The 230,686-nt window shown below is 72.7% G+C and carries 211 protein-coding genes, 4 tRNA genes, 1 other RNA gene and 1 pseudogene (2 of these 217 only partly in view); 123 read left to right on the top strand and 94 right to left on the bottom strand.

The genetic code is table 11. The features are described from left to right. On the bottom strand, positions 1-190 hold the beginning of the coding sequence (locus SJY07_RS04655) for a glycosyltransferase family 2 protein (RefSeq protein WP_380157329.1). The gene continues 797 nt to the left of window position 1, outside the view; only the first 190 of its 987 coding nucleotides appear in the window; it begins with the start codon at positions 188-190; the stop codon falls past the left edge of the window. Between the two features lie 127 nt (positions 191-317). Here SJY07_RS04655 and SJY07_RS04650 point away from each other — a divergent pair, with 127 nt between their 5' ends. From SJY07_RS04650 to SJY07_RS04630, 5 genes are all read left to right on the top strand, one after another. After that, positions 318-476 carry a hypothetical protein gene (locus SJY07_RS04650; RefSeq protein WP_328295408.1) on the top strand — a complete coding sequence of 53 codons (159 nt, stop codon included), beginning with the start codon at positions 318-320 and terminating at the stop codon, positions 474-476. Beyond that, the gene (gene nadD, locus SJY07_RS04645) at positions 473-1,138 is read left to right on the top strand and encodes a nicotinate-nucleotide adenylyltransferase (RefSeq protein WP_380162162.1); all 666 of its coding nucleotides are present in this window, start codon (positions 473-475) and stop codon (positions 1,136-1,138) included. The genes SJY07_RS04650 and nadD overlap by 4 nt, the downstream gene beginning before the upstream one ends. Before the next feature lie 55 nt (positions 1,139-1,193). Continuing rightward, the gene (rsfS, locus tag SJY07_RS04640; protein ID WP_328295410.1) at positions 1,194-1,592 is read left to right on the top strand and encodes a ribosome silencing factor; all 399 of its coding nucleotides are present in this window, start codon (positions 1,194-1,196) and stop codon (positions 1,590-1,592) included. Next, positions 1,589-2,221: a histidine phosphatase family protein gene (locus SJY07_RS04635; protein ID WP_380157327.1), complete on the top strand. Its 633-nt coding sequence runs from the start codon at positions 1,589-1,591 to the stop codon at positions 2,219-2,221. The genes rsfS and SJY07_RS04635 overlap by 4 nt, the downstream gene beginning before the upstream one ends. An 86-nt stretch (positions 2,222-2,307) precedes the next feature. Further along, positions 2,308-2,380, top strand: a tRNA-Ala gene (locus SJY07_RS04630). A gap of 53 nt (positions 2,381-2,433) precedes the next feature. On the opposite strand, the gene SJY07_RS04625 is transcribed toward SJY07_RS04630, so the two are convergent. Further along, the gene (locus tag SJY07_RS04625; RefSeq protein ID WP_328295412.1) at positions 2,434-3,225 is read right to left on the bottom strand and encodes a serine hydrolase; all 792 of its coding nucleotides are present in this window, start codon (positions 3,223-3,225) and stop codon (positions 2,434-2,436) included. Between the two features lie 160 nt (positions 3,226-3,385). Further along, entirely contained in the window at positions 3,386-4,423 is a 1,038-nt protein-coding gene (locus SJY07_RS04620; RefSeq protein WP_380157324.1) for an LLM class flavin-dependent oxidoreductase, read from the bottom strand. A 47-nt stretch (positions 4,424-4,470) separates the two neighbouring features. On the opposite strand from SJY07_RS04620, the gene SJY07_RS04615 reads away from it, so the two are divergent. The 4 genes from SJY07_RS04615 to SJY07_RS04600 all read left to right on the top strand — a co-directional run bounded on the left by SJY07_RS04615 (position 4,471) and on the right by SJY07_RS04600 (position 9,482). After that, positions 4,471-5,298, top strand: coding sequence for a shikimate 5-dehydrogenase (locus SJY07_RS04615; protein WP_380157322.1), 828 nt, complete (start codon positions 4,471-4,473; stop codon positions 5,296-5,298). A gap of 100 nt (positions 5,299-5,398) precedes the next feature. Then, positions 5,399-6,277 carry a GGDEF domain-containing protein gene (locus tag SJY07_RS04610; RefSeq protein WP_328295415.1) on the top strand — a complete coding sequence of 293 codons (879 nt, stop codon included), beginning with the start codon at positions 5,399-5,401 and terminating at the stop codon, positions 6,275-6,277. A gap of 167 nt (positions 6,278-6,444) precedes the next feature. Then, on the top strand, positions 6,445-8,964 hold the full coding sequence (gene leuS / locus SJY07_RS04605) for a leucine--tRNA ligase (RefSeq protein ID WP_380157319.1): 2,520 nt from the start codon (positions 6,445-6,447) through the stop codon (positions 8,962-8,964). Positions 8,965-8,975: 11 nt separating this feature from the next. Then, the gene (locus SJY07_RS04600) at positions 8,976-9,482 is read left to right on the top strand and encodes a GNAT family N-acetyltransferase (protein WP_380157317.1); all 507 of its coding nucleotides are present in this window, start codon (positions 8,976-8,978) and stop codon (positions 9,480-9,482) included. Between the two features lie 59 nt (positions 9,483-9,541). Here SJY07_RS04600 and SJY07_RS04595 read toward each other — a convergent pair whose 3' ends face one another. Beyond that, a complete protein-coding gene (locus SJY07_RS04595) occupies positions 9,542-11,800 on the bottom strand; it encodes a glycoside hydrolase family 3 C-terminal domain-containing protein (RefSeq protein WP_380157316.1) in 2,259 nt (752 codons plus the stop codon). Between the two features lie 47 nt (positions 11,801-11,847). Between SJY07_RS04595 and SJY07_RS04590 the strand changes: the two genes are divergently transcribed. The 3 genes from SJY07_RS04590 to SJY07_RS04580 all read left to right on the top strand — a co-directional run bounded on the left by SJY07_RS04590 (position 11,848) and on the right by SJY07_RS04580 (position 15,773). Further along, the gene (locus tag SJY07_RS04590; RefSeq protein WP_328295419.1) at positions 11,848-12,417 is read left to right on the top strand and encodes a TetR/AcrR family transcriptional regulator; all 570 of its coding nucleotides are present in this window, start codon (positions 11,848-11,850) and stop codon (positions 12,415-12,417) included. A gap of 198 nt (positions 12,418-12,615) precedes the next feature. Next, positions 12,616-13,362 (top strand): ComEA family DNA-binding protein, encoded by a 747-nt coding sequence (locus SJY07_RS04585; RefSeq protein WP_328295420.1) that lies wholly within the window; start codon positions 12,616-12,618, stop codon positions 13,360-13,362. Then, positions 13,359-15,773 carry a ComEC/Rec2 family competence protein gene (locus tag SJY07_RS04580; RefSeq protein ID WP_380157313.1) on the top strand — a complete coding sequence of 805 codons (2,415 nt, stop codon included), beginning with the start codon at positions 13,359-13,361 and terminating at the stop codon, positions 15,771-15,773. The genes SJY07_RS04585 and SJY07_RS04580 overlap by 4 nt, the downstream gene beginning before the upstream one ends. A gap of 35 nt (positions 15,774-15,808) precedes the next feature. Here SJY07_RS04580 and SJY07_RS04575 read toward each other — a convergent pair whose 3' ends face one another. Further along, a complete protein-coding gene (locus tag SJY07_RS04575; RefSeq protein WP_380157311.1) occupies positions 15,809-16,567 on the bottom strand; it encodes an SDR family oxidoreductase in 759 nt (252 codons plus the stop codon). A 103-nt stretch (positions 16,568-16,670) separates the two neighbouring features. Here SJY07_RS04575 and SJY07_RS04570 point away from each other — a divergent pair, with 103 nt between their 5' ends. The 3 genes from SJY07_RS04570 (at position 16,671) to holA (ending at position 20,266) form a co-directional block, all read left to right on the top strand. After that, on the top strand, positions 16,671-17,507 hold the full coding sequence (locus tag SJY07_RS04570; protein WP_380157309.1) for a helix-turn-helix domain-containing protein: 837 nt from the start codon (positions 16,671-16,673) through the stop codon (positions 17,505-17,507). Positions 17,508-17,629: 122 nt separating this feature from the next. After that, complete coding sequence (locus SJY07_RS04565) at positions 17,630-19,105, top strand: amidohydrolase (RefSeq protein ID WP_380157307.1); 1,476 nt, start codon at positions 17,630-17,632, stop codon at positions 19,103-19,105. A 135-nt stretch (positions 19,106-19,240) separates the two neighbouring features. Beyond that, positions 19,241-20,266, top strand: coding sequence for a DNA polymerase III subunit delta (holA, locus tag SJY07_RS04560; RefSeq protein ID WP_380157305.1), 1,026 nt, complete (start codon positions 19,241-19,243; stop codon positions 20,264-20,266). Between the two features lie 72 nt (positions 20,267-20,338). Here the strand turns inward: holA and rpsT are convergent, their stop codons facing one another. Continuing rightward, the gene (gene rpsT, locus SJY07_RS04555) at positions 20,339-20,599 is read right to left on the bottom strand and encodes a 30S ribosomal protein S20 (protein WP_328295426.1); all 261 of its coding nucleotides are present in this window, start codon (positions 20,597-20,599) and stop codon (positions 20,339-20,341) included. A gap of 229 nt (positions 20,600-20,828) precedes the next feature. Here rpsT and SJY07_RS04550 point away from each other — a divergent pair, with 229 nt between their 5' ends. The 3 genes from SJY07_RS04550 to SJY07_RS04540 are packed head-to-tail and all read left to right on the top strand — an operon-like array spanning position 20,829 to position 24,237. Beyond that, on the top strand, positions 20,829-22,463 hold the full coding sequence (locus SJY07_RS04550) for a circularly permuted type 2 ATP-grasp protein (protein WP_380157303.1): 1,635 nt from the start codon (positions 20,829-20,831) through the stop codon (positions 22,461-22,463). Further along, entirely contained in the window at positions 22,457-23,395 is a 939-nt protein-coding gene (locus SJY07_RS04545; protein WP_328295428.1) for an alpha-E domain-containing protein, read from the top strand. Before SJY07_RS04550 ends, SJY07_RS04545 begins: the two co-directional genes overlap by 7 nt. Beyond that, complete coding sequence (locus tag SJY07_RS04540; protein ID WP_328295429.1) at positions 23,395-24,237, top strand: transglutaminase family protein; 843 nt, start codon at positions 23,395-23,397, stop codon at positions 24,235-24,237. The genes SJY07_RS04545 and SJY07_RS04540 overlap by 1 nt, the downstream gene beginning before the upstream one ends. Positions 24,238-24,286: 49 nt before the next feature. On the opposite strand, the gene SJY07_RS04535 is transcribed toward SJY07_RS04540, so the two are convergent. The 6 genes from SJY07_RS04535 to SJY07_RS04510 form a co-directional block, all read right to left on the bottom strand. Then, positions 24,287-26,056 (bottom strand): twin-arginine translocation signal domain-containing protein, encoded by a 1,770-nt coding sequence (locus SJY07_RS04535; protein ID WP_380157301.1) that lies wholly within the window; start codon positions 26,054-26,056, stop codon positions 24,287-24,289. After that, the gene (locus SJY07_RS04530) at positions 26,053-26,526 is read right to left on the bottom strand and encodes a hypothetical protein (RefSeq protein ID WP_328295431.1); all 474 of its coding nucleotides are present in this window, start codon (positions 26,524-26,526) and stop codon (positions 26,053-26,055) included. The genes SJY07_RS04535 and SJY07_RS04530 overlap by 4 nt, the downstream gene beginning before the upstream one ends. Then, on the bottom strand, positions 26,523-27,116 hold the full coding sequence (locus SJY07_RS04525) for a hypothetical protein (protein WP_328295432.1): 594 nt from the start codon (positions 27,114-27,116) through the stop codon (positions 26,523-26,525). The genes SJY07_RS04530 and SJY07_RS04525 overlap by 4 nt, the downstream gene beginning before the upstream one ends. A gap of 98 nt (positions 27,117-27,214) precedes the next feature. Then, positions 27,215-28,027, bottom strand: a complete 813-nt coding sequence (locus SJY07_RS04520) for a hypothetical protein (protein ID WP_380157299.1) — start codon at positions 28,025-28,027, stop codon at positions 27,215-27,217. After that, positions 28,024-28,548, bottom strand: coding sequence for a MauE/DoxX family redox-associated membrane protein (locus SJY07_RS04515; RefSeq protein WP_380157297.1), 525 nt, complete (start codon positions 28,546-28,548; stop codon positions 28,024-28,026). The genes SJY07_RS04520 and SJY07_RS04515 overlap by 4 nt, the downstream gene beginning before the upstream one ends. Positions 28,549-28,614: 66 nt before the next feature. Beyond that, entirely contained in the window at positions 28,615-29,544 is a 930-nt protein-coding gene (locus SJY07_RS04510) for a DUF4349 domain-containing protein (protein WP_380157295.1), read from the bottom strand. A gap of 171 nt (positions 29,545-29,715) precedes the next feature. Between SJY07_RS04510 and lepA the strand changes: the two genes are divergently transcribed. Continuing rightward, entirely contained in the window at positions 29,716-31,563 is a 1,848-nt protein-coding gene (gene lepA, locus SJY07_RS04505) for a translation elongation factor 4 (RefSeq protein ID WP_328296280.1), read from the top strand. A gap of 49 nt (positions 31,564-31,612) precedes the next feature. On the opposite strand, the gene SJY07_RS04500 is transcribed toward lepA, so the two are convergent. The 5 genes from SJY07_RS04500 to SJY07_RS04480 form a co-directional block, all read right to left on the bottom strand. Further along, complete coding sequence (locus tag SJY07_RS04500) at positions 31,613-32,626, bottom strand: LLM class flavin-dependent oxidoreductase (RefSeq protein WP_380157293.1); 1,014 nt, start codon at positions 32,624-32,626, stop codon at positions 31,613-31,615. A 1-nt stretch (position 32,627) separates the two neighbouring features. After that, complete coding sequence (locus SJY07_RS04495; RefSeq protein WP_328295437.1) at positions 32,628-33,293, bottom strand: hypothetical protein; 666 nt, start codon at positions 33,291-33,293, stop codon at positions 32,628-32,630. Beyond that, positions 33,290-34,291, bottom strand: a complete 1,002-nt coding sequence (locus SJY07_RS04490) for an acetylxylan esterase (protein ID WP_380157291.1) — start codon at positions 34,289-34,291, stop codon at positions 33,290-33,292. Before SJY07_RS04490 ends, SJY07_RS04495 begins: the two co-directional genes overlap by 4 nt. A gap of 16 nt (positions 34,292-34,307) precedes the next feature. Continuing rightward, a complete protein-coding gene (locus tag SJY07_RS04485; RefSeq protein WP_328295439.1) occupies positions 34,308-35,183 on the bottom strand; it encodes a GTP-binding protein LepA in 876 nt (291 codons plus the stop codon). Positions 35,184-35,355: 172 nt separating this feature from the next. Then, entirely contained in the window at positions 35,356-36,165 is an 810-nt protein-coding gene (locus tag SJY07_RS04480) for a DUF1206 domain-containing protein (protein ID WP_380157288.1), read from the bottom strand. Positions 36,166-36,311: 146 nt separating this feature from the next. On the opposite strand from SJY07_RS04480, the gene SJY07_RS04475 reads away from it, so the two are divergent. The 7 genes from SJY07_RS04475 to SJY07_RS04445 all read left to right on the top strand — a co-directional run bounded on the left by SJY07_RS04475 (position 36,312) and on the right by SJY07_RS04445 (position 45,859). Beyond that, entirely contained in the window at positions 36,312-37,460 is a 1,149-nt protein-coding gene (locus SJY07_RS04475) for a LacI family DNA-binding transcriptional regulator (RefSeq protein ID WP_380157286.1), read from the top strand. 182 nt (positions 37,461-37,642) lie between these two features. Then, positions 37,643-39,220, top strand: coding sequence for an ABC transporter substrate-binding protein (locus tag SJY07_RS04470; protein ID WP_380157284.1), 1,578 nt, complete (start codon positions 37,643-37,645; stop codon positions 39,218-39,220). Continuing rightward, on the top strand, positions 39,217-40,260 hold the full coding sequence (locus SJY07_RS04465) for an ABC transporter permease (RefSeq protein ID WP_328295443.1): 1,044 nt from the start codon (positions 39,217-39,219) through the stop codon (positions 40,258-40,260). Before SJY07_RS04470 ends, SJY07_RS04465 begins: the two co-directional genes overlap by 4 nt. 5 nt (positions 40,261-40,265) lie before the next feature. Then, positions 40,266-41,219: an ABC transporter permease gene (locus SJY07_RS04460; RefSeq protein ID WP_328295444.1), complete on the top strand. Its 954-nt coding sequence runs from the start codon at positions 40,266-40,268 to the stop codon at positions 41,217-41,219. Next, positions 41,219-42,919: an ABC transporter ATP-binding protein gene (locus tag SJY07_RS04455; protein ID WP_328295445.1), complete on the top strand. Its 1,701-nt coding sequence runs from the start codon at positions 41,219-41,221 to the stop codon at positions 42,917-42,919. The genes SJY07_RS04460 and SJY07_RS04455 overlap by 1 nt, the downstream gene beginning before the upstream one ends. Positions 42,920-42,942: 23 nt before the next feature. Then, a complete protein-coding gene (locus tag SJY07_RS04450) occupies positions 42,943-44,115 on the top strand; it encodes a glycoside hydrolase family 1 protein (RefSeq protein ID WP_380157281.1) in 1,173 nt (390 codons plus the stop codon). A 139-nt stretch (positions 44,116-44,254) separates the two neighbouring features. Continuing rightward, positions 44,255-45,859, top strand: a complete 1,605-nt coding sequence (locus tag SJY07_RS04445; protein WP_380157279.1) for a methyl-accepting chemotaxis protein — start codon at positions 44,255-44,257, stop codon at positions 45,857-45,859. Between the two features lie 4 nt (positions 45,860-45,863). On the opposite strand, the gene SJY07_RS04440 is transcribed toward SJY07_RS04445, so the two are convergent. Genes SJY07_RS04440 through SJY07_RS04430 form a run of 3 tightly spaced genes read right to left on the bottom strand, consistent with a single transcriptional unit; the run spans position 45,864 to position 48,587 of the window. Then, positions 45,864-48,026 carry a heavy metal translocating P-type ATPase gene (locus SJY07_RS04440; protein WP_380162160.1) on the bottom strand — a complete coding sequence of 721 codons (2,163 nt, stop codon included), beginning with the start codon at positions 48,024-48,026 and terminating at the stop codon, positions 45,864-45,866. A 37-nt stretch (positions 48,027-48,063) separates the two neighbouring features. Next, positions 48,064-48,300, bottom strand: a complete 237-nt coding sequence (locus tag SJY07_RS04435; RefSeq protein WP_328295448.1) for a heavy metal-associated domain-containing protein — start codon at positions 48,298-48,300, stop codon at positions 48,064-48,066. After that, positions 48,297-48,587: a metal-sensitive transcriptional regulator gene (locus tag SJY07_RS04430; RefSeq protein ID WP_328295449.1), complete on the bottom strand. Its 291-nt coding sequence runs from the start codon at positions 48,585-48,587 to the stop codon at positions 48,297-48,299. Before SJY07_RS04430 ends, SJY07_RS04435 begins: the two co-directional genes overlap by 4 nt. Before the next feature lie 89 nt (positions 48,588-48,676). On the opposite strand from SJY07_RS04430, the gene hemW reads away from it, so the two are divergent. Genes hemW through SJY07_RS04415 form a run of 3 tightly spaced genes read left to right on the top strand, consistent with a single transcriptional unit; the run spans position 48,677 to position 51,462 of the window. Continuing rightward, positions 48,677-49,882, top strand: coding sequence for a radical SAM family heme chaperone HemW (hemW, locus tag SJY07_RS04425; RefSeq protein ID WP_380157277.1), 1,206 nt, complete (start codon positions 48,677-48,679; stop codon positions 49,880-49,882). A gap of 42 nt (positions 49,883-49,924) precedes the next feature. Next, a complete protein-coding gene (locus SJY07_RS04420; protein WP_380157274.1) occupies positions 49,925-50,374 on the top strand; it encodes an EVE domain-containing protein in 450 nt (149 codons plus the stop codon). A 47-nt stretch (positions 50,375-50,421) separates the two neighbouring features. Next, the gene (locus SJY07_RS04415; RefSeq protein WP_380157272.1) at positions 50,422-51,462 is read left to right on the top strand and encodes an LLM class F420-dependent oxidoreductase; all 1,041 of its coding nucleotides are present in this window, start codon (positions 50,422-50,424) and stop codon (positions 51,460-51,462) included. A gap of 25 nt (positions 51,463-51,487) precedes the next feature. Here the strand turns inward: SJY07_RS04415 and SJY07_RS04410 are convergent, their stop codons facing one another. Together SJY07_RS04410 and SJY07_RS04405 are read right to left on the bottom strand one after the other, a co-directional pair. Further along, a complete protein-coding gene (locus SJY07_RS04410; protein WP_328295453.1) occupies positions 51,488-51,910 on the bottom strand; it encodes a DUF4870 domain-containing protein in 423 nt (140 codons plus the stop codon). Positions 51,911-51,931: 21 nt separating this feature from the next. Next, on the bottom strand, positions 51,932-52,798 hold the full coding sequence (locus tag SJY07_RS04405; protein WP_380157270.1) for a DUF3097 domain-containing protein: 867 nt from the start codon (positions 52,796-52,798) through the stop codon (positions 51,932-51,934). Positions 52,799-52,909: 111 nt separating this feature from the next. Here SJY07_RS04405 and hrcA point away from each other — a divergent pair, with 111 nt between their 5' ends. Continuing rightward, positions 52,910-53,962 (top strand): heat-inducible transcriptional repressor HrcA, encoded by a 1,053-nt coding sequence (hrcA, locus tag SJY07_RS04400; RefSeq protein ID WP_328295455.1) that lies wholly within the window; start codon positions 52,910-52,912, stop codon positions 53,960-53,962. A gap of 43 nt (positions 53,963-54,005) precedes the next feature. Then, a complete protein-coding gene (gene dnaJ / locus SJY07_RS04395) occupies positions 54,006-55,127 on the top strand; it encodes a molecular chaperone DnaJ (protein WP_328295456.1) in 1,122 nt (373 codons plus the stop codon). Between the two features lie 54 nt (positions 55,128-55,181). On the opposite strand, the gene SJY07_RS04390 is transcribed toward dnaJ, so the two are convergent. Both SJY07_RS04390 and SJY07_RS04385 read right to left on the bottom strand, forming a co-directional pair. Next, a complete protein-coding gene (locus SJY07_RS04390; protein WP_380157267.1) occupies positions 55,182-56,333 on the bottom strand; it encodes a Gmad2 immunoglobulin-like domain-containing protein in 1,152 nt (383 codons plus the stop codon). Further along, the gene (locus tag SJY07_RS04385) at positions 56,330-56,848 is read right to left on the bottom strand and encodes a SigE family RNA polymerase sigma factor (RefSeq protein WP_328295458.1); all 519 of its coding nucleotides are present in this window, start codon (positions 56,846-56,848) and stop codon (positions 56,330-56,332) included. The genes SJY07_RS04390 and SJY07_RS04385 overlap by 4 nt, the downstream gene beginning before the upstream one ends. A gap of 199 nt (positions 56,849-57,047) precedes the next feature. Here SJY07_RS04385 and SJY07_RS04380 point away from each other — a divergent pair, with 199 nt between their 5' ends. From SJY07_RS04380 to SJY07_RS04365, 4 genes are read left to right on the top strand one after another with little or no spacing between them, the layout of a single operon-like run. Then, positions 57,048-57,413: a histidine triad nucleotide-binding protein gene (locus SJY07_RS04380; protein WP_328295459.1), complete on the top strand. Its 366-nt coding sequence runs from the start codon at positions 57,048-57,050 to the stop codon at positions 57,411-57,413. Positions 57,414-57,435: 22 nt separating this feature from the next. After that, entirely contained in the window at positions 57,436-59,220 is a 1,785-nt protein-coding gene (locus SJY07_RS04375) for an N-acetylglutaminylglutamine amidotransferase (RefSeq protein ID WP_380157264.1), read from the top strand. Between the two features lie 14 nt (positions 59,221-59,234). Next, entirely contained in the window at positions 59,235-61,040 is a 1,806-nt protein-coding gene (gene ngg, locus SJY07_RS04370; RefSeq protein ID WP_380157262.1) for an N-acetylglutaminylglutamine synthetase, read from the top strand. A 12-nt stretch (positions 61,041-61,052) separates the two neighbouring features. Then, positions 61,053-61,208, top strand: a complete 156-nt coding sequence (locus SJY07_RS04365; protein WP_380157260.1) for a zinc finger domain-containing protein — start codon at positions 61,053-61,055, stop codon at positions 61,206-61,208. A 40-nt stretch (positions 61,209-61,248) separates the two neighbouring features. Here the strand turns inward: SJY07_RS04365 and SJY07_RS04360 are convergent, their stop codons facing one another. Next, a complete protein-coding gene (locus tag SJY07_RS04360; protein WP_380157258.1) occupies positions 61,249-62,184 on the bottom strand; it encodes a hypothetical protein in 936 nt (311 codons plus the stop codon). 134 nt (positions 62,185-62,318) lie between these two features. Between SJY07_RS04360 and SJY07_RS04355 the strand changes: the two genes are divergently transcribed. The 4 genes from SJY07_RS04355 (at position 62,319) to SJY07_RS04340 (ending at position 70,714) form a co-directional block, all read left to right on the top strand. After that, the gene (locus SJY07_RS04355; RefSeq protein WP_328295464.1) at positions 62,319-64,898 is read left to right on the top strand and encodes a carboxylate--amine ligase/circularly permuted type 2 ATP-grasp protein; all 2,580 of its coding nucleotides are present in this window, start codon (positions 62,319-62,321) and stop codon (positions 64,896-64,898) included. After that, complete coding sequence (locus SJY07_RS04350; RefSeq protein ID WP_328295465.1) at positions 64,879-66,663, top strand: N-acetylglutaminylglutamine amidotransferase; 1,785 nt, start codon at positions 64,879-64,881, stop codon at positions 66,661-66,663. The genes SJY07_RS04355 and SJY07_RS04350 overlap by 20 nt, the downstream gene beginning before the upstream one ends. A 71-nt stretch (positions 66,664-66,734) precedes the next feature. Continuing rightward, entirely contained in the window at positions 66,735-68,609 is a 1,875-nt protein-coding gene (locus SJY07_RS04345; RefSeq protein WP_380157255.1) for a prolyl oligopeptidase family serine peptidase, read from the top strand. Between the two features lie 197 nt (positions 68,610-68,806). Further along, complete coding sequence (locus SJY07_RS04340) at positions 68,807-70,714, top strand: chorismate-binding protein (protein WP_380157253.1); 1,908 nt, start codon at positions 68,807-68,809, stop codon at positions 70,712-70,714. Between the two features lie 32 nt (positions 70,715-70,746). Here the strand turns inward: SJY07_RS04340 and SJY07_RS04335 are convergent, their stop codons facing one another. Beyond that, positions 70,747-72,318, bottom strand: coding sequence for an alkaline phosphatase D family protein (locus tag SJY07_RS04335; RefSeq protein WP_380157251.1), 1,572 nt, complete (start codon positions 72,316-72,318; stop codon positions 70,747-70,749). Between the two features lie 23 nt (positions 72,319-72,341). After that, on the bottom strand, positions 72,342-73,157 hold the full coding sequence (locus SJY07_RS04330) for an aminotransferase class IV (RefSeq protein ID WP_380157249.1): 816 nt from the start codon (positions 73,155-73,157) through the stop codon (positions 72,342-72,344). A 31-nt stretch (positions 73,158-73,188) separates the two neighbouring features. Here SJY07_RS04330 and SJY07_RS04325 point away from each other — a divergent pair, with 31 nt between their 5' ends. Continuing rightward, positions 73,189-75,204 carry a GMC oxidoreductase gene (locus tag SJY07_RS04325; RefSeq protein WP_380157247.1) on the top strand — a complete coding sequence of 672 codons (2,016 nt, stop codon included), beginning with the start codon at positions 73,189-73,191 and terminating at the stop codon, positions 75,202-75,204. Between the two features lie 13 nt (positions 75,205-75,217). Here SJY07_RS04325 and SJY07_RS04320 read toward each other — a convergent pair whose 3' ends face one another. Continuing rightward, entirely contained in the window at positions 75,218-76,315 is a 1,098-nt protein-coding gene (locus SJY07_RS04320; RefSeq protein ID WP_380157245.1) for a Gfo/Idh/MocA family oxidoreductase, read from the bottom strand. Between the two features lie 148 nt (positions 76,316-76,463). Here SJY07_RS04320 and SJY07_RS04315 point away from each other — a divergent pair, with 148 nt between their 5' ends. Genes SJY07_RS04315 through SJY07_RS04290 form a run of 6 tightly spaced genes read left to right on the top strand, consistent with a single transcriptional unit; the run spans position 76,464 to position 83,119 of the window. Continuing rightward, positions 76,464-77,510, top strand: a complete 1,047-nt coding sequence (locus tag SJY07_RS04315) for a PhoH family protein (protein ID WP_380157244.1) — start codon at positions 76,464-76,466, stop codon at positions 77,508-77,510. After that, complete coding sequence (gene ybeY, locus SJY07_RS04310; protein WP_328295472.1) at positions 77,507-78,028, top strand: rRNA maturation RNase YbeY; 522 nt, start codon at positions 77,507-77,509, stop codon at positions 78,026-78,028. The genes SJY07_RS04315 and ybeY overlap by 4 nt, the downstream gene beginning before the upstream one ends. Before the next feature lie 3 nt (positions 78,029-78,031). After that, positions 78,032-79,360: a hemolysin family protein gene (locus tag SJY07_RS04305; RefSeq protein ID WP_328295473.1), complete on the top strand. Its 1,329-nt coding sequence runs from the start codon at positions 78,032-78,034 to the stop codon at positions 79,358-79,360. Further along, positions 79,353-80,267 (top strand): GTPase Era, encoded by a 915-nt coding sequence (era, locus tag SJY07_RS04300; protein ID WP_328295474.1) that lies wholly within the window; start codon positions 79,353-79,355, stop codon positions 80,265-80,267. Before SJY07_RS04305 ends, era begins: the two co-directional genes overlap by 8 nt. 9 nt (positions 80,268-80,276) lie before the next feature. Then, a complete protein-coding gene (locus SJY07_RS04295) occupies positions 80,277-82,292 on the top strand; it encodes an alkaline phosphatase family protein (RefSeq protein WP_380157241.1) in 2,016 nt (671 codons plus the stop codon). Continuing rightward, positions 82,289-83,119, top strand: a complete 831-nt coding sequence (locus SJY07_RS04290; protein ID WP_380157239.1) for an MBL fold metallo-hydrolase — start codon at positions 82,289-82,291, stop codon at positions 83,117-83,119. Before SJY07_RS04295 ends, SJY07_RS04290 begins: the two co-directional genes overlap by 4 nt. A 181-nt stretch (positions 83,120-83,300) precedes the next feature. Here the strand turns inward: SJY07_RS04290 and SJY07_RS04285 are convergent, their stop codons facing one another. The 3 genes from SJY07_RS04285 to SJY07_RS04275 form a co-directional block, all read right to left on the bottom strand. Continuing rightward, positions 83,301-84,281 carry an aldo/keto reductase gene (locus tag SJY07_RS04285; RefSeq protein ID WP_380157237.1) on the bottom strand — a complete coding sequence of 327 codons (981 nt, stop codon included), beginning with the start codon at positions 84,279-84,281 and terminating at the stop codon, positions 83,301-83,303. Between the two features lie 96 nt (positions 84,282-84,377). After that, positions 84,378-85,310, bottom strand: coding sequence for an aldo/keto reductase (locus tag SJY07_RS04280; protein WP_328295478.1), 933 nt, complete (start codon positions 85,308-85,310; stop codon positions 84,378-84,380). Beyond that, the gene (locus SJY07_RS04275) at positions 85,307-86,194 is read right to left on the bottom strand and encodes an aldo/keto reductase (protein ID WP_380157235.1); all 888 of its coding nucleotides are present in this window, start codon (positions 86,192-86,194) and stop codon (positions 85,307-85,309) included. The genes SJY07_RS04280 and SJY07_RS04275 overlap by 4 nt, the downstream gene beginning before the upstream one ends. A gap of 76 nt (positions 86,195-86,270) precedes the next feature. Here SJY07_RS04275 and SJY07_RS04270 point away from each other — a divergent pair, with 76 nt between their 5' ends. Continuing rightward, complete coding sequence (locus tag SJY07_RS04270; RefSeq protein ID WP_328295480.1) at positions 86,271-87,191, top strand: LysR family transcriptional regulator; 921 nt, start codon at positions 86,271-86,273, stop codon at positions 87,189-87,191. Here SJY07_RS04270 and SJY07_RS04265 read toward each other — a convergent pair. From SJY07_RS04265 to SJY07_RS04250, 4 genes are all read right to left on the bottom strand, one after another. Further along, positions 87,134-87,898: a trans-aconitate 2-methyltransferase gene (locus SJY07_RS04265; protein WP_328295481.1), complete on the bottom strand. Its 765-nt coding sequence runs from the start codon at positions 87,896-87,898 to the stop codon at positions 87,134-87,136. The genes SJY07_RS04270 and SJY07_RS04265 overlap by 58 nt on opposite strands. Positions 87,899-87,931: 33 nt before the next feature. Further along, the gene (locus SJY07_RS04260; protein ID WP_380162158.1) at positions 87,932-89,200 is read right to left on the bottom strand and encodes an enolase C-terminal domain-like protein; all 1,269 of its coding nucleotides are present in this window, start codon (positions 89,198-89,200) and stop codon (positions 87,932-87,934) included. 120 nt (positions 89,201-89,320) lie between these two features. Then, on the bottom strand, positions 89,321-90,244 hold the full coding sequence (gene kdgD / locus SJY07_RS04255; protein ID WP_380157232.1) for a 5-dehydro-4-deoxyglucarate dehydratase: 924 nt from the start codon (positions 90,242-90,244) through the stop codon (positions 89,321-89,323). Between the two features lie 28 nt (positions 90,245-90,272). Beyond that, positions 90,273-91,562: a glucarate dehydratase family protein gene (locus SJY07_RS04250; protein ID WP_380157230.1), complete on the bottom strand. Its 1,290-nt coding sequence runs from the start codon at positions 91,560-91,562 to the stop codon at positions 90,273-90,275. A gap of 156 nt (positions 91,563-91,718) precedes the next feature. On the opposite strand from SJY07_RS04250, the gene SJY07_RS04245 reads away from it, so the two are divergent. The 6 genes from SJY07_RS04245 (at position 91,719) to SJY07_RS04220 (ending at position 98,168) form a co-directional block, all read left to right on the top strand. Then, positions 91,719-92,240, top strand: coding sequence for a Uma2 family endonuclease (locus SJY07_RS04245; RefSeq protein ID WP_380157228.1), 522 nt, complete (start codon positions 91,719-91,721; stop codon positions 92,238-92,240). Between the two features lie 102 nt (positions 92,241-92,342). Next, positions 92,343-92,579: a hypothetical protein gene (locus SJY07_RS04240; RefSeq protein ID WP_380157226.1), complete on the top strand. Its 237-nt coding sequence runs from the start codon at positions 92,343-92,345 to the stop codon at positions 92,577-92,579. A 241-nt stretch (positions 92,580-92,820) separates the two neighbouring features. Continuing rightward, on the top strand, positions 92,821-94,521 hold the full coding sequence (gene leuA, locus SJY07_RS04235; RefSeq protein WP_380162156.1) for a 2-isopropylmalate synthase: 1,701 nt from the start codon (positions 92,821-92,823) through the stop codon (positions 94,519-94,521). 144 nt (positions 94,522-94,665) lie between these two features. Beyond that, a complete protein-coding gene (locus tag SJY07_RS04230; RefSeq protein WP_380157224.1) occupies positions 94,666-96,246 on the top strand; it encodes a GGDEF domain-containing protein in 1,581 nt (526 codons plus the stop codon). A gap of 33 nt (positions 96,247-96,279) precedes the next feature. Beyond that, the gene (gene recO, locus SJY07_RS04225) at positions 96,280-97,059 is read left to right on the top strand and encodes a DNA repair protein RecO (protein ID WP_328295489.1); all 780 of its coding nucleotides are present in this window, start codon (positions 96,280-96,282) and stop codon (positions 97,057-97,059) included. After that, positions 97,056-98,168 (top strand): serine hydrolase domain-containing protein, encoded by a 1,113-nt coding sequence (locus tag SJY07_RS04220; RefSeq protein ID WP_380157222.1) that lies wholly within the window; start codon positions 97,056-97,058, stop codon positions 98,166-98,168. The genes recO and SJY07_RS04220 overlap by 4 nt, the downstream gene beginning before the upstream one ends. On the opposite strand, the gene SJY07_RS04215 is transcribed toward SJY07_RS04220, so the two are convergent. Then, positions 98,156-98,725: a histidine phosphatase family protein gene (locus tag SJY07_RS04215; RefSeq protein WP_328295491.1), complete on the bottom strand. Its 570-nt coding sequence runs from the start codon at positions 98,723-98,725 to the stop codon at positions 98,156-98,158. The two genes, SJY07_RS04220 and SJY07_RS04215, sit on opposite strands and share 13 nt — an antisense overlap. Before the next feature lie 77 nt (positions 98,726-98,802). Between SJY07_RS04215 and SJY07_RS04210 the strand changes: the two genes are divergently transcribed. After that, on the top strand, positions 98,803-99,573 hold the full coding sequence (locus SJY07_RS04210; RefSeq protein ID WP_380162154.1) for an isoprenyl transferase: 771 nt from the start codon (positions 98,803-98,805) through the stop codon (positions 99,571-99,573). A 60-nt stretch (positions 99,574-99,633) separates the two neighbouring features. Here the strand turns inward: SJY07_RS04210 and ppc are convergent. From ppc to SJY07_RS04195, 3 genes and pseudogenes are all read right to left on the bottom strand, one after another. After that, a pseudogene (ppc, locus tag SJY07_RS04205) lies at positions 99,634-102,467 on the bottom strand (phosphoenolpyruvate carboxylase). A gap of 171 nt (positions 102,468-102,638) precedes the next feature. Next, entirely contained in the window at positions 102,639-102,917 is a 279-nt protein-coding gene (locus SJY07_RS04200) for an HU family DNA-binding protein (RefSeq protein WP_328295494.1), read from the bottom strand. A 53-nt stretch (positions 102,918-102,970) separates the two neighbouring features. Further along, complete coding sequence (locus tag SJY07_RS04195) at positions 102,971-103,456, bottom strand: transcriptional repressor (RefSeq protein ID WP_328295495.1); 486 nt, start codon at positions 103,454-103,456, stop codon at positions 102,971-102,973. 203 nt (positions 103,457-103,659) lie between these two features. Between SJY07_RS04195 and SJY07_RS04190 the strand changes: the two genes are divergently transcribed. The 7 genes from SJY07_RS04190 (at position 103,660) to SJY07_RS04160 (ending at position 110,274) form a co-directional block, all read left to right on the top strand. Continuing rightward, the gene (locus tag SJY07_RS04190) at positions 103,660-105,048 is read left to right on the top strand and encodes a glycine--tRNA ligase (protein WP_328295496.1); all 1,389 of its coding nucleotides are present in this window, start codon (positions 103,660-103,662) and stop codon (positions 105,046-105,048) included. A 58-nt stretch (positions 105,049-105,106) separates the two neighbouring features. Further along, positions 105,107-105,556 (top strand): MerR family transcriptional regulator, encoded by a 450-nt coding sequence (locus SJY07_RS04185; protein WP_380157218.1) that lies wholly within the window; start codon positions 105,107-105,109, stop codon positions 105,554-105,556. Then, entirely contained in the window at positions 105,493-106,755 is a 1,263-nt protein-coding gene (locus SJY07_RS04180; protein WP_328295498.1) for a benzoate/H(+) symporter BenE family transporter, read from the top strand. The genes SJY07_RS04185 and SJY07_RS04180 overlap by 64 nt, the downstream gene beginning before the upstream one ends. 69 nt (positions 106,756-106,824) lie before the next feature. Further along, positions 106,825-107,766 carry an ABC transporter ATP-binding protein gene (locus SJY07_RS04175; RefSeq protein WP_380157216.1) on the top strand — a complete coding sequence of 314 codons (942 nt, stop codon included), beginning with the start codon at positions 106,825-106,827 and terminating at the stop codon, positions 107,764-107,766. Continuing rightward, positions 107,763-108,512 (top strand): ABC transporter permease, encoded by a 750-nt coding sequence (locus SJY07_RS04170; RefSeq protein ID WP_328295500.1) that lies wholly within the window; start codon positions 107,763-107,765, stop codon positions 108,510-108,512. The genes SJY07_RS04175 and SJY07_RS04170 overlap by 4 nt, the downstream gene beginning before the upstream one ends. A gap of 38 nt (positions 108,513-108,550) precedes the next feature. After that, positions 108,551-109,669, top strand: coding sequence for a sensor histidine kinase (locus tag SJY07_RS04165; RefSeq protein ID WP_380157213.1), 1,119 nt, complete (start codon positions 108,551-108,553; stop codon positions 109,667-109,669). Next, positions 109,666-110,274, top strand: coding sequence for a response regulator (locus SJY07_RS04160; protein ID WP_380157211.1), 609 nt, complete (start codon positions 109,666-109,668; stop codon positions 110,272-110,274). Before SJY07_RS04165 ends, SJY07_RS04160 begins: the two co-directional genes overlap by 4 nt. 66 nt (positions 110,275-110,340) lie before the next feature. On the opposite strand, the gene SJY07_RS04155 is transcribed toward SJY07_RS04160, so the two are convergent. Both SJY07_RS04155 and SJY07_RS04150 read right to left on the bottom strand, forming a co-directional pair. Beyond that, positions 110,341-111,291: a hypothetical protein gene (locus tag SJY07_RS04155; RefSeq protein WP_380157209.1), complete on the bottom strand. Its 951-nt coding sequence runs from the start codon at positions 111,289-111,291 to the stop codon at positions 110,341-110,343. 175 nt (positions 111,292-111,466) lie between these two features. Continuing rightward, positions 111,467-112,450 (bottom strand): LacI family DNA-binding transcriptional regulator, encoded by a 984-nt coding sequence (locus SJY07_RS04150; RefSeq protein WP_380157207.1) that lies wholly within the window; start codon positions 112,448-112,450, stop codon positions 111,467-111,469. A 154-nt stretch (positions 112,451-112,604) separates the two neighbouring features. Between SJY07_RS04150 and SJY07_RS04145 the strand changes: the two genes are divergently transcribed. From SJY07_RS04145 to SJY07_RS04135, 3 genes are read left to right on the top strand one after another with little or no spacing between them, the layout of a single operon-like run. Continuing rightward, positions 112,605-113,024, top strand: a complete 420-nt coding sequence (locus SJY07_RS04145) for a universal stress protein (protein ID WP_380157205.1) — start codon at positions 112,605-112,607, stop codon at positions 113,022-113,024. Further along, positions 113,021-114,187 (top strand): tRNA dihydrouridine synthase DusB, encoded by a 1,167-nt coding sequence (dusB, locus tag SJY07_RS04140; protein ID WP_328295505.1) that lies wholly within the window; start codon positions 113,021-113,023, stop codon positions 114,185-114,187. The genes SJY07_RS04145 and dusB overlap by 4 nt, the downstream gene beginning before the upstream one ends. After that, positions 114,184-115,443 carry a deoxyguanosinetriphosphate triphosphohydrolase gene (locus SJY07_RS04135; protein ID WP_328295506.1) on the top strand — a complete coding sequence of 420 codons (1,260 nt, stop codon included), beginning with the start codon at positions 114,184-114,186 and terminating at the stop codon, positions 115,441-115,443. The genes dusB and SJY07_RS04135 overlap by 4 nt, the downstream gene beginning before the upstream one ends. Here the strand turns inward: SJY07_RS04135 and SJY07_RS04130 are convergent. The 4 genes from SJY07_RS04130 to SJY07_RS04115 all read right to left on the bottom strand — a co-directional run bounded on the left by SJY07_RS04130 (position 115,433) and on the right by SJY07_RS04115 (position 118,662). Further along, entirely contained in the window at positions 115,433-116,095 is a 663-nt protein-coding gene (locus SJY07_RS04130; protein WP_380157202.1) for a septum formation family protein, read from the bottom strand. The two genes, SJY07_RS04135 and SJY07_RS04130, sit on opposite strands and share 11 nt — an antisense overlap. Before the next feature lie 65 nt (positions 116,096-116,160). Next, positions 116,161-116,670 (bottom strand): hypothetical protein, encoded by a 510-nt coding sequence (locus tag SJY07_RS04125; RefSeq protein WP_328295508.1) that lies wholly within the window; start codon positions 116,668-116,670, stop codon positions 116,161-116,163. Between the two features lie 64 nt (positions 116,671-116,734). Further along, positions 116,735-117,337 carry a CoA-binding protein gene (locus SJY07_RS04120; RefSeq protein ID WP_328295509.1) on the bottom strand — a complete coding sequence of 201 codons (603 nt, stop codon included), beginning with the start codon at positions 117,335-117,337 and terminating at the stop codon, positions 116,735-116,737. After that, the gene (locus SJY07_RS04115; protein WP_380157199.1) at positions 117,334-118,662 is read right to left on the bottom strand and encodes an O-acetylhomoserine aminocarboxypropyltransferase/cysteine synthase family protein; all 1,329 of its coding nucleotides are present in this window, start codon (positions 118,660-118,662) and stop codon (positions 117,334-117,336) included. Before SJY07_RS04115 ends, SJY07_RS04120 begins: the two co-directional genes overlap by 4 nt. Positions 118,663-118,713: 51 nt before the next feature. Here SJY07_RS04115 and dnaG point away from each other — a divergent pair, with 51 nt between their 5' ends. The 4 genes from dnaG to SJY07_RS04095 all read left to right on the top strand — a co-directional run bounded on the left by dnaG (position 118,714) and on the right by SJY07_RS04095 (position 122,224). Then, positions 118,714-120,591, top strand: coding sequence for a DNA primase (gene dnaG / locus SJY07_RS04110; protein ID WP_328295511.1), 1,878 nt, complete (start codon positions 118,714-118,716; stop codon positions 120,589-120,591). Between the two features lie 85 nt (positions 120,592-120,676). After that, positions 120,677-120,749: transfer RNA gene (locus SJY07_RS04105), tRNA-Asn, on the top strand. Positions 120,750-120,919: 170 nt separating this feature from the next. Then, positions 120,920-122,062, top strand: coding sequence for an XdhC family protein (locus SJY07_RS04100; RefSeq protein WP_380157197.1), 1,143 nt, complete (start codon positions 120,920-120,922; stop codon positions 122,060-122,062). Between the two features lie 88 nt (positions 122,063-122,150). Continuing rightward, positions 122,151-122,224: transfer RNA gene (locus SJY07_RS04095), tRNA-Ile, on the top strand. Between the two features lie 510 nt (positions 122,225-122,734). Here the strand turns inward: SJY07_RS04095 and SJY07_RS04090 are convergent. After that, positions 122,735-122,995, bottom strand: a complete 261-nt coding sequence (locus SJY07_RS04090) for a thioredoxin family protein (protein WP_328295513.1) — start codon at positions 122,993-122,995, stop codon at positions 122,735-122,737. Between the two features lie 317 nt (positions 122,996-123,312). Between SJY07_RS04090 and SJY07_RS04085 the strand changes: the two genes are divergently transcribed. The 4 genes from SJY07_RS04085 to SJY07_RS04070 all read left to right on the top strand — a co-directional run bounded on the left by SJY07_RS04085 (position 123,313) and on the right by SJY07_RS04070 (position 129,334). After that, positions 123,313-124,275, top strand: coding sequence for an ABC transporter permease (locus SJY07_RS04085; RefSeq protein ID WP_380162152.1), 963 nt, complete (start codon positions 123,313-123,315; stop codon positions 124,273-124,275). Between the two features lie 101 nt (positions 124,276-124,376). Continuing rightward, positions 124,377-125,228 (top strand): carbohydrate ABC transporter permease, encoded by an 852-nt coding sequence (locus SJY07_RS04080; RefSeq protein WP_380162150.1) that lies wholly within the window; start codon positions 124,377-124,379, stop codon positions 125,226-125,228. A gap of 65 nt (positions 125,229-125,293) precedes the next feature. Beyond that, the gene (locus SJY07_RS04075; protein ID WP_380157194.1) at positions 125,294-126,928 is read left to right on the top strand and encodes an ABC transporter substrate-binding protein; all 1,635 of its coding nucleotides are present in this window, start codon (positions 125,294-125,296) and stop codon (positions 126,926-126,928) included. 75 nt (positions 126,929-127,003) lie between these two features. Continuing rightward, entirely contained in the window at positions 127,004-129,334 is a 2,331-nt protein-coding gene (locus SJY07_RS04070; protein ID WP_380157193.1) for a glycoside hydrolase N-terminal domain-containing protein, read from the top strand. A 52-nt stretch (positions 129,335-129,386) separates the two neighbouring features. On the opposite strand, the gene SJY07_RS04065 is transcribed toward SJY07_RS04070, so the two are convergent. The 3 genes from SJY07_RS04065 to SJY07_RS04055 all read right to left on the bottom strand — a co-directional run bounded on the left by SJY07_RS04065 (position 129,387) and on the right by SJY07_RS04055 (position 132,985). Next, complete coding sequence (locus tag SJY07_RS04065; protein ID WP_328295517.1) at positions 129,387-130,139, bottom strand: SDR family oxidoreductase; 753 nt, start codon at positions 130,137-130,139, stop codon at positions 129,387-129,389. Next, positions 130,136-131,179 (bottom strand): zinc-binding dehydrogenase, encoded by a 1,044-nt coding sequence (locus SJY07_RS04060; protein WP_380157190.1) that lies wholly within the window; start codon positions 131,177-131,179, stop codon positions 130,136-130,138. Before SJY07_RS04060 ends, SJY07_RS04065 begins: the two co-directional genes overlap by 4 nt. 468 nt (positions 131,180-131,647) lie before the next feature. After that, a complete protein-coding gene (locus SJY07_RS04055; RefSeq protein WP_380157188.1) occupies positions 131,648-132,985 on the bottom strand; it encodes an enolase C-terminal domain-like protein in 1,338 nt (445 codons plus the stop codon). Between the two features lie 239 nt (positions 132,986-133,224). Between SJY07_RS04055 and SJY07_RS04050 the strand changes: the two genes are divergently transcribed. After that, a complete protein-coding gene (locus tag SJY07_RS04050; RefSeq protein ID WP_328295520.1) occupies positions 133,225-133,926 on the top strand; it encodes an FCD domain-containing protein in 702 nt (233 codons plus the stop codon). On the opposite strand, the gene ilvA is transcribed toward SJY07_RS04050, so the two are convergent. After that, a complete protein-coding gene (ilvA, locus tag SJY07_RS04045) occupies positions 133,914-135,221 on the bottom strand; it encodes a threonine ammonia-lyase IlvA (protein WP_328295521.1) in 1,308 nt (435 codons plus the stop codon). The two genes, SJY07_RS04050 and ilvA, sit on opposite strands and share 13 nt — an antisense overlap. 215 nt (positions 135,222-135,436) lie before the next feature. Between ilvA and efeU the strand changes: the two genes are divergently transcribed. The 3 genes from efeU to efeB are packed head-to-tail and all read left to right on the top strand — an operon-like array spanning position 135,437 to position 138,742. Next, the gene (gene efeU / locus SJY07_RS04040; RefSeq protein WP_328295522.1) at positions 135,437-136,273 is read left to right on the top strand and encodes an iron uptake transporter permease EfeU; all 837 of its coding nucleotides are present in this window, start codon (positions 135,437-135,439) and stop codon (positions 136,271-136,273) included. Between the two features lie 35 nt (positions 136,274-136,308). Further along, a complete protein-coding gene (gene efeO / locus SJY07_RS04035) occupies positions 136,309-137,460 on the top strand; it encodes an iron uptake system protein EfeO (protein ID WP_328295523.1) in 1,152 nt (383 codons plus the stop codon). Between the two features lie 10 nt (positions 137,461-137,470). Further along, positions 137,471-138,742 carry an iron uptake transporter deferrochelatase/peroxidase subunit gene (efeB, locus tag SJY07_RS04030; RefSeq protein WP_380157185.1) on the top strand — a complete coding sequence of 424 codons (1,272 nt, stop codon included), beginning with the start codon at positions 137,471-137,473 and terminating at the stop codon, positions 138,740-138,742. Positions 138,743-138,896: 154 nt separating this feature from the next. Here the strand turns inward: efeB and SJY07_RS04025 are convergent, their stop codons facing one another. Further along, a complete protein-coding gene (locus SJY07_RS04025; RefSeq protein WP_380157183.1) occupies positions 138,897-139,538 on the bottom strand; it encodes a hypothetical protein in 642 nt (213 codons plus the stop codon). Between the two features lie 106 nt (positions 139,539-139,644). Continuing rightward, complete coding sequence (locus SJY07_RS04020; RefSeq protein WP_328295526.1) at positions 139,645-140,070, bottom strand: hypothetical protein; 426 nt, start codon at positions 140,068-140,070, stop codon at positions 139,645-139,647. Positions 140,071-140,301: 231 nt separating this feature from the next. Between SJY07_RS04020 and SJY07_RS04015 the strand changes: the two genes are divergently transcribed. Continuing rightward, positions 140,302-140,808 (top strand): DUF3145 domain-containing protein, encoded by a 507-nt coding sequence (locus tag SJY07_RS04015; protein ID WP_328295527.1) that lies wholly within the window; start codon positions 140,302-140,304, stop codon positions 140,806-140,808. Between the two features lie 88 nt (positions 140,809-140,896). Here the strand turns inward: SJY07_RS04015 and fabF are convergent, their stop codons facing one another. The 5 genes from fabF to SJY07_RS03990 all read right to left on the bottom strand — a co-directional run bounded on the left by fabF (position 140,897) and on the right by SJY07_RS03990 (position 145,966). After that, positions 140,897-142,168 (bottom strand): beta-ketoacyl-ACP synthase II, encoded by a 1,272-nt coding sequence (gene fabF, locus SJY07_RS04010; RefSeq protein ID WP_328295528.1) that lies wholly within the window; start codon positions 142,166-142,168, stop codon positions 140,897-140,899. Between the two features lie 91 nt (positions 142,169-142,259). Further along, positions 142,260-142,505: an acyl carrier protein gene (locus SJY07_RS04005; protein WP_012086932.1), complete on the bottom strand. Its 246-nt coding sequence runs from the start codon at positions 142,503-142,505 to the stop codon at positions 142,260-142,262. Between the two features lie 85 nt (positions 142,506-142,590). After that, positions 142,591-143,637, bottom strand: coding sequence for a beta-ketoacyl-ACP synthase III (locus tag SJY07_RS04000; protein ID WP_328295529.1), 1,047 nt, complete (start codon positions 143,635-143,637; stop codon positions 142,591-142,593). Further along, a complete protein-coding gene (locus tag SJY07_RS03995) occupies positions 143,634-144,599 on the bottom strand; it encodes an ACP S-malonyltransferase (RefSeq protein ID WP_380157180.1) in 966 nt (321 codons plus the stop codon). The genes SJY07_RS04000 and SJY07_RS03995 overlap by 4 nt, the downstream gene beginning before the upstream one ends. A gap of 155 nt (positions 144,600-144,754) precedes the next feature. Beyond that, positions 144,755-145,966, bottom strand: coding sequence for a helix-turn-helix domain-containing protein (locus tag SJY07_RS03990; RefSeq protein WP_328295531.1), 1,212 nt, complete (start codon positions 145,964-145,966; stop codon positions 144,755-144,757). 160 nt (positions 145,967-146,126) lie between these two features. On the opposite strand from SJY07_RS03990, the gene SJY07_RS03985 reads away from it, so the two are divergent. Next, entirely contained in the window at positions 146,127-146,819 is a 693-nt protein-coding gene (locus SJY07_RS03985) for a hypothetical protein (RefSeq protein ID WP_328295532.1), read from the top strand. Position 146,820: 1 nt separating this feature from the next. Here SJY07_RS03985 and SJY07_RS03980 read toward each other — a convergent pair whose 3' ends face one another. The 3 genes from SJY07_RS03980 to fdhD all read right to left on the bottom strand — a co-directional run bounded on the left by SJY07_RS03980 (position 146,821) and on the right by fdhD (position 150,993). Further along, positions 146,821-147,258, bottom strand: coding sequence for a hypothetical protein (locus SJY07_RS03980; protein ID WP_328295533.1), 438 nt, complete (start codon positions 147,256-147,258; stop codon positions 146,821-146,823). 18 nt (positions 147,259-147,276) lie between these two features. Further along, positions 147,277-149,973, bottom strand: coding sequence for a pyruvate dehydrogenase (acetyl-transferring), homodimeric type (gene aceE, locus SJY07_RS03975; protein WP_328296283.1), 2,697 nt, complete (start codon positions 149,971-149,973; stop codon positions 147,277-147,279). A gap of 135 nt (positions 149,974-150,108) precedes the next feature. Continuing rightward, a complete protein-coding gene (gene fdhD, locus SJY07_RS03970) occupies positions 150,109-150,993 on the bottom strand; it encodes a formate dehydrogenase accessory sulfurtransferase FdhD (protein WP_380157177.1) in 885 nt (294 codons plus the stop codon). Between the two features lie 200 nt (positions 150,994-151,193). On the opposite strand from fdhD, the gene SJY07_RS03965 reads away from it, so the two are divergent. Together SJY07_RS03965 and SJY07_RS03960 are read left to right on the top strand one after the other, a co-directional pair. Beyond that, the gene (locus tag SJY07_RS03965) at positions 151,194-151,622 is read left to right on the top strand and encodes a DUF3052 domain-containing protein (RefSeq protein ID WP_380157175.1); all 429 of its coding nucleotides are present in this window, start codon (positions 151,194-151,196) and stop codon (positions 151,620-151,622) included. Continuing rightward, positions 151,577-152,095: a redoxin domain-containing protein gene (locus tag SJY07_RS03960; RefSeq protein ID WP_380162147.1), complete on the top strand. Its 519-nt coding sequence runs from the start codon at positions 151,577-151,579 to the stop codon at positions 152,093-152,095. Before SJY07_RS03965 ends, SJY07_RS03960 begins: the two co-directional genes overlap by 46 nt. Before the next feature lie 2 nt (positions 152,096-152,097). On the opposite strand, the gene SJY07_RS03955 is transcribed toward SJY07_RS03960, so the two are convergent. After that, positions 152,098-152,170, bottom strand: a tRNA-Val gene (locus SJY07_RS03955). Positions 152,171-152,216: 46 nt separating this feature from the next. Between SJY07_RS03955 and SJY07_RS03950 the strand changes: the two genes are divergently transcribed. Genes SJY07_RS03950 through SJY07_RS03940 form a run of 3 tightly spaced genes read left to right on the top strand, consistent with a single transcriptional unit; the run spans position 152,217 to position 154,926 of the window. Then, complete coding sequence (locus tag SJY07_RS03950; protein ID WP_380157173.1) at positions 152,217-153,080, top strand: Nif3-like dinuclear metal center hexameric protein; 864 nt, start codon at positions 152,217-152,219, stop codon at positions 153,078-153,080. 8 nt (positions 153,081-153,088) lie between these two features. Beyond that, entirely contained in the window at positions 153,089-153,832 is a 744-nt protein-coding gene (locus tag SJY07_RS03945; protein ID WP_328295537.1) for a C4-type zinc ribbon domain-containing protein, read from the top strand. Between the two features lie 2 nt (positions 153,833-153,834). Beyond that, positions 153,835-154,926, top strand: a complete 1,092-nt coding sequence (locus tag SJY07_RS03940; protein ID WP_380157171.1) for a bifunctional RNase H/acid phosphatase — start codon at positions 153,835-153,837, stop codon at positions 154,924-154,926. Here the strand turns inward: SJY07_RS03940 and SJY07_RS03935 are convergent. Beyond that, entirely contained in the window at positions 154,878-156,923 is a 2,046-nt protein-coding gene (locus SJY07_RS03935; protein WP_380157169.1) for an MMPL family transporter, read from the bottom strand. The genes SJY07_RS03940 and SJY07_RS03935 overlap by 49 nt on opposite strands. A 69-nt stretch (positions 156,924-156,992) precedes the next feature. Here SJY07_RS03935 and SJY07_RS03930 point away from each other — a divergent pair, with 69 nt between their 5' ends. Beyond that, on the top strand, positions 156,993-157,475 hold the full coding sequence (locus SJY07_RS03930) for a MarR family winged helix-turn-helix transcriptional regulator (RefSeq protein WP_380157168.1): 483 nt from the start codon (positions 156,993-156,995) through the stop codon (positions 157,473-157,475). On the opposite strand, the gene SJY07_RS03925 is transcribed toward SJY07_RS03930, so the two are convergent. From SJY07_RS03925 to SJY07_RS03895, 7 genes are all read right to left on the bottom strand, one after another. Next, positions 157,476-160,877 (bottom strand): ATP-binding protein, encoded by a 3,402-nt coding sequence (locus SJY07_RS03925; protein ID WP_380157166.1) that lies wholly within the window; start codon positions 160,875-160,877, stop codon positions 157,476-157,478. Beyond that, positions 160,874-161,581: a DUF4194 domain-containing protein gene (locus SJY07_RS03920; protein WP_380157164.1), complete on the bottom strand. Its 708-nt coding sequence runs from the start codon at positions 161,579-161,581 to the stop codon at positions 160,874-160,876. The genes SJY07_RS03925 and SJY07_RS03920 overlap by 4 nt, the downstream gene beginning before the upstream one ends. Further along, complete coding sequence (locus SJY07_RS03915; protein WP_380157162.1) at positions 161,578-163,071, bottom strand: DUF3375 domain-containing protein; 1,494 nt, start codon at positions 163,069-163,071, stop codon at positions 161,578-161,580. Before SJY07_RS03915 ends, SJY07_RS03920 begins: the two co-directional genes overlap by 4 nt. 227 nt (positions 163,072-163,298) lie before the next feature. Continuing rightward, positions 163,299-163,544 (bottom strand): hypothetical protein, encoded by a 246-nt coding sequence (locus SJY07_RS03910; RefSeq protein ID WP_328295544.1) that lies wholly within the window; start codon positions 163,542-163,544, stop codon positions 163,299-163,301. A gap of 28 nt (positions 163,545-163,572) precedes the next feature. Continuing rightward, positions 163,573-164,481, bottom strand: a complete 909-nt coding sequence (locus tag SJY07_RS03905; RefSeq protein ID WP_380157159.1) for a carbohydrate ABC transporter permease — start codon at positions 164,479-164,481, stop codon at positions 163,573-163,575. A gap of 1 nt (position 164,482) precedes the next feature. Next, positions 164,483-165,499, bottom strand: coding sequence for a carbohydrate ABC transporter permease (locus SJY07_RS03900; RefSeq protein WP_380157157.1), 1,017 nt, complete (start codon positions 165,497-165,499; stop codon positions 164,483-164,485). A gap of 69 nt (positions 165,500-165,568) precedes the next feature. Beyond that, entirely contained in the window at positions 165,569-166,873 is a 1,305-nt protein-coding gene (locus SJY07_RS03895) for an ABC transporter substrate-binding protein (protein ID WP_380157155.1), read from the bottom strand. A 360-nt stretch (positions 166,874-167,233) separates the two neighbouring features. Here SJY07_RS03895 and SJY07_RS03890 point away from each other — a divergent pair, with 360 nt between their 5' ends. Further along, entirely contained in the window at positions 167,234-168,244 is a 1,011-nt protein-coding gene (locus tag SJY07_RS03890) for a LacI family DNA-binding transcriptional regulator (RefSeq protein ID WP_380157153.1), read from the top strand. On the opposite strand, the gene SJY07_RS03885 is transcribed toward SJY07_RS03890, so the two are convergent. Together SJY07_RS03885 and SJY07_RS03880 are read right to left on the bottom strand one after the other, a co-directional pair. After that, positions 168,234-169,382 (bottom strand): SLC13 family permease, encoded by a 1,149-nt coding sequence (locus tag SJY07_RS03885; protein ID WP_328295549.1) that lies wholly within the window; start codon positions 169,380-169,382, stop codon positions 168,234-168,236. The genes SJY07_RS03890 and SJY07_RS03885 overlap by 11 nt on opposite strands. 1 nt (position 169,383) lies before the next feature. Beyond that, the gene (locus SJY07_RS03880; RefSeq protein WP_380157150.1) at positions 169,384-170,127 is read right to left on the bottom strand and encodes a YaaA family protein; all 744 of its coding nucleotides are present in this window, start codon (positions 170,125-170,127) and stop codon (positions 169,384-169,386) included. A gap of 43 nt (positions 170,128-170,170) precedes the next feature. Between SJY07_RS03880 and rnpB the strand changes: the two genes are divergently transcribed. Beyond that, positions 170,171-170,545: RNase P RNA component class A (gene rnpB, locus SJY07_RS03875), an RNA gene on the top strand. Between the two features lies 1 nt (position 170,546). Here the strand turns inward: rnpB and SJY07_RS03870 are convergent. Next, positions 170,547-170,810, bottom strand: a complete 264-nt coding sequence (locus tag SJY07_RS03870) for a hypothetical protein (RefSeq protein ID WP_328295551.1) — start codon at positions 170,808-170,810, stop codon at positions 170,547-170,549. An 83-nt stretch (positions 170,811-170,893) separates the two neighbouring features. Beyond that, a complete protein-coding gene (locus tag SJY07_RS03865; protein WP_328295552.1) occupies positions 170,894-171,499 on the bottom strand; it encodes a TetR/AcrR family transcriptional regulator in 606 nt (201 codons plus the stop codon). Between the two features lie 54 nt (positions 171,500-171,553). Between SJY07_RS03865 and SJY07_RS03860 the strand changes: the two genes are divergently transcribed. Then, on the top strand, positions 171,554-171,982 hold the full coding sequence (locus SJY07_RS03860; protein ID WP_328295553.1) for an organic hydroperoxide resistance protein: 429 nt from the start codon (positions 171,554-171,556) through the stop codon (positions 171,980-171,982). Positions 171,983-172,032: 50 nt separating this feature from the next. Here the strand turns inward: SJY07_RS03860 and SJY07_RS03855 are convergent, their stop codons facing one another. After that, positions 172,033-172,641 carry a DUF6083 domain-containing protein gene (locus SJY07_RS03855; protein ID WP_380157147.1) on the bottom strand — a complete coding sequence of 203 codons (609 nt, stop codon included), beginning with the start codon at positions 172,639-172,641 and terminating at the stop codon, positions 172,033-172,035. Between the two features lie 163 nt (positions 172,642-172,804). Between SJY07_RS03855 and SJY07_RS03850 the strand changes: the two genes are divergently transcribed. After that, positions 172,805-173,260, top strand: coding sequence for a DUF4328 domain-containing protein (locus SJY07_RS03850; protein WP_380157145.1), 456 nt, complete (start codon positions 172,805-172,807; stop codon positions 173,258-173,260). Positions 173,261-173,330: 70 nt separating this feature from the next. On the opposite strand, the gene SJY07_RS03845 is transcribed toward SJY07_RS03850, so the two are convergent. From SJY07_RS03845 to map, 4 genes are all read right to left on the bottom strand, one after another. Next, complete coding sequence (locus SJY07_RS03845; protein ID WP_380162145.1) at positions 173,331-174,326, bottom strand: LLM class F420-dependent oxidoreductase; 996 nt, start codon at positions 174,324-174,326, stop codon at positions 173,331-173,333. A 59-nt stretch (positions 174,327-174,385) separates the two neighbouring features. Beyond that, positions 174,386-175,186, bottom strand: coding sequence for a polyphosphate--glucose phosphotransferase (gene ppgK / locus SJY07_RS03840; protein ID WP_328295557.1), 801 nt, complete (start codon positions 175,184-175,186; stop codon positions 174,386-174,388). 19 nt (positions 175,187-175,205) lie between these two features. Beyond that, the gene (locus SJY07_RS03835; protein WP_328295558.1) at positions 175,206-175,400 is read right to left on the bottom strand and encodes a PspC domain-containing protein; all 195 of its coding nucleotides are present in this window, start codon (positions 175,398-175,400) and stop codon (positions 175,206-175,208) included. A gap of 133 nt (positions 175,401-175,533) precedes the next feature. Further along, positions 175,534-176,415: a type I methionyl aminopeptidase gene (gene map / locus SJY07_RS03830; protein WP_328295559.1), complete on the bottom strand. Its 882-nt coding sequence runs from the start codon at positions 176,413-176,415 to the stop codon at positions 175,534-175,536. Positions 176,416-176,469: 54 nt separating this feature from the next. Here map and SJY07_RS03825 point away from each other — a divergent pair, with 54 nt between their 5' ends. The 15 genes from SJY07_RS03825 to SJY07_RS03755 all read left to right on the top strand — a co-directional run bounded on the left by SJY07_RS03825 (position 176,470) and on the right by SJY07_RS03755 (position 190,538). Beyond that, the gene (locus SJY07_RS03825) at positions 176,470-176,652 is read left to right on the top strand and encodes a hypothetical protein (RefSeq protein ID WP_380157142.1); all 183 of its coding nucleotides are present in this window, start codon (positions 176,470-176,472) and stop codon (positions 176,650-176,652) included. A 246-nt stretch (positions 176,653-176,898) separates the two neighbouring features. Then, positions 176,899-178,161 (top strand): toxic anion resistance protein, encoded by a 1,263-nt coding sequence (locus SJY07_RS03820; protein ID WP_328295561.1) that lies wholly within the window; start codon positions 176,899-176,901, stop codon positions 178,159-178,161. 5 nt (positions 178,162-178,166) lie between these two features. Further along, positions 178,167-179,057, top strand: a complete 891-nt coding sequence (locus tag SJY07_RS03815) for a hypothetical protein (RefSeq protein WP_380157140.1) — start codon at positions 178,167-178,169, stop codon at positions 179,055-179,057. A 10-nt stretch (positions 179,058-179,067) separates the two neighbouring features. Continuing rightward, positions 179,068-179,913, top strand: a complete 846-nt coding sequence (locus SJY07_RS03810; protein WP_380157138.1) for a hypothetical protein — start codon at positions 179,068-179,070, stop codon at positions 179,911-179,913. 92 nt (positions 179,914-180,005) lie between these two features. Next, positions 180,006-180,797 carry a hypothetical protein gene (locus tag SJY07_RS03805; RefSeq protein ID WP_380157136.1) on the top strand — a complete coding sequence of 264 codons (792 nt, stop codon included), beginning with the start codon at positions 180,006-180,008 and terminating at the stop codon, positions 180,795-180,797. A 49-nt stretch (positions 180,798-180,846) separates the two neighbouring features. Next, positions 180,847-181,641, top strand: a complete 795-nt coding sequence (locus tag SJY07_RS03800; RefSeq protein ID WP_328295565.1) for an AIM24 family protein — start codon at positions 180,847-180,849, stop codon at positions 181,639-181,641. Between the two features lie 72 nt (positions 181,642-181,713). Then, positions 181,714-182,289, top strand: a complete 576-nt coding sequence (locus SJY07_RS03795) for a TerD family protein (RefSeq protein WP_380157134.1) — start codon at positions 181,714-181,716, stop codon at positions 182,287-182,289. Between the two features lie 135 nt (positions 182,290-182,424). Beyond that, positions 182,425-183,540 (top strand): DUF475 domain-containing protein, encoded by a 1,116-nt coding sequence (locus SJY07_RS03790; RefSeq protein WP_328295567.1) that lies wholly within the window; start codon positions 182,425-182,427, stop codon positions 183,538-183,540. Between the two features lie 51 nt (positions 183,541-183,591). Then, entirely contained in the window at positions 183,592-184,440 is an 849-nt protein-coding gene (locus SJY07_RS03785; protein ID WP_380157131.1) for a hypothetical protein, read from the top strand. A 35-nt stretch (positions 184,441-184,475) separates the two neighbouring features. Then, positions 184,476-185,054, top strand: coding sequence for a TerD family protein (locus tag SJY07_RS03780; protein ID WP_328295569.1), 579 nt, complete (start codon positions 184,476-184,478; stop codon positions 185,052-185,054). Between the two features lie 14 nt (positions 185,055-185,068). Beyond that, complete coding sequence (locus SJY07_RS03775) at positions 185,069-186,286, top strand: HpcH/HpaI aldolase/citrate lyase family protein (RefSeq protein ID WP_380157129.1); 1,218 nt, start codon at positions 185,069-185,071, stop codon at positions 186,284-186,286. Beyond that, complete coding sequence (locus SJY07_RS03770; RefSeq protein WP_380157127.1) at positions 186,283-187,662, top strand: phosphoribosyltransferase family protein; 1,380 nt, start codon at positions 186,283-186,285, stop codon at positions 187,660-187,662. The genes SJY07_RS03775 and SJY07_RS03770 overlap by 4 nt, the downstream gene beginning before the upstream one ends. Further along, positions 187,659-188,807, top strand: a complete 1,149-nt coding sequence (locus tag SJY07_RS03765; RefSeq protein ID WP_328295572.1) for a cysteine protease StiP family protein — start codon at positions 187,659-187,661, stop codon at positions 188,805-188,807. The genes SJY07_RS03770 and SJY07_RS03765 overlap by 4 nt, the downstream gene beginning before the upstream one ends. Beyond that, positions 188,804-189,622: an HAD family hydrolase gene (locus SJY07_RS03760; protein ID WP_380157124.1), complete on the top strand. Its 819-nt coding sequence runs from the start codon at positions 188,804-188,806 to the stop codon at positions 189,620-189,622. Before SJY07_RS03765 ends, SJY07_RS03760 begins: the two co-directional genes overlap by 4 nt. Positions 189,623-189,692: 70 nt before the next feature. Continuing rightward, the gene (locus tag SJY07_RS03755) at positions 189,693-190,538 is read left to right on the top strand and encodes a PHP domain-containing protein (RefSeq protein WP_328295574.1); all 846 of its coding nucleotides are present in this window, start codon (positions 189,693-189,695) and stop codon (positions 190,536-190,538) included. On the opposite strand, the gene SJY07_RS03750 is transcribed toward SJY07_RS03755, so the two are convergent. Genes SJY07_RS03750 through SJY07_RS03740 form a run of 3 tightly spaced genes read right to left on the bottom strand, consistent with a single transcriptional unit; the run spans position 190,539 to position 193,144 of the window. Beyond that, positions 190,539-191,081, bottom strand: coding sequence for a hypothetical protein (locus SJY07_RS03750; protein WP_328295575.1), 543 nt, complete (start codon positions 191,079-191,081; stop codon positions 190,539-190,541). A gap of 60 nt (positions 191,082-191,141) precedes the next feature. Further along, positions 191,142-191,975, bottom strand: a complete 834-nt coding sequence (locus SJY07_RS03745; protein ID WP_328295576.1) for an alpha/beta hydrolase — start codon at positions 191,973-191,975, stop codon at positions 191,142-191,144. 59 nt (positions 191,976-192,034) lie between these two features. After that, on the bottom strand, positions 192,035-193,144 hold the full coding sequence (locus SJY07_RS03740) for a PLP-dependent cysteine synthase family protein (RefSeq protein ID WP_328295577.1): 1,110 nt from the start codon (positions 193,142-193,144) through the stop codon (positions 192,035-192,037). 46 nt (positions 193,145-193,190) lie between these two features. On the opposite strand from SJY07_RS03740, the gene SJY07_RS03735 reads away from it, so the two are divergent. Further along, complete coding sequence (locus SJY07_RS03735; protein ID WP_380157121.1) at positions 193,191-193,742, top strand: hypothetical protein; 552 nt, start codon at positions 193,191-193,193, stop codon at positions 193,740-193,742. Then, on the top strand, positions 193,739-194,266 hold the full coding sequence (locus SJY07_RS03730) for a hypothetical protein (RefSeq protein WP_380157119.1): 528 nt from the start codon (positions 193,739-193,741) through the stop codon (positions 194,264-194,266). The genes SJY07_RS03735 and SJY07_RS03730 overlap by 4 nt, the downstream gene beginning before the upstream one ends. A gap of 61 nt (positions 194,267-194,327) precedes the next feature. Here the strand turns inward: SJY07_RS03730 and SJY07_RS03725 are convergent, their stop codons facing one another. Next, a complete protein-coding gene (locus SJY07_RS03725; RefSeq protein ID WP_380157117.1) occupies positions 194,328-195,998 on the bottom strand; it encodes a glycoside hydrolase family 13 protein in 1,671 nt (556 codons plus the stop codon). Positions 195,999-196,091: 93 nt separating this feature from the next. Here SJY07_RS03725 and SJY07_RS03720 point away from each other — a divergent pair, with 93 nt between their 5' ends. Beyond that, the gene (locus SJY07_RS03720) at positions 196,092-197,249 is read left to right on the top strand and encodes an ROK family protein (protein ID WP_380162143.1); all 1,158 of its coding nucleotides are present in this window, start codon (positions 196,092-196,094) and stop codon (positions 197,247-197,249) included. A gap of 286 nt (positions 197,250-197,535) precedes the next feature. Beyond that, on the top strand, positions 197,536-198,132 hold the full coding sequence (locus tag SJY07_RS03715) for a DoxX family membrane protein (RefSeq protein WP_380157115.1): 597 nt from the start codon (positions 197,536-197,538) through the stop codon (positions 198,130-198,132). A gap of 102 nt (positions 198,133-198,234) precedes the next feature. Here the strand turns inward: SJY07_RS03715 and panB are convergent, their stop codons facing one another. Both panB and SJY07_RS03705 read right to left on the bottom strand, forming a co-directional pair. Beyond that, positions 198,235-199,074 carry a 3-methyl-2-oxobutanoate hydroxymethyltransferase gene (gene panB, locus SJY07_RS03710; RefSeq protein WP_380157113.1) on the bottom strand — a complete coding sequence of 280 codons (840 nt, stop codon included), beginning with the start codon at positions 199,072-199,074 and terminating at the stop codon, positions 198,235-198,237. A 1-nt stretch (position 199,075) separates the two neighbouring features. Further along, positions 199,076-200,878: an NAD+ synthase gene (locus SJY07_RS03705; RefSeq protein ID WP_380157111.1), complete on the bottom strand. Its 1,803-nt coding sequence runs from the start codon at positions 200,876-200,878 to the stop codon at positions 199,076-199,078. 285 nt (positions 200,879-201,163) lie between these two features. Between SJY07_RS03705 and SJY07_RS03700 the strand changes: the two genes are divergently transcribed. The 3 genes from SJY07_RS03700 (at position 201,164) to SJY07_RS03690 (ending at position 206,876) form a co-directional block, all read left to right on the top strand. Continuing rightward, complete coding sequence (locus SJY07_RS03700) at positions 201,164-202,117, top strand: hypothetical protein (RefSeq protein ID WP_328295585.1); 954 nt, start codon at positions 201,164-201,166, stop codon at positions 202,115-202,117. Between the two features lie 254 nt (positions 202,118-202,371). Beyond that, a complete protein-coding gene (locus SJY07_RS03695; RefSeq protein ID WP_328295586.1) occupies positions 202,372-203,715 on the top strand; it encodes a glutamine synthetase family protein in 1,344 nt (447 codons plus the stop codon). Next, positions 203,712-206,876 carry a bifunctional [glutamine synthetase] adenylyltransferase/[glutamine synthetase]-adenylyl-L-tyrosine phosphorylase gene (locus tag SJY07_RS03690; protein WP_328295587.1) on the top strand — a complete coding sequence of 1,055 codons (3,165 nt, stop codon included), beginning with the start codon at positions 203,712-203,714 and terminating at the stop codon, positions 206,874-206,876. The genes SJY07_RS03695 and SJY07_RS03690 overlap by 4 nt, the downstream gene beginning before the upstream one ends. Before the next feature lies 1 nt (position 206,877). Here SJY07_RS03690 and fgd read toward each other — a convergent pair whose 3' ends face one another. Next, entirely contained in the window at positions 206,878-207,900 is a 1,023-nt protein-coding gene (gene fgd / locus SJY07_RS03685; protein WP_328295588.1) for a glucose-6-phosphate dehydrogenase (coenzyme-F420), read from the bottom strand. Between the two features lie 478 nt (positions 207,901-208,378). Here fgd and SJY07_RS03680 point away from each other — a divergent pair, with 478 nt between their 5' ends. Both SJY07_RS03680 and SJY07_RS03675 read left to right on the top strand, forming a co-directional pair. Next, the gene (locus SJY07_RS03680; RefSeq protein ID WP_328295589.1) at positions 208,379-209,401 is read left to right on the top strand and encodes an acetamidase/formamidase family protein; all 1,023 of its coding nucleotides are present in this window, start codon (positions 208,379-208,381) and stop codon (positions 209,399-209,401) included. An 11-nt stretch (positions 209,402-209,412) separates the two neighbouring features. Next, on the top strand, positions 209,413-210,171 hold the full coding sequence (locus tag SJY07_RS03675; RefSeq protein ID WP_380157107.1) for an SDR family NAD(P)-dependent oxidoreductase: 759 nt from the start codon (positions 209,413-209,415) through the stop codon (positions 210,169-210,171). A 3-nt stretch (positions 210,172-210,174) separates the two neighbouring features. Here the strand turns inward: SJY07_RS03675 and SJY07_RS03670 are convergent, their stop codons facing one another. The 4 genes from SJY07_RS03670 to glnA all read right to left on the bottom strand — a co-directional run bounded on the left by SJY07_RS03670 (position 210,175) and on the right by glnA (position 214,494). Then, positions 210,175-211,029 (bottom strand): hypothetical protein, encoded by an 855-nt coding sequence (locus tag SJY07_RS03670; RefSeq protein ID WP_380157105.1) that lies wholly within the window; start codon positions 211,027-211,029, stop codon positions 210,175-210,177. A gap of 59 nt (positions 211,030-211,088) precedes the next feature. Next, on the bottom strand, positions 211,089-211,895 hold the full coding sequence (locus SJY07_RS03665) for a right-handed parallel beta-helix repeat-containing protein (RefSeq protein WP_380157103.1): 807 nt from the start codon (positions 211,893-211,895) through the stop codon (positions 211,089-211,091). Between the two features lie 78 nt (positions 211,896-211,973). Next, positions 211,974-212,909, bottom strand: coding sequence for a hypothetical protein (locus tag SJY07_RS03660; RefSeq protein WP_380157102.1), 936 nt, complete (start codon positions 212,907-212,909; stop codon positions 211,974-211,976). Between the two features lie 160 nt (positions 212,910-213,069). Beyond that, the gene (gene glnA / locus SJY07_RS03655; protein ID WP_328295594.1) at positions 213,070-214,494 is read right to left on the bottom strand and encodes a type I glutamate--ammonia ligase; all 1,425 of its coding nucleotides are present in this window, start codon (positions 214,492-214,494) and stop codon (positions 213,070-213,072) included. A gap of 162 nt (positions 214,495-214,656) precedes the next feature. Between glnA and SJY07_RS03650 the strand changes: the two genes are divergently transcribed. Further along, positions 214,657-215,073: an RDD family protein gene (locus SJY07_RS03650; protein ID WP_328295595.1), complete on the top strand. Its 417-nt coding sequence runs from the start codon at positions 214,657-214,659 to the stop codon at positions 215,071-215,073. Between the two features lie 89 nt (positions 215,074-215,162). On the opposite strand, the gene SJY07_RS03645 is transcribed toward SJY07_RS03650, so the two are convergent. From SJY07_RS03645 to SJY07_RS03635, 3 genes are read right to left on the bottom strand one after another with little or no spacing between them, the layout of a single operon-like run. Further along, positions 215,163-215,894: a DUF4191 domain-containing protein gene (locus tag SJY07_RS03645; protein WP_328295596.1), complete on the bottom strand. Its 732-nt coding sequence runs from the start codon at positions 215,892-215,894 to the stop codon at positions 215,163-215,165. Between the two features lie 37 nt (positions 215,895-215,931). Continuing rightward, the gene (gene lipA / locus SJY07_RS03640) at positions 215,932-216,933 is read right to left on the bottom strand and encodes a lipoyl synthase (RefSeq protein WP_328295597.1); all 1,002 of its coding nucleotides are present in this window, start codon (positions 216,931-216,933) and stop codon (positions 215,932-215,934) included. A gap of 21 nt (positions 216,934-216,954) precedes the next feature. Next, the gene (locus SJY07_RS03635; protein WP_380157098.1) at positions 216,955-218,331 is read right to left on the bottom strand and encodes a serine hydrolase domain-containing protein; all 1,377 of its coding nucleotides are present in this window, start codon (positions 218,329-218,331) and stop codon (positions 216,955-216,957) included. Positions 218,332-218,381: 50 nt separating this feature from the next. On the opposite strand from SJY07_RS03635, the gene SJY07_RS03630 reads away from it, so the two are divergent. Further along, positions 218,382-219,314 carry an LLM class F420-dependent oxidoreductase gene (locus SJY07_RS03630; protein WP_380157096.1) on the top strand — a complete coding sequence of 311 codons (933 nt, stop codon included), beginning with the start codon at positions 218,382-218,384 and terminating at the stop codon, positions 219,312-219,314. A 163-nt stretch (positions 219,315-219,477) separates the two neighbouring features. Then, complete coding sequence (locus tag SJY07_RS03625; protein ID WP_380157094.1) at positions 219,478-220,368, top strand: glycosyltransferase family 2 protein; 891 nt, start codon at positions 219,478-219,480, stop codon at positions 220,366-220,368. 31 nt (positions 220,369-220,399) lie between these two features. Here the strand turns inward: SJY07_RS03625 and lipB are convergent, their stop codons facing one another. After that, positions 220,400-221,047 (bottom strand): lipoyl(octanoyl) transferase LipB, encoded by a 648-nt coding sequence (lipB, locus tag SJY07_RS03620; protein WP_380162141.1) that lies wholly within the window; start codon positions 221,045-221,047, stop codon positions 220,400-220,402. A gap of 95 nt (positions 221,048-221,142) precedes the next feature. Here lipB and SJY07_RS03615 point away from each other — a divergent pair, with 95 nt between their 5' ends. The 3 genes from SJY07_RS03615 to SJY07_RS03605 are packed head-to-tail and all read left to right on the top strand — an operon-like array spanning position 221,143 to position 224,556. After that, positions 221,143-222,525: an amidohydrolase family protein gene (locus SJY07_RS03615; RefSeq protein ID WP_380157092.1), complete on the top strand. Its 1,383-nt coding sequence runs from the start codon at positions 221,143-221,145 to the stop codon at positions 222,523-222,525. Next, positions 222,522-223,022: a nucleoside deaminase gene (locus tag SJY07_RS03610; RefSeq protein WP_380157090.1), complete on the top strand. Its 501-nt coding sequence runs from the start codon at positions 222,522-222,524 to the stop codon at positions 223,020-223,022. The genes SJY07_RS03615 and SJY07_RS03610 overlap by 4 nt, the downstream gene beginning before the upstream one ends. A gap of 7 nt (positions 223,023-223,029) precedes the next feature. Next, positions 223,030-224,556 (top strand): PucR family transcriptional regulator, encoded by a 1,527-nt coding sequence (locus tag SJY07_RS03605; protein ID WP_380157088.1) that lies wholly within the window; start codon positions 223,030-223,032, stop codon positions 224,554-224,556. Positions 224,557-224,748: 192 nt separating this feature from the next. Here SJY07_RS03605 and SJY07_RS03600 read toward each other — a convergent pair whose 3' ends face one another. Then, positions 224,749-225,300 (bottom strand): hypothetical protein, encoded by a 552-nt coding sequence (locus tag SJY07_RS03600; protein ID WP_380157086.1) that lies wholly within the window; start codon positions 225,298-225,300, stop codon positions 224,749-224,751. Positions 225,301-225,416: 116 nt separating this feature from the next. On the opposite strand from SJY07_RS03600, the gene SJY07_RS03595 reads away from it, so the two are divergent. The 5 genes in view from SJY07_RS03595 to SJY07_RS03575 are tightly spaced (at most 14 nt apart) and all read left to right on the top strand, a layout consistent with a single transcriptional unit that may run on beyond the window. Further along, entirely contained in the window at positions 225,417-226,907 is a 1,491-nt protein-coding gene (locus tag SJY07_RS03595) for an aldehyde dehydrogenase family protein (protein WP_380157084.1), read from the top strand. Continuing rightward, positions 226,904-228,385 carry an NtaA/DmoA family FMN-dependent monooxygenase gene (locus tag SJY07_RS03590; RefSeq protein WP_380157082.1) on the top strand — a complete coding sequence of 494 codons (1,482 nt, stop codon included), beginning with the start codon at positions 226,904-226,906 and terminating at the stop codon, positions 228,383-228,385. The genes SJY07_RS03595 and SJY07_RS03590 overlap by 4 nt, the downstream gene beginning before the upstream one ends. Then, the gene (locus tag SJY07_RS03585; RefSeq protein ID WP_328295608.1) at positions 228,382-228,882 is read left to right on the top strand and encodes a thiamine pyrophosphate-binding protein; all 501 of its coding nucleotides are present in this window, start codon (positions 228,382-228,384) and stop codon (positions 228,880-228,882) included. The genes SJY07_RS03590 and SJY07_RS03585 overlap by 4 nt, the downstream gene beginning before the upstream one ends. Beyond that, positions 228,879-229,511, top strand: coding sequence for a thiamine pyrophosphate-dependent enzyme (locus SJY07_RS03580; protein ID WP_380157079.1), 633 nt, complete (start codon positions 228,879-228,881; stop codon positions 229,509-229,511). The genes SJY07_RS03585 and SJY07_RS03580 overlap by 4 nt, the downstream gene beginning before the upstream one ends. Positions 229,512-229,525: 14 nt before the next feature. Continuing rightward, positions 229,526-230,686, top strand: the 5' portion of a protein-coding gene (locus SJY07_RS03575) for a GMC family oxidoreductase (RefSeq protein WP_380157077.1). The gene runs 381 nt beyond the window's last position; 1,161 of the gene's 1,542 nt are visible here — the first part of the coding sequence; it begins with the start codon at positions 229,526-229,528; its stop codon lies beyond the right edge, outside the window.

Raw genomic sequence — 230,686 nt, 5'->3', positions numbered from 1 at the left:
GGACGACGGGCGTCGGGTCCGAGCTGCCGTCGTCGACGACGAGCACCTCGTAGCCGCCGAGACCCTGTTCGAGCAGGCCGTCGAGCACGGGACGCAGCCGCTGCGCGAACGCGGGCAGCACCTCGGCCTCGTCGAAGGCCGGCACCACCACGGACAGGGCGACGTCGGGGGGGCTCTCGGCGGTCGACACGCGGGGATCCTCCCGCACACCCGCCCCGCGGTGCTCCGCGCGCCGTGACAGACTGACCACCGGCTCCACCGCACGACCCAGCACGCACCGATCAGCACGCACCAGCCCGCAAGCCAGGAGGACGACCATGCTGCACGCGCTCGTCGCGCAGGCCAACCAGGCGACCGAAGAGGTCCACGGGAAGCTGCCCATGCCGCCCATCGCCTTCATGATCGTGGCGCTGTGCCTCCTCGCGATGATGCTCATCGTGACGCTGGCGTTCAAGAGCGTCGGGACCCGCCACTGAGCTCGTCGGCGGGTCGCCGGCCCCGGGTCGGGGTCATGGGTGGCACCTTCGACCCGATCCACCACGGGCACCTGGTGGCCGCCAGCGAGGTGGCCGCCCGCTTCGACCTGGACGAGGTCGTGTTCGTCCCCACGGGCAAGCCCTGGCAGAAGTCGCGCGTCGACATCGCCCCGGCCGAGCACCGCTACCTCATGACGGTGATCGCGACGGCGTCGAACCCGCGATTCACGGTGTCGCGCATCGACATCGACCGCGGCGGGTTCACGTACACGATCGACACGCTGCGTGAGCTGCGCGAGATCCGTCCCGAGGCCGACCTCTTCTTCATCACGGGCGCCGACGCCCTCGCGCAGATCCTGCAGTGGAAGGACGTCGCGGAGCTCTGGTCGCTGGCCCACTTCGTCGGCGTCAGCCGGCCGGGCCACCCCCTCAGCGACGACGGCCTGCCGCTGGACGGGGTCAGCCTGATGGAGGTCCCGGCGCTGTCGATCTCCTCCACGGACTGCCGCGATCGCGTCGCCGGCGGCCTCCCGGTCTGGTACCTCGTGCCCGACGGTGTCGTCCAGCACATCTCCAAGCACGGCCTGTACGCGGCCCCGGCGGAGGGTGCGGCGGTCGGCGCCCGGCAGGAGGCTCTCGCCGTGGGAGAATCAGCGGACTGACCGCTTCCCGGGCCTCGTGCCCGGCCGACACCTGCTCATGCAGGCGAGGAGTTCCGTGCCCGCAACCGATCGAGCCCTCGAGCTGGTGACCAGCGCCGCGGCCGCGGCGACGGACAAGCTCGCGACCGACGTCATCGCGCTCGACGTGTCCGACCAGCTCTTCATCACCGACGCCTTCCTGGTGGCCTCGGCTCCCAACGAACGCCAGGTGCGCGCCATCGCCGAGGCCATCGAGGAGAAGCTCCTCCCGATGGGCTCCAAGCCGGTGCGCCGCGAAGGCGAACGCGAAGGCCGCTGGGTCCTCCTGGACTTCGTCGACCTCGTCGTGCACGTCCAGCACACCGAGGAGCGCGAGTACTACGCGCTCGAGCGGCTGTGGAAGGACTGCCCGGTCATCGAACTGGCGGCCACCGCGTCCACGGCGGCGTCCGCGCCGTCCGACAGTCAGGCGTGACGGCTTCCACCGTCGTCCTCTGGCGTCACGGGCGCACCCCGTTCAACGCCGAGAACCGCTTCCAGGGCCAGCTCGACGTCCCCCTCGACGACGTCGGGCGGGCCCAGGCCGCCGCAGCGGCGGCTCACCTCTGCACCCTGCCGATCGACGTGGTCGTCTCCAGCGACCTCGTCCGCGCGCTCGACACCGCCTCGGCGCTCACGTCCCGCACCGGGCACACCCTCACCCGTGACCCCGCCCTGCGCGAGGTCGACGCGGGGGAGTGGCAGGGCCTGGTCGGCGCCGAGATAGCGCGGAAGTGGCCGCAGGAGCACGCGGCCTGGCGTCGCGGCGACGACGTCGCGATGGGTGGGGGCGAGACCCGCATCCGGCTCGGTGAGCGCATCGCCGCCGCCGTCGAGGCGCACGCCGCCGCGGTCCCCGACGGGGGGACCCTGCTCGTCGCCTCGCACGGCGCGGCGTTGAAGGCGGGTGTGCTGCGCCTCCTCGACCTGCCGGTGACCGCGGGCAGCGCCTTCGCGGGCTTCCGCAACGCCCACTGGGCGGTGCTGCGCCGCCGTTCCCGGGGGTGGGTCCTGGAGGAGTACAACGCCGGCCCGCCCGGCGCTGCGGTGGGCGCCGAGGGCTGACGCCGCGACCCGGGGTGGTTCGGACCACCCCGGCCGGTGCGGTAGTGTTGTCCTCGTTGCCGGGGGAAACCCTGAGTGACGAAAGCGGGGCTGTGGCGCAGCTGGTAGCGCACCTCCATGGCATGGAGGGGGTCAGGGGTTCGAATCCCCTCAGCTCCACCGCAGACGGAAGGCCCGGACGAGAGTCCGGGCCTTCCGTCGTTCCCGGGACTTCACCACCTGCGGTCGAGGCCGGCCAGCACGTCGTCCAGCACCGGGACGAGAGCACGCTCCGAGCCCCACGTCCCCGGTTGCCCGCTGCGCACGGCAGCGGCCAGCACGACGCGACGCCGGTCCCGGCGCGCGGTGCCGACGGCGACGACGGAACCGTAGCGCGCGGTGGCGGTGCTCCCGCTGAACTCCCACCCGCCGGCGAGGCGGGCCGTGGGGAACAGCCCGCTGAGCACGCCCCGGCTGCCGGGCGGGAGGACGCCGCCGAGGAGCAGCACCGCGTGGTCGAGAGCCAGGGCCGTGACCGTGGTCGTGTCGCGCGGGTCCCAGGGGTCACCGCCGCAGGAGGCCGGGGCGACCCGGTCCAGCCTCGTCCACTCGTCGCCGAGCTCCCGGCAGAACCCGGTGAGGGCCGCGGGCCCGCCGACGTGGCGCACGAGCAGGTTCGTGGCCGTCGCGTCGCCGCGACGCAGGGCCGCGTCGCCGAGACGGGCCAGGGACAACCCCTGCTGCAGGTGCCAGGCGCAGACGGGGGAGGAGCGCACGACGTCACCGCGGGTGAAGCGGACGACCCGGGTGAGCTCGTCCACACCGCGCTCGCGCAGGAGGAGGCCGAGGGCGAGACCGGCGGAGAGGGTCAGCACGGGGCAGGGGCGTTCGGCGCGGTGCTCGAGGCGACGCCCGGTCAGCAGGTCGGTGGCGCTGAGGGAGACGTCATCGGGTCGTGGTCCGGCGGGGGCGGCGAGGAGGCCCAGGACGCCGGCCGTGACGGCACCTCGTCGGGACACGTCCACGATGCGCCTCCTCGTCGCCGGGCTCGTCACCAGCGTGCGCCGATCCGCCCGCCCGCGCCAGAGGCCGGACGTGCGGGGCGGTGCGCGGTGGGTCCGAGGACGACGACGGCCCGGGTCCTCGACGAGGTCGAGGCCCGGGCCGCGGTCGTGCGGGAGGAGGTCAGGACGCGCGCGTCCACCCCAGGGCGGGGGCCACGTGCTCGACGATCGAGCTCATGAGGTGGGCGTTGTAGTCGACCCCGAGGGCGTTCGGGATCGTCACCAGCAGGGTGTCGGCCTCCTGGACGGCCACGTCCTTGGCCAGGTCCTCCGCGACCTGGTCCGGGTCCCCGGCGTAGGTCCGCCCGAAGCGGGCGAGGCCGGGTTCGCCGAGCGAACCGACCTGGTCGGTGGAGTGCCGGTCGCGGCCGAAGTAGGCCTCGTCGAGGTCGTTGACGATCGGCATCACGCTGCGCGACACCGAGACCCGCGGCTCGCGCGAGTGACCGGAGTCCTTCCAGACCTGGCGGTACAGGGCGATCTGCTCGGCCTGCAGCTCGTCGAAGGGGATGCCCGTGTCCTCGGTGAGCAGGGTCGAGCTCATGAGGTTCAGGCCCTGCTCGGCCGTCCAGCGCGCGGTCTCGCGCGAGCCGGAGCCCCACCAGATCCGGTCGGAGAGGCCCGGGGCCTGGGGGAGGATCGGCAGCGCTCGCGAACTGCCCGTCATCCGCGGGTTCGCCTCGGCGACCTTGCCGCCGGCGATGGCGTGGCGGAAGACGTCGAGGTGACGCCGGGCCATGTCGCCCTCGGTCTCACCCTCGGCCGGGACGTGGCCGAACGTCGCGGGACCGTGCAGGGCGGGCTCGGGTGAACCACGGCTCACGCCGAGCTGCAGCCGGCCGTCGGAGATGAGGTCGGTCATCGCCGCCTCCTCCGCCATGTAGAGCGGGTTCTCGTAGCGCATGTCGATGACGCCGGTGCCGAGCTCGATGCGGCTCGTGCGCGCGGCCATCGCGGCGAGGACCGGGAAGGGGGCCGCCTGCTGACGCGCGAAGTGGTGGACGCGGACGTAGGCGCCGTCGAAGCCGAGTTCCTCGGCCGCCACCGCCAGTTCCACCGTCTGCACGAGGGCGTCGCGGGCGGTGCGGGCCGCCGACCCGGCGACGGGTTGGTAGTGCCCGAAGGAGAGGAACCCGATGCGTTTCGCGGACCTGTTCACACTGTCATTGAACCATCAACATCCTCGGTGTGTTCCAGGATGGGGTCGTGCTCTCCAAAGACACCCAGGTGTGCCTCTCCCTGTCCGGCCGGCCCAGCAACCTCGGGACCCGGTTCCACAACTTCCTCTACGCCGAGCTCGGGCTCGACTTCGTCTACAAGGCGTTCACGACGACCGACCTGCCCGCCGCGATGGGCGGCCTCCGCGCCCTCGGCATCCGCGGTGCCGGGATCTCGATGCCCTTCAAGGAGGCCGTCATCCCGCTCGTCGACGCCCTCGACCCCTCCGCGGCCGCCATCGACTCGGTCAACACCATCGTCAACACCCCGATCGACGGGGTGGCCCACCTCGTCGCCCACAACACCGACTACCTCGCCGTCGCCGGCCTCCTCGCCACCCACGGCATCGTCCCCAGCGGCCCCGCCGCCGTCCTCGGCAGCGGCGGGATGGCCAAGGCCTCGCTCGCCGCCCTGCGCGACAACGGCTTCGACGACCTCGTCGTCGTCGCCCGCAACCCCCAGGCCGGCCCGGCACTCGCCGCGGCCCACGGCGCCCGCTGGGTGCCCGACCTCGGGGAGCACCGCCCGACCCTGCTGCTGAACGCCACCCCCGTCGGGATGGCCGGTGGCTCCGCCGCCGCGGACCTCCCCGTGCCGCGGGCCGCCGTCGAGGCCGCCGACGCCGTCTTCGAGGTCGTCGCCGTCCCCGAGGACACCCCCTTCGTCCGCCTCGGTCGTGAGCTGGGCAAGCAGGTCGTCACCGGGACCGAGGTGGCCGCCCTGCAGGCCGCGGAGCAGTTCGTCCTCTACACCGGCGTTCGCCCGGACGGGGATCAGGTGCGCCGGGCGGGTGAGTTCTCGCGCGCCACGGCCTGAGACGGGTGGTCCACCCGGATCGCCGCGTCACGATGCACGGATGCGCTCGTCACCCTCTCGCCCCATCCAGCCGACACCTCCGCGTGCCGACGTCACCAGGGTGAACAGCACCCCCGGATCCTCCGAGCCCTCGGTCCGTCCGGCGCGCGCCAGCAGCAGCCCCGCCGGCCGCACGTGGACCACCGCTCTCGTCGCCGTGCCCGTGGCGGGGGTCCTCGCGACCGCCGTCACGGCCACCGTGGCCCCGGTGACCACCACCCTCCTCGTCGCCCTCGGCTGCGCCCTGGCGCTCGCGGGGATCCTCGCCGCGGCTCTCGCGGTCGCGCACCGGGCGCACCGGGAGGCCGAGCGGGCCGCCGACTCGCTGGTGTCCGCCCTCGAGCACGCCCGGGACGAGAACGTCAACGACGTGGTCACGGGACTGCTCAACCGTCGGGGGCTGATGCTCATCGGCAACCAGGTGCTGGAGTCGGCCCGCCGCTCCGGGGGCGCCGTGCACGCCTGCATCATCGAGGTCACCCCCGGTGTGCAGGTCGGTGGCCTCGTGCGCAGCGCCGACGAGCAGCGCCGGCAGCAGGAGGCCGAGTGGGCCGCCGCGGCCGGTTCGCTGCGGGCCGCGACCCGCACCTCCGACGTCGTCGCCCGCGTGGACGAGGGCCGCTTCATCGTCCTGGGACCCGGGGCCGGGCTGCACGCCCAGGAGCTGGAACGGCGGATGCGCGTCGGGTTGGCCCAGGAGCGGTTGCAGGTCGCCGCAGCCCTCGACCCGGCCGCGACCGCCGGCGGGGCGCCCAGTGCGCGGCTGTCCGTCGAGGCCGGCGCGGCCGTGCTGGCGCCCTGGGACGAGGGTGGCGTCACCGACCTGCTGGTGCGCGCCGAGCAGGCCCTGGCCCAGCGTCGCGCGTTGCGTCGCAGCACCCCGCAGCACGGCTGGGGTCGACGTCGCGCCGACCGCTCGGCCCGTCCGGAACGCTCGTGAGCCCGACGGAGTAGGCTGTCGGTCGTGTCTTCCCGCCGACTTGCCAGCCGGCGCTGAGCTGCTGCGACCTCGCAGGTGCCGGCGCCGTGACCCCTCCTGAGTGAGGGGTCTTCCGCTGTCCGCAGGAGGTTCAGGTGCGGGACGCACGGACGCACCGGGAGGACGAGATGACGCAGACCGACACGCAGGCACGGGACGAGGCGGACGAGAACCGCTACGACGCGTTCGCGCTGCAGGAGAAGTGGTTGCCGGTCTGGGACGAGCGCAAGCCGTTCACGAGCGGTGAGGCGGGCGACGAACGCCCGAAGAAGTACGTGCTGGACATGTTCCCGTACCCCTCCGGCGACCTGCACATGGGTCACGCCGAGGCGTACGCGCTCGGGGACGTCATCGCGCGGTACTGGCTGCAGCGCGGTTTCGACGTGATGCACCCGATCGGCTGGGACGCCTTCGGTCTGCCCGCCGAGAACGCCGCCATCAAGCGCGGCCTCGACCCGCGGCAGTGGACGTACGACAACATCGCCCAGCAGCGCGCGTCGATGCGCCGCTACGCGTGCTCCTTCGACTGGGACCGGGTCCTGCACACCTCCGACCCCGAGTACTACAAGTGGAACCAGTGGCTGTTCCTCAAGCTGTACGAGAAGGGACTGGCCTACCGCAAGGACTCCCTGGTCAACTGGGACCCGGTGGACCAGACCGTGCTGGCCAACGAGCAGGTGCTGCCCGACGGCACCTCGGAACGTTCCGGCGCCAAGGTCGTCAAGAAGAAGCTGACCCAGTGGTACTTCCGGATCACTGACTACGCCGACCGGCTGCTGGACGACCTGGACGCCCTGGAGGGCCAGTGGCCCGCCAAGGTCATCTCGATGCAGCGCAACTGGATCGGGCGCTCCACCGGCGCCGAGGTCGAGTTCGTCATCGAGGGCCGCGCGGAGCCGATCAGCGTCTACACGACCCGACCGGACACCCTGCACGGCGCGACCTTCATGGTCGTCGCGGCCGACTCCGACCTGGCCGAGGAACTGGCCGCGGGCGCGTCGCCGGAGGTCCGTGAGCAGTTCGAGGTCTACCGCACCCAGGTGCAGGAGACCTCCGACATGGACCGCCTCGCCTCGGAGCGCGAGAAGACCGGGGTCGACCTGGGCCGTTTCGCCGTGAACCCGGTCAACGGGGAGCGGCTGCCGATCTGGGCCGCCGACTACGTCCTGGCCGACTACGGCACCGGCGCGATCATGGCCGTGCCCGCGCACGACCAGCGTGACCTCGACTTCGCCAAGGCGTTCGGCCTGCCCGTCCGGGTCGTCGTCGACGTCCGCGACGCGGACGGCAACCCCCTGCCCGACCCGGCGGAGTCCGGCGAGGCGACGGCCGGTGACGGCAGGCTGGTGAACTCCGGCGCGCTGGACGGCCTGGACAAGAAGGCCGGCATCGCCCGGGCGGTCGAGGACCTGGTCGCGGCCGGCAAGGGCCGGGCGGCGAAGAACTACCGCCTGCGCGACTGGCTGATCTCGCGTCAGCGCTACTGGGGCACCCCGATCCCCGTCGTGCACACCGAGACCGGTGAGGTCCCGGTCCCCGAGGACCAGCTGCCCGTCGTGCTGCCGCCCTCGGAGGGTTTGAACCTCACCCCCAAGGGCACCTCACCGCTGGGGGCGGCGGAGGACTGGGTGAACGTGCCCAGCCCCGTCGACGGAACCCCGGCGCGCCGGGACCCGGACACGATGGACACCTTCGTCGACTCGTCCTGGTACTACCTGCGCTTCGTGTCCCCGAAGGACGACACCCAGGCGTTCGACCGGGACCTCATCGCGCAGTGGGGCCCCATCGACCAGTACGTCGGCGGCGTCACGCACGCGATCCTGCACCTGCTCTACGCCCGGTTCATCACCAAGGTGCTGCACGACCTGGGCTACCTGCCCTTCGACGAACCCTTCACCCGCCTGCTGAACCAGGGCATGGTGCAGATGGAGGGTTCGGCGATGAGCAAGTCCAAGGGCAACATCGTGCGGCTCTCCGACCAGCTCGAGGAGCACGGCGTCGACGCCATCCGGCTGACGATGGCGTTCGCGGGCCCGCCCGAGGACGACATCGACTGGGCCGACGTGTCCCCGTCGGGTTCCTCGAAGTTCCTGGGCCGGGCGTGGCGCCTGGCGCGCGACGTCACCTCCGCCGCGGGCGTCGACCCCTCCACGGGGGACAGCGCCCTGCGCTCGATCACGCACAAGACCGTGCACGAGGTGTCCCAGCACGTCGAGGCGTTCCGCTTCAACGTCGCCGTGGCCCGCGTCATGGAACTCGTGAACGCGACCCGCAAGGCGATCGACTCCGGCGTCGGTGGCGGGGACCCCGCCGTCCGCGAGGCCACCGAGGCGACGGCGATCATGCTGTCGCTCGTCGCGCCGTACACGGCCGAGGACATGTGGTCGCTGCTGGGCCACGACCCGTGCGTCGCCCGCGCCGGCTGGCCCGTCGTCGACGAGGCGCTGCTCGTCGAGGACACCGTGACGTGCGTGGTCCAGATCCAGGGCAAGGTGCGTGACCGGCTGGAGGTGTCCCCGGACATCACCCAGGAGGCGTTGCAGGAGCTGGCGCTGAGCTCGGAGAAGGTCCAGGCCGCGCTCGAGGGGCGGGGCCTGCGGACGGTCATCGTCCGGGCGCCGAAGCTCGTCAACATCGTCCCGGCCTGAGGAGTCCAGCGGTGAACGAGGGTTTCCGGTTGGTCACACCCCGGTTGCTGCTGCGGCGCTGGACCGCGGCCGACCGGGAACCCTTCGCCGAGCTCAACGCCGATCCCGAGGTGATGCGGCACTTCCCCGCGCCGCTGGACCGCGCGGGTTCCGACGCGCTGGCCGAGCGCTGCGACGGGGTCTTCGAGCAGAACCCGTTCGGGCTGTCCGCGGTGGAACGTCGCGAGGACGGGCGGTTCCTGGGGTTCACCGGTCTGCACCACATGCGCTGGTACCCCGACGACGTCGAGATCGGCTGGCGGCTCTCCCGGTCGGCGTGGGGCCAGGGGTTCGCGACCGAGGCGGCGTCGATGTGGGTGGGCTACGCCCGTGACGTGCTGCGGTTGCGGCGGTTGATCTCGATCATCCACCCCGACAACGCCGCCAGCTTCGCCGTCGCCCGCAAGCTCGGCATGACCGAGGGGTGGCGCGGGGACAGCGAGGAACGGCCCCACGTCGTGATGACCCTCCCGCTCTGAGCACGGCGCGCGAGGAGCCCGCCCGGAATCCGGGCGGGCTCCTCGTGCGCCGCGGGTCCTCAGGAGGCGTTGGCCTTCGCGACCAGTTCCGGCAGGTCGCCCTCGGCGAGGGGGAACCCCGGGAAGCGGGTGAGGCGCTGCAGCGGGATGGCCCGCATCATCTGCCCGTTGTGCTCGTCGAAGAGCATCTCCGACCACATCGTGCCCTCGAGCGCGCTGCGGACGGCGTCCCCGGCGACGGGGTGGGCCAGCCACTCCTCGGCCTCGGCGTCCACGGCCAGTTCGAGCTTCACGTCCTGGCCCTGCAGGGTCAGGGTCCGGGCGAGCCGGATGTCGCGGGAGGACGACCCGACGCGGATCCCGAAGTCGCCCCCTTCGAGGACCCACCGACCGGCGGCGCTGTGCCAGAACGAGAACGCGCGGGCGTCGAGGGAGACGAGCACGCGTTCGCGTGCGCCGGCGGCCAGGGTCACCCGGGCGAAACCCTTCAGCTCCTGCTCGGGCCGGTACACGCTCGCCTCGTGGTCGCTGACGTAGACCTGCACGGTCTCCGTCCCGGCGTGCGCACCGGTGTTCTCCACGGTGAGCGAGACCTCGACGTGCTCGCCCCGGTCGACGACGCTCAGGTCGGAGTACGCGAAGGTCGTGTACGAGAGGCCGTGGCCGAACGGGTGGGCGACGGGCAGCTGGTGCGCTTCGTACCAGCGGTAGCCGATGAGCAGGCCCTCGCCGTAGCGGACGTGGCCGTTCTCGCCGGGGAAGTTCCCGACGGTGGGGTTGTCGAGGTAGTTCAGCGGGACGGTCTCGGCGAGCTTGCCGGACGGGTTCGCGACCCCGGAGAGCAGGTCGGCGACGGCACCGCCACCGGCCTGGCCCCCGAGCCAGCCCTCGAGGACGGCCGGCACGGAACCCTGCCAGGGTGCGAGGTTGACGACGGACCCGTTGGCCAGGACGACGACGACGTTCGCGTTCGCGGCGACGACCTCCTCGAGCAGGTGGAGCTGCGCGGGCGGCAGGTTCGTGTGGTCGCGGTCGTAGCCCTCGGACTCGTAGGAGGCGGGCAGGCCGAGGAACAGCACGACGACCTCGGCGGCGGCCGCGTTCGCGACGGCCTCCGCGACGAGCCCGGGCTGGACCTCCTCGTCCTGGGGGACGAACCCGGCGGCGAAGGTGACCTCACGGTGGCCGGCGAACTGCGCCTGCAGGGCGGTCAGCGCGTCGTCGAGCCGGGTCGGGTTCACCTGGGAACTGCCGGCGCCCTGGTAGCGCGGGGTGCGGGCGAACTCGCCGACGACGGCGATGGTGCCGCCGGTCGCGGCCAGTGGCAGCACGTCGCCGGAGTTCTTCAGCAGCACGGCGCTCTCGGTGGCGGCCTCGCGGGCCAGGGCGTGGTGCTCGGCCACGTCGAACGAACCGGGGTCGGCGAGGGCGGCCTTCGACTTCTCGACGAGTTCCAGGACGCGCAGGGCGGCGCGGTCGACGTCCTCGGTGGAGAGGGTCCCGGCCGCCACGGCGGCGAGGATGCGCTGGGTGCCCGCTCCCGAGGACGAGGGCATCTCCAGGTCGAGACCGGCGGCGACGCCGTCCTCGCGGACGTTGACCGCACCCCAGTCGGAGACGACGAGGCCGGCGAAACCCCACTCCTCGCGCAGGACGGTGGTCAGCAACCAGGGGTCCTCGGAGGCGTAGACGCCGTTGATCCGGTTGTAGGAGCACATGACCGTCCACGGCTGCGCCTGCTTCACGACGCGCTCGAAGGCGGTCAGGTAGACCTCGCGCAGCGTCCGCTCGTCGACGTCGGCGGAGATCGTCATCCGCCGGGTCTCCTGGTTGTTCGCGGCGTAGTGCTTCAGCGACGTCCCGACGCCCTGGCTCTGGACGCCGTCGACCATGGCGGCGGCGAGGTCGCCGGCCAGCACGGGGTCCTCGGAGAAGTACTCAAAGTTGCGCCCGCACAGCGGGGACCGCTTCATGTTCACGCCCGGCCCGAGCAGGACCGACACCTTCTCGGCGCGGGTCTCGCGGCCCAGGGCCGCACCGACGCGGCGCAGCAGGTCGACGTTCCAGGACGACGCGAGCCCGGCGGCGGGCGGGAAGCAGGTCGCGGGGACGCTGCCGCTCAGGCCGAGGTGGTCGCCCCCTTCGGGCTGCTTGCGCAGACCGTGCGGGCCGTCGGTGACCATCAGCGCGGGGACGCCGAGGCGTTCGACGGGTTCGGTGTGCCAGAAGTCGGAACCGTCCAGCAGGGCCGCCTTCTCCTCGAGCGTGAGCTGCGCGAGGACACCCTGCGGGGTGGTGGGGACGTCGGTGTCGGTCATGGCGCAGAGGCTACCCCCGAAAACCATGCAGGTGATAGGTATTGGGGATGGCCATCCGTGGGGAGTACGCGAAGGGGCGAGCGCGCCGGGAGCAGATCCTCGACGAGGCGGTGTCGCTGTTCGCCGAAGCGGGGTACCGGGCGGCGTCGATGCGCGACCTCGCGGCCCGCTGCGGGCTCTCCCCGGCCGGTCTGCAGCACCACGTCGGGAGCAAGGAGTCGTTGCTGCTCGCCGTGCTCGAACGCCGTGACGTGGACGACGCCGCAGCGTCGGGCCTGCAGGTCGGTGCGGGCCGCGAGCGCCTCGCGGCGCTGCTGGAGGTGGTGCGCCGCAACGAGTCCCGTCGCGGAGTCGTGGAGCTGTTCACCGTCCTGGCCGCGGAGTCCGCCTCGCCGGAGCACCCCGCGCACGAGTTCTTCGACCAGCGCTACCGCTCCGTCGTCGCCACCCTCACCGACGCCTTCGCCGACTGCGCCCACCCCGCGCCGGCGTCCGCGGCCCGACGGTTGGTCGCGGTCATGGACGGTCTGCAGGTGCAGTGGTTGCTGCACCCCGACGACGTCGACATGGTCGCCGAGGTCGGGGCCCAGATCGAGCGGGAACTCCCGAGCGGCTGAGCGTCGGGCCGGGTGCGGCGGACCACCCGGACACCGCGGTCTCCACAGGTTCCTGCGGGGCAGTCTCGTCCACAGGCGCGGTGGCGGCGACCCGCCCGGTGCCGGGCGCCCACCTAGCGTGCCGAGGTGTCCTCCTCCTACCGGCCGCGTGAGTCGGCGCACCGAGCGCGTGCGCTGGCGTCCCGACAGTTCCGGCGGGTGGAACCCGTCGTGCCCGACGCGGTGGAGGACGACCTCGAGGAGGACTGGGACGACGAGACCGAGGAGCCGTTCGCTTCCGGTACCGGCGAACTGCGCCGGCGGATCGCCGACCGGACACCGCCCTCCGTCCGGGCGGCGCGGGTGCGGGTGAGTCCGCGCGCTGCGGTCGGGGTGCTGATCGTCGCGTTGCTGGTGGCCGCGGGGCTGGCCGTCGCCGCGTGGCGTTCCTGGCCCGAGGACGCGACGCCCGCGGGGGACGTCCTGCCCGGACGGACGGCGACGGTGGCGGTCTCGAGCTCTCCCGCGCCGGACGTCTCGGGCACCCCGGTCGTCGTGCACGTCGCGGGACGGGTCGCGACCCCGGGGCTGGTGACGTTGCCCGGCGGGAGCCGGGTCGGGGACGCCCTCGCCGCGGTGGGCGGTCCGTTGCCGGACGCCGACCTCGACGCGGTGAACCTCGCGCGTGTCCTGGTCGACGGCGAGCAGGTCCTGGTGCCCGCTCCGGGGCAGGCCGTCGCGGGGCCGGTGGTGGCGAGTGGCTCCGGCGGCAGTGGACCGCTGAACCTGAACGCGGCCACGGCCGAGCAGCTCGACGCCCTGCCGGGGGTGGGGGAGGTGCTCGCCGGCCGGATCGTCGCCTGGCGGGAGGAGAACGGCCGGTTCACCTCCGTCGACGACCTCGGTGAGGTGACCGGCATCGGGCCGAAACTGCTGGACGGGGTCCGGGACCTGGTGACGGTGTGACCGTCGGACTCGACCTGCGGCTCGTGGCGGCCGCCGTCCTGGCCTGGCTGTCGGCGTTCGTCCTGATCGCCCACCCGCTCGCCGCCAGGACGTCCCTCGGCGGTCTGCTCGTCGGGGTGGCGCTGACCGGCGGCGCGCTCGTAGTGCTCCGCCGGGGAGCCCGGCTCCTCCTGGTGCTCGTCGCGACCGCACTCGTCCTGACCTCGGTCGTGCTGCACCAGGCCCGGTCCACCCACGGGGGCATCGCCGATCTCGCGGAACGGCAGGTGAGCGTCACCGCGACCGGCGTCGTGAGCAGCGATCCCCGGGCCATCACGGCGCTGCGGCCCGGCGGACCGCCGCGGGTCGTCGTCGAGGTGACGGTGTCGCGACTGCAGGCTCGCGGTCGTGACATCCCGGTCGCGGCGCGCGTGACGGTGTTCGCCGACGTCGAGGGGTGGGCTCGGGTGCACCTCGGGGAGCGCGTGGAGTTCGGCGGTCGGCTGGGACCCGCGGACCCCGGTGAACGGTCCGTCGCCGTGGTCTCCTCGAGCGGGCGACCCGAGGTGGTGGGATCGGCCGGCCGCGTGTTCCGGGGCGCGGAGCGGCTGCGCGGGGGTCTGAGGGAGGCGGTGGAACCGCAACCCGCGGACGCCCGCGGGCTGCTGCCCGGCCTCGTCGTCGGCGACACGTCCCGCCTCCCGAGCGACCTCGAGGACGACATGAAGGCCGTCGGGCTGACCCACCTGACCGCGGTGAGCGGGTCGAACACGACCCTCGTCGTGGGGTTCCTCGTGCTGGTCGCGTCGTGGCTGGGGTTCGGCCGGCGGGCCCGCCTCGTCGTCGCGGCGACCGGTCTGGTGGGTTTCGTCGTGCTCGCCCGGCCGGATCCGAGCGTGCTGCGCGCCGCGGTGATGGGGGGTGTCGGGCTGGTCGGGTTGGCGGTGGGCCGACCCGTGCGGGGAGTCCCCGTGCTGGCCGCGGCGGTGCTGGTGCTGCTGGTCGCGGATCCGTGGCTCGCGCGCGAGTTCGGGTTCGTGCTCTCGGTGCTGGCGACGGGGGCGTTGGTGCTGCTGGGGCGCCCCTTCGCGGAACGGTTGCTGGAGTTGGGGTTCCCGCGCCCGGTGGCCTTCGCGGTGGCGGTCCCGGTGTCGGCGCAGGTGGTCTGCGGCCCGGTGCTGGTGCTGCTGCAGCCGGCGGTGAACCCGCTGTCGATCCCGGCGAACGTCCTCGTCGCCCCCGCGGTGGCGCCGGCGACGGTGCTGGGGTTGGCGGCGACGCTCGTCTCGCCGGTGTGGTCGACCGGGGCGACGTGGCTGGCCTGGCCGGCGGGGTTGTGCGCGTGGTGGATCGCCGGTCTCGCCCGCGTCGCCGCGAGGCTGCCGGTGGCGGTGACCGTTCCCGGCGGGGTGACCGGGGTGCTGGTCGTGGTCGTCCTGACGGTGCTGCTGCTCGGGGCGGTGGCGGCCGTGGTGCGTTTCCGGCGCAGTGGTTCCCGGGGTAGTGGTTCCCGGCCGCGGAGGTGGTTGGGGCTGGCCCTCGTGCTGGTGGTGGGCGGTGCGGCACTGGTGCGGTGCGCGCCGCGCTGGGGTGCGCCGTCGGGGCCGTGGCCGCCGCCGGACTGGCTGGTCGTCGGGTGCGACGTGGGGCAGGGCGACTCGGTCGTCCTGCGGTCGGGGCCGTCGTCGGCGGTGCTGGTCGACGCGGGTCCGGACGACGTGCTGGTCGACGGGTGCCTGGACCGGTTGGGGGTGCAGCGGCTGGACGCGGTGGTGCTGACCCACTTCCACGCCGACCACGTCGGGGGTTTCGCCGGTGCGGTGGACGGGCGGGAGGTGGGGGAGGTGTTCGTCTCGCCGTTGGCCGTCGAACCCGCCGCGCGCAGGGTGGCGGAGATCGCGGCAGGTGCCGGGGCGGACGTCACGGTGCTGAGTTCCGGCCTGACCGGTTCGGCGGGTTCGGTGTCGTGGACGGTGCTGGCGCCGCTGCCCGCCGTGTCGGAGGAGTCCGCGCCGGACTCCTCCGACGTGAACGACGCGAGCATCGCGTTGCTGGCGGACGTGGCCGGGGTGTCGGTGCTGCTGACCGGCGACCTGGAACGCGACGGTCAGCGGCGGGCGTTGTCGGAGGTTCCCGAGGGGACGGTGGTGGACGTCGTGAAGGTCGCCCACCACGGATCGGCGAACCAGTTCCCCGAGCTCTACACGGAACTCAGGCCGCGGGTGGCGATCGTGGAGGTGGGGGAGGTCAACGACTACGGCCACCCGGCCGCGCCGACGCTGGACCTGCTGGCGCGGACGGGCGCGCGGGTGCTGCGGACGGACACCGACGGAGACGTGGCGGTGGCGGGGTCCGCGGGGGCGTTGCGGACGGTGGTGCGGGGTTCGGACCCGACGCAGGCGGAGCGGCGGGCGAAGTACTCCAACGGCTGAGGGGTGGACCCCGAACCGCCGGCGTCCACCCGCGGTCAACGGCCCGGCAACGTCACCAACGCCTGCGAACGCCGCGCGACGAGTTCGTCGTAGGTCCCGTCGCGTTCCGCCCAGCGGTGCATGCGGACCCCTTCGACGAGGATCTCGTGGGGGGTCGGGTCCGCACCGAGGAGGCCCATCACCTCGGTGACGAACTCCTCGAGGTCGAGGGCGGCGGGGTTGCTCCGCCTCACCTCGGGGCTGGTCGCCACCGCGGGCGGGACGAGTTCGGTGACCTCGACCCCGGTGCCGGCCAGCTGGGCGCGCAGCGCCTCGGAGTAGGCGTGGACGCCGGCCTTCGTGGCGGCGTAGGTCGGCATCAGCGGGAAGGGCAGGAAACCGATGCCGGAGGTGACGGTGACGATCGTCCCCGACCCGCGGGCCAGCAGGTGCGGGATGAACGCGTCGATGAGTCGGATCGTGCCGAGCAGGTTCGTCTCGACGCTCAGCTGCGCGGCGGCGAAGTGCGCGGGGTCGCGGAGGTCCTCGACGAGCATCACTCCCGACATGGTGACGACGGTGTCGAGGTCGGGGTGCTCGCGGAGCACGGTGTCGCGGGCGTTCTCGACGCTCGCCGGGTCGGTCACGTCGATCGCGACGGTGGCGAAGCCCTCCGCGGCGAGCGTCTCGAGCAGGTCGGCGCGGCGGCCGCCCACCACGACGGTGCTGCCCGCGGCGCGGAGGTGCCGGGCCAGGGCGAGGCCGATGCCCGAGGTGGCGCCGGGGAGGAAGACGGTGCGGTTGCTGGTGTCCATGCCTCCACGGTGCGCCGGGGCGCGAGACCCGGCCAGGACCCCGCTCGTCCGGGGTCCTGGCAGGACCCCCTCTGCGGCAGCGCGTCGGACCTACGATCGGAGGGTGAGCGAGGAGCGGGCGAACCGGCTGGGGGAGTACCTCCGGGCGCGGCGGGGTCTGGTCACCCCGGAACAGGCGGGACTGCCGGGCGGCGGGAACCGCCGGGTTCCCGGGCTGCGGCGCGAGGAGGTCGCCCTCCTCGCGGGGATCAGCGGCGACTACTACCTGCGTCTCGAACGCGGTCGGGACAAGAACCCCTCCGCCCAGGTCCTCGGCGCGATCGCCCGGGTCCTGCAGCTCGGCGAGCTCGACCACGAGTACCTCCTCGGTCTCGCCACCACCCGGGCGCGACCCCGCCGACGACCCCGACCGGAACGCGTTCCCGCGCGGCTGCACCAGTTGCTGGCGAGCGTCGGGGTGCCGGCGTTCGTGGAGGGACGGGCCTTCGACGTCCTCGCCGCCAACGACCTCGCGGTCGCGTTCTCCCCGCGGTTGCGCTCTGGGAACAACCGCCTCCGCTCGCTGATGCTGGACCCGGAGGAGCGGGAGTTCCACCAGAACTGGGAAGCTGCCACCGAGGGGCTCGTCGCGGCGTTGCGCGGGTCCGTCGGGAACGAGGTCGAGGACCCCCGGATCGTCGAACTCGTCGGGGAACTCGCCCTGACCAGCGACCGGTTCCGGGACCTCTGGGGACGCCACGACGTCCGCGTCCTGGAGGGTGGGTCGGCGATCGTGAACCACCCCGTCGTCGGCGAACTGCAGCTGCACCGCGACAAGCTGCCCGTCGACGGGGTGCTCCTGGTCCTCTACTACGCGGACCGGGGCAGCCCCAGCGACGAGAAGCTCCGGATGCTCGCCTCGCTCACCGGCCCGGTCGCAGCAGCGCCCACACCGCGCTGAGTGCTGTGGCGGGTCCGCCCCGCTGTGCGAGACGATCGCCGTGCACGGCTGCCGGCGGCGGCGCCGGTGCCCGACCCGGCCGAACAGGCCCGCCGCCGGGCCGCCCGTCTCGAGGTCAGTCGATGAGTGCGTCGCCCGCCCCGCTGCTGCTGCACGAGGTCCGGCGGGACGGCCGGATCTGCGACGTCCTGCTCGCCGGCGGCCGCGTCGTCGCGATCGGCGACGACCTCCGCGCGGCGGGCACGGGCCTCGACCCGCGGGACGGCGTGCAGGTCGTCGAGGCCGGCGGGGCCGTCCTGCTGCCGGGTCTGGTCGACTCCCACGTCCACCTCACCCAGTGGGCCGCCGCCCGCCGGCGCATCGACGTGGCGGCGGCGACCTCGCCCGCGGAGGTCGCCGACGTCCTCCTCGCCCGGGCGGTGCCGGGTTCCGACCTCGTGCTGGGTCACGGCTACCGGGACGGGCTGTGGAGCGAACCCGCCCACCGGGACGCGCTGGACGCCCGGTTCCCCGACCGCCCGGTGGTCGTCGTGAGCGGGGACCTGCACGCGGCCTGGCTGAACTCCGCGGCGGCCACCCGCTTCGGCGTCGGGGAACCCAGCGGGGTGCTGCGGGAGGCGCCCGCGATGGAACTCTTCGCCGCCGTGGACGCCGCCGAGGCGAGCGGGCTGGACCGCTGGGTGGCGGAGGCGACGAGCGTCGCCGCCGCCCGCGGGGTGACGGGGATCGTCGACCTCGAGTACGCCCCGATCGACGTCTGGACCCGCCGGGAGAACCCCGCGGTCCGGGTCGCGGCGGGGATCTGGCCGGACTGGCTGGACGCGGCCGTCGCCGCCGGCCTGCGCACCGGGGACCGCGTTCCCGGCGCTCCCGAGCGGGTCCGCGTGGGACCGGTGAAGCACGTGGTCGACGGGTCGCTGGGAACCCGCACGGCGTTCTGCCACGAGGAGTACCCCTCCGGGGGCCACGGGATGCTGCGGATCCCGCTCGCCGAACTGGAACCCGCACTGCGCCGGGCCACGTCGCACGGTCTCGCCGTGGCCGTGCACGCCATCGGTGACGACGCGGTCCGCGTCGCCCTCGACGGCTTCGAGGCCGCCGCGTGCGTCGGAACCCTGGAACACGCCCAGCAGGTCCACCCGGACGACGTGCCCAGGTTCGCCCGTCTCGGGGTCACCGCGAGCATCCAGCCGCGCCACGTCGTCGACGACCGCGACACCGTGGAACGGCACTGGCCCACCGGGGCCGAGCGCGCCTACCCCTACGCGTCGTTGCACGCCGCCGGGGCGCGGCTGCTGCTCGGCTCCGACGCGCCCGTGGCGCCGCTGGACCCGTGGGACGCCCTGGCCAGCGCCGTCCACCGCAGCGTCGACGACCGGGCGCCGTGGCACCCCGAGCAGCACCTGCCGTTCGAGGTCGCGCTGGTGGCGAGCAGTGGTGGCCGCGACGGCGTCCACGTCGGCGACGTCGCCGACCTGGTCCTCGTCGCGGTCGACCCCGCCGAGGCGTTCGCCACCGGGGGAGCCGCCGCGCTGCGCGCCACCGAGGTTCTCGCCACGGTGCTGGGGGGCGAGTTCACCCACCGGGCCGGGATCTGAGCGGCCGCACCGCTGAGGACCTTCGAACGCACCCTCACGGGAATTCCCTCGTCTCAGGAGCCGCACGAGCAACAGCGGAGCGTGCCCGTTCGCAGGCGGGGAGTCACTGTCGGGGTCGCGTGCGACAGTGGGCCCGTGCCCGCCAAGACCGTCAGCAAGAGCCCCGCGAAGAAGGCGTCCGCGGCGGCCACGACCGCCCCGCAGGACCTCGGCCCGGCTCCCGTCGTCCTGCTCGTCGGGTCCGAGGAGCACCTCGCCGACCGGGCGTTCAGCACCCTGAACGCGCGGATGCGCGAGCTCGACCCGACCTTCGAGCGCACCGACGTCTCCGCGGCGGGCTACCAGAAGGGGCAGCTCTCGACCTGGACGTCACCGTCCCTCTTCGACGAGCGCTCCCTCGTCCTCGTCGACGGGGTCGACGCGGCCAGCGAGGCGTTCGTCGAGGACGTCCTGGAGTACCTGACCGCCCCGGTCGAGACGGTCGTCCTCGTGCTGCGCCACCGCGGGGGCAACCGGGCGAAGAAGGTCCTGGACGCCGCCCGGGCCGTCGCCGGCGTCGTCGAGGTCTCCTGCCAGCCGCTGAAGCGCGACCAGGAGAAGGTCGACTTCGTCCTCGCCGACGTCCGACGCGCCCGGCGGCGCATCGACGTCGAGGCCGCCCGCGCCCTCGTCGCGGCCCTCGGCAGCGACCTGGGCGAGCTCGCCGCGGCCGTCGACCAGCTCCTGACCGACACCGACGGGACGGTCACCGAGGGCGCCGTGCACCGCTACCACGGGGGTCGACGCGAGGCGAGCGGCTTCGAGGTCGCCGACGCGGCCATCGAGGGCCGCACGGGACAGGCGCTGGTGCTGGTCCGCCACGCCGCCGCCACCGGCGTCCCCGGGGTCGTGGTGGTCGCCGCGCTGGCCGCGCGGCTGCGCCAGCTCGCCAAGGTCGCGGCGGCCGGGCGCGGCCGGTCGGCCGACGTCGCCCACGACCTCGGGATGGCGCCGTGGCTCATCGACCGCGCCCGTCGAGACCTCCAGCACCTCTCACCCGAGGGCCTCTCCGACGCGATCCTCGCCGTCGCCGCCGCGGACCACGCGGTCAAGGGCGGGGGAGGCGACGCCCAGCACGCGCTGGAGAAGGCCGTCCGCACCGTCGGTGAGGCGCGCACCTGAGCCCCCGGACGGCCCGGACGCACGAAGGGCCGGCTCCCCGTGGGGAGCCGGCCCTTCGCAGGGATCCGGAGATCAGACCTTGGCCGCAGCCTTGGCGATGGCCGACTTGCGGTTGGCGGCCTGGTTCTTGTGGATGACGCCCTTGCTCACGGCCTTGTCGAGCTTCTTGCTCGCCAGGGCCAGAGCGGCCTGAGCCTTCTCGGCGTCACCGGAGGCGAGCGCCTCCTTGAAGCCACGCACGACGGTGCGCAGCTCGGACTTGACGGCCTTGTTGCGCAGGCGCGCCTTCTCGTTGGTGAGGATGCGCTTCTTCTGCGACTTGATGTTCGCCACGTGTTCCGTCTTCCTGTCGATCGCTGATCGTGTCAGAGGGCGGTCGCTCCACCGGGGACTTCCGGCGTGGGGACACCGGGAGGGACGGCGGGAGACCGTGACCTCCGCACTCAGGCGAAGGCGCCTTCAAGACTAGCAGCGGACGGAACGGGTCGGCGACACGTCCACGACACGCGCCGCAACGTCCGCGTAACGCGCCGGAAACGTCATCTTCCCTAGGGTGCGCCCCATGGGTGACGTGTTCGAGGGCTACCGCGATGCACCGGCGGGAGCGGCGGCCGGTCGAGCCGTCGACGAGATGCTCGACGTCGACGGGAGACCACGACCGGAGTGGGCGGCGCTGTACGACACGCTGCAGGAGCTCCCGGTCACCGAGCTGCGGGCCCGGGCCGACCAGCTCGCCAGCACCTTCCTCGACCGGGGGGTGACGTTCGACTACGCGGGCGAGGAACGACCCTTCCCCCTCGACGTCGTCCCGCGCATCATCGAGGCCCGCCAGTGGGCCCGGGTCGAGCGCGGCGTGGCGCAGCGCGTACGGGTCCTGGAGGCCTTCCTGGCCGACGTCTACGGCCCCCTGCGGGCCGTCAAGGACGGGGTCATCCCGCGGAAGGTGATCACCTCCTCCAGCCACTTCCACCGCGCCGCGGTCGGGATCGAGCCGCCGGGCGGCGTCCGCATCCACGTGGCCGGCATCGACCTGGTCCGCGACGAGGCCGGCGACTTCCGCGTCCTGGAGGACAACGTCCGCGTCCCCTCCGGCGTCAGCTACGTGCTGGAGAACCGGCAGGCCATCACCCAGGTCCTGCCCGAAGCGCTGCAGGCCCACCGCGTGCAGCCCGTCGCGGACTACCCGCAGCACCTGCTCGCCGCGCTGCGCGCCTCGGCACCGGCCGGGGTGGACGACCCGACCGTCGTCGTGCTGACCCCCGGGGTCTACAACTCCGCCTACTTCGAGCACTCGCTGCTGGCCCGGGCGATGGGCGTCGAGCTCGTCGAGGGCCGCGACCTCGTCTGCCGCGGGAACCGGCTCTTCATGCGGACCACCGCCGGCGACCGCCGCGTCGACGTCGTCTACCGCCGCGTCGACGACGAGTACCTCGACCCGTTGCACTTCCGCCGCAGCTCCGTGCTCGGCGCCGCCGGCATCCTCAACGCGGCCCGCGCCGGCGGGGTGAGCATCGCCAACGCCGTCGGCAACGGGGTGGCCGACGACAAGCTCGTCTACACCTACGTCCCCGAGCTGACCCGGTACTACCTGGGCGAGGAGCTCGTCCTCGGCAACGTCCCGACCTACCGCCTCGAGATCCCCGCCGAGCGGGAGGAGGCGCTGGACCGCCTCGAGGAGCTCGTGGTGAAACCGGTCGACGGGTCCGGCGGCAAGGGCCTCGTGGTCTGCCCCGACGCCAGCCCGCAGGAGATCGAGGACCTGCGCGCCCGGGTGCTGGCCGACCCGCGGGGCTGGATCGCGCAGCCCGTCATCGCGCTCTCGACGGTCCCCACCCTCGCCCAGGCGCACCTGCGTCCCCGCCACGTCGACCTGCGCCCCTTCGCCGTCAACGACGGCCGGCAGGTGCGGGTCCTCAAGGGCGGCCTGACCCGCGTCGCCCTGCGCGAGGGGTCCCTCGTCGTGAACTCCAGCCAGGGCGGGGGGTCCAAGGACACCTGGGTCCTGGCCGGGGACGACGAGGCCGTCGAGGAGCTCCTCCCGCCGGTCGCGGTCGAGGTCGCGGCCCCCGTCGAGGAACCCGCGCCGCCGACCGGGCAGCACCACCTGGCCGACCCGGGGCCCGGGTCGGGCAGCGACCAGGCCCAGCAGCAGCAACAGCAACAGCAGAAACTCGGGGAAGAGGGTCGATCGTGCTGAGCCGCATCGCGGAGTCGTTGTTCTGGATCGGCCGCTACGTCGAACGCGCCGACTCCACCGCCCGCATCCTCGACGTCCACGTCGAACGCACCCTGGCCGACCCGTGGATCGACGAGGCCGCGGTCTCGCGCTCGCTGCTGAGCGTCATGGGTGCGCCCGTCGACCACGACGTCCGCACCGGTCGCCGGGAACTGCTGGAGACCCTGGCCTACGACACCGTCAGCCCCAGCTCGATCACGGGGGCGCTCGGGGCCGCGCGGGAGAACGCCCGGCGCGCGCGGGAGACGGTGTCCAGCGACATGTGGGAGTCGCTGAACACGACGTGGAACGCGCTCGCGTCCGGACGCTGGCGCGCCGCGAGCCCCCACCGGTTCTTCTCCTGGATCCGGGAACGGACCGCCGTCGTCTCCGGTCTCGTCGACGCGACGATGAGCCGCGACGACTCCTGGCAGTTCTTCGTCCTCGGCCGCTCCCTGGAACGGGCCGACATGACGGCCCGGCTCGTCGCGACGCGGGTCGTGTCCGGGGGGACCCAGTGGCCCCTGCTGCTGCGCTCCACCGGGGCCTACGAGGCGTTCCTGCGCACCTACCACGGCTCCAGCACGGGAGCCGCGGGCGAGGCCGACGCGGCCGAGTTCCTCCTCCTCGACCGGCTGTTCCCGCGCTCGGTCGTCGCGGCGCTCGAGGTCGCCGAGGGGTGCCTGCAGGCCATCGACCCGCAACTGCGCCGGGTCGGCTACGCCCAGGACGCCCGGCGGGTGATCGGCCAGGCCCGCACGCAACTGGAGTTCCAGAGCCCGGAGGAACTCCTGGCCGACCTGCACGACCAGATGCGACAGGTGCAGCAAGCGTGTTCCGCGGCGTCCTCCGCGGTGGCGGAACGGTTCTTCCCGATGGCCGGGGCCGTGTCCTGGACGGCCGGGAGGTCCTGATGAGACTGCGCATCGAGCACACCAGCACCCACACCTACGGCGGCCCGGTCCGGGTCTCCTTCAACGAGGCGCGACTGACCCCGTTGACGCTGCCCGACCAGACCGCCCTGGACACCCGGGTCGAGGTCAGCCCCACGGCGACGCTGACCCGCTACTGGGACTACTGGGGGACCCACGTCACGGCGTTCGACCTGCACACCCGCCACGACGTCCTCGTCACCCGCGGCATCAGCCTCGTCGAGACGGACCGCCGCGCGGAACTCGTCGTCCCCGACCCGCTGACGTGGGAGGAACTCGGCTCCGACGCCCTCCTCGACGACTTCGCGGAGTTCCTCACCCCCACCCCGCGCACCCTGCCGCCGCCCGAGGGCTTCCGCGAGGCGGTGCGGGACCTGGCGGGCGGTTCGGACCCGCGCGAGGCCGCGCACCGCATCTGCGGCTGGATCCACCACGAGGTCTCCTACGTCCCGGGGGCGACCGGCGTCCACGCCACGGCGCAGGAGTCCTGGGACCAGCGCAGCGGGGTCTGCCAGGACCTCGCCCACCTGGCGCTCGCGGGCCTGCGCGAACTCGGCATCCCGGCCCGCTACGTCTCGGGCTACCTGCACCCGCGCCGCGACCCCGAACTCGGGGAGGAGGTCGCGGGCGAGAGCCACGCGTGGATCGAGTTCTTCGACGGCGCCTGGACCGGCTGGGACCCCACGAACGACATCGCCATCGGCGACCGCCACGTCGTCGTCGCCCGGGCCCGCGACTACTCCGACGTCTCACCCCTGCAGGGCGTCTACTCCGGCCCCAAGTCCACGGTCACCGCGCAGGTCCTCGTCGCCCGCGTCGCCTGACCACCCGTGCTCCCGCCGGGGTTCCCCGCGGGACCACGGGTCGGGTGGGTCAGGTGAACGTCACGGCGCCGGTGGCCACGGTGAGGACCGCGGTGGCGTGCTCGAAGCGCTGCCGCACCTGGCCGCCGGAGACCGGGTCCGGTTCGGCCACCGGGAACCCGATCCGGCCGCCGGGGCCGCCGGTGTCCAGCCAGGCCGTGCGGAGGGGACCCGAGACGGTCCGGGCACCGGTCGCGGCCGAGACGTAGACGGAACCGAGTTCGAAGTTCTGCGACGTGCCGCCGGCCACCGGGGTTTCGTCGGTGCTCGGCAGCCCCAGCCGACCCGCCTCCCAACCGGTCCGGCGCCACAGGTCGAGCACCGCGCCGCGCACGGCGTGCGTCCCGCTGTCCGGGGCGGAGTAGATCGACCCGTGCTCGAAGTGGTTGTAGACGGCCCGCCCGTCGGGGGTGGCCGTCTCACCCGTCACGGGGTAGCCCAGGGGACCGGCCTCCCACCCCAGGAAGGCCCAGGCGTCCCGGATCGCGCCGAGGACGGTACGGGCCCCGGTCTGCGGGGTCCAGTAGACCGACGCCCCGGTCGAACCGCGCGACCCGGTGAAGTGGTTGAAGCGGCCCCGGCCGTCGGGGGTACGGAGTTCGTCGGTCGTGGGGTAGCCCAGCGGCCCCGCCTCCCAGCCCCGTCCGGCCCACTCCTCCCGGATCGCGCCGAGGACGGCGCACGCCCCGGTCCGGTCGGTGGCGTAGACCGAGCCCCGCTCGAAGTGGAGGTAGGACCCGCTGCCGTCGGGGGTGGTGGTCTCGCCCGTGACGGGGTACCCGAGCGGGCCGGCCTCCCAGCCCAGCCGCTGCCAGCAGGAACGGATCGGGCCGAGCACGGCGTGCGCCCCGGTCGCCTCGGTCCAGTAGACCGAGGCGTTGCCGGACCCGTCGGCCCCGGCGAAGTGGTTGAACCGGCCCCGGCCGTCGGGCGTCGTGAGTTCGTCCGTGGTCGGGTACCCCAGCGGTCCGGCCTCCCAGCCCAGCGCCGCGAACGTCGCCAGGATCGCGCCGTGCACCGCGTGGGCCCCCGTCGCGGGGGAGTGGTAGATCGAGCCGAAGTCGAACAACTGGTACGTCCCGCCGGGACCGGGGGTGCCCAGTTCGGGGGTCCGCTGTTCGCCCAGAACACCGCCCTGCCCCCCGATCGCCGTGTACTCCCGCCCGATCGGGGTGCAGTCGCGCAGGGCGGGGGCGCTGTGGGAACCGGTCCGCTGGTCGGTGGCCGAGGTCGTGGTGCACTCCCAGTCGGGGATCTTCCAGGGCGGGGTGCAGGTCACGACCCGGCACCACACCGGACCCGTGCAGGCGACGTCCTGGTTGCACTGCCCGTAGCGGAACTCGTTGCAGCACACCTTGCGCTGGTCGCACTGACCGGCCGGACCGCACCCGCAGGAACAGTTGCGGCAGCCCTCGCCGCAGAACTTCCGGCGGCCGTCGCACCCGCAGGAGCAGAAGCTGTGGCAGTCGATGTAGTAGCGGGCGCCTCCGCAGCAGAACCCCGACCCGTCGGACTTCCACCAGCCGCCCACGAGGCTCCCCGGTGGGCAGCGGTTCACGCCGTTGCCGATCGTCGCGCAGAAGACGGTGTACCCCGAGGAGCAGGTCGAGTCGATGCCGCAGACCGCGGCGTAGGCGGAGACCGGGCGGGTGAGGAACCCCCACGGCCCGACGCTCAGCGCCGACCCGACGACGGCGGTCCGGGCCAGGAAACCCCGCCGGCTGGTGCGGGCGGCCAGGGCCGTGCTGACGGCTCCGAGGACCCGTTCGGTGACCTTCACGAGGAGACCCCTTCGACGGTCTGGAGCTGGACGCTGCGCAGCAGCGGGGTGAGCCGGTTGAACAGTTCGGCGCGGCGGGCGAACGAACCGAGGACGACGTAGAGGCAGAACGCCCGGCCGCCGACGTGGAAGAACCACTGGCCGCCGGCCTGACCGGGGATGCTGCGCTGCAGGCGGTTGGGGGCGAAGTCGGCCAGCTCGGGGAGCGGGAACCCGGTGTCGGCGAACAGCGCCGTCGTGGACGCGGCCGGGTCGTGCTCGAAGAGGCTGACGAAGAGGTCCTGCTCGCCGAGGGTTCCGGTGACCCCACCCCCGAAGTCGCCGCGGACCGCCGGCAACGGAACGGTGGCGGCGTGCAGGACGGGTCGCCGGTGCGACTGCGGGTCGTGCCCCTCCGTGCTCCGCCGGGTGATCCGGACCTCCCAACCCTGCGGTGCCTCCACCGAGATGCCGTGCGCGTCGAGCCTCACCAGGAACCTCCCACGAGCAGTCCGATCGAGACGAGAGCCACGACCGCCGACCAGGCTCCGGTCAGCGCCCGGCCCTGCGGTGCGCGCCGTTCCAGCGTGCGGTGCATCCCCGCGAGCCGCTGCGGCGTCGTGACCGAGCGGGTCGCGAGCACCGGCAGCGCCCGGACGACGCCGAACGTGAAACCCGTCAGAGCCCCCGCGAGCGGGTTCCCGGTCCCGAACATGAGGGCCAGGGCGAGGTGGACGACGGGGGAGGTGACGATGGTGACGACCCCCGTCCCGAGCTGCGCGCCGTAGCCGAACCCGTAGACCCAGCCGCGGTAGCGGTGCAGCCAGTCCTCATCGACCTGGCGGTGCCAGCTGGGGAACCTCCGCAGCCGGCCGGTCTCGGCCGCGATCGTCGCGCCGGCGAGGAGGACCGCCAGGACGAAGGCCACCCGGGACGAACCCGGCAGCACCAGCCCCAGGGCACCGAGCAGGGTTCCGAGGACCGTTCCCCCGACGGCGGAACCGACGAGGTGGGCGGTGACCGTGACCGGCCACCGGCTGGCGCGTCCCCGCTCACCGAGGGGGGTGATGCTGGACAGCATCGACTCGCCTCAAGGGGACCAGAGGCTGCGGAGCGCGGCGACGGCGGCCGTCGGCACCCCCACGACCAGCGCGGCGAGGGCCAGGGGTTCCACGGGACTCAGCGTCCGTCGCTCTGGTCGGTGGCGGTCAGCCCCAGGCTCGGGTGGTCGGGGGTGATCCCGGCGGCGAGGAGTTCCCGGTTCGCCCGGGCCTCGCGGTGCGCCCCGTCACCGTGGTCCCGCGAGTGGTCGTGCGGGTGCTCGTGGTCGTGCGGGTGGTCGTGACGGGGCAGCTGGATCACGCTGTCTCCCACCGCTTCTCCCACGAGGCGTTCCACCTGTTCCCAGTCGGTCGCGCTCCCCTCGCCCCGGACCCGGCGGCTGTCCCCGTCGACGTAGGCGAAGTAGGGCGAACCCGGGACCTGGTAGCCCTCCCACGTGGCCGTCGACATCACCACCTCGATCCCGCGCCGCCCTGGGCCGGCGGCCAGCGCCGCGATGGTGCTGGGGGATTCGGCCGAGGCGTCGCGGGTCACCACGACCAGCCGCGTCGCGGGGGGCAGGGACAACGGTGCCGGGTCGGCGAGACGGTCCCAGATGCGTTGGCAGGTCAGGCATCCGCTGGACAGGAACGCCACCAGGGTGTTGGTCCCGGCGGCGCCGACGGCGACCTGCACGGCGTCGCCGGCCGGGGTGGAACCGCTGACGTCGAGGGCCGGTTGGCCGGTCGGGCCGCTGCCCTCGACCACCCCGCGTCCCACCTCGAAGGGGACCCGTCCGGATCCGGGGGCGGTGTCCTCCCGTCCGGCGCCCAGCTCGTGCAGCGAGCGGAGGATCTCGGCGTGCGAGCGCAGCAGGCCGGCGACGAGCACCGAGAGCAGCGCCACGGCCAGCAGCAGACCGACCAGCAGGATCGTCACGACGGTGCTCACGCGGCGGCTCCCCGGATCGTGGTGCGGGCGGCGGTCAGTCTCGGCAGTCCGGTGAGGGTGAGCAGGCACAGCGCGCACAGCAGGGCGGTGACGGCGAACGTGCTGAGCGCTCCTGCGGGCCCGAGGGCCAGCACGGGCGGCACCCCGACGGCACCCGAGGAGGCCGCGGTGCTCGCCGCCACCGCGAGGAGGGCGGTCACCCCGACGTGGGTGCGGGTGGGGGGCAGGTCGGGTTCCCCGAAGCACCCGCAGGAACTCATCGGACGTCCCCGCAGCAGGGCGAGCAGCACGAAACCCGTGAAACCCGTGTAGAACGCGGAAACTCCCCACGCCGCAACGCTCGAACCGGCGACGGCGGCCCCGGCGGTGAGCAGTTCCAGGACGCCGAGGGCCTGCACCAGCCCGCGGTGCGACGGCAGACCCTGGGTCCGCAGGGCCTGCGCCGTACCGTCCGGGTGCCGGAGCTTCCCCGCTCCTGCGACGGCCAGCACCACCGTCCCCACCAGGAAGGGCAATTGCACCGCAATCATCTAGACACACTCAGTGATGATCAGGTCCGGGGTCAAGGGGTTCGGGAGTCCCCCGGTTCACTCCGCCGGTGCGGTGGTGCGCGTCCGGCGCCGGCGCAGCAGCAGGACCGGAACGGCCACGACCGCCACCGGCACCACGAACGGCAGCACCGCCCCGAGCACGAGGGACGCCACCCGCAGGAACTCGCCGAGCGCGTGCCACCCGGCACCCAGCCCGCCTCGGAACCCGGGGTCGCTCGCCGCGACGATCGACGTCGGAGCGCCCTGGGTCAGCGTCACGTCCAGCGTCGCCAGCGACACCTGGTCCGCCAGCACCCGTTGCCGGGCCTGCAGCGCCTCCAGGTCCGCCTGCCGGGTGGCGATCTCGCCCTCGATGGCCAGGACGTCCGGGATCGTCCTCGCCTGCGGCAGCCGGTCGCGGAAGGTCACGAGGACGGCCTGCGCCGACGCGACCCGGCTGTCCACGTCGGCGACCTCCGCCGTCACGTCCGTGGACGTCGTCGAGCGGTCGGTCTGCTGACCGAGCTCCGCGACGCCCGCCTGCACGTCCTCGAAGGACGCCGACGGGACCCGCAGGGTGAGGTGGGCCTGCTGGTCCTCGCCCGCGGCGCCCACCTGGCTGGCCGCGACCGATCCGCCCGCCCCGGTCGTCAACGCCTCGACCGCCGTGGTCGCGCTCGGGAGGTCCTCCACTCGGACCGCGAGCGTCCCGGTCGAGACGACCGCACGCTGGGCGTCCCCGACGGCCGCGACGGCCGCGGGTTCCGCACCCTCCGCCGGGGCGGCGACGCTGCCCCCCTCCGCCGTGCCGGCGCTGCCCCCGCCGCTGTCGGCCATGCCCTGGGAGGAACCGGAGCCGTCCGAGCCGGCGCCGGACCCGCTGCAGGCGGCGGCCCCCAGCACCAGGACCAGGGCTACGGCGGGCGCGGCCAGGAGCCGGCCCCGGGACGGGGTGGGACGGGTGGACGGGGGAGTCGGCTCGGGCATCGGGCACCTCCAGCGGGTTCGGTCGCCGTGACCGTGGAGCTGGGACGCCGCTGTGCACCCGTCGGTTCCCGCGCACGGGGACGTGCAGACGGACGGAAGAGGGGGCGGACGTGCGACCATGGGGGTTCGTCTGCCCGCCCGATCGAGAGGTGCTCCCCGCCCGTGTCCCCGATGGCCGCCGCCTCACCGGCACCCGCCTCGACGCCGCCGGAGCTGCTGCGCAACTTCTGCATCATCGCCCACATCGACCACGGCAAGTCGACGCTGGCGGACCGCATGCTGCAGCTGACCGGCATCGTCGACTCGCGGGCCATGCGCGCGCAGTACCTCGACCGCATGGACATCGAGCGCGAACGCGGCATCACGATCAAGTCGCAGGCGGTGCGCATGCCGTGGGGTCACGAGGGCACCGACTACGCGCTGAACATGATCGACACCCCGGGGCACGTCGACTTCACCTACGAGGTCTCCCGCTCGCTGGCCGCCTGCGAGGGGGCCGTGCTGCTCGTCGACGCGGCGCAGGGGATCGAGGCGCAGACGCTGGCGAACCTCTACCTCGCCATGGAGAACGAGCTCACGATCATCCCGGTGCTCAACAAGATCGACCTCCCGGCCGCGCAGCCGGAGAAGTTCGCCGAGGAACTGGCCAAGCTCATCGGCTGCGAACCCGAGGACTGCCTGCGGGTGTCGGGCAAGACCGGCGTCGGGGTCGAACCGCTGCTGGACCAGATCGTGCAGCAGATCCCGTCCCCGGTCGGCGACCCGGACGGCCCGGCCCGCGCGATGATCTTCGACTCCGTGTACGACACCTACCGCGGGGTCGTCACCTACGTCCGCGTCATCGACGGCAGCCTCTCCCCGCGGGAGAAGATCGTCATGATGTCGACGAGGGCGACGCACGAGCTCCTCGAGATCGGGGTCAGCTCGCCCGAGCCCACGCCGTCGAAGGGCCTCGGGGTCGGTGAGGTCGGCTACCTCATCACCGGGGTGAAGGACGTCCGCCAGTCCAAGGTCGGTGACACCGTCACCAACGCGGCGAAACCCTCGACGAAGGCGCTGGGCGGCTACCGCGACCCCAAGCCGATGGTGTTCTCCGGTCTGTACCCCATCGACGGGTCCGACTACCCGCTGCTGCGCGACGCCCTCGACAAGCTGAAGCTGAACGACGCGGCGCTGAGCTACGAACCGGAGACCTCGGTCGCCCTGGGTTTCGGGTTCCGCATCGGGTTCCTCGGACTGCTGCACCTCGAGATCGTCCGCGAGCGCCTCGAACGCGAGTTCAACCTCGATCTGATTTCCACCGCCCCCAGCGTTCCCTACCAGGTCACGTTGGAGGACAAGGGGGTCGTCGAGGTGACCAACCCCTCGGAGTTCCCGGAGGGCAAGATCGCCGAGGTCCGGGAACCGGTCGTGCGGGCCACCGTCCTGTGTCCCGCCGAGTTCATCGGCGCGGTCATGGAACTGTGCCAGCAGCGACGCGGGGACCTGCAGGGCATGGACTACCTCTCCGAGGACCGCGTCGAGATGCGGTACCGGCTGCCGTTGGCCGAGATCGTCTTCGACTTCTTCGACCAGCTGAAGTCGCGCACCCGCGGGTACGCCTCCCTCGACTACGACGTGGACGGCGAGCAGGCCGCCGACCTGGTGAAGGTCGACGTCCTCCTGCAGGGTGAGACGGTCGACGCGTTCAGCCAGATCGTCCACCGCGACAAGGCCTACGGCTACGGCGTGATGATGGCCGGCAAGCTCAAGGACCTCATCCCCCGCCAGCAGTTCGAGGTGCCGATCCAGGCCGCCATCGGGGCCCGGGTCATCGCCCGGGAGAACGTCCGCGCCATCCGCAAGGACGTCCTCGCGAAGTGCTACGGCGGGGACATCACCCGCAAGCGCAAGCTGCTGGAGAAGCAGAAGGAGGGGAAGAAGCGCATGAAGATGGTCGGGCGGGTCGAGGTGCCCCAGGAGGCCTTCATCGCCGCGCTCTCCTCCGACGCGGCGGACCCCAAGAACGCCAAGAAGTAACCTCCCCGAACCGTGGTCCCGCTGGGTCTCCAGCGGGACCACGGTCGGTTCAGGGGGCGGGTGCCCAGCCGAGGAGGGGGCCCAGCCGGGTCGCCATGTCGGTGAGGATCTGCACGTAGTCCTCGTGCTCGAAACCGAACGGTAGGGCGAAGGCGACCTCCTCGACGAGGCGGAACCCCGCGTGCGCCCACAACTGCGCGGCGATCTCCTCGCTGGACCCGATGACGTCGGGGGCGAACAGCAAGCGGCCGGGGCCCTGCGGTTCCCGGGTACGCGGGGTCCGGGCGTCGACGTAGGCCTGGTACCTGGCGCGCTGTGCGGCGGTGGCGGTGTCGGTGGGGATGACCACCAGTCCCTGCGAGGTGCGCCCCGTGGGGTGCGCCGCGCGGAACGCCTCGAGGTGCCCGGCCTGGATCGCGGCGAAGTCGCTGGACCCGTCCTCGGAGCGGACGACGCTGGAGGCCAGCAGGTTGATCCCCTGCTCACCGCTCCACCGTGCCGACGCCAGGCTCGCGCCGCCGTACCAGAGCCGGTCCGCCAGTCCGGGGGAGTGCGGTTCCACCCGGTCGGAGAACACCTCGATGCCCTCGGTCCCGGCGAAGTCGGTCACGGGGTCGCCGCGCAGGAACCGCTGCAACCGCAGGACGCGTTCGTAGCCGAAGTCCTCGACGTCGGCGGTGTCGGGGTACAGCGCCGCCTTGACGCGTTCGTACTGCATGGGCGTGCTGACGCTCACGCCGGGTTCGAGACGACCGCCGGTGAGGACGTCGACCGTCGCGAGGTCCTCGGCGAGGCGCAGCGGGTTCTCCCAGCCCAGCGGGGTGACCGCGGTCCCCAGGTGGATCCTGCTGGTCCGCTGGGACAGGGCCGCGAGCACCGCGACGGGGGAGGAGATCCCCGGTTGCAGGTGCCGGTGACGTAACCACGCCGAGTCGAAACCCAGCTGCTCACCGAGTTCCACGACCTCCAGCGTCGTCTCGTGGCCGGGTCCGGGATCGGCCGGGTCGAACGACCCGATCGTCAGGAACCCCATGCGCCGCAGCGCCACACCCTGTTCCGGCACGTCAGACCGTCCCTTCGAAACCTGCACTGGCGGTGACCGTTCCCGGCGCGACCTCGGTGAAACCGCCGTCGCGCACGTCGATCCGTCCGGCGGCCCCCAGGACCGGGGCCCCGGTCACGACGCGCACCGGGAAACCCGCCGCCCGCCACGGGTCCACCCGGGCCGCGGGCAGCCGCTCGAACGCGAGTTGGGCGGCGTGCCCGACCTGCGCGGCGGCCTTGCCCGTGGTCATCGTCACCCCGGGGCTGAGCCTGATCGTGAGCAGCCCGTCGGGACCGGGCGCCCGGAGGTCCTCCGGGTCGGTGAGGTCGAGGCCGCCGACCTGCAGGGGTTTCAGCGCAGGCGGAACCTCGTCGCGCGGGTGCGGGGCGAAGACCCGGACCACTGCGTCCCCGTGGGAGGCCTCGACGTGCGCCAGCCCTTCGGTGCGCTCCCACTTCGCGCCGCGGGCACGGCGGCAGATCTTGCGGATCCGCCGGTCGCGCCAGGCCTGGACCGCGTCGTGGAGCTCACCCTCGGGGTCGGTGGCCCGGGGGTCGTCCAGCAGCAGGACGACGGCCCGGGCCGCGGCGACCAGGACGTCGGTGTGGGTGGGGAGCGGTTCACGCTCGACACGGGCCACCAGGGACAGGGCCCACGGGTCGACCTCCGGCTCGAACCCGCTCACCGGAGCCCAAGGCGCTCGAGGAAGCGCAACTGGCGCTGCACCTGGAACCCGAGACCCCCGCCGTGGTCGGCGAACTCCCACACGTCGATGTCCTTGGCCACGTCCCGGCCGCTGCGCTCGCCGTAGCGGTTGTAGGTCGCGAACACCGTCGAGGGCGGGCAGACGGGGTCCATGAGGGCGACGCTGAAGAGGGCGGGGACACCGGCCCGGGCCGCGAAGTTCGCCCCGTCGACGTAGGACAGCGTGGTGAACGTCTGCTCGACGGCCTCGGGGGCGTGCCGCCGGAGGTACTGCACGACCTCGGGGAACGGGCCGTCGGGGGCGGTGTCCACGGCCCGACGGACGTGGCAGAGGAACGGGACGTCGACGAGCGCCGCGGCGACCCGGTCCCCGGACAGGCCCGCCGCGGCGAGCGTGAACGCGCCGCCCTGGCTGCCGCCGCGCACGACCACCCGGCTGGTGTCGACGTCGACCCCGAGCGCGGGCAGGGCGTGCGCGACGTCCACGGCGCGGGCGCAGTCGACGTAGGCCCGGCGGTAGAAGTACGTCGCCGGGTCGGTGATCCCCTTGGTCATGAACCCGCCGAACCACTGTCCCGCGGGGGCGCTCGGGTCCGGGTCGGGGGTGTCCTGCCCCATCCCGCGGGTGTCGACGACGAGGTGGGCGAAGCCCGCTGCGGCCCAGGTCGTCCGGTCCACCGGCAGACCCCGCCCCCCGGAGTAGCCGATGAACTCCACGACGACCGGCAGCGGGCCGGGGAGGTGCGCGGGGCGGATCAGCCACGCCGCGATCGGATCGCCGGCCCAGCCCGCGAAGCGCACGTCGTGGACCTGCAGCGCGGGCAGCGCCGGCCCCTCGTACGGCGACAGCGTCACCGCGAGGTCGTGGGTGCGGGCCAGGGCCAGGCTGTCGGCCCAGAAGGTGTCGAAGTCGGCGGGCTCTGCCACCTCCCCGCGGTAGGTGCGGAGTTCGGCCAGCGGGAGATCGGTCAGCGGCACGGTCGAACGCTACTGCTCACACGACGCGGGGCAGTCCTTGGGTGCGGAACTGCTCGATCGTGTCCTTGAGCGCGGCCATGATGTAGTCGGGCACGCGCATCCCCTGGTCGCGCGCCCACAGCAGCTCACGCTCGACCAGGCCGATCTGGGCGCCGAAGTCCTCGAGCTTCTCGGCCAGACCGAGGGTGCTGAGGATCCCCCCGAGCTGCGCCGAGTACTGCGGGTTGTGCGCGCCGACCAGCCCGAAGGACTTGCGACGCAGAACCTTAGCCAGTCGCAACTGCCAGGGGGCGAGGACGTTCTGCTGGATCATCTCCGTCGCCGAGAGCCGGTAGAAGGCGAAGTGGCCCGGTTCCTGACGGCGGATGGGCTGCACGACCGTCTTCGAGATCGCGTCCTCGCCGATCCCGTCGAGGCCGTCTACGAGCAGGTTGTAGGCCACGACCGCGGACTTCTCCGTCGCCGCGCCGGTCAGGTAGTAGAGCAGCCGCGCGACCTCCTGGATCGGTTTGAAGTGCGCCAGGGACCCCAGCAGCCGGATCTTGGCGCTCACGTCGTCGGTGTTGGGGTCGGCGGGGGCGATGTCGATGTCCTGCTGCAACCGGTCCAGGATCAGCCCGTGCTGGATCTCCTGGGGCTGCCAGACGTCGGCGTAGAAGAGGCGGTCCGTCTCGGAGACGTCCGGCAGCAGCGTGAGCAGCTCGAGGACGTTGCGGTCCACCTCGAGCTCCACGCGCGCCAGGTAGTCGATGACGTGGCCGAAGGTGTCGCGCACCCGGCGGGGGTCGTGCACCGTGCGGTCGACGGAGTCCAGGCTGATCGGCGGGTACTTCTCCCCGAGGCGCAGGACGTGGTCGCGGATGTCCCCCGGGGTGATGATCTTGCGAGACACGTGACTCCTGCTTCCGTGAGATCCCAGTCTGGGGGTGGACTGCCGCGGACCAGTGTGCCGGTTCGGCGCCCGCGTCCATAAGGCCACCCTCAGTTCGCAACCGATCCTCGGCCGGATTGGTTCCCGGGCCGCCGTCCCGGTCGGATCACGTTCTCACGGTGAGCCGAGCGGATCAGGCCCGACTCCGGCGCCGGGCCGTGATCAGCTGGAAGACGGCGTAGGCCGCGAGCCCGAGGGCGACCAGCAGGAGCGCGACGGTGCCGAAGGGCTGGGCGGCGATCTCGTGGAAGGCGGCGTCCAGGCCGCGGGACTTGCCCGTGTCGCCGGTCGCCGAGACGACGACCAGCACGCCCAGGACGGCGAAGGCGACCCCGCGGGCGACCCAGCCGGCGACCCCCAGTCCGGTCAGGGCCGGCGAGAGCGAACCCTCGACCTTGTCCTCGAACTTCTCCTGGAGCCCGCGCACGACCGTCGCGACCCCGATCCCGACGATCACGAGACCCACGACCACGACCACGACGGCCCCGCCGGGGGCCTCGAGGACGCGCTGGGTGACGGTCTGCTGCTGCTGACCGCTGGAGGAGCCGCCCCCGGCGACGAATTTCAGCGACGACACCGCGAGCGCGGCGGCGGCCACGGCCTTGGCCACGGCGCTCACCCGGCGCGAGGTCTTGTCCGCGGTGATCGCCGCGACGACCTGCCAGGCGAGCAGGGCGACGAAGCCGAGGGCCAGGACGACCAGCAGGACCTCCCCGAAGGGCTTCGAGGCGATCTGGCCGAGCGCACCGCTGGAGTCGGCGGAACCGCTGCCGGAACCCAGCGCCACCTGCGCCGCGAGCCAGGCGATGAGCAGGTAGACCACCCCTTCGGCCGCGACGCCCACGCGTCCGACGCGCTTCACCCCGGCCTCGTGGGCCCGGGCGAAGGCCTCACCCCGACGGGCACCGTCTTCGGCCCGGGACTGGACGTTCCTGCTGTTCATCGGAACAGGGTTGGACCCCGGGGCCCGCGCCGCAACCGGTGGTGGGATCCGGGGAGCGCCGTAGCATCGTCCGAGCCCACCGCGCTCTGCGGTGGTGACCGCGCTCGAGCGCGGGACGAGCACGAGCGAGCAGGAGGCGCGCAGCCATGGCGGCCACGTCGTCCCCGGGAACCTCCGGCGGCAAGGCACCCACGGTCTACGACGTCGCCGACCGCGCGAGCGTCTCCATCGCCACCGTCTCCCGCGTCCTGCGCACCCCCGACGCCGTCCGGGAGGCGACGCGCGAACGGGTGATGACGGCCGTGCGCGACCTCGGCTACGTCCCCTCCGGCAACGCCCGTGCGCTCGCCGGACGGCGCACCGGGGTGATCGGGTTGTGCTTCCCCGGTCACGACGGACTGGAGGGCGAGGACCCCCGCGACGAGGCGGTCCGCGACCCGCGACCCGCGATGACGCTGCGGGGCGGGGTCCGCATCGTCGACGACCGCCGACCGGGACCGGCGCCGGCCATGCGCAACCTCTACTTCGACGAGGTGCTGCGCGGGGCCGAGGTGGAGGCCTGGCGGCGCGGGTTCGCCCTGATGGTCGCGGCCGGACGGGGACCGAGCCGGGAGGTCATCGTCAACGACATCGCCGGCCGGGTCGACGGGCTCGCCGTGCTGGCCCGCACGGTCTCCGACGACCTGCTGGCCCACGTGGCGCGGCGCATCCCCGTGGTGGTCCTGGCCGACGCGACCCGCGCCGACGGGTTCGACCACGTGAGCGTCGACAACGCCGCGGGCATGCAGGCCCTCACCACCCACGTCGTCACCACCCTCGGGGTCCGCGACGTCGTCTACGTCGCCGGTCCGCAGGACTCCCCGGACGAGGCCGAGCGACGTCGGGGGTTCCTCGCCGCGCTGACCGCGGCCGGGGTGGCGCCGGAGACCGTCCCGGTGCTGCGCGGGGACTTCCGGGGGGACCGGGCCTTCGAGGCGGTGACCCGGCTGCTGCGGGAGCGGATCCCGCGGGCGCTGGTGTGCGCCAACGACCAGTCCGCGCTGGGGGCGCTCGACGCGGTCCGGGCCGGCGGGCTCTCGGTCCCCGGGGACGTCCTGGTGACCGGGTTCGACGGCATCGACGTCTCCCGGTTCACCGAGCCGCCCCTGACGACCGTCGCCCAGCCCATGGCGGAACTGGGGCGGGCCGCGGTGCGCGCGATCGTCGACCGCCTCGCGCTGCCGCAGGCGCCGCGGCTGGACACCCGGCTGCCCGTCGAGGTGCTGCTGCGGGAGAGCTGCCCGCCCACGCTCTGAGCCGTCCGGGCGGCACGGGCTTGCACCACACGATGTAAGCGCATACGTTGGCCTGGACGACGACGTGGAGGTCGAGAGCGATGACGCTTCGGCAGGGCCCGGCCATGAGGCGCCGGGGAGTGCTCGCAGGGTTCGGTGCAGGTGCCGCGCTCGCGAGTGCCGCAGGACTCAGCGGATGCAGCGTGCAGGTGCGCAGCCAGCCCGATCCGACGATCGGCGCCGACACCATGCTGATCAACGCGGACAAGGGCAACCCGCTCTTCGACAGGAACTTCAACCCGTACCTGACGAACAAGCGGACCGCGTCCACGTGGATCTACGAACCCCTCGTCCTGGTGAACCCCCTCGACGGCGAGCAGATCCCCTGGCTCGCCGAGTCCTGGGAACTCCCCGACGCCCGCACGATCGACATGACGATCCGGCAGGCGCGGTGGAGCGACGGCGAGGAGTTCACCGCCGACGACGTGAAGTTCACCTTCGACCTGTTCCAGGCGAACCCCTCCCTCGACACCAAGGGCGCCTGGCAGCACCTGGACTCCCTCGAGGTGCAGGGCGACCACGTCGTCTTCCACCTGCAGACCGACGACGTCCCGGCGCTCGCGGTCCTCGGCGTCACCTGCATCGTGCCGCGGCACCTGTGGCGCGACGTCGCGGATCCCTCGACGTTCCGCAACGAGAACCCCGTCGGCACCGGACCCTTCGTGCTGGGCAACTACAACCCGCAGCAGTACTCGATGGACCGCAACGAGGACTACTGGCAGGCCGAGAAGATCGAGATCGCCCACCTGATCCTGCCGGGCACCAGCAACCAGCTCGACACCGTCACCCGCGGCTACGACTGGAGCTACTCGTTCATCTCCGACGTCGAGGGGACGTGGGGCGCGGCCAGCGAGCACAACAAGTTCTGGTTCCCGCCCGGCGGCATCATCGCCCTCGTCCCCAACCACACCGTCGCCCCCTTCGACGACGTCAACGTGCGCCGCGGGATGTCGCTCGCCCTGGACCGGGCCCGCATCGCCCAGGTGGCCAGCGAGGGGTACATGCAACCCGCCGGCCAGACCGGGTTGATGCTGCCCAACCAGCAGGAGTGGCTGAACCCCGACATCCCGGACCAGGGGATGGTCGCCCAGGACCGCGACGGGGCGCTCGCCGCCTTCGCGCAGTCCGGCTGGACCCTGCAGGGGGACAAGCTGGTCGACGCGGGCGGGAAGCAGCTGGGTTTCGCCCTCACCTCCGCCAACGGCTACACCGACTGGACCCGCGCGGCCCAGGAGGTCCAGCGCCAGCTCGGCGAGATCGGCCTCGACGTCTCCCTCCAGCTCCCGCAGCCGGCGGGGTACCAGTCCGCGCTGGGCAACGGCGAGTTCGAGGTCGCGATCGGCGGCATGGGCGGCGGCGACGTGTTCCGCGCCTTCAACGACCTGATGTCCAGCGACTTCGTCACCGAGGTGGGGAAGACGACGCAGGCGAACTACGAACGGTTCTCCGACGACGCGGTCGACGACCTGCTGACGGCGTTCAAGTCCTCCACCGACCCCGCCGCCCAGTTGCGTGCCGCGCAGGCGCTGCAGCAGAAGGTCTACGACGAGCTGCCCGTCATCGGGCTCTACTACGGCGGGCTCTGGGGTCTCTACAACGACGCCAAGTTCACCGGCTGGCCCACCGAGGCCGACCCGTACATGGCCCCGCAGAACTACGACTCCGCGCCGCTGGGCATCTTCACCCGCCTCCGGCTCACCGGGAAGGGGGGTGCGGCATGACCGCCCTCGACACCGCTGCGCCACCCCGGGTCTCCCGGGTGCCCGGGGCCGGGTTCCCCGGTCGCTACCTGCTCGGGAAGCTCGGCCTGTTCGTGCTCACCCTCTGGGCCGCCGTCACCGTCAACTTCGCGTTGCCGCGGCTCATGCCGGGCACCCCGGCCGACGCCGCCGTCGCGAAGCTCTCCCAGAACGGACCCGTCAGCCCCGCCACCCGCGCCGCCATCGAGGCCCAGCTCGGGGTTCCGGACGGCAACCTGCTCTCGCAGTACGTCTCCTACCTGCACCAGGTGCTCACCCTGGACTTCGGGGTCTCCTACACGTTCTACCCGCAGACCGTCTCCTCGATGGTGTCCCAGGCCCTGCCCTACACCCTGGTGCTGGTCGGTGCGGTCACGGTGCTGGCGTTCGTCCTCGGGACCCTCATCGGCGTCGCCTCGGCGTGGAAGCGGGGTACCTGGCTGGACGCGCTGCCGACCCTGTCGGGCAGTTTCCTCTCGACGTTCCCGTACTTCTGGACCGCGCTGCTGCTGCTGTTCTTCCTCGGCTACGTCCTGCACTGGTTCCCGACGACGGGGGCCTACTCGGCGACGACGACGCCGGCGTTCGGGCTCGACTTCCTCGGCGACGCCCTGGCCCACGCCGCGCTGCCCGCGATCACGATCCTGCTGACCTCGCTGGGCGGCTGGATCCTCGGGATGCGCAACGCGATGATCAACACCCTCGGCGACGACTACGTCACCTTCGCCGAGGCGAACGGGCTGCGCGGGCGCACCGTCGCGATCCGCTACGCCGCCCGCAACGCGATCCTGCCGAACCTCACCGGTTTCGGGCTGTCGCTGGGCGGGGTCGTCGGCGGGTCGGTGCTGGTCGAGCAGGTCTTCGGGTACCCGGGCATCGGCTACCTCCTCTTCAACGCCGTCATCGGGCAGGACTACCCGCTGATGCAGGCGTTGTTCCTCATGATCACCGTGAGCGTCCTCGTCGCGAACTTCCTCGTCGACGTGCTCTACGGCCTCCTCGACCCCCGCACCCGGAAGTGATCCCCGTGGCCACCTCGACCACCCCGAGCGATCTCAGCGTCGACCGCGGACCGAGCGCCTGGCGCACCGTCGGCCGCTCCGCCGCGACCGTCTGGTCCAACCGCAAGGCCCGGGTCGGCGTCGTCGTCCTGGTGTTCTTCCTCCTGGTCGCGGTGTTCGCGCCGCTGATCGCGCCCTACGACGGCAAGGACAACAGCTTCGAAGGCGGCCAGGACGTCTCCGCGGCGCACTGGCTGGGCACCACGGCCGCCGGTGAGGACGTCCTGAGCCAACTGGTCCACGGGGCCCGGATCAGCGTCCTCGTCGGGTTCACCGCCGGGTTGCTCGCGACGGTCGTCGCCGTGCTCGTCGGTCTGTCCTGGGGTTACACCCGCGGGTGGGTGGCCGAGGTCATCGGGTTCGTGGTGAACCTGTTCCTCGTCATCCCGGGTCTGCCCTTCATGATCGTCATCGCGGCCTACCTGCAGAACGGTGGCATCACCGTCATCATCGCCGTGATCGTCATCACCGGCTGGGCCTGGGGCGCCCGCGTCCTGCGGTCCCAGACGCAGTCCCTGCGCTCCCGCGACTTCGTCGAGGCGGCCCGGTTCTCCGGCGACTCCTCGGCCCGCATCGTCTTCCGCGAGATCCTGCCGAACATGACCTCGCTCATCGTCGGGAGCTTCTTCGGCGCGGCGACCGCGGCGATCCTCGCCGAGGCGGGGCTGGAGTTCCTGGGCCTCGGCGACACCTCCGTGGTCAGCTGGGGCACGATGATCTACTGGGCGCAGAACTCCAGTGCGCTCCTCACGGGGCAGTGGGCCCTGCTGTTCGCCCCCGGTCTCTGCATCGCTCTGCTGGCCATGAGCCTGACCCTCATCAACTTCGGTGTCGACGCCGTCAGCAACCCCAGGTTGCGCGAGGGCTCGACGAAGATCGCCCGGAAGACCGCGCCGAAGACCGCTCGGAAGGGGAAGTGATGACCAGCCCCGACACCCTGGGCACCGGATCGCGTTCCGGGGGCGAGCTCGGCGAGCCGCTGCTGGACGTGCGCGACCTGTCCGTCGTCTACGAGTCGGCCGGCCAGGACCCCGTCCAGGCCGTCGACCACGTCTCGTTCACGTTGCGCCGCGGCGAGTTCGTCGGTCTGGTGGGGGAGTCGGGGTCCGGCAAGTCGACCCTCGGCTACGCCATCACCCGGCTGCAGAAGCCCCCGGCCCGCACCAACGGCGGGCAGATCCTCTTCGGCGGTCACGACGTCCGCGAACTCGACGACGAACAGCTCCGCCGGCAACGGCAGGGCGGGTTCGCGATGGTCCTGCAGTCCGGGATGAACGCACTGAACCCGGTGCGTCGCATCCGCGACCACTTCGTCGACGTCTTCCGGGCCCACGGCCACGTACCGCGGGCGCACTGGCGGGACCGGGCGGCGGAGCTGCTCGGCAAGGTCGAACTGGAGACCAAGGTCCTCGACCGCTTCCCCGGTGAACTCTCCGGGGGCATGCGGCAGCGGGTCTCGATCGCACTGGCGCTGTCGCTGGACCCGCAGCTGGTCGTCTTCGACGAGCCGACGACGGCGCTCGACGTCCTGGTGCAGCACGCGGTGATGGACACCATCACCGCGCTCCAGCGCACCGAGGGTTTCACCGCCGTCCTCATCAGCCACGACCTCGGCATCGTCCTGGAGACGGCCGACCGCGTGCTGGTCATGCACGAGGGACGGATCGTCGAGGACGGGACCTCGCAGCAGGTCCACGAGGACCCCCACGACGACTACACCCGGATGCTGCTGAGCCACTACGCCGACCCGCGCGGCGAGGTCGTCTCGCTGCCCGGGTTCGAGGACCGCAGCCTGCGTCCCCGCCGCGACCACGGTCGCCCCGGCGGTTCCGCGATCGTCGTCGACGGGGTCTCGAAGACCTACCCGGCGCCGCGTCGGGGCGAAGCCCCCGTGCAGGCCGTGCGGGACGTCTCCTTCACCCTGGAACCCGGCGGTGCGCTGGCCCTGGTCGGGGCGAGCGGTTCCGGCAAGTCCACGCTGGCGAAGATGATCACCGGCGTCGAGGCCCCTACCGAGGGTTCCGTCTCCCACGGCGACCTGAACATCGGCAAGCTCAACGGCCGGGGTCTGAAGGCCCTGCACCGCAACGTGCAGATGGTCTTCCAGGACCCCTACGCGGCGCTGAACCCGCTGCACACCGTCGAGTACCAGCTGACCCGTCCGGTGCTGAACCACACCGACCTCAAGGGCGCCGACGCTCGCCGTCGGGTCCACGAGATCCTGGAGACCGTCGGCCTCGCGCCGACCGGCCAGTTCGCGCAGAAGCTCCCGCACCAGCTCTCGGGCGGGCAGCGTCAGCGGGTCGTCATCGCCCGCGCGCTGGCCTGCGAACCGCAGGTGCTCATCGCCGACGAACCGGTGTCGATGCTCGACGTGTCGTTGCGCGCCGGCGTCCTGGCCCTCCTCGAGGAACTGCGTGAACGGCTCGGACTGTCGCTGCTCTACATCACCCACGACCTGCTGAGCGCCCGGCTCATCACCGACGACATCCTCGTCCTGCACGAGGGTCGCGTCGTCGAACGCGGGTCGACGGCGCAGGTCCTGCAGCACCCCACCGACCCCTACACGGTGCAACTGCTGGACGCCGTCCCGAACCCCGCCCGCGCGCACTCGCGCTGATCGACACACCGGAAGGACGACCCATGCTCCGCTTCCCCGACGGCTTCCTCTGGGGTGCCGCCACCGCCGCCCACCAGATCGAGGGCGGCAACGTCGGCAGCAACTGGTGGGTGCACGAGCACGAAACCGGTACCTCGATCGTCGAGCCCTCTGGCGACGCCGCCGACAGCTACCACCGCTACCGCGAGGACATCCGGATCCTCGCCGACCTCGGGATGAACTCCTACCGGTTCAGCATCGAGTGGGCCCGCATCGAACCCGAACGGGGTTTCGTCTCCCGCGCGGCTCTCGACCACTACCGGCGGATGGTCGACACCTGCCGCGAGTTCGGCATCGAGCCGGTCGTGACCCTCATGCACTTCACGGTGCCGCGCTGGTTCGAGCGCGACGGGTTCTGGCGCGCCGACGACGCCGTCGACCTGTTCGGCCGCTACGTGGAGGCGGCCCTGCCCGTCGTCCGCGACGTGGAGTGGGTCTGCACCATCAACGAACCCAACATCGCGGCGATGCTGGCCGGGGGAGAGGATGCCTCGAACCTCGTCGCGCACGGTCTGCCGAACCCGGACCTGCACGTCGCCGACCAGCTGCTGGCGTCGCACGAACGCGCCCGCGACGTGCTCTCGCAGCTGCCGGAGGTGAAGTCCGGCTGGACGATCGCCACCCAGGCGTTCAGGAGCACGGGCGAACCGGGCGCGGAGGAGATGGTCCACACCTACGGCCACCCGCGCGACGACTGGTACCTGGAGAACTCCCAGGGCAACGACTTCGTCGGCGTGCAGGCCTACACCCGCACCTTCGTCGGCCCGGACGGCCCGGTCCCCGTGGCCGACGACGTCGAGACGACGCTCACCGGCTGGGAGTTCTACCCGCAGGCCGCGGCCGACGGGTTGCGCTCGGCCTGGGAACTCACCGGTGGCGTCCCGCTGATGGTCACCGAGAACGGCATCGCGACCGCCGACGACTCCCGTCGGATCGCCTACACCCAGGGTGCGCTCGAGGGGGTCCACGCGTCCCTCGAGGACGGGATCGACGTCCGCGGGTACCTGCACTGGAGCCTGCTCGACAACTACGAGTGGGCCTCGGGGTTCCGTCCCACCTTCGGCCTGGTCGCCTGGGACCGCGAGACCTTCGAACGCCACCCCAAACCCAGCGCCGCCTGGCTCGGTGGGGTGGCCCGGGACAACGGCCTGTCCTGACGCCGATCCCCTTCGGACGCAACGGGACCGAGCCCGGAAACCCTGCGCCGGGGACGTGGGTGGAAACGGAACGGGTACCGAGAAACCCCGGGGCCCGCAACCGCTCAAGGGGCGTCGTCGGCGCGTCGATGAGCCACACATGCCCACCCCCGGCCGCCACCCCCTCGCGCACTCGTGGCGCGACGCGGGTCTGCGCCGCAAGCTCGCAGCCTTCACCGGTGTCGCCCTGCTCGGCAGCGCGGGCTTGGGGGCGGTCACCCTGGTCACGCTGAACCAGACCTCGGCGGCCACGGCCCGCCTGGAGGGCGCCAGCGTGGTCGTCCGGGCCACGCTCGAGGCCGACATGTCCCACGACGCGTTGCGCGGCAACGTGCTCCAGTCGCTGGTCTTCCCCCGCGGTGCGCAGTACACCGAAGCCGTCGCCGGGGCCACCGAGGCCGCCACGGCGATCCTCGACCGCCTGCAGGCCGTGGACGAGGCCGACCTCGGCCCTGACGTCGCCGCTGCCGTCGCCGCGGCGCGGCCCGCCGTCCAGGCCTACGCCGAGGCCGGTCAGGCCCTCGTCACCCAGGCGGGGACGGACCCCGCCGCCGCCCTGGCCGCCTACCCCGCCTTCCTCACCCAGTTCTCGACCGTCGAGGAGCTGCTGCCCGTCGTCGCCGACGCCGCGGCGAAGCACCTGGAACTCGAGAGCCAGGCGGTCCGGGACGCGCGCCGCGACGGGATCACCCTCCTCGCGGTCGTCCTGGTCGCGACCGCTGCCCTCCTGCTGTTCGTCGCCCGACTCGTCTCGGGCAGCGTCGTCCGGCCCCTGGCCGCGGTCTCGGACGTCGTCACCGCACTGCGCTCGGGCGACCTCACCGCACGGTCCGGGCTCGCCGCCCGTGACGAGGTCGGCCGCACGGGCCAGGCCCTCGACGAGGCCCTCGACAGCCTGCGCGACCTCGTCGGGGCGATCTCCGCCACGGCCGGGGACCTCGAGGGTTCCAGCGCCCGGCTGACCTCGTCCTCGGCCCAGATCGCCACGGCGACGGGCAGCTCCGAACGCCTGGCCGCCTCCGCCGCGCGCGAGGCCGGCCAGGTCTCCGAGGCGACCGCCGGGATGGTCGGCGCCGGGGAGCAGATGGTGGCGGCGATCGCGGAGATCGCGCGTAGCGCCGGAGCCTCCCACGAGGTCGCCGCGGAGGCCGTCCGCATCGCCGACGCGACGAACGCGCTGATGTCGAGCCTGGGCGCCTCGAGCGAGGAGATCGGCAAGGTCGTCAACGTCATCGCCGGGATCGCCGCGCAGACCAACCTGCTGGCCCTGAACGCGACCATCGAGGCCGCGCGCGCCGGGGAGGCGGGACGGGGTTTCGCCGTCGTCGCCGGGGAGGTGAAGGCGCTCGCCCAGGAGACGGCCGTCGCCACCGACGAGATCGCGCGCACCGTCGCGGCGCTGCAGGTGGACAGTTCCGGGGCGTTCGCCTCCATCGCGGAGATCTCCGAGGTCATCGGGCGCATGTCGGAGTTGCAGTCCACGATCGCCGCCGCCACCGAGGAGCAGAGCGCCGCGAGCGACGAGAACAACCGCCAGGTCTCGACCGTCGCCCTCTCCGCCCGCAGTTCCGCGGCGGACCTCGCCACGCTGTCCGGCAGCGTCGCCGTCACCGCCGACCGTGGCCGCGACGCCGGCCTGGCCGCCCAGCAGGTCGCCACCCTGACCGCCGACCTGCGTTCCGCCGTGGGGCGCTTCCGGATCTGATCGTCTAGCGGAAACGGCGCAGCCGCAGGGAGTTGGTGACGACGAACACCGACGAGAACGCCATCGCCGCGGACGCGACGACGGGGTTCAGCAGTCCGGCCGCCGCGACCGGCAGGGCCGCGACGTTGTAGGCGAAGGCCCAGAACAGGTTCCCGCGGATCGTGGACAGCGTGCGCCGGGCTAGCCGGACCGCGTCGACGGCGGCCTGCAGGTCGGCCCGCACCAGGGTGAGGTCGCTCGCCTCGATCGCCACGTCCGTGCCGCTGCCCATCGCGATGCCGAGGTCGGCGGTCGCGAGGGCCGCGGCGTCGTTGACGCCGTCCCCGACGACCGCGACGACGTGCCCCGCGGCCTGCAACCTGGCGACGTGGGCGACCTTGTCCTCGGGAGCGACACCGGCGGTGACGTCGTCGATGCCGACGGCCGTGGCGACGGCCCGCGCCGTCCGCTCGTTGTCGCCCGTGAGCAGCACCGGGTGCAGGCCCAGCGACCGCAGACCGGCGACGGCGTCGGCGCTGGTGTCGCGCACGGTGTCCGCGACCGACAGCACGCCGAGGGCCCGGCCGGCGGAGGCGACCAGGACGGCCGTGCGTCCGGCGGACTCGGCCTGCTCCAGGGCGCCGGCGAGTTCCGCGGGCACGGGAACCCCCACCCAGTCGGGACGACCGGCGCGGACGGGCGAACCGTCGACGACGCCGGCGATCCCGGCCCCCGCCGCGGCGACCACGTCCCGCACGGGGGAGAGCGCGACCCGCGCCCGGGCCCCGGCGGCCAGCGCCCGGCCCACGGGGTGCTCCGAGGCGTCCTCGAGCGAACCGGCCGCTCGCAGCAGGTCCTCGGGGGACACCCCGGCCGCGGGCACGACGTCGACGAGGGCCATCCGGCCGCTCGTCACGGTGCCGGTCTTGTCGAGCACGACGGTGTCGATGCGGCGGGTGGACTCCAGGACCTCCGGGCCCTTCACGAGGATCCCCAGCTGGGCGCCGCGCCCGGTGCCGACCAGCAGCGCGGTCGGGGTCGCGAGCCCGAGCGCGCACGGACAGGCGATGACGAGGACCGCCACGGCCGTCGTCAGGGCCGCACCGGGGGAGGCCCCGGCCAGCAGCCAGCCGATGAGGGTCGCCACCGCCCCGACGAGGACGACGGGCACGAAGATCCCCGACACCTGGTCCGCGAGTCGTTGCGCCGCAGCCTTTCCCGACTGGGCCGCCTCGACGAGGCGACCGATCCGGGCGAGCTGGGTGTCGGCCCCGACGCGCGTCGCCCGCACGACGAGGCGGCCGCCGGCGTTGACGGTGCCGCCGACGACGGCGTCGCCCGCGCTGACCTCGACGGGGACGGTCTCACCCGTGACGATGCTGAGGTCGATGGCGGAGGATCCCTCGAGTACCGTGCCGTCGGTCGCGACCGTCTCACCCGGGCGGACGACGAACCGGTTCCCGACCCGCAGTTCCGCGATCGGGACGCGACGTTCCCCGGTGTCGTCGAGGAGCCCGACGTCCTTGGCCCCCAACGCCAGCAGGGCCCGCAGTGCGGCGCCGGAACTGCGCCGGGCCCGGGCCTCCAGGTAGCGCCCGACGAGCACGAACACGGTGACGACCGAGGCGACCTCGAGGTAGAGCTCGTCGCCGGTGGAGCCGAAGAGCGAGAACTCCATGTGCATCCCGGGCATCCCCGCGTCACCGAGGAACAGCGACACCAGCGACGTGGCGAACGCGGCGATCACGCCCAGGCTGACGAGGGTGTCCATGGTCGCCGCACCGTGGCGGGCGTTCACGAACGCGGCGCGGTGGAACGGCCACGCACCCCAGACCGCGACCGGGGCGGTCAGGGTGAGGGCCAGCCACTGCCAGTTGGTGAACTGCAGGGCGGGGACCATCGAGAGCAGCAGGACGGGCAGCCCCAGCGCGGCGGAGACCAGGACCCGGCGCCGCAGGACCTCCGTCGCCGGATCCCCTTGGGAGACCATGGGTTCGCGCTCAGGGAGGGGGGTGGGCACGGTGGCGGTGTAACCCGTCGCCTCGACGACCTCGATCGCCGCCTCGACGGCGGTGCCGACGGGCAGCAGGACGTGCGCCTTCTCCGTCGCGTAGTTGACGCTCGCCTCGACGCCCGGCATCCGGTTGAGCTTCTTCTCGACGCGGTTCGCGCAGGACGCGCACGTCATGCCGCCGATGAGCAGTTCGACCCGATCGCTCACCGGGTCACTCCGCCAGCTCGTACCCCGCCTCGTCCACGGCGGCGGTGACCGCGGCCCGGTCGAGGGGGGAGGTGCTCGTCACGTGCACGGTGGAGTTCCCGCCGGGCACGAGGGTGATGCGGACGTCGGTGACACCGGGCAGGGCCGAGACCTCCTCGGTCACCGCCCGCACGCAGTGCTCGCACGTCATGCCGGACACGTCGAACTCGTTCATCGTCGCCTCACTCCCGACGTCACTCATGACTTCACCAACCGCGCGATGGCTGCGCTGGCTTCCTTGATCTTGGCGTCCGCGACCGGACCACCCTCGGCGACCGCCTGCGCGACGCAGTGCCCGAGGTGGTCGTCGAGCAGCGACAGCGCGACGGCCTGCAGGGCCTTCGTCGCCGCCGAGACCTGCGTCAGGACGTCGATGCAGTAGACGTCCTCCTCGACCATGCGTTGCAGGCCACGGACCTGGCCCTCGATCCGGCGCAGGCGCTTCAGGACCTCGTCCTTCTCGCCGGCGTACCCGACTGCGTTCTCCATGACTCCTTGATACCCCCCTGGGGTTCCTCCTGCAACCCCTACCCCCTAGGGGTACGACGAAGCGGCGGCGGCGGGGTGACACTGGGGGCGTGCCGAGCACCCTCCCCGACGGCGAGTCCGTCCCGACCGACGGGTCGCTGCCCCCCGACGCCCTGCGCGGCGCGGCGGACCGCACCTTCGGCGTCTACCTGCACGTCCCGTTCTGCTCGGTGCGCTGCGGCTACTGCGACTTCAACACCTACACCGCCACCGAGCTCGGCGGTGGTGGCTCGCAGGCCGCGTACGCCGCGACCGCCGCGCAGGAGGTCCACCTCGCCGCCCGCGTGCTCGGGGACGCCGTCCGGCCCGCCGAGACCGTCTTCTTCGGCGGCGGGACCCCGACGCTGCTCCCGGCCGCCGACCTCGAACTGATGCTGGGCGCCGTCCGCGACGAACTCGGCATCGCGCCCGGCGCCGAGGTGACCACCGAGGCGAACCCGGACTCCGTCACCCCCGAGGGCCTGCAGCGCCTCGCCGCGGCGGGTTTCACCCGGGTGTCCTTCGGGATGCAGTCCGCCGTCCCGCACGTCCTCGCCGTGCTGGAACGGACCCACGACCCGGCCCGCGTGCCGCTCGCCGTGCGCTGGGCCCGGGAGGCGGGGCTGGAGGTCAGCCTCGACCTCATCTACGGCACGCCGGGGGAGTCGCTGGACGACCTGCGCGTCAGCCTCGACGCGGCGCTGTCCTGCGAACCCGACCACGTCTCGGCCTACGCCCTCATCGTCGAGCAGGGGACGAAGCTCGCCGGGCAGATGCGCCGCGGCGAGGTCCCGGAACCCTCCGACGACGACGAGGCCGACAAGTACGAGATCGTCGACGACACCCTCGCGGCCGCCGGGTTCGCCTGGTACGAGGTGAGCAACTGGGCGCGTGAGCCCCGCTTCGCCTGCCGGCACAACCTCGCCTACTGGCGCGGCGGTGACTGGTGGGGGATCGGCCCCGGGGCGCACAGCCACGTCGGGGGCGTGCGGTGGTGGAACGTCAAGCACCCCACGGCCTACGCCGGCCGCATCGGCGCCGGGGAGTCCCCGGCCCACGCCCGCGAGGTCCTGGCCGCCGAGGACCGCCGCGTCGAGGACGTGCTGCTGCGGTCCCGGCTGTCCGAGGGTTTCGACCCCGTCTGGTGGGGGGTGCGGACGGAGACCGCCCAGCTGCTCCTCGACGGCCTCCTCGAGCCGGCCCCCGGCGGCCGGGTCGCGCTGACCCGCCGCGGCCGGTTGCTGGCCGACGCGGTCGTGCGTCGGCTCCTGGCCTGAACCTGACAGGAGGTGTCACCTTCTCCGGTGAGACTGCCCGGCATGGAGAAGCTCCCAGAACGCGCCTGGCTCGGCGTCGTCAGCGCCGCCCACGTGCGGATCGGTGTCCGCCAGGGTTTCGCGCAGGTCCAGCACGGCAAGCGTTCCGGGCTGGACCGGTTCCGGCGCGGTGACGGTTTCGTCTACTACTCCCCGACCGAGGAGATGGGCGGCACGGTCCCGCTCCGGGCGTTCACCGCGCTCGGTGTCGTCGCCGACGACGAGACCTTCCAGGCGGAGCAGGTCATGGCGCTCGGGAGCTCGTTCCGGCCGTTCCGTCGTCTCGTCGACTACGAACCCGCGCAGCCGGTCGCGCTCGAGGAGGTCCGGGACCGGCTGGCGCTGACCGCGTCCGCGAACTGGGGGTACCGGTTGCGCCGTGGCCTGGTGCCACTGGACCCGCACGACTTCGCCCTGCTCGCCGGACTCGTGCTCGGCGCGGTACCTGCGTGACCTGACCGGGCCCTGCCGGTCCTGCCCCGAGGTCTAGGGTCGGGCGGGTGGACCTCGGACTGAGCCTCGGCTACCTCACCGGTGAGATCGGCCCCGCCGCGGCGCAGGCGCTGTCGCTGGCGCGAGCGGCGGAGGAGGCCGGCTACGCCTCGGCCTGGGTCGCCGAGGCCTACGGCACCGACGCGGTCAGCGTCCTGGGCTGGCTGGCCGCGGGGACGTCGCGGATCGGGCTCGGCTCGGCCGTCCTGCAGATCCCGGCCCGCACCCCCGCGATGACCGCGATGACCGCCTCGACCCTCGACGGGATCTCCGGGGGCCGGTTCCGCCTGGGGCTCGGCGTCTCGGGTCCGCAGGTGGCCGAGGGGTGGTACGGCCAGCCGTTCGCGAAACCCCTGGGGCGCACCCGCGAGTACGTCGACGTCGTGCGGCGGTTGCTCGCGCGTCAGACCTCCGAGTACGCCGGGGAACACCTCACGCTGCCGCTGCCCGGCGGCCCGGGGATCCCGCTGAAGCTCATGCAACCCCCGCCCCGCCCCGACCTCCCGATCCACCTCGCCGCCGTCGGCCCGCGCAACGTCGCCCTCGCCGGCGAGATCGCCGACGGGTGGTTGCCGCTGTTCCTCGTGCCGGAGAGTTCCTCCACCCAGTTCGACCAGTTGCGCTCCGGGTTCGCCCTGCGCCCCCGGCCCGCCGAGGGTTTCGAGGTCACGGCCAGCGTCGCGCTGCTGCTCACCGACGCGACGGGGGAGGAGCGGACCCGGGCCGAACTCCCCGTCCGTCGCTACGTCGCCCTGTACCTGGGGGGCATGGGGTCGCGCGAGAAGAACTTCTACGCCGACCTCGGTCGTCGCCTCGGTTTCTCCGACGCCGTCGACGAGGTCCAGGAGCACTTCCTGGCCGGACGGCACCGGGAGGCCGCCGCCGCCGTCCCCGCGGGGTTCCTGGACGCGACCTGCCTGGTGGGTTCCGCGCAGCACGTGCGGAACCGGCTGGCGGACTACGCCGCCGCCGGGGTGACCACCGTGTCGGTCATCCCCCTCGCCGGCGACCTCGAGGCCCGGACCGCGGACCTGCGCGCCATCGCCTGAACCCCGCCCGGCGCACCGGGAGGGGTCAGCGCACCAGGCGGAAGATCAGCGGGTAGCGGTAGACCCGGCCGCTGTTCGCCGCGACGGCCGCGAGGATCGCGAACACCAGGAACACGATCCCCGGTACCCCGAGCAGGACGAAGATCGGCGAGCCGAACCCCAGGGTCACCGCGGTGATGAGTCCGCAGACGATCGACAGGACGATCTCGTAGACGATCACCGAGATCGTCATGTTCAGCGCCTCGGCGCTGTGCCCGCGCACGAACCCGTTGCGGTCCTTGTAGACCAGGAAGACGATCAGCGGCCCGAGGAAGGGCAGCCCGATCAGGGACGCCGCGATCGCGGAGAGGTGGCCGAACATCCCCCACATCCGTTCGTCCGCGGGCGTCATCGGCGCGGGGGAGTACATCGGCGGCTGCTGGGGCGGCGGGTGCTGGGGGTTGCTCACCCTCCGATCCTGGCGCGTCGTTCAGCGGTCGTCCAGGTCGGCCGTCACGAAGTCCACCAGTTCCTCCACCCGCCCGAGCAGCGCGGGCTCCAGGTCGGCGAAGCTGCGGACGGTGCCGAGGATCCGCTTCCAGCCGTGCGCGACGTCGGCCTGGGTGGCGTGCGGCCAGCCGAGCTCGGCGAGGATCCCGTGCTTCCAGTCCTGCCCGCGCGGGATCGTCGGCCACCGCTGCCACCCCAGGCGTTCCGGACGCACCGACTGCCAGACGTCGATGAAGGGGTGACCCAGCACCAGCACGTGCGGGCCCTTGGACACCTGCGCCACGATCCGGGACTCCTTCGACCCCGGCACCAGGTGGTCGACCAGGACCCCGATCCGTCGACCGCGCTGCGGGGCGAAGGAGCGGATCGCGGCGTCGAGGTCGTCGACCCCGTCGAGCATCTCGACGACGACCCCCTCGATCCGCAGGTCGTCGCCCCACACCTTCTCGACCAGCTCGGCGTCGTGCCGGCCCTCGACGAGGATCCGCGAGGCGCGCGCCGTCCGCGCGCCCACCCCGGCCACGGCCACCGAACCGCTGGCCGTGCGGGTGTCCCGCACGGGGGCCGCGGCCTTCGGGGCGACGAGGCGCACGGGCTGCCCCTCGACCCAGAACCCCGGGCCCAGCGGGAAGGTCCGGGTGCGCCCGCGACCGTCCTCGAGGACGACGACGTGGACACCACCGCTCTTCTCCACCCGGACGACGGCCCCGACCCAGCCGGTCTCCACGTCCTCCACGACCAGGCCGTGCACGGCGGGTTCGTCGCGGTGCGTGGGCTTCGGGTTCGTGCGGGCGTGCGGGTCGGAGGACAGCACGTCGCCGCCGTACCGGTCTTCGTAACGGGTCACGCGCGGAACGCTAACCAGACGCGTGTGGCTGACGGGGGAGGCGCGGCCGTGCGGTGACGGCCTAGACTTGGCACTCGAACGACACGAGTGCCAGTGGGGAGAGGGGACGGGATGAGCGACGACCGCAGGCTCGCGGTGCTCCGCGCCATCGTCGAGGACTACGTGTCCAGCCACGAACCCGTCGGCTCCAAGATGCTCGTCGAGCGTCACCAGCTCGGCGTCTCCCCGGCCACCATCCGCAACGACATGGCCGTGCTGGAGGAGGAGGGGTACATCACCCAGCCCCACACCAGCGCCGGACGCATCCCCACGGACAAGGGCTACCGCCTCTTCGTCGACCGCCTCGCCAACGTGAAACCCATGACGCCGGCCGAGAAGCGGGCGATCCAGACCTTCCTCGAAGGGGCCGACGACGTCGACGACATCGTCGACCGCACCGTCCGGCTGCTGGCGCAGATCACCCGCCAGGCCGCCGTCGTGCAGTACCCCTCGCTCTCGCGCGCCGCCGTCCGCCACGTCGAGCTCGTCCCCGTCGGCGGGCGCAGCGCGCTGCTGGTGCTCATCACCGACTCCGGTCGCGTCGAGCAGCGCGTCCTCGACGTCCGCTCCGCCGCCGACCCGGAGTCCCTCGGCCTCCAGCTCGCCGCCCTGCGCACTCGCGTCAACGCCGGGGTCGTCGGCAAACGGCTGCGCGACGCCCGCGACGACCTCACCGACCTCGTCCAGCAGACCCCGCCCGGCGACCTCGCCGTCGCCGCGGAGGTCGCCGTCGCCCTGGGCGACTGCCTCACCGCGGGGCTGGAGGAACGCGTCGTCATCGCCGGGACCGCGAACCTCGTGAAGTCCGGCGCCGACCTCAGCACCTCCCTCGGCAGCGTCCTGGAGGCCCTCGAGGAGCACGTCGTCCTCCTGCGCCTCGTCCAGGAGCTGACCGAGGACGCCGACCGCGGCGGTCTCACCGTGCGGATCGGCGCCGAGAACCTGCACCTCGGTCTCGACGGCACCTCCGTCGTGACCAGCGGCTACGGCAGTGGTTACGGCACGGGCCCGGACACCGTCGTCGCCCGCCTCGGCGTGCTCGGGCCGACCCGCATGGACTACCCGACGACGATGGCAGCGGTGCGTGCGGTGTCACGCTACGTCTCGCGCATCCTGTCCCAGTGAAGCTCGGCCCCGTGATGAAGACCGACAGGAGAACCACGACCTCGTGAGCGACTACTACGACGTCCTCGGCGTCTCCCGCGACGCCTCGGCGGAGGAGATCAAGCGCGCCTACCGCAAGCTCGCGCGCAAGCTCCACCCGGACGTGAACCCCGACGCGGGGGAGCAGTTCAAGGAGGTCTCGCAGGCCTACGAGACGCTCTCCAACCCCGACAAGCGCGCCTCCTACGACCGCGGCGGGTCCATGCCCGGCGGCGGCGGAGCCGGCTTCGGCCAGGGGTTCGGCTTCTCCGACATCATGGACGCGTTCTTCGGCCAGGGCGGCGGGGGCGGTCGGGCGGGAGCTCCCGCCAGCCGCACCCAACGCGGTCAGGACGCGCTCATCCGCGTCGACGTCGACCTCGCCGAGGCGGCGTTCGGCGGCGAACGCTCCATCCAGGTCGACACCGCCGTGCTGTGCACCACGTGCCAGGGCTCCTGCTGCCAGCCGGGGACCAGCCCCCAGACCTGCGACATCTGCCACGGCCAGGGCTCGGTGCAGCGCGTCGTCCGCTCGCTGCTCGGCCAGGTCATGACCAGCGCGCCCTGCCCCACCTGCCGCGGCTTCGGCACCGTGCTGCCCTCGCCGTGCCTGGAGTGCTCCGGTGAGGGCCGCATCCGCGCCCGCCGCCCGCTGACCATCCGCATCCCCGGTGGCGTCGACACGGGCACCCGCATCCAGCTCGCCTCGCAGGGCGAGGTCGGCACCGCCGGCGGTCCCCCCGGTGACCTCTACGTCGAGATCCACGAACGCCCGCACCCGGTCTTCACCCGCAACGGCGACGACCTCCTCTGCACCCTGCACGTGCCGATGACCGCGGCCGCGCTCGGCGCGAGCATCCCGCTGGAGACCCTCGACGGTGACGAGGAGGTCGAGGTCCGCCCCGGCACCCAGGGCGGCGAGGTCGTCACCCTCAGGCAGAAGGGCGCCGAGCACCTGCGGTCCCAGGGCCGCGGCGACCTGCTCGTCACCCTGGAGGTCACGACGCCCCGCGACCTCGACGACGAGCAGGAGGAGCTGATCCGCCGCCTGGCCGAACTGCGTGGCGAGGTCCGGCCGGCCGGCAAGCTCGGCCCCGCCCACCAGGGCGTCTTCTCCAAGCTGCGCGGCCGCTTCTCCGGTCGCTGACCCGCACCGTGATCTTGCTGGGAGACCCAGCAAGATCACGGAACGGGAGGAGGGTCAGGGGATGGTGACGGTCTTCGTGTCGCCGACGGGGCCCGCACCCTCGCCGTCGGACTCGTCGGGGGCGAACACCGACAGGGTGTAGGTCCCCGCCGGCACCGCCGCCGTGAACGAGAACTCCGCGAAGGTGCCGTTCGCGCCGGCCTGCACGGAGTCCCGAGCGACCTCCGCGCCCGCGGCGTTCGTCAGCGTGTAGAGCAGCGTCCCCTCGAAACCTGTCCCGACCCCCTTCACCGTGACCGAACCGGCGCTCGGGGACACCGAGGTGATCCACGCCGGGGCCTGCACGTCGGCTTGCGGCGCCCGCGACAGCGACGCCGGGACGCTCGTCCCGAACACCGACTGCCCCGCCTTGCCGCCGACCCGCAGCTCGATCGGCTGGTCGTCACCCGCCGCCGCCGTGACCGTGTAGACGAGCTGCTGCAACGCCAGGGTCGCGTCACCGGTGGAGCCCGACGCCGCGGAGGCCGCCACGTCCACCACGAGCTTGCCGCCCGACTCGCTCACCGTCGCGGTCGCGTCCTTCGACCAGGGGCTCGAGTAGTCCGGGTCGGTGGGGGAGCCGGACAGCATGGCGCGCAACGCGTTCGTCGCGTCGTTCGCGCCCGACCCGGCCTTCACGTACTCGCGGTACAGCTTCGCCGGCTGCCCGCCCAGCCAGTACACCGGCACCGACGTCGCACCGGTGGGCAGCGTGCCCCCCGTCCCGCCCGCCGTGGAGGTCGCCGGGGCCGAGGTGAGCGACGTGGCCGCCGAGGTGCCCCCCGAGCCGGTGGGCTGCGAGGACATCGGGGTCGAGTCCGCCGCCGGCGTGCTCGACGAGGTGGAGGGGGTCGACGAGGACGGCGAGGTCGACGAGGACGCCGTGCTGGCCACCGTCGTCACGTTGTCGTCCCCGCGCTGGGTCAGCGCGAAGGCGCCGCCACCGACGACGACGACGGCCGCGACCCCCGCCGCCACCAGCCCGCCACGGGTGCGGGAACGACGACGGTTGGCTCGGCTGGTCATGTGGATCTCCTCGAGACGGTCGGTCGGCTGCACCCCGGCCGCACGTGCGGCGAGGGCGTCCTGCAGCTGCCTGGCGGTGGGGCTGAGTTCGTCGTGGCCGGCGGGATCCGGCAGCGGACCCAGCGGGGTCTCCTCGTTCACTGCTGCTCCTCGCTCGACATGGCCGTGCGCAACGCGGACAACCCGCGGTGCGCGTGGGTCTTGACCGCGCCCCGGCTGATGCCGAGCGCGGCCGCGATGTCCTCCTCGGACATCTCGCCCTGGTACCGCAGCACCAGGACCTCCCGTTGCCGGGTCGGCAACCCGTCCAGCGCGCCGAGCACCATCCGGTGCTCCGCGGCCCGCACGGCCTGCTCCTCCGGACCCGCCGGCTCCGGGTCCGGCAGGGGACGCTTGCGGTCGGTGACGACCCGGTGCCGCACGACGTCACGGGCCCCGTTCACGACGCTCGTGCGCAGGTAGGCGACCGCCGACCCCTTGTCCGCGAGCCGGTTCCAGCGCCCGTGCAACGTCACGAACGCCTCCGCGACGACCTCCTCGGCGCTCGCGGTCTCGCCCATCAGGGACGCCGCGAGCCCGACGAAGCGCCGCCAGTGCGCCGCGTAGAGCGCACTGACCGCCTCGTCGGCCGTCCACGAGCGCGGGTCGTCAACCACGACCACCCGCTCCTTCGTCACCATCACAGTGCACAGACGAGTCACGCAGGGTCACGGTTGACATCCAACCGGAGATCTTTTGCGGACTCGTCGGGGGCACGCCGCGTCCGCCGGGTGGGATCGTTGCCTCCCCGGTGACGTCTGGCGGGACCGGGGAGGCAACGATCCCCCACGGAGACGGCCCGGTAGCGTGCGGGGCATGGCCGAGGTCTCCCGCGTGCAGCGCGCCCCCGACGACCTGTTCCTCAAGATCGTGGCGGGGGAGGTCCCGGCGACGATCGTCCACTCCGACGACCTCGTCGTCGCCTTCGAGGACGTCGCCCCGCAGGCTCCCGTCCACGTCCTGGTGATCCCGCGGGAGCGCTTCGAGAACGTCGCGGAGCTCGCCGCGGCGGCCCCGCAGACCCTCGCCCGCCTCGTGGCGGTGGCCCAGCAGATCGCCGACGAGCGCTGCGGCGGGGAGTACCGGCTGGTCTTCAACACGGGGACGGCGGTGGGGCAGTCGGTCTTCCACGTGCACGGCCACGTCCTCGGCGGCCGCGACTTCACCTGGCCCCCCGGCTGATCCGAGGGTTGGATGGACGGTCATGTGCGGTCTCTGCGGTGAAGTCAGGTTCGACGGGCGGGCGGCGGACGTCGCGGCCGTCCAGCGGATGTCGCAGGCCATGGCGGCCCGTGGCCCGGACGGTGAAGGCGTCTGGGCCCAGGGGCGGGTCGCCTTCGGGCACCGCCGGCTCTCGATCATCGACCTCTCCGCCTGCGGCGCCCAGCCGATGCAGGATCCCGACCTCGGTCTCACCGCCGTCTTCAACGGCTGCATCTACAACTACCCGCAGCTGCGCGAGGAACTCATCGGGTACGGGTACCGCTTCACCTCGACCTCGGACACCGAGGTCATCGTCAAGGGGTACCACCGCTGGGGCGTCGACGTCGTCGACCACCTCGTCGGGATGTTCGCCGTCGTCGTCCACGAACGCGACTCCGGCCGGGTCGTCCTCCTGCGCGACCGGCTCGGCGTCAAACCGCTCTACCTGGCCGAGACCCCGGGGCGGCTGCGGTTCGCCTCCTCGTTGCCGGCGCTGCTCGCGGCCGGTGACGTGGACACCACGATCGACCCCGTCGCCCTGCACCACTACCTCTCCTGGCACGCCGTCGTCCCCGCGCCGCACACCGTCCTGCAGGGTGTGCGGAAGCTCCCGCCGGCCACCGTCCGGGTGATCGAGGCCGACGGTCGGAGTCGGGAGCACCGGTACTGGGCCCCCGACCACGTGCGACGCGAGGAGTACGCCTCCTTCTCCGAGCAGGACTGGGAGGACGCGGTCCTCGCGTCGTTGCGCACCGCGGTGGCGCGGCGGACCGTCGCCGACGTCCCCGTCGGCGTCCTGCTCTCCGGCGGTCTCGACTCCAGCCTCATCACCGCGCTGCTCGCCGAACAGGGCCAGACCGACCTCGCCACCTACTCCATCGGCTTCGAGTCCGTGGGCGGTCGCGACGGGGACGAGTTCGAGTACTCCGACGCGATCGCGCAGCGGTTCGCGACGAACCACCACCGCATCCGGGTGTCCGGCGCCGAACTCGTCGGGGCGCTCGGGCACGCGGTCGACGCCATGAGCGAACCCATGGTGAGCCACGACGTCGTCGCCTTCGACCTGCTCTCGCAGCAGGTCTCGCAGAGCATCAAGGTCGTGCAGTCCGGTCAGGGGGCCGACGAGGTGTTCGGCGGCTACCACTGGTACCCACCGCTGTCCGGACTCACCCCGGCCCAGGGGGTCGACGCCTACGCGACGGCGTTCTTCGACCGCGACCACGCCGGGGTGGCGCGGGTCCTGAACCCGCAGTGGTTCACCTCCACCGACGTGTCACGCGAGTTCCTGGAACAGCACTTCGCCCGGCCCGGGGCGGACACGGCCGTCGACGCCGCGCTGCGCCTGGACACCGAGGTCATGCTGGTCGACGACCCGGTGAAGCGCGTCGACAACACCACGATGGCGTGGGGCCTGGAGGCGCGCGTCCCCTTCCTCGACCACGAACTCGTCGAACTCGCCGCCGCGATCCCGCCGGAACTGCAACTCGCCGGCGGCGGCAAGGGGATCCTCAAGAAGGTCGGGTACCGGGTGATCCCGCGCGAGGTCATCGACCGGCCGAAGGGGTACTTCCCCGTCCCGGCGATCACCCACCTCGAGCGCGAGGTGCTCGGGCTGGTGAAGGACGCGCTCACCAGCCGGGCCGCCCGGGACCGGGCGCTGTTCCGCTCCGGCTACGTCGACGGGCTGCTCGGCGACCCGAACTCCGAACTCACCCCGCTGCGGGGGAACAAGCTCTGGCAGCTCGGTCTGCTCGAGATGTGGTTGCAGCAGCACGGTATCGCCTGATCGGGGGACGAGTGATGACCACGACGAGACGACGTTCCGCGGTGGCCGGGTTGCGGCACCGCTCGCTGGACGTGCCGGCCATCTCCAGCCGGAACTGGCAACGGCCGCCCAGGTGGTTCACCGCCGAGATGGCCGCCGACGTCGTCCTGGACATGGGCTGGGGTCGGTTGGTGTTCGGGCAGACGTTCGTCGACCAGCGCGACGTGGTCGACGCCCTGCGCGCCGAGGAGAACGGTGAACGCGACATCGCGATGTACGTGCGGGACCCCCAGGTGCTGGTCGGTCTCGCGCCCCACGAACTGTTCCTGGACCCCTCGATCACGTTCCGGCTACCGCTGAACCGCTACCGCGCCCCGCGGGACCGGAACCCGGACGTGTTCGTCCGGATGGTCCGCGACCGCGCGGAACTCGAAGAGGTCAACCGGATCTACGCGACCTGCGGGATGGTGACCTCCGACGCGGACGTCATGTGGGCCAATCACCGGACCCGCACGTTCACCTACCTCGTGGCCGAGGACACCCGGACCCACGAGATCGTCGGGACCGTCACCGGGGTCGACCACGTCCTGGCGTTCGGTGATCCCGACGGGGGTACCAGCCTCTGGTGCCTGGCCGCCGATCCGCAGGCCGCGCCGCGCGGGGTGGGGGAGGCGCTGGTCCGGGTGCTGGCCGAGCGTTACGTGGCGCGGGGCCGGGCGGTGCTGGACCTCTCGGTCATCCACGACAACGAGGGGGCCATCGCCCTCTACCGCAGACTGGGTTTCCGGCCCGCCCCGCCGGTGGTGGTGAAGCGCAAGAACCCGATCAACCGGCCGCTGTTCTCGCCGCAGCCCGAGGGATTGTCGGGCCTGAACCCCTACGCGCGGATCATCGCCGACGAGGCGTTGCGTCGCGGGGTGCGGGTCGAGGTGACCGACGGCCCGAGCGGGGAGATGCGGCTGACCTGCGCGGGCCGGTCGCTGCTGACCCGGGAATCCCTCTCCGAACTCACCAGCGCCGTCGCGATGTCGCGCTGCGACGACAAGCGGGTCACCCGTCGACTCCTCGCCGCCCGTGGGGTCCGGGTCCCCCGGGCCGTCGAACTCGGCGCGGACCCGTTGCAGGACGATGAGGGGCTGGCCGCCTGCGAGGAACTCGTCGTCGCCACCGGCCCGGTCGTGGTGAAACCCGCCCGGGGTGAGCAGGGCAAGGGCATCACCGTCGGTGTCGCGGGTGGCGAGGAACTGCGCCGTGCCGTCGCCGAGGCCGCGTCGCACTGCCCGGACGTCCTCGTGGAGGAACTCGTCCGCGGGCAGGACTTGCGCATCGTCGTCATCGACCACGCGGTCGTCGCCGCGGCGATCCGTCGGCCCGCTGCCGTCAGGGGCAACGGGACCGACGACATCCGCACGCTCGTGGCGAGGCAGGGTCGCCGTCGTGAGGCCGCCACCCACGGCGAGTCGAGCATCCCCCTGGACGAGACCACCGAGAACGTCGTGGCCGACGCCGGGTACGCGATGGACGACGTCCTGCCCCGAGGTGAGCGGTTGGAGGTGCGGCGCACCGCGAACCTGCACACCGGGGGGACCATCGACGACGTCACCGACGACCTGCACCCCGACCTGGTCGAGGCCGCGATGTCGGCGAGCCGGGCGATCGGGATCCCGGTGACGGGTATCGACCTCCTCGTTCCCGACGTCTCCGGGCCCGACCACGTCGTCATCGAGGCCAACGAACGTCCGGGGCTCGCCAACCACGCCCCGCGCCCGACGGCGCAGAGGTTCCTGGACCTGCTGTTCCCGGAAACCCGAGGGTTCACCGGATCCGCTCAGCGGTACTAGGGTCCGGCCGCGGTGCGTAGAGCGGTCGGGTCGGCCTCCAGCGCCCGGGCGCTCGACCTGCCCGACCCGACCGGCGAGCGCGAGACCTGTCGCCGGTGCGGGACGCCCGTCCGGAGCTGGACCCTGGCGGGCCGCACCGCCTGGGTCTGTCCCACCGACCAGTCCTGACCCATCCCTACCCGTGATCTGGCCGGGAGTCCCCGCAGGATCAGGGATCGGCGGGGAGGCGGGCCTCGAGGTGGGTGAGTTCGCGCTGGGCGCGGATGACGCGGTCGTCGGCGCCGTGGGCACCGCGTTCGGCCGAGCGCAGGGTGTCGGCGGCGGCGTCGAGCTGCTCGGTGACCGCGGCGAGCTTGGCCTGCAGGTCCTCTTGCCGACGGGCGAGGTCCTCGCTGCGACGCCGGGCCGAGCCGAGTTCGGCAGCGGCCGTGCCGGCGTCGTCGCGGGCCTCTGCCAGCTCCTCGCGGGCCGCGCCGACGGCCTCCTCGAGCTCGCGCCGCTCGCGTTCGCGACGTTCGGCCTCGGCCCGCTCGCGTTCCGCCTCCCGGGCCGCCCTCTCCTCCCGCCGCGCCTTCAGCTCGTCCTTCGGCACCGAGCGGCGGGCGTGGGTCTTCTTCGCCGCGGGGGCCGGGCGGACGGGGGAGTCCGCGGCGCTCGCCCCGTCGAGGTCGACCTCGCCGAAACCCGTCGCCTCCAGCGGGCGGACCAGCGTCCCGGAGCGGACGGCGTCCGCGGCCGCGGGGTCGCTCATGCCGGCGCGGAGGGTGGCGACGACCTTCTCGCCCACGTCGAGGCTGAGACGCACGCCGGCGGCGAGGGTGAGTCGCCCGGCCTGGACGCGCATCGCGTCCAGGACCTGGTGCTGCTGCACCCCGAGCTCACGCAGTTCCGGCCCCGCGAGCGAGGCCGTCGCCTCCCGCATCGCGGCCCCGAGCTCCAGCAGCTGCTCGACCTCGTCGCGGCGTTCGCGGACGAGCAGGTTCACGGCCCACGCGGAGACGGGGGGCTTCTTCAGGCCGGCGATCCGACCGGCCAGTTCGCGGTCCCCGTCGTCGCGGGCCTCACGGGCCCAGCGGTCCCGGGTCGCGGTGAACTCGCCGGGCGGCACCGCGTAGAGCTCGTCGAGCAGGGTGGGGAAGTCCACGGTGACATCGTGGCATGACTGCCCTCAGCGATCGACTGACTACTGAGTGTCACAAATGACGGTCTCCACGTAAAGGTCTTGTTTCGCGGCCCGTCTCCGGCGGCACGAACCGCGATGGGGTCTAGCTTGTGGGAATGGGCGCGGAGATGACTCTCGGGGCGGAAGAGGAACTCCACCTGATCGACCTGGAGAGCTGGCAACTGTCGGCGCGCGCTCCCCAGGTGCTGTCCCGGCTGGACAGCGCCTCCTACTCCGCCGAACTGCAACGCACCACGGTGGAGACCAACACCGACGTGGTGTCGACCCTGACGGAACTGCGCGAGGAACTCCTGCGGTTGCGCAAGGGGCTGGTCGAGGCCGCCAGTCGCGACGGGCTCGGGGTCGCCGCCGTCGGCACGGCACCTCGTTCGACGTTCACCGACTTCGAGCTCACCGCGACCGGACGCTACGGGCGCATGCAGGAGCAGTACCGACTCCTGGTGGACGAGCAGCTCATCTGCGGCACCCAGATCCACGTCGGGATCGCCGACCGGGACCTGGCCGTCGAGATCATGCAGCGGATCGCCCCGACCCTCCCCGTCCTGCTGGCCCTCTCGGCCAGCTCGCCGTTCTGGAACGGCCAGAACACCGGCTACGCGAGCATCCGCACCACGATCTGGCAACGCTGGCCCAGCGCCGGGACCACCGGTGCCCTGGAGTCGGCCGCGGAGTACGACGAACTCCTCGACGACCTCATCGCCTCGGGAGTCATCGCCGACCGCAAGATGGCCTACTTCGACGTCCGGCCCAGCTCGCACGCGCCCACCCTGGAACTCCGCGTCTGCGACGCCTGCCCGCTCGTCGACGACGCCGTGCTCATCGCCGGGTTGTTCCGCGCCAGCGTGCGCGCCGCCGAGTTGGACATCGAGGCCGGGCGCCCGCGGCCGCAGGCCCCGTCGCCGCTCTACCGGGCCGGGATCTGGCAGGCCGCCCGCGGTGGTCTCTCCGGCGACCTCCTCGACGGCAACGACCACCCGCGTCCGCTGCCGGCCCCGGAAGCCGTCCGCACGCTGCTGGGGCGGCTGCGTCCGCAGCTGGAGGAACTGGGCGACTGGGACGAGGTGGCGGAGCTCACCGAGGCGACGCTCGCCCGCGGGAACTCCGCCGACCGCCAGCGCGCGGCGTTCGTCGAACGGGGCGAACTGGACGACGTCGTGCGTCTCGTCGTGGAGGAGACGCACGGATCGGCCGCGGGGGAGGCCCCGGCGACGGCCGCCCTGCGGCGCTACCGCACCCGCGCCGGGGACGAGGCCGTGGGCGTCAGCGCCCAGCCGCGCCCCGCCTACCGCGAGGTCATCGAGCACGTCCGCACCCTGGGCCCGGCCGGTGTCGCCGCGGCCGAGGCCGAACGGGACGCCTGGGCGCGTGAGCGCCACCTCGCCTACGTGGTGAGCGGTCCGGAGGGCCTCGTGGAGAAGCCCTTCCACGTCGACCTCGTGCCGCGCGTGATCCTGCCCCACGAGTGGCAGCAGGTGCGGCGCGGTCTCGTGCAGCGGGCCCGGGCGATCGAGTGCTTCCTGCGCGACGTCTACGGCGCCCAGCGGATCCTGCACGACGGGGTGCTGACCCGCGACGCCGTCGTCGGTGCCCCGGGGTGGGAGTCGCAGGCGACGCGGTTGCCCGACGACGTGGTGCGCGCGCCCGTCATGGGTTTCGACCTCATCCGCAACGAGTACGGCGGCTGGCGGGTCCTGGAGGACAACGTCCGCAACCCCAGCGGCGTCGCCTACGGGATCGCGGCCCGGGCGCTGGTGGACGCGGTCGTGCCCGACATGCCGCGGCCACCGGCGATGCTGGACCCGGCCACCGCCTTCGAACGCCTGCGCTCGACGTTGCTGTCGCGCTCGCGTCCCGGGATGCGCCCGGTGCTGCTCTCGAGCGGCCCGGCCAGCGCCGCCTGGTTCGAGCACCGCAAGCTCGCCGACGGGGCCGGGTTGCTGCTGGTCGGCGCCGACGACCTCGACGTGCAGCGCGGCCGCGTCGTGCACCGGGGGACGGGGGACCTCGTCGGGGCCGTCTACCTCCGCCTCGACGGGGAACTGCTGGACCTCTGCGACCACGCCGGGCGCCGGATCGGCCAGGAGGTCTTCGACGTCGCCGTCGCGGGCGGGGTCGTGCTGGCCAACGCGCCGGGCAACGGCATCGCCGACGACAAGGCGATGTACCGCTCGGTGCCGGAGTTCATCAACTACTACCTCGAGGAACGCCCGCTGCTGGAGTCGGTGCCCACCTACCGCCTCAGCGACGAGGTCGAACGTCGGGCCGTGCTGGAACGCGTGGGGGAACTCGTGACGAAACCCGTCGACGGCTACGGCGGGGAGGGCGTGCTGATCGGGCCCTACGCGAGCGCGGCGGAGGTCGCGGCCCGACGCCAGGAGATCGCTGCGGAACCGCCGAACTGGGTCGCGCAGGAGGTCGTGCAGTTGTCCTCGGTGCCGAGCTGGAACGCGGAGAGCGCGACGCTGCAACCGCGACGCGTGGACCTGCGGGCGTTCGTCTACGTCACGGGGACGGGCGAGGAGGAGTGCCACCTCGCGGACGTGGCGCTCACCCGGGTCGCGCCCGAGGGCAGCCTCGTCGTGAACTCCTCGCGCGGCGGCGGCGCCAAGGACACCTGGATCCTGCGCGGCGACGACGACCAGGAGGGGGAGACCCGTGTGCGGACTCGCCGGTGAGGTCAGGTTCGACGGGGCGAGCGCCGACGTCGCGGCGCTGGCCCGGATGACCGGTTGCCTGGTGCACCGGGGACCGGACGGGGACGGGATCTGGGCCCGCGGTCCCGTCGCGCTGGGCCACCGACGGCTCTCCATCATCGACCTCTCACCCGCGGGTGCGCAGCCGATGGTCGACAACGCCACGGCCATCACCGTGGTCTTCAACGGCTGCATCTACAACTACCGGGAACTGCGGGCCGAGCTGCAGGCCGCCGGGCACCGGTTCTTCTCCACCTCCGACACCGAGGTCGTCGAGAAGGCCTACGCGCAGTGGGGAACCCGTTTCGTCGAGCACCTGCTCGGGATGTTCGCGATCGCCCTGGTGGAACACGAGAGCGGCCGGTTGGTGCTGGCCCGCGACCGGCTCGGGATCAAACCCCTCTACGTCGACACCCGGGCCGACCGGGTCCGGTTCGCCTCCACCGTCCAGGCCCTGCTCGCCGGTGGCGGTGTCGACACCAGCATCGACCGCGAGGCGCTCGCCCAGTACCTGACCTTCCACTCCGTCGTCCCCGCCCCCCGCACGATCCTGGCGGGGGTGCGCAAGCTCCCGCCCGCGACCGTCCGCGTGGTCGAGCGCGACGGCAGGTCCACCGACACGACCTACTGGGAGCCGGAGTTCACCCGCTCGCAGGAGTTCGCCGGCTGGAGCGCACGGGACTGGGAACAGGGCCTGCTGGAGAAGCTGCGCGTCGCGGTGGAACGCCGGATGGTCGCCGACGTCCCCGTCGGGGTACTCCTCTCGGGTGGTCTCGACTCCAGCCTCGTCGTGGCCCTGCTCGACGCGGCGGGTCAGCGCGACCTGGCGACGTTCAGCATCGGGTTCGACTCCGCCGGCGGGGAGTCGGGCGACGAGTACGAGTACTCCTCGCTGGTCGCGAAGGAGTTCGGGACCGACCACCACCGCATCCACGTCGACTCCTCCCGGCTGCTGCCGGGGATCGACGCGGCCGTGGACGCCATGAGCGAACCCATGGTCAGCCACGACTGCGTGGCCTTCCTGCTGCTGTCGCAGGAGGTCTCGAAGTCGGTCAAGGTCGTCCAGTCCGGCCAGGGCGCGGACGAGGTGCTCGGCGGGTACAGCTGGTACCCACCCCTGGCGGGGGTTCCCCGGGCCGACGCCGTCGAGGCCTACGCCCAGGTGTTCTTCGACCGTCGCTACGCCGGCCTCGCCGACGTGCTGGCCCCGGAGTGGCTGCCGGGCTCGGACACCCCGGGGAACTTCATCACCGAGGCGTTCGGCCGTCCGGGCGCGGAGACCTCGCTCGACGCGGCGCTGCGCAACGACACGACCGTCATGCTCGTCGACGACCCGGTGAAGCGCGTCGACAACATGACGATGGCGCACGGCCTCGAGGCGCGCGTCCCGTTCCTGGACCACGAACTCGTCGAGTTCGCCGGCCGGATCCCCCCGGAACTGAAACTCGCCGACGGTGGGAAGGGGGTCCTCAAGCGGGCCGCGCGCGGGTTGGTCCCCGACGCCGTCATCGACCGCACGAAGGGGTACTTCCCGGTCCCGGCGATCCGTCAGCTCGAGGGCCCCTACCTCCAGCGGGTCCGCGACGCCCTCACCGACCCCGCGGCGAAGCGGCGCGGGTTGTTCCGGCCCGAGGTCGTCGACCGGTTGCTCGCCGACCCCAACGTCGACCGCACCCCGCTGGGGTCCAACGTGCTGTGGCAGCTGGCGTTGCTGGAGATGTGGTTGCAGCACCACGACGTGGGGTGAGCGGGTCGGCTCGGGGTCCCGGTGCGCCTCCCGTTCCCCCGCGCCGGGGGCCGTGGGTGCAGCATGGGGGTGTGGAGCACCGAACCCTCGAGCAGGATCCGCCGTCCGCCTCCCCGCTGGAGGACGCCCTCGCGTTGGGCGACGAACTCGTCGCCGCCTGGGGCAGCTGGCGACCCACGATGACCCCCGACGCCCGCCAGGTGGCGTTCGTCTCCGACCGTTCCGGGATCCCGCAGCTGTGGATCCAGGACGTCGTCCTGGACGGGGAGATGCCCGCGGCGCGTCACGTCCGCCTCTCACCCGACCCCGTCGTGTCGGTGTCGTGGGCCGCCGACAGTCGCTGGCTCGCGTGCTCGGTGGCCGTCGGTGGGGGCGTGCGGACCGAGGTGTGGGTGGTGCGCCCCGACGGCAGCGACGCCCGCCGGATCGCGGGGGACGCCCACGAGCACGCCGAGCTCGGCCCCTGGACCCGCAGCGGCCACCGGGTGGTGGTGACGTTCCCGCCCGTCGGGGGCAGACCCTCGCGCTGCTACCTCGGCGACCCGGCGACCGGCCGGCTGGACCCGCTGGCCGAGGGTGACCTCGTCCACGTCCTCGACGTCTCGCAGGAGGAACGCTTCCTCGTCGTCGTCGACGGTGAACGCGGCCAGCAGTTCTGCGTGGTCGTCGACCGGCTCATCGACGATCACCAGCCGTTGCTGCCGCACGGGGCCACCGGCTCCACCGACGTGGCCCTGCTGCGTCCGGCCCCCGCCGGTGACACCGGTCCGGTCTACGTCTACCTCGCCTCCGACGTGGGGTTGCCGCGGCGCCAGCTGATCGGGATGCCCTTCGGGCCCAACGGCTACCGCGGGGAGGCGCAGACGCTCGCCGCCCGCGACGACGCGGAACTCGAGTTCGTCGACGGCGACGACGCGGGGACGCTGCTGCTGCTGGTGTGGAACGTCGCCGGGGCCAGCGAGCTGGAACTCTTCGACACCACGACGCGGGAACGGACCCGGCTGCACGGCCTGCCGGGTCTGGTCGCGACCGACCCGGTCCTCTCCCGGGACGGGCGCAGCGTCGTCCTCGGCGTCGAAGGGCCCTCGCGCCCGCGCGAACTCTGGCACCTGGACACCGCGACGGGGGAGTGGACGAGGATCACGCACTCACCGGAACTCCCCGTCCGCGACCTCGTCGTGCCCACGTTGGAGACCTACACGGCGCACGACGGGCTGACGCTGACCGGCTGGCTGTACGAGGCCCCGAACCCGTCCGGGGCGGCGGCCCTGAGCCTGCACGGTGGTCCGGAGGCGCAGGAACGTCCCACCTTCAACGCGATGGTCCAGACCCTCGTCGCCGCCGGCATCACGGTGTTCGCCCCCAACGTGCGGGGTTCCTCGGGTTTCGGTCGGGAGTTCGTGCACGCCGACGACGTCGAGAAGCGCCACGACGCCTTCGCCGACGTCCTCGCGACGGCCGAGCACCTGGTGGCCAGGGGGTTCGCCGACGCGGACCGGATCGCCGTCACGGGTCGTTCCTACGGCGGGTACCTCACCCTCGCCTCGTTGGCCTTCTCGCCGGGGGTGTTCGCCGCCGGCATCGACATCTGCGGGATGAGCGACCTGACGACGTTCTACCGCGACACCGAACCCTGGATCGGGGCGGCGGCGGTCAGCAAGTACGGCCACCCCGAACACGACCGGGTCCTGCTGGAGGAGCTCTCCCCGCTGCGTCGCGCCGACGCCATCGACGTGCCCCTGCTCGTCGTGCACGGGGAACTGGACACCAACGTCCCGATCGGCGAGGCGCGCCAGATCGTGGCCGCCCTGCGCGGACTGGACCGGCAGGTGGACTACCTCGAGCTCGCCGGCGAGGGGCACGACTACCGCCGCGCGGAGTCGCGGCGGACGCTGACACGCAGTGCGGTCGGCTTCCTCGCCGCGCACCTGCGACCGGTCACCTGAGGGCATCGCCGGGACGAGTGCGCGAGCGGACGAGACGCCCAGCGGCGCGACGGACCTGACCGGCTCCCGCTCGCGGGGACCGCGCAGTTCCTGGTGCGCCGGGGTCGGCCGCACGGTCGCCCCGGACCGGACGACCGGGTTCCCGGGCGCGTCGCCGCGGGTCCCCGCGGGCGGGGGTGGTGTGACACCCTTCGCCGGTGCGCTGGCTCGTCGTGGACAACCACGACTCCTACACCCACAACCTGGTCCAGCTGCTGGCGGTCGCCACCGGGACCGACCCGGTCGTGGTGAGCGACGACGACGTCGCGCCCGGCGAGCTGGACCTCGAGGGGTTCGCGGGGATCGTCGTCTCGCCCGGTCCGGGGCACCCGGGCAACGCGCGGGACTTCGGGCTCGCGGCCGACGTGCTCGCCCGCGCGCAGGTCCCCGTCCTGGGGGTGTGCCTGGGGATGCAGGGGATCGCCCTCGCCGAGGGGGCCGTGGTCGACCTCGCTCCGCAGCCGCGGCACGGTTTCGTCGACCGGGTCCGGCACGACGGGACGGGGGTGCTCGCCGGGCTGCCCGACGGCTTCGCCGCGACCCGGTACCACTCCTTCCGGGTCGCGGAACCGCTGCCGGAGACCCTGGAGGCCCTGGCCTGGGGGTCCGACGGGGTCCTCATGGCGTTGCGGCACCGGACCCGCCCGCTGGTCGGGGTGCAGTTCCACCCCGAGTCGGTCGCGAGCACCACGGGGGCGCGGATCGTCGAGAACTTCGTGCGGTGGTGCGAACGCTGGACGCCGTGTCCGCGCTACCGGCTGCACGCCCGGCGGACCGGGCCCGCCGTCGACGCGGAACGGGCCTTCGCCCACCTCTTCGCCGGGTCCGACGCCGCGTTCTGGCTGGACTCCGCGGCGCGCGGCGCGGGGTCCGGGCGGTTCTCCTTCCTGGGGACCGGGGACGGGACCGTCGTGGACTCCCTCGACGCCCTGGCGGCGACGCTGCGCGAACGCACCGTGGCCGGCGCGGAGGCGGTGCCGTTCGAGTTCGCCGGGGGTTTCGTCGGGTGGGCGGGGTACGAGGCGCGTGACGAGTGCGGGTTCCCGACCGCGCGACGGGACGCGACCCCGGCCTGCTCCTGGACCTTCTGCGACCGCTTCGTCGCCGTCGACCACGACGAGGACGCGACCTGGGTGGTCGCGTTGTCGCTGGACGGTGCGCAACCACGGTGGATCGAGGAGACCGCCGCGACGCTCGCCGACCTCCCACTGCTACCGGAACCGGTTGCGGCGCAGAACCTCCCGGTGACCCTGGACACCGCGCCCGCGGAGTACCGGCAGAACGTGCTCGCCGCTCAGCGGCAGTTGCGGGCGGGGGAGAGCTACGAGATCTGCCTGACCACGCAGGCCCGCGTCCCCGCGCAGGGTCGCCCGTTCGAGGCCTACCGCCGGTTGCGGCGCGCCAACCCGGCGCCCTACGCCGCGTACCTGCGCCGCGGTGACGTCGTGGTGGCGGGGAGTTCGCCGGAACGGTTCCTGCGCATCGGCAGTTCCGGAGCGGTCGAGACCCGGCCCATCAAGGGCACCGCGGCCCTCGACACCGATCCCGCGGCGCTGCAGGCCGACCCGAAGACCCGGGCGGAGAACCTCATGGTCGTCGACCTGCTCCGCAACGACCTCGGCCGGGTCTGCACCCCGGGCAGCGTCACGGTGCCCGACCTCATGAGCGTCGAGACGCTGCCCACCGTGCACCAGCTCGTCACCACCGTGCGGGGGCGGTTGCGCCCGGAGGTGTCGGCGGTGGAGTGCCTGCGCAGCTGCTTCCCGCCCGGCTCGATGACGGGTGCCCCGAAGCTCCGGACGACGGAGATCATCGACGCCCTGGAACAACGGGCCCGCGGGATCTACTCCGGGACGATCGGCTGGTTCTCCACCACCGGGGCGGCCGACCTCGCCGTGGTCATCCGCACCGCCGTCCTCGTCGGCGGGGAGTGGCGGGTCGGGGCGGGTGGCGCGATCGTGCTCGACTCCGACCCGGACGCCGAGGTCGCCGAGGTGCTGCTGAAGCTGCGGGCCCCGCTGAGCGCGCTCACCACCGACACGGACTGGAGCGTTCCGCGGGTCTGAGGCCTGCGCGAGCCGCGGAACGCTCCACTCGCTCAACCCCGGGGCGGCAACGTCCGGCTCCAGAGCGCCGCCCCCGCGATGTCCCGCAGGGTCACCGTGAGCCCCTCGGTGTCCGGGTCGATCTCGACCTCACCGAAGAACTGCGAACCCTCCATCGGTGAGGTGTTCGCGTGCGGCGGCACCGACTGGAACACGACCTCCGGCCCGAACGTCGCGTCCAGCTCGCTGGGGCCGAAGGAACCCGCGTGCAGCGGCCCGGACACGAACTCCCAGAAGTCGTCGAACTCCGTGAACGCCGCGCGCGAGGGGTCGTAGTGGTGGGCGGCGGTGTAGTGCACGTCCGCGGTGAGCCAGACGTGGTTGCGGACCCCGCGGTTCTTCAGCTCGCGCAGGATCCAGGCGATCTGCTGTTCCCGCCCGCGCGGGACCCCCGGGTCGCCCTGCGCAATCGCCTCGATCCCGTTCGACGCGGCGTCGGGGACGACGAGCCCGATCGGCATGTCGGCCTGGACGACCTTCCACCGCGCGGTCGAGGCGGCCATCGCCTCCACCAGCCACTGCGCCTGCTCCGTCCCCAGGATCCCGCCATCGGGACGGACCCCGCCCCCGGCCCAACCCCACGGGTTCGCATCGCGGTAGGTCCGCATGTCGAGGACGAACACGTCCAGCAGCGGGCCGAAGGAGAACTGGGAGTAGACCTTCCCGTCCCGGCGCTGCGAGATCGGGACGTACTCGCGCCAGGCCTGCTCGCCGCGCGCCCACAGCACGTCCACGCGCTTCTCGGTGTATGCGGGGTCGTCGAGGATCTCGTGCGGGAACCAGTTGTTGTGCACCTCGTGGTCGTCCCACTGGTTCACCTGCGGGACCTTGGCGAAGAAGTCCCGGTACGCCTGGTCCTCCAGGTTGTACCGGAACGCCCCGCGGAAGTCGTCGAGGGTCTGCGCCACGTGCGACTTCGCCTCGGTGACGACGTTGCGGTAGACCCGGCCGTCCGGGAGGGTCACGTCGCCGGAGATGACGCCGTCGGCGTAGATGGTGTCCCCGGAGTGCAGGAAGAAGTCGGCGTCGCGTTCGGCCATCGACCGGTAGATGGGGAAACCCCCGAGGTCGGGGTTGCGGCCCCAGCCCTGACCGGCCTGGTCACCGCTCCAGAGGAAGCGGATGCGCCGGTGGTCGCCCGTCGTGGGGGCGGTGCGCAGGAAACCCTCGAGCGAGTCCCCGTCCGGGCGGTGGGCGTCGGGTTCGCCGAGGACCACCCGGTAGGGGACGTCGGCGGCGGACGGCAGCCCGGTGACGTCGAGGCGCCCGGTGAAGTCGCTCGTCGCGGTGAGCAGCGGTCCGCGGTAGGTGCGGCAGTCCGCACCGAAGGAACCCGTGGGGGAGACCTGGACGAACATCCGGGCGGTGCGGTCGGCGCGGGTCCAGATCGTCGCGGTGTTCGAGGTGACGTCACCGGACTGGACGCCGTGGGTGATGCTCGGCATCCCGGAACGCATCAGCCCGGGGACGAGCAGGCCGGTACCACCGGCGGCGAGGAGCGAACGGCGTGAGAAGGGGGAGGAAGGGATCGACACCCGGCGAAGGCTGTCGGGTCCAGGTGACATCGCTGTGCAGGGCGGGAGAACTCTCAGTGAAGGGGTGGGCGTTCCAGCGCGACCTGCTGCAGGCGCCGGGTGAGGTCGGCGTCGCCCGGCAACGGGGTCCCGTCGACGCTGAGGACCGCCGCCGCGCCCCGCAGGCTCGAGAGCAGCCACACCCCGTCGGCGCGGAGGAGTTCCTCCGGGCGGCGCAGCACCTCGCGGGCGGGTCCGACCGCGGCCAGGGTGGTTCCCGGGAGAACCCCGCGCCCGGCCGGCACCGGGGTGTGCCACGCCCCGTCCAGGTGCCAGAGGAGGTTCGCCGTCGGCCCCTCCAGCAGGAATCCCTGCGCGTCCACGAACAGCGCGTCGTCGGCGCCGCGGCGGGCCGCCTCGCGCAGCGCGGCCCCGTTCACCGCGTAGGAGGAGGTCTTCGCCGCGCCGAGCAACCACGGCGCGTCGGCCACCGTCACCGTCGCCCGGGCCAGGGTGACGACGTGCACCCCGTCGCGTCCCGCCAGCACGGACGCGGGCAGGGGCCGGACCGTCGCCAACCCCGACCCGCTGCGGGACAGGGAGAGACGCAGCACCGCCTCGGCGCCGTCCGGTACCTCCTCCACGAGGGTCGCGCTCAGGGCGGCCCACCCGGCCCGGTCGAAGGGGGTGTCGAGGGCGGCGGCCGACCGTTCGAAGCGGTCCAGGTGCTCCTCGAGCCGCACCACGTGCGCGGGCCGGCCACCGTGGACCAGGATCGTCTCGAAGCACCCCTCACCCCGCAGTCCCGCGTCGTCGGCCGGGACGACCGCGGCGTCCCACGCGACCTCCCCGGAGTCCAGGACCGCGGTGCGGGGGCGGACGGGGTTCACCGGGGCATCGTCGCACCCTAGGGTTCCCGGTGTGGTGGGCAGCGACGTGGCCGGACCCGGGTCCCCCGCGGACGGGGCGGTCCTGCGGGCCGTCCTGCGCGACGTCCTCGCGGTCGAGGAGGAGGTGGCGGCGCGGGTCGCCGACGACCTCTCGACCGTCCTGACCGTCGACCGCCCGGACTGGGCGGGCCGGGTCGGGGACGTGCTCGCCCGGGTCGGTGCGGGGTTCCCCGAGGTCGAGGACGCGGAGTTCCGCTGGTTCGTCGACCTCGTCGCCGACGTCCACCTCGCGAACCCCTCGACCTGGCCGGACCTGCGGTGGCACCCCGGCCGGACCACGCCGACCGCCGGGGTCGACGACGTCGCCGCGGGTTTCCGCACCCCGGGCGAGGTCGGGGACCGCTACGACGTGGTGGTCGTCGGTTCGGGCGCCGGCGGTGGGGTCGCGGCGTGGAAGCTCGCGGAGTCTGGGCGTCGGGTGCTGCTCGTCGAACGAGGCGACTGGCCGGGCACCGTGGAACTCTCGCGGGACCACCTGCGCAACCCGCGGGCGGCGACCGGTCTGGACCCGTTGACCGGACCGCGCGGTGCTGAGGACCCGCGCACGCTGGCCGGTCGGGTGCTGCGGCCGGGGGACGGCGGGTGGAACGCCAACGCGATGCTCGTGGGCGGCGGCACCCGGGTCTACGGGGCGCAGGCCTGGCGGTTCGCCCCCGACGACTTCCGGATGGCCACCCGGTACGGGGTTCCCGACGGCAGCGCACTGGCGGACTGGCCCATCGGCTACGCCGACCTCGAGCCCTACTACGACGAGATCGAGTGGACCCTCGGCGTCAGCGGGCGGGCCGAGGGGGACACCGCGGCGGGGCCCCGACGTCGGCCGTACCCCATGCCGCCGCTGCCGGGCGGGGTCCAGGAACGGCTGCTCGCGGCGGGGGCCGCGACCCTCGGCCTGAGCACGACGGCCGTCCCGCTGCTGGTGAACACCCAGGAGTTCGGCGGCCGGGCGGCCTGTGCCCGGTGCGCGCAGTGCGTGGGTTTCGCCTGCCCCGTCGACGCCAAGACGGGGACGCACAACACGGCCGTGCCGTGGGCGGTGGCGAGCGGGAACTGCGACGTCGTGCTCGGCGCGCGGGTGGACCGCGTCCTGCCCGGGACCGCCGGTCGCGTCGCGGGGGTCTCCCTCGTCGGGACCCTCGACGGCGTCGCCTGGCGGCGCACCGTCCTCGCGGAGGAGGTCGTGCTGGCCGCCGGGGCCGTGGAGACGGCGCGGGTGCTGTTGACGAGTGCGCACGACGGCGACCCGGCGGGGATGGGCAACGCCACCGACCAGGTCGGGCGCCACCTGCAGGGCCACGTCTACGGCGGGGCCACCGCGGTGTTCGCCGAGGAGGTCGTGGACCTCCTCGGGCCCGGACCGGCCATCGCGACCGGCGACCTCCGGCACGGCAACCCCGGTCTCGTGGGCGGCGGGATGCTCGCGAACGAGTTCGTCCCCACGCCCGCGGGCACCCGCCGGGCGCTGGTGGCGGCGGGTTTCCTCCCGGCGTGGGGACCGGCCGGTCGTACCGGCCTGCGGGAACTGGCCCGGCACCTGGTGCAGGTCGTGGGACCGGCGCAGGAGGTCACGCTCGCGTCGTCGCGGGTGCGCCTCGACCCTCGCGTGCGGGACGGTTCCGGGGTGGCGGTCGCGCGCTTCTCGGGCGGGATCCACGACGAGGACCGGCGGGCCCAGGAGTTCCTCTCGGCCCGGGCCGCGGACTGGCTGTCGGCCTCCGGCGCGTCGCGGGTGGCGCGCCGCCCGCCGCCGGGTCCCGGGCCGAGCGGCGGTCAGCACCAGGCGGGGACCGCCCGGACGGGAACGGACCCCGCGCGTTCGGTGACCGACCCGTGCGGACGGGTCTGGGGCTACCGGAACCTCCGCGTCGTCGACGCGTCCCTGCACGTCACCAACGGCGGGGTGAACCCGGTCCTGACGGTCCTCGCCGGAGCCGCCCGGATCGCCGACGACATGGTCCGGGGGAGCACCCGCCGCTCGCCCGCCTGATCACCGTCGGGCATCAGCGACCGAGCGCGCCGGCCCACGCCTCGCCCGCCGTCCGCACGGGCCCACCCGTGGCCAGCGCCTCGGCGATGGCCAGCGACAGCAGCTGGTCCTGGGCGGCCTCGGCCAGCGGGTAGGGTCCGGGCCCCTCGCCGCGGGCCCAGGTGCCCGCGCGCTCCAGCAGCGTGGCGACCGCGATCTCCTCGTCGGAGAGGCGCGCCCCGACGTAGGGGTTGCGGAACAGGACCTCTCCGTCCGCGGAGAGGACGTCGAGGTCGAAGCCCTGGACGTCCTGGTGGTGCCCGGTCTGGCGGCGTTCGATCGAGGACGTCAGCACCGTGGTCGCGTCCGCGAGGCGGACGAGGCGGTCGTCGACCAGCTCCCCGAGGCTGCCCCGCACCACGAGCCGCCGGTGGCGCAGCGGGTTGCGGGTCTGGGTCTCGGTGAAGTCGTAGAGCGCGCTGCGGCCGTCGCCGAAGTCGAACGTGGCGATCGTGGTGACCTGGGGGCGCGGTGCGGCGTCCCCGGTCCAGCCGGCGCGGGTGATCGGGTCGGCCAGGGGGGCCGTCGTGGCGCTCGCCACGACCCGGGCGGGCTCCGCGCCGAGACCCAGGAACCCGCGGACCATCGAGGTGGCGTGGTGCAGCTGGGTGGAGGACACCTGGACCGAGGTCGGGATCCCCAGCGAGCCCTGCCGGACCAGCTCGAGGCGGGCCGCGTTGTGCGGGGACAGCAGGTACTGCTCCGCCACCTGCACCCGGGCGTCCGGCCCGGTCGCGTCCCAGAACGACCGCAACCCGCCGAGGTCGGCGGCCGGCGGGGTCTCCATCAGCACCGCGGCGCCCCGCTCCAGCAGCTCCACCACCAGCCCCGGGGCGGCCGCGGCGGCCACCGAGACGACGACGAGGTCCGGGGCGGCGCCCAGCAGCCCGTCGAGGTCGCGGTGGACGGGGAGCCCCCGTGCGGTGGCCCTCGCCGCGGCGGCGTCGCTGCGGGCGAGGACCCCCACCACCTCGAAGTGCTCCGGCAGCCGCGCCACCAGGTCCAGGTGCAGACCGGCGCGGAAACCTCCCCCCGTGAGGGCGATGCGCGCGGGTCGGGTGGGGAGGCTCACCCCGCCGACGGTAGTGGCGACAGGACGCGTGTCCACCCCGCCGGAGGCGGACACGGGGAACGCGGAGGCCCTCCGGGCGAGGGCTCGTTAGGATCGGGGACGACAGCGCACCCCTCAGCACGGAGGCGAACTGCCCCACAGGGCGATCATGGCCAGCACCGACCGCACCCCCGAACCCTCGGCCCAGACCTCGGCCGTGACCCGTCACGTCATCGTCGTGCCGCCCGAGGTCGCGATGGTCTCCCTGCTCGGCGCCCGCGACGAGCTGTTGCGGGTCCTCGAACGGGCCTTCCCGAAGGCCGACGTCCTGGTCCGCGGCAACGAGATCACCGTCTCCGGCGCCGCCGGTGAGGTCGCCCTCGTCGAGCGCCTCGTGGACCAGATGACCGCCGTCCTGCGCGCGGGTCAGCCGTTGTCCCCGGACGCCGTCGAACGCTCCGTCTCCATGCTGCGGGCCCAGGCCAACGGCACCGGCAACGACCGTCCCGCCGACGTCCTGACCCTCAACATCCTCTCCAGCCGGGGCCGCACGATCCGGCCGAAGACGGTCAACCAGAAGCGCTACGTCGACGCCATCGACGAGAACACCATCGTCTTCGGCATCGGCCCGGCCGGTACCGGCAAGACGTACCTCGCGATGGCGAAGGCCGTGCAGGCGCTGCAGGCCAAGCAGGTCAACCGGATCGTGCTGACCCGCCCGGCCGTCGAGGCGGGGGAGCGGCTCGGGTTCCTGCCCGGCACCCTGACCGACAAGATCGACCCCTACCTGCGTCCGCTCTACGACGCGCTGCACGACATGCTCGACCCCGACTCGATCCCGCGGCTGATGGCGGCGGGGACGATCGAGGTCGCGCCGCTGGCGTACATGCGCGGGCGCACCCTCAACGACGCGTTCATCATCCTCGACGAGGCGCAGAACACCTCCGCCGAGCAGATGAAGATGTTCCTGACCCGTCTCGGGTTCGGCTCGAAGATCGTCGTCACCGGCGACGTGACCCAGGTCGACCTGCCCAGCGGGACGGACTCGGGGCTGCGCGTCGTCCAGGACATCCTCGAGGACATCGACGACGTGCACTTCTCGCGGCTGACCTCCACCGACGTCGTCCGCCACCGCCTGGTCTCGGAGATCGTCGACGCCTACGAGCGCTACGACGACACCCGTCCTGCCCGCGGCCACGGGGGCCGCAGCCGATGAGCATCGAGGTCGTCGACGAGAGCTCGTTCGCGGAGGGCCGCGGCGTCGACACCGTCGAGGTCTCCCACCTGGCGCGCTACGTGCTGGAGGAGATGCGGGTCCACCCGCTGGCGGAACTGTCGGTCCTGATGATCGACACCGAGGCCATGTCCCGGCTGCACGTGCAGTGGATGGACGAACCCGGCCCCACCGACGTGATGTCGTTCCCCATGGACCAGCTCCGTCCCGGCCGCGAGGGCCGCACCTCCGAGCCGGGTCTGCTCGGCGACGTCGTCGTGTGCCCGGAAGTGGCTGCCGCGCAGGCGAAGGCCTCCGGTCACGCCACGGCCGACGAGGTCCTGCTGCTCGTGACCCACGGCATCCTGCACCTGCTCGGCTACGACCACGCCGAAGCCGACGAGGAGCGCGAGATGTTCACGCTCCAGCGGCGCCTGGTGCTGGGGTTCCTGGCCCGCATCGGTCGCCCCGGCGACCCGACCCCCACCGTCGGCCACCGCGCGCTGCCGTCGGGGGGCTGAGCGGTGGGTGCGCCGGCCGTCCCGCTCCTGCTCCTGGCGCTCGCGCTCCTCTTCGCCGGCGGACTCGTCGCCGCGGCCGAGTCGGCGATCGCCGGCACGTCGCGACGCCGGGCCCGCGACCTCGAGGCCGACGGGCGCCGGGGCGCCCCGGAACTGGGCCGGGTCCTGGAGTCCGCGGCCTCGGTGCTCACCGTCGCCACGCTGCTGCGCGTCGTCTGCGAGACCCTCGCCGCGGTCTGCGTGACCGTCGCGGTGGCGAGCTGGACCGGTTCCTGGTGGCTCGTCCTGCTGCTGGCCGGTCTCGGGATGTCGGCGCTGGACTTCGTCCTCGTCGGCGTCGGCCCGCGAACCCTCGGGCGGCTCCACTCCGAGTCCGTGGCCCTGCGCGCCGCGCCCGTGCTGGTCCGCCTGAACACCGTCCTGGGGCCGGTGGCCCGGGCGCTGGTCGCCGTCGGCAACGCCGTCACGCCCGGGCGCGGACTGCGGCACGGGCCGTTCGGTTCCGAGGCCGAGCTGCGCGAGATCGTCGAGCTGGCCGGGGAGACCTCGGTCATCGAGGCCGGTGAGCACCGGATGATCCACTCCGTCTTCGAGTTCGGCGACACCCTCGTCCGCGAGGTCATGGTGCCGCGCACCGACATCGTGTCGGCCCGTCGCGGCACCGGGCTCTACGAGGTCGAGGCCCTGTTCCTGCGCTCGGGCTTCTCCCGGATGCCCGTCGTGGGCGACGACTCCGACGACGTCCTGGGCGTCGTCTACCTCAAGGACGTCGCCCGCCGCTTCCACGCCGACCCCGACGCCGCACGCGCCGAGCGGGTCGAGAGCGTCGTCCGCCAGACGGTGTTCGTCCCCGACAGCCTGCCCGTCGACGACCTGCTCAAGCAGATGCAGCGCGACACCACGCACGTCGCGATCGTCGTCGACGAGTACGGCGGGACGGCCGGTCTCGTGACGATCGAGGACGTGATCGAGGAGATCGTCGGCGACATCGCCGACGAGTACGACCGCGAGGCCCCCGAGGTCGAACCGTTGCCCGACGGGGGTTTCCGGGTCTCCAGCCGGTTGCACGTGGAGGAACTGGGCGACCTGTTCGAGAAGGAGATCGAGGACGAGGACGTCGACACCGTCGGCGGGCTCCTCGCCAAGACCCTCGGGGAGGTCCTCGTCCCCGGCGCCGTGGGCGAGGTCCACGGGTTGCGGTTGGAGGCCGACGGGCGCGTCGGCCGCCGCAACCAGGTGCGGACGGTGCTCGTGCACCGCCTGCCCGAACACCCCGAGGACGCAGAGTCCGAACTCGTCGACGACCACGCCGGAGGGCACCAGAATGACTGAAGAGACCACCCCCCACCGGTCCGGGTTCGCCTGCCTCGTCGGGCGACCCAACGCGGGCAAGTCGACCCTGACCAACGCCCTCGTCGGGCAGAAGGTCGCGATCACGTCGTCGCGACCGCAGACGACCCGCCACACCGTGCGGGGCATCGTGCACCGCCCGAACGCCCAGCTCGTCCTCGTCGACACCCCGGGTCTGCACCGGCCCCGCACCCTGCTCGGGCAGCGGCTGAACGACCGGGTCCACGAGACCCTCGCCGAGGTCGACATCGTCGCGATCTGCATCCCCGCCGACGAGAAGATCGGCCCCGGGGACAAGTTCATCGCCGAGGCCCTGGGCAGGATCCCGCGCTCCACGAAGATCGGCCTGGTCACCAAGACGGACAAGGCCTCCAAGCAGCAGGTGGCCGAACAGCTGCTGGCGCTGGTCTCGCTGGGCGAGCAGGTGCTCGGGGGTTTCGCCGACGTCGTTCCCGGGTCGGCCAAGACCGGCGAGCAGGTCGACACCGTCGCCGACGTCCTGCTCGGGCACCTGCCCGTCGGGCCGCGGTTGTACCCGGACGGGGAACTCACCGACGAACCCGAGTCCGTCATGGTCGCCGAACTCGTCCGCGAGGCCGCGCTGGAGGGGGTCCGCGACGAACTCCCGCACTCCCTCGCGGTCGTCGTCGAGGAGATGACCGAGGGCGAGAACGGCGTGCTGCAGATCTTCGTGTGGCTCTACGTCGAACGCGATTCCCAGAAGGGGATCATCATCGGCAAGGGCGGCGCGCGGTTGAAGGACGTCGGGACGAGGGCTCGTCGCTCGATCGAGGCCCTGCTCGGGACCCGCGTCCACCTCGACCTGCGCGTGAAGATCGCGAAGGACTGGCAGCGCGACCCCAAGCAGTTGCAGCGCCTCGGGTTCTGAGCGCCTTCGGTGCGCACCTGGTTCGCCTTCACCGCCCGCGACACCCGGGACCTGCTGCTGTCGTTGCTGCCCACGGCGTTCGCGCTGTGGATCAGCGCGCACCTGGTCGCCGGGGTGGAGGTGTCCTCGCCGTTCTGGCTGCTCGCCTCCGCCGCGGTCCTCGCGGTCGGTGACCTGGTCGTCCGCCCGTTGCTCGGTCCGCTGGTCGCCTTCCTCGGCCCGTTGCCGACGGTCCTCATCGGGGTCTCCGTGCAGCTGCTGCTGCTGCACACGGCGCTGACGGTGGTACCGGGTCTCGACCTGCGTGACCTGAACGCGCTGTGGCTGGTCTACTTCTGGACCGGGCTGGTGGCCGTCGTCGCCCGCTGGGTCATCGGGGCCAACGACAGCCGGTGGGTGGTGCGGGAACTGCTGCGCCACCGGCCGCGTCCGCCGGGGGAGGCGTGCCCGCCGGGGTTGCTCGTCGTGCAGGTCGACGGTCTCTCGATGCCGTTGCTGCAGTTCGGGTTGCACTCGGGAACGCTGACCACGATCGCGCGGTGGCTGCGCGAGGGCAGTCACCTGGCGGAGGGCTGGCGCGCGGCGCTGCCGTCCACGACCCCGGCCAGCCAGGCGGGGTTCCTCCACGGCAGCACCGAGGACGTCCCGGCCTTCCGCTGGTGGGACCCGGAACTGCGCCGGGTGCTGGTCTCGAACCGCCCGGCGGACGCCGCGATCATCGAGGGACGGGTCCGGGCCGCGGCGCACGCCGCCGGGCGCACCGGGCTGCTGGCCCGCGACGGGGCCAGCATCGGCAACGTGTTCTCCGGCGAGGCCGGCCACGCGCACCTCGTCGTCTCCACCTCGCGGGCGGGGGGATCGGGGCGTCCCTACCTGCGCTACGTCGCCCGTCCGTTCGTGGTGCTGCGCAGCCTGCTGCTGACGGTCGGGGAGATCGTCAAGGAGCTCTACCAGGGCTGGCAGCAGCGGGTCCGTCGCGTCGAACCGCGCATCCCGCGGCGCGGCTGGTACGTCCTGCTGCGCGCGGTGACGAACACCCTGCTGCGCGACCTCAACGTCGTCCTGGTGGCGCAGGAACTCTCCGCGGGGCGCTCGGTGGTGTTCGTCGACTTCCTCGACTACGACGAGGTCGCCCACCACGCCGGCGTGGCCCGGGCGGAATCGCTGGACGCCCTCGCCGGGATCGACCGGGTGCTGCAGACGCTGGCGGACGTGGCCGCGGCCGCGCCCCGCGACTACCGCGTCGTCATCGTCTCCGACCACGGTCAGGCGCAGGGGCCGACGTTCGAGCAGGTCTCCGGGCGGCACCTGCGCGACCTCGTCTACGACCTGATGGACCGCGAGGGCCCCACCCACCCCGTCGTCACCACGGCCGCCGGGGAGGAGATGCGGGGCCGCGTCGACGTCCTGGTCCGCGACTTCGCGACGTCGACCCGGGCCGAACTGGTCAGCAACCGGCACGAGGAGGTCGTCGCCTCGGGACGCGACTCCGTCGTCGTCGCGACCGCCGGCTGCACCGCCCTGCTCTCGATGCCCGACGCACCGCAGGGGCGCCTGGACCTGGGCGAGGTGGACCGTCGCTGGCCGGCGCTCGTGCCGGGTCTGGTGGAGACCCGCGGGGTGGGTTTCGTCGTCGGCCGTCGCGACGAGGAGGTCGTCGTCGTCGGGCCCGAGGGTGAGCACCACCTCGGCTCCGGGCGGGTGGAGGGGATCGACCCGCTGCTCCCGTTCGGCCCGCGCGCCGCCGGGGAACTGCTGCGGATGATGCGCTTCGCCACCGCTCCCGCGCTCTTCGTGCACTCCACGGTGGACCCCGTCTCCGGTGAGGTCCACGCCTTCGAGGAACAGGTCGGCTCGCACGGCGGACTCGGTGGGTGGCAGACGGAGGCGGTGCTGGTGCACCCCGCGGAGTGGAAGGTCGCCGAGGACCTGCGCGACCGGTCCGTGCCGGGGGAGGCACCGATCGTCGGGGCGGCGACGATCCACGAACAACTGGTCCGCTGGATGAAGGAGGTCGACCTGTGAGCGCGTCGTTGCGGTGGCTGGGGCACTCGACGGTGACGGTGGACGTCACCCGTTCCGCCGGGAACCTGCGCATCGTCACCGACCCCGTGCTGCGTCCGGGGTTGGGGCACCTGCGGCGGCGTCCCCCGACGCCCGCGCCGTGGGCGTCGGCCGGGTGCGACCTGGCCCTGGTCTCCCACCTCCACCACGACCACCTGGACCTGCCCTCGCTGCGACGGCTGCGGCCGGCGGTGCTCGTGACCCCGCCGGGTTCCTCGGACTGGGTGCGCTGGAAGCTCCGGGTCCCCGCGACCCGGGTGCTCGAGGTCGCCGTCGGGGCCACGGTGGAACTCCCGTTCGCCTCCGGTGCGGTGTCGGTGAGCGCGTTGCCCGCCCACCACACCGGCCACCGGACGGGAGCCCGGTTCAGCCGGGCCCCGGAGGCCGTGGCCGTGGAACACCTCGTGCGGATCCCCGGGACCTTCCCGGAGCGCAACCCGGACGACCTGCTGCTGTGGGCCGTCGGCGACACCGGCGAGTTCGAGGAGTCCGACGCGGTACTCGCCGCGGGAGGACGTTCCCCCGACGTTGCCCTCGTCCCGGTGGGGGGCTGGGGTCACACCCTCGGCCCGCACCACCTCGACCCGCAGCAGGCCGCGGACCTCGTCGCGCGGGTCCGGCCGGGAACCTCGATCCCCGTGCACTGGGGGACGCTGCACCCCGTCGCGCTGGGCGCGACCATGGGCGACCGGTTCGTGGAACCCGGTCGCCGCTTCGTCGCCGAGGCCGCACGCCGGGGCGTCACCGGCGCGGTGCAGTTGCCCGTCGGGGGTTCGCTGACCCTCTGAGCAGCGGGGTTCCGCGACGTGCGGCAGGTGCGGGACGACGTCCGCGACCTCCAGCGTGCGGGTTTCCTGACCGCCTCCGACGCCGAGCGCCTGGTCCGCGAGGCCCGCCAGGTCCAGCGCTGAGACACGAACGGCCCGCCACCCCGAGGGGGTGGCGGGCCGTTCGTCGTCCGGGGACCGCTCAGAAGAACGTGGGCTGGCGCGGGACGTAGTGCTCCTCGAGCGCGGTGACCTCGTCGTCGGTGAGGTCGACGTCGAGGGCGGCGACCGCATCGCGGAGGTGGTGCACCTTGGTCGCCCCGACGATCGGCGCGTCCACGACCGGGTTGCGCAGCACCCAGGCCAGCGCGACCTGCGCCATCGACACGTCCCGCTCGCCGGCGATCCGCTCGATCGCGTCGACGATGCCCTTGTCGGTCTCGAGCCGGACGGGGTTGCCCTTGGGGTCGGTCTGCGGTTCGTCCCCGGCGCGTGCGGTGCTCTGCTCGCTCCACGGCCGGGCCATCTTCCCCGCCTGCAGCGGTCCCCAGGGGATGGAACCGACGCCCTGGTCGGCCAGCAGGGGGAACATCTCCCGCTCCTCCTCGCGCTGGGCGAGGCTGTACTGGTTCTGCATGGAGACGAAGCGCGTCCACCCGCCGAGGTCGGCGGCGCTCTGCAGCTTCGCGAACTGCCAGGCCCACATGCTCGAGGCGCCGAGGTAGCGGACCTTACCGGCCTTCACGACGTCGTGCAGGGCCTCCATCGTCTCCTCCACCGGGGTGGCGGGGTCGAAGCGGTGGATCTGGTAGAGGTCGATCCAGTCGGTCCCGAGGCGCTGCAGGGACGCGTCGACCTGTTCCATGACGGCCCGGCGCGAGAGCCCGGACTGCCCGGGGCCGGGACCCATCTCGCCGAACAACTTGGTCGCCAGGACGACGTCCTCGCGGCGGGTGTACTTCCGGATCGCCTCACCGGTGACGCGTTCGGAACTGCCGCGGCCGTAGACGTTGGCGGTGTCCCAGAACGTGATGCCGAGTTCGACGGCCTCGCGGAAGATCGGCTCGGCGCCCTCGGCGTCCAGGGTCCAGGTCTGCTGCTCGTTGCCGTCGCCGAAGCTCATGCAACCGAGGACGATCCGGCTCACGGTGAGGCCGGTCGGGCCCAGGTGGGTGTGTTCCACGGTGTCTCCTCGGGTCGTTCGCGGGGGCGTGCGACGGCACCGCCGCCCGGGGGGCGGGGACGGCGGTGCCGAGTGGGGGGAGGGTGCTCAGGGACCTCAGGGGACCCGGTAGCCCGCGGCGCGGAACAGTTCGTACCACTCCGCCCGGGTCAGCGCGAGGTCCGAACCCTGGGCCGCGGCCCGCACCCGTTCGGGGTTGGTCGTGCCGAGGACGACCTGCATGTTCGCCGGGTGCCGGGTGATCCAGGCGGTGGCGATCGCGATGGTGGGAACGTCGTACTGCTTGGCCAGGCGGTCCAGGACGGCGTTCAGTTCCGGGTACTTCGGGTTGTCGAGGAAGACCCCGTCGAAGAACCCGGCCTGGAACGGCGACCAGGCCTGCACGGTGATGTCGTGCAGGCGGCAGTAGTCGAGCGTTCCGCTGTCGCGCGAGATCGACTGGTCGAGGCCCTGCATGTTCGAGGCGACGCCCTGGGCGATGAGCGGGGCGTGCGTGATCGAGAGCTGCAACTGGTTCGCGACCAGGGGCTGCGTGACGTGCTTGCGCAGCAGGTCCATCTGGCCGGGGTTCTGGTTGGAGACCCCGAACGCGCGGACCTTGCCTGCGGCGTGCAGTTCGTCGAACGCCTTGGCGACCTGCTCGGGTTCGACGAGGGCGTCGGGCCGGTGCAGCAGCAGGACGTCGATGTAGTCCGTGTTCAGCGCCTTCAGCGAACCCGTCACCGACGCGATGATGTGCTCGTAGGAGAAGTCGAAGTACGGGCCGTCGGGGACGATCCCGGCCTTGGTCTGGATGATGGTGTTCTCGCGCTCGGAGGAGCTGAGGGTCACCGCCTCGGCGAACCGCTCCTCGCACTTGTGCATCGAGCCGCCGTAGACGTCGGCGTGGTCGAGCATCGTGATGCCGACCTCACGACCGGTCGCGATGAGGGTGCGGATCGCCTCGTCGTCCATCTCGGCGATGCGCATCAGGCCGAGGACGACGTTGGGCACCTGCAGGTCGGTTCCACCCAGGGGGAGGGTCTTCACGAACGGGCTCCTTCGGAGAGGCGGGTGATCTCGTCGGCGCTCAGCTCGAGGTCGGCCGCGGCCAGGGAGTCCTGGATGCTGGCCGGGCGGGAGGAGCCCGGGATCGGCAGGACCACGTCGGCCAGCGCCAGTTCCCAGGCCAGCGTGACCTGCTGGGGGCTGACCCCGTGGGCCTGCGCGACCTCGGCGAACACCGCGTGGTTGGACCCGAGGTCGGCGGCGCTGGAGATGCCGCCCAGCGGCGACCACGGCAGGAACGAGACGCCGAGCGAGGCGCAGTGCTCGAGCTCGCCCTGGCTGGAGCGGAACGCGGGGGAGAACTGGTTCTGCACCGAGGTGAGGCGCCCACCGAGGAGTCGGTCGGCCTCGTCGATCTGGGCGACGTCGGCGTTGGAGATGCCCGCGCGGACGATGACGCCCTCGTCGAGGAGTTCCACGAGCGCGCCGATGGAGTCGGCGAAGGGGACGTCGGGGTCGGGACGGTGGAACTGGTAGAGGCCGATGGCCTCCACGCCGAGGCGCTTCGCGGAGGCCTTGGCGGCCTCCTTGAGGTAGGCGGGATCACCGTTCTTGGTCCAGGACCCGTCGCCGGGGCGCAGGTGCCCGCCCTTGGTGGCCACGACGACGTCGTCGGCGGGGGAGCCGTAGGCACGCAGGGCGCGGGCGATGAGCGACTCGTTGTGACCGACCTCGTCGGCGTCGCGGTGGTACGCGTCGGCGGTGTCGATGAGCGTCACGCCCGCCTCGAGGGCGGCGTGGACGGTGGCGATCGCACGGTCTTCGTCGGGACGACCTTCGATGGAGAGGGGCATCCCGCCGAGTCCGATGGCGGAGACGTGACGGGTGGTGGGGGATCCGGGGCGTCCGAGGCTGCGCTGCTTCACGTCTGCGACCCTAGGAACCCATCGGTCAGAAGTCCAACATCTGCTCCTTCTCGTTCGCAGAAGTAGGATTCATGGCATGGACCTCCGGCAGATGCAGTACGTCGTCGCCCTCGCCGACGAGCGGCAGTTCACCCGCGCCGCCGCGCTCAGCGGCGTCTCGCAGTCGGGGCTCTCCGCCGCGATCCGCACGTTGGAGGACGAGCTCGGCACCACGCTGTTCGACCGCACGCCCCGCGTCGTGGAACCCACCGACGCGGGCCTCGCCCTCCTGCCCTTCGCCCGCACGATGCTGGCCCAGGCCGTGGCGGCCCGTGACGCGGTCGTGCAGGCGACCCGGGCGCTGTCGGGCACGCTGCGGGTCGGGGCCGAGCAGTGCCTCGGCGTCGTCGACGTCTCCACCCTGCTCGAGCGCTTCCACCGCCGCTTCCCCCAGGTGGAGATCCACTTCGAGCAGGCCGGGTCCCACGACCTCCTCGCCCGGCTGCGCGAGGGTGAGCTGGACCTGGTCTTCGTCGCGACCACCGAGCACCTCGGTGCCCTGCCGGCCACCGAGCTCGGCCGCGAACCCCTGGTGCTCCTCACCCCGCCGGAGCACCCGCTGGCCGGGAGGACGAGCGTGGACTGGAACGAGCTGGAGGCGTCGCCGTTCATCGACTTCGTCCCCTCCTGGGGGGTGCGGCCGATCACCGACGCCGCCTGCGCCACCCACGGGGTGCACCGGCGGGTGGGGTTCAGCGTCGGCGACGTGCACGCGCTGCTCGACCTCGTGGGCCGGGGCCTCGGCGTCGCGATCGTGCCGCGCCACGTGGCCGCGAAACCCGAGGCGACCCGGCTCTCGGTGGCGGCGATGCCCGCAGACACCCCGGAGTGGATCGTCTCCGTCGTCACGTCCCCGGGGTCGTCGCCGGCCCCGCAACTGCTGGAACTGCTGGAGGTGGATCAGGCCGGGACGGTGGAGACCGCGAACGTGCGCAGGAACGGGAACGGCGTCCCGTAGTCGCGGGCCGGGTACGCCTCGCGCAGCAGCGCCGCGTACTCGCGCTCGAACTCCACGGCGCTCTCGGCGTCGAGGGCCTGCAGGACCGGGCGCAACCCCGTGCCGCGCACCCACTCCAGCACCGGGTCCGGGCCGGGGAGGACGTGCTGGTACTCCGTCTGCCACACCTCGGCGAGGAGCCCGGCCCCCGCGAGCAGGTCGAGGTACTCCTGGGGCGTCGCCACGGACTCGGTGCCGCGCAGCACCCCCGCCAGCCGGTGGCGCCACGGCGGGGACTCGGCGAGTTCACGCATGAGGCGGTGCGAGGGAGCGTCGAAGTTCGACGGGACCTGGAAGGCGAGCCACCCGCCGGGGGCCAGCTGGGACGCCCACGACCGCAGCAGCTCTCGGTGCTCGGGAACCCACTGCAGGACCGCGTTGGAGACCACGACGTCGACGCCGGTGGCGTCGAAGTCCTGGGCGCTCGCGACGCCGAACTCCACGCCCGCGTGGGTCGGGGCCTTCGCGATCATGTCCGGGGAGGAGTCGAAACCCCGCACCCGGGCCCCCGGCCACCGCTTGGCCAGGGTGGCCGTGAGGTTCCCCGCCCCGCAGCCGACGTCGACGACCTCACGCGGCGCCTTCGCCTGGATCTGCGCGACCAGGTCGACGAACGCCCGGGAGCGCGGGGTGGCGAACCGGGCGTACTGACTGGGATCCCACTTCACGGTCCCGACCCTACGCCTGCACCCCTCGGGTGGTCAGCGCTCGAGCGCGGGACGCTTCGGGTCGAACGTCCAGCCGGGGTGCAGGAACTGCATGGCGATCGCGTCGTCGCGGGCTCCGAGACCCTCGCGCTGGTACAGCTCGTGCGCCGCCGCCAGTCGTTCCTCGTCGAGTTCGACTCCGAGCCCGGGGGTGGTGGGGACGTTCAGGAAACCGTCGCGGATCGGGAACGGTTCCTTCGTGAGGCGCTGGCCGTCCTGCCAGATCCAGTGCGTGTCGATGGCCGTGACGTCACCCGGCGCGGCGGCCGCGACGTGGGTGAACATCGCCAGCGAGACGTCGAAGTGGTTGTTGGAGTGCGAACCCCAGGTCAGACCCCAGGCCTCGCACAGCTGGGCGACCCGGACGGAACCCGCCATCGTCCAGAAGTGCGGGTCGGCGAGCGGGATGTCGACGGCGTCGGCGCGGACCGCGTGCCCGAGCTGACGCCAGTCGGTGGCGACCATGTTCGTCGCCGTCCGCATCCCTGTCGCCCGCTTGAACTCGGCCAGCACCTCCCGGCCGGAGTACCCGCCCTCGGCCCCGCACGGGTCCTCGGCGTAGGCGAGGACGTCGCGCAGGTCGCGGCCGTGGCGGATCGCGTCGGCCAGCGACCACCCGCCGTTGGGGTCCAGGGTGATCCGGGCGTCGGGGAAGCGCTGCGCGAGCGCGGTGACGACCTCGACCTCCTGCTCGCCGGGCAGGACGCCGCCCTTGAGCTTGAAGTCCGCGAACCCGTACCTCGCCTGCGCCGCCTCGGCGAGGCGCACGACGGCCGCGGCGTCCAGCGCGGGTTCGTGCCGCAGTCGCGACCAGTCGTCGGGTGCGTCCGGTTCCTCCCGGTAGGCGAGGTCGGTCGTGGTGCGGTCGCCGACGAAGAACAGGTACCCCAGGGCCTGGACCCGGTCGCGCTGGCGACCCTCGCCGAGGAGGTCGGCGACGGGGACCTCCAGGAACCTCCCGAGCAGGTCCAGCAGCGCCGCCTCGAACGCCGTGACGACGTGCACGGTGGTGCGCAGGTCGAACGTCTGCAGGCCGCGTCCGGCGGCGTCGCGGCCGGCGAAGGTGCGCTGCACCTCGGCCAGCGTCTGGCGGTGCCGTGCGATCGGTCGCCCCACGACGAGCCGGCCGGCCTCGACGAGCGTGGTGCGGATCGCCTCCCCGCCGGGAACCTCACCGACGCCGGTCCGGCCGTCGGAGTCGGTGAGGACCACGACGTTGCGGGTGAAGAACGGGGCGTGGGCACCGGAGAGGTTGAGCAGCATGTCGTCGTGGCCGGCGACCGGGACGACCCGGACGTCGACGACGACGGGGACGACGGGGACGTCGCTCACGAGTCCGGTTCCGTCGCCGGCAGGACGAGGTCGCCGGTCAGCTCCACCACGTCAGACCACCCTCTTGACCAGGTCGCTCAGCTCGGCCAGTTCGCCCGCGGTGAGGTCGACCAGCGGCGGGCGCACGGGACCGGCCGGCCGGCCGACGGCGGTCATCCCGGCCTTCACGATCGAGACCGCGTACCCGTTGGTCCGGTTGCGGATGTCGAGGTAGGGGATGACGAACTCCCGCAGGCGGTCGTAGACACCGTCGCGGTCCCGGGCGGTGACCCGACCGTAGAAGTCCAGCGCCCACTGCGGGGCGAAGTTGAAGATGGCCGACGAGTACGTGGTGGCCCCGAGTTCCAGGTAGGGCAGGGCGTAGGTCTCGGCCGTGGGCAGCCCGCCGACGTAGACGAGGCGGTCGCCGTGGGTGGCGTACAACGTCGCCATCAGGTCGATGTCGCAGATGCCGTCCTTGAACCCGATGAAGTTCGGGAACTCCTCGACCAGCCGGTTCACCGTCGCCGCCGTGAACCTCGCGTTGGCCCGGTGGTACACGACGACGCCCAGGGACGTCGCGCGGCAGATCGCGGCGACGTGCTGGTACAGCCCCTGCTGGGTGAGTTCGTTGAGGTAGGGCGGCAGGACGAACACGCCGTCCGCACCGGCCGCCTCGACGGCCCGGGTCATCTCGACCGCGGTGGACGTGCCGTACCCGACCGGGCCGACGACGGGGCTGCGGTGCTCGTTGGCCTCGACCGTGGCGGAGACGACCTGCAGGACCTCGGCGATCGTCAGCGCCGGGAACTCGCCCGTGCCGCCCGCCGCGAACAGCCCGGACGCGCCGAACCCGCTGAGGTGGGCGACGTGGTCGCGGTAGCCGGCCTCGTCGAAGCTGAGGTCGGCGTGGGTGTGGGTGACCGGGAACGAGAGGAGACCGGAGCCGAGGGCGGTGCGGAGGTCGGTGGGGGCGAGGTCGCTGGGCTGGGTCACGGGATCTCCGGTTCGGGGGGTGGGGGGTTCACCAACGGGCGGTGTTCGGGCTGAAACCCGGGTCGACGGTGCGCATGTACGTCGTGTCGTCGCGGTTGCGGATGCCGCACGCCAGGTACTGCTCGTGCAGCCGGGCGAGCGCGTCCCGGTCGAGTTCCACCCCGAGGCCCGGGGTGGTCGGCACCTTCACCGCGCCGCCCGCGAAGGTGAGCACCCCGGGGAGGACGACGTCGTCCTCGGGCCGTTTCCACGGCCAGTGCGTGTCGCACGCGTAGTCGAGGTTCGGGGTCGCGGCGGCGAGGTGGGTCATCGCGGCGAGGCTGATCCCGAGGTGGGAGTTGGAGTGCATCGACAACCCCATCCCGAACACCTCGCAGATCCGGGCCAGGTCCTGCGAGCGGCGCAGTCCGCCCCAGAAGTGGTGGTCGGAGAGGACGACCTGGACGGCGTCCTGCGCGACCGCCGGGGGCAGGTGTCCGAAGGCGACGACGCACATGTTGGTGGCCAACGGCATCCGCCCCTGCAGCTTCGCCGCGACGCTCGCCATGCCCTCGAGTCCGGGGGTCGGATCCTCGAGGTACTCGAGAACCCCGTCGAGCTGCTCGGCGACCCGGACCGAGGTCTCGGGGGTCCAGGCGCCGTTGGGGTCCAGGCGCAGCGGCAGGTCGGGGAACTCCGCGCGCAGCGCCCGGATCGCCTCGACCTCCTCGTCCGGCGGGAAGACCCCGCCCTTCAGCTTGATCGCGGTGAACCCGAACTCGTCGACCATGCGGCGGACCTGGGCGACGACACCGGCGGGGTCCAGCGCCGCGCCCCAGTCGTCGTCCTCCTGGCCGGGGTGGGCGGCCCACTTGTAGAACGCGTAGGCGCTGTAGGCGACCTCGTCGCGGACCCTCCCGCCGAGGAGGTCGCTGACGGGGCGGCCGGTGAGCTTGCCCTGCACGTCGAGGGCGGCGACCTCGAACGCGGCGACGACGCGGTCGGCGGTGTTGGAGGTGGTGATCTGCAGACCCGTGCCGTGCCCACCGGTGGTGGTGTCCCCGCTGAGGGAGTCCACGACCGCGCGTTGCAGCGCGTTCAGGTCGAAGACGTCGAGACCCCGGAGCCGGACCGCGGCCGCGCGGAGGCGGTCGAGGTGGGCCGCGTCGCCGTAGCTCTCGCCGAGACCGTGGAACCCGTCCTCGGTCTCGACCTCGATGACGCTGCGCAGGGCGAAGGGTTCGTGCACGCCGACGTTGTTGAGCAGGGGGAGGTCGCGGAAGGCGACCGGGGTGATCTCGACCCGGGTGATCCGGCTCGTGGTGCTGCGGCTGGGCATGTCCGTCCTTCGTCATCGGCAGGAGGTGACGCCATCGTGCCACACGTCCACATCTGCGGACAATGACCTAGGACGTGTTCGATGCAGGGATCTGTGGTCGTGGCATCCTGTCGAGTACGAGTCAATGGGCAGGGCGAGCACGACCCGGGGGGCGGGATGACCACTGAGACGCGGGTGCGCCACGTCGTGAACGACGGTGGTCTCGACGAGTGGCTGGACGAGCGTCGACGACTCGGCCAGGACGGGCGCGACGAGGTCTGGGACGGGGTCTACCACGTGGTTCCGCACGCACGGAGCAATCACGGCAAGCTCGCGCACAAGCTCAGTGCCGAGCTGCACGAGGTGGCGCGAGCGAGGGGAGTCAACCCGACGGGCGAGTTCAACCTCGGCGACGCCAACGACTACCGCATTCCCGACATGGGCTGGACCGCATCGCCCGTCGACGACGCGGACCTCTACGTGCCCTCCGTGGAGATCGTCGTGGAGTTGGAGTCCCCGGGCGACGAGACGTGGCAGAAGGTGCCGTTCTACTTCGCGCGGGGGGTGCGCGAGGTGTGGGTCATCGCGCCCCACGACCGAGGCGTGCGGGTGCTGACATCAGGGGGCCACGACGTCGGGCTGAGCGACGTCCTGGGTGTCACGCTCGCCCAGATCCGGGCGGCGCTCGGCTGGGACTGAGAGCCCAGCTGTTCGCCACCCGTCGCTGGGGACCCGTCGAGGGCCGAACCACCAGCGGAGGTCGCTCAGGAACAACTCGCAGAGGGAGCGTGAGGACGAGAGGTGGCGCAGGAACCGGCCGCCCACGAGCGGTCGCTGCAGAAGATCTTCTCCAGCGGTTGCGCGTTCAGCGTCCCTGTCCACCGACGTCCCTACCGCTGGGGCCGCGACGAGGCGGTCCGACTCCTCGACGACCTCGAGCAGTCCGCTCCTTCGGAGGTTCGACCGGCTCGGCCGTCTTCGCGCTCACGACGCAGGTCCTGGAACGCGAACTCGATCGACGCGTGGGAGGTGCGCTGAGCCAGCGGGTGGAGCGCGTCCTCACGGACTCCCGTCGTCAGGTGGGTCAGGGCCTTGAGCGCTACGGGGTCCGTGGGGGTACGGTGTCGGTGTGGCTCGTCTGGAGAACCTCCTCCTTCGTCGCCGCGCCGGGGCCAGCTAGGCCGGTCTCCCCGTCGCGGGACCTCGTCGTGCGTGCCGGCCGCCCCACCAGAGCCGCCCATGAGGAGCAGAAGTGCAGAACACCCAGAACCCCAGCCCGATGCCGTTCGGCAAGTACGTTCCCTTCCACGAGCAGATCACCGTGGAACTGCCGGACCGGACCTGGCCGACCAAGCGCATCGAGAAGGCGCCGCGCTGGTGCGCAGTGGACCTGCGCGACGGCAACCAGGCCTTGATCGACCCCATGAACGCCGAGCGCAAGCTGCGGATGTTCACGCTGCTCGTCGAGATGGGCTACAAGGACATCGAGGTGGGCTTCCCGTCGGCGAGCCAGACGGACTTCGACTTCGTCCGCACGCTGATCGAGAACGACCTCATCCCCGACGACGTGCGCATCCAGGTCCTGACCCAGGCCCGCGAGCACCTCATCGAACGCACCTACGAGTCCCTGCGCGGGGCGAAGCAGGCGATCGTCCACCTGTACAACTCCACCTCGGTGCTGCAGCGCCGCGTCGTCTTCGGCAGCGACGAGGACGGCATCGTCGACCTGGCCCTGCAGGGTGCGCGACTGTGCCGGAAGTTCGAGGAGACGATCCCGGACACGACGGTCTACTACGAGTACTCCCCGGAGTCCTACACGGGCACCGAGCTCGAGTTCGCCGCCCGCATCTGCAACGCCGTCATCGAGGTCTTCGAACCGACCCCCGAGCGCCAGGTGATCGTCAACCTGCCCGCCACCGTCGAGATGACGACGCCGAACGTCTACGCCGACTCCATCGAGTGGATGTCGCGCCACCTCGCCCACCGCGAGAACGTCCTGCTCTCGCTGCACCCGCACAACGACCGCGGAACCGGTGTCGCCGCAGCCGAACTGGGCTACCTGGCCGGTGCGGACCGCATCGAGGGCTGCCTGTTCGGCAACGGCGAACGCACCGGCAACGTCGACCTGGTGACCCTGGGCCTGAACCTCTTCAGCCAGGGGATCGACCCGCAGATCGACTTCTCCGACATCGACCACGTCCGCCGCACCGTCGAGCACTGCAACCAGCTCCCCGTCGGCGAGCGCGTGCCCTACGGCGGCGACCTCGTCTTCACGGCCTTCTCCGGCTCCCACCAGGACGCCATCAAGAAGGGGCTGGAGGCGATGGAGCGCGACGCGGCGGCCGTCGGGAAGACCGTCGACGAGATCCCCTGGGCCGTTCCCTACCTGCCGATCGACCCCAAGGACGTCGGGCGTTCCTACGAGGCCGTCATCCGGGTCAACTCCCAGTCGGGCAAGGGGGGCGTGGCCTACCTGCTGAAGGCCGAGCACCAGCTCGACCTGCCGCGCCGGCTGCAGATCGAGTTCAGCCGCGTCATCCAGGAGCACACCGACGCCCAGGGCGGCGAGGTCTCCTCGAAGCAGATCTTCGACGTGTTCTCCGACGAGTACCTGCCCTCGAAGACCGGCACCCCCGACTGGGGTCGGTTCGCGTTGCGCGGCACCCGCTCCGTGAGCGTGGTCGACGGGGCGGACACCCTGGAGGTCGACCTCTACGACGGCGGGGTGGTCACCACCGTCCAGGGCACCGGCAACGGCCCCATCGCGGCGTTCTGCGCGGCGCTGGGGGAGCAGGGCGTCGACGTCCGCGTCCTCGACTACGCGGAGCACGCGCTCTCGGCCGGTGGCGACGCACAGGCCGCGGCCTACGTCGAGTGCGCCGTCGACGGGCGCGTCCTGTGGGGTGTGGGCGTGGACCACAACATCACGACCGCGTCGCTGAAGGCCGTCGTCTCCGCGGTGAACCGCGCTCTGCGCTGACGCCCACCCCTTCTCGCCCCGTGATCTCGTGCGGTGTCCCGCGCAAGATCACGGGGCGAGGTGGTTGAACGTGCATCTAGAAGATTCGGCCACGCTCCGCGATCGCACCCGGTAAGATCTGTCACCACGTGTGATCGTGACGGTGTGATCGAAGGGGGCGCGGTGGGCAACGAGCTCGAGGTCGTCAGTCCGTTCGGACCCTTCGACGCCCTCGCGGAGTCCGCGCACCGCCTCTACCTCGACGGCTACGGCGAAGCCGCCATCGCCGCCAGCCGCGAAGGCCTCCTCTTCACCGAACTCGCCGGCGACGAGCGCACCGCCCGCTACCTGCAGTTCATCTGCGGGGTCGCGCTGCACCAGCTCGGCCGCGCCGCCGAGGCCAGCGAAGAGGCCGGCCACCTGCTGCGCCGCCTCGGCACCGACGCCGAACCCGTCTGGCGCGCCAAGGCCCTCGCCCTGCTCGCCGAGTCCCGCGTCGACCTCGGCATGACCGCCCTCGCGATGGACCACCTCGCCGAGGGCCAGCTGATCGTCTCCGCCCAGCCGATCCGCACCTACGACCACCTCTCGGCCACGATGTCGGTCGCGCTCGCGCTCAACGCCCTCGCGCTCTTCGAACCCGCCGACGAGCTCATGGTCCAGATGCTCGCCCTCACCTTCCCGCCCGCCCGGGTCCGGCTCAACGTCGCCCAGGAAGCCGCCGTCCTGCAGGTCGCGTGGGGCGCCATGCTCGAGGTCGCCGGCCGCGCCCCGGAAGCCTGGCCGCACTACACCGTCGCCCTCGCCCGCGCCGCCCGCATGCGCGCGCTCGCCCACGACGTCGGCTACCCCGAGATGCTCGCCCGCGCCGAGGCCATCGAGGCCTTCGTCCTGCAGCGCACCGGGCAGACCGACCTGGCCCAGGGTCGGCTGCGGCCCGCGATGGCCGCGTTCCGGCTGCGCGAGGAACTCGCCGAGACCCAGATCGCCCGCATCGCCATGGCCCAGGCGCGCGCCGACGCCGGCGACCAGACCGAGGCCGCCGAACTCCTCGCCGCCGTCCAGCGCGTCTCCTCCTCCACCCAGCTCGACGTCTGGGGCCTCACGGCGCTCGCCGTCCGGGCGCGCAACGCCGTCCTGCGCGACGGACGCAGCGAGGCCGCGGACGCCCTCGAGCTCCTCGCGCAGATCTCGCTGTCGCGGTTGTGGGAGGACCGGGAGAGCCGGTTCGAGGCCCTGCAGGACCGCATCCAGCAGCGCGAGATGGCCGAGCAGCACGAGCGCATCGGTCGTGCCGCCCTCGTCGACCCGATGACGGGTCTCGGCAACCGCCGCCGGCTGCAGCAGGTCCTGGAGCGCCCCGACCAGCGCTTCAGTGCCGTCCTCCTCGACGTCGACCGCTTCCGCGCCGTCAACGACGAGCACGGCCACGACGCCGGCGACGCCGTCCTGCAGCGCATCGCCGACCTCCTGCAGCGCAACGTCTCCGACGACGACATCGTCGTCCGGTTCGGGGGTGACGAGTTCGTCGTCCTGGTCCCGGGGAACCGGAACGCCGAACCGACCGCCGAGCGCCTCCTCGAGGTCGTGCGCAAGGAACCGTGGCTGGAGATCTCCCTCGGGCTGCGGGTCACCGCGTCGGTGGGGTTGGCCGGGCCGGCCTCGGCCGCCGAGGCCCTCGCCGGTGCGGACGCCGCCTGCGACGTCGCCAAGCGCGCCGGGCGCGACCGCCTCGTCACCGCCTGACCCCTCCGGGTGGGGGACGCCTAGAGTGGGGGTGTGGCGGGGGCGCGGGGATCGAGCATCGGCGGGGCGAAGACCTACCGCGACGAGGCCGTCGTCCTGCGCGCCACCAAGCTCGGTGAGGCCGACAGGATCCTCTCGCTGCTGACCCGCCACCACGGCCGGGTGCGGGCCGTCGCCAAGGGGGTGCGGCGCACGTCGTCGAAGTTCGGCGCGCGCCTGGAACCCTTCACCTGCATCGACGTCCAGCTCCACCACGGCCGCACCCTCGACACCGTCACCCAGGTCGACGTCCTGGCCCCCTACGGGCAGAACCTCGCCACCGACTACGGCCTCTACACCGTCGGCTCGGCGATGCTGGAGACCGCCGAGCGGTTCACCGAGGTGGAACGGGAGGTCGCGACCCAGCAGTACCTGCTGCTCGTCGGGGCGCTGCGTTCGCTCTCCCGCCGCGAGCACGACTCCTCGCTCGTCCTCGACGCGTTCCTGCTGCGCTCGCTGGCCATCGCCGGCTACGCCGCGAGCTTCACCGACTGCGCGAGGTGCGGAGCACCCGGCCCGCACGCGGCGTTCAACATCTCCGCCGGCGGGGCCGTCTGCTCCTCCTGCCGCCCGCCGGGTTCCGCCGCGCCCGACCCGCGGACCCTCACGCTCCTCGCGGCGCTGCTCAGCGGGGAGTGGGAGATCGCCGACGCCGTGGAGGAGCGCTGCCGCCGCGAGGGCAGCGGTCTCGTCGCGGCCTTCCTGCAGTGGCACCTGGAGCGCGGGATCCGCTCGTTGCGGCACGTGGAACGGGAACCGCTGGTCCCGCGATGAGTTCCGGGCTCGGCGCAGGTCACCCCGTCGTGCTGCAGGAACTGCTGGAGTCCTTCGTCCGCTCGGGAACCATCGCCGGCGCGGTCGCCCTCGTCGAACGTGACGGTCGTCGCGAGGTCGCCGTGGCCGGGGTCGCCGATCTCGCGACCGGGCGCCTCCTCACCCGCGACACCCCGTTCCGCTACGCCTCGATCACCAAACCCCTCGTCGCGGCGGCCACGATGACCTTCGTCGACGACGGCGCCCTGCGCCTCGACGACCCGATCGAGCGGTGGCTACCGGAACTGCGCGGCGTCCGGGTGCTCCGGACCCCTGATGCGGACCTCGACGACACCGTTGCACTGCAACGCCCCCAGAGCGTGGAGGACCTGCTGACGTCGCGCTGCGGTTGGGGTTTTCCCTCCTCGTTCGAGGGGGAGTGGGTGCAGTCGCTGTTCCCGCTGCAGCCGGGGCTGGAGATCTCCCTCCCGCCGGCTCCGCAGGAGTGGCTCACCGCGCTCGCCGCGCTGCCGTTGCGCCACCAACCCGGCGAGGGCTGGCTCTACAACACCAGCTTCGACCTGCTCGGGATCCTGCTCGCGCGGGTCGGGGGAGCCGATCTCGGCGAGGTGCTGCGGACGCGCCTGTTCGGACCCCTGGGGATGCGCGACACCGCGTTCTCGGCCGCACCCGACCGACTTCCCGCGGCCTACCGGCTGGGCGCGGACGGCCTGGACCTCTTCGACGCCTCCGACGGGAGGTGGAGCAGCCCGCCGCGCTTCCTCTCCGGCGCCGGCGGGTTGGTCGGGACGCTGGACGACTGGTCGCGGTTCGCCCACGAACTGCTGGCCCCCCGGCTGCTGTCGCCGGACGCGGTGCGGGCCATGACCACCGACCACCTGATCGACGCCCAACGCCTCGAGGGGGAGGTGTTCCTCGAGGGTGAGGGGTGGGGTTTCGGCGGGTCCGTGCACCCGGTCACCGGCCGCTACGGGTGGGTCGGCGGGTCGGGGACGAGCGCCCACGTCGTCCCCGCTCGCGGGACGACCGGGATCCTGCTGACCCAGACCGCGATGGACTCGCCCGTCCCCCCGACGTTCCTGCGGGAGTTCTGGGACTACGCCTTCTGAGGTTCCCGGGTCAGGCGCCAGTCGTCGTCGAAACCCTCGACGACCACCGACGTCGCGTTGGCCATCCGCGGCAGTGCGAGGCCCATCAGGCCGTTCACGGTGGCGCGCAGGAACGTCCCGTGCGCGACCACGACGAGCGGCGCGTCGCCGTGCTCGGCGCGCAGGCGGCGCAGGGCCGCCGCGCCCCGGGCGCAGACGTCGTCCCAGGTCTCCTGACCGGGGCGCTCACCGTTCGGGAAGCGGGCGGTGAGCTCCTCGAGGTCGCCGCCCTCGGCCTCGCCGAAGTTGCGCTCCACGAGGTCGTCGTGGGCGGGCAGCAGCTCCAGGCCGAGGTGGTCGGCGATGATCTGGGCGGTCTCGCGGGCCCGGGAGAGCGGCGAGGACGTGATGGCCGTCCATCCCTGACCGGCCAGCTGGTCGGCGAGCGCCAGCGCCTGGGCGCGGCCGGTGTCGTTCAGCGGGATGTCGGTGCGTCCCTGCAGCCGGCCGTCCCGGTTCCAGTCGGTCTCCCCGTGCCGGACGAGCGCGGTGCGGGGAGGAACTGTGGGGGAGGGCACGTCCCATGGTCTCACCTGGCACCCTGGGGACCGTGCCAGGACGTCGACGCTCAGCCCCGCCTCCCGTGAACCGCGTGGTGGTCGCGCCCCCGCCCCACCCCTCCGGCGCGCGGCCGCCGACGTTGCCCGCCGACCTCGTCCCGAAGCACGTCGCGATCGTCATGGACGGCAACGGCCGCTGGGCGAACGCCCGGGGTCTGTCCCGCGTCGAGGGCCACAAGATGGGCGAGGCGTCCCTGCTCGACGTCGTCGCCGGGGCCATCGAGGTGGGGGTGACCCACGTGTCGGCCTACGCGTTCTCGACCGAGAACTGGAAGCGCAGTCCCGACGAGGTGAAGTTCCTCATGGGGTTCAACCGCGACGTCATCCGTCGCCGGCGCGACGTCATGAACTCCTGGGGGGTGCGGGTGCGCTGGGCGGGGCGTCGTCCCCGCCTGTGGCGCAGCGTGATCACCGAGCTCGAGACGGCCCAGGAGATGACCCGGGACAACACCGTCTGCACGTTGACGATGTGCGTGAACTACGGCGGCCGCGCGGAGATCGTCGACGCGACCCGGGCCATCGCCCAGGAGGTCGCGGCCGGGAGGCTGAACCCGGACCGGATCGACGAGAAGACGATCGCCCGCTACCTCGACGAACCGGACATGCCCGACGTGGACCTGTTCTGGCGTTCCTCGGGGGAGCAGCGGACCTCGGGGTTCCTGCCGTGGCAGTCCACCTACGCCGAGATGGTGTTCTCCGACGTGCTCTGGCCCGACGTGGACCGGCGGTCGTTGTGGGCGGCCATCGAGACCTACGCCGAACGGGACCGGCGCTACGGCGCGGCCCGGGACACGCCCACCGCCTGAGGGATCGTTGCCTCCCCGGTGTCACTGGACGACACCGGGGAGGCAACGATCCCCAACGGGTCAGCCGGTGTTGCGCATTCCCGCGGCGATGCCGTTGATGGTCAGCAGCAGGGCGCGGCGCAGGGCGGGGTCGACGTCGTCACCGCTGGCCCGCGAGCGGGCGAGCAGGGACACCTGCAGGGCGTGCAGCGGTGCGAGGTAGGCGTCGCGCAGTTCCAGGGTCCGCTTGAGCACGGGCGCGGACTGCAGGAGTTCGTCCTGCTCGGTCAGCAGCAGGATCTCCTCCAGCGTCGTCGCGTGCTCGGCGCGGATCACGTCGAACGTCGCGCGCTGGTCGGGCGAGACGAGCTCGTCGACGTAGTGCCGGGCGATGCCCAGGTCGGTCTTCGCCAGGGTCATCTGCACGTTGGAGATGAAGCTGCGGAAGAAGCTCCAGTCGGCCGCCATGGCCTTGAGGTCGTCGCTGCGCCCGGCCTCGCGGGCCGCCTTGAGACCCGAACCCACCCCGAACCAGCCGGGCACGTTGATGCGGGTCTGGGTCCAGCCGAACACCCACGGGATCGCGCGCAGGTCCTCGAGCCCCCCGTCCCACCGGGGCGACGGGAGGGACGCGAACCCATGTTGAGGTTCCCGAGCTCCTCGACCGGGGTGGCGGTGAGGAAGAACGGCACGAGACCGGGGTCGCCGATGAGGCGGCGGTAGGCCTCCTGGCCCTTCGCGGCGACGATGCCCATCGTCACGTCCCAGTCGTCCAGGACGGTGTCCGGCTGCAACGGCGTGCGGTGCAACGTGGACGCCTCGAGCGCGGCGGACAGCGCGACCTCGAGGTTGTGGCGGGCCAGGCGCGGCTGGACGTACTTGTCGGAGATCACCTCGCCCTGCTCGGTGACCTTGATCGGACCGTCGAGGGTGCCGTAGGGCTGGGCCAGGATCGCCTCGCCGGTGGGACCGCCGCCGCGCCCGACCGACCCGCCGCGGCCGTGGAAGAGGCGCAGGGTCACCCCGTAGCGGGCGGCGACGTCGCGCAGCGCGCGCTGGGCGCGGTGGATCTGCCAGCGCGAGGCCGCGATCCCGGCGTCCTTGGAGGAGTCGGAGTAGCCGAGCATGATCTCCTGCACGTTCCCCCGGGCCGCCACGACACGACGGTAGGAGGCGTCGGAGAGCAGACCCTCGAGGAGTTCCTCGGCGTTCTCGAGCTCGGTGACGGTCTCGAAGAGCGGGGCGAACCCGATGCGCGCCACGTCGTTGGCACCCGGCGTCTCGGCCAGGTCGACGAGGCCGACCTCACGGGCCAGGACGACGACGGCGAAGAGGTCGTCGATGCCCTTGGTCATCGAGACGATGTAGGTCTCGATCGTCTCGTCGCCGTAGCGGTCGAGGGAGTCGCGGATGGTCGAGAACAGCCGTACGACCTTCTCGGGGGTCCCCGTGAGGGTGCGGACCGCGGCGCCGATGAGCGGGCGGTGGCCCGTCATCTCCTTGGAGAGGAGCTTGGTGCGGGCGGTGCGGTCGAGGTCGGCGTAGGGCGTGATGAGTTCACCGAGGCGGTCGTAGATCGCGCCGAGCGCCTCGTGGTGCTTGCCCGCGTCCTCGCGCACGTCCAGGGTCGCCAGGCCGAAGCCCACCGCGCGGGTGACGCGCAGCAGCCGGGCCACGGCGCCGTCGGCGACGAGGTGACCTTCGTTGGCGCGCAACGACTCCGAGATCATCACGATGTCGGCGGTGAACTCGGCCACCGACGCGTAGTCGCGGCCGGGGACGTGGTCGTTGCCGGTGTGCAGCCGCGCCCGGGTCCCCTCGAGGCGGGCCAGGACGTAGGACAGCTTGAAGCGGTAGGGCTCCTCGCCGTTGAGGTGGATGCGGGAGGCGTGCACGTCGGGCAGCGCGGCGGCGTCGGCCTCGAGGGAGGCGAGCAGTTCCTCGGAGAACCCGACGATCTGGGTCGAGGCCGCGAGCTGGGTCATGAGGTCGCGGGTGGCGGCGCTGAGGACGTCCAGGGCCGCGTCGTGCTGCATCCCCAGGACCTCGGCGGTGACCTCGGGGGTCACGTTCGGGTTGCCGTCGCGGTCCCCGCCGACCCAGTTGCCGAAGCGCAGCGGCTGGGCGTCCAGCGGCAGGTCCAGGCCGAGCTCGGCGAGCCCGACCGAGAGGTCCTCGAGCAGGTCCGGCAGGACCGTGGAGGTCAGGTTGCGCAGGTAGTGCAGCGCCGAGCGGGCCTCGTCGGCCGGTCGGGGGCGCAGGACGCGCAGCTCGTCCGTCTGCCACAGCTCGTCGACGAGTTCGGCGAGGCGGCGCTGGCCGCGCTGGGCGTCGACGGGGCGCTGCGTCGGGTCCTCGGAGGCCTCGACGATGGTGGTGATCCGCAGCAGCAGGTCGAGCACCGAGCGACGGCTGGACTCGGTGGGGTGCGCGGTGAAGACCGGGCGCAGCTGGAGGCGACCGAGGATCTGCTGGGCGGTGGCCGGGTCGAGGTCACCGGCGGCCAGGGCCTCGCCGAGCCGGGCGAGGGTGGCGTCGAGGCCGCCACCGGACTGCTTGGACAGCTCCAGGCCGCGGTGCAGCTGCTCGGAGGCGTTCGCGAGCTGGAAGTAGGCGGTGAAGGCACGGGCCAGCACGATGGCGGTCGCGTCGTCCACCCCGGAGAGCAGCCGGGCCAGCTCCGCGCCGTCGTCGGCCTCGCGGGCCAGGGCGCGCACCTGCTCGACCAGGTCGAGGAGGTCCTGACCCTCGTGCCGGGTGAGCGAGGCGCCCAGGAGTTCCCCGAGCCGTCGGACGGAGGCCCGCAGGGCCGCGTGACCCTCGTGGGAGGAGACGCCGTCGACGGTCAGCCCGTCCTGGGACGTGCTCCGTACCTGGTCGTCCACTCCACTGGTCTCGTCGTGCGTGGTGCTCATCGCCTCGCCTCGCCTCCCTGCCGGTGCTCGGGTCGACGCTGACTCCGGGTGCACGTCCTGACTTGCCGTCCACCGCCCGGAGGGGGCGGCGGGGGCAGTCTTGCGTGTCCGTCGCCAGGGACGAAACCGGGGGAGGCGAGGCGCAGGTGCGTCCTCGGTGCGGACGCGACCTCAGCTGCCGTTGGCGGCGGCCTTGAGCTTGGAGCCGGCGGTGAGCTTGGCGCCGAAGGAGGCGGCGATCTCCATGGTCTCGCCGGTGCGCGGGTTGCGGCCCGTGCGGGCGGCGCGTTCCACGCGTTCGACGGTCATCAGGCCCGGGAGCTTGACGACCTCGCCCTTGCCGACGGCCTCGACGAGGACGTCGCCCAGGGCGTTGAGCATGGTGTCGGTGTCGGACTGCGTCAGGCCTGCGCGCTGGGCGACGGCGGTGACGAGTTCGGAGCGGTTCACGGTCTCTCCCGTTTGTCTCGAAGACGGTGGTCGGCCTGTGACGTTACCGGTCGTCACTGCTCGTGCTCAGCACGCGGCTCCCCGTGGGCCGCGTCGGAGGGGTCCGTGGAGGTCCCGCGAAGAGCGTCCTGCGGTGCTCGGACGAGCTCGCTGCACCCCGCGCACACGCCGAAGACCTCGACGACGTGCTGGACGGCGGTGAAGCCGTGGTCGGCGCCGACCCGCTTGGCCCAGGCCTCGACGGCCGGCCCCTCGACCTCGACGGTGGCCCCGCAGCGACGGCAGACCAGGTGGTGGTGGTGCCCGGTGGAGCAGCGGCGGTAGACGGCCTCGGCGCCGTCGTCGGTGCGCAGCACGTCCACGTCACCGTCCTCGGCGAGGACCTGCAGCGCGCGGTAGACCGTGGCCAGGCCGACGTTCTCGCCCCGGGCCCGCAGCTTGGCGTGCAGGTCCTGGGCGGAGAGGAAGGCGTCGGCCTCGTCGAGGACCGCGGAGACGGCCGAACGCTGCTTCGTGGACCGGCGGGCCGGGATCGACACGACTGGCTCGTCTCCTTCCGTTCGTCCTGCGAGCCGTTCTCGACAGGCGGGTCAGGTCACCCTACGTGCTCGCGTGCACTGGGCCGAGCGGCGTCGGGCAACGAGCAGGCGGGATCGCTCAGCGCGTAACCTCTGCGAGGACGCCTGCCCCGCCCGCGGGGTGGCGCTCGACCGCCGACACCCAGCCGGACAGGAGATCCCGCGTGGCCTCGCCCACCCCTCGCCTCGACGCCGTCATCAACCTCGCCAAGCGCCGAGGTTTCGTCTTCCCCTCGGGTGAGATCTACGGCGGTACCCGCTCGGCCTGGGACTACGGCCCCCTCGGGGTCGAGCTGAAGGAGAACATCAAGCGCCAGTGGTGGCGTCAGATGGTCTCCTCCCGCGACGACGTCGTCGGCCTGGACTCCTCCGTGATCCTGCCGCGGCGCGTGTGGGAGGCCTCCGGTCACGTCGAGGTCTTCAGCGACCCGCTGGTGGAGTCGCTGCAGACCCACAAGCGCTACCGGGCCGACCACCTGCTCGAGGCCTACGAGGCCAAGCACGGTCACCCCCCGGTCAACGGCCTCGCCGACGTGCCGGACCCGGAGACGGGCGTGCGCGGGCAGTGGACCGAACCCCGCGACTTCTCCGGCCTCATGAAGACCTACCTCGGTGCGGTCGACAACGAGGAGGGGATGCACTACCTGCGCCCCGAGACCGCCCAGGGCATCTTCGTGAACTTCGCCAACGTCATGGGCTCCGCGCGCAAGAAGCCGCCGTTCGGCATCGGCCAGATCGGCAAGAGCTTCCGCAACGAGATCACCCCCGGCAACTTCATCTTCCGGACGCGTGAGTTCGAGCAGATGGAGATGGAGTTCTTCGTCGAACCCGGCACCGACGAGCAGTGGCACCAGTACTGGCTCGACGAGCGCATGTCCTGGTACACGGGCCTGGGCATCGACGCCGGCAACCTCCGGTTCTTCGAGCACCCGCAGGAGAAGCTGTCGCACTACTCCAAGCGGACGGTCGACATCGAGTACCGGTTCGGGTTCCAGGGCTCGGAGTGGGGCGAGCTCGAGGGCGTCGCCAACCGCACCGACTACGACCTGACGACGCACGCCCGGGAGTCCGGCGTCGACCTGTCCTACTTCGACCAGACCAAGGGCGAACGCTGGGTCCCCTACGTCATCGAACCCGCAGCGGGTCTGACCCGTTCGCTCATGGCGTTCCTCGTCGACGCCTACACCGAGGACGAGGCCCCGAACACCAAGGGCGGCGTCGACAAGCGCACCGTGCTCCGCCTGGACCACCGCCTCGCCCCGGTCAAGGCCGCGGTGTTTCCGTTGTCGCGCAACGAGTCCCTCTCGCCGAAGGCGCGTGACCTCGCGGCCGAGCTGCGCCGGAACTGGAACGTCGAGTTCGACGACGCCGGCGCCATCGGCCGTCGTTACCGCCGTCACGACGAGGTCGGCACGCCGTACTGCATCACCGTCGACTTCGACACCCTCGAGGACGAGGCGGTGACCATCCGCGAACGCGACACGATGGCGCAGGAACGCGTCGGGCTGACCCAGGTCACCCAGTGGCTGGGGGCGCGCCTCATCGGCGCCTGAACCACGGGCGGACGGCCGGAACCCCTGGGGGTTCCGGCCGTCCGTCTAGGCTTGCCGCGTGGACTCCAGCTTCGGGATCGGTGAGGTCAGTGAGCTGACGGGGATCGGCGTCGACGCGCTGCGCTTCTACGAACGCGAAGGGCTCCTCGTCGGACCCGTCCGGCGCGACCCCGGTGGCCGACGCCGCTACTCGACGCTCGAGGTCGAGTGGCTGCGGATGTGCGCGCGGCTGCGGGGCACGGGGATGCCCGTGCCCGACGTCCGCCGCTACGCGGAACTCGTCCGGGCCGGCGAGGGCAACGAGGCCGAACGTCTCGGCCTGCTCGCCGCCCACCAGCACCGCGTCGAGGAGCAGCTGGCGGAACTCGCCTCCGCCCGCGACGTCATCGCCGCGAAGGTCGACCTCTACGCGGCGCGCCTCGCCGCCGGGACCGCGGGGGAGTCGTGGGTCGCCGGCCCCTCCCCGTGCGTCGCCGCGGTCCCCGCGCGGGTCGACGAGGTGGCCTGATCCGCTCCCCGTCCGGCGAACCCCGGCACGAGCTGCCCCGTCCCGAACTCGCCCGTCCCGTCGTCGCGGGCGTCGTCGCCGCGCTGACCGGGTTCGCGAGCTCCTTCGTCCTGGTGCTCGCGGGGCTGACCGCCGCCGGAGCCTCGCCCGCGCAGGCGGCGTCCGGTCTGCTCGCCCTCTGCCTCGCCCAGGGGCTCCTCGCCTGCCTCCTGTCCTGGCGCACCGGGCAGCCGCTGTCGTTCGTCTGGTCGACGCCCGGGGCCGCGCTGATCGTCGCCGCGCAGGGACGCACCGGTTCCTTCGCCGCGGCCGTCGGGGCGTTCCTCCTCTGCGCGCTGCTGCTCGTGGTCACCGGCGCCTGGCCGTGGCTGGCGAACCTCGTCCGGCGGGTTCCCACCCCGGTCTCGGGGGCGCTGCTGGCCGGGGTGCTGCTGCCGTTGTGCCTGGCCCCGGTCACTGCGGTGCGCCGTGAACCCGTGGCCGCGCTGGCCGTCGTGGTGGTGTGGCTGGTGCTGCGTCGCTACGCCACGGCGTGGGCGGTGCCCGCCGCGATGGTCGTCGGACTCCTCGGCACGGCGTGGCTGCTGGAGGGCGGGATCGCGCTCGAGTGGGCGCCGCGGCTGCTGGCGGTGGTCCCCGCGTTCGACCCCTTCGTCATCGTCTCGCTCGGGGTCCCGCTCTACGTCGTGACGATGGCCGGGCAGAACGTCCCGGGTTTCGCGATCCTCGACACGTTGGGCTACCGCGACGTCCCCGTCGCCCGCGTGCTCGTCGGGTCCGGGGTGGGCAGCGCCGTCGCGGCGTTCTTCGGCGGGCACGCGGTGAACCTCTCGGCGCTCGCCGCCGGGATCATCGCGGGGCCGGGCGCGTCCGCGGATCCGCGCCGGCGCTGGGTCGCCGCCGTGGCCGGGGGAGGCGGGTACCTGGTGCTCGGGCTGCTCGCGACCCCGATCGCCGAGTTCGTCGGCAACGGTGACCCGGTCCTCGTCGAGGCCGTCGCCGGGCTCGCCCTGCTCTCCTCCTTCGCCGGGGGACTGACCTCCGCGTTGAGCGACCCGAGGCACCGGGTGACGGCGGGCCTCACGTTCGCCGTCGTCGCCTCGGGAGTCACCTTCGCCGGAGTGGGGTCGGCGTTCTGGGGACTCGCGGCCGGACTCCTCGTCTTCTGGTGGTCGCGGGAGCGCGTCGTCACGAGGTGACATCCGTCATGGGTCCGGGGTGACGCGAGGCCGAGGCGCCGAGGTCCCCGACCCGTGAGGCTCCTCCTCATGGAGAGCACAGCACCTGACGCGACGCTCACGCTGAGCACGAGCCCGGCCGCCATCGCCGTCACCGGCCTCACCAAGCGCTTCGGCGCGGTCACCGCCGTCGACGGTCTCGACCTCGGCGTGCGCCCCGGTGAAGTCGTGGCCTTCCTCGGCCCGAACGGGGCCGGCAAGACCTCGACGATCGACGTCCTGCTCGGCCTGTCCCAGCCCAGCACCGGGACCGCCAGCGTCTACGGCGTCCCCCCGCGCGAGGCCGTCGCCCGCGGCTGGGTGTCCGCCGTCATGCAGAGCGGTGGGCTGCTCAAGGACCTCTCGGTGCGCGAGACCGTCGAGGTCACCGCGTCGTTGTTCGCCCGCACCCAACCCGTCGACGTCGTCCTGCAGCGGGCCGGGATCTCCGACATCGCCGACCGGCGCGTCGGCAGGTGCTCCGGGGGTGAGCAGCAGCGGCTGCGGTTCGCGATGGCCCTGCTGCCCGACCCGCGCCTGCTCGTCCTCGACGAGCCCACCACCGGGATGGACGTCGAGGGCCGCCGGGCCTTCTGGGGCGCCATCCGCGACGACGCCCGGCGCGGGCGGACCGTCCTGTTCGCCACCCACTACCTCGAAGAGGCCGACACCTACGCCGACCGCATCGTCCTCGTCGCCCACGGACGGATCGTGGCCGACGGCACCCCGTCGCAGATCAAGGCGCTCTCCGCCGGGCGCACCGTCCGCGCCACCTGGCCCGGGGTGCGCCTGCACGACCTCGCGGAGATGCCGGGCGTGGAGGACCTGCAGGTGAACGGCGACCAGGTCCTGGTGCAGGCCACCGATTCCGACGCCGTCGCCCGGTTCCTGCTGACGCGCACCCCCGCCACCGACCTCGAGGTGACCGCCCGCGGTCTCGAGGACGCCTTCGTCTCCCTGACCAGCGACTCCACCCAGGAGGTCTCCCGATGACCGCGATCGCCCCCGAGGTCCCGCGCGGACTGGTGAACCCGACCTACCTGAAGCTGGACATCCGGCGGGTGCTGCGCAACCGGCGCACCCTGGTCTTCACCATCGTCATGCCGGTCGTCTTCTACTTCGCGTTCGGCGCGTCGCAGTCCGACGGTGACGCGAAGGGCTACGTGATGATCAGCTTCGCCGTCTACGGGGCGATGGTCGCGGCCACCAGCGTCGGCGCCTCCGTGGCCGTCGAACGAGCCAGCGGCTGGAGCCGGCAGTTGCGTCTCACCCCGATGCGCCCGGCGACCTACGTCACCTCGAAGGTGCTGTCCGCAGCGAGCATCGCCCTCATCCCCGTCGTCGTGGAACTGCTCCTCGGGGCGGTGACCGGGGCGACGATGCGGGCCTCCGCATGGGTCGTGGGCGGTCTCGTCGCCTGGATCGGATCCCTCGTCTTCGCCTCCCTCGGCCTCGCCATCGGCTACCTGGTGCCCTCCGAGAACGCCATGCAGGTCATGGGTCCGGTGCTCGCCCTGCTGGCCCTCATGGGTGGGTTGTTCGTCCCCCTGACGCTGTTCGGCTCGACGCTGCAGACCGTCGCGTCCTTCACCCCGGCCTACGGGGTCGGGGTGCTGGCGCACTGGCAGGTGCAGCACACCGGTTCCTTCGTCGGAGCCGTCGTGAACCTCGTGGTGTGGACGGGGGTGTTCGGAGCCGCCGCGGCGTGGCTGTTCCGCCGCGACACCGGCCGCGTGTGACCTCCGGCGAGAGCGCGGTGGCGTGGGAGGGTGCTCCCGTGCCGCCGCGCGAACCGCTGCCCGCCCTGGCGATCCCGCGCATGCGGGGCTCGGGGTTCGTGTTCGCCGGTGTCTGGTTGCTCATCCTCGTCCAGACCGTCGAGGACGCCTGGAAGAACCCCGACCGCGCGCTGGGGGCGCTCGCGATCGTGGCGACCCTCGGTTTCGCCGTCCTCTACTTCGTCCTGCTGTCGCGGGGTTGGTCGACGATGCGGGCCACCGGCGACCTGGGGGCCACCCGCCGGCGGGCCGTGCTGGGGCTGGCGGCGCTGTTCGCGCTGACCGCGGTGATCGTCCCCGGCGCCGGTTCCAGCGGCTTCAACACCGTCTACTTCATCTCCGCGTACGCCGCGTTCACGCTGCCGCTGCGACCGGCGCTGGGACTGTTCCTCGTCTGCGTCGTCGCGCTGGTGCTCGCCGGGCGGTGGGTGGACGGCTGGTCGGACCTGCAGAGCACCGCGATCGGGACGTTCTTCGCGGCCGTCGCGACCCTCGGGATGACCCGGCTCATCCGGCGCAGCCGACAGCTCGCGGCCGCGCAGCAGGACCTGGCCCGCCTCGCCGTCGCCGAGGAGCGCACCCGCTTCTCCCGGGACCTGCACGACCTCCTCGGTCACTCGCTGACGGTCATCACGTTGAAGGCGGAACTCGCCGGACGGCTCCTCGACGTCGACGTGGAACGGGCCCGTGTGGAGGTCGAGGACGTGGAACGCCTGGCGCGCACCGCGCTGACCGACGTCCGGGCCGCGCTGGAGGGCTACCGCGAGGTGTCCCTCGGCGCGGAACTCGCCGGCGCCCGCCAGGCGCTCGCCGCCGCGGGGGTCACGGGCCGGCTGCCCGGTTCCGTGGACGAGGTCCCGGGAGAGCTGCAGGAGTTGTTCGGCTGGGTCGTGCGCGAAGGGGTCACGAACGTGGTGCGGCACTCCGGGGCGCGCACCTGCTGGATCACGGTCTCGTCCTGCGCCGTGGTGGTCTGCGACGACGGCTCCGGGCCCCGGCCGGGGTCCGGGGGCGGAGCGGGACTCGCGGGCCTCGCCGAACGCGCCCGCGTCGCCGGGGGCGCGTTGACCGTCGGCCGGTCCACCCAGGGCGGTTTCGAACTGGGGGTCCGGGTGTGAGCATCCGGTTGATGCTGGCCGACGACCAGGCGTTGGTGCGGGGTGCGCTGGCGGCGCTGCTGTCGCTGGAGGAGGACCTGTCGGTCGTGTGCGAGGTCTCGCGCGGGGACCTCGTCGTGGCCGCCGCCCGCGAGCACCGCCCGGACGTCGCGCTGCTCGACATCGAGATGCCCGGCCTCGACGGGATCGCCGCGACCGCGGCGCTGCGCCGCGCGGTGCCCTCGGTGCGGGTGCTCATCGTCACCACCTTCGGCCGTCCCGGCTACCTGCGCCGCGGGATGGAGGCCGGCGCCCACGGGTTCGTCGTCAAGGACACCCCGTCCCGGGAACTGGCGGACGTGGTGCGCCGCATCGCCTCCGGGCTGCGCGTCGTCGACCCCGCGCTGGCCGCGGAGTCGCTGGCCGCGGGCGTGAACCCCCTGACCGAACGCGAGACCGACGTCCTGCGCCTGGCCCGCGACGGCCGGACCGTCGCCGACCTCGCCGCCGGGCTGTCGCTGTCCGAGGGCACGGTGCGCAACCACCTCTCCGCTGCGATCGGCAAGACCAGCGCGCGGACCCGCGCCGAGGCGGTGCGCCTGGCGGAGTCGCGGGGGTGGCTGTAGCCGTCGTCGCGGGGTCCGGTGGTTCGGGTCGTGGACGCCTCGCGCCACTAGGTTCGTCGCGTGGCGTCAACGCCCCGAACGCTTGGCCGCGGCCGCCGTCTCGAGCGTCCGCCGCAGTTGGTCCAGGAACGCCGTCGGGTCTCCCAGGAGATCGGCGGGGGCGATGGAGAGCAGGATGAGACCGGCCGCCGCGTAACGCCGAGCCTTCGCCTGGGTGCGGCGGAGCGCCTGAGCTCCGAGGTGCCACGTCATCGAGTCGATCTCGAGGACGACGCCGAGGTCGGGCCAGTAGGCGTCCGCGTTCCCGATCCACCGTCCGGCCACGACGACGGGCTCGTTCCACACCGGCTGGGGGAGTCCGGATCGGGAGACGACGCGGAAGGCGCGCCCCTCGGCCGCGCTGCGAGTCGCCGCGCCGAGTTCTTCCAGCGCCACCCGTGCGTGCCCGCTGCGCTGGGTGGGGCCGTGCCTGATCACGGCGTCCAGTTGTCGCAGGGTGCACCGGTCCGCGGCGAGCACGGCGCTCATGACCTCGCGCACGTCGTCGAGCGAGAGGTCCTGTCGTCGGCAGGCGTCACCGAGGGCTCGGGCGACTCCCGTGACGCGCAGCCCACCCCGTTCGGCGCGTCCCGTTCCACGTTCCGACCGCTCGACGACGCAGAACCCGCTCGACACGCGGTGCCGCGGATGGGGGACCACGACCAGGATCTCCCGGCCGACGTCGACGCGCCGACCCAGCGCACCCCAGACGTCCAGGGCGTGGTGGCCGCTGAGGCGGCTGTCGGGCCCTGCGTACGTCAACGCGGCCCGGCGCCGTTCGAGAAGCGTGGGGTTTCCGCGGTGCGTGAGCACGACGCCGGGGAGGATGCGCTGCCAGCGACCGCGAGGTCCCGTCAGGCTGGTCAGCGTGGAGTCCGGAACTCCGAGGAGGACCAGGTCTGCGCGCTTGACCACGCCGTCGGACCGCGCGATCAACGCATCGACCGCGGCACGGTCGTAGTTCTTCTTCCGGGGCATGCGGGGATCGTGCGGGAGGAACGCGTGGTCGCCGCTCGCCGGCCTCGCCGTCTGTGCAGGGCTGGGGACTCCTGCGCTCCTGTGGACACCGGGATGACTCCGGGTCGTGGACGCCACGCGCCGAACCTAGTGATGCGTGGCGTCCACGACCCGAACCCGCCGGCCACGAGGAGGGTCAGGAGCAGCCGCAGGAGTTCCGGTGCCGGAAGGTGGGGGGGATGCGTTCGCGGCGGGGGGTTCCGGGGGCGGTGCCGGCGAGGCGCTCGAGGATCATGGTGACGGCGCGGGTCGCCATCGCGGGGACGTCCTGGTGGATGGCGGTGAGGCGGGGTTCGACGAGGTCGGCCCACTCGGGGTCGTCGTAGCAGACGAGGGCGACGTCGTCGGGGACGGACAACCCCAGCGACCGCAGCGCGCGCAGGGTGCCGACGGTCATCGAGTTGTTGCCGACGACGACGGCGCTGGGACGGTCGGCGCCGGCGAACGCCGAGAGCACCGCGGTCTCGGCGAGGGAGGTCTCGCTGCCTCCGTCCAGCACGACGCCGGTCAGTCCGCGTTCGGCGAGGACCCGGGAGAACCCCGCGTGGCGTTCGGAGGTGGAACTCAGCCCGGCCAGCCCCGCGACGAACGCGATGCGGCGGTGGCCGAGGTCGGCGAGGTGGGAGGTCAGGAGTGCGGTCGCCTCGGTGTTCTCCGGCGCCACCTGGTCGACGTCGGCGTCGGCGAAGCGGTCGAGCAGGACGGTGGGGATGCCGTGCGCGGCGAGGAAGGGGAGGGCCTCGACCTCGGCGTGGACGGAGGGGGCCAGCAGCATCCCGTCGACGCGACGGTCCGCGAGCTCGTGGACGGCTCGCACCTCCTCGACGGGGTCGTCGTGGGTGTCGGCGAGGACGAGGGTGTACCCGGCGGCGCGGGCGGCGCCCTCGATGGAGGTGACGAGGTCGGCGAAGTGCGGGTTGGAGACGAAGCGGCTCGCCAGGCCGAGCGTGGTCGTCGAGGACCGGGCCAGTGAGCGGGCGAGGGTGTTCTGGCGGTACCCGGTGCGGGCGATCGCGGACAGGACCGCTTCCCGCGTGGGTCCGCTGACCGTGCGGGTCCCGTTGAGGACGTGCGAGACGGTCGAGGCGTTCACCCCGGCCAGCCGCGCGACGTCGGCCATGGTCACCACCGCAGGAGCCCCCTCGCTCGTCGAACCCGGCCCGGTAGGCCTGTCACGGTCTGGCAACAGCACCAGGCAAGCGCTTGCGCAAGCGCTTGCCCGGATCCTACGGTGCCCAGGTCGCCGATCCACCCCTGACGCGAAGGAGCGTTCGATGTGCGGTCCGAGGTCCCGGCAGCACCCGTTGATCGTCGTCGGCTACGAACCGGGGGACGAGCACGCCGTCCTCGAGGCCCTCGCCCAGGCCCGCCTGCGCGGCGGGACGATCGCGGTGGTGGCCGCGGCGCCGCTGCCGGACGGGCTGCTGCTGCGCCTGCGCAGCGCCCCCGTCGGACTCGACCTTCGCCTCCCCCCGGAGGGGGCCGACGTCGTCGAGGCCGTCCTCGACCTGGCCGAACGCGAACAGGCCGCCCTGCTGGTCGTCGGCCTGGCCCGGCGCGGGGTCGACGACCTCCTGGGCGGTCGCGCACGGCTCGTCGTGCTCGACGCGCCGTGCCCGGTGCTGTCCGTCCCCGAGCCGGACACGAGCACCGGCTCCCCGGCACCCGCGTGGGCCGTCACAATGGGTGTGTGAGCGCACCTACCCTGACGGCCGTCCAGCCGCTGCGGATCGGACCGCACGTCTCCGCGACGCCGGTCGTCCTCGCACCGATGGCCGGCATCACCAACTCCGCCTACCGGCAGCTCTGCCGCGAGCAGGGTGAGGGCTTCTACGTCAGCGAGATGGTCACCTCGCGCGCCCTCGTCGAACGCAACGCCGAGACGATGCGCCTGGTGACGTTCACCGAGACCGAGACCCCGCGCAGCCTGCAGCTCTACGGGGTCGACCCGACGACGGTCGCCGCGGCGGTCCGGATGGTCGTCGAGGAGGACATCGCCGACCACGTCGACCTCAACTTCGGCTGCCCCGTCCCCAAGGTCACCCGCAAGGGCGGCGGGTCCGCGCTGCCCTGGAAGGCGACCCTGTTCCGCGACATCGTCCGCGGGGCGGTGCGCGAGGCGTCCAAGGGCGGCATCCCGCTGACGGTGAAGATGCGCAAGGGCATCGACGACGACCACCTCACCTACCTCCAGGCCGGCAGGGCCGCCGAGGAGGAGGGTGCCGCCGCCGTCGCGCTGCACGGGCGGACGGCGTCGCAGCACTACTCCGGCCACGCCGACTGGGAGGCCATCGCGCGCCTCAAGGAGACGGTCACCACCATCCCCGTGCTCGGCAACGGCGACATCTGGAGCGCCGAGGACGCGGTGGAGATGATGCGGCGCACCGGGTGCGACGGGGTCGTCGTCGGCCGCGGTTGCCTCGGGCGACCGTGGCTGTTCGCCGACCTCGAGGCGGGGTTCGCCGGTCGCGAGGACCGGGTGAGGCCCGGGATGCGCCACGTGGCGAAGGTCCTGCGCCGTCACGCCGACCTGCTCGTCGAGTTCTACGGCGACGAACTGCGCGGCTGCCGCGACATCCGCAAGCACATCTCCTGGTACTTCAAGGGCTACGCCGTGGGCGGCGACATGCGGGCCCGCCTCGGCCTCGTCGACACCCTCGAGGCCCTCGACGAGCTCATCGCCGACCTCGACCTCGACCAGGACTACCCGGGTGCCGCCGCGGAGGGTTCCCGCGGCCGGGCCGGGTCGCCGCAGGCGAGGGTCGCGCTGCCGGAGGGCTGGCTGGAGACCCAGGAGCTCACCGGCGCCGCGGCCGAGATGATCGCCCAGGCCGAGCTCTCGGTGTCCGGCGGATGAGCGCGGGCTACCAGGAGGGCGACCTCGAACGCTGGGCCACGGAACCGCCGAAGACGCACGGTCGCAGCGCCTTCATGCGGGACCGCGCCCGCGTCCTGCACTCCTCCTCGCTGCGTCGGCTCGCCGCCAAGACCCAGGTCGTCGGCCCCGCCACCGACGACTTCGTCCGCAACCGCCTCACGCACTCCCTCGAGGTCGCGCAGGTCGGCCGCGAACTCGGGGCGGCGCTCGGTTGCGACCCCGACGTCGTCGACACCGCCTGCCTGGCCCACGACCTCGGCCACCCGCCGTTCGGCCACAACGGCGAACGGGCGCTGGCCGACGCGGCTCAGGACATCGGGGGTTTCGAGGGCAACGCCCAGACGTTGCGGCTGCTGACCCGGCTGGAGTCCAAGACGGTCGCCGCCGACGGTTCGCCCGTCGGCTTGAACCTGACCCGCGCCAGCCTGGACGCCTCGACGAAGTACCCGTGGTTGCACGGGAAGGCGCCGCGCGTGACGTCGAAGTTCGGGGCCTACGTCGACGACGCCGAGGTGTTCGCGTGGCTGCGCGACGGCGCGCCGGAGAACCGGCCGTGCGTCGAGGCCCAGGTCATGGACTTCTCCGACGACGTCGCCTACTCGGTGCACGACGTCGAGGACGCGATCGTCGCGGGCCACGTCCGCCTCGACTGGCTGGACCAGGACGAGATCCGTGCCCGGGTCGCCGCCCAGGTGCGGGACTGGTACCTGCCCGACGCCTCCGACGAGGCCGTCGCCGCTGCGCTGCAACGGCTCTCGACGTCGGGATTCTGGGCCCGGGAACAACCCGGTGAGGTGTTCGGCGGTCGTCGTCACCTGGCGGCGTTGAAGGACATGACCTCCCAGCTCATCGGCCGGTTCGCCAACGCGGCCGAGCACGCGACCCGGGAACGCCACGGCGACGGCCGCCTCACCCGCTACGCCGCCGACGTCGTCGTCCCCGTGGACACGACCCTCGAGGTCGCCGTCCTCAAGGGCGTCGCGGCCACGTTCGTCATGAGCGCGCAGGAACGTCAGCCGTTCTACGCCCGCCAGCGGGAACTGCTGCGCGAACTCCTCGACGCCCTCGTCCGGCAGGGGCCCGACGTCCTCGAACCGCCGTTCCGGGAGGACCACGCCCTCGCGACCGACGACGCGGCCCGCCTGCGGGTGGTGATCGACCAGGTCGCCTCCCTCACCGACGTCTCCGCCCTGGCCTGGCACCGCCGGCTCACGCCCCGCGATCTCACGACGTGACGGCGGCGTCCCCGTCCAGGACGGAACCCTGCAGGTCGCCCTCCCAGCCGTGGATGGTGCACTGCAGCAGCCGACTGCCGTCGGCCCAGTCCTGCTCCAACGGGTAGTAGTAGCCGTACTCGAAGTCGTCCGGGTCGAGGCCCGCGTCGTCGACCGCGGTGGAGGCGTCGGACCGGCAGTGGTCCTCGGCGTAGGTCTCCAGCTCGGCCTCGCCGGGGTAGGTCCCGTCGGGCAGGGTGACGACCTCGAGGACCTCGCCGTCGTGGGTGTCGGCGCAGGCGGTGCGCTCGACGGTGCCGTGCAGACCGTCGTCGTCCCCGCTGTCGAAGCAGTCGCCGGCCGTCAGGTCGTCGATCGTCGTCGAGCCCGTGCTCGTCCCGAAGGGGTCCGCGGGGAGGCGGCCGAGCAACGAGACCCCGGCCACCGCGGTACCGACGATCCAGGCGACGGCGATCGACGTCGCGAGCATCTGCAGCCCGCCCAGCACGATCCCGGCGATCGCGAACCCGCGGCCCGCTGTCTGCGCTCGGCCGGTGCGGTGCAGCCCGATCGCGCCGAGGGCGAAGGCGACCGGGCCGGTGCCCAGGATTCCCGTCACGAGCGCGGCGAGGGAGAACCCGTCGGTGGGTCGTGGCGGCCGGTGCTCGATCACCCGCCCAGGTTACGGCGAGTCCCGGCGCGGCGGTCGGCGCACCGCGCCCCGTCGTGTCCGGGGACTCACTCGAAGGGCGCCGGGGCGGTCGGCCCGAGCAGGTCCCCGCCGGTCCAGGACCCCCGCATCGGGGAGTCGTCGGGTGCGACGAGCAGGCAGAACACCCGCTCGTCGTGCAGTTCGTGGGGCGGGTAGGCGGAGGCGTAGGTGACGGTGTCCGGCCTGAACTCCCCGGCCGCGATGACGGCCGCCACCTCGCGGGCGCAGGAGGAGTTCGCGCCCCAGCGCCGTCGTCCGTCGCGGAGGTCGTCGGTGACCGGGACGACGGCGACGACCTCGGCGTCGTGTCCGCTCGCACAGGAGACCTCGGAGCGTTCCGCGAGACAGGTCCCCACCGTCCACGTGACGGTCGAGGAGAGGCGGACCGACTGCGGCGCAGCCATGCTGCGCACGTCGGAGGCGCTGCGGGCGAACCCGGCGGCGACCACCGCCACACCGATCAGGAGGTGGAGGCCGACGGCGGCGCCGACCCCGACCAGGATCCAGCGGAGCTTCTTCGGGGGTCGTCCGGTCATGGCCGCGACGCTAGGCGCGTCGCGGCCACCCCGGAGTTCTCCGCGGTCGAGCTGTGGACAACCTTCAGCGGGCGCGGCGCCGGGCCGAGATGACGCCCGTGTCGAAACCGGCGAGGTGCAGACCGCCGTGGAACCTCGCGTGCTCGATCTTCAGGCAGCGGTTCATCACGACCGTCACGCCGTGCTCGGCACCGCGCTGGGCGACGGCGTCGTCCGCGAGGCCCAGCTGCATCCACATCACGGGGGAGCCGACCGCGATGACGTCGTCGAGCACACCCCCGAGTTCGCTCGGACGGCGGAACACGTCGACGAGGTCGGGGACCCCGGGGAGTTCACGCAACGACGGGTAGGCGGGCCGACCGAGGATCTCGGTCTCGTTCGGGTTGACGAACCACAGCTCGAAGTCGGAGTCCGCGAGCAGGTAGGTCTCGACGAAGTACGAGGCGCGCGAGGGCTTGTTCGAGGCGCCGAGGATCGCGACGGTCTTCGTGCGGCGCAGGATGCGCAGACGTTCCCCGGCGCCGGGGGCCGTCCACGACGTCGGGGCGGCGTCCTTGGAACCGGTCGCGGCGGGGGCCTGCTCCAGGTTCTCCGGGGCGGCGACCGAGCCGAGGTCCGCGCCCGCGTCCGGGACGGTGCCGGTCGCCCCACTGGTCGAGTCGTTCATCGGTTCCCCTCCACAGCGACGGCGAGCGCCTGGTCCAGGTCCCACAACACGTCCTCGACGTCTTCCAGTCCCACGCTGATCCGGATGAGGTCCTCGGGGACCCCGGCGGCGGTGAGCTGTTCGGCGGAGAGCTGCTGGTGGGTCGTCGAGGCCGGGTGCAGCACGAGGGTGCGGGCGTCGCCGATGTTGGCCAGGTGCGAGCAGAGCTGGACGTTGTTGATGAACCGCTCGCCGGCTGCGCGTCCGCCGACGACCCCGAAGGAGAACACGGCGCCGGGACCCTCGGGCAGGTACTGCTCGGCCCGGCCGTGGTGCGGGTGACTGGGCAGACCGGAGTAGCGGACCCAGGAGACGCGGTCGTCGGCCTCGAGCCAGGCGGCGACCGTGCGGGCGTTGGCGACGTGCTCGCGCATCCGCTGCGGCAGCGTCTCCACGCCCATGAGCAGCAGGAACGCGGAGTGCGGCGAGAGGGTCGCGCCGATGTCGCGCAGCTGCTCGCTGCGCAGCTTGGTGAGGAAGCCGTACTCGGCGAAGTTGCCCCACCAGCTCAGGCCGCCGTAGGAGGCGACCGGTTCGGTCATGGCCGGGAACTTCCCGTTGTCCCAGGGGAAGGTGCCGGCGTCGATGACGACGCCGCCCAGCGTGGTGCCGTGGCCGCCGAGGAACTTCGTCGCGGAGTGGATGACGATGTCCGCGCCGTGCTCGATGGGCCGGCAGAGGTAGGGGGTCGCGGTGGTCGCGTCGACGATCAGCGGGATGCCGGCCTCGTGGGCGACGTCGGCCAGGGCCCGGACGTCGGCGATCACCGTGGAGGGGTTGGCGACGAGCTCGGTGAAGACGAAGCGGGTCTTCTCGGTGATCGCGGCGCGGACGGTCTCGGGCTCCGGGGCGACGAAGACGGTGTCGACGCCGAAGCGGCGCAGCGTGACGTCGAGCTGGGTGACGGTGCCGCCGTAGAGGTTGTTGGAGGCGACGACGTGGTCGCCCGCGCCGGCGAGGGCGGCGAAGGTGAGGAACTCCGCGGCCTGCCCGCTCGCGCAGGCCAGTGCCCCGAGCCCGCCCTCCAGGGAGGCCATGCGCTCCTCGAAGGCGGCGACGGTCGGGTTGGAGATGCGGGAGTAGATGTTCCCGTACTTCTGCAGCGCGAAGAGGTTCGCGGCGTCGGCGGCGTCCTCGAAGACGAAGCTCGTCGTCTGGAAGATCGGCACGGCGCGTGCGCCCGTCGTCGGCTCGGGGACCGCCCCGGCGTGCACGGCCCGGGTGCGGAAGCCCCAGGCCCGGTCGTCGCTGCCCGCGGCGCTGCTGCTCGTCCGTTCGCTGCTCACAGGGCGATCCTGCCACCCGGTCGGTGGCGCCCCGGCGCCTACACTCCACCCGTGGCCGGGCGCATCCATCCAGACGATCTGCAGACGGTCAAGGAACGCGTGCGCCTCGACGAGGTCGTGGGCGAGCAGGTCTCCCTGCGGACGGGGGGTGTCGGCTCCTTCAAGGGCCTCTGCCCCTTCCACGACGAGCGGACCCCCAGCTTCACCGTGCGTCCCGCGACCGGGCGCTGGCGCTGCTTCGGCTGCGGGGAGTCCGGCGACGCGATCGAGTTCGTCATGCGCATCGACGGTCTCGGCTTCGCCGACGCCGTGGAGCGCCTCGCCCAGCGCGCGGGGATCCAGCTGCGCTACGTCGACGACGGTGGTCGCAGCGCCCAGCGCCCCGCCTCCAACGCGGGCCAGCGCCAGCGCCTGCTCGAGATGCACACCCTCGCCGAGGAGTTCTACGCCCAGCAGCTCGAGGGGGTCGGTCCGGCGGAGACGGCGCGGGGTTTCCTCGCCGAACGCGGGTTCAGCCGGGAGGACGCCGCCCGGTTCGGGGTCGGTTTCGCCCCCAACACCGGTGACGCCCTGCTGCGTCAGTTGCGCGCCAAGGGGTTCGGCGAGGAGGAGCTCGTCACCTCCGGGTTGGCCGGGCAGAGCCAGCGGGGCCTCTACGACCGCTTCCGCGGGCGGCTGGTGTGGCCGATCCGCGACGTCAGCGGGCACACCGTCGCGTTCGGGGCCCGCCGGCTCTTCGACGACGACCGCATCGAGTCGAAGTACCTGAACTCCCCGGAGACCCCCATCTACAAGAAGTCGCAGGCGCTCTACGGCCTCGACCTCGCCAAGCGGGAGATCTCGCGCACCAAGCGCGTCGTCGTGGTCGAGGGTTACACCGACGTCATGGCCTGCCACCTCTCCGGGGTCGGGCAGGCCGTCGCGACCTGCGGTACGGCGTTCGGCGAGGACCACGCCCGGATCGTCCAGCGGATGCTGGGGGAGAGCGACGGTTCCGCCGAGGTCGTCTTCACCTTCGACGGCGACGCGGCCGGGCAGAAGGCGGCGCTGAAGGCCTACGAGCTCGACCAGCGCTTCAGCGCCCAGACCTACGTCGCCGTCGCCCCGCAGGGTCAGGACCCGTGCGACCTGCGGTTGTCCGCCGGGGAAGCCGCTGTGGCGCAACTGGTCGACGGCCGGGTCCCGCTGTTCGAGTTCGCGATCCGCTCCACCATCGAACGGTTCGACCTGAACTCCGACGCCGGCCGCCTCGCCGCGCTCGACGCCGCCGCGCCCATCGTCGCCGCCATCCGCGACCGCGGGCTGCAGCAGCGCTACGCCATCAACCTGGACCGCTGGACGGGGTTCCTCGACGAGCGCTTCGTGCTCGACCGGGTCCGCCGCCACTCCGGGAGCGGGGCACCGCAGCAGCAGGGGCGGCCGCAGCAGCCGCCCGCCCGGCAGCCGGTCCGCTCGATGGCTGCCAACGACCCCGTGGCCCAGCTCGAGCGGCAGGTGCTGGCCTGCGTCCTGCAGGCGCCGTGGGCCGTCGCCGAGGTCTTCGACTCCCTGGAGTCCGACGCGTTCGCCGCGCCCGGCCACCGGGCCGTCCACGACGCCGTCACCGCCGCCGGTGGCCCCGGGGAGGCTCCGCAGGGACCGGCCTGGCTGGCCGGCGTCCTCGACTACGCCGACGGCCCCGTCGCGGCCCTCGTCGACGAGCTCGCGGCCACCGACCTGCCCGTCTCCAGCGAGGAGCAGCTGGAGAGCTGGGGACGTCAGCTCGTCGCCGCCCTCGCCGGGCAGTCCGCGACCCGTGCCGTGGCCGAGGCCCGCCGTACGCTGCAGCGTCTCGACCCCGCGAGCGCGGAGTACGGGGAGGCCTCGGCCGAGCTGTTCCGCCTCGAAGCCGCCCGGCGGACCTGGCAGGAGCGCGCCCAGGGCGCGTGATCCCGTGCCGTGCGCGGAGCGGTCCGTGAGGCTGGTACGGTTGGACAGTCGTGACCGGGGGTTACATCCCGGTCGTGAGAAGTGGTCCCGCATAGCTCAATTGGCAGAGCAGCCGGCTGTTAACCGGCAGGTTGTTGGTTCGAGTCCAACTGCGGGAGCTTCCACGGAGGGGCGGGCCGAGAGGCCCGCCCCTCCGTCGTTCCGGGTGCGACCAGCGGTCGGCGGTGCGTGCTCCCACCACCTGGACCTCCGCGCCCCGGCCACACCGTGCTCGTGGTCGTGCACGACGTCCGGGCCGGTCACGGGGGTGCGTGAGCGACCATGGGGTGTGCGCGACGTCCTGGACCAGGTGGACCGGTGGCTCTCGGCGGGTCGCCGGGTGGCCGTCGCGACCGTCGTGCGCACCTGGCGCTCGGCTCCCCGCCAGCCCGGCGCGTCGCTCGCCGTCGACGACCACGGTGAGGTCGTCGGGAGCGTGTCCGGGGGGTGCGTCGAGGGGGCCGTCTACGAACTCGCCCGCGAGGTCGTCGCGGACGGGCGGCCCGTCCTCGCGCGCTACGGGGTCAGCGACGACGACGCCTTCGCCGTCGGGCTGACCTGCGGGGGCGAGCTGGAGGTCTTCGTCACCCTCGTCGACGACGTCGACCTCGTCCGTGCGCTGTCCACCGCCGTCGCGGCGCGTTCGGCGGTGGCACTGGCGACCGTGGTCGGACCGGGCGCCGCGCAGGGCCGGCGGATGCTCGTGGACCCGCTGGGCCGTACCGGGTCGCTCGGCTCGCAACGCCTCGACGACGCCGTCACCGACGACGCCCGCGGACTGCTCGACGCCGGCGTCAGCGGCGTGCTGCACGTCGGTCCGGACGGAGAACGCCGTCCCGACGACCTCGAGGTGTTCGTCGAGTCGTTCGCGCCGCCGGCCCGCATGATCGTCTTCGGGGCCATCGACTTCGCCGCGGCGCTCGCCCGCGTGGGGAGCTTCCTCGGGTTCCACGTCACGGTGTGCGACGCGCGGCCCGTCTTCGCCACCGCGCGGCGGTTCCCGATGGCCGACGAGGTCGTCGTCGACTGGCCGCACCGCTACCTGTCCCGGACCGCCGTCGACGACCGGACGGTGCTCTGCCTGCTGACCCACGACCCGAAGTTCGACGTGCCGCTGCTCGAACTCGCCCTGCGCGGCCCCGCCGCCTACGTCGGGGCGATGGGGTCCCGTCGGACCCACGAGGACCGCGTCGCGCGACTGCTCGACGCGGGGGTGTCGCAGGCGCAGCTGGCCCGGCTGCACTCGCCGATCGGGCTCGACCTCGGCGCCCGGACCCCCGAGGAGACGGCGATCTCGATCGCCGCCGAGATCACCGCCGCGCGGTGGGGTGGGACGGGGAAACCGTTGCGGGACAGTGCTGGACGGATCCACCACGACCGTCTGGCGACCGTCGTCGCGGCCGAGGGGTTCGAGGACGTCTCGCCCTCCTGAACCGACCTGGGCCCCGGGGGCGTCGGGGCCGGTCGGGTAGAGTCCGGCGGAGCGTTCGCTCGCCGGCACCGTCGCGCGGGGGTCGTGAGGGGCGGTAGCTCAGTCGGTCAGAGCAGGGAACTCATAATTCCTCGGTCGTGGGTTCGAGCCCCACCCGCCCTACCGCGGAAGGTTCCGGTCGAGGCCCGTGCGCGGGGGTCTCCCTGCGGTGCAGTCCGGAGCGGCGACGGTGCCGCCGTCCTCGGGTCCTCAGTGCGAGACCCTGCCGCGCAACAGGTGCAGCATGCGACCACGGGGTGTCCGCGTCGACGCGCGGGGACGACCGAACGGCGTGCGCGGGAAATCCGTACCGTTCGCGACGATCGGTCGACCCCGCGGGACGGGCGGCCGAGAGGGGTCCGGTTCCCGGCCCGCGGGTGGGAGCCGGCCCTCGGGGGTGGACGGCCGGCCCGGGGCCGGGTCGAAACGTGCAGCCATCGTGGTGCGGTACCTCTCGTCGAGGGGGGAGGGGGTGCTGACCAGGGAGGTTTCGAGTCGTGGGGTGCGGTGCGAGAGGCAGTCGGTGATGACTAGAAGATCGGGGCGCGACGGCGGTGACGACAGCGGCTGATCGGGTGAAACCCGCCCCGTGACCCGTCCGCAGTCACCGCGACGTGGTCGCCGGGACGACGCTCAGACGGCGCGCCCCATCGCCGCCAGCAGTTGCGGCAGCGTCGGAGCGCCCGCGGCGCGGAAGACCTCGGTCCCGTCGTCCTCGCGCACCACGATCGTCGGGGTGCTCGACACGTCCGCGGCCTCGGCCCGGACGGTGTCGTCGGCGACGTCGACCTCCTCGAACCGCACCTGCGGGACCAGGCGGGCGGCCTGGCCGACCACGGTGCGCGCCGTCCGGCACGGACCGCAGAAGGCGGACGAGAAGAGTTCGACGATCACGACAGGGGCAACGTCGGGGAGGCCGCGAGCCTTCCGTCGACCTCGCTGGCGATGGCGCGGGTGGGGGTGCGGCTGAGGAGTGTGAGGGTTGACACCCCAAACATCAGACGATTACGGTCCAGATCGTACTCACGCAAGACATGGTGCGCTCAAAGAGGAGACACAGTGCTCGCCGAATTTTCGTTGCATCAGCGTCTCGTGCCGGCTCCAGGCTGCACGACCTACCGCGTCGTTCCGGAGAATCATCTGATGATTGACCGTCGTACCGGTGCGATCGGCCGTGGCGTCGGGCGCAGGGAACGGGCCGTCTGGTGGCGATGACCCCGCTGCGTCCGGGAGCGGTGACCCGGGCTGCCGGGACGGAGGTGCGCGGGCGCTCGGCGGCGCGACGCAGCTTCCGTCGGCACTGGCAGCTCTACCTCATGCTCGCCGTCCCGCTGCTCTGGTTCGTCGTCTTCAAGTACGTCCCCATGGTCAACGCCGTCATCGCCTTCAAGCAGTACAGCGTCGTCGACGGCATCTGGGGCAGCGACTGGGTGGGGTTGGCGAACTTCCAGCGCTTCTTCGACAACCCCGTCTTCGGTCGGATCGTCACCAACACGTTCGTCCTGTCGGTGTACGCGGTGCTCGCGGGCTTCCCCATCCCGATCATCCTGGCCCTGGCGATCAACGAGGTCCGGCTGAAGTTCTTCGCGCGCACGGTGCAGCTCGTCACCTACGCCCCGTTCTTCATCTCCACGGTGATCATCGTGTCGATGACGATCCTGATCCTGTCCCCGCGCATCGGTCTCCTCTCCGACGTGTTCGGGTTCTTCGGCATGGACCAGCCCAACGTCCTGGGCGACCCGGACGCGTTCCGGCACGTGTACGTCTGGACCGACGTGTGGCAGACGGCCGGCTACTCCGCGGTGATCTACCTCGCCGCCCTCGCCGGGATCGACCCGACGCTCTACGAGGCGGCCAGGGTCGACGGAGCGAACCGGTTGCAGAAGATCATCGCCGTGGACCTGCCGGGCATCGCCCCGACGGCGGTCGTCATCCTCATCCTGGGGGTCGGCAACGTCATGTCGCTGGGGTTCGAGAAGGCGTTCCTGCTGCAGAACCCCCTGAACCTCTCGCAGTCGGAGGTCATCGCCACCTACACGTACAAGGTGGGTCTCATCAACGCCGACTTCAGCCTGGCGAGCGCCGTCGGCCTCTTCAACTCCGCCATCAACCTGGTGCTCCTCGTGAGCGTCAACCGGGTCGCGAAACGAGTGACGGGGAGCGGGCTGTGGTGAGCGGAACCGGTACCGAGCAGAAGCTCTCCCGGCGGGACCGAGCCCGTCTCGACCGTCCGGTGCACCGTTCCCGGCAGGTGAAGGACCCGACCGTCGACCGGATGTTCATGGTCGGCGTCTACGTCCTGCTGACGACGGCGCTGGTCCTGGTGCTCGTGCCCCTGGTCTACATCCTCGCGAGCTCCTTCAGTTCGCCCCAGGCCGTGTCGGCGGGACGGGTCTTCCTCTGGCCGGTGGACCCGACCCTGCGCGGCTACGAGGTCGCGCTCAGCAACTCCGCGATCCTCCGGGGTTTCGCCAACTCCGTCTTCTACACCGTCGCCGGGGCCGCGATCAGCGTCACGCTCACGGTCATGATCGCGTACCCCTTGTCGACCCCGGACCTCTGGGGGCGCAAGGTGATCACGAAGCTGGTCGTGTTCACGATGCTCTTCGCCGGCGGGATCATCCCGACGTACCTCGTCGTCCAGGCCCTGGGCCTGCTCGACACCCGGGGTGCCTTGCTGCTGCCGCAGGCCATCGGGGTGTGGCAGGTCATCATCGCGGTGGCGTTCCTGCGGGCCTCGATCCCGGCCGAACTGCTCGAGGCCGCCCAGCTCGACGGCGCCAGCGACCTCCGCATCCTCTTCACCGTCGTCCTGCCCCTGGCGAAACCCCTCATCGCGGTCATCGCCCTGATGTACGGCATCGCGCAGTGGAACTCCTACTTCGACGCGCTGCTGTACCTGCGCGACGCCGACCTGGCGCCGCTGCAGATCGTGCTGCGCAACATCCTCATCCTCAACACCTCCGGCGGCAGCACCGACGCCGCCGCGATGATGGAACGCCAGCAGCTGGCCAACCTGCTGAAGTACTCGCTCATCGTCATCGCCACCGTTCCGCTGTTGCTCGTCTACCCGTTCGTGGCCCGGTACTTCACCAAGGGCATCCTCGTCGGCGCGGTCAAGGGCTGACCCCGCCCGAACCGCCCACCACCTCCGGCGACACCGCCGTCGCCGCACCACCGAAGGGACCTCCCATGTTCATCCGTCGACGTTCCCGTGCTCGCACGGCCGTGGTGGCCCTCGCGGCCTCGACCCTGCTGGCCGCCGCCGCCTGCTCGGCCGGTGACGACCCCGACGACGCGAAGAAGCTCACCGTCTTCGCGGCCCAGGGACCGGACACCGACCTCGCCACCAACACCTTCTCGAAGGAGATGGAGGAGATGACGGGGTACACCTTCGACTGGCAGACGACGACCTACGACGGGACGACCGCGGCCGAGGCCCGGCGCATCCTGCTCGCGGGCGGGGACTACCCGGAGGCCTTCCTCATGGTCCCGTGGGTGGACCAGTTCTCCCAGCAGGACCTGCAGCGCTACGGCCAGCAGGGAGTTCTCCTGCCGCTGAACGACCTCATCGATCAGCACGCACCGAACATCAAGGAGGCGTTCGCGCAGAACCCCGAGTACGAGAAGCTCGCCACGGCGCCGGACGGCAAGATCTGGGGCCTGCCGCAGTGGAACGACTGCTTCCACTGCTCCTACCAGGCGAAGTTGTGGATCAACACCGAGTGGCTCGACAAGCTCGGGCTGAAGATGCCCACGACCACCGACGAGTTCTTCGACGTGATGATGGCGTTCAAGACGCAGGACCCCAACGGCAACGGTCAGGCCGACGAGATCCCGTTGACCTCCAGCGTCGACGACCTGTTGCTGCCCTACTTCGTCAACGCCTTCCTCTACGACCCGCAGGGCAGCGCGACCTACCCCTCGACGTTGGCGCTGGAGGACGGCAAGGTCACGTTGCAGGCGGGCCAGGCGGCCTACCGCGACGCGCTCGCGTACATGGCGAAGCTCTACGACGCGGGGCTCATCGACCCGGCGGCCTTCACCCAGAACCGCGACGCGCTCATCGCCAAGGGCGACAACGCCGCCGCGCCGCTGGTGGGGGCCGCGACGGCCCTGCACTCCGGCATCTTCGTCACGACCTACCAGGACGACGGTCGGGACGAGGCCTACCAGGCGCTCCCGCCGCTGAAGGGTCCGGCCGGTGTGCAGTTCGCCTCCTACAACCTGCCCAGCATGCCGGGGGCGACGTTCGCGTTGACCAACAAGGCCAGCGAGGAGGAGCAGGTCGCCGCGATCGAGATGATCGACCACATGTTCCCGCAGGACCAGCACGTCCGTGCCGAGTTCGGGCTCGAAGGGGTCGAGTGGTTCCCTCCCGCACCCGGTGAGACCGCGCTGGACGAGAGCCTGACCCCGTTCGTCCGCGTTCCCCCGGCCGACCCCAACGTCAAGCCGGCGAACAACGCCTGGGGCCCGCTGGCGCAGTACAACTCCAACGCCGAGTTCCGCAACGGTCAGGTGCAGCCGCCCGACGGTTACGAGCGCATGCTGTTCGCGGCCAGCAAGCTCTACGAGCCCTACGCCCCGAAGGACCAGGTCTTCCCCTACTGGTCGGTGTGGGTGCCCGAGGACCAGACCGCGGAGGTCGCCGAGCTGACGACGAACATCGAGAACCTCGTGAGCCAGTCCAGCGCGGAGTTCGTCACCGGCATCCGCGACGTGAACGCCGACGACGCCTGGCAGGCCTACCTCGACGAACTCGACGGAACGGGACTGCCCCGCTACCTCGAGATCGAGCAGACCGCCTACGACGCCAGCGTCTGACCCGCGCCGTCACCACGAACCGCCCGTCCCACCCAGCTCGGAGAGACAGTGAACCCCACCGCCCCGCCTCGTCACGTGCTCAGCTGCACCGAACCCGCCTCCCGCTTCGCCGACGCGTTCCTGCTCGGTGACGGATCGCTGGGGGTGACCGTCGCGGGAGCGGTGGGGGAGGAGACCTTCGACCTGAACGCGGACACCCTGTGGTCCGGGGGCCCGGTCGGTCCCCGGACCGACGCGGGGGCGGCGGACGTCCTGCCCGCGCTGCGCGCGGCGGTGGCGGCCGGTGACCACCACCGGGCCGACGACCTCGCGCGACGCTTGCACGCGTCGGGGTGGACGGAGTCGTACCAGCCGGTGGGCCGACTCACCTGGCGCTACGCGGCAGAGGGCCCGGAGGCGGGGGTCAGCGACTACGTCCGGGAACTCGACCTGGCCCGCGCCGTCGCCTCCACCCGCTACCGCCGGGGCGGGCAGGACCACCGGCTGGAGAGCTTCGTAGCCCCGGGCGCGGGGGTCCTGGTGGGGGTGGCCGCGGCCGGTACCGCTGCCCCCTCGGTGGGGTTCTCCAGCCCGCACCCGTTGCTCGTCCAGGAGGTGCACGAGGTCCCCGAGGGAACCCTGCTGCTGGCCGCCGGCCGGGTTCCCGCGACGGTCGTCCCGAACTACGTCCCCGACGACGACCCCGTGCGCTACGCCGACGACGACCCCGACGCCGACGGAACGGTCGCGCGCGGCTCGGGGTTCGCGGTCGCCGCCCTGGTGCACTCCACCGGTGGCGAGGTCCGGTTGACGGCCACCGTGGTGACCGGGTTCCGTGGCTGGCGCGAACGTCCGCTCGGCGCGGTGGAACCGTTGCTGGCGCAGGCTCGTGAACGGGTGCTGGCCGCCGCGGGGGAGGCGACGGCCCTGCTGCGGGAACGCACCGAGCAGGAACACCGGTCGCGGTTCGACCGGGTGGACCTCGCGGTGGAGGCCGTCCCCGGCCACGAACGGGATGTCGCGGTGGCGGAGCAGCTCTTCGACCTCGGCCGTTACCTGCTCATCGCCTCCTCACGCCCGGGCACCCAGCCCGCGAACCTGCAGGGCATCTGGAACGTCGACGTCCGCCCGGGCTGGAGCAGCAACTACACGACCAACATCAACCTGCCCATGAACTACTGGGCCGCGGAGACGACCGCGCTGGCCGACCTGCACGCGCCGCTGTTCGACCTGGCGCTCGACCTCGCGCAGGCGGGTGCGGAGACGGCTCGCCTGGACTACGGCGCCCGTGGTGCCGTCGTGCACCACAACACCGACGTGTGGCGGTTCACCCGCGCCGTGGCGGGACGGCCGTTGTGGTCGAACTGGCCGTCCGCGTTGCCCTGGCTCGCCGCGCACACCTACGACCACCTCGACTTCGGCTCCGCGGGGACCGACTTCGCCACGCGGGTCGCGATCCCCGTGCACCGGGCCGCCGCCGCGTTCGCCCTCGACCTGCTCGTACCCGACGCGGACGGCGCGCTCGTCCCGAGTCCGTCGACGTCGCCGGAGAACACCTTCCTGCTGCCCGACGGGTCGCAGGCCGCGGTGACGGCGGGCTCCACCATGGACCGGGAACTCCTCCGCGAGGTGTTCACGCACTACCTGGAGCTGCTGGCCGGCCACGGGGGCGGACCGGACGACGAGGACCTGGCGGCGCAGGTGCGGGCCGCGCTGGACCGACTGGCGCTGCCCGCCGTGCTCGACGAGGTCCTGCAGGAGTGGGACCCCGGCAAGGGGTCGGCGGAACCCGGGCACCGGCACGTGTCGCACCTCTACGGCGTGTTCCCGGGGACCCGGGTCACGGCCCGCCGGAGCCCCGACGTCCTCGACGCCGCCGCTGCGGCCCTGGACGAACGGCTCGGGCACGGCGGCGGGCACACCGGCTGGAGCCGTTCCTGGGTGCTCTGCCTCGCGGCCCGGTTCGGCGACGGTGCCCGGGCCGAGGAGCACCTGCGCGTCCTCGCCGCCGACCTCACCTCGGAGTCGCTGCTGGACCTGCACCCGCACGAGGGGTGGCCCGGGAACGCGATCTTCCAGATCGACGGGAACTTCGGCGCGGTGGCCGGGATCGCCGAGACCCTGCTGCAGGGTCACGACGGGGTCCTCGACCTCTTGCCGGCGCTGCCGCCGAGCTGGGTCGCCGGGCGGGTCAGCGGTCTGCGGGCGCGGGGCGGGCACGTCGTCGACCTGGAGTGGTCGGGTTCGGCGTTGCGCAGGGCGCGCATCGTCGCCGGTCGTGACGGGGACCTGCGCGTCAGCGTCCGGGGCACGGGTACGGACGCGGTGACGGTCTCGCTCCACGGGGAGGTGCTCCCGGGTGGGGCCAGCGTCGGTTTCCCGGCCCGCGGCGGGACGGAGTACGTCCTGGACGTGGTCACCGCCTGAGCGACGTCGGAACGGGACCGCCCCGGGGGGACGGTCCCGTTCCGCGTGCCACCTACCGCGCGAGCCAGCCGCCGTCGACGGGCAGGACGACACCGTGGACGTAGTCCGCCGCCGGGGAGGCCAGGAAGACCACGGGGCCGGCGATCTCCTGGGGGGAGGCCCACCGACCCACCGGGATGCGTTCCAGCAGCGCACGGGAGCGCTCCGGGTCGGCCCGCAGGGCCTCGGTGTTGTCGGTCACCACGTAGCCGGGGGCGACCGCGTTGACGTTCACCCCGTGCGGGGCCCACTCGTTGGCGAGCGCCCGCGTCAGGCCGGCGACCGCGTGCTTGGCGGCGGCGTAGCCCGGGACGTTGACCCCGCCCTGGAAGCTCAGCAGGGACGCGGTGAACACGACCTTGCCCCGGCCGCGGGCGAGCATCGAGCGCCCGATCCGCTGGGTGAGGGCGAACTGGCTGGTGAGGTTGACCGTGAGGACGTGGTCGAAGTCGGACTGCGGGTGATCGGCGGCGGGCGAGCGGCGGATGGTGCCCGCGTTGTTCACCAGGACGTCCACCCGCCGGGCGGCAAGCAGGTCGCCGAGGTCGGCGACGGCCGCGGGGTCGGCGAAGTCGCAGCCCAGCGCCTCGTAGCTGCGGCCGAGCCCCCGGACCTCCTCGGCGACGGCGCCCTCGGGCGGCGTCGAGGCGACCCCGACGACGTCGGCTCCCGCGGCGGCCAGGGCGAGCGCGCAGGCACGACCGATGCCGCGACTGGCCCCCGTGACGACGGCCACCGAGCCGGTCAGGTCGAAGGGGCCGCTCACGACGTCGACCCGCCGGCGGGCCGGCAGTCGACGAGGACCTTGACCGCGCCGCCCGCGGCCAGCGCGGCGAACGCCTCCTCGACGCGGGCCAGCGGCAGGACGTGCGAGACGAGCTGCGCCACCGGCAGTTCCCCGCCCGCGACCAACCGGACCGCCTCCTCGACGTCCCGGCGCTCGTAGAGGCGGGCTCCCAGCAGCTCCAGTTCGCGCCAGAAGAACGGGTGCAGGTCGACGGTGCGGGGTGCGGCGTGGATGCCGACGAGGCAGAGCCGGCCGCGCACCGCGAGCGAGGCCGCCGCCGCGGCCAACCCGGGCTCGGAGCCGGACACCTCGAACGCGACCGCCGCGCCGGCGCCTCCCGAACGGGCGCGGGTCACGTCGGCGAGGTCCTCGTGGGTCGGGTCGACGGCGTCGATGCCGAGCCGGGCGGCCAGCTCCCGGCGGGTCGGGTCGGGTTCGGAGAGGACGACCTCGGCCCCGACGTGGCGGGCCACCAGGGCGATGAGCAGGCCGACCGGGCCACCTCCCACGACGGCGGCGAGCTCACCGGGGGCCAGCCGGGCGCGCCGGACGTCGTGCACGGCGACCGAGGTGGGTTCCAGCAGCGCGGCGTCGCGCGGTTCGGTGCCCTCGGGGACGCGGACGAGGGTGTGGGCCGGGACCACCCAGTGCTCGGCGAGCGCCCCGTCGGAGTCGATCCCCAGGAAGTCGAGGTGGTCGCAGACGTGGGAGTGGCCGTTGCGGCAGGTGGGACAGGTCCCGTCGGGGCGCAACGGGACGACGGTCACGAGGTCGCCGACCTCCCAGCCCGTGGCGTCGCGACCGAGCGCGCTCACGCGCCCGACGGTCTCGTGACCGATGACGGCCGGGACGCTGACGCGCCCGTCCATGTGCCCGGCCGCGATGTGCAGGTCCGTGCCGCAGATGCCGGTGAACAGGGGGGCGATCTCGACCTCCTCGGGCCCCGGTTCCCGCCGGAGGACCTCGTCGGCGGTCACGGTGCCCGCACGGTGGTAGCGGGCCGCGAGGTGGGTGCTCACGCGGGCCTCCTCAGGTGGCCGTCGTGGTGGGCGTGCGGGGAGAGCACGGGCTGGGTCCTTCCGGTGGGCTGGAGCGAGGGGGCGTGGAGCGAGGGGGCGTGGAGCGAGGGGGCGTGGAGCGAGGGGGCGTGGAGCGAGGGGGCGTGGAGCGAGGGGGCGTGGAGCGAGGGGGCGTGGAGCGAGGGGGCGTGGAGCGAGGGGGCGTGGAGCGAGGGGGCGTGGAGCGAGGGGGCGTGGAGCGAGGGGGCGTGGAGCGAGGGGGCGTGGAGCGAGGGGGCGTGGAGCGAGGGGGCGTGGAGCGAGGGGGCGTGGAGCGAGGGGGCGTGGAGCGAGGGGGCGTGGAGCGAGGGGGCGTGGAGCGAGGGGGCGTGGAGCGAGGGGGCGTGGAGCGAGGGGGCGTGGAGCGAGGGGGCGTGGAGCGAGGGGGCGTGGAGCGAGGGGGCGTGGAGCGAGGGGGCGTGGAGCGCTTCAGCGGGCGCCGCGGGCGACCCAGACCGGGCCGCCGGGGTAGGTGTGCTCGAGGACGGAGCCGACCAGCATCTCCCCGCCCCCGCCCGGGGCGGTGGGTGCGCGGTAGCGGCCGCGTTCGAGCTGGACGGGGGTCACGAAGTGCTCGTGGAGGTGGTCCACGTGCTCGACGACCCGGTCCTGCCAGGTCCCGGAGACGCTGACGACGTCGAACATCGAGAGGTGCTGGACCATCTCGCACAGTCCGACCCCGCCCGCGTGCGGGCAGACCGGGACCCCGTGGTGCGCGGCGAGGAGCAGGATGGCGATGTTCTCGTTGACCCCCGCCACCCGGGCCGCGTCGATCTGCACGACGTCCACGGCGCCGGCCTGCAGCAGCTGCTTGAACATCACCCGGTTGGCGACGTGCTCACCCGTCGCGACCTTGATGGGGTGCAGCGCACGCCGGACCACGGCGTGGCCGAGGACGTCGTCGGGGCTGGTCGGCTCCTCGATCCAGTAGGGGTCGAAGGGGGCCAGCGCACGCATCCAGGAGATGGCCTCGCTGACGTCCCAGCGCTGGTTGGCGTCGACGGCGATGCGGACGTCGTCGCCCACCGCCGCCCGCGCCACCTTCATCCGGCGCACGTCGTCGACGAGGTCGGCGCCGACCTTCAGCTTGATCTGGGTGAAGCCGTCGGCGACGGCCTCGCGGGAGAGGCGCTCCAGCTTCTCGTCGGAGTAGCCCAGCCATCCCGGTGTCGTCGTGTAGGCCGGGTAGCCGAGGCGCAGCAGCTCCTCCTCGCGTTCGGCCCGGCCGGGGACGGCGCGCTGCAGGAGGTCGAGGGCCTCCCGGCGCGTCATGGCGTCGGAGAGCCAGCGGAAGTCGACGAGCGAGACCAGTTCCTCGGGGTCCAGGTGGGCCAGCAACCGCCAGAGCGGCTGTCCGGCTCGTTTGGCCCGCAGGTCCCAGGCCGCGTTGAGCACGGCGCCGATGGCCATGTGCACGACGCCCTTCTCCGGTCCGAGCCACCGCAGCTGCGGTTCGTGGACCATGTCGCGGGAGAACGCGCCGAGGTCACCGAGCACCTCCTGCACCGTCCGCCCCACGACGTAGGGGGCCAGACCCCGGATCGCGGCGACCTGGAGGTCGTTGCCGCGCCCGGTGGTGAAGGCGAGTGCGTGACCCTCGTGCCCGTCGCCGGCGTCGGTGCGTAGGACGGCGTAGGCGGCGGAGTAGTCCGGTTCCGGGTTCATGGCGTCGGAGCCGTCGAGGTGCTCGGAGGTGGGGAACCGGACGTCGTGCACGTCCAGGGCGGTGAAGACGGCGGGACGGGTGGTCACGATTCCTCCAGGCATCTGATGATTCGTCGGCGCGGCGTCTCCAGTGACGTCGTACCTGGGGCACTGCCGGGGCAGACGCCCGCCCCACCGCGTCTTCCTGCCGGTCGGTGGAGCTGTCAGGTCGAAGGTATCGGGGGAGACATCAGATGTCTATGTCGACGGGGCCACCCAGGCACAATGTCCCGACGACGTGACGCCGGGCGACGTCCAGGACTCCACGGGGGTCCGGTCACCCGGTGGAGGAGGAGATCGGTGTGGCCGCACCCCTGACGGAGGCCGCCATCGGGCGGGTCCGGGAACTCATCATCAGCGGCGAGCTGCGGCCGGGACAACGACTACCTGCGGAAGCCGCCCTCTCGAACCAGCTGGGCGTCTCGCGGTCCGGCCTGCGCGAGGCGGTCCGTGCCCTCGCGACCGCGGGCGTGCTCGAGGTGCGCCGGGGCGACGGGACCTACGTCACCAGCCTCACGCCCGACCTCCTCTTCACCGGCATCGCCGACGCCGTGGACCTCATGCGCGACGAGGACCTCATGGACGTCATGGAGTGCCGGCGACTCGTCGAACCACAGGCCACGGCGCTCGCCGCCGTCCGGGCGGGCGAGCCTGAACTCGCGCTCGTGGCCCACCACCTGCGGTGCATGGAGCACGCCGAGGACGAGGAGACCCTCGTCGCTCACGACGAGCAGTTCCACGCGGCGCTCGCGACGGCGAGCGGCAACGCCGCGCTCGCCGCGATCCTGCGGGGGGTCTCCGGTGCCACCGTGCGGGCCCGGGTCTGGCGCGCGCTCACCGTCGCCGACTCCCGCCAGCGCACGATCGACGAGCACTCCGCGATCTACCAGGCCGTGCGCGAGCACGACCGCGACCGCGCCCACGCCGCCGCGCTGCTGCACGTCGCCAACGTGGAGGCCTGGATGCGGACGACGTTGCGCGGCGAGACGCCTCAGAGCAGGTAGCGGTAGAGCGGCTCGGCGGCGGAGATCCGTTCGAACGTCGGGGGAGCGGCCTCCATCCGGGCGAGCAGCCCGGGCAGGTCGTCCTTGCCGGGGATCTCGATCCCCACCAGGGCGGGTCCGAACTCGCGGTTGCTGCGCTTCACGTACTCGAACAGCGCGATGTCGTCGTCCGGCCCGAGGACCTCGTCGAGGAAGCGGCGCAGCGCGCCGGGTTCCTGCGGGAACTCGACGAGGAAGTAGTGCTTGCGGCCCTCGTGCACCAGGGCGCGTTCGATGATCTCGGCGTAGCGGCTGATGTCGTTGTTGCCGCCGGACACGACGCAGACCACGCTCTGGCCGGGTTCGACGCGCACGGCCTCGGCCAGGGCCGCCGTCGCGAGCGCGCCCGCGGGTTCGGCGATGATCCCGTCGGTCTGGTACATCGCGAGCATCTCGACGCAGATCGCCCCCTCGGGCACGGTGACGAGTTCCACCTCGTGACCGGCGACGACGGCGTGCGTGACGTCACCGACGCGACGCACCGACGCACCGTCGACGAAGGTGTCGAGGGTGTCCAGGCGCACCGGGTGGCCCGCGGCGAGCGCCGCCGCCATCGACGGCGCCCCTTCGGGTTCCACGCCGACGATCCGCACCTGCGGGTGGCGTTCGCGGACCCAGGTCAGGACCCCGGCCAGCAGGCCGCCACCGCCGACGGGGACGACCAGGACGTCCGGGGGTTCCTCGTCGAACTCGGCGAGCTGCTCGAACACCTCGACCGCGACCGTCCCCTGCCCGGTCAGGGTGCGGGGGTCGTCGAAGGCGGGGACGAGGGTCGCGCCGCTGCGTGCGGCGTCCTGCGTCGCGGCGGCCGCGGAGTCGTCGTAGGTGTCGCCGAGGACGATCGTCTCGACGAACTCCTGGCCCAGCGCCGCGATGCGGTCGCGCTTCTGGCGGGGCGTGGTGCGGGGCACGTAGATGCGGCCGTGCACGCGCAGGGCCGCGCACGCGTAGGCCAGGCCCTGGGCGTGGTTGCCGGCGCTGGCGGTGACGACGCCACGGGCCCGCTCGTCCTCGCTCAGCTGGGCGACGAGGTTGTAGGCCCCGCGCAGCTTGTAGGAACGGACGGCCTGCAGGTCCTCGCGCTTGACCCGGACGTGCGCGCCGAGGGCGGCCGACCACCGCGGGTTCGTCTCCAGCGGCGTGCGGGTGACGACCTGGGCCAGTCGCTGCGCCGCCTCCTCGACGTCCGCGGCTCTCGGCAGGCCGCCGGACGGGCTGGTGGTGGGCGCCGGGGGGCGGGCAGCGTCGAGCGACATGGGGTCGATCCTGCCCGTGCCTCCCCGTCGAGAGCCAGCAGGGTGGTGGGACCGGGTCCCTCAACGCCGCCGCCCCGGCGACGTTCCTGCGCGCCCGTGTGATGTGTCGCACATCCGGGCCCCGAGGGAGTCCGCAGCAGGTGAGGCAGGCCTAGCATCGGCGAGGCTCACCTCACTTCGGTGGGTCCCCATCGTCCCGGCCGGAGGAGTTCCCCGTGCTCGCCACGTTCGTCATCGGACTGCGTGAAGGCCTCGAAGCCTCCCTCATCGTCGGGATCGTCGCCGCCTTCCTCGTCCAGCGTGGGCAGCGTCGTGCGCTGCGCTCCGTGTGGGCGGGGGTCGTGCTGGCCGTGCTCCTCTGCGTCGGGGCCGCCGCCGCCCTGCAGGTCGCGACGCAGCAACTCCCGCAGCGCCAGCAGGAACAGCTCGAGACCGTCCTGGCCCTGGTCGCCGTCGCGATGGTCACCTACATGATCGTCTGGATGACCCGCCACGCCCGCTCCATGAGGTCCGACCTCGAGGCCTCCGCCTCGAGCGCCCTGGCCAAGGGCTCCGCGTGGGCGCTGGTCGCGATGGCCTTCCTCGCCGTCCTGCGCGAGGGGCTCGAGACCTCGGTCTTCCTGCTCGCCACCTACCAGGCGTCCGGCAGCAACGCCGAGGGCGCGGTCGGTGCCTCGCTCGGGATCCTGCTGGCCGTCGGTCTCGGCTACCTGGTCTACCGCGGCGGCATCACGCTGAACCTCGCTCGCCTGTTCCGCGTCACGGGTGTCCTGCTCGTCCTCGTCGCCGCCGGGCTGGTCATGTCCGCCGCGCACACCGCCTACGAGGCGGGCTGGCTGCTGGCCGGACAGGCTCAGGCGCTGGACCTCTCCACCGTCGTGGAGCCCGGTACCGTCCGTGCGGCCCTGCTGATGGGCGTCCTCGGCTGGCAGCCCCGGCCGACCGTCGCCGAGGTCATCGGCTGGCTGGTCTACCTGGTGCCCATGCTCGTCGTCGTCCTGTGGCCGCGGCGCTCGCGCCAGCCTGCCGCGCCGCAACCCGTCTCCGTCTGACTCCCGCTCTCCCGCGTCCCTGCGAAAGGTCTGTCGTGACCACGAAGCCCCGCCTGTTCCTCGCCCTCGCCGCGAGTCCCCTCCTGCTGCTGACCGCCTGCGGCGGGGGTTCCGAGGCGGCCTCCGGCGGGGCCTCCGGCGCCCCGGGCACCGTGAAGATCACCCTGACCGACGACGGCTGCACCGCGGAGCCGACCTCGGTGACCGCGGGGGCCAGGACCTTCGAGGTCGTCAACGAGGGCGCGAGCTCGGTGACCGAGGGGGAACTGGTGAACTCGGGCGGCCGGATCGTCGGTGAGCGGGAGAACCTGACCCCCGGGCTGAAGGGGACGTTCTCGCTGACGCTCGACGCCGGCGACTACACCGTCCAGTGCCCCAACGCCGCCACCGAGTCCTCGAAGTTCACCGTCACGGGGGCCGCCGCGTCGGCGTCGGGCACCGCGGACCCGCTCTTCGCGGCCGCCACCCAGGGCTACCAGGACTACGTCGAGGCCCAGGTCGCCGACCTGGTCACCGCGACCTCGGCCTTCACCGCGGCGGTGCAGGCCGGCGACGTCGAGAAGGCCAAGTCCCTCTACGGCCCGGCGCGCGTGCCCTACGAGCGCATCGAACCCGTCGCGGAGAGCTTCGGCGACCTCGATCCGCTCATCGACGCGCGCATCGCCGACGTCGAGGACCCGAGCACCTGGGGCGGGTTCCACCGCATCGAGCAGGCCCTCTGGGTCGACGGCACGACGGCGGGCATGACCCCCGTGGCCCAGGAGCTCGACGCGAACGTGGCGAAGCTCGCAGAGCTCGTGCAGACGACGACCTACCAGCCGGCCGACCTCGCCAACGGGGCCAGCGGGCTGCTCGACGAGGTCGCCAAGTCCAAGGTGACGGGCGAGGAGGAGGCCTACTCCCACCTCGACCTGCTCGACTTCGCGGCCAACGTCGACGGCGCCCGCAAGGCCTTCGACCTGCTGACCCCGGCGCTGCAGGTCACCGACCCCGACCTGGTGACGACCCTCACCACCCAGTTCGACACCGTCACCGGCGCGTTGGCGCCCTACCAGCAGGGCGACACCTACGCCCTCTACACGACGTTGACCCCGGACCAGGTCCGCGAGCTCGCGACCGCCGTCGACGCGCTGGCCGAGCCGCTGTCCACGGTGTCCGGCAAGGTCGTCGGCGCTGCGGACCAGTGAGGACGAACCCGTGAACGCAGCTCGTCCCAGCCGCCGCGGCGTCCTCACGGGCGCCGCGGTCGTCGGTGCCGCCGGGGTCGGTGTCGGCGTCAGCGCCCTCGCCGGGCGGGACACGGCGACCACCACGGCCGCGGCGGCCGCGGCGGCCTCGACGGTCGCCTTCCACGGTGCCCGCCAGGCCGGCATCGTCACCCCCGCCCAGGACTCCCTGGTGTTCGCGGCGCTCGACGTCACGAGCCGCAACCCCGCCGACCTCGCCGACGTCCTGCAGCGCTGGAGCGAGGCCACCGCGACCATGGCGACCGGTGTCCCCGTCGGCGGCCCGGGTGGCCTCGGTGGCGCTCCGGGGGAACCGCCCCAGGACACCGGCGAGGCCCACGAACTGCCGGCCGCGAACCTCACCGTGACCCTCGGCTACGGACCGTCGTTGTTCGACGAGCGCTTCGGCCTGGCCGAGCGTCGCCCCGCGAACCTCGAGGAGCTCCCCGCGCTGCCCGGGGAGCAGCTCGACCCGACCAAGTGCGGCGGCGACCTCTGCCTGCAGGCCTGCGCGGACGACCCGCAGGTCGCCTTCCACGCGATCCGCAACCTCGTGCGCATCGGGCGCGGCGTCGTCACCGTGCGCTGGATGCAGCTGGGCTTCGGGCGCACCTCGACGACGTCGAGCACGCAGGCGACGCCGCGCAACCTCATGGGCTTCAAGGACGGCACCGCCAACCTGCGGGCCGAGGACACCGCCGACCTCGACCGCTTCGTCTGGGTCGGGGGCGAGGGATCACCCGCCGTCGACCAGGAGTGGATGCGGGGCGGGACCTACCTGGTCGCCCGCCGCATCCGGATGCTCATCGAGAGCTGGGACCGGGCCTCGCTGCACGAGCAGGAACGGGTCATCGGCCGGGCCAAGGTCTCCGGGGCGCCGCTGTCGGGGACGAAGGAGTTCGACGCGCTCGACCTGGCGAAGACCTCGGCCACCGGGAAGCCCGCCATCGACGTCGCCGCGCACGTGCGCCTGGCGGCGCCGGAGACCAACGGGGGGATGCGGATGCTGCGCCGCGGCTACTCCTACACCGACGGCCTCGACCTGGCCACGGGACAGCTCGACGCGGGCCTGTTCTTCATCGTCTTCGGTAACGACCCCGCGTCGCAGTTCGTCGCGGTCCAGCGCAAGCTCGGCGCGAAGGACGCGCTCACGGAGTACCTCAAGCACACCGGCTCGGCGATCTTCGCGTGCCCGCCCGGGATCTCCGCGGGGGGCTCGTGGGGCGAGGGGCTCTTCACCTGACCCTGGTGTTCACGAAGGTGCGCCGGACCGGGAAGCGCCTCACGGCGCACGGCCGCTCGTAGCGGCTTGAATTGGGACCCGGGGCTACCGCGGCCCGACGCACTCCCATTGTAACGAGCCCTCGGCGATGCGCCCAGCCCAGGCGCGCTGCGGGTCAGCCCAGATCTCCGTGTCGCCACCGGCCGGCGGCGTGCTCGAGCTGCTCCGCGGTGCGGACGAGGCGGGCCGCGGAGTGGGTCAGCGCGCTCGCGGCGTCCTCCGCCGCGGGGGCGTCGGCGTCGTGGGCCCGGCCGATGGCGAGGATCCGGCAGAAGGCCGCGGCCCGTTCCAGGGTGACGGCGAAGTCCCCCTCCGCCACCCCGGTGAGGACGGCGTCGACCATGGCCGACACCTCGGCCGGTCCCGGCGGGTCCGCGACCCCGGCGACGACCTCCAGGACTGGGGCGTGCCGGCGGCCCTCGGCGTACTGACGGGCGACGGCGACGGGCTGGCGCTGCACCCACGTCCGCAGGACGTAGAGGCGCCACAGCGAGCCCGCGAGGGTGTCCGCGGGTGCGTCGGCCCACAGGTCGGCGATGACCTCGAGGCCCTCGTCCTGCGCGAGCCGGACGACGCGACGGGTGACCTCGGAGTCCCGGGCGGAGCGGGCCCCGTGGACGAGGGCGCTGGCCGCGGCGTGGGCGGCCTCCTGGACGGCCGAGGGGTCGACCCCGCCGGCCATGGAGACGATGGCGTCGTCGCCGGGCAGGGCGGGACGGTGGTGGTGACGGCGCGGGGGCTGTGCGGGATCGGGCACGCGACGATGGTGCCACCGTTCTCGCGCGCAACGACTTCTGGGGAACTTCCCACCTCTCCCGGGCCTGGGAAGGGTGGAAAGTCTCCCAGGAGTGGCGAGGGGACGGTCAGCCGCGGAAGGGGGGCGGGGGAGCGGCGAGGGTGGCGCGGGGGCAGTCCTGCAGGCGCAGGCCGCCGTGTCCGAGCGCCTCGTCGCACAGCGACTCCACGCTCCAGCCGAGCTGGCTGCCGAAGAGGGTGACGGTCACGCGGTAGATCGTGATCTCGTACTTGGTGGGGGTGCCGTAGGCGACGTGGATGCGCCCGATCAGCTCGGCACCCGCGGCGTTCTCCGCGCCGTGCCAGGGGCGGTCGTAGCGGCTCCAGAGCGAGGGGCCGGCCTGCCAGACGCCACCGTTCTGCACGTCGCGCAGCGCGAGCTCGACGAGGACGGACCGGGCCGCCTCCTCGGGCACGATCGCGGCCGGGCGGATGACCTCGGAGATCTCCCCGGTGGCGGCCCTGGTCGTGGGCTGGGTGAGCTGGTCGTCCACGCGGGGTCCCCCTGGTCTGGTGCTGCGTCGATGGTCCGAAGGGTTCATCGGCAGCCCGGGGGTGGTTCCTGAGAGTCCGGCGAGGCGGTGGTGCCGCCGGTGTCCGGTGAGGCATGATGGCGGTAACGGAGCAGCACACCGTGTAGTCAGAGCATCACCGATAGTCGTTCGCTGCGTGTCGTGAGGTCGTTGGGGAAGACGTCCCTCACACCGACGCAGAAGGAGAACGGCATGTCCGGTGCGACGACCCGCGGCGTGCTCTTCGTGCACTCCGCACCGCGAGCGCTGACCCCGCACATCGAGTGGGCAGCCGGCGGTGTTCTCGGTGTGCGCGCGTCCTTCGACTGGACGGGCCAGCCGGTCGCTTCCGGCTGCCTGCGTGCGGAGTACTCCTGGCAGGCGCCGCAGGGCAGCGGGGCACTGCTCGCCTCCGCTCTGCGCGGTTGGTCGCACCTGCGTTTCGAGGTCACCGAGGAACCGTCCCAGGGCTGCGACGGCGGTCGCTGGAGCCACACCCCCGCGCTGGGGATCTTCCACGCCGTCACCGACGTGCACGGCAACGTCCAGGTGCCCGAGGACCGCGTCCGGGCCGCGATGGACCTCATGGCCGAGGGGAACGCCGACGCCGCCCGTCGTGCGCTCGCGCTGGCCGTCGGCGAGGCCTGGGACTGCGAGCTCGAGGCGTTCCGCCACGCGGGTGACGACACCCCCGTGCGCTGGCTGCACCAGGTCGGCTGACCTCCCTCCAACGACTTCTGGGGACTTCTCCACCTCTCCCGCGCTCGGGAAGGGTGGAGAAGTCCCCAGAAGTCGTTGGGGCGGGGCCTCAGGGGGTGGCGAAGACGGCGCTCACGTTGTGACCGCCGAAGCCGAAGGCGTTGTTGAGGCCGACGAGGCGCCCCTCCGCCGGCAACGGACGGGACTCCTTGCGGACGACGTCGAGGGTGATCGCGGGATCGAGGTCGTCGACGTTGATCGTCGGGGGCGCCATCCGGTCGCGGAGCGCGAGGATCGTGAAGATGCTCTCCACCGCGCCGGCCGCACCCAGGAGGTGACCGGTCATCGACTTCGTCGCCGAGACCGCGATGCCGTCCACGGCGTCACCGAAGGCCAGGCGCAGGCCCTTGTCCTCGGCCACGTCGCCGACCGGGGTCGACGTCGCGTGCGCGTTCACGTGCACGATGTCGGCCGGGGTCAGGTCCGCCTGGCGCAGCGCGTCGAGCATGGCCCGGCTGATCCCCGCACCCTCGGGTTCGGGGGCGGCCACGTGGTACGCGTCGGCGGAGAGCCCCGCGCCGAGCACCTCGGCGTGGATGCGGGCCCCCCGGGCCTTCGCGTGCTCCTCGGACTCCAGGATCAGGATCCCCGCCCCTTCCCCGAGCACGAACCCGTCACGGGCGGAGTCGAAGGGGCGTGAGGCGCGTTCCGGGTCCTCGTTGCGCTTGGACATCGCGTGCATCGAGGTGAACGACGCGATCGGCAGCGGGTGGATGGCGGCCTCGGTGCCACCGCAGATCACCATGTCGGCGCGGCCGGTGCGGATCATGTCGGCGCCGTAGGCGATGGCCTCGGCCCCGGACGCGCAGGCGCTGACCGGGGTGTGCGCCCCGGCCCGGGCGGTGAACTCGATGCTGATCGCCGCCGTCGGGCCGTTGGCCATGAGCATCGGGACGGTGAGGGGGAGGACGCGGCGGGCGCCCTTCTCCTTGAGGGTGTCGTAGGCCGTCAGCAGGGTCCAGATGCCACCGATGCCGGTGGCCACGACCGAGCCCAGGCGCAGCGGGTCCACCTCGGGGGAGCCGGCGTCGGCCCACGCCTCCCGGGCGGCGATCACGGCGAACTGCTGGGACGGGTCGAGCCGCTTGATCTCGCGGCGTTCGAGGATCGAGTCGGCGCGCACCGCCGCCTGGGCGGCGAAGGTCACGGGGAGCTCGAACTCCTCGATCCACGGGTCGGTGATCGAGCGGGCGCCGGAACGGCCGGCGAGCGCGGCCTCCCAGCTGGTGCGGACGTCGCCGCCGAGCGGAGTCGTGGCGCCCAGCCCGGTGACGACGACGCGGCGCGACGAACTCGTCCTGTTCGTGGTCGTCGAGGTCATGATCGGTCAGCTCCTCCTGAAGCCCTGCGGCGAACTGTGGTGTGAGGCGGGGTGGCCGGCCCGCGGGAGCGGGCCGGCCGGTGGGTGGTGCTCAGCCCTGGGCCTGCGAGATGTAGGCGACGGCGTCGCCCACGGTGCGCAGGTTCTTGACGTCCTCGTCGGGGATGCGGACGGAGAACTTCTCCTCGGCGTTCACGACGATCGTCATCATCGACAGCGAGTCGATGTCGAGGTCGTCCGTGAAGGACTTGTCCGCGAGGACGCTGTCGGTGGGCAGGCCCGTCTCCTCGTTCACGATCTCGGCGAGACCGCTGAGGATCTCCTGCTCACTGGCCATGCGTTGCTCCTCCATCTGGTCGGCGACCTGGCGGTCACCGGTAACGACCTGACCACGGGGTTCGTGGCCAGGAGACGACATCCGACTACGGGAGCCGGACGACCTGGGCGGCGTAGGACAGGCCCGCGCCGTAGCCGATGAGCAGGGCCAGCCCGCCGGAGGGCGCGTCACCGTCGGCGACCGCGCGCTCCATCGCGAGCGGCACCGAGGCGGCCGAGGTGTTGCCCATGTCGACGATGTCGCGGGCCACGTGGACGCTCTCCGGCAGCTTCAACTGCTTGACCATCGCGTCGATGATCCGCGCGTTGGCCTGGTGCGGCACGAACACGTCGATGTCCTCGGCGCTCACGCCGGCGGCGTCCATCGCGGCCTGCGCCACGGGGGCCATCTGCCACACGGCCCAGCGGAAGACCGACTGGCCCTGCTGCTCCAGGAACGGCCAGTGCTCGACCTCGCCGACCGTCCCGGGCTCCTCCGCGGCCAGCGCGGCGTCCGCGGTCTGGCCCGCGCGCAGCTCCAGCCAGGAGAACTTGGACTTGATCAGGTCGGCCTGACCGCCGTCGGAGCCCCAGATCGTGGGCCCGATGCCGGGTTCGGTGGAGGCGCCGACGACGACGGCACCCGCGCCGTCGGCGAAGAGGAACGCCGTCGAGCGGTCGTGCTGGTCGGTGAAGTCGGAGAGCTTCTCGGCCCCGATCACGAGGACGTTGCGGGCGGTGCCGCCGCGGACGAGGTCGCTCGCGAGGGCGACGCCGTGGCAGAACCCCGCGCAGCCGGCGGAGATGTCGAACGCGGCCGCCGGGGTCGCCCCCAGGCGGTGGGCCACGACGGCCGCGGCCGCGGGGGTCTGGAAGGGGTAGGAGACCGTCGCGAGGATGACCGCGTCGACGTCGGAACCGCTCAGACCGGCGGCGGCCAGGGCCTTCGCGCCCGCGTCCTCGCTCATGTCGACGACGGAGACGTCGGGGGCCGCCCAGCGACGGGTCTTGATGCCGGTGCGCTGCTGGATCCACTCGTCGGAGGAGTCGATCCAGGTGCACACCTCCGCGTTGTCGATGACCCGGGGCGGGCGGTGGGCGCCGACCCCGAGGATGCGTGCCTCGCGGGTGGGTGCAGCGGTCAGTGCGGTCACAGGGTGGCCTCCGAGGTCGTCACGGTCGCGGCCAGGCCACCGTGGTCGGTGATCATGGTGCGGGCCTTGTCCAGGTCGTCCGGCGTCTTGAGCGCCAGGACGTCCACGCCCTTCAGTGTGCGCTTGGCCAGGTTCGTGAGTGTGCCCGCCGGGGGCACCTCGATCAAACCGGTCACCCCGAGCCGGGCGAACGCCTCGGTCACGAGGTCCCAGCGGACGGGCCGGCTGACCTGCGCGACGAGCCGCTGGAGGAAGGCCTGACCGTCGGTCACGAGTTCCCCGTCGGCGTTGGCGGCGATCGGCACGCTCGCCGTGCCGGGGTCGATCCCCGCGGCCAGCGCGGCCAGCGCGCCGACGGCGGGGGCCATGTGCTCGGTGTGGAAGGCGCCCGCGACCTGCAGCGGGACGACCCGCGCCTTGGCCGGGGGGTTCGCCGCGAACGCGGCCAGCGCCTCGAGGGTGCCGGCGGCGACGGTCTGCCCACCGCCGTTGGCGTTGGCGGGGGTGAGTCCGTGCTCCTGCAGCGCCGCGGCGACCTCGGCGGGGTCCCCGCCCAGGACGGCGCTCATCCCGGTGGGGCGGACGGCGGCGGCGGCGGCCATCCCGCGACCGCGCTCGCGGACGAGGACGAGGGCCTGCTCGGGGGTGAGCGCACCGGTCGCGGCGGCGGCGGTGAGCTCGCCGACGGAGTGGCCCGCGACGGCCCCGGCCGTGGCGGCGAGGTCGGTGGGGGAGGTGATGAGTTCGCGCAGCCCCAGCAGGCCGGCGGCGACGATGAGCGGCTGGGCGACGGCGGTGTCGCGCAGCGTCTCGGCGTCGGAGACCGTGCCGTGGGCGAGCAGGTCGTCGCCGACGACGGCGGAGGCCCAGTTCAGCCGGTCCGCGACCCCCGGCAGTTCGAGCCAGGGGGCGAGGAAGCCGGGTGACTGCGAACCCTGGCCGGGGAAGACGAAGACGAGCACCGTGACAGCCTGCCCGGTGCGGGGCCCCGGGCACGGTCACGACGCGAACCGACTTTGCGGGCCCTCCTTGTAGGGATCCTCCAAGGAGGGGGCCAGGGGTCACTCGCGGGGGTGAACGGTGCGTCACCGATTCGGGACGCTGCGTGGGGAACGGTTCAGCGACCGAGCGGTGGGCCCTCTGCCCGCCCACCCGGCCCGGCCTGCGACAACCGGCCCAACGCCAGAGCCGTCTGCAGGACGAAGCGCTCCCGCGGGGCCGACGGCGTCCAGCCGCAGACCTCGGCGACCCGTCGCAGTCGGTAGCGAACCGTGTTGGCGTGGACGAACAGCGAGCGTGCGCAGGCCTCCAACGACCCGCCGTGGGCGAGGTAGGCCGTCAACGTCTCCAGCAGTGCCCCGCCGGCCTCCTCGAGGGGGACGTAGGCGCGGTCCACCAGGGCGCGTCTCGCCGTCGCGTCCCCGCTGAGGGCGCGTTCGGGGAGCAGGTCGTCGGCCAGCACCGGCCGGGGGGCCTCCGGCCACGCGCGGGCCGCGACGACCCCCGCGAGCGCCGCCCGGGCCGAGCGCGCGGCGACGGGCAACGTCGCGACGGTGGGCCCGACGACCACCGGCCCGGGCCCGAACTCGCTGCGCGCCAGCTGCTCCGCCGTCGCCTGCACGTCCAGTCCGCCGGTGAGGACGACGACGAGGCGGTCACCCTGCACACCGACGAGCGCCTCGCCGCCCGCCGCGCGGGCCAGCGTCCGGATCCGGGCCACCGCGCCGGCGGAGGTCTCGCCGGAGGGACCGATGACCACGGTCGTCGACTCGTCGAGGCTCCAGCCCAGCGCCGCCGCGCGGGAGGCGATGGTGTCCTCGCCGTCGCCACGCAGCACCGCGTCGACGACCAGCGCCTCCAGCCGCGCGTCCCACGCGCCGCGGGCCTCCGCGGCCCGGGCGTAGACGGCGGCCGCGGCGAAGGCGACCTCGCGGGAGTAGCGCAGCAGGGCCTGGCGGGCGATGACCTGCTCCGCCGGGTGACCGTCGCCGACGACCGCGTCCAGTCCCTCCTCCACGACCGTGATCGCCGTCCGGACGAGCTCCACCGTCTGCTGCAGGGTCACCGAGCGCATCAGCTCCCGCGGCGCCGTCCCGAAGACCGCGATCCCGGCCAGGACGTCGGGCTCGGGTTCGGAGAGCCACCGCAGGAAGTCGCCGAACCCGGCCTGGGCGACCAGACCGACCCAGGAACGCTCGTCCGCGGGCAGCGCCGCGTACCAGGGGTGGGCGGAGTCCATCCGGGCCGCGATCGCGGAGGCGAAGGATCCCTGGGCCGCTTCCAGGCGTCGGACCGTCGGCGGGGACAGTTCGGACCGGGCGGTGGACACGCACGCGAGCGTAGGGCGTGGGGGGCCCACCCCCGGTCTCGACCGCGGGTGCCGGGTGCACGCGAGGGGCCGGGTTCCCCCGGCTGGGCTAGGGTCAGCCCGGGTGACCCGCCCGACGACCTCCGGGGACGTTCCCCGGGGGGTCCACGGAAGGGGACGCATGGGACTGCTCGACAGGTGGCGCACGCCGCGCCCCGCAACCGTTCCCGATGCCCGCCCGACCAGCCGCCGTCCGCGTCGACGCGCGAAGCAGGCCGAGGCGGTGCTGGGCGAGGCCCAGCTGCGCGAGGTGCTGCGCGAGGACCCCAACGACGAACGGGCCTTCGCCGCCCTGGCCGAGCTCGTCCGCACCCGCGCCGCCCTGGCCCACGAGGAACTGAGCGGACGGGAGTCGCAGGACGCGACCCCCGACCCCGCCGAGGTGCAGCGCGCCGCGGACAACGCGGTGTGGGCCCTCGCGGAGGAACTCGCCCAGAGCCCCAGGGCGTGGCGACCGTTGCTGGTGCTCGGGCGGCTCTCGCTGACCGACGACCGGGACGCGGCCCTGCGTCGGCTCGGCATCGCGGCCGACCGCGACACCAGCGGACAGGCCCTGGCCGCGGCGCTCGCGGGCCTGCGCGAGGCCGGGATGAACGACGAGGCCCTGAGTCTCGGCGTCGGGCACTGGCGCCCGCGCGACCACGACCTCGACGCCGGCCGTCACCTGGTGGCGGCCGCGATCGACGCCGGTCGCCTCGCCGAGGCGCGGCGTCACCTCAAGGCGCTCGCCGACCACCCGGACACCGGCCGTGTCGTGCAGCTGCGCACGGAGCTCGAGGACGCTCTGGCCCGGGCGGACCGCGCGCGCCGCTGAGTCACCACCGGGGCCGCGGGTAGGGGGCCAGGCACCACCGCACGGTGGCGACGGCCGCCACCGCGGCCAGGGACACCGCGGCGACGGCGCCCGCGAGGCCCAGGTCGGCCGGCAGCGGGTCCCCCGCCAGCACCGCGAGGACACCCGAGGCCAGCACGGGGGGCACGAGGGCGCTGCGCTGCACCGTCCCCCACGCCACACGGTGGTGCACGAGGTGCACCACGAGAGCGGTCACGGACTGGGTCAGCACGCCGGCGAAGAGCCCGACCACCACTCCGAGGTAGACGTAAACCTCGGTCCAGGGGCCGCTCGCCGTCCCCGCACCGAGGACGGCGCCGGTCGCGCCCCCGATGAGCGCGCCGGCGCCGAGACCGACCAGCAGCAACCGCCCGAGGACGGTGATCCCCACCTCCTCGGGCAGCAGCTGCCGGCTGCTCATCGCGTGGTCACCGCCGGATCAGCTCTCGCCGCCCGCGTTGCCGCTGCGCCCGGCACGGACGTTGTGCAGCTCGTACTTCTCGATGGCCTGACCCGGTGCGCGCCAGTCGACCTCGCCGCGCTTGGCGAGCATCTCCAGGGCCCGGACCGCGACGGAGGGGCCGTCGATGTGGAAGTGGCGACGGGCCGCCGCGCGGGTGTCGGACAGGCCGAACCCGTCGGCTCCCAGGGAGGCGAAGTCGCCCGGGACCCACTGCGCGATCTGGTCGGGCACCTGACGCATCCAGTCGCTGACCGCGACGACGGGGCCGGTGGTCTCCCCGAGCTTCTGCTCGACGAAGGGCACCCGACGTTCCTCACCGGGGTTGAGGAACGCGTGCTCGTCGCTCTCCAGGCCGTCGCGGCGCAGCTCGTTCCAGCTCGTCACCGACCACACGTCGGCGACGACGCCGAAGTCGTCCTTCAGCAGCTGCTGGGCCTCCAGCGCCCACGGCACGCCGACACCGGAGGCGAGCAGCTGGGTCCGGGGACCGTCGCCCTCGCCCACGGAGATGCGGTGCATGCCGCGCAGGATGCCCTCGACGTCCACGTCCGCCGGTTCGGCCGGGTGGATCATCGGCTCGTTGTAGACCGTCAGGTAGTAGATGACGTTCTCGGGGTCCTCGCCGTACATCCGGCGCAGACCGTCCTTGACGATGTGGCCGATCTCGTAGGCGTAGGCGGGGTCGTAGGACACGACCGCCGGGTTCGTCGCCGCGAGCAGCAGCGAGTGGCCGTCGGCGTGCTGCAGGCCCTCACCCGTCAGCGTCGTGCGTCCCGCCGTCGCGCCGATCATGAACCCGCGGGCCATGGTGTCGGCCGCGGCCCAGATGTTGTCGCCCGTGCGCTGGAACCCGAACATCGAGTAGAAGACGTAGATCGGGACCATCGGCTGCCCGTGCGTGGCGTAGGACGACCCGGCCGCGGTGAAGGCGGCCATCGAACCGCCCTCGTTGATGCCCACGTGCAGGATCTGCCCGTCGGTGGCCTCCTTGTAGGCGAGCATCAGCTCGCGGTCCACGGAGGTGTACTGCTGCCCGTGCGGGTTGTAGATCTTGATCGTCGGGAACAGCGAGTCCATCCCGAAGGTGCGGGCCTCGTCGGGGATGACGGGCACGACGCGCTTGCCGAACTCCTTGTCCCGCATGAGGTCCTTGAGCAGGCGGACGAAGGCCATGGTGGTGGCGATCTCCTGCTTGCCGGACCCCTTGGCGGCGATCTTGTAGGAGTCCTCGCCCGGCAGGTGCAGCGGAGCGTGCTGGACGCGTCGCTGCGGGACGGGCCCGCCGAGGTCGGCTCGGCGCTTGCGCAGGTACTGGATCGACTCGTCGCCCTCACCCGGGTGGTAGTACGGCGGGCGGTAGGGGTCCTTCTCGAGCTGCTCGTCGCTGATCGGGATGCGCAGCGAGTCGCGCAGGAGCTTGAGGTCCTCCAGCGTCAGCTTCTTCATCTGGTGGGTCGCGTTGCGGCCCGCGAAGTGCGGCCCGAGGCCGTACCCCTTGATGGTCTTGGCCAGGATGACCGTCGGCTGACCGGTGTGGTTCACCGCCGCCTGGTAGGCCGCGTAGACCTTGCGGTAGTCGTGGCCGCCGCGCTTGAGGTTCCAGACCTCGTCGTCGGACATGCCCTCGACGAGCTTCGCCGTGCGCGGGTCGCGCCCGAAGAAGTTCTCTTTGACGAAGGCGCCGTTCTCGGCCTTGAACGTCTGGTAGTCCCCGTCGGGGGTGGCGTTCATGAGGTTCACCAGGGCGCCCTGGTTGTCCTGGGCCAGCAGGGTGTCCCACTCACGGCCCCAGAGGACCTTGATGACGTTCCAGCCGGCACCGCGGAAGAACGCCTCGAGCTCCTGGACGATCTTCCCGTTGCCGCGCACCGGGCCGTCGAGGCGCTGCAGGTTGCAGTTCACGACGAACGTGAGGTTGTCGAGCTCCTCGTAGGCCGCGAGCTGGGCGAAGCCGCGCGACTCCGGCTCGTCCATCTCGCCGTCGCCGAGGTAGGCCCAGACGTGCTGCTGGGAGGTGTCCTTGATGCCGCGGTTGTGCAGGTACCGGTTGAACTGGGCCTGGTAGATCGCGTTCGCCGGGCCGAGACCCATCGAGACCGTCGGGAACTCCCAGAAGTCCGGCATGAGCCGGGGGTGGGGGTAGGACGGCAGCCCGTTCGGGGCCTTGGAGACCTCCTGGCGGAAGCCGTCGAGCTGTTCGGCGCTGAGGCGGCCCTCGAGGAAGGCGCGGGCGTAGACACCGGGGGAGGCGTGGCCCTGGATGAAGACCTGGTCGCCGCCGCCCGCGTGGTCCTTGCCGCGGAAGAAGTGGTTGAACCCCACCTCGTACAGCGTCGCGGAGGAGGCGTAGGTGGAGATGTGGCCGCCGACGCCGATGCCCGGCTGCTGCGCGCGGTGCACCATGACCGCCGCGTTCCAGCGGATCCAGGCGCGGTAGCGGCGCTCGACGTCCTCGTCACCCGGGAACCAGGGTTCGCTCTCGGGGCCGATGGTGTTGATGTAGTCGGTCGCCGTCAGGCTCGGGACGCCGACCTGGCGCTCACGGGCGCGCTGCAGCAGCTGCAGCATCAGGTAGCGCGCCCGGGTGCTCCCGCGGTCGTCGACCACGCCGTCGAGGGAGGCGAGCCACTCGGCCGTCTCCTCGGGGTCGATGTCCGGCAACTGCGAGGGCATCCCGTTGAGGATGGGTCCCTTGCCGGCGGGGCCGTTGCCCGCCTCATCGCGTCTGGCCACGGTGGTGGTCCTCCCGCTGTCGTCGAGGGTCCCGCGGTCCGGTTGGAAGCCGCGGGGGCCCAGCTCTTCCTGGACTCAGGTTAGGACCGACGTCGGACACCGACCCACCCCGGTCTCCTCCGGCGCCCCGGGAGGGACCAGCCGGTCCTCCCGGGAGTAGGCGTTGGCGCGCGGGGGACGGACGAAACCCAGGAGCGTCATCCCCACCTCCCGGGCCAGCGAGACGGCGAGCGAGGAGGGGGCGGACACCGCCGCCAGGACGGGCACCCCGGCCATCGCGGCCTTCTGGACGAGTTCGAAGGACGCGCGTCCGGAGACGACCAACACTTTGCCGCGCAACGGGAGGCGCCCCTGCCGCAGGCCCCAGCCGACGACCTTGTCGACGGCGTTGTGCCGGCCGACGTCCTCACGCAGGCAGAGCAGGGTGCCGTCGGCGTCGAACAGTCCCGCCGCGTGCAGCCCGCCGGTGCGCTCGAAGGTCGCCTGCGCCGCGCGCAACGTGTCGGGCATCACGGCGAGGACGTCGGTGCGCAGCGCGACCGCGTCCTCGTGCAGCGGGGCGGGGACGCGGGCGAGGACGTCCTCGACGCTGGCCGAGCCGCAGACCCCGCAGGCCGACGTCGTCGTGAAGGGCCGGGCCACCCGCGGACCGGCGAGCCGGCTGCCGGGACGGGCGGTGATCCGGAGCAGGTTGTACGTCGGTTCGCCGTCGGGGCCCACGTCGGTGCAGTGGATCGCCTGGACCACGTCGTCGGCGCCGGTCAGCAGGCCCTCGGCGTGCAGGAAGCCCAGCGCGAGGTCGACGTCGTCGCCGGGGGTGCGCATCGTGACCGTCAGCTGCTCGCCGTCGACCTCGAGCTGCAGCGGTTCCTCGACCGCGAGGGTGTCCGGGCGGGCGCTGGCGGACCCCTCGGCGAGGTCGAGACGGATAGTGCGCGTACGGACGGTGACCCTTCCCACGTGCTCAGAGTGCCACCCCCGGGGCCTCCCGGCAGCCCCCGCCGCGGCATCGGTGGACGAGTCGTGATGGGGTCGTGATCCCACCGTGCGGGCGGTTCGCCTTGCGCTGGGGGTGCACTCTCCGGTGCACTAGGAGGTCACGAGCACGTTCAGCGTCCCCACCGACCGGGAGTGGGGCCTTGAGAGAGGCAGGAACACGAGTGGGTGCGACCGCGGACCCTGCGGCCGATGAGGCTGCAGTGGCCAAGCTGGGCTTCAAGTCCGGGCAACTGGTCCAGGAGTTCGGCTGGGACGAGCAGGTCGACGAGGACTTCCGGCAGGCCGTCGAGGACCTGGTCGGCAGCGAGCTGCTCGACGAGGACGCCGACGACGTCGCGGACGTCGTGATCTGCTGGTACCGCGAGGGTGACGGTGATCTGGTGGACGCACTCGTCGACGCCATCACCAACCTCGCCGACGGCGGCATCGTCTGGCTCCTGACGCCGAAGAAGAACCGCGCGGGCCACGTCCCCGCGGCCGAGATCGACGAAGCGGCCCCCACGGCGGGCCTGCACGCGACGACGAGCGTGAGCGCCTCCGCCAACTGGGCGGGGACACGCATGACGACGCCGAAGAACGGCCGTCGCTGAACGAGCTGCGCACCACGCCGGGACGGGGAGACCTCTTCCCCGTCCCGGACGCGGTGGTGCCAGACCAGCACGGCGAGCGGCTGGCCCTGCGTGAGCTGTGGGCCCAGGGGCCCGCGCTGCTGGTCCTCGTGCCGGCCGCGTTCTCGACGCACTGCACGGCCGAGCTCGGCTCCCTCGCCTTCGAGATCGAGCGCTTCGACGACGCGGGCGTGCAGGTCGCCGCGCTGTCCTGCGATCCCGTGACGTCCCTGAAGGCCTGGGCCGAGGACCGGTTCTACCCCTTCCCGCTGCTCAGCGACTTCTGGCCGCACGGGACGGTGTCCCGTGACCTGGGCGCCTTCGACGAGGACCTCGGCGTGTCGCAGCGCGTGTCGCTGCTGGTCGTCGACGGCACCGTGCGCTGGAGCCTGCGCGGGGAACTCGGCGCGCCCCGGTCCCTGGCGACGCACCTGAGCGCGCTCGACCAGCTCTGAGGTGGGCCCGGCCGGGCTCGAACCGACGACAGCCGCGGTGTAAGCGCGGTGCTCTACCAACTGAGCTACAGGCCCCAACCGGACCACCGTAGCGCCCGCCCGACCGCTAGGGTCAGCCCCCGTGATCTCCCCGGACGGCGAGCCCCCCACCCTGCGCCAGGTGACCGACGCCCTCGAGGCGATGCACCCGCTGGAATGGGCGCAGTCCTGGGACGCCGTCGGTCTCGTCTGCGGTGACCCGAGCGTGCCGGTGCGCCGGGTCCACTTCGCGGTCGACCCCGTCGAGGCCGTCGTGGAGGAGGCCATCGCCGCCGGGGCGGACCTGCTCGTCACCCACCACCCGCTGCTGCTGCGGCCGGTGAACTCGATCGCGGCCACGACGTTCAAGGGCGGTGTCCTGCACCGCGCGATCCGCTCCGGACTGGCGATCTACGTCGCCCACACCAACGCCGACGCCGGCGCCCCCGGCGTCTCCGACGCCCTCGCGCGCGTCCTCGACCTCGACGACCTCGTCCCGCTGGACCCGCTGCCGGGGCACCCGGAGCTCGGGATCGGTCGCGTCGGCAACCTCACCGTCCCCGAACGGCTCGGGGACTTCGCCGACCGCGTGGCCCAGGCGTTGCTCGAGACCGAGCAGGGCGTCCGCGTCGCGGGGGACGCCGACGCGATGGTCCAGCGGGTCGCCGTCTGCGGGGGATCGGGCGACAGCCTCTTCGACCAGGTCCGGGCCAGCGGCGCCGACGTCTACGTCACGGCCGACCTGCGCCACCACCCCGCCTCCGAGGCCCGCGAGCGGGCGGGCTTCGAGGACGGGCGCCCGTACCTCGTCGACGTCGCCCACTGGGCCAGCGAGTGGCCGTGGCTGGCGGGGTGCGCGGACCGCCTGGTGGTGGCGTTGGCCGCTCTCGGCCGTACGGTGGTCGCCCACGTGTCCACCACGCGCACCGACCCCTGGACGTTGCGCGTCCCCAGCCGAGGAGAGTGAGCCGGCGCATGCCGAAGGCTCCGGCGATCGACCAGCAGCGACTGCTGGACCTGCAAGCCATCGACACCCGTCTCGCACAGCTCGCGCACCGTCGCAGGACGCTGCCCGAGCAGGTCGAGCTGGACGGCCTCGAGAAGGAACGCCGTCGTTCGGCGGACATGCTCGTCGCCGCCCGCACCCTCGTCAGCGACGTCGAACGACTGGTCGCGAAGGCCGAGGGTGACGTCGCGCAGGTCCGCGACCGCGCCGACCGCAACACCAAGCGGCTGCAGTCCGGCGGGGTCTCGGCCAAGGACGCCGCCGCCCTGGAGCACGAGCTCGAGTCCCTCGGACGCCGGCAGGGAGTGCTGGAGGACGAGGAGCTCGTGGTCATGGAGCGCCTCGAGCAGGTCCAGTTCGCCGCGGCCGAGCTCACCACCACCGACAGCGAGCTCGCCGAGCAGATCGCCGACGTCACCGAACGTCGCGACGCGGCGCTCGCGGCCATCGCCGGTGAGGAGACCGCCACCCTGGCGCGCCGCCAGGCCATCGTCATGGGGATCGACGACGCCCTCGTGGCCCTCTACGAGAAGGTCCGCGCGCCCCGCAGCGGGGTCGGTGCGGCGATGCTGCGGGCCCGTCGGTGCGAGGGGTGCCACCTCGACCTCAACGCCTCCGACATCTCCACGATCCGGTCCTCGCCCTCCGACGAGATCGTGTTCTGCGAGGAGTGCGGGCGGATCCTCGTGCGCACGGACCAGTCGGGTCTCTGAGGATGGCCCGCGTGCTGCGGATCGAGGCCGACGGCGGGTCCCGGGGCAACCCGGGCCCGGCCGGCTTCGGCGCCGTCGTCAAGGACGCGACGAGCGGTGAGGTCCTCGCCGAGGTCGCCGAGTCGATCGGACGGGCCACCAACAACGTCGCCGAGTACCGCGGACTGGTCGCGGGGTTGCGGGCGGCGCACGCCATCGACCCGGACGCGCGGATCGAGGTCCGGATGGACTCCAAGCTCGTCGTGGAGCAGATGTCGGGACGCTGGCAGATCAAGCACGCCGACATGCGCACCCTGGCCCAGGAGGCCCGCGCGCTGGTCCGGCCGGGTCTGGTGGACTTCGGCTGGATCCCGCGGGCGCAGAACTCCCACGCCGACCGTCTCGCCAACGAGGCCATGGACGCGGCCGCGGCGGGCCGGCAGTGGCAGCGCGCGACCGTCGCCCCGGCGGCCGCCTCCGGCGGTTCCGCCGCTGCGGCGGACCCCGACGCACCGCCGACCGTCCTCGTCCTCGTGCGCCACGGTTCGACCCTGCTGACCGAGCAGCGCCGGGTCTCCGGCCGCTACGGCGAGGACCCGGAACTCTCCGAGAGCGGCCTCGCCGAAGTGCGGTCCGCCGCGGCCTGCAGGGACGTCGCGGGCGCCGACGTCGTCGTCTCCTCGACGATGCGCCGTTCCCAGCAGACCGCGCGGGCCATCGCCGACGCCCTCGGTGTCGACGTCGTGACCGACCCGCAGTGGGACGAGACCGACTTCGGCGAGTGGGACGGCCTGACGGCCGGTGAGGTCGTCAAGCGCTGGCCCCGGGAGTTCGCCGCCTGGAACGACTCCCCGGACGCGGCCCCGCCCGGCGGGGAGTCCCTGCTGACCGTGGAACGACGGGTCCTCGCCGCCCGCGACGCGCTCCTGCGGCGCTGGGCCGGGAAGCGGGTCGTCCTGGTCAGCCACGGCGACCCGCTGCGGGTGCTGCTCCGCTCCGTCCTCGGGGTGGACGGGCGGATGCAGCGCCGGATCCACGTGGACCCGGGCTCGCGCACCCTGCTGCGCTACCGCGCCGACGGCACGTCCGAGGTGCTGGCCGTCAACCGCGTCTGACGCTCGTCCGGGGAGTCGAGCGCGCTGGGCCACCACACCCGGTGGCCCAGCAGCGCGAACAGCGCCGGCACGAGGACCGTCCGTACCAGCAGCGTGTCGAGCAGGACGCCGATGCCGACGACGACCCCGATCTGGGTCAGGACGATGAGCGGCAGGACGCCGAGGACGGCGAACACCGCGGCCAGCAGGATCCCGGCGCTCGTGATCACCCCACCGGTGACCGCGACGCCGACCCGGACCGCCTCCCGCGTCCCCAGCTCCGGGGTCTCCTCCCGGATCCGCGTGACGAGGAAGATGTTGTAGTCCACCCCGAGCGCGACGAGGAACAGCAGCGAGAGCAGCGGGACCTGGTTGTCCAGGCCCGGCATCCCCGCGACGTGGGTGAAGAGCAGGTTCGCGGCCCCCAGCGCGGCGGCGTAGGTCGCGAGCACCGTCGCCACGAGCAGCAACGGGGCCACCAGGGAGCGCAGCAGCGCGATCAGGACGACGAGCACCACGAGGACCACCAGCGGCGTCACGACCAGCAGGTCGCGGACCGTCGCGGTCCGGGTGTCGAGGGCCTCGGCCTCCGTCCCGCCGACGAGGGTGTCGGGGGCCACGGCCTGCACGGCGCTCCGCAGCCGCTCCACGGTCTCCCGGCTCTGCGCCGACCCCGGTTCGGCGTCGAGGGTGGCGAGCAGTTCGCTGACCGCCCCCGCGGTGCGTCCCGGCCTGACCCCGTCGACGCCGGTCACACCCTCGGCAGCGGCGAGCACCGCGCCCAGCTTCCCCGCGTCCCCGCGGACGAGGACCTGCGCGGGTTCGGCCGCGGCGCCGGGGAAGTGCTCCGACAGCGTGCGCGAGCCGTCCACGGACTCCGCGGAGACCCGGAACTGGTCGGTCTGCTGCAGGCCCAGCGACGCGCCGGTCAGCCCCGTGGCCAGCGCCCCGAGCAGCACTACGGAGCCGATGACGATGCGGGTGGGGCGGGCCAGGACGGCCCCGGCGATCCGCGCCCAGACCCCGGTGCGGGTCGTCTCGACCGAGCCCACCGTCGGGACGAACGGCCAGAACAACCGCCGTCCGCAGACCACGAGGGCGCTCGGCAGCACCAGCAGCCCGAACACGAGGGCGACGACGATCCCGATCGCGGCGTCGCGGCCGATGGTCTTGTCCGCCGGCAGGACGGCCGCCTGCAGGGTCAGCAGCGCGAGCACGACGGTGGTCGCGCTCGCGGCGATCGCCGGCCCGGCCCCTCGCAGGGCCTTGCGCATCGCCGCGCGCCGGTCGGGTTCGCGACGCAGCTCCTCGCGGTAGCGGGCGATGAGCAGCAGGGCGTAGTCCGTCCCGGCGCCGAAGACGAGGACGCTCGTGATGCCGGTTGCGGAGGGGTCGACCGGGGAGTCCGTGAGGCGCCCGACGATCTCCAGCAACCGGGTGGTGACCTGGTCCGCGATCCCGACGACGACCAGCGGGATCAGCCACAGCACGGGGGAGCGGTAGGTGATGAGCAGCAGCAGCGCCACCACCGCGGCCGTGACCAGCAGCAGCCGTGTGTTCGCGCCGCTGAAGGAGTCGGCGATGTCGACGCTGAACGCCGGCCCGCCGGTCACCTCGACCGTGAGCCCGGCGGGCAGGTCGCGGGCGACCCGGGCGCGCAGGTCCGTCACGGTGGCGGCCAGTTCCTCGCGGGGGACGTCGACCTGGACGGGCACGGTCACGAGCACCGCCTGGCCGTCCTCGCTGGGGATCGGGGTCCCCAGTGCGCTCGCGGTGGCGAGGTCGGCCGCGGTGAGGGCGGAGTCGCGGGAGTAGACGACGAGCAGGCTCCCGGCCCCGTCGTCGGGGAGGGTGGCGGCGAGCTCCGCCGCGCGGACGGACTCCGCCGAGGCGGGCGGCCCGCTGGTCGCGGAGGTGCCCGCGGGGGCCTCGCCCCCGAAGGCGTTCACCCCGCCGGCGAGGAGGACCGCGGCGAGCAGCACGAGCCACGCCGTCAGACGGCCGGTCAGGAAACGCATGGTCACCTCGTTCAGTGAATCTCTCAGTGACTGAGATGTCTACCGGTCGAGGAGTAGGATGGCAAACCGATGAGCATGTACCGGCCCCGAGACACTCCCCGCGCCCGCCGCGAGCAGGAGGTCGTCGACGACCTCCGCGACCTGGTGGGCGTCTCCGAACGCATCGCGCACGCCTTCGCCTCCCGGCACGGCCTGCACCCCACCGACCTGCAGGCCCTCATCCACGTGATGCGGCGCGAAGGCGCGGGGGACCCGTTGACCGCGGGCGAGCTCGCCGGTCTGCTGAACGTCACGACCGGCGCCGCGACCGGTGTGGTGGACCGCCTCGAACGGCACGGCCACCTGCGCCGCGACCGCGGCGACACCGACCGCCGCAAGGTGTTCCTGCGCTACGGCGAACCCGGCCAGGAACTGGCCCAGGAGTTCTTCGGGCCCCTCGGCCGGCGCTCCAGCGCGGTGATGGACCAGTTCGACGACGCCGAGCTCGACGTGGTGCACCGGTTCCTGACCGGCATGGGCCGAGCGTTCACGGAGCACCACGACGAGCTCTGATCAGCTCACCCCTGCGGCGTCGGCGTCGGCGTCGGCATCGACCAGCGTGATCGCCCTCGCGTAGCCGCCGGGGGTCTTGGTCACCTCGATGACCCGCTGCATGAGCGGTTCGATGGCCGGTACCTTGTCCAGCGGCGCCGCGATGACGAGCTGGAACCCCAGCCCGCGCCAGGCGTTCACCCCGCGGGCGGTGAACTCGCCGTCGGACTTCACGAAACCCTCGTCGAGGAAGACCGGGGCGAAGACGGGCAGGGCGTTGCGGCTCGTCCCGAGCTGGTAGCGCAAGGCGGCACCGACGATGAACGCGATGAGTTCCTGGACCTCGCCGCCGGACTTGCCGCCGAGGTGGTCGTAGATGCTCAGCGTCGCCCCGGTCTCGGCGTCGACCCGCAGCGCCCGGACCGAGGTGTGCTTGCGGACGTCGAGCAGCAGTTCGCGTTCCGAGACCGCCCCGGCGCCGCTGCGGATGCGGTCGATGAACCCGCGCAGGGCGAGGAAGCGGGCCTCGACGGCCGCGGGGTCGTCGATCCGTGTCGTGCCCGACGCCAGCTCGCGCAGTTCCCGCTGGAACACCGCGACCTCGGGGATCACCTGCGGCTGGACCTCGATGTGCAGGCGGTCCTGGTGCGGCCCGAACGGGAGGCCGGCGAGGATCTCGTTCACCGGGGCCAGCCGGTTCACGATCTCGGCGCCGGCCTGGCGCAACCTCGTCTGCAGGGTGAGCAGGTCGTCGCTGGACCAGCTGAGCACCTGGGACCGGAACTCCTCGGCCCGCGCCGCGAGTCCCTGCTTCGTCAGCTCGTCCAGGATCTCGCGGTACCCCTCGTAGGAGCCGACGCCCTGGCCCAGGTTCGGCTGCGGCCAGCGGCTCTGGAACGCCCGGAAGGCGCGCTCCAACCGGGCGGCGGCGTCCGCCTCGCGCCCGACGGCGGCGACCCGTCCCTCGGAGGTGGCCTGCTGGATCTTGGGTTGCACCCGGCGGAAGTTCTCCAGGGTGTCCTCGGTCCGGTACCGCTGGTGCAGGCCGTCCAGGTGGGCCACCTGTTCCTCGGTCACGCCGACGCCGCGCTCCTCGAGTTCGAGGAGCAGGTCGTTCACCTCGTCCTGCACGGCGACGAGGTCGCCCCAGACCTTCTCGCCGGACCTGCGCGCGACCTTCGCCGAGGCCTCGACCTGCCGGGCGAGGTCGGCCTCGGACTCCAGCCGGTCGCGTTCGGCGCCCAACACCCCGATCTGGTCGTTCGTGGCGAGCAGGGCGTCGATCTCGGCCTGGCGTCGCGCGATGGCACCCGCGGTCGCCGCCGTGTCGATTTCGGCCCAGCGGACCTCCCCGCGCCGCTGGTGGGCCTTCTCCTGGCGCAGCAGGGACTCCCGCTGCCCGGCGAGGTCCCGCTGGCGCTGCAGGTGTCCCGCGAGGCGGGCGTCGACGTCCGTGAGCTCGTCCCCGATGCGCTGCAGCAGGGCCTGGGGCGAGAACCCCAGGATCGCCCGCAGGCCGTCCTGCCCGCCGTGCGCGCCCCGGTCGCCGTTCTGCACCTGGCCGGCGCGGGTGATGCGCCGCACGCGGTCGTCGCGGAAGGCGTCCGGCCCCTCGACCGCGAGGTGCGGGAAGTCCTGGGCCAGCAGCGCGGTGAGCCACCCCCGGTAGGGAGAGTCCTCCGCGACCCGCAGCCTGGCGACGAGGGTCGCCGGGTCGAGGTCCGGCACCGGGCGGTCGGCCTCGGCGAAGCGGAACTGCACCCGCTTGCGCAGCCGGAGCTGGTCGACGCGCTCGCGGAAGGTGGAACGCAGCGAGGTCTCGACGACGAGGGTCCGGGCGAAACCCCCGAGCAGGAGTTCCGCGGCGCTGCGCCACTGCTCGTGCTCGGGGGCGACCTCGAGGAGTTCGGCGGTGAAGGGGAGGTCCTGCGGGGCGATCCCGAGCTGGTCGGCGATGGCGTTGCGGGCCGCGTCCAGGTCGTGGGGGACGAGGTCGGAGCGCTGCGAGAACCAGCGCTGCTCGGCGAAGAGCCGCTGCCGGTCGACGAGGTCCGGTGCGGCGGACTCGTCGAGGGCCCGGCTCCGCTCGTCGAGGCGCTGCAGGGTCGCGGGCAGTTCGCGCAGGAAGTCGGCGGAGGCGCGCTGCTGCGCGGTGAACCCGGCCTGGTCCCGGGGGAGCTCCCCGAGGACGCGGGTGTGCTCGGCGAACCGCCTCCAGGCGGCCTCGGTGTCGGCGTGCTCCTGCTCGGCGGCCTTCACCTGCAGCCCGAGGGTCTCCAGCGCGCCACCGCCCTGGGCCTCGAGCAGCCGTTTCGTGTCGTCGAGCTGCAGGTCCACCGCGAGACGCGCCGCGCGGGCCGCTCGCAGCGACTCGGTGGCCTCGTCGGCGACGGCCTTGGCCTGGCGCACCTCGACGTCCAGCAGGTCGCGCTCGGTGCGGGCGACCCACGCCCCGAACACGCTGTGGCGCGACGACCCGACCACGTCGAGCGCGTCGACGAGTGCGATGGCCTCGCGGGCGCCCCGGAGTTCGGCGTGCAGCCGGGGGACCTCGCCGAGGATGGTGATCTGCTCCTCGGCGGTCTTCATCGTCTCGTAGGTCGCCTCGAGGTCGGTGAAGTGGGTGATCGCGGCGTCGGCGGCCTCGAACGTGCGCGGGCGTTCCAGGACCATCGTCCGGTACAGCTGGTCGACGGAGACGACCTCGCGGCCGGCCTGGATGCGGCCCAGGAGCTTCATCGCAGCGGTGCCGTCGCCGTCGGCGCCGATGCCCAGCAGGGGGTGCATGAAGGCGGCGAACTTCGAGTAGGAGTCGTAGAACTCCAGGCCGCTGAACTGGCGGCGCAGGAGCTTGTGGTCGAAGCGGCGCTCCGCGAACGGTTCGACGAGGCGCAGGTCGAAGTCGCCGCGGAACACCGCGAGGTGGTCCTTGACGTCGCGCGGGTCCTTCGCCGACGCGGGCGCGAAGTACAGCCGCATCGTCGTGACGCTCTGACCTCCGGTGTGGCGGAACGTGAACGCGAGACCGGACCATGCGTTCGTCGCGTTCCCGCCGGCGTCGCGACCGCGCAACGTCTCGTCGCGGTTCCTGCCCGTGTCCTCGTCGAGGACCTCGTCCAGCTTCCCGCGCACGTAGGACAGCGGGTTGCGCTGGGTCGAGGAACGGGCGCGGCCCGTGGTGGCGTCGTTGCTGGCGCCGTTGAACGCGGTCGTGGTGTTCATCATGACCGCGATGTAGGCGTCCAGCGTGGTCGACTTCCCCGTGCCGGAGGCGCCGGTGATGAGGTTCGCCCGGGGGTCGAACTCGACCCGGTGGTAGCCGTCGAAACCACCCCAGTTCACCAGTTGGACGTGGGCGACGTGCCACTGCTGGTGACCGGCACCGGCCAGGGCCAGCCCCGGGATCATCGGTCCGTCGTTCACAGCGTCTCCTGCAGGGCCTCGGGCGAATCGTGGGTGGGGGTCTCGGGGCCCGTGAGCCGGGCGACGATGCGCTGGACGACGTCCACGGGTAGCAGGAGTTCCAGGATCGGGGACACCCGGTAGCGGTTCTCCGTCCCGGTGCGCAGCAGGACCTCCTGGCGCAGCAGGCTGTCGACGGCCGTCGCGGCCTGCTGCTCGTCACGGGCCCGGTTGGTGCTGCTCAACGGCCGGAAGTGGCCGACCTCGTCGACGAGTTCGGCGCGTTCGACGAACACCTGGGCCTCCCCGGAGGCCGCGCGGGAGCGGGCGAGGCGGCGCAGGCAGATCAGCAGGATCGTCTCCTCCCGCGACCACGGCTGGTCGAAGAGCAGGGTCGGGAACCGCTGGCCGTCACGGGCGGCCGCCTGCTGCTTGTAGGCGACCTGGTGGTCGGTGTCGATCACGAGGTCGAGGAAGAGGTCGTTCAGCCGGGCCCGGACCGCCCGCTGGTGCTCCAGCAGGATCCGCCAGGGTCGGGGGTGCGCCTCGGCGGAGAGGTAGCGGCGTTTCAGCAGCTGCACCAGGACCGCCCGCACCGCCTGCGGCAGGGTGCCGGTGTCGCCCGGGAAGAGACCGTCCTCGTCGAGGATGGTCTCCGACCCCTGGTCGAGCGCTTCGAGGGCCTCCGGTTCGGCGTCGGTCCACTCGTCCTCGTGCGTGCTCATGCGGGGGTCTCGATCTCCTGCTCGGGGGTGGCGAACGTCAGGTCGGGGCCGCGGAAGCGGTGCACGACGCCGTCGGGGCGGGTCGTGGTGTAGACCGTGGCGCCGGGGGAGGTGTCCGGGTCACCGCCGGCGGCGGAGACGGCCAGGTGCAGCAACCCCATCAGGTCGGCGGGACGGCGCAGGTCGTCCGGGAGCTCGTCGAACAGCTCGCCGGTGCCGGTCACCCCGTCCTCGCGCCCTCCGGTCAGGGCGGCGCGCAACCGCTCGAAGTCCGGTCCGCCCCAGCGCTTCAGCTGTTCCAACGAGGACGACGCGGCGGGGGTGTCCACGTGCTCGCGCAACGGCGGGGGGCTGGCGTCGTCGGCGGGGTCGTGCAGGCGGGTCCGCAAGGTGGTGATCGCGATCCGGGCCGCGGGCACCGGCAGGTCGAGGTCGAGGGTGGCCCGGGGCCCGGCGGTGGCGACCCACCCCGTCAGGGCGTCCGCTGCCGCGCGCAGCGCGTCGTCGAGTTCCCGGTCGCGCAGCGGGTCGTGGCGCAGGATGTGCGAACGCAACGAGGCGGACAACCGCCGACGCTGCTCCAGCACGAGTTCGATGCCCTCCGCGATGGTCTCCAGCGTCGTCCGCAACGCCGAGCGCTGCTCGGAGCTCAGGTCCGCGGCGAAGTCGTGGTCGAGGATCGAGGTGAGGTCCGAGCCCAGCGCGCGGGCCGTCGCCTCGTCCCGGACGAGTTCGACGGCACCGGCGAACGCCCGCCCGGACATCGACTCCGTCAGCATCTCCTCGGCCCGGCGCAGGTAGTCGTCGAGGACGTCACCCGAGGGGCGCGTCTCGGCGCGGAAGTCGCCCACGATCTCGCGGTGGATGCGGCGGACCTCCTCGGAGACCCGCAGGAAGTCGCCGGGCAGGGCCGAGAGCAGGTCCTCGAGGTTGAGGTACTCCCCGAGCATCTGCTCCCGGGACGCGTGCTCCACCTCGCCCCCCGCCAGCAGCCGGTCCCGTTCCAGGGTGAGGTGGCGGATCTGCTCGTCGAGGCGCTGCACGCGGACGTCGCGGTCCTGGGTGGCCTCCAGGGCGCACCGGCGCGCCACCTCGAGGATGGTCCGGATGCGCGACTCGCCCAGCAGGACACGCTGCCCGGACAGGCGGGAGACCTGCTCCATCGCGTCCTGGGTGTGCGAGGTCAGCGCGTACTCCTCCTCGCCGTCCTCGCCCGTGGGGGCCAGGGAGAGCCACTGCTCGCGGACCCAGGTCCGGACCAGCTCGCGCGAGGGGGTGTCGGGGATCTCGTGGCCGTGCAGCGCCACCTCCTCCAGCAGCCCCTGGACCTGGGCGTGGAAGCGGTCGGCGGGGATGCGGGTGCGCTGGCCGCCGAACGCGCACGTCAGGACGGCGACGACCAGCGGACCGCTGGGGCGGCGCAGGAGGTTGAGCGTCGGCCGCGCGAACGCCTGGGTGGCGCGCGCCAGGTCGTCGCGGATGTTGCTCATCGGTCCCCGATCCATGTCCTGCGGTCTGCGGTGGTGCTCGGAGAACCGTAGGGGAGAGCTCGGACGGGACGTGCCCCGCGGGGCGGGACAGGAGGGGGACCGGAGGGGACGGTGGGCCGAACGGGTGAGCGCGGCGGCTCGCCGGCGTCGGCGCAGGCGGCGCGGGAGGGCCGCGCAGGAGCGGGCGTCGACCTGGTGGACGACGGCCCACCGTCACCCGGTGGCGTTCACCGTTCGGCGCGTCCTCGCTGCGAGCGGGCGGCGCGGACGACCACGACGTCGGCCAGGAGCAGCAGGACGAGGATCCCGACGAGCTTCAGCGCCGGGGCCCCGGTGACCTCGGCGTGGATGGTCACGCCGAGGACGAGGACCGTCATCGCGACGAGGAGACCGCCGAACGTCTCCAGGTGCTGCGCGTTCCGGCGTGCGCGGACGACGTCGGTCGGGGCGCCGGGGCGGGGGGAGCGGGGCACGGCGGTCTCCTGGTCGAGTGGGGGTGTGTCAGCTCTTGACGCCGCCGGCGGTCAGGCCGGAGACGATGCGGCGCTGGAACACCAGCACCATGATGATCAGCGGGACGGTGACGATCGTCCCGGCCGCCATGACCGCGGTGTACGGCTCCTGGTGGGGCTGGGCCCCCGCGAAGCTGGCGATCGCGACGGTGACCGGTTGCACCTTGTCCCCACCCAGCTGACTGGCGAGCAGGAACTCGTTCCAGGCCGCGGTGAAGGCCAGGATCGCGGTGGTGAAGATCCCGGGGGCGGCCAGCGGCAGGATGACCTTGCGGAAGGCCTGGCCGGGGGTGCACCCGTCCATGCGCGCGGACTCCTCCAGTTCCCAGGGCATCTCGGTGAAGAACGCCGTCAGCGTGTAGACCGTCAGCGGCAGGATGAACGAGATGTCCGGGATGATGAGGGCCTGGTAGGTGTTGATCCAGCCGATGTTGGTGAACAGCTGGAACAGCGGGGTGACGAGGGCGACACCGGGGAACATCGAGGCCCCCAGGATCAGGCCCAGGACGTAGAACTTCCCGCGGAACTCCAGCCGCGCCAGGGCGTAGGCGGTGAACACGCCGACGACCAGACCCACCACGGTCGTGACGACCCCGATGACCACGCTGTTCAGCAGGGCCCGGCCGAAGTGGTTGCCGCGGGCGGTGGAGAAGGCCGTGCTGTAGTTCTCCAGGGTGACGTGCGTCGGCCACGGGGTGGTGTCGAAGGTGAAGCCGACGTCGCGGAAGCTCGTGACGATCATCCAGTAGAAGGGCAGCAGGCCCCACAGGCAGATGAGCACCACCCCGGCGTAGGTGAGGACGGCGCCCGGGACGTTGCGGCGCTGGACGACCTCCACGCCGGACGCGGTGACCTTGCCGCTGCGCCCGGTCGCGGTGCTGCGGGACGTGATCGCCATCTCAGACCGCCTTCTTCGTCTTCGGTGCCCGCTGCTCGGTGACGTTGGCGCCCAAGAACTTGATGAAGACGAACGCCACCGCGAACACGATGAGGAACGTCAGCGTCGACAACGCCGAGGCGGCGTTGAAACCCGTCCGGACCTGGTCGACGACGAGCATCGACAACGTCGAGGTGTCTCCGGCCCCGTTGGTGAGGATCTTCGGGAGGTCGTACATGCGCAGGGTGTCCAGGGTGCGGAAGAGCACCGCGACGATGAGGGCGGGACGGACCAGCGGCAGGGTGATGTAGCGGAACCGCTGCCACGCGCCCGCGCCGTCCATCTTGGAGGCCTCGTAGACGCTGCCGTCGATGACCTGCAGACCGGCGAGGATCAGCAGGGCCATGAACGGGGCCGTCTTCCAGGTGTCGGCGATGATGATGGCCGCCTTGGGCGGCCATCCCTCCCCGGTCCACAGGATGTTCGTCCCGAGGACCTTGTTGGCGATCCCGTCGTAGGCGAAGATGAAGTACCAGAGCTTGGCGGTGACCGCCGTCGGGATCGCCCACGGCACCAGGACGCTGGCGCGCAGGATGGCCCGGCCCTTGAAGTTGCGGTGCATGACGAGGGCGAAGACGAACCCGAGCACCGTCTCCAGCGAGACGGCCACGACGGTGAACAGGAACGTCACACCCGTCGCGGTCCAGAACTGCGACCCGAGGGTCCCGGGCGGGCACGAGAAGGCGCCGCTGCCGCAGTCCTGCAGGAGCCACAGCTTGTAGTTCGAGACGCCGGCGAACCCGCCCTCGACGAACATCCCGGTGGTCGGGTCGAGCCCGGCGTCCTTCGTGAACGACTGGGAGACGGCCGAGACGACCGGGTACAGGATGACGATGGCGAGCAGGATCAGGGTGGGGGCGATGAGGACGGCGGCACGCCGTCCGGAACCGTCGTGCAGGCTGGCGCGTTTCCCCGAGGGGTTCAGCGGGGGTTTGCCCTGCGCGAACTCGCCGGTGGCCACACCGGACGTGGAGCTCATGGGTCCTCCTCAGGACTCGTCCCCGGGGGCGGGACGTCGGCGTCCCGCCCCCGGTTCACGGCTTCCGGGTCACTTGCCGCCGGAGATGGCGTTCTGGAGCGAGGCCTGCATGTCCTTCAGCGCGGCGTCGGTGGTCTTGCTGCCGGACACCGCGGCGAAGGCGTTGTCCTGGATGGCCTTGGTGACGGCCGGGTAGAACGGCGTCACCGGCCGCGGCACGGCGTTCTCGATGGAGGTCTTCAGCTCGGGCAGGTACGGGAACTGCTCGACGAGCGCCGGGTCGTCGTAGAGGGAGGCGATGACCGGAGCCGCGGAACCCTTGGTCAGCCAGTCCTTCTGGATCTCCTCGGACTGCAGGAACTTGACGAACTCGAAGGCGGTCTTCTTGTGGTCGGAGTACACGCTGACGGCGGCGGCGTGACCGCCGAGGCTCGACGCGCCCGGCTTGCCGTCACCGCCGCCGGGGAGCACCGCGACGCCGAAGGTGTCCTTCACCGTCGAGGATCCGTCGGTCTTGGCCAGGCTGTAGACGTAGGGCCAGTTGCGCAGGAACAGCAGCTTGCCGTCCTCGAAGGACTGCCGGCCCTGTTCCTCCTGGTAGGTGGTGGCCTGCTTGGGGATGTTGCCGTCCTTGAAGCCCTGGACCAGGGCGTCCAGGCCCTTCTTGGCCTCGGGGGTGTCGACGGTGGCCTTCTTGCCGTCCTCGGACAGGACCGAGCCGCCGAAGGTGTTGATGGCCTCGGCGACGTTCACGGTGAGGCCCTCGTACTGGGAGTACTGCCCGGCGTAGCAGTCGATGCCGTTCTGCTTCGCGATGCTGCACATGGACATCATCTCGTCCCACGACTTCGGCGGGGTGGGGACGAGGTCCTTGCGGTAGTAGAGCAGCCCGCCGTCGGAACTGGTGGGGCCGGCGTAGAGGGTCTTGTTGTAGGTCTCGGCGGTGACGGTCGCCGGCAGCAGGCCCGAGGTGTCCAGGGCGAACTCGCCGGTGAGGGGCTGCAGCCACCCCTTGGCCGCGAACTCCGACGTCCAGATGTTGTCGACGCTGACGACGTCGTAGTCGGCGTTCTTGGCCTGGAAGTTCTGCACGAGGTCGTCGTGCTGCTGGTCGGCCTGGTCGGTCTGCTCCTTGAGCGTGACCTTCTCGTCGGGGTGCGCGGCGTTCCACTTGTCGACGGCCGGCTGGACGATGTTGCTGTTGTCCTTGCCCTGCACGTAGGTGATGGGACCGGTGGAGTTCCCGGCGGCGGCAGCGTCGCCGGACCCGCCGGAGTCGTTGCCGCCACCGCAGGCGGCGAGGACGAGGATGCTGCTCGCCGCGAGGGCGAGGGAGTGGGTGGCCTTGCGCGAAAGGCGGGACGTGCCGAACACAGCGTTCTCCTCTTCGTCGAGAGCAGGCGGGAACTCCCGCCGGGAGTGCAGCAGGGCACTCCGGCGCGTCCGGGTGCCTTCGACCGGGGTTCCACGGCGAACCCGGACCGGCTGGAGCACTACACACCCGACGGTCCCGAGCGTCAACGCGCAACCGAGCGTCACGCAAGCGGTTGCGTGCGCGAATCCGCAGGTCAGCTCTCCGCAAGCGGTTGCGTTGCACTTTGGTAACACAGGCGATTGTGGGACCCGGTCCGCGGGGCGGGAACTGGACCGGGGCGGGTTTCCGGGTGTTGCATTCCTGCCATGCCCGCGACGTCGCGTTCTCCGTCCCGACCCGGGAGCCGTTCCCAGCCCCCGGTGTCCGAGGTCCGCATGGCGGACGTCGCCGAGCGCGCGGGGGTCTCGCTGGGCACGGTGTCGCGGGCGCTGCGTGGTCTCGAAGGGGTGAGCGCGGCGACGCGCGAGCGGATCCGGGAGGTGGCGGCGGAACTCGACTACGTCGTGAACCCGGAGGCCGCCGCGCTGGCCGGGCGTTCCACCGGCAGGGTGGCCGTCGTCCTGCACGACCTGACCACCTGGTACGGCAGTTCCGTCGTCCTGGGGCTCGAACGCAGACTCCGCCCCGCCGGCCTCGACCTCCTCGTGCGCTGCGTCGACGACCCCGAGGACCGGGTCGAGTTCTTCGCCCGGATGCCGGTGCGCCGCAAGGTGGACGCCCTCGTCGTCGTCGCGATGGCGCTGACCCCGGGGGAGTTCGCCAAGCTGGACGACGCCGGGGTGGTGGCCGTCGCCGCGGGCAGCCACTCCGAGACCGTGCCGTCCGTCTCCGTCGACGACGTCCTCGCCGCGCAGCAGGCCGTCAACCACCTGCTCCAGCTCGGCCACCGGCGCATCGCGATGCTGAACACCGTCGCCGACTCCGACCGGGCCTGGCAGGCGCAGCAGGACCGCGAGGAGGGGTACCGGACGGCGATGGCGATGGCGGGGATCCCCGTGGACGAGGAACTCGTCGTCTCGTGGTCGGGGGGTTCGCGCGGCGGGGCGCAGGGCATGGACCGGCTGCTGTCCGGCCGTCGGTCCCCGACCGGGGTGTTCGCCTTCTCCGACGAGGTGGCCCTGGGGGCCATCCGCAGCCTGCGGCGCGCCGGCATCGAGGTGGCCCGGCACATGTCGGTGATCGGGATCGACGACCACCCGTTGGCCGAGCTCACGGACCTCACGACGGTGGCCCAGGACCCGGAGGCCCTCGGGTCCGCCGCGGGGCAGAAGGTCCTGGACCTGCTGCAGGGGCGCCCGGTGCGCGACACGGGGTGCTTCCCCACCCGCCTCGTCGTGCGGGGGACGACGGCGCCGCCGTTCAGCGGGTGAGCTGCAGGGCGGCAACGGCGAGCGGGACGCAGACCAGGACGCCGACCAGACCCAGCAGGGCGAAGCGCGGCAACGAGATCGTCACCCCGCGGGCCTTGCAGCGGTCCAGCCAGAGCAACGTCGCGAGCGAGGCCCAGGGGGTCACGAGCGGTCCGAGGTTCACCCCGATCAGCACGGCGACGAGCCGGTGCGCGCTGCCCGCGAGGGGTTCCACCGCGAGGTAGGCGGGGAGGTTGTCGGCCACGTTCGCGGTCAGGGCCGCCGTCCCGGCGAGCTGCAGGTGGTCCAGGAACCCCTCACCCGTCCCGGCGAGCGGTCGCAGCAGGTCCTCGAGGCCGTGGACCTGGGCCGTCTCGACGACGAGGAACAACCCGCTCACCAGGACGACCGTCCGCCAGGGGAGCAGGGAGAACCTCAGGGCGTCGCGCTTGCGGACCGCGAACACCACGGCCAGCACGACGGCGGCGACGGCGGCGGGGATCGCCGGGGTGATGCCGCTGACGAAGGCCGGTGCGAGCAGGCAGCAGACGACGGCCGCCGTCCAGAACGTCACCGGATCCCGTTCCGGCGCAGGCGGTGGTGCGCCGTAGGTCCCGCGCAGGGACCGTCGGTGCGCGAGCCCGAGGACGAGTACGGCCCCCACCAGACCGGCCAGGAACGGTGCCCAGGTGAGGGCGGTGAAACCGGCCGTCCCGGAGACCCCGAAACCCTTCATGGTGTCGAGGCCGATGAGGTTCGTGAGGTTGCTGACCGGCAGCAGCAGCGACGTCGTGTTCGCCAGCCAAACCGTCGTCACCGCGAACGGCAACGGGTTCAGCTTCAGCTGGGCGGCGAGGGCGAGGACGACCGGGGTGAGCAGGACCGCGGTGGTGTCCAGCGACAGGACGACCGTCGCGAGGGTGCCCAGGACGACGACGAGCAGCCACAGCAGCCAGGTCCGGCCACGGCCCGCGCGGGCCGCGAGCCGGGCGGCCGCGTCGAAGACCCCCGCGGCGTCGGCGAGTTCGGCCACGACCGTGACGGCCAGCAGGAAGGCGAGGACGGGGGCGGCGCGTCCGGCGACCTCGTGGAGGCCGTCACCCCCCAGCAGGCCGGTCGCGACGACGGCGACCCCGGCGAGTCCACAGATCCACCACACGTCAGCGTGCCTCCACCTCGAGGGTCCAGGAACCCCCGCGTCGTGCCGGTTCGAGCAGCTTCGCGTCGAAGGCCTCGGACACCGCGTCGTGCAGGGCGCCGGGGTTCTTCGGGGCGCGACCCCCGCGGGTGAGCAGGTGCCGGGCGAGCAGGCCGCGGGTGTGCTTGGCGGAGTGCGAGACGACCTTCCCGCCGGCGAGGACGCGGACCCCGACGGTGCGGGCGGCGGTCTCGCCCCCGGGGACCCACGCCGCCGCGTAGGCGGCGGAACGGCAGTCGACGACGACGCCCTCGGGGGCGAGCACCGCGGTGAGCCGAGGGCGCCAGAAGGAGGCCAGCGGACCGATCCCCGGCAGGCTCGAGCCCATCGAGAGCCGGTAGCCGGGGACCCGGTCCCGGGGTCGCAGGACCCCCCAGAGGGCCGAGAAGACCAGTACCTTCCGGGCCGCGGTCGCGGGCAGGGTCGAGAGGCCGAGGGCGTCGTGGAGGACACCGGTGTAGACCTGCGACACCTTCGCGGCCGGTCGGGTCCACAGCGTCGTGTTGGCGGCGACGACGTCGGCGAGGCTCGCCCCGGCGCCCAGGACCTCGGGGGCGTCGGGTCGGGCGGAGACCTCGACGAGCGCGTCGAGCACCTGCTCCCGGGCCGCGGTGAGTTCGGGGGACGACAGCGCGTCGAGACGGACGGGCGTGCCGCGTCGCGGGCCCGCCCACTTGGTCTCCGACGGGGGGAGCAGCACGAGCACGAGGCGGGAGCCTACGGGGTGATGCTCTAAGCTTCCTGACGGACGAGTCGGCCGGGCGACCGCGTCGGTCGGGGTGACCCGATCGCCGAGGAAAGTCCGGACTCCACAGGGCAGGGTGGTGGCCAACAGCCACCCGGGGTGACCCGCGGGACAGTGCCACAGAGAGCAGACCGCCTCTCCGCTCCGGCGGAGGGGTAAGGGTGAAACGGTGGTGCAAGAGACCACCAGCGTGCTGGGTGACCAGTGCGGCTAGGTAAACCCCACCCGGAGCAAGACCAGACAGACGGCGTTCGAGGGCTGCCCGCCCGAGTCGTCGGGTAGGTCGCTTGAGGCGTGCGGCAACGCACGTCCTAGAGGGATGGTCGCCGCCCGCTCCCCGGAGCGGGTACAGGATCCGGCTTACAGGCCGGCTCGTCCGCTCACACCCTGGTCCAGATCGCCGCCCAGATGCGGGCCGCGGCCAGGAAGTCCTGGAACGCCGGCGGCTGGGCGTGGACGACGAAGGTCCGCTCGCCGAGGTGCAGCGCGAGGCCCACGTCGGAGACGTCGACACCGAAGGACCGCAGTTCGGCGGCCAGGTCCGCGGGCAGGTGGGCGTGCGGGGACAGGGTCAGCAGGTCGCCCTGCACGGCCGGTTCCAACTGTCGCCACCACGACGCGAGCGCGTCACTCTGTTGCTGCACTGCAAGGTTGTCGGCCGATCCGGCGCCGGCTGCAGCGGGCGTCACCCGCCCGGACCTGCAGCGTCACCCGGTCAGCCGGACCGTCACGGTCTCTTCCGCCCGGACTGCGCCCAGTGGGTGACCAACCCCAGCACGTGCTCGAGGACGTCGCGCTGCGAGCGGTCGTCGACGCCCGCGTCGCCGACGGTCAGGGAGCGCAGCAGGAGCGAGCCCATCAGCAGCTCCGTCGCCTGCGCGGGGGTGGTGCCCTCGACGAGCTCACCCCGGGCCGCGGCGCGGTGGAAGGCGTCCTCGAGGACGGCGGCGCACCGGTCGACGTGGTCGCGGCGGAACCGTCCGGTGATGGCCGGCGACGTCGCCACCTCGTCGACGCAGCGTTGCAGGACCTGGCGGCGGCGACCCGACAGCGCGGCCGCGATGGGCGGTACGAGGAGCTCCAGGTCGCTGCGCAGCGACCCGGTGAGCGGAGGTTCCAGCCGGGCGGTGAGGCTCGCCAGGGCGTCGACGACGAGGTCGTCGGTGCTGGGCCAGCGCGCCCCCACCCCGCGGCGGTCGACCCCGGCCCGGGTCGCGACCCCGCGGGTGCTGAACCCGGCGATGCCCTTCTCGGCGAGTTCCTCGACGGCGGCGGTCAGCACCCGGGCGTCGATCTCCGGGTCGCGGGGGCGGCCTCGCCTTGCGGTCTGCACCGTGTCATCCTATTCACGTACCAGCCTGGTGCATCAAAGCGAAGGAGTTCCGCGATGGCGACCATGTACGAAGCGACCGCGACCGCGTGGGGCGGCCGCGACGGCCGGGTCAGTTCCTCCGACGACCGCCTCGACGTCAGCCTCTCCATCCCCAAGGGCATGGGCGGCGACGACGGCCCCGGCACGAACCCCGAGCAGATGTTCGCCGCCGGGTACGCGGCGTGCTTCCACAGTGCGCTCAAGGGCATCGCCCGCATGCGCAAGGTGGACGTCTCGGAGTCGGCCGTCTCGGTCACCGTCGGGGTGACCGGTGGCATGGCCGAGGGCATCGACCTCGCCGTCAAGATCGAGGCGCAGCTGCCCGGTCTCGAGGAGTCCGTCGCGCGCGACCTCCTCGACGCCGCGCACCAGACCTGCCCCTACAGCCGTGCGACCCGTGGCAACGTCGTGCAGGAACTCGTCCTCGTCACCGACGAGGACTGACCCTCCACCCCGCGCCGTGATCCCGCTGGGTCTCCCCGCGGGATCACGGGTCAGTGGTCGGGGGGAGGCGGGGTGCGGTGGGCGTTCCACATCCGCGCCAGCCGGGGGTTCGCGGGTGCGGGGTTCGCGGGGCAGACCACCGCGTGCCGCACCCGTGCGCCGACCTGGTCCTCGTCGTCCTCGTCGTCCTCGTCGTACCCGTCGTCCGCCCTGTCCCGGTCGAGTTCGGCGACCGTGACGGCCCGGTCCGCGACCACCCGCCAGCGTTCGTCGGCGGGGACGCTGACCGCGAGCACCGACTCCTTGGCCAGCTCGACGTCGGCACCCGCCCGGTCGCGGTAGTGGTGCACGAGGTGCCCGCAGTGCTCGCACTCCTCCTCGGTGTACGGACGGTCCGCGGCGATCCTCGCCATCCGCTGGACGAGGGCGAAGACGGCACCCGACTGCTGACCCAGCGTCGGCGGCAGGCCACGGGGTTCCTCGATCACCGGAGCCTTCGTCGCCGGCGCGTTCGCCCCCGCGAAACGCTCCCGGCAGGCCGCGCAGACCGCCACCTGCACCCCCAGTCGTTCCTGGGTGCGGACGTCGGCGTCCGGTTCCCGGGAACCGCAGAACGCGCAGCTGACCGGGTTCTCCTCCGGGAGGGTGTGCAGGTCCACGGGGCAAGCATGCCTGCTCCTGGAGTCGTTGGCGCACACGGCTGATTCCTTCGTCCGACCGGGGATCGCGGTCGCTGCAGCGGTGGTCCCTCGCGACCGAGGAGACGCAGGAGACCCACCGGGTCTCGCACCCAGCCCGGCGAGCAGGAGGACGCACGTCCCGGTGGCGGCCGCGGACGTCGTCTGCGCGGCGGGTCTGCTCCTGGGCGATTCCCTCGCCGGGTGGGTGGCGCTGCTGGTGGGGGGCGCGGGCTTCTCCGGCGGCCTGCTCGCCGCCCTGGTCGTCACCGCGCTCTGGCTGGGCCGGGCCCGTCGCAACGCCCAGCGCATCACCCCGGCCGTGCCGCACCGCCGGGCGGCGGTGTGGGCGTGGTTCGGCTGGTTCACGCCGATCGCGTGGTTCTTCGTCCCCCGCCAGTTGGTCGAGGACGTCTGGACCGCGTCCCGCCGTCGGGCTCCCCGGGGTGTCGAGGCACCGCTGCGGCTCTGGTGGACGGCCTGGATCCTCACCGGTCTCGGCGTCCTCGAGGCGTTGTGCCACGTCGCCGGTGTCCCGCTGTTCCGGTCCGTGGTCCACGCGGTGAACTCCGCCCAGCGACCCGACGCGGGCTCCCGCTGACCCCGACCGGAGGAGAACGGGCACTGCCGCAGGTCCCGGAACCCCTGCCCTGCAGCAGTACCCGTGACGCTCAGCCGAGCAGCGCCGGCACGACCTCGCGCTCGAACAACTCGATGCCGCTGGTGTCGGTCGCGGCCTCGGGGAAGTAGAAGTTCGCGTACCCCAGGCCCGCGTCGAGCAGGGGCCGCAACTTCTCCACGATCTGCTCCGGGGTGCCGACCCCCGCCGACCCCGGGGCGAGGCTAGCGAGGTCACGGTCGACGGCCTCGGCGCTGACGTGGGGTTCGAGTTGCGCACGGCGCGCCGCGATCCGGTCGGCGACCTCGGCCTCGTCGCGGCCGATGGCGACGTTGTAGTCGGCCGAGCGGGTGATCGTGGCGTAGTCGCGTCCGACGTCCTTGCAGTGCTGGGCCAGCACGGCGGACTTGTGCGTGAACCCTTCGAGGGTCCCGTCGAAGTTCGTGTAGTCGGCGTACTTCGCTGCGGTCAGCAGCGTCTTGCGTTCCCCGCCGCCGGCGACCCAGAGCGGGATCCCGCCCTCCTGCACGGGCAGCGGACGGTTGATGGCCCCGTCGGTGGTGTAGTGCTTGCCCGCGAAGGTGGAGATCCCCTCGGTCCACATCTGGCGCATGACCTGCACGCCCTCGTCGAGACGGGCCAGGCGCTCACCGGCACCGGGGAACCCGTAGTCGTAGGCGCGCCACTCGTGCTCGTACCAGCCCGCGCCGATCCCCATGTTGAGGCGGCCGCCGGAGACGACGTCGACCGTGGTCGCGACCTTGGCCAGGTAGGCGGGGTTGCGGTAGCTCATGCAGGTGCACATCTGCCCGAGGCGGATGCGGGAGGTCACCGCCCCGAAGGCGGCCATCAGGCTCCACGCCTCGTGGGTCGCCTGGTCGGTGGGTTCGGGAACGGTGTGGAAGTGGTCGAAGACCCAGATCGAGTCCCAGACGTCACCGCGGTCGGCGCGCTGCGCCAGACCGCTCATGACCTTCCAGTGGTCGACGGGGTCCACGCCCACCAGGTCGTGCTTCCAGCCCTGGGGAACGAAGAGCCCGAACTTCAGCCGCGGCGTCGCGTCAGTCATGGCCCGGACACTAGTGCGCCCGGGCCATGACCGGAAGGTCAGCCGCGGTCGGCCGCCCGGGCGGCGGCGAGGGCCGCCGCGCCGATGATCCCCGCGTCGTTGCGCAGGGTCGCGGGCACGATCGGGGTGCGCAGGTCCAGCAGCGGCAGGAACTTCTCGTGCTTCTTGCTCACCCCACCGCCGACGACGATGAGGTCCGGCCACAGCAGGTCCTCGAGGTGGGAGTAGTAGCGCTGCAGGCGCTTCGCCCACTGCGACCAGGAGAGGTCGTGGCGTTCGCGGGCCGCGTCGGCGGCCTTCTTCTCCGCGTCGTGACCGTCGATCTCCAGGTGCCCGAGTTCGGTGTTCGGGACGAGGCGCCCGTCGACGATGAGGGCCGTGCCGATGCCGGTGCCCAGCGTCGTCACCAGGACGACCCCGTGGACGCCCTTCGCCGCGCCGAACTGCGTCTCCGCGTACCCGGCGGCGTCCGCGTCGTTGACGACGAGGACCGGACGGCCGAGGACCTCCGAGAACAGGGTCTCCGCGTCGGTCCCGATCCAGGACTCGTCGACGTTCGCGGCGCTGCGCGCGATCCCGTGCTGGATGACGGCGGGGAAGGTGATGCCGATCGGGGTGTCCCCGGGGACGTCGAACCCGGCCAGCACCTCGGCCACGACCGGTGCCACCGCCGCGGGCGTCGCCGGCTGCGGGGTCTCGATCCGCACGCGCTCGGCGGCGAACTCACCGGCCTCCAGGTCGACCGGGGCCGCCTTGATGCCGGAACCTCCGATGTCCACCCCGAGACCGACCCTGCCGGTCGGGGGGGTGGTCGTTGCGTGCGTCTCGCTGCTGGTCACGAGCGCGAGCCTAGGCCCGTCAGCGACCGGTGTCCTTCGGCATGACGATCCACAGCGCGATGTACACGAGGAACTGCGGTCCGGGCAGGATGCAGGAGGCGACGAACAGCGCCCGCACGACGTTGCTGGACAGTCCGAACCGGCGTCCGAGGCCGGCGCAGACGCCGGCGATCAGCTTGCCGGAGGTCGGGCGGGAGAGGTCGGTGCTGCTCACGGGTGGGGCTCCTTCGGGTCGTCCGCCGGGGTGTGCCGGCTACGACCATCCAACGCCCCGGCCCCCGCCCCCGTCGCGCTACCCAGGGCTGATCTTCACGCCACCGACCACGACCTGGGGGCTACGCCCGGGGTCACGGAAGGGTGAGGATCTCCGCGCCCGTGTCGGTCACCACGAGGGTGTGCTCGAACTGCGCGGTGCGCTTGCGGTCCTTCGTGACGACCGTCCAGCCGTCCTCCCACATGTCCCAGTCGTGGGTGCCCAGCGTCAGCATCGGCTCGATGGTGAAGACCATGCCCGGCTCCATCACCAGCGCGTGCGAAGGTGCGGCGTCGTAGTGGGGGACGATCAGCCCGGTGTGGAAGGCCGGCCCGACGCCGTGGCCGGTGAAGTCGCGCACGACCCCGTACCCGAAGCGCTTGGCGTACTTCTCGATGACCCGGCCGATGACGTTGATGGCCCGTCCCGGTGCGACGGCCTTGATGCCCCGCATCGTCGCCTCGTGGGTGCGCTCGACGAGCAGCCGGGACTCCTCGTCGACGTCGCCGCAGAGGTAGGTCGCGTTGGTGTCGCCGTGCATCCCGTCCAGGTAGGCGGTGATGTCCAGGTTCACGATGTCGCCGTCCTGGAGCACCGTGGAGTCCGGGATCCCGTGGCAGATGACCTCGTTGACGCTGCTGCACAACGCCTTCGGGAACGCCCGGTAGCCCAGCGTCGACGGGTAGGCGCCGTGGTCGCAGAGGAACTCGTGCCCGATCCGGTCCAGCTCGTCGGTCGTCGTGCCCGGGACGATGCTCTCGGCCACCAGGGCCATCGCCTGCGCCGCGAGCTTGCTGGAGCGTCGGATGCGCTCGATGCCCTCGGCGTCGATGACGTTCGGGCCCTTGTAGGGCAGCGGCGCCTGCTGGTCCACGTACTCCGGGCGCTCGATCTGCGGTGGGACCGGCCGGCGCGGGGAGATCGTGCCGGGCACCAGCGTGCCGAGGGGTGCGGTGGTGGAGGTGCCCGTGCTCATGGGGTGGAGTCTAGGTCGGGTGCGCACTCGGCCCCCACGCGCCAGGATGCCTCCATGGCGACGCAGTGGTTCTACGACGTGAACACCGGTGAGGTCCAGGAGCTGGAGAAGCGGGGGCAGAACAAGGACCTGCTCGGGCCCTACGCCTCCCGTGCGGAGGCCCAGCACGCGCTGGAGTCGGCGCGGGCGCGCACCGAGGAGAACGACCGCAAGGACCACGAGGAGAACGACTGGTGACCCCGGGATCCCCCTGATCGTGGCGCTACCGCGGTAGGGGGGACCCCTGACCTGCGCCGCGCGTCGTCCGGGGTCGTCCCCGACGGGAGGACGACGGGCGCCGCGGATCTCTCCACCGAGGGGTGGATGCCCCGGGCCCTCACCCTGAGCCAGGATCGGACGACCGCACGTGGCGGACCTAGGATCGGCAACGAGCCCGGGGGAGGCGCGGGTGGCACGCACGGAGCACACGAGGGGAACCGCCTGATGTCGGAGTCGCTGGACCTGAGCAAGCCGCTGAACCCGCCGGCCGCACCGGCGACGCCGCCGGTCTCGGACCTGCAGCTGACCCCGCCCGCACCGGTGCCGGTGGTGGCCGACGAGCAGGCCGAGGGCATGATCCCGCTCGACGAGGCCACCCGGGTCGAGCTGCAGCGCAAGGCGCAGGCCTTCGTCGCCGACCTCGCGGCGCAGGACCCGCGCAGTCCCGCCTTCCAGAAGAAGGTCGACGACATCACGCGCATGGGGGAGCAGGAGGTCCGCTCCTCCGCGCAGGTCTCGAACCGGATGCTGGAACGCCCGCAGTCCAGCCTCGCCGGCGCCAAGGGGCAGAAGGCGAAGGGGCCGGGCGCCGACGCGCAGGTGAAGGTCGCGAACACGCTGCTGGAACTGCGCCAGACGGTCACCAGCCTCGATCCCGGCCGCGCCGACCTGCACGGGGCGAAGAAGATCCTCGGGATCATCCCGATGGGCAACAAGATCCAGCGCTACTTCGAGCGCTACCAGGACGCCCAGAGCCAGCTCGACGCGATCATCAAGGCGCTCGCGAGCGGTCAGGACGAGCTGCGCAAGGACAACGCCTCGATCGAGTCCGAGAAGCAGAACCTGTGGACCACGATGGGCAAGCTCACCGAGTACTCCACGCTGGCCAAGGCGCTGGACGCCGCGACGGTGGCGAAGATCGACGAGGTCCGGGCCACCAACCCGCAGGCCGCCGACGCGCTCACCTCCGACGCGCTCTTCCCGATCCGGCAGCGCCACCAGGACCTGCTGACCCAGCTCGCCGTCAGCGTGCAGGGGTACCTCGCGCTGGACCTGGTGCGCAAGAACAACATCGAGCTCATCAAGGGGGTCGACCGGGCGCAGACGACGACCGTCGCGGCGCTGCGGACCGCCGTGATCGTCGCGCAGGCGCTGGCCAACCAGAAGCTCGTGCTCGACCAGATCAACGCCCTGAACTCGACGACGAACCAGATGATCCTGTCGACGTCGGAGATGCTCAAGCAGCAGACCGGGCAGATCCACGAACAGGCCTCGACGGCGATGGTGGACGTCGCGACGCTGCAGAAGGCGTTCGACAACGTCTTCGCGACGATGGACGCCATCGACACGTTCAAGCAGCAGGCCGTCGTCAGCATGGCGAACACCGTCGACGCCCTCGAGGGTCAGGTGCACCGCTCGCGCTCCTACCTCGAGCGGGCGCGCAACGGTGAGCAGGGCTCCGGTCCGGCGCTCGAAGGTCCACGGTGAGTTCCGTGGCCCCGTCCCGGCCCGACCAGCGCCCCTCGCGGGCGTTGCGGCGGGCAGCGGCGGTCGAGGGGAAGGTCGTGCGACGCGGCCCGGCGCAGGCGCCGCCGGAACTCGTGTCGCGTCGGCTGCGGAGCCGGACGTGGCGGGCGGCGAACTCCTGGTGGCTGGCGATCCCCGCGGTCGGGTTGCCCTGGTTGTCGTTCCTCTACATGGGGTTGCGCGGACGTCGGGCCCGGTGGGTCTTCGCCGCGGTGGCCTACGCCGCCGCGATGAGCGGTGCCGCCACGGCCGTGGCGGCGCAGGGTTGGTGGTTGTGGCTGGGCATCTTGCTCGGCGCGGGCACCTGGGGATTGGGTCTGGTGCACTCCGTCATGGCGAACTCGACGTGGCTGCGGCTCAAGGCGGCCTTCACGGGCGAACCCGTGCTGGAGCAGAGCTCCCCGGCCCCGGTGGAACCGGCGGCCCCGGTGGATCCCGTCGTGGGTCTGCAGAACTCGCTGCGCGAGGTCGTGCGGATCGCCAACCGCAACGGTGGTCGGCTGCCGGACGGCGCCGTCCCGGCGGTCCGGGAGATCGAGGACGTGCTCAAGCCGCTGCTGGCCCACGTCGCCAAGCGCGGGGCGGACGTCGAGGAACTGCACAACCTCGAGGCGATCCTCACCGAGTACCTCCCCGGGGCCCTCGACCACTACCTCGACCTGCCCGAGGACTACGCCCTCACCAACCGCGGTCCCTCGGGCTCCACGCCGGCCGAGGAACTCGTGACCCAGCTCCGCCTCCTGGTGGACGGCGCGAAGGACCTGCAGCGCGCGGTCTACGACCACGACGCGCAGAAGCTGTCGGTCCAGGGCCGGTTCCTGGACGCGAAGTTCCGTCGTTCCGACCTGGACCTGTAGGGGGTGCGCCGTGGGCGTCGAGCTCGGCAAGGGTGACGAGCGGGGGACCTCGCACCGCGAGGACGTACCCCAGGTGCGCTCGGACGGGCCGGTCGCGCGGACGACGCCGGTGCCGGCGCCGTACGAGAAGCGGGAACCCTCGGTGCCCGAGGACGACTCGTCGGGCCTCAGTCCCCATGCGATGCGGTTGTTCAACGCCGCGTGGGTGGCGGGGTGGATCGTCGCCTTCTCGACCGGCAAGCTGTGGTGGGTCGGTCTGATCATGTTGATGATGCAGGGGGCCGTGTTCAGCTACGTCAAGAAGGAGGGCGTTCCCTGGGCGGGGCCGCACCGGGCGGAACGCAGGGTCCGCCGGCTCGAGCGGCACCGCGACCGGCACGGCCGAGGACGGCTGTCGGCAGAGGAGCGCGTCGAGACTCCGCAGCTGCCGGACCCCGTCTCCACCGCCGAACGCCGCCTCGCCGCGGCGGTCGTGCGCGCCGAGACCACGGGTGGGCGTCTCGACGCCGAGTCCGTGGACCTCGTCCGCGAGGTCGATCGCCTGCTCCGCCCGCTGCTGGCGAACCTGCGCACCCGCGACGCCGACCCGCAGGTCCGCCACGACCTGGAGACCCTCGCGGGGGAGCACCTCCCGCGGGCGATCGACGACTACCTCGTCCTGCCCGACGACTACGCCCACGAGCACCGGACGGCGGCGGGCACGACCCCCGCCGACGAGCTGCGCGCTCAGCTGCACCTGCTCGTCGAGGGCTGTCGTCAGCTCCGTGATTCGGTCCTCAGCCGTGACGTGGACCGTCAGCAGCAGCAGAGCCGCTTCCTCGAGGCGAAGTTCCGCCGCTCCGACCTGGACCTGTGACGGGGGTCGCGGTGGGCATCGAGCTGAGCAGGGGCGAGGGCTCCCGCGACGGATCCCACGACGGATCCCGAGACGACGCACCACGTCGCGCGGTGCTGCCCGAGCGGGAGGTCGAGGTCATCGGGCCGAACGACCTCGAACCCCGGCTCGGCGCGACCCTGCCGGTCCTCGGCTGGATCTCCGACCCGGCGTTCCAGCTCTTCCGCTTCGTCGGCCTCGGCGGGTGGATCGTCCTCTACGCCACGCTCGGGCCGCACGGTCTGTGGTGGGTCGGGTTCCTGGCCATGTGGGCCTGGATCGCGGCGAACGTCGCCTACGAGAACGAGTCCCGTCGGCGGCGCCGGCTGCGACGGCACTACCGGCGGGCCCTGAAGTACGCGCTGATCTCCCCGAACCCCGTCCTGCTCCGCCCCGAGGAACCCGCCCACCCTGCGCCGGTGGCTCCCGTGGCCCAGAGCCCGGCGGTCAGCGCCGCCGAACGCGCGCTCGTCGTCACGGTGCGCCGGGTGGACACCGCGGTGGACCGCTTCGAGCGGACCGACGTCGTCCTGGTGCACGAGGTCGCCGAACTGCTCGGCCCGTTGCTGCTGCGCATCGCCGAACGCGGCGGCGACCCCCAGGTCCGCCACGACCTCGAGACCCTGGCGGGGGAGCACCTGCCCCGCACCGTCGAGGACTTCCTCGCCCTGCCGGCCGACGTGGCGCGCACCAGCCGCAACGCCTCCGGCACCACCCCGGCGGAGGAGCTGCGCACCCAGCTGCACCTCATGGTCGAGGGGTGCCGGCAGCTGCGGGACTCCGTCCTCTCCGCCGACGTCGACCGTCAGCAGCAGCAGAGCCGGTTCCTGGAGGCGAAGTTCCGCCGCGGCGACCTGGACCTCTGACCACGACGACCAGATCCCCGGACCCGACGAGTGCGGTAGGAAAGAGACCATGACCCTCGACGTGCAGCTCGTCGGTTCCACGACCCAGATGGCCGTCGTGACCCTGCGCCCCGGCCAGACGCTGTACTGCGAGGCGGGGAAGTTCCTCTTCTCCTCCGGCGACGTCGTCATGGAGACCAAGCTCAGCGCCCCCGGCGGCAAGGGCGAGAGCGGCGGGCTCGGCGGCCTGCTGCGCGGAGCGGCCAACGCCGGCAAGCGGATGCTCGCGGGGGAGTCCTTCGCCTTCCAGCACTTCCACACCCCCGGCGGGGACGGGCTGCTCGGTCTCGCGGGGGTGCTGCCCGGCGAGATGCGCCACCTCGAGCTCGACGGGGGCACGACGTGGTTCGCCGAGAAGGACGCCTTCGTCGCGGCCGAGGCCGGGGTGAACTTCGACATCGCCTTCTCCGGCATGGGGCAGGGGCTGATGGGCGGGGAGGGGTTCATCCTCGAGAAGTTCACCGGCCGCGGCTCGCTGCTCATCGCCGGGGCCGGCGACTTCATCGACATCAACCCCGCCGACTACGGCGGCACGATCCGCGTCGACACCGGGTGCATCGTCGCGTGGGACGACCGCATCACCTACGGCGTCGAGACCGTCGGCCGGCTCAACCGGCAGGGGATCATGAGCGCCGTCTTCGGCGGAGAGGGCATGACCCTCGCCACGCTGCGCGGCAACGGGCGGGTCATCCTGCAGTCCGTCACCATCGAGGCCTTCGCCAAGGCCCTGGTCAAGAACACGGCCAAGCCGGACCAGCAGGGCCTCGGGGCCCTGGGAGGGTTGTTCTCGGGCTCGCGCGACTGAGCGCGGGCACTCATCGGGCCCCGTGATCGTTGGGCCCTTCGCAAGCACCACCAGACGAACGGAGCGAACACCATGGGCGTCAGCCTCAGCAAGGGCGGCAACGTCTCCCTCACCAAGGAAGCGCCGGGGATGACCAAGGCCGTCATCGGCCTGGGCTGGGACTCCAACAGCTTCACCGGCTCGGAGTTCGACCTCGACGCGCAGGCCATCATGGTCGGCGCCGACGGCAAGGTCCCCAACGACGGGTTCTTCGTCTTCTTCAACCAGCTGAAGTCCCCCGAGGGCTCCGTCGAGCACACCGGTGACAACCGGACCGGCGAGGGCGACGGCGACGACGAAGCCATCAACGTCGACCTCTCCCTCATCCCGGCCGAGATCGAGAAGGTCGTCTTCACCGTCGCTATCTACGACGCCGACACCCGCAAGCAGTCCTTCGGCCAGGTCCGCAACGCCTTCATCCGCGTCGTGAACGCCGAGGGGAGCACCGAGGTCGCACGCTACGACCTGACCGAGGACGCCTCGACCGAGACCGCCATGGTCTTCGGCGAGCTGTACCGCAACGGCTCGGACTGGAAGTTCCGCGCCGTCGGCCAGGGCTACGCCGACGGTCTGCGCGGCATCGCGTCGGACTTCGGCGTCAGCGTCTGACCCGCTGACCGCACCCACCGCACGCAGGACGGCGCCCGGCAGTCAGCCGTGCGCCGTCCGTGCGTGTGGTGTGCGGCTCGTGAGAGGGTTTCCCGTCCGGCCCGAGTGGGCTCCGCACGAACAGGAAGCTGACCGTTGATCCTCAAGACCTACGGGTGGGCCTTCGGCGTCACCGCGCTGGGCCTCGTCCTGGCCGTCCTCTACGACGGCGCGGCGGGCATCGGCCTCGTCGCCATCCTGGCCGTCCTCGAGATCAGCCTCTCCTTCGACAACGCCGTCGTCAACGCCACCGTCCTGCGACGGATGAACGACTTCTGGCAGAAGATCTTCCTCTCCGTCGGCATCATCATCGCCGTCTTCGGGATGCGACTCGTCTTCCCGCTGCTGCTCGTGGGCATCACGGCCTCGCTGAACCCCGTCGACGCCGTCAAGCTCGCGCTCGAGAAGGGGCCGGTCGACGAGCCGGGGACCTACGGCTACCTGCTGAACGCCGCGCACCCCACGATCGCGGCCTTCGGCGGCATGTTCCTGCTGATGCTCTTCCTCAACTGGATCTTCGGGGAGAAGGAGCACCACTGGCTCGGCCCGATCGAGCGCTTCCTGGAGAAGATCGGCCAGGTCGAGGCCATGTCGGTCATCGTCGGCGGCACGGTCCTCTTCCTCGTGGCCGAGACCTTCGCCACCGACCACGCCCAGACGGTGCTGGCCTCCGGCGTCCTCGGCATGGTCGTGTACCTGCTGGTCAACGGTCTCGGTGAGCTCTTCAACATAGAGGAGGACGACGACTCCGACGACGAGGAGGAGTTCGGCCAGTCCACCCCGGCCCGCAAGGGTCCCTCCGAGATCGCGAAGGTCGGCGGCAAGGCCGCGTTCTTCCTCTTCCTCTACCTCGAGGTCCTCGACGCGTCGTTCTCCTTCGACGGGGTCATCGGCGCCTTCGCCATCACCAACGACGCGATCATCATCGCGATCGGCCTGGGCGTCGGCGCCATGTACATCCGGTCGATGACCGTCCACCTCGTCCGCGAGGGCACCCTCTCGATGTACCCCTACCTCGAGAACGGTGCGCTCTGGGCGATCGGGGCCCTGGCCGCGATCCTGCTCTACAGCATCGAGCACGAGGTGCCCGAGGTCGTCACCGGTCTCATCGGTGTCGCGTTCATCGTGGCGGCCCTCATCACCTCGATCGTGCACAACCGTTCCCACCCCGAGGACGCGCACCTGGACAAGTCGCCCTCGCACGCGAGCTGACGCAGCGCCGGGGACGAGGGGGAAGGGCATCGCGGGACGGGAGGACGAACGGTGAGCGGCACGAGGAACGACCGGCCGGCGGAGGAGGTCCACAACTTCCTCGGCCGACCGGGGCGGGCACGCAGCCCGCGGACCTTCGCCGACCACCTGAACCCGCCCCGCCCCGTCCCGGTGCGCGCGAAGCCAACTGCGTCGCCGGGGCCGCCGGCGCCCCGGCCGGTTCCCGCTCCCGTGCTCCCACGGGTGCGGGAACCCGTGCCGGCGCCGGCCGCGGTCGTCGGGCAGGCCCGGGCCAGCGAGCGCCGCATCGTCCTCGACGACGAACACCCGTCCCACACCATCACCGCCGCGGAGCGTTCGACCGGGTCGCTGCGCATCACCCTGCGCTGGGACCAGCTCGTCACCTCCGCCGGACTGCACCGTTCGTCCGACGTCCACCTGGGGTGCCTCTGGGAGACGCGCGACCGTCACGCGGGTGCGTTGCAGTCCCTGGGTGAACTCCTCGCCGCGCCCGGGTTCGGGGCACGTCAGGTCCTGCGCCTGGGCCCCCGCAGCGAACAGGAGGGCGAGGAGGTCCTCGCCGACGCCGCCCACCTCGACCTGCTGCGCCGGATGGTCTTCTACGTCTACGCGCAGGGAACCCAGCCCCCGGACTACGCGCGACTGGCGCCGCACCTGACGCTGGCCCGTCGCGGTGGGGGAACGCTGCAGATGTGGACCGGCGAACCACCCCCCGACGCGCGCACCTGCGTCATCGCCTCCGTGCACGACGTCGCCGGCGACCTCGTGCTCCGCCGCGAGAACGAGTTCTTCCCCGGTCCGGTCCGAGACGTCGCGCTCGCCTACGGCTTCGACGACCTCGACTGGAACCACGAGGGCACCGTCCCGCGTCCTTCCTGAGGACCACCCGCACCACCACGAGAGAGGGGCCACCCGTGGCCGTCAGTCTGAACAAGGGCCAGAAGCTGTCGCTGGAGAAGTCCGGCGGTGGCACCCTCACCCGGGTCTTCATGGGTCTCGGCTGGGACGCCGTCGCCAAGGGCCTCTTCCGCAAGAAGTCGATCGACGTCGACCTCGACGCCAGCTGCCTGCTCTTCGACAGCGCGGGCAAGCTCGTCGACGAGGTGTGGTTCCAGCAGCTGCGCAGCAAGGACGGCTCGATCACCCACACCGGGGACAACCTCACCGGTGAGGGCGACGGCGACGACGAGACCATCTACGTCGACCTGCCCGCCGTGCCCGCGCAGGTCACGACCCTGGTCTTCACCGTCTCCAGCTTCACCGGCCAGGACTTCTCCCAGGTCCAGAACGCCGTCTGCCGGGTCGTCGACGCCGCGCAGCCGCAGGAGGTCGAACTGGCCCGCTACGAGCTCTCCGACGCCGGCCCGCACACGGCGCAGATCATGGCCAAGCTGACCCGCGAGGGGTCGGGCTGGGCCGTGACGGCCATCGGCGCCCCCGCCAACGGCCGCCACATCCGCGACCTGCGCGACGCCGTCGCCGCCCACGTCTGAACCTCCTCGACACCGTGCGGCACTTCGCCACCCTCGACGCGGAGCAGAAGGACCAGCTCTTCCTGCACCCTCCGCAGCCGGTCGACGTCACCGCCGGGCGCGACGAACTCGCCGTCGCGCTCGGCGCCACGTTGTACTGCCCCGCGACGCGCGAGCGTCTCGCCGGCGATCTCGTCCGCCTCGCCCGCCGGGGCGTCATGTCGGCCGTCGCCTGCCTGGAGGACTCCGTCCCCGACCACCGCGTCGCCGAGGCCGAGGAGATCCTCGTCCGGGAACTGCGCGGCCTCGCCACCGCGCCGGAGTGGCGCGACGGTGCCCCCCTGATGCTCTTCATCCGCACCCGCACCCCGCAGCAGCTGCTCAGCGTCGTCGAGCGCAGCGGGGTGGGCCTGGACTGCCTCACGGGCTTCGTCCTCCCCAAGTTCGGCGGCGCCGGCCAGCCCTCGCCCGACGAGTGGCTCGAAGCCGTCGGGACGGCCTCCGAACGGGCCGGGCGCCGGCTGTGGGCCATGCCGGTCCTGGAGAGCCGCGACGTCGCGCACCTCGACACCCGCCACGCCGCGCTGTTCGCCATCCGCGACGTCCTCGACGCCCACCGCGACGTCGTCCTCGCCGTCCGCACCGGGGCGACGGACCTCTCCGCCGCCTACGGCCTGCGCCGCCCCCGCGGCTCCACCGTCTGGGACGTCCGCGTCGTCGCCGACGTCCTCGGTGACGTCATCAACGTCCTCGGCCGGGCCGACGGCAGCGGGTACCCGATCACGGCCCCCGTGTGGGAGCACTTCTCCTCCGGCGAACGCGTCTTCCGCACCTCCCTCGCGGCCAGCCCGTTCGCGGAGTCCGGCAACGAGGAGCTGCGCGAGCAGCTCATCGCGGACGACCTCGACGGTCTCGTCCGCGAACTCGTCCTCGACCGGGTCAACGGGTTGCAGGGCAAGACGGTCATCCACCCCAGCCACGTCGCCGTCGTGCACGCGATGTCCGTCGTCACCCACGAGGACTTCTGCGACGCCTCCGACGTGCTCGCCCAGCACGGGGGCGGCGCGATGGCCTCCACCTACCGGAACAAGATGAACGAGGCCGGCCCGCACCGCCCCTGGGCCGAACGCGTCCTCGCCCGCGCCGACGCCTTCGGGGTCGCCCGTGAGGACATCTCCTACGCCCACCTGCTGCAGGCGCAGGACGACTCCTGGCGGGCCGTGCGTGCCGCCCTCGACGGGGTCCGCGCGTGAACCTCGCCGCCCCGCACCCGAGCGCGCGCTGGGTCGGGGAACGGCTCGGCGTCCACGTCGAGGGCCCGCCCGGCACCGACGGCCTGACCGTGCACGACCTCCTCGGGCTCGCGCTGCGCCGCAACCCGAAACGGGCGCACCTGCTGGTCAGCCACGTCCTCGGCAAGCACGTCCCCACCGACCCCCGCCTCGTCCGGGCCGCCGGGCTGCGGCTCGGGGCCCGCGTCGCGGAGCTCCTCGGCGTCCCCGACGCCCCCGTGCTGGACGCGCCGACGTGGCGGGCGGCGCTCGCGGGCGATGAGCGGGCCACGGCGGCGGTCGACGCCGTGGTCCGGCGGCCCCCGGCCCGCCCCGACGCCCTGGTCATCGGCTACGCCGAGACCGCCACGGGCCTCGGGCACACGGTGGCGGACGCGCTGGGCTGCGCGGGTCTGCACTCCACCCGTCGCGCGGTGCCCGAGGCGATCGACTACGCGGGTTTCGAGGAGGAGCACTCCCACGCGAGCGGCCACCAGCTGCTGCCGTGCGAACCGGCCGTGCTGGCGGCGCTGGCCGATCCGGACGCGCCGGTCGTGCTCGTCGACGACGAGCTGTCCACCGGCCGCACCGTGGCGAACACCCTGCGCGTCCTGCATGCCAGGGCCCCGCACCGCCACTACGTCGTCGCGGGCCTGGTGGACGTGCGCTCCGCGGCCGACCACGACCGGTTGGTGGACCTGGCCGAGGAGCTGGGGACCCGCATCGACGTCGTGAGCCTGACGCAGGGACGGGTGGAGCTGCCCGCGGACGTGCTGGCCCGGGGCACGGCCCTGGTCGCGGACGCCGCGCCCGTGCTGCCCGGGGCGGGTCGTCCCGGCGACGTGGTCCCGGTCGCGGTCGACTGGCCGGCCGGTGTCCCGACGACGGGCCGGTTCGGCACCGCGCCGGAGCACGCGGAACCCCTGGCCGGGGCGGACCTGGTGCGCCACCTGCTGCCGGAGGTCCACGCGGCCGGTTCCGTCCTCGTGCTGGGGTCGGAGGAACTGCTGCACGCCCCGCTGGCGGTGGCGGTGCAGCTCGCCGAACGTCACCCGGGGGAGGTGCGGTTCTCCTCCACGACCCGCTCACCCGTGCTCGCCGTCGACGACCCCGGCTACGCGGTGCGCAGTTCGGTGGCGTTCGTCTCCCACGACCCGGTGCTCGACGGGCCGGGAATCCGCTACGCCCACAACGCGACCCGCGCCGGTGGGTGGGACGCGATCGTGCTCGTGCTCGACTCCGCCTCGACACCCGCCGACCTGCACGCCCCCGACGGGGTGCTCGCCGCCCTGGCCCCGCTGACGTCGCGGCTGCTGCTCGTGACCCTGCCCGCTGATTCCTGGAGAAGCTCCCCGTGACGTCCACGCCCGCCCCGCTGTCGGGGCCGCAGTTCGGTTCCTACCTCCCCGACGAGGTGAGCTGGCTGCTCACCGACCTGTCCGGGGTGGAACTGGAGGCCCCGGCGGAGGAGCGCGAGGAGGCGATCCAGAGCGGCGGCGCGCACTACGCGGAGTCCCTGCCCGTGGAGTACCAGCCGAGCGCGGAGTACCGGAAGCTGTTCGCCGACGCGCTGGAGCGCACGGCGCGCCGGGTCGCGCTGGGGGTGGGCGTCGTCGCGGAACTGCTGCGCGCCGAACGCGGTGACGACCTGCTGCTCGCCTCGCTGGCCCGTGCCGGCACCCCCGTGGGGATCCTGCTGCGGCGCTGGGCGATCCGGCAGGGGTTGCACTGGCCGCACGTCGCGGTCTCGATCGTGCGCGGCCGGGGGATCGACGAGGTCGCCCTGCGCTGGATCGCGGCGCACCACGACCCCGCCTCCGTCGTGTTCGTCGACGGCTGGACGGGCAAGGGCGCCATCGTGCGGGAACTGTCCGCCGCCCTGGAGCGGTTCGGGGGTTTCAGCGACGACCTGGCCGTGCTCGCCGACCCCGGCCACTGCGTGCGGACGTTCGGGACCCGCGAGGACTACCTGATCCCCTCGGCCTGCCTGAACTCGACGGTCTCGGGTCTGGTGAGCCGCACCGTGCTGAACGAACGGCTGCTCGCGCCCGGGCAGTTCCACGGGGCGAAGTTCTACGCCGACCTCGCCCCGGCGGACGAGTCGAACCGGTTCCTGGACGTCGTGAGTTCCTGGTTCGACGACGTCGCGGCCGAGGTCCCCGCCGTGGTCGAGGGGTTGCGCTCGGGGGATCGCACGGCGAGCTTCACCGGGTGGGCCGAGGTCGAGCGGGTGAGCGAGCACTACGGCATCGGGGACGTGAACCTGGTGAAACCCGGGGTGGGGGAGACGACGCGCGTGCTGCTGCGGCGGGTGCCGTGGCGGGTCCTCGTGCGTCCGGCGTCGGAACTGTCGCACCCCGACGACCTGGCCCACGTGCGGTTGCTCGCCGACCAGCGCGGTGTCGTCGTCGAGGAGGTCCCCGGGTTGTCCTACTCCGCGATCGGCCTCATCCACCCGCGGTTCACCCGCGGGGCGACCGGTGCGGACGGGCTGGCGGTGTGACGGTCCTCGCGGCCAGCGACCTCGACCAGACGCTGGTGTTCTCCGCCCGCTCCGCGGGAGTCCCGGTCGCGGGTCTGGTGGAGGTCGAGGAGTACCAGGGGCGCGCCATCTCCTACGTCACCCCCGCGGCGTGGGCCCTGCTCGGTTCCCTCGTGGCCTCCGACCGGTTCGTCCCCGTGACGACGCGGACCCCCGAGCAGTACGCACGGATCCGCTGGCCCGGTGCCGCCCCGCGCCACGCCGTGTGCGCGAACGGCGGGGTGCTGCTGACCTCCGGGCGCCCCGACGCGGCGTGGGCCGCGGCGGTGCAGGAACGGTTGTCCGGGTGCGCCCCCCTGGCCGAGGTGCACGCGGAACTCCTCCGGTTGGCCGGGGACCTGGTCCGGGCCGTCCCGGGGTCGGAGGAGCCCGCCGTGCGCAGCGTCCCGGACCTGTTCTGCTACGTGGTCCTCCGCGACGGTCAGCGGGCGGAACTCGAAGGGCCCCGGCTCGGGGAACTCGTCGCGTCGATGGACGGGTGGGGGTACACCGTCTCGTTGCAGGGGCGGAAGCTGTACGCCGTGCCGCGGCCGCTGACGAAGGCCGCCGCCGTCGCCGAGGTCGTCTCCCGTTGCGGTGCCTCGGGTTTCGTCTCGGCGGGGGACTCCCTCCTCGACGTGGACCTGCTGGTGGCGGCGCAGGAGTCGCGCCGTCCCCGCCACGGGGAACTCTTCCGGGCCGGTTGGGAGCACGCAGGCGCCGAACTCACCGGCGCCACCGGCGCCGCGGCGGGCGAGGAGATCGCGGCGTGGTTGCTCGCCCGACTGGGCAGCTGAGCAGTGGCGCAGTGGTCGATGCCGTCGGCGGTCTGGCGTCCAGGCACCGGAACCCGGCAGCATGGCGCCGGTGAACCTCCCCGCCGACGACCACGTCCACTCGCGGTTCTCCTGGGACGCCGTCGCGGGTGACCTGGAGGGGACCTGCGCCCGGGCTCTCGAGCTGGGTCTGCCGGCGATCTCGTTCACCGAGCACGTCGACCTCGACGCGTGGTCGGCGCCGGAGGGTGGGTGGACGTGGCCCGCCGGGGTGCGCGGCACCATCGACGAGCACGGTCGGTTCCTCGGTGCGCCCCTCGAGGTCGACGCCTACCTCGCCGCGATCGAGCGCTGCCGCACGCTCTTCCCGCAGTTGCGGATCCGGTCGGGCATCGAGTTGTCCGAGGGGCACCGTCACCCCGCCGCGGTGCGCGACCTGCTGCAGCGGGGGTTCGAGCGGGTGGTGGGTTCCGTGCACTCGCTGCCGGACCTGACCGCTCCCGGGAACCGGACGGAGGTCCGCGGGGCCTACGACCAGCGGGTTCCCCTGGATGTCGTGCGCGGGTACCTGCACGAGGTGGAGGTGATGGCCTCCGGCGACGCGCCCTTCGAGGTGCTCGGGCACATCGACTACGCGGCCCGCGCCTGGCCCCGGTCCGCCGGTCCGCTGCCCTGGGACGTCCTCGAGGAACAGGTCCGTCACACCCTCTCCGTCCTCGCCGCGTCTGGACGGGCGCTGGAGGTGAACACCCGGATGCCGCTCGACCTCCGCGTCGTCCGCTGGTGGCACGACGTGGGGGGTGCGGCAGTCGCGTTCGGCAGCGACGCGCACGACCCGACAGAACTCGCCCGGCGCTTCCCCGAGGTCGCCTCCGCCGTCGCGACGTGCGGGTTCCGCCCGGCCGAGGATCCGACGGCGCTCTGGGGCCGGGGCTGATCAGGACCGCCCGCTCCGCCGGTACCGGGTCAGCAGGAGGACCGCGGTCAGGACCGCGACGGCCCAGACGCTCACCTGCACCCCGAGCGCCTCGGGGTGCAGGCCGCCGCCCGGTGGGCGGAGAACCATCTCCAGCGCGGCCCCGGCCGGGACGACCAGCCGGGCCGACAGACCGAGCCGGTCCGGGCGCCGGAGCTGGGAGCCGACGAGGCCCAGGAGGGGGCAGAGCACCAGGCTGACCGCCCACCAGGACAGGTCCGCCCGCAGCGCCGACACCAGCGGCGCACCGCGGACGACCGCGTCCGTGGCGTCGAAGGCGAACAACGCGCACCCCGCGGCCAGCCACCCGGTCACGGCGCCCAGGACCGGCCGCGCGACGAGGGCACCCACCAGCACCGACAACCCCGCCCAGGCCCACCCCGCGTTCAGCAGGTACCCGCCGAACCTCGCCGCCGGGTGCTCGGCCAGGTTCACGAGCCCCGCGGTGAGGCAGCCGAAACCCACGGCGACGGCGAGGGCGATCGGCAACCTGCGGGTGGGCACCCCTCGACGCTAGGGACGCGGACGACCACCGGTCGGGCCCGGCGCACGATCAGCCGAGCGTCACCGCCAGATCTCCACCAGCTCCGCGAGAGCCGCGGGCGCCTCGGCGAGCACGGAGAGGTGGCTCGCCCCCGGGACGACCCGCAGCGAGGACCCCGGGACGGCGGCGGCCACCCGGACGGCGTGCCCGACCGGGACGACCCGGTCCGCGTCGCCGTGCAGCAGGAACACCGGGACCGGGATCGAGGACAGGTCGAAACCCCACGGACCCGTCCCCGCGAGGTCGTCGTCGACCATCCCGCCCGGCCCGTTCGCGGTGGCCCGCTGCACGACCGGGCCGAACCAGCCCCACGGCCCCTCCAGCGTCTGCCAGTCCGCGGCGGTGAAGTCGATCGCGTCGGGCCCCGGTACGAACGCCTCCCGTGCCGTGCGTCCCGCCACGGCGGCACCCAGGCTCGCCCGCCCCGCGGGACCGATCCCCTCGAACCAGTCGGGGCTCCCGTCGTAGGGCGCCAGACCCGAGATCGACAGGGCCGCGACGACCCGGTCGGGCGCCAGGGCCGCGCAGGCGAGGGCGTGCGCCCCGCCCCCGGAGTGCCCGAGCGTCACGCAGCGCTCGATCCCCAGGTGGTCGAGCACGGCCACCACGTCCGCGGCGACGCTCGCGACGTCGCGCCCCTCCCGGCGCGTCGAACCGCCGTAGCCGGGGCGGTCGACGCCGATCCAGCGGACGCCGGGGGTCAGCAGCGGTGCCGGTGGTTCACCGGTGTTCGGGGTCCCGCCGTGCCACAGCACGACCGGTCCGCGGGTGGCCGGGTCGTGGGCCGCGCCCGTGTCGTGGGCGTGCAGGACGCGCCCGTCGGGAAGGTCGAGATCGAACTCCGTCGTCGTCACGAGCCGAACCTAGCGAAGCGGACCCGCCCCCTCGCGGGAGTTCCGCCGCCGGGGTCGGCTCAGCGACCGACGTCGCCGAAGAGCGGGGCCAGCGTCGCCCGGGCGCCGTCGAGGTCGAGGCCCCGCCCCTCGGCCCACGCGTCGGAGTAGTACGTGTCCAGGTAGCGGTTCCCGTCGTCGCAGATGAGCGTGACGACCGACCCGGGCCGCCCGTCCCGGCGCATCCGGTCGACGAGGCGCAGCGCCGTGGAGAGGTTCGTCCCCGTGGAGGCACCGGCACGGATCCCGGTGCGCTCGAACAACATCCGCATCGCGGCGACGGACTCGGCGTCGGGGACGGTGAAGACCTCGTCGATCACCGAGGGCACGAACGAGGGTTCGACCCGGGGGCGCCCGATCCCCTCGATCCGCGAACCCGGACCGGTCACGGTGCGCGATCCGGTGCGCCAGGCCTCGGCGAACACGGAACCCTCCGGGTCGGCCACGGCCAGGCGGGTCGCGTGCTGCTGGTAGCGGCAGTAGCGCCCGATCGTCGCGCTCGTCCCACCGGTCCCGGCGCCGACCACGATCCACTCCGGTTCCGGGTGGGGTTCCATCGCCATCTGCTCGAAGATCGAGCAGGCGATGTTGTTGTTCCCGCGCCAGTCCGTGACCGTCGAGGCCGTGGAGAACTGGTCGAAGTAGTACCAGCCCTCCCGCGAGCCCAGGTCCTCCGCGGCCGCGTAGACCTCGCCCGGGTGGTCGACCAGGTGCAACCGTCCGCCGTAGCGGGTGATGAGGTCGAGCTTCACCGCCGCGGTCTGGCGGGGGACCACCGCGACGAACTCCAGTCCGAGCATCCGGGCGAAGTAGGCCTCGGACACGGCCGTGGACCCGCTCGAGGCCTCGACGAGGGTGGTGTCGGGACCGATGGCGCCGTTGGCCAGGCCGAAGAGGAACAGCGAGCGGGCCAGGCGGTGCTTCAGCGAACCGGTCGGGTGGACGGACTCGTCCTTGAGGTAGAGCTGGACCCCCCAGCTCGCCGGCAGCGGGAACACCCGCAGGTGCGTGTCGGCGCTGCGGTTGGCGTCCGCCTCGACCGTGCGCACGGCGCGGTGCACCCAGTCGCGCGGTTCCTCGGGCGCCGGCTCCGGGCCGGCCCCCTGCGGTGGGCTGAGCGGGCGGTCCACGGTGGTTTCCTCCGACGGGGTGGGCGGGCTGTCCTACCGTCGGATCATGGCACCTCCGCACGACCCGCCCCACCGACCACCGGCGTCCCTGACCGCGCCGGCCGTCGTCCTGCTGCTCGCCGCCGGCGTCCCGACGACCCTGCTGCTCCTCGACGCCGGCCGGTCGCTGCAGGTCGACGCCGCCGCGGAGGCGTTGCGACACCAGATGGACCTCACGTCCTCGGCGACCTCCTTCGGGCAACGCTGGGGTGCGGCCGTGTCCGGGATCGCCGCCGCCCCCGCCCTGGTGGCCGCGACCGTCGCCCTGCTCGTGCTCACCGCGCTCGTCCTGGCCGCTCCCGCCCTGCGGCGCCGGGCGGTGCCGACACCGGTGCGGGTGGCCGGCGGCGTCGTCGCGGTGGTCCTCGCCGTGGTCGGTGCCCTCACCGCGGTGGTGACCGTGACGGACCTCTGGACCGACCCCTTCCCGGGGTACTCCGACGGCGGGTTCAGCCTGTCCGCCGCCGTCCAGCAGGCCCCCGTGCTCGGCCCGCTCGTCTTCACGACCCTCGTCGCCGCGGCCGCGGCGACGGTGCTGGCCCGTCCGGCGCGGTCGTGAACGGCGCTCGCGGCTGGGTGCTCGTGCTGGCGTCGGCGCTTCCGACGCTCCTCGTCCTCGCGACCGCGGCGGCGGTCCTCGCCGGGGGTCTCGATGCGGAGGCCGTCGCGGCCTACCCGGGGCTCACGGAGGCCCCCGGTCTCGGCGACCACCTCCGCTCGGTCGCGTGGCTGGACCCTGCGCTGCCGTTGCTCTGCACCGCCCTCAGCTCGTGCGCTGCGGCGGCGTCTCCCGGGGGGCGGTCCTCGGGGTGGCGACGGTGCGCGGGCGTGGTGGCCCTGGTGGCCGCCCTCGTCGGCGTCGCGCTGGCCGGGCTCGCGGCGTGGGCCTGGTACGCCCCGCCCACCGCGTTCCAGCGCGAGCAGAGCGCGCAACCCACCGAGGGCGCGGTGATCTTCGTCTCGAGCCTGCAGGGCGGTCCCTGGCCCGACGTGGCCGCGGTGCTGGTGCCCGCGGTGCTCGCGGTCCTGGCTGCCACGGTCCTGCTGCGACCGGTGCCGCAGCAGGACCGGGCGTTCGCGTGACGGCGCCCCGGGTGACGCCGGACACGACCGAGCGCTACCGCCGCCTCCATCGCCGTCGCCGTCAGGCGGAGGGTCGTCCCGGCTCGTCCTCGAGCCAGACCGTGGTGTCCGCGGGAACCAGGTCGCTCCCGAGTTCACCGCTGCACAGCACGACCCGCCCGGCGGGCAACGGCACCGGGTCGGGGCCGAAGTTCGTCAGGCACGTCCAGCCGCCGGGTCGGGTGAACTGCACGGCTCCCTCGGGGGTCCCCTCCACCCACGACAGTTCCTCGACGGTCTGGAGTCGACGCCGCACCGCGAGCGCCGTCCGGTAGAACTCCAACGTCGATCCCGGGATGCCGTCCTGGCGGTCGGCGGCGACGTCGGCGAACCACGACGGCTGGGGGAGGTGCGAACCACCCGGCCCGAACCCGTGCGAGGGACCGTCGGCGCTCCAGGGCAGCGGGACCCGGCACCCGTCGCGTCCCTTCTCGGTGCCGCCCGAGCGCAGCCACGTCGGGTCCTGCAGGTCGGCCCGCGGCAGGTCCGAGACCTCCGGCAGTCCGAGTTCCTCCCCCTGGTAGAGGTAGGCGCTGCCGGGGAGGGCGAGGACGAAGGCCGTGGCCGCCCGGGCGCGGCGCAGACCGCCGGCGACGTCGGGTTCGGGGTCGTGGCCGTCGCTGAGCAGCCACGCCTTCTCGTCGGTGCCGGGCGGCAGGGCGAACCGGCTGGCGTGGCGGACGACGTCGTGGTTGGAGAGCACCCAGGTCGAGGAGCTCTCGGCGTCCCGGGCGAAGCGGAGGTTCTCCTCGACCACGGTGCGGTAGGTCGCCGCGTCGAAGCGGGCCAGGAGCAGGTCGAAGTTGAACGCCTGACCGAGGCCGAGCGGGGAGGCGTAGCGGGCGCGGCGGTGGGCGGGGACCCAGGCCTCGGCGACCGCGGTGCGCGGCGGGTCGTAGGAGTCGAACACCTCGCGCCAGGCGGCGTAGACCTCGTGCACCTCGTCGCGGTCGAAGTAGGGGTGCGCTCCGTCGGGCAGGTCGGCGGCACGCAGTTCCTCGGCGCTCGGCAACGTGGCCGTGAGGTGCTTGGTGAGGGCGTTGGCGACGTCGATCCGGAACCCGTCGACCCCGCGGTCGGCCCAGAACCGCAGGGTCTCGAGGTGGTCCGCACGCACGTCGGGGTGGTCCCAGTTCCAGTCCGGTTGTTCGGGGGCGAAGAGGTGCAGGTACCAGTCGCCGTCGCCGACGGGTTCCCAGGCCGGACCGCCGAACACCGAGGTCCAGTCGCTCGGGGGTCGTTCCCCGTCGGCGCCGAGGCCACGCCGGAACACGTAGCGCTCCCGTTCGGGGGAACCCGGACCGGCCGCGAGCGCAGCCTGGAACCACCGGTGCCGGTCGGAGGAGTGGTTGGGCACGATGTCGACGACGAGCCGGATCCCGGCCGCGTGGAGCGCGGTGACGAGGTCGTCGAACTGCGCCAGGGTGCCGATGCGCGGGTCGACGGCGCGGTGGTCGTCGACGTCGTAGCCGCCGTCGGCGAGTGCGGAGGGGTAGAAGGGGGAGAGCCAGACGGCGTCGACCCCGAGCCGGCGCAGGTGCGGGACGTGGGCGGTGATGCCGGGGAGGTCGCCGATGCCGTCGCCGTCGCTGTCGGCGAAGCTGCGCGGGTAGACCTGGTAGACGACGGCCTGCCGCCACCAGGTGGCGTCGGTCGCGGGGGCGGTGGGTCGTTCTTCCAGCAGGTGGGACACACGGTCTCCAGTGACGGTGAGTATTTGATGTGGGGCCTAAATCTAAGCCGTGGCTAAAGTGTGCCCAGCGTCGAGGGGAGGGGTCAAGGGGTGATGACGACGGGTTCCACCGCCGGGTCGGTGACCCGCCGCCTGCGCGACGACAACGCGCGCGCCGTGCTCCTGCACGTCTGGGACCTGCCCCCCGGCGCCGCCGTCACGGGCAGCGACCTCATCGCCGTGACGGGACTCTCCCGGGCGACGGTCCACGACGTGTGCGACGAGCTCATCGACCGCGGCTGGCTGCGGGAACTGGAGAACGAGCGCTCCACCGGGACCTACGTCAAGGGGCGCCCGGCCCGTCGCTACGGGTTCGACGCCCGCGCCGGGGCGGTCGTCGGCATCGACGCGGGGGAGCACCGGATCTCGGTGCGGGTCACCGACCTGCGGGGTGTCCCGCTGGCGACGGTCGAACGGGTCGTCGACCAGGCCGCCGGCCGGACCCCGGTCGCGCACCGGATCGCCGCCCTCGAGGCGGTCCTCCGGGAGGCGTGCGCGGCGGCGGGCTCCCCCCGGGTGCTGGCCGTCTCGGTCGGGGTCCCGGCTCCGGTGGGGGTCGACGGACGGACGCTCGGCACGGACAACCCCTTCTGGGCGTTCACCAACCCCGACCTCGCCGGCGTCCTCGGCGACCGGTTCGGCTGGCCCGTCCTCGTCGAGAACGACGCGAACCTCGCGGCGCTGGCCGAGGGCTGGTGCGGGGCCGGAGCCGGTCTGGCGCACCAGGTCACGGTGCTCGCCGGGGAACGCATCGGGGCCGGCGTCGTCGACGACGGGCGGCTGCTGCGCGGGGTGCGCGGTGGGGTGGGGGAGATGCGCTACCTCGACATCGTCGAGGGGGTCGGGTCCTCGGCGGGTCTCGGCAAGGTGCTGCGCGACCTCGGCGGGACGGAGGAGGCCGCCGACGTCCTGGCGGCCGCACGGGCCGGTGGGCTCGTCGCGACCGCGCAGGTCGAGATCGCCGGACTGCGCCTGACGCGGATCGTCGTCACGCTCGTGAGCCTGTTCGACCCCGAACGGGTGATCCTGGCCGGCGGTGCCGCCTCACCGGCGCTCGTGGAGGTCGTGAACCGGGAACTGCCCTCGTTCCTCGACCTGCCGCGCCCCCTCGTGGTCGCCTCGACGCTGGGTCGCGACGTCGTCGTCCTGGGTGCGTTGCGGCGCGCCCTGGACCACGTGCGCGGCGAGGCCCTCTCGCTGCGCCTCGACTAGGGCGTGTCTGCTGGGTCGGTGGAACCAGCGCCGGACGATCGCGGCCGATACGGCCCCTCCGCGGGGGCTGGCGGCGAGTCGCTCGTGCTCCCGGACCTGCCGCCCCACCGCATCGGCAGGATCGTCACCAGGGCCTGCGCCGTCGGATCGACCGGGTGAGAACTCCGGTCCAGTCCGGGCCGGGGCGGTCTGGACCCATCGCGCGCGGTGTCCGCTCCGAAGAACCACCGTGATGACACCCCGAGGACACCTGGACCGAGCGAGTGCCACGGCGTCCAGGGTGTTGATGGCTCACAGTCTCCTGGTGCTGCGGCTGAGCATGGGAGTCGTGTTCCTCGGTTTCGGTGTCCTGAAGTTCTTTCCCGGAACCAGCCCGGCGCAAGACCTCGCGGTGACGACCACCCGCATGCTGACCTTCGGACTGGTCCCCGACCACCTCGCACTGATCGGCGTCGCCTCGCTGGAGACGGTCATCGGTGCGTGCCTGCTGCTCGGCGGGAGGTTCCTGCCCGCGGCCCTCCTCCTCCTGGTTCCCCAGCTGGCGGGGATCCTCTCCCCGATCGTCCTGCTGCCGCACCGCCTCTTCGCCGGTCCCCACCACGCCCCGACGTTGGAGGGGCAGTACGTCCTCAAGGACGTCATCCTCCTCGGCGCTGCCCTGGTCATCGCCGCAGCCTTCCTCGGTCAGAGGCGGACGAGCCGGCCGCTGCCCGCCCGCGAGAAACTGGCCATCGTCCTGGCCGGGATCCGTGAGGAGTGCCCGCTGGAGGAGCTGTGCGCGGAGCACGGGATCAGTGAGAGCGACTACCGTTCCTGGAAGGACGAGGTCCTCACGGCAGCCGAGGCCATCCGTTCCGCCCAGGCGGTGGCCCTGCGCGGCTGACGGCGTTTCAGCGGGGAACGCGGCGCACGCACGGTCGGTCGCGTGAGCCGTCACGGACGAGGCTCACCACCGCAGCAGCCGGTGGCGAGCACCTGCCGGGCGTCACCGGCTGCGGTCCTGCTGGAAGGAGTGCTCGGGGCCGGGGAACGAACCGCCCCGGACCTCGGCGGCGTAGGCGCGTGCCCCGTCGAGCAGCGCGGTGCGGACGTCGGCGAACTTCTTCACGAACGACGCGGTGCGCTCCGTCAGGCCCGCGAAGTCCTGCCAGACCAGGACCTGACCGTCGGTGCCGCTGCCGGCCCCGATGCCCACCGTCGGGACGGCCAGGGTCTTCGTGACCTGCTCCGCGACGTCGGCCGGGACCATCTCCATGAGCACCGCGAAGGCGCCCGCCTCGGCCAGCGCGCGGGCGTCGGTGAGGACCCGGTCGCCCGCCTCGCCGCGACCCTGGACCCGGTACCCGCCGAGGGCGTGCTCGGACTGGGGGGTGAACCCGATGTGCGCCATCACCGGGATGCCGGCGTCGACGACGGCCCGGACGCGGCCGGCGCGCTGCGCGCCGCCCTCGAACTTCACCGCGTGCGCGCCGCCCTCCTTCATCATCCGCACCGCAGAGGTCACCGCGAGCTCGTCCGAGGCCTCGTAGGAGCCGAACGGGAGGTCGGCCACGACGAAGGCGTGCGGGGCGCCCGCGACGACGGCCCGCACCAGCGGCAGCAACTGCTCGATGGTCACCGGGATCGTCGTCGCCATCCCGTACACGGTGTTGGCGGCGGAGTCGCCCACGAGCAGCGCCGGGATCCCCGCCTCGTCGAAGACCGCGGCGGTCATCGCGTCGTAGCTGGTCAGCATCGACCACTTCTCGCCCGCGTCCTTCCACTCCTGGAAGTGGTGGATGCGGGTCCGGCGCCGTTTCGCGGGCGCCTCGGTGGCGTAGGCCATGTCAGTTCCGTCCCAACGGGGAGTCGGTCTTGACCTCGACCGGCGGCGTCAGCGTCGCCGACGCCGCGGGTTCGCGCCAGCGGTTCGTGATCGGCAGGCGCCGGTCACGTCCGAACGCCTTGTAGGAGATCTTCGGCCCGGGTGCGAACTGGCGCCGCTTCCACTCCGCGCGGTCGACGAGGGTGACGACGGAGTCCACGACCGTGGGGTCGAAACCCGCCTCGAGCATGTCCGCGCGGCCCATGTCACCCTCGACGTAGTCCTCGAGGATCGCGTCGAGGACCTCGTAGGGCGGCAACGAGTCCTGGTCGGTCTGGTCCGGGCGCAGTTCCGCCGACGGGGGTTTGGTGATGGTGTTCTCGGGGATCGGCGGCTGCTCGCCCCGCGAGGCCGCGTCGGCGTTGCGCCAGTTCGACAGGTCCCACACCAGCGTCTTGGGGACGTCCTTCAACGGCGCGTAGCCACCCACGGAGTCGCCGTACAGCGTCGAGTACCCCACGGCGAGCTCGCTCTTGTTGCTCGTCGCCAGGGTCAGGTGACCCTCCTGGTTCGCGAGTCCCATGATCGTCGTCCCGCGCACCCGGGCCTGCAGGTTCTCCTCCGCGACCCCCTGCAGCGGAACGGTTTGGAGGAAGACGTCGACCATCGGGGCGATCGGGTACTGCCGGTACTCGAAGCCGCAGCGGTTCGCGAGGTCCTCGGCGTCGTCCTTGGAGTGCTGGCTGGAGTACCCCGACGGCAACGAGATCCCGACGACGTTCTCCGGACCGATCGCGTCGCAGGCCAGGCTGGCGACGAGCGCGGAGTCGATGCCCCCGGAGACCGCGATCACGACGGAACGGAAACCGTTCTTGCGCACGTAGTCGCGCAGACCCAGCACCAGCGCCGCGTGCACGTCGGCCACGTCGGGCAGCGGCTCGAGGACCGGGGAGACGGTGGGCTGGTAGGCCGGGACGAGGTCCGCGCTGATCGTCGCGCGCTGGATGTTCTCCTCCCAGCCCGGGGTCTTCACCCCCTCGGGGACCTCGAGGTCCACGACGACGAGTTCCTCGCGGAACTGCGGGCCGCGGGCCAGGACGGTGCCCTCGGGCGCCACGACGAGGGAGTCGCCGTCGAAGACGAGTTCGTCCTGACCGCCGACGGCGTTGACGTAGGCGATGGGGCAGCCGGCCTCGGCCGCGCGCCGCGCGACGAGTTCCAGGCGGACGTCGTCCTTGTTGCGTTCGTAGGGCGAGGCGTTGATGACCGCGAGCAGCCCCGCCCCGGCGTCACCGGCCATCTGCACCGGTCCGCCGTCCTGCCAGAGGTCCTCGCAGATCGCGATGGCCACGTCGACGCCCTTGACCCGGACCACGAGGAGGTCGTCACCCGGGACGAAGATGCGGTACTCGTCGAAGACGCCGTAGTTGGGCAGGTGGTGCTTCGCGTAGCGCGCCACGACGCGCCCGCCGTGCAGCACGGCCGCGCAGTTCTGCGGCAGCCCCTTGGGTCGTCCCGCCGTCGCCGGCCGGGTGTCCTCCCCGGCCCGGTCGACGTAGCCGACCACGACCGTCACGTCGCCGTGACCGTCGTCGGCGAGCTCGCGCGCCAACCGCTTCACGGCCTGCTTCGAGGCGTCCACGAAGGACGTGCGCAGCGCCAGGTCCTCCACCGGGTACCCCGTGACGGCGGTCTCGGGGAACAGCACCAGGTGCGCCCCTTCCTGCGCCGCCCGCCGCGTCCACGCGCGGATGGCCGCGACGTTGCCGTCGAGGTCACCGACCGTCGTGTCGATCTGGGCCATGGCCACCCGCAGCTGAGGCATGGGGTCAGCGTAGTGAGCGTCCCGGGGGGCGGTTGCCCAGGTGCACGGGTGGCTCACCACCCGCCCCGTCGCACCCATCGGTGTCACCACCCTCGTGAGGTGTGGAGTGAGGTGTCGGTGCGACGGATCGGCTGCCCTGGCGCCCACTTCGTCGCACCGACACCTCACTCCACGAGGTCGGCCCGGGCGTCACCACGGTGTCCACAGGGCGCCCCGCCGCCGAGTCGTCCACAGCGTGCGCCGCAGCGGCGGGACGACGGGCGCAACCACGTGCACCCTCCGCACGTGTCCTGGATCCCCGACTCCCTGCGCCCCGTCCTGCACGAGCAGCACGGCCTGCTCACCCGACGACAGCTCTACGACGCGGGGGTGAGCACGCACCAGATCCGCTGGGCCCTCGGACGTGAGTGGCGGCTCGTGCACGGCAGCGTCGTCGCGACGACCACGGGCCGGCTCGATCCGGCGCAGCGGCTCGTCGCGGCGCAGCTCTTCGCCGGGCCGGGCGCGCAGATCGGCTCCACCACCGCGGCCCGCTACTTCGGACTCACCTCGGTGCCGGAGGACGGGGTGCGACGCCTGTTCGTGCCCTGGGGGGCGAAGAGTCGCGAACGTCCCGGGGTGTCGGTCCGTCGGACGCGACGACCCGATCCCCACGAGTGGTCCAGGGGCCCGCTGGCCTTCACCTCACCACCGCGCACCGTCGTCGACGCGGCCCGTCAGCTGCGCGGTGACGCCGTCCGGGCCGTGGTCTTCGAGGCGGTGCAGCGGCGGTTCGTGACGGTGGACCACCTCGCGTCGGAGGTGGAGGCGGGGGCCGTCCGGGGGAGCGCCGCCGTCCGGGCCGCCGTCCAGGAGGTCTCCGGCGGCGCCTGGTCCATCCCCGAGAGCGAACTCGCGGACCTGCTCGCCTCGAGCTCGGTCCTCCCCACGGTCCTGCTCAACCCCGTCCTCACCACGGTGACGGGGGAGACGCTCCCTAGCCCGGACGGGTTCGTGGACGAGGTGGGCCTGGCGCTGCAGGTGCACTCCCGCAGCCACCACTTCGCCGAGGAGGACTGGGAGTGGACGCTGCGCAGCGACACCGCCCTCGGGACGGCGGGCGTGCCGGTGATGGCGTTCTCGCCGCGCACCCTGCGGAGCGACGGCCGCCGGGTGCTGCGGGCGGTCGAGCGCGCCTACCTCGCCCTGCGCCGGGCGACGCGCCCCGCCGTGGTGGCGCGTCCGCGGCTGGCCGTCTGAGGAGGCCGGGTCGTGGAGTGAGGCGTGGGTGTCCCGAACCAGGCGCTGGGGCGACTACTTCGGCACACCCACACCTCACTCCACGCGTCCGCGCGTGGTGACACCGGTGGGTGCGGCCCGTGGTGACCCTCGTGGGTGCGACAGGCGGGCGCGGCGGGGTGTGCGTCCCCCCGGGGGCGGGGGTGCGCGATGATGAGGCCGGGGCCGGCGACGACCGCCGACGGCCCGGCGAGGGAAGCGACGGAAAGGGTGCCATGGACCGCCAGCAGGAGTTCGTGCTGCGGACGCTGGAGGAGCGGGACATCCGCTTCGTCCGGCTCTGGTTCACCGACGTCATCGGGACGTTGAAGTCGGTGGCGATCGCACCCGCCGAGCTCGAAGGAGCCTTCGGCGAGGGAATCGGGTTCGACGGTTCCGCGATCGAGGGACTCTCGCGGGTGTCGGAGTCCGACATGCTGCTCAAGCCCGAGCCGTCGACGTTCCAGGTGCTGCCCTGGCGCGCCAGCGACGAGCACCAGGGCACGGCCCGCATCTTCTGCGACATCCTCACCCCGGACGGGCAGCCGGCGCGCTCGGACCCGCGGTTCGTGCTCAAGCGCGCCCTCGACCGCGCGGCGCAGCAGGGCTACACCTTCTACACCCACCCCGAGATCGAGTTCTACCTCTTCAAGACCCCCCTGGAACGTGGGGCGGTGCCCGAACCCGTCGACTACGTCGGCTACTTCGACAACCACCCGGGCAGCACCACCACCGACTTCCGCCGCACGGCGATCTCGACGTTGGAGAGCATGGGCATCTCCGTCGAGTTCAGCCACCACGAGGGCGGCCCGGGGCAGAACGAGATCGACCTGCGCTACGCCGACGCCCTCACCACGGCCGACAACATCATGACCTTCCGCACCGTCCTCAAGGAGGTCGCGGGAGACCAGGGCGTGTACGCCAGCTTCATGCCCAAACCCCTCGCCGGGGAACCGGGTTCGGGCATGCACACCCACCTGTCCCTCTTCGACGGCGACGCCAACGCCTTCTACGAGGCCGGTGCGGAGTACCAGCTCTCCCGCACCGGACGGCAGTTCATCGCCGGCATCCTCCGCCACGCGGCCGAGATCACCGCCGTGACGAACCAGTTCGTCAACTCCTACAAGCGGCTCTGGTCCGGGGGTGAGGCCCCCAGCTACGTCTGCTGGGGCCACAACAACCGCTCCGCGCTCGTCCGGGTACCGATGTACAAACCCTCCAAGGGCCAGTCGGTGCGCATCGAGTACCGCGCGCTGGACTCCGCGGCCAACCCCTACCTCGCCTTCGCGCTGCTGCTCACCGCCGGGCTCAAGGGCATCGAGGAGGGCTACGACCTGCCCGACGGCGCCGAGGACGACGTCTGGTCCCTCACCGACGCCGAACGTCGCTCGATGGGCATCGAACCGCTCCCGCAGAGCCTCGAGCACGCCATCGCCGTCATGGAGAAGTCCGAACTCGTCGCCGAGGCCCTCGGTGAAGGGGTGTTCGACTACTTCCTGCGCAACAAGCGCCAGGAGTGGGCCGACTACCGCTCGCAGGTGACCCCCTTCGAGCTCAAGCGGTACCTGCCCCTGCTGTGAGCACCACACCGGGCGGCACGCGCGGACGCCGCTCCTCCGCCACCGCGCAACTGGTCCGGGCCGGGTTCGCCGACCCGGACCGGGCCGCACGGCTGCTGCGCGACCCGGCGCTGCGGGGCGTCGTCCGCGACGTGGACGACGTGGCCGCCGACGGCGAGTTCACCGACTCCACCGGCGAGCTCGTCCGTTCGCTGGCCCGCACGGCCGACCCGGACCAGGCCCTGCTCGGCCTGGTCCGGTGGGCCGAGTCCCTCACCGCCGGGTTCGACCGCAGCTCCGCCTCCCACGAGGTCGAGGGGATCGCCGCCGCGCTGAACCTCCTGCGGGGCGACCACGTGCCCGAGGTCGTCGGGACCCGCGCCCGCCTCCTCGCCGTCCTCGGCGGCTCGATGGCGCTGGGCGACCACCTGGTGCGCCACCCCCGGCACTGGACGGTCCTCGCCGCCGCGACCCCGCCCGACGCCGGGGAACTGCGCGCCGAACTGCTCGCCGCCGTCGGTGCGAACGCCGACGACCCGGACCCGGTCGCCACGGCGGGCCGTTCCGGACGGACCCCCACGGACGCGCTGCGGGTCGCCTACCGCCGCCGTCTCCTCGGCCTCGCCGGACGCGACCTCGCCTCCGCCGACCCGCTCACCGTCCTGCCCGTCACCTCCGCCGAACTCGCCGACCTCGCGGCGGCGGCCCTCGAGGCGGCGCTCGCGATCGCCCGTGCGGAACTTCCCGACCACGACCCGGGCGAGGAACCCGGGTCCTGGCGCGCCTGCCGCCTGGCCGTCCTGGGGATGGGCAAGACCGGCGGGCGGGAACTGAACTACCTCTCCGACGTCGACGTCGTCTACGTGGCCGAGCCCGCTCCGGGGGCCGCCGAGGACGACGCGCTCGCCGTCGGCGCGAAGCTCGCCGTCGCGCTGCAACGCATCTGCTCCGAACCCACCGGCGAGGGATCGCTGTGGGAGGTCGACGCGGCGTTGCGCCCGGAGGGGAAGTCCGGGTCGCTGGTCCGCACCCTGGACAGCCACGTCGAGTACTACCGCCGGTGGGCCAAGACGTGGGAGTTCCAGGCCCTGCTCAAGGCCCGGCCCGTCGCCGGGGACCTCGACCTGGGCTGGGCCTACATCTCCGCGATCGCGCCGATGGTCTGGAGCGCCAGCGAACGCGAGGGTTTCGTCGCCGACGTGCAGTCGATGCGGCGCCGCGTCGAGGCGCTCATCCCCTCCAAGGAGGCCGACCGGCAGCTGAAGCTCGGTGCCGGTGGTCTGCGCGACGTCGAGTTCAGCATCCAGCTGCTGCAGATGGTCCACGGTCGCAGCGACGAACGCCTGCGCCGCAGCGCGAACACCCTCGAGGCCCTCGACTCCCTCGCCGCCTACGGCTACGTCGGACGCCACGACGCCGGTGAGCTCGACCGCGACTACCGGCTGCTGCGGTCGTTGGAGCACCGCATCCAGGTGCACCGGTTGCGGCGCACCCACGTCATGCCCACGGGGGAGGCGGACCTCCGACGGCTGGGACGCTCCCTGGGCCTGCGCCCCGACCCGGTGAAGGCGCTCGACGAGGTGTGGCGCGGAACCCGGCGCGACGTCCGCCGCCTGCACGAGAAGCTGTTCTACCGGCCGTTGCTGACGGCCGTCGCGAAACTGCCCGCCGCCGACGCCCGCATCGACGCGCAGCTCAGCCCGCAGGCCGCCCGCGAACGCCTCGCCGCCCTCGGCTACCGCGACCCGGCCGTAGCGCTGCGCCACCTCGAGGCGCTGACCTCCGGGGTGAGCCGGCGCGCGAGCATCCAGCGCACCCTGCTGCCCGTCATGCTCGGCTGGTTCGCCGACGGCGCGGACCCCGACGCCGGGTTGCTCGCCTTCCGGCAGGTGTCCGAGGCGCTCGCCGGGACCCAGTGGTACCTGACCATGCTGCGCGACGCGGGTGCCGCCGCGGAACGTCTGGCGTACGTGCTCTCCGCGGCCCGGTTGCCGGTGGAACTGCTGCTGCGTTCCCCGGAGGCGGTCGCGGTGTTCGCGGGGGAGGACCGGCTCGCGGCCGAGGACGTCTCCGAGGTCATCGCCGACGCGGAGGCCGCCGCCCGTCGCCGCGAGGACGTCGGCGCCGCCGTCCTCGCCGCCCGCGGGGTCCGTCGCCGGGAGCAGTTCCGCACCGTCGTGGCCGACCTCGTCGGGGTCCGCGACCTCGCGGGCGTCGGGCAGGCGCTGAGCGACGCCGACCAGGCCGTCCTCGAGGTGGCGCTCGGGTTGAGCGTGCGGGCGGTGGAACGCCGGCGCGGTGAGCCGCTGCCGACGAAGGTCGTCGTCGTCGGGATGGGCCGTCTCGGCGCGGGGGAGACCGGCTACGGCAGCGACGCGGACGTGCTGTTCGTGCACGACCCCCTGCCCGGTGCGGACGAGACGAAGGCCCAGCAGGCCGCCACCGAGGTCGTGGGGGAACTGCGCCGGGCGCTCGGGGCGCCTGGCCCGGAACCCGCCCTCGAGGTCGACGCCGACCTGCGCCCGGAAGGCCGCAACGGTCCCCTCGTGCGGTCGTTGTCGAGCTACCGCGCCTACTACGAACGCTGGTCCCTGTCCTGGGAGGCGCAAGCGTTGCTGCGTGCGCGTCCCGTCGCCGGCGACGCCGACCTCGGCGAGGCGTTCCTCGAGCTCATCGACCCGCTGCGCTGGCCCGCAGGGGGTCTGGCCGAGGCCGACGTGCGTGAGGTCCGGCGGATCAAGGCCCGCGTCGAGGCGGAACGCCTGCCCCGCGGGGCGGACCCGTCGCGGCACCTGAAACTGGGCCGCGGGGGGATCTCCGACGTCGAGTGGACCGCGCAACTGCTGCAGCTGCAGCACGCCGGGGAGCACGAGGGGCTGCGGACGACGTCGACGCCCCGGGCGTTGCGGGCCGCCGTCCAGGCCGGTCTCCTCGCCGCCGGGGACGCCGACGTGCTGCTCACCGCCTGGGACCTCGCGTCCCGCGCGCGCAACGCCGTCGCCCTGTGGCGGGGGAAGTCCGGGGACTCCCTGCCCACCCAGGCCCGCGACCTCGACGGCGTCGCCCGCATGTTCGGATTCGAACCCGGCAGTTCACGGGAGTTCGAGGAGCTGTACCTGCGGACGACCCGTCGCTGCCGCGCCGTCGTCGAACGCGTCTTCTACGGCCGCGAGGAGTCCTGACTCAAGGACGCAGGAGGGGCACGACGTCGGCGCTGAACTGGGTCAGGAACCGCGACTGGTCCTGGCCGGGGGCGTGGAAGACGAGGTGGGTGAACCCGGCGTCGACGTAGCCCTGCACGGCGGCGGCGACCTCGGCGGGATCGGAGGAGACGATCCAGCGCTTGGCGACCTGCTCGATGGGCAGTTCGTCGGCGAGGCGGGCCATCTCGATCGGGTCGTGGACGGAGGCCTTCTGCTCCTGCGTCAAGGACAACGGAGCCCAGAACCGGGTGTTCTCCAGCGCCCGGGCGGGGTCCTCGTCGAAGGACAGCTTGATCTCGATGGTCCGGTCGATCTGCTCCTCGGTGCGACCCGAGGCCTCCAGACCCTCCTTCAGGGCGGGCAGGAGGGTCTCGGAGTAGAGGTCCATGCCCTTGCCGGAGGTGCAGATGTAGCCGTCACCCGCGCGGCCGGCGTACTTCGTGACGCCGGGGCCGCCGCCGGCGATGTAGATCGGGACGGGCTGCTCGGGACGGTCGTAGACCGTCGCGTCGCGCAGGGTGTAGTAGTCGCCCTCGAAGGTGACGCGTTCCTCGCTCCAGAGCTTCTTGATGAGACGGACGGCCTCGCGCATCCGGGCGAAGCGTTCCTTGATCTCGGGGAAGTCCGCGCCCACGGCGGTCTCGTTGAGGGCCTCACCCGTGCCGATGCCGAGGATCGCGCGGCCCGGGGCGAGGCAGCCCAGCGTCGCGAAGGCCTGGGCGATGACGGCCGGGTTGTAGCGCAGCGTCGGGGTCAGGACGCTGGTGCCGAGCTGGACGCGGGACGTCTTCGCCGCGACCCACGGCAGCCAGACGAGGGCGGCGGGGGCGTGGCCGTCGACGTGGCGCCACGGCTGGAAGTGGTCGGAGATCCACACCGAGTCCAGCCCCTGCTCCTCGGCCTGGACGGCGAAGTCGGCGAGCTCGCCGGGCGCGAACTGCTCCGCGGACGCCTTGTACCCCAGCTTCAAGGGTTGACCGTGCGTGTCCACCGTCTGGCTCACCGTGTTCCCACCTCTCGTCGTCCCGGACGACACCTCCGCGCGTCCGTGCGGACCCAACCTAATCCGCCCCCGGGGCGACGCCCGTCCGGGTGGTGATCCGCGTGAACGCCCGCCGCGGGCGCTCGGGCGGCGACAGGTCCCACCGCCCGCCTCCGGGCCCCCGCCGCCGACACCCCGGGACGTTCCGTGATCCGTACCGAGCCCTGTGATCCCGGTCCTCCCACCCGACCGGTTTCCCTGAGGACGAACGCCCCCGACGGGCCTCCACCGCCGACCACGACGCGAGCCTCGCCTCGGAACTCGCCGGGGAACTCGCCCGGGTCGACGCCGAGTTCGTCGAGGCCGTGCGCAGCTCCACGGCACGGTCGGAGGGCACACCGCCCCCCGCGCAGTGAGCGGGGACGGGGCCCAGGTCTTCCGTCGCGACGGCAAGTGCGGTAGAAGATCATCGAGCGCAACCGTTTCCGAGTGGAGGACCGTGCACCCCGACGTCGAGATCGTGGAGTTCACCCCGACCCCCGAGCAGTACGCCTGGACGTTCGGCGGGGTCGCGCCGGTGATGACCGTGCGTCCCGGGACGGCCCTGCGGTTGTGGAGCGACGACGCCTTCTGCGGGAGGCTGCGTTCCGTCGCGGACCTGCCCGGCGCCTCGCTGCAGATGCCGTTCGTCAACCCGCAGACCGGGCCGTTCTTCGTCGAGGGCGCCGAACCGGGCGACACCCTGGTCCTGCACCTGGCCGAACTGACGCCGGCCCGGACCTGGGGCGCCTCGGCGCTCATCCCGTTCTTCGGGGGGCTCACCGGCACCGACCGCACGGCCACCCTGCAGCCCGCGCTGCCCGAGCGGACCTGGATCTACCAGCTCGACTCCGCGGCCGGCACCGTCGCGTTCGAGGCCTCCGCGGGGGACTTCCGCGTCGCGCTGCCGCTCGAACCCATGCTCGGCACCATCGGGGTGGCCCCGGCGGCCGGGGAGGTCCGTTCGTCGCTGGTCCCGGACTCCTTCGGCGGCAACATGGACACCCCCGAGGCCAAGGCCGGCACGACGGTCTACCTGCGGGTCAACGTCCCCGGGGCGCTGTTCTCCCTGGGCGACGGGCACTACCGCCAGGGCGAGGGCGAGTCCTGCGGAACGGCCGTGGAGGGCGCGATGAACTCGCTCGTCCTGGTCGACCTCGTCAAGGGTTCCGCCGGTTTCCCCGCCCCGGCCTGGCCGCGGATGGAGTCCGACACCCACTGGACGGTCGTGGGTTCCTCCCGCCCGCTCGAGGACGCCTGGCGCATCGGCCAGGTCGAGGCGGTCGGCTGGCTCGAGGAGCTCTACGGACTGGAGACCCTCGACGCCTACCAGTTGCTCTCCCAGATCAGCGAGGTCCCGCTGGCCAACGCCGTCGACGTGAACTACAGCGTGCCGACGAAGCTCCCGAAACGCCTGCTGCCCACGCCGAAGCCCGCCTACGACGGCGCCCACGACCGGTTGCGCGCCCTCGCGCGCGGCTGAGAGGAGAACTGGTGGACCTGCAGCTGGACGGTGCCCGCGTCCTGGTGACCGGCGGGACGAAGGGGATCGGCGCGGCCATCGTCGCGGAGTTCCTGGCCGAGGGGGCCGACGTCGCGATGTGCGCGCGGACGGCCGACGACGTCGAGGCGGCTGTCGCGGCCGCGGGCGGACCGGGGACCCTGCGCGGTGCCGTCGTGGACGTCGCCCACCGGGACGAGGTGTTCGTCTGGGTGGACGACGTCGTCGCCGAACTCGGCGGGATCGACGCCGTCGTCGCGAACGTCAGCGCCATCGCCGCGGCCAACGACCAGGAGTCCTGGCGGTTGTCGCTCGACGTCGACCTCATGGGCACCGTCGCCCTGGTGGACGCCTCCCTGCCGCACCTGCGCCGCGGGGGCGGAGGGTCCATCGTGACGATCGGCAGCGTCTCCGGCCGCGAGGTCGACGCCTTCGCCGGCCCCTACGGGACGGTCAAGGCCGCCCTCGTCGCCTACACCCAGGGTCTCGCCCACCAGTTCGCCGCGGAGGGGGTGCGGGCGAACACCGTCTCACCGGGCAACACCTACTTCGAGGGTGGGGTGTGGCAGCTGACCGAACGCAACGACCCGCAGTTCTTCGCCGAGGCCCTGGCCCTGAACCCCACCGGCCGGATGGCGACCCCCGAGGAGATCGCCCGGCCGGTGGTGTTCCTGTCCAGCCCCGCGGCCAGCTTCGTCACCGGGACCAACCTCGTGGTGGACGGTGCCCTCACCCGCGGCGTGCAGTTGTAGCGCTCAGAAGCAAGGGGCCTTCGGGAAGTCCGGGGCGGGGCCACCCAGCACGAACACCGTGCAGCCGACGGTGGGGAGCTGGTCGGGGAACCCCTCACTGGCGATGTGCTGGTCGTTGTGGCTGAAGAACGACCGGACGACCGAGGAACCACCGCAGACGAAGTAGTCGATCCCGGTGCTGTTGTCGGCGACCACGGAGTCGGCGACGAAGACGGCGCTCTCCGAGCAACCCGCCGCGGTGCCGTTGCGGCGCAACAACGACTTCTCCACCCGGACGGGGCCACCTTCGAGGGCCTGGAGGCCGAGGCCGTTGCCGGTGACCTCGCTGGCGGTCACCCGGAGTTCTCCGCCGTACTCGGCCCGGGCGCCGGTGTCGTTGCCCACGAGCGCGGAACCGGTCAGCGTCGTGGCGGCACCGGCGACCTCGAGACCGAGGTCGCCGTTCCGGTTGACCTGCAGGCGGTCCAGCACCACCGTCGCCGGGGGACCCTGGTCGTCGGTGGGGGGCAGGTCCGGCAGGTCGAAACCGCCGGCGTACTCGTACTCGTTCTCCGGCGTGCCGGTGTAGACGCCGACCGGGAACCCGACGACCTCGCCGCCGGAGACGGTGACCCCGTCGGCGGTCACGGAGACGCCGATTCCGGCGCTGCCGACGATGGAGTGCCCACCGAGGTCGAGGGTGACCCCTGGGGTGTCGATGCGCAGTCCCGGGCCGTCCTCGCAGTACAGGGACTCGGTGAGCCGGGTGTTCGTGGTGAGGGCGTCCCCGCAGGCCACCGGGTCGTTCGCCGCGGCGGCGGTTCCGGCTCCGGCGAACAGCAGGGCGGGGACGAGCAGGGTGGTGGCGAGTAATCGCACGGGGTGGTCCTCTCTCGGATCCTCACGAGTGGTCACAGTGGTGGGAAGAGATCGCGAACTCAGGGGCAGGGCACGGCGGCGGGAGCCGAGCGCCCGTCGAGGAAGCGCGTGCAGGAGAAGGCGATCTGGCGGGTCGCCAGGGCGGGATCCACGACCTGCACGTCGTTGTGGACGAAGAGGCTGCCTGCGACCGACGAGCCGGCGCACCCGTTCACGCGCACCGCGGTCCCGCTGTCGAGGACGACCGAGCGTCGTACGTGGAGCGTCCCGGCGTCGCAGTCCAGCGCCCGCTGGTTGCTGCGGACCGTGGAGTCCGTGATGCGCACGTCGCCACCGTCGTAGGCGGAGACCGCGGTCGGGTTGCGGGCCAGGTCGGACCCCTCGACCGAGACGACGCCGTCACCTTCGGCGAGGACGCCCCGGGAGTTGGCGCGCACCTGCGAGTCGCGCAGCACCGCCTCGCCGTCGCTGTCGATCCCGGTGATGTTGCGCAGCAACGTGACCCGCTCGACGGTCGCCGAGGCGCCGCCCCAGACGGAGATCCCCTCGCCGAAGGCGGTGACGGTCCCGCCCCGCACGACGACGTCACGTCCCTGGACGAGCACCCCGGACGAGCCGCCGCCGACGATGCGGTGCCCCGCCAGGTCGAGGACGACGCCGTCCCCCCTGACGACGAGTCCGTTCCCTGCGTCGGGACAGACCAGGTCCTCGGTCAGCGTCGTGTCGACGGTGAGTTCGGCCCCGCAGGGCAGGCGAGCGGCTGCGTGGGCCGGAGCCGCCGAGAGGGACAGCGCCCCGAGGGCGAGGACGAAACCCGCGGTCCGCAGGCTCCGGGTCAGAGAACCCTGGCCGGTGCTTCGTCGCACGGTGTCCCACCTCCACGTCGCAGCGTTGTGAGTACTGACAGTACCCACAACACCACACGTCGTGGAGTTTCTCCGCGATCAGGCGTTGACGAACTGCACGTCGCTGATGGCCGTGCGGTCGAAGCGCCCACCCGCGCCCGGTCGGGTCACGGAGTCGACGGTGAGGGCCACGGAACTCGCCTCCACCGCGGGGACGGGCACGCGTTGCAGGGCACGGTCGCCGTCGCGCAACTGTTGCTGCACCGTCACGGGTCCGGTCGGGGTGGTGAACGTCCAGGTCACCGCGAGGATGCGCCGACCCTGCGTGTAGCGGTCGGTACCGTCGTGGGGGTCGACCTTCGCGAAGCCGTTCACCAGCCCGACCTCGGTGATGCGCACGGGGGAGTCGAAGGCGAACTCCAGCGTCGAACCCGAGGCGTTGCCCTCGGTGCGCCACGCCGTGCTCGGGTCGCCGTCCAGGACGTTCGCGGCCCGGTAGGTGGTCGTGCGTCCGGCGGAGTCCGCGGAGTCCGGTGACGTGCTGGGCGCGGTGACCTTCGACGGCGCGAGCACCCCGGTGGGGTACTGGACGGTGGGGGTGGCCTCGGCCGTCGCGGGGGGAGCGCTCACCGGCACCGGGTCGGCGGAGAGGGTGGCCGCGGGGGTGGAGGGGGCCGCGGAACGCGTCGTAGCCGCCTGCACCGTCCTCGTGGTGTCCTCGTCGGGTTTCAGCAGCCACCACGCGGCGATCCCCACGGCCGCGACGAGGGCGACGGAGAACACCGCGATGATCTGCCGGGACTGGCGTCGGGAAGGACCCCGACCGTGGGACCGGGCCGCCCGGCGCGTCGGGTCCGGTCGGTGGACGACCTCGAGCCGGTCCGGCGCGACCACCCCGACGGCCCCGTCGCGCGGGGATCCGCACGTCCAGCAGAAGGTGTCGGCCTCACGCATGCCTGCGCGGCAGGCCGGGCAGATCGTCGTCGTCGGCACGTCGGAGGATCCCCGTCCTTGGGTGTTCTGGGCAACTGCCACGGCGACGTCCTGTCCCCGGGAGATCACAAGGTACCCCCGGCCGGGGTCCAGGGTCAGCCCCCCGGCCGGGGTGGAGCGGAACGGACGGAGCCCCCGTCCCGACGCGGTCGGCGTCGGGACGGGGGCTCCGGGAACTCACCGCGAGATCGTGGTCCGAGGATCAGATGTCGTAGTAGAGCTCGAACTCGTGCGGGTGCGGACGCAACCGGATCGGGTCGATCTCGTTGGTGCGCTTGTAGTCGATCCACGTCTCGATGAGGTCGGGCGTGAACACGCCGCCCTCGAGGAGGTACTCGTGGTCGGCTTCGAGGGCGTCGAGCACGGAACCCAGGTCGTAGGGGACCGTCTTGATGTTCGCGTGCTCCTCGGGCGGGAGCTCGTAGAGGTCCTTGTCGACCGGGTCGGCCGGTTCGATGCGGTTCTTGATGCCGTCGAGGCCGGCCATCAGCTGCGCCGCGAACGCGAGGTACGGGTTCGCCGACGGGTCCGGCACGCGGAACTCGATGCGCTTGGCCTTGGGCGAGTTGCCCGTGATCGGGATGCGGATGCAGGCCGAGCGGTTGCGGGCCGAGTAGACCAGGTTCACCGGTGCCTCGTAGCCCGGGACCAGACGGTGGTAGGAGTTCACCGTCGGGTTGGTGAAGGCCAGCAGCGACGGCGCGTGGTGCAGCAGACCGCCGATGTACCAGCGCGCGAGGTCGGAGAGACCGCCGTAGCCCTTCTCGTCGTAGAAGAGGGGCTCGCCGTCCTTCCAGAGCGACTGGTGGCAGTGCATGCCGGAACCGTTGTCACCGAACAGCGGCTTGGGCATGAAGGTCACGGTGTGACCGTTGCGCAGCGCCACGTTCTTGATGATGTACTTGAAGAGCAGCAGCTGGTCGCCGGCGTTCTTCAGGGTGTCGAACCGGTAGTTGATCTCGGCCTGACCGGCGGTGCCCACCTCGTGGTGCGCGCGCTCGACGCTGAGACCGGCCTTCTCCAGCTCCACGACCATCTCGTCCCGCAGGTCCGAGAAGTGGTCGATCGGCGCGACGGGGAAGTAGCCACCCTTGTACCGGGTCTTGTACCCGAGGTTGCCACCCTCCTCCTTGCGACCGGTGTTCCACGCGGCCTCGATGGAGTCGATGTGGTAGTACGACTCGCGCTGGTTCGTCTCGAAGCGCACGTCGTCGAAGATGTAGAACTCGGCCTCGGGGCCGAAGAAGACGGTGTCGGCGATGCCGGTCGTCTTCAGGTACGCCTCGGCCTTGGCCGCGATGTTGCGCGGGTCCCGGCTGTACGCCTCGTTCGTGAACGGGTCCACGATCGAGTGGTTGATGACGAGGGTCTTCTCCTTGCGGAACGGGTCCAGGAAGGCCGACGTCGGGTCCGCGATGAGCTTCATGTCCGACTCGTGGATGGCCTGGAAGCCGCGGATCGAGGATCCGTCGAACATCTGGCCCTCGGAGAGCGCGTCGAGGTCGAGCGTCTTCGCGGGGATGGTGAAGTGCTGCATCACGCCCGGCAGGTCGCAGAACCGGATGTCGACGAACTTCACGTCCTCACTCGCGATGTAGTCGAGGACCTCTTGGGCGTTGCTGAACATCCAACCTCCAGAAACGGATCCGGCCCGGATGTCGAGCCGCCGCGGACGCGCTGACCGTAGGGGCACGATGTTTCGTGCTCGTTACGACCGCGTTTCCGGCAGCTTACCGAGATCGTGGAGGTGGGGACAGGGAGACCCGCCGAGCCCACGTACGCTGACCGGGTGGCCGAGCGATCGATCGAGAACACGCCCCCGCAACCCGCCGGGGTCCGGCTCGGACTGCCCGTCGAGGGCCGCGGCTCCGTGGCCGGCTGGGGACGTCGCTTCCTCGGGGTGCTCGTCGACTGGGTGATCGCGAGCCTCATCGCCCGCGCCTTCCTCACGTCCCTGGGGGCCCAGTTCGGTCCGCTGCTGGTCTTCTTCGTCATGCACCTGCTGCTGGTGTCCACGATCGGGATGACGATCGGCCACGCCGTCGTCGGGATCGCGGTGCGGCGCCTGGACGGGCGTCCCGTCGGCTTCGTCGCCGGCTTCGCCCGCGCGCTGCTGCTGAGCATCGTCATCCCCGCGGTCATCACCGACCCCGACCGCCGCGGGCTGCACGACAAGGCCGCCCAGGTGGTCGTCGTGCGGCGCTGACCGCCCCGCGCACGACGAAGCCCGCCGCTCTGCGCGACCTCGACGGTCGTGCGAACGGCGGGCTTCCCCGTTGCGGTGCGAGCGGGCGGTCAGCGACCGCGCATGGCCCGACGGTCCGGGCGGGCGCGCATCGGGTCGATGCCCTTGGGCACGGGGGGACGGATGCCGCCGAGGGCCTTGAGGCGCTTCTGCACGGTGGCCACCTCGTCCTTGGTCAGCTGCGGCTTGAGGCGCTGGACGCGCGACGCCAGCTTGCGCAGCGGCACCTCGTTCTCGCCGCCACCGTCGCCGACGGTGAACAGGTGCACCGGGACGTTGGGCGCGATCCGGTTGACCTTGCGGCGTTCGGCCTCGAGCAGCTTCTTGACCCGGGTCGGCGGGCCGTCCCCGACGAGGACGATCCCGGCGCGACCGGTCGCGCGGAAGACCATGTCCTGGCTGCGGGCCTCGGCGGCGACGGGTTCCTGCTCGATCGTCCAGCCGCGGCGGATGGAGCTCAGGGCCGCACCGGCGGCACCCTTCTGCCCGTCGAGGTTCATGTAGGCGGCGCGCTCGGCGCGCCGGCCGAGCAGGAACATCGCGAGCAGGACGCCGACCATGACGCCGAGGATCGTGAAGTAGATCGGGTGGTCCACGAGCAGGCCCAGGACGAGACCCACCACGATCGGCCCCAGCAGGGCCGCCAGCAGCACCCACTTCGCGCCCGGGTCGACCCGGACGGTCATGTCGTAGACCTGCTTCAGCTGGCGGGTCCGGGCGAACCGCTGCTTCTTCGGCTTCTCTGCCGGGGTCGCGCCCGCAGGCTTCTCACGTCGTGCCATGCGGGCAAGGATACGGCCCCGGCCGGGGAGCCCCGGATCAGCGCGCGAGCAGGCTGGACGCCTCCTGTGCGGCGGGGCTCTCCTTGTCCAGGTGGGCCAGCTGCTCGGGGAGGGCGACACCGCGCTTCTTCATCGCCTGCGCCCACAGGCGGCCCGCCCGGTAGGACGAGCGGACCAGCGGACCGGCCATGACCCCGGAGAAGCCGAGGCGCTCGGCCGCCTCGGAGAACTCCACGAACTTCTCCGGCTTCACCCACCGCGCCACGGGGTGGTGGCGCGGGGTGGGTCGCAGGTACTGGGTGATGGTGATGATGTCGCAGCCCGCACCGTGCAGGTCGGCCAGCGCCTCGAGGACCTCCTCGTCGGTCTCACCCATGCCGAGGATGAGGTTCGACTTCGTGACCAGCCCGGCGTCGCGGCCCTGGGTGATCACGTCGAGGGAACGGTCGTAGCGGAACGCCGGGCGGATGCTCTTGAAGATGCGCGGGACGGTCTCGACGTTGTGCGCGAACACCTCGGGCCGGGCGTCGAACACCTGCTGCAGCAGGTCCGGGCGGCCGTTGAAGTCCGGGACGAGGATCTCCACGCCCGTGCCCTCGTTGTGCGCGTGGGTCTGGCGGATCGTCTCGGCGTAGAGCCACGCGCCGCCGTCGGCCAGGTCGTCACGGGCGACCCCGGTGATCGTGGCGTAGCGCAGCCCCATCGTCGCGATCGACTCCGCGACGCGGCGGGGTTCGTCGCGGTCCAGCGGCGAGGGCTTGCCGGTGTCGATCTGGCAGAAGTCGCAGCGGCGGGTGCACTCCGAGCCCCCGATGAGGAAGGTGGCCTCGCGGTCCTCCCAGCACTCGTAGATGTTGGGGCAGCCCGCCTCCTCGCACACCGTGTGCAGTCCGCCGGACTTCACCAGGCCCTTGAGCTCGGTGTACTCCGGACCGGTGCGGGCCTTCGTGCGGATCCACGACGGCTTCCGCTCGATCGGCGTCTCGGCGTTGCGCGCTTCGATGCGCAGCATCCGCCGCCCTTCCGGTGCGAGAGTCACGCCCACCAGCCTACGTCGGGCTCACCCGCGAGGTGCCCACCCCCGGGGGTCGACCCCGCCGGGGACGTCGGCCCCGGGGTCGTAGGGGGTGCGGGTGAGGCGGAAGCTGGCCAGGTCCAGGTGGCCGACGGTGCCGTCGGCGCCGCGGACCGGGCGCAGCAGTTCGCCCGCGTAGTAGTTGTCCAGCCCGCGCCAGGTCCCGGGTTCGCCGGCGGGGACGAAGCGGGACGCCCGCCCGCGCCCGGTCATGCCCCCCAGCTCGAAGCCGTCGCCCGTGGCGCGGACCACCAGCGGCGTGGGCCCCCAGTACCAGGGCCCGACGAGCTCGAGGACGTCGCCGGGGACCTCCCGCGGGACCCACGGCGCGGGGGAGAGCGGTTCCTGCGTCGCGAGGGTCGACAGCAACCGGCTCGGCAGGTCCCCGAACCCCGACGTCGAGTTCGTCAGGGCGATGACCGCGTCGCCGGTCTCGACGTCGACGCGCAGCATGGCCACGAACCCCGGCATCGACCCGGAGTGGCCGGCGTGGCGGCGGCCCTCGACGTTCCAGAGCTGCAACCCCAGGCCGTAGCCGACCGACCAGGGTCCCCCGCGGGCGTCGTCGACGCTCTGCGGTTCCCACATCGCCTCGACGGTGTCGCGCCGCAGCACCGGCGAGGTACCGGCGACGACGCCCACCCAGCGCGCGAGGTCGGCGACCGTCGACCAGATCTGGCCGGCGGGGGCCATCGCGCCGGCGTCGTGCTCGGGTTCGGGCAGGACGACGTCGGCCCACGGGTGCACGGCCAGACCGCGGGCGGCGGGGGCCTGCGGGCGCATCGAGGTGCGCGACATGCCGAGGGGGAGGAGGAACTGGGTCGCGACGACGTCGCGCCACGTGCTGTCGCGGACCCGTCCCACGAGCTCGCCGAGGACGCCGAAACCGACGTTGGAGTAGTGGAAGCGGGTGCCCGGGCGGTGCCGCACGGCGGAGGCGCCGAGGATCGGGAGGAGGGAGCCCCAGTCGCCGCCCTCCGTGCGCTCCCACCAGGGCCCGTCGGTCTCGGCCTGCACGCCGCCGGCCTGGCCGAGCAGCTGGCCGACGCTCACCCGCCCCACGCCGTCGGTGAGCTCGGGCAGGTGCGCGCGCACCGGGTCCTCGAGACCGACGAGACCGTCCTCGACGGCGCGCATCACCGCGGCCGCGACGAACGTCTTCGAGATCGACCCGACCCGGTACTGGGTGTCGCGTGCGTCCAGGGGGGCCTCGACCCCGGTGCTCCCGGCGGCGGCGCTCCAGACCAGGCGCCCGCCGCGCACGAGACCGGCCACCACCGAGGGCAACCGGGAACTGGTCTGCTCACGGGCGAGCAGGTGCTCGAGGGTGCGGGTGGTGCCCGGCAGCAACGTGACGTCCATGCTCCGACCCTGCCAGAGCTCGCCTCCGGGCCACCCGGCAGGATCGGGGCGTGGACCTGCGCATCTTCACCGAACCCCAGCAAGGCGCCAGCTACGAGGACCTGCGACGGGTGGCCGTGGCCGCCGAGCAGACCGGGTTCTCGGCGTTCTTCCGTTCCGACCACTACCTGACCATGGGCGGCTCCGGCCTGCCCGGCCCGACCGACGCGTGGACGACGCTGGCCGCGCTGGCCCGCGACACCACCTCGATCCGCCTGGGCACGCTCGTCAGCTCCGCGACCTTCCGCCACCCCGGGGTGCTGGGCATCCAGGTGGCCCAGGTCGACGAGATGTCCGGCGGCCGCGTCGAACTCGGCCTCGGGACCGGGTGGTGCGAGGAGGAGCACACCGCCTACGGCATCCCGTTCCCCTCGCTGAAGGAACGCTTCGACCGCTTCGCCGAGCAGCTCGCCCTCATCACCGGGTCCTGGGCGACGCCCGTGGGGGAGACGTTCGACTTCGCCGGTGAGCACTACCGGCTGACGGGCTCGCCGGCGCTGCCCAAACCCGTCCAGTCGCCGCCGCCGATCATCGTCGGCGGGGCCGGGAAGAAGCGCGGGGCGGCGCTGGCGGCGCAGTACGCGGCCGAGTTCAACTCCGGGTTCTCCTCACCGGCCGACACGGCCGCCGCCTTCGGCCGGGTGCGTGAGGCGTGCTCGCTCGTGGGGCGCGACCCCGCCTCGCTGGCCTACTCCTCCGCCCTCGTCGTGTGCTGCGGCCGGGACGAGGAGGAGGTGGCCCGCCGGGCGCGGCACATCGGCTCGGAGGGCCGCGACCCCGACGAACTGCGGCAGAACGGGCTCGCCGGAACGCCCGCGGAGGTCGTCGACGCGATCGGTCGCTACGCCGAGGCCGGGGTCGAACGGATCTACCTGCAGATCTGGGACCTGGACGACCTCGACCACCTCGAGCTGATCGCCGCCGAGGTCGCACCCCAGCTCTGACCCCCCGGTGTCGTCCCTCCCCCACACGGCGGGAGGGATGACGCACGGTCCGCCTGGGGTGACGGTGTCACCCCAGGTGAGAGTTGTGGTGGCGGTCCCGGCCGGTGCACCCTCGCAGCAGTCGACACCGAGTTCCGGGGTCGGGTCAGGGTGGGAGGGCACAGTGCGGGAGCACGAACGTGCGGATGCGCCCACGGTCAGCGTCGGCGTCCCCGTCTACAACGGCGAGGCGTACCTCGAGCAGACCCTCGAGGCGCTGCTGGACCAGTCGTACACCGACTTCGAGCTCATCGTCTGCGACAACGCCTCGACCGACCGCACGCGCGAGATCGCGGAGGGGTTCGCCGCCCGCGACGACCGCGTCCGCTACCTGCGCAACCCGAGGAACATCGGTCTCGCGAAGAACTTCAACCGGGTGTTCCAGCTCTCCCGCGGGAAGTACTTCCGCTGGGCGATGGCCGACGACCTCGTCGACCGCACCAACCTCGCGGACTGCGTCGCCGCCCTCGAGGCGGATCCCGGGGTGGTGCTCGCCGTGCCGACCTGGGACCTCATCGACGCCGAGGGGCGCCCCGCCCGCGGCGACCGGGAACTGGCCTCGTTCAGCTGGGACGAGGACCCGGGTCGCCGGATGGCGCAGTTCCTCGACATGATCAACGGCCGCTCCTCGATCGCGGTGCTGGCCTACCTGTCCGGGCTGATCCGCAGCGAGGCCGTGTGGGGGACCGACCAGCTCGGCAGCTACCCGTGCTCGGACCAGGTCCTCCTCGGGCAACTGCTGCTGCGTGGCCGGTTCGTGGAGGTGGCGACCCCGTCCCTGCACGTCCGGTTGCACGAGGCCTCGGCCGGCCACGGGATCGGCACCGGTGACTACGCCGCCGTCCACCGCACGTTCTTCCCCGACAACCCGCCAGCGAACCTGTTGCGCTGGAGGGCGACCCGCTACCGCAAGATGTGGGACGTCCTGCGCGACGCCGCGAGCTCGTCCTCGCAGCGTCTCGCGCTGCAGGCCCGCTACGCCAAGGGTTCGGCCATCCAGCTGCTCCCGATCTGAACCCCCGGTCCGAGCCCGCCGCCGGGATACCTCAGCCGGGGAGGTGCGCGGCGGGGAGGAGTTCCTCGACGACGTCCGCGGCGTCGAGGACGCCGACGCGGTGCCCCGACCGGGCGCTCAGCGACGCCGCCCCGGCGTCGGGCAGACCGCAGGGGACGATGTGGCTGAAACCCCGCAGGTCGGTGTCGCAGTTCAGGGCGAAACCGTGCATCGTCACCCCCTTCGCGACCCGCACCCCGATCGCGGCGAGCTTGCCCTCCGAACGCCACCCGGGGGCCAGCGGTTCGGCTCCCGTCCAGACGCCGGTGCGGTCCGCCACGCGGTAGCCCTCGACACCGAACCGGGCGCAAACCGCGATGAGGAGTTCCTCGAGGCGGCGCACGTACCCCACGACGTCCAGCGCCCCGTGCAGCCGCACGATCGGGTACCCCACGAGTTGTCCCGGTCCGTGCCAGGTGATCCGCCCACCGCGGTCGACGTCGACGACGGGGGTTCCGTCGTCGGGACGTTCCCAGGAGTTCGTCCGCCTGCCGGCGGTGTAGACGGGGGCGTGCTCCAGCAGGAGGACGGTGTCCGGTCGATCACCCGCGACGACCTCGGCGTGCCGGGCCCGCTGCAGCGCCCAGGCTTCGCGGTAGTCGACCGGGCGCGACCCCAGGGCGACCCGCTCGACCTGCAGCGCCGCCACCCCGAGCTCCGGTCCCCGCACCGGGTCAGCCTACGACGCGCGGTCCCGGGGTCCCCGCCCGCCGGCGGTTCTGGGACCCTGTGCCCGTGCCCCTCACCACCACCTACACCGCCGACGTCGTGGTGCCGCTCGCGGGCGCCGGTCCCGAGCGGCACCGCATCCTCGCCCCCGGGGCCGTTGCCGTCAGCGGCCAGACGATCGTGGCGGTCGGGACGCCCGAGGACGTGCAGGCCGCTCACCCCGACGCCACCGTGGAGCACCTGCCCGGCCGGGTCCTCATGCCCGGTCTGGTCAACGCCCACCACCACTCCGGTCTGCTGCGCGGTACCGCCGAGCACCTGCCGGTCTGGGAGTGGCTCCGGCTGCACATCGACCCGATGCACCGGGTGCTGCGCCCCGAGGAGGCCGAGGCGGCCGCGTGGCTCTGCTACGCCGAGGGTCTGCTCTCCGGCACGACGACCGTCGTCGACATGTGGCGCTACCTCGACGGCGCCGCCCGGGCCGCCACGCAGCTGGGGAACCGCCTCGTCACCGTGAACTACGTCGGGGCCCACCCCGAGCACGACTACTTCGACACCCTCGACGACAACGAGCGCATGCTGCGCGATTGGGCCGGTGCCGCCGACGGCCGCATCGTGCCCTGGGTCGGTCTCGAACACCCCTTCTACGCCGACGAGGCCGGTCAGCGCCGCGCCATCGCCCTGGCCAACGAGTACGGCACGGGGCTGTACACGCACTGCTCCGAGGCGGAGGTCGAGATCGAGCAGTTCCAGCAGCGCTACGGCGCCCGTCCGGTGCACGCCCTCGACCGGTTGGGTTTCTTCGACACCCCGCGCACGGTCCTGGCCCACGCCGTCTGGCTGGACCCGTCCGAGATCGAACTCCTCGCCGCCCGCGGTGGCGGCGTCTCGCACAACCCGGTCAGCAACATGAAGCTCGCGAGCGGTTTCGCCCCCGTCGCCGAACTCCTCGAGGCCGGGGTGGCCGTCGGGATCGGCAGCGACGGCGAGAAGGAGAACAACAACCTCGACCTGTTCGAGGAGATGAAGGTGGCCTCCCTGCTCGGGAAGCTGCGCACGCTCGACGCGGCGGCCATGGACTCCTGGCAGGTCCTCGAGATGGCGACCCGCGGCGGTGCCCGCGCCATGGGGCTCGACGAGACCACGGGATCGCTGGAACCGGGCAAGCAGGCCGACGTCATCGCCGTGCGCCTCGACACCCCGCGGATGACGCCGCTGTTCACCGCAGGCCCCTACACCAACGTCCACCACAACCTCGTCCACGCCGTCCGGGGGTCCGACGTCGACCTGACGATGGTCGCCGGGAAGGTCGTCGTCCGCGGTGGGGAACTCCTCACGGCGGACCTGCACGAGGTCATCGCCCGGGCGAACGCCGCCGTCCCCGGCCTCTTCGCCCGCCGCAGCGCCTGGCTCGCGGAGAACGGCGAGCCGGAAGGAGTCGTGCCGTGAGCACCGGAACCCCCGAGACCCCGGTCACCGAGACCGACCTCGCGCGTCTGCGCGACGCCATCGCGGTGTCGCGCCGGGCCCGCGAGAACGGCCAGCACCCCTTCGGGGCCGTGCTCGTCGACCCGTCCGGAGCCGTCGTCCTGGAGTCGGAGAACAGCGTCCCCGCTGACGGCGACTGCACCGCGCACGCCGAGCTGAAACTCGCCCGCGCCGCGTTCCAGGCCTTCGGGTCCGCCGCGCTGGCGGAGTTCACGCTCTACACCAGCGCCGAGGCCTGCGCGATGTGCTCCGGGGCGATCTACTGGTCGGGCATCGGCCGGGTCGTGCACGCCCTGAGCGAGGCCCGGCTGGCCGAACTCACCGGGGACCACGAGGAGAACCCGACCATGGCCCTCTCCAGCGCCGCCGTGCTCAACGCCGGGCAGCGGGTCGTGCGCGTGGCGGGCCCGGCGCTCGCCGACGAGGCCGCCGCGGTGCACGAGGGTTTCTGGGTCTGAGCCTCCCGTGAAGCTGTCGGAGCTGGTCGGGGTGCGCGCCCTCGGGCTGCGCGTCGTCGTCGGCGGCGGCACCGCAGGAGAACTCCCGGTCACCGGCGCGTTCATCACCGACCTGCCCGATCCGTCGCGGTTCCTCGGTCCGGGGACCGTCGTCCTCTCCAACGGTCTCTGGGTGGAACGCCCCGACGGCGTGGAGCGGTTCGTCCGGGCCCTGGTGGGCGCCCGCGCGACCGCACTGGTCCTGGGGCTGGTGGAACTCGGGGAGGTCCCGCCCGAACTCGTCGAGGTCGCCCGGCGCGAGGGGCTCGTCGTCGCGACGCTGCCCGAGGGTGCTTCCTTCGGCTCCGTCGTGCAGGCCGTCGTCGAGGGGGTCGGCGGTCCACCGTCGGCGACGTCGCCCGCGGCGGAACTCGCGGCGCGGATCCAGCAGACCGTCGCGGACGGGGCGCTGGACGGAGGACTGGCCCTCGTGCGGGACCGGTTCGGGGTGGACTGCTGGGTGGTCGACGACGACGGCACGGTGCCGGTGGTCGCGGGTAACCTCGACGCCGGGCTCGTCGTCGCCGTCTGGGCCGGGAAGGCCCCGTCCGTCGGAGTGACGTGGTGGCCGCTCGGGCCGCCGCCCTCGCGGGCCCGGCTGGTGGCCCACCACCCCGGTGCGGACCTCGTCCCGGAGGCGGCCCGGGCCTTCGACACGCTCGCCGCGGTGCTCCGCCCGGAACTGCGCTTCGCCCACCGGTCCCGCACGGCGCGCTGGGAGCGGACCTCCGGGCTCCTCGCCGCCGCCACCGACGAGTCCCTGCCCCGGGGGGAGGCCGCCGCGCTGTCCCGGCTGGCCGGGCTCGACCCGCAGGAACCCCTGCGGGTCCTGCTCGCCCGGACCACCGGAGTGGAGTTCCCGGTCGAGGCCCTCGTCGAACTGCTGGGCCGGGTCGGCGCGGGCGACGGTGTGCGGATCGCCGTCGGGCTGCACGCGGGCACCGCCACCGCCGTGCTCTCGGAACCTCCCGCCGCACCGGACCTGGGCACGCGCCTGACGCAGGTGCTGCCCGAACCCCTCGACCTGCTCGACGGGCGGACCCTCGTCGTGGCCACCAGTGACCCCGTGACCGGGGTCGGGGGGTTGGCGAGCGCGCTGGCCGTCGCCACCGAGCGCCTCGGGGAGTTCGACGCCCGCCCCGGGCCGGTGGCCGGAACCGTCGTGCTGCTGGACTCCTCGGCCGGCGGCGACCACCGGTCGTTGCTGCGGATGCTCCCCGCCGCCGCCCGGACGGCCTTCGCCGCGGGCGTCCTGGGCGAACTCGAGGACTACGACCGCCGCCACGGCGCCGACCTGGTGAGCACCGTGCGGGTCTTCCTCGACCACGGCGGGTCCTGGCAGGACGCCGCCCGGGCGCTGCACGTGCACCCCAACACCCTGCGCTACCGCATCGCCCGGATCGAGGAGGTCACCGGCCGCGACCTCTCCACCATCCGGGACCGCGTCGACGTGTTCCTGGCGCTGCAGTGCCGTCCCGCCCCCGGGGACGGCTGAACCCCGCACGCAGCTCGTCGCAACGTCGACGAAACACCGCGGAAACCTGGTGGTCGCAGGCACCGGGAGGGTGGGCTCGCGGCCCGGTGGTTTCGTCCGATCGCACGTGGCCGAACCCGCGTGCCGGGGAGTTCACTGGGGGCACCCCCACCCGTGGACAGGAGCACCGTGTCGAACAGCCCGACGTCGCCCTCAGGTCGTGGTGCCGTCGTCGGTCCCGCCACTCGTCCCGTCCGTGGTCCCGTCGGTGGTTCCGCCAGTCGTCCCGTCGGTGGTCCCGTCCTGCTGGTCGAGCTGCCCGCCCGAGCCGTCGCTCAGGTCCGGCGGTGCGCCGAACCGACCGGTGGAACCGTCGAGCTGTCCGGGGAACTGCCCGGTCGTGCCGGGGACGAGCTGGCCCGTCTGCCCCGTCGGCGACGTCGCCACACCTCCCGCGTTCGCGTGCCCGATGGCGTAACCGCCGGCCCCGCCGCCGACGAGGAGGACCAGTCCGGCACCGGTGAGCGCGAACGGCATCCAGCGCCTGCGACGGGTGGGGGCAGCGCCACCGGGGGCGAGCGGCGTCGCGGCCCAGTAGCTGCGCGGCCAGACCGGCGTGGTCGAGGGACCGGTCGTGGGACCGGTCGTGGCCAGGGCGGGGGCGCCGGTGAAACCGATCGGACTCGTACCGCTGGGGACCACGGTGCCCTCGACGGGCTGGTCGCGGCGGTGGTCGTCCTGCGGGCCACCAGGGGTGTGGTTCATCGCGCGTCCTCCTCGGATCGGGTGAGAACCCCACGGTGGGCGGCCTCCCCGCGAGAACACCCTGGCGCGACTGTGCGCGCTCTGTGCTTCGCCGTCCCCCTCCGGAAGGACCGTCCGTGACCGTTCCCGCCCCCGGTACCCGCACCCGGGAGTTCCTCGACCGCTCTCCGCACGGCCTGCTCATCGACGGCGCCTTCTGGCCCGCGGCCGACGGCCGGACGTTCAGCACGACGGACCCCGCCACCGGTGCGGTCCTGGGCGAGCTCGCGCGGGCCGGTACCGGCGACGTCGACGCCGCCGTGGCCGCGGCCCGCACCGCGCTGGAGGGACCGGCCTGGACCGGGACGACCCCGGCCGAGCGCGCCAAGCTGCTGTGGCGACTCGCCGACCTCCTGGAGGCCGACCTCGAGCAGCTCGCCGAGCTGGAGGTCCTCGACCAGGGGAAGAACCTGCGCACCGCGCGGTTCGGGGAGGTGCCCGCCGCGATCAACCAGTTCCGCTACTACTCCGGCTGGGCCACGAAGATCCTCGGCCAGACGATCCCCACCTCGCTCTCGCGCACCCCGGTCGGGCGCGAGGTCCTCGCCTACACCCGCCGCGAACCGGTGGGCGTCGTCGCGGCCATCGTGCCGTGGAACTCACCGCTGCTCATGGCGAGCATGAAACTGGCCCCCGCGCTGGCTGCCGGCTGCACCGTGGTCCTCAAACCCGCCGAGAACACCCCGCTCACCGCGGTGCGCCTCGCGGAGCTCGTCGTCGAGGCCGGGTTCCCGGCCGGCGTCGTCAACGTCCTCACCGGCTACGGCCACGAGACGGGCCAGGCGCTGGCCGGGCACCCCGGCGTCGACAAGGTGGCCTTCACCGGGTCCACCGCCGTCGGCAAGCGGTTGCTCCGTGCGGCCGAGGGGAACCTCAAACGCCTCACCCTGGAACTCGGCGGCAAGTCACCCGCCATCGTGCTGCCCGACGCCGACCTCACCGAGGCGGTCGAGGGGATCTCCCGCGGCATCTTCGACAACGGCGGCCAGGTCTGCGTCGCGAGTTCCCGGGTCTACGCCCACCGCGACGTGCACGACTGGCTCGTCGAGGGGATGGCCGCGTTCGGCCGGGGGTTGCGGCTGGGGCACGGCCTCGACCCCGAGGCCGACCTCGGGCCGCTGGTCAGCACCGCCCAGGCCGAACGCGTCGAGGGTTACCTGCGCGAGGACGGTCTCGAGGTCGTCAGCGGCGGACGGCGCAGCGGCGAGCTCGGGACGTTCGTGGAACCCACCGTCGTGACCGGGGTCGCGCAGGACCACCGGATCGTGCGCGAGGAGGTCTTCGGGCCCGTCGTCACCGTCACGCCCTACGACGACCTCGACGAGGTCCTCGCCTGGGCCAACGACAGCCGCTACGGCCTCGCCGCCAGCGTGTGGACGCAGGGTTTCAGCTCCGCGCACCGGGTGGCGCACCGGATCCGGTCCGGGACGGTGTGGATCAACTGCCACTCCTACCTCGGCCCGGAACTGCCCAAGGGCGGGCACAAGGAGTCCGGCTGGGGGTACGAGAACGGGCCGCAGGGCCTGGAGAACTACCTGGAGACCAAGACCGTGGTGGGGCTGCTGTGACCCCGGGACGCAAGCGCATCGCCCTCGGGGTGTTCGAGATGATCAACCCCAGCAACGGCATGCCGACCTGGACCCACCCGGGTGGTCGCGGTGACGACTGGGACGACCTGGGCTACTGGATCCGGCTCGCCCGGACGCTGGACCGCGCGGGGTTCGACTTCCTCTTCTTCGCCGACACCTACGGCTACCCCACGATCGGGGGATCGCTGCCCGTGGAGGTCGCGGCGCACGGCCTGCAGTTCCCCGCGCTCGACGCCATGCTCGCGATCCCGGCGCTGGCGACGGCGACGGAGCGGCTGGGTTTCGTGGTGACCTCCCCGACGACGGTCGAGCACCCTTACGCGACGGCCCGACGGTTCGCGTCGCTGGACCACTACACCCGCGGACGGATCGGCTGGAACGTCGTGACCGGCTCGTCGCAGTCCACGACGGACGGGTTGTTCGGCGTGGCCGCGTCGGGGACGCACGACTCGCGCTACGACGTCGCCGACGAGTTCGTCGACGTGTGCCTGCAGTTGTGGCAGGGCGGCTGGGAGGACGGTGCGGAACTGCGGGACCGTGGCGCCAACGTGTACGCCGACCCGGCCCGGCTGCACCGCACCGAGCACTCCGGGAACGCGTTCCGGGTGTCGGGGCAGTTCGCCGTCGCCCCCTCCGCGCAGCGCACCCCCGTCCTGTTCCAGGCCGGGACCTCGGCCCGCGGCCGGGCGTTCGCCGCGCGCAACGCCGAGGCCGTCCTCATCCAGGGCCAGACGGTCGCGCAGGCCGGGGCGCACGTCGCCGACATCCGCGCCCAGGCCGTCCGGCACGGGCGGCGGCCCGACGACGTGAAGGTCATCACCGGGGTGACCGTGACCGTGGCGGAGAACCCCGCCGCCGCGCGGGAGAAGCGCGCCGAGCTCGACGCCTGCTTCGCCGTGCGGGACGCGGCCGTGGTGTTCGCCGGTTTCACCGGCCTCGACCTCCGCGAGGTCGACCCCACGACCCCGCTGACGGCGTTGCCGCCCAGCGACTCCGGGCAGACCCTGGTCAACCGCTTCGTCCGGCCCGGCGAACCCGTCCCGACCGTCGGGCACGTCCTCGACGACTTCCGGCGCAAGGCGATCCGGGGGTTCCAGGTCACCGGTTCCCCCTCGGAGGTCGCCGACGAGCTGACCGCCATCGTCACCGGCAGCGACGTCGACGGGTTGATGCTCGAACCGACGTTCGGCGGCCAGGAGTGCTACGAGGAGTTCATCGAGCTCGTCCAGCCGTTGCTGCGCGACCGCGGTCTGCTCGGCGAGTCTTCCGGCCCCACGACGACAGGAGCCTCCGGCCCCACGACGACAGGAGCCTCCGGCCCCACGACGACAGGAGCCTCCGGCCCCACGCTCCGCGAGAGGCTGTCCGGTCGTCCCGGTGGCCGGCTCGCACCGACCCACCCGGGGAGCCGGTTCTCGGTCCCCGGCCCCCCGAAGATCGAGGAGACGAGCGCATGACCCCCGAAGCCGTCGAGGCGGTGATCGCCGGGCTGAAGAAGGCCGGCGTCAGCGTCGTCGCGTACCTGCCCGACTCCCTGCTCAAGGAGCTCTACCCCGCCCTGGACGCCGACCCGGAGATCCGGACCATCCAGGTGACCAACGAGGGGGAGGGGGCCGCGATCTGCGGCGGGGTGTTCCTCTCCGGCAAGCGCGCCGCCCTGGTCATGGAGAACTCCGGGCTGCGGGCCGCGACGGAGCACCTCGCGCGGATGGGTCTCGGCGCCGGTATCCCCGTCATCATGCTCATGAGCTACCGCGGGGAACTCGGCGAGAACAACTGGTGGGCCATCCCGCACGGGATCACCATGGAACCGCTGCTCGACGCCCTGCGCACCCCCTACCGGATCGTGCGGGAGGTCGCCGAGATCGAACGCGCGATCACCGACTCCTACGACTGGTCCTACAACGCCTACTACCACTCGGCCGTCGTGCTGGGCGGAGGGATCGTCCGATGAGCACCACGACGACGGCCAGGATGTCCCGCTACCGGTGCATGGCCCGTCTGGGGGCCCGCCTGCAGGACGAACTCGTCGTCCTGTCCCTCGGTGGGGCGGTCGACGAGTGGTACGACGCGGCCCCGCACATGCGCAGCGCCAGCCTCTTCCAGCAGCAGCTCGGGTGCGTCACCCCCGAGGCGTTCGGCCTTTCCGTCGGGCTGCCGCACCGGCGGGTCGTGTCCCTGGACACCGACGGGGGATTGTTGTTCAACCTCGGCATCCTCGCCACCCTGGGCAACGAACAGCCGAAGAACCTCTTCGTCGTGGTGTGGGACAACGAGCAGTACCAGTCCATCGGCGGCCCGAGGACGCACACCGCCAGCGGTCGCGTCGACCTCGCCGCGATCGCCCGTGGTTGCGGTGTGGAGAAGGCGTTCGTCACCAGCGACCTCGACGAGTTCGACGCCCACTGCGCCGCGGGACTCGCGGCCGACGAACCCTACGTGCTCGTCGCCAAGACCGACGGGATCCTGCAACCGGGGATCAAGCGCAAGCACTCCGACGGCCGGGAGGACAAGTACGTCTTCGTCCGCCACGTCGAGGCGACCGAGGGCATCACCATCATGGGCCCGAGCGAGCACAACTGACACGGGCGGGTGACATGACCTACGACTACGTGGTCGTCGGTGGCGGCGCGGCCGGGTGCGTCCTGGCGAACCGGTTGTCGGCCGACCCGGCTGCCCGGGTGCTGCTGCTGGAGACCGGCCCCGACCACCGCGGGCTGGCCGACGTCCTCGACGCCGGTCGCTGGGTGTCGTTGCTCGGCGGGGACCTGGACCACCGGCACGTCCACGCGCCCACCGCCCTCGTCGACGGGCGGACGATCCCGATCCCGCGCGGCCGGGTGCTCGGCGGGTCCTCCAGCATCAACGCGATGCTCTGGTACCGCGGGCACCCGAGCGACTACGACGACTGGGAACGTCGCGGGGCGAGCGGCTGGAACTGGGCGTCGCTGCTGCCGTACTTCCGCCGCAGCGAGGACTGGGAGGGCGGGGCGAGCGAGTTCCGCGGAGCCGGTGGCCCGATGCGGATCGAGACCTCGAGGGACCCGCACCCCGTCGCGTCGGCGCTGCTGAGCGGTGCGGCCGAACTCGGGCTACCCGTGATCGAGGACGCCAACGCCGCCGACAACCTCGGGGCGACGCTGGCGAACTTCAACGCCCGCCGCCGCGCAGACGGTGTCCTGGAACGCTGGAGCACGGCGCGGGGTTACCTCGAACCGGCGCTGGAGCGGCCGAACCTGCACGTGCTCACCGGCTCCCCGGTGCACCGCGTCGTGTTCGAGGGCCTGCGCGCCGTCGGGGTGGAGCACGTCGTGGACGGTGGACTGCGGACGACCCGGGCGGAGCGGGTGGTGCTGTCCGTCGGTGCCCTGGAGACCCCGCGACTGCTCTCGATGTCCGGGATCGGGGACCCCGCGGAACTGTCCCGGCTCGGGCTCGCGACGCGGGTCGCGCTGCCGGGGGTGGGAGACCGCTACGCCGACCACCCGCTGCTCATGGGCATGGTGTTCCGGGCCCGCGAACCACTGGGCCCGGTGCGGGACAACGGGGGTGGCGCGATGCTGAACTGGCGCAGTTCCGTGGCCGGGGTGGGCCCGGACCTGCACGCGTTCGTCGTGCAAGGTCCGCACGCCGGTCCCGAGGTGCGCGCCGCCCACGACGTGTCCGGCGACGTCTTCGCGGTGTCGCCCGGGCTGATGGGTTCGCGCAGCACCGGTGCGGTGCGGTTGACGTCGTCGGAGCCCGGCGCTCCGCTGCAC

Source organism: Kineococcus sp. R86509 (assembly GCF_042466365.1).
Taxonomy (GTDB): domain Bacteria; phylum Actinomycetota; class Actinomycetes; order Actinomycetales; family Kineococcaceae; genus Kineococcus.
This window is presented reverse-complemented; position numbering and strand designations above follow the sequence as displayed.

Coding starts and splice junctions, on each gene's coding strand:
- SJY07_RS04650 (WP_328295408.1), top strand. CDS start 318: ATGCTGCACGCGCTCGTCGCGCAGGCCAACCAGGCGACCGAAGAGGTC.
- leuS (WP_380157319.1), top strand. CDS start 6,445: ATGACGCAGACCGACACGCAGGCACGGGACGAGGCGGACGAGAACCGC.
- SJY07_RS04595 (WP_380157316.1), bottom strand. CDS start 11,800: ATGACCGACACCGACGTCCCCACCACCCCGCAGGGTGTCCTCGCGCAG.
- SJY07_RS04590 (WP_328295419.1), top strand. CDS start 11,848: ATGGCCATCCGTGGGGAGTACGCGAAGGGGCGAGCGCGCCGGGAGCAG.
- SJY07_RS04575 (WP_380157311.1), bottom strand. CDS start 16,567: ATGGACACCAGCAACCGCACCGTCTTCCTCCCCGGCGCCACCTCGGGC.
- SJY07_RS04565 (WP_380157307.1), top strand. CDS start 17,630: ATGAGTGCGTCGCCCGCCCCGCTGCTGCTGCACGAGGTCCGGCGGGAC.
- SJY07_RS04550 (WP_380157303.1), top strand. CDS start 20,829: ATGGGTGACGTGTTCGAGGGCTACCGCGATGCACCGGCGGGAGCGGCG.
- SJY07_RS04540 (WP_328295429.1), top strand. CDS start 23,395: ATGAGACTGCGCATCGAGCACACCAGCACCCACACCTACGGCGGCCCG.
- SJY07_RS04525 (WP_328295432.1), bottom strand. CDS start 27,116: ATGCTGTCCAGCATCACCCCCCTCGGTGAGCGGGGACGCGCCAGCCGG.
- SJY07_RS04510 (WP_380157295.1), bottom strand. CDS start 29,544: ATGCCCGAGCCGACTCCCCCGTCCACCCGTCCCACCCCGTCCCGGGGC.
- lepA (WP_328296280.1), top strand. CDS start 29,716: ATGGCCGCCGCCTCACCGGCACCCGCCTCGACGCCGCCGGAGCTGCTG.
- SJY07_RS04480 (WP_380157288.1), bottom strand. CDS start 36,165: ATGAACAGCAGGAACGTCCAGTCCCGGGCCGAAGACGGTGCCCGTCGG.
- SJY07_RS04475 (WP_380157286.1), top strand. CDS start 36,312: ATGGCGGCCACGTCGTCCCCGGGAACCTCCGGCGGCAAGGCACCCACG.
- SJY07_RS04465 (WP_328295443.1), top strand. CDS start 39,217: ATGACCGCCCTCGACACCGCTGCGCCACCCCGGGTCTCCCGGGTGCCC.
- SJY07_RS04455 (WP_328295445.1), top strand. CDS start 41,219: ATGACCAGCCCCGACACCCTGGGCACCGGATCGCGTTCCGGGGGCGAG.
- SJY07_RS04450 (WP_380157281.1), top strand. CDS start 42,943: ATGCTCCGCTTCCCCGACGGCTTCCTCTGGGGTGCCGCCACCGCCGCC.
- SJY07_RS04445 (WP_380157279.1), top strand. CDS start 44,255: ATGCCCACCCCCGGCCGCCACCCCCTCGCGCACTCGTGGCGCGACGCG.
- SJY07_RS04440 (WP_380162160.1), bottom strand. CDS start 48,026: ATGACGTGCGCGTCCTGCGCGAACCGCGTCGAGAAGAAGCTCAACCGG.
- SJY07_RS04435 (WP_328295448.1), bottom strand. CDS start 48,300: ATGAGTGACGTCGGGAGTGAGGCGACGATGAACGAGTTCGACGTGTCC.
- SJY07_RS04430 (WP_328295449.1), bottom strand. CDS start 48,587: ATGGAGAACGCAGTCGGGTACGCCGGCGAGAAGGACGAGGTCCTGAAG.
- SJY07_RS04420 (WP_380157274.1), top strand. CDS start 49,925: ATGGAGAAGCTCCCAGAACGCGCCTGGCTCGGCGTCGTCAGCGCCGCC.
- hrcA (WP_328295455.1), top strand. CDS start 52,910: ATGAGCGACGACCGCAGGCTCGCGGTGCTCCGCGCCATCGTCGAGGAC.
- SJY07_RS04380 (WP_328295459.1), top strand. CDS start 57,048: ATGGCCGAGGTCTCCCGCGTGCAGCGCGCCCCCGACGACCTGTTCCTC.
- SJY07_RS04375 (WP_380157264.1), top strand. CDS start 57,436: ATGTGCGGTCTCTGCGGTGAAGTCAGGTTCGACGGGCGGGCGGCGGAC.
- ngg (WP_380157262.1), top strand. CDS start 59,235: ATGACCACGACGAGACGACGTTCCGCGGTGGCCGGGTTGCGGCACCGC.
- SJY07_RS04355 (WP_328295464.1), top strand. CDS start 62,319: ATGGGCGCGGAGATGACTCTCGGGGCGGAAGAGGAACTCCACCTGATC.
- SJY07_RS04335 (WP_380157251.1), bottom strand. CDS start 72,318: ATGTCACCTGGACCCGACAGCCTTCGCCGGGTGTCGATCCCTTCCTCC.
- SJY07_RS04315 (WP_380157244.1), top strand. CDS start 76,464: ATGGCCAGCACCGACCGCACCCCCGAACCCTCGGCCCAGACCTCGGCC.
- ybeY (WP_328295472.1), top strand. CDS start 77,507: ATGAGCATCGAGGTCGTCGACGAGAGCTCGTTCGCGGAGGGCCGCGGC.
- era (WP_328295474.1), top strand. CDS start 79,353: ATGACTGAAGAGACCACCCCCCACCGGTCCGGGTTCGCCTGCCTCGTC.
- SJY07_RS04270 (WP_328295480.1), top strand. CDS start 86,271: ATGGACCTCCGGCAGATGCAGTACGTCGTCGCCCTCGCCGACGAGCGG.
- SJY07_RS04260 (WP_380162158.1), bottom strand. CDS start 89,200: ATGCTGCTCAACCTCTCCGGTGCCCACGCCCCGTTCTTCACCCGCAAC.
- SJY07_RS04250 (WP_380157230.1), bottom strand. CDS start 91,562: ATGCCCAGCCGCAGCACCACGAGCCGGATCACCCGGGTCGAGATCACC.
- SJY07_RS04245 (WP_380157228.1), top strand. CDS start 91,719: ATGACCACTGAGACGCGGGTGCGCCACGTCGTGAACGACGGTGGTCTC.
- leuA (WP_380162156.1), top strand. CDS start 92,821: ATGCCGTTCGGCAAGTACGTTCCCTTCCACGAGCAGATCACCGTGGAA.
- SJY07_RS04220 (WP_380157222.1), top strand. CDS start 97,056: ATGAGTTCCGGGCTCGGCGCAGGTCACCCCGTCGTGCTGCAGGAACTG.
- SJY07_RS04175 (WP_380157216.1), top strand. CDS start 106,825: ATGGAGAGCACAGCACCTGACGCGACGCTCACGCTGAGCACGAGCCCG.
- SJY07_RS04170 (WP_328295500.1), top strand. CDS start 107,763: ATGACCGCGATCGCCCCCGAGGTCCCGCGCGGACTGGTGAACCCGACC.
- SJY07_RS04155 (WP_380157209.1), bottom strand. CDS start 111,291: ATGCCCCGGAAGAAGAACTACGACCGTGCCGCGGTCGATGCGTTGATC.
- SJY07_RS04150 (WP_380157207.1), bottom strand. CDS start 112,450: ATGGCCGACGTCGCGCGGCTGGCCGGGGTGAACGCCTCGACCGTCTCG.
- SJY07_RS04145 (WP_380157205.1), top strand. CDS start 112,605: ATGTGCGGTCCGAGGTCCCGGCAGCACCCGTTGATCGTCGTCGGCTAC.
- SJY07_RS04135 (WP_328295506.1), top strand. CDS start 114,184: ATGAGCGCGGGCTACCAGGAGGGCGACCTCGAACGCTGGGCCACGGAA.
- SJY07_RS04125 (WP_328295508.1), bottom strand. CDS start 116,670: ATGACCGGACGACCCCCGAAGAAGCTCCGCTGGATCCTGGTCGGGGTC.
- SJY07_RS04120 (WP_328295509.1), bottom strand. CDS start 117,337: ATGAACGACTCGACCAGTGGGGCGACCGGCACCGTCCCGGACGCGGGC.
- SJY07_RS04085 (WP_380162152.1), top strand. CDS start 123,313: ATGACCCCGCTGCGTCCGGGAGCGGTGACCCGGGCTGCCGGGACGGAG.
- SJY07_RS04080 (WP_380162150.1), top strand. CDS start 124,377: ATGTTCATGGTCGGCGTCTACGTCCTGCTGACGACGGCGCTGGTCCTG.
- SJY07_RS04075 (WP_380157194.1), top strand. CDS start 125,294: ATGTTCATCCGTCGACGTTCCCGTGCTCGCACGGCCGTGGTGGCCCTC.
- SJY07_RS04055 (WP_380157188.1), bottom strand. CDS start 132,985: ATGCCTGGAGGAATCGTGACCACCCGTCCCGCCGTCTTCACCGCCCTG.
- ilvA (WP_328295521.1), bottom strand. CDS start 135,221: ATGTCGCTCGACGCTGCCCGCCCCCCGGCGCCCACCACCAGCCCGTCC.
- SJY07_RS04015 (WP_328295527.1), top strand. CDS start 140,302: ATGTCCGGTGCGACGACCCGCGGCGTGCTCTTCGTGCACTCCGCACCG.
- fabF (WP_328295528.1), bottom strand. CDS start 142,168: ATGACCTCGACGACCACGAACAGGACGAGTTCGTCGCGCCGCGTCGTC.
- SJY07_RS04005 (WP_012086932.1), bottom strand. CDS start 142,505: ATGGCCAGTGAGCAGGAGATCCTCAGCGGTCTCGCCGAGATCGTGAAC.
- SJY07_RS03985 (WP_328295532.1), top strand. CDS start 146,127: ATGGGACTGCTCGACAGGTGGCGCACGCCGCGCCCCGCAACCGTTCCC.
- SJY07_RS03980 (WP_328295533.1), bottom strand. CDS start 147,258: ATGAGCAGCCGGCAGCTGCTGCCCGAGGAGGTGGGGATCACCGTCCTC.
- aceE (WP_328296283.1), bottom strand. CDS start 149,973: ATGCCCTCGCAGTTGCCGGACATCGACCCCGAGGAGACGGCCGAGTGG.
- SJY07_RS03945 (WP_328295537.1), top strand. CDS start 153,089: ATGCCGAAGGCTCCGGCGATCGACCAGCAGCGACTGCTGGACCTGCAA.
- SJY07_RS03940 (WP_380157171.1), top strand. CDS start 153,835: ATGGCCCGCGTGCTGCGGATCGAGGCCGACGGCGGGTCCCGGGGCAAC.
- SJY07_RS03935 (WP_380157169.1), bottom strand. CDS start 156,923: ATGCGTTTCCTGACCGGCCGTCTGACGGCGTGGCTCGTGCTGCTCGCC.
- SJY07_RS03930 (WP_380157168.1), top strand. CDS start 156,993: ATGAGCATGTACCGGCCCCGAGACACTCCCCGCGCCCGCCGCGAGCAG.
- SJY07_RS03920 (WP_380157164.1), bottom strand. CDS start 161,581: ATGAGCACGCACGAGGACGAGTGGACCGACGCCGAACCGGAGGCCCTC.
- SJY07_RS03915 (WP_380157162.1), bottom strand. CDS start 163,071: ATGAGCAACATCCGCGACGACCTGGCGCGCGCCACCCAGGCGTTCGCG.
- SJY07_RS03905 (WP_380157159.1), bottom strand. CDS start 164,481: ATGGCGATCACGTCCCGCAGCACCGCGACCGGGCGCAGCGGCAAGGTC.
- SJY07_RS03900 (WP_380157157.1), bottom strand. CDS start 165,499: ATGAGCTCCACGTCCGGTGTGGCCACCGGCGAGTTCGCGCAGGGCAAA.
- SJY07_RS03860 (WP_328295553.1), top strand. CDS start 171,554: ATGGCGACCATGTACGAAGCGACCGCGACCGCGTGGGGCGGCCGCGAC.
- map (WP_328295559.1), bottom strand. CDS start 176,415: ATGAGCACGGGCACCTCCACCACCGCACCCCTCGGCACGCTGGTGCCC.
- SJY07_RS03825 (WP_380157142.1), top strand. CDS start 176,470: ATGGCGACGCAGTGGTTCTACGACGTGAACACCGGTGAGGTCCAGGAG.
- SJY07_RS03820 (WP_328295561.1), top strand. CDS start 176,899: ATGTCGGAGTCGCTGGACCTGAGCAAGCCGCTGAACCCGCCGGCCGCA.
- SJY07_RS03800 (WP_328295565.1), top strand. CDS start 180,847: ATGACCCTCGACGTGCAGCTCGTCGGTTCCACGACCCAGATGGCCGTC.
- SJY07_RS03795 (WP_380157134.1), top strand. CDS start 181,714: ATGGGCGTCAGCCTCAGCAAGGGCGGCAACGTCTCCCTCACCAAGGAA.
- SJY07_RS03735 (WP_380157121.1), top strand. CDS start 193,191: ATGGCACCTCCGCACGACCCGCCCCACCGACCACCGGCGTCCCTGACC.
- SJY07_RS03720 (WP_380162143.1), top strand. CDS start 196,092: ATGACGACGGGTTCCACCGCCGGGTCGGTGACCCGCCGCCTGCGCGAC.
- SJY07_RS03715 (WP_380157115.1), top strand. CDS start 197,536: ATGGCTCACAGTCTCCTGGTGCTGCGGCTGAGCATGGGAGTCGTGTTC.
- panB (WP_380157113.1), bottom strand. CDS start 199,074: ATGGCCTACGCCACCGAGGCGCCCGCGAAACGGCGCCGGACCCGCATC.
- SJY07_RS03705 (WP_380157111.1), bottom strand. CDS start 200,878: ATGCCTCAGCTGCGGGTGGCCATGGCCCAGATCGACACGACGGTCGGT.
- SJY07_RS03695 (WP_328295586.1), top strand. CDS start 202,372: ATGGACCGCCAGCAGGAGTTCGTGCTGCGGACGCTGGAGGAGCGGGAC.
- glnA (WP_328295594.1), bottom strand. CDS start 214,494: ATGTTCAGCAACGCCCAAGAGGTCCTCGACTACATCGCGAGTGAGGAC.
- SJY07_RS03645 (WP_328295596.1), bottom strand. CDS start 215,894: ATGGCACGACGTGAGAAGCCTGCGGGCGCGACCCCGGCAGAGAAGCCG.
- SJY07_RS03635 (WP_380157098.1), bottom strand. CDS start 218,331: ATGGACGTCACGTTGCTGCCGGGCACCACCCGCACCCTCGAGCACCTG.
- SJY07_RS03600 (WP_380157086.1), bottom strand. CDS start 225,300: ATGAACCACACCCCTGGTGGCCCGCAGGACGACCACCGCCGCGACCAG.
- SJY07_RS03585 (WP_328295608.1), top strand. CDS start 228,382: ATGACCCCCGAAGCCGTCGAGGCGGTGATCGCCGGGCTGAAGAAGGCC.
- SJY07_RS03580 (WP_380157079.1), top strand. CDS start 228,879: ATGAGCACCACGACGACGGCCAGGATGTCCCGCTACCGGTGCATGGCC.